Source organism: Pseudomonas sp. SWI44 (genome assembly GCF_002947915.1).
GTDB classification, from domain to species: Bacteria; Pseudomonadota; Gammaproteobacteria; order Pseudomonadales; family Pseudomonadaceae; genus Aquipseudomonas; species Aquipseudomonas taiwanensis.
The window spans coordinates 227449-450687 of record NZ_CP026674.1 but is presented as its reverse complement, the minus strand read 5'-3'; the positions used below and the strand labels follow the sequence as shown (position 1 = coordinate 450687).

The 223239-nt window shown below is 60.9% G+C and carries 226 protein-coding genes, 3 tRNA genes, 3 rRNA genes and 10 pseudogenes (2 of these 242 cut by a window edge); 151 read left to right on the top strand and 91 right to left on the bottom strand.

Annotated features, from left to right (window positions below; translation table 11 throughout):
- The 5 genes from C4Q26_RS02245 to rrf form a co-directional block, all read left to right on the top strand.
- Window positions 1–435 (top strand): 16S ribosomal RNA (locus C4Q26_RS02245) (it extends 1102 nt beyond the left edge of the window).
- 86 nt (window positions 436–521) lie between these two features.
- Window positions 522–598, top strand: a tRNA-Ile gene (locus tag C4Q26_RS02240).
- 26 nt (window positions 599–624) lie between these two features.
- A tRNA-Ala gene (locus tag C4Q26_RS02235) sits at window positions 625–700 on the top strand.
- 242 nt (window positions 701–942) lie between these two features.
- Window positions 943–3834: ribosomal RNA gene (locus C4Q26_RS02230) — 23S ribosomal RNA — on the top strand.
- Between the two features lie 130 nt (window positions 3835–3964).
- Window positions 3965–4080: ribosomal RNA gene (rrf, locus tag C4Q26_RS02225) — 5S ribosomal RNA — on the top strand.
- The 16S, 23S and 5S rRNA genes sit together here with 2 tRNA genes alongside, the layout of an rRNA operon.
- A 70-nt stretch (window positions 4081–4150) precedes the next feature.
- On the opposite strand, the gene C4Q26_RS02220 is transcribed toward rrf, so the two are convergent.
- Window positions 4151–5014, bottom strand: coding sequence for a universal stress protein (locus C4Q26_RS02220; RefSeq protein ID WP_104881955.1), 864 nt, complete (start codon window positions 5012–5014; stop codon window positions 4151–4153).
- Window positions 5015–5168: 154 nt separating this feature from the next.
- Between C4Q26_RS02220 and C4Q26_RS02215 the strand changes: the two genes are divergently transcribed.
- Window positions 5169–5786, top strand: coding sequence for a tRNA-(ms[2]io[6]A)-hydroxylase (locus C4Q26_RS02215; RefSeq protein ID WP_023379782.1), 618 nt, complete (start codon window positions 5169–5171; stop codon window positions 5784–5786).
- 6 nt (window positions 5787–5792) lie between these two features.
- Here the strand turns inward: C4Q26_RS02215 and C4Q26_RS02210 are convergent, their stop codons facing one another.
- The gene (locus C4Q26_RS02210; RefSeq protein WP_027907811.1) at window positions 5793–6113 is read right to left on the bottom strand and encodes a YqjD family protein; all 321 of its coding nucleotides are present in this window, start codon (window positions 6111–6113) and stop codon (window positions 5793–5795) included.
- Between the two features lie 127 nt (window positions 6114–6240).
- Here C4Q26_RS02210 and C4Q26_RS02205 point away from each other — a divergent pair, with 127 nt between their 5' ends.
- Window positions 6241–6504: a hypothetical protein gene (locus tag C4Q26_RS02205; protein WP_023379784.1), complete on the top strand. Its 264-nt coding sequence runs from the start codon at window positions 6241–6243 to the stop codon at window positions 6502–6504.
- 18 nt (window positions 6505–6522) lie between these two features.
- On the opposite strand, the gene C4Q26_RS02200 is transcribed toward C4Q26_RS02205, so the two are convergent.
- Window positions 6523–7011 carry an LEA type 2 family protein gene (locus C4Q26_RS02200; protein ID WP_104882675.1) on the bottom strand — a complete coding sequence of 163 codons (489 nt, stop codon included), beginning with the start codon at window positions 7009–7011 and terminating at the stop codon, window positions 6523–6525.
- A gap of 135 nt (window positions 7012–7146) precedes the next feature.
- Between C4Q26_RS02200 and C4Q26_RS02195 the strand changes: the two are divergent.
- The 3 genes and pseudogenes from C4Q26_RS02195 to C4Q26_RS02185 form a co-directional block, all read left to right on the top strand.
- Window positions 7147–7650, top strand: a pseudogene (locus C4Q26_RS02195) (RNA polymerase sigma factor); the annotation flags it as partial.
- Window positions 7651–7657: 7 nt separating this feature from the next.
- Window positions 7658–8530 (top strand): FecR domain-containing protein, encoded by an 873-nt coding sequence (locus C4Q26_RS02190; RefSeq protein WP_148299908.1) that lies wholly within the window; start codon window positions 7658–7660, stop codon window positions 8528–8530.
- Window positions 8531–8652: 122 nt separating this feature from the next.
- Entirely contained in the window at window positions 8653–11088 is a 2436-nt protein-coding gene (locus C4Q26_RS02185; RefSeq protein WP_023379786.1) for a TonB-dependent receptor, read from the top strand.
- Window positions 11089–11169: 81 nt separating this feature from the next.
- On the opposite strand, the gene C4Q26_RS02180 is transcribed toward C4Q26_RS02185, so the two are convergent.
- Window positions 11170–12063 carry a LysR family transcriptional regulator gene (locus C4Q26_RS02180; protein ID WP_104882674.1) on the bottom strand — a complete coding sequence of 298 codons (894 nt, stop codon included), beginning with the start codon at window positions 12061–12063 and terminating at the stop codon, window positions 11170–11172.
- A gap of 101 nt (window positions 12064–12164) precedes the next feature.
- On the opposite strand from C4Q26_RS02180, the gene C4Q26_RS02175 reads away from it, so the two are divergent.
- The 5 genes from C4Q26_RS02175 (at window position 12165) to C4Q26_RS02155 (ending at window position 16967) form a co-directional block, all read left to right on the top strand.
- Complete coding sequence (locus C4Q26_RS02175; RefSeq protein WP_023379788.1) at window positions 12165–13244, top strand: extracellular solute-binding protein; 1080 nt, start codon at window positions 12165–12167, stop codon at window positions 13242–13244.
- 25 nt (window positions 13245–13269) lie between these two features.
- Window positions 13270–14244, top strand: a complete 975-nt coding sequence (gene speB / locus C4Q26_RS02170) for an agmatinase (RefSeq protein WP_027907813.1) — start codon at window positions 13270–13272, stop codon at window positions 14242–14244.
- Between the two features lie 197 nt (window positions 14245–14441).
- A complete protein-coding gene (locus C4Q26_RS02165) occupies window positions 14442–14759 on the top strand; it encodes a hypothetical protein (RefSeq protein WP_023379790.1) in 318 nt (105 codons plus the stop codon).
- A 24-nt stretch (window positions 14760–14783) separates the two neighbouring features.
- A complete protein-coding gene (locus tag C4Q26_RS02160; RefSeq protein WP_104882673.1) occupies window positions 14784–15932 on the top strand; it encodes a PQQ-dependent sugar dehydrogenase in 1149 nt (382 codons plus the stop codon).
- Window positions 15933–15992: 60 nt separating this feature from the next.
- A complete protein-coding gene (locus C4Q26_RS02155; RefSeq protein ID WP_104882672.1) occupies window positions 15993–16967 on the top strand; it encodes a nucleoside hydrolase in 975 nt (324 codons plus the stop codon).
- On the opposite strand, the gene C4Q26_RS02150 is transcribed toward C4Q26_RS02155, so the two are convergent.
- The gene (locus C4Q26_RS02150; protein ID WP_023379793.1) at window positions 16939–17151 is read right to left on the bottom strand and encodes a hypothetical protein; all 213 of its coding nucleotides are present in this window, start codon (window positions 17149–17151) and stop codon (window positions 16939–16941) included. The two genes, C4Q26_RS02155 and C4Q26_RS02150, sit on opposite strands and share 29 nt — an antisense overlap.
- Before the next feature lie 288 nt (window positions 17152–17439).
- Here C4Q26_RS02150 and C4Q26_RS02145 point away from each other — a divergent pair, with 288 nt between their 5' ends.
- Entirely contained in the window at window positions 17440–17757 is a 318-nt protein-coding gene (locus C4Q26_RS02145) for an I78 family peptidase inhibitor (RefSeq protein WP_023379794.1), read from the top strand.
- A gap of 75 nt (window positions 17758–17832) precedes the next feature.
- Here C4Q26_RS02145 and C4Q26_RS02140 read toward each other — a convergent pair whose 3' ends face one another.
- Window positions 17833–18045 (bottom strand): cold-shock protein, encoded by a 213-nt coding sequence (locus C4Q26_RS02140; RefSeq protein WP_023379795.1) that lies wholly within the window; start codon window positions 18043–18045, stop codon window positions 17833–17835.
- A gap of 150 nt (window positions 18046–18195) precedes the next feature.
- Window positions 18196–18501 carry a hypothetical protein gene (locus C4Q26_RS02135; protein ID WP_023379796.1) on the bottom strand — a complete coding sequence of 102 codons (306 nt, stop codon included), beginning with the start codon at window positions 18499–18501 and terminating at the stop codon, window positions 18196–18198.
- A 336-nt stretch (window positions 18502–18837) separates the two neighbouring features.
- On the opposite strand from C4Q26_RS02135, the gene thrS reads away from it, so the two are divergent.
- The 9 genes from thrS (at window position 18838) to C4Q26_RS02090 (ending at window position 26312) form a co-directional block, all read left to right on the top strand.
- Window positions 18838–20760, top strand: coding sequence for a threonine--tRNA ligase (gene thrS / locus C4Q26_RS02130; RefSeq protein WP_023379797.1), 1923 nt, complete (start codon window positions 18838–18840; stop codon window positions 20758–20760).
- A complete protein-coding gene (infC, locus tag C4Q26_RS02125; protein ID WP_013972005.1) occupies window positions 20760–21311 on the top strand; it encodes a translation initiation factor IF-3 in 552 nt (183 codons plus the stop codon). The genes thrS and infC overlap by 1 nt, the downstream gene beginning before the upstream one ends.
- Window positions 21312–21371: 60 nt before the next feature.
- Window positions 21372–21566 (top strand): 50S ribosomal protein L35, encoded by a 195-nt coding sequence (gene rpmI, locus C4Q26_RS02120; protein WP_003250667.1) that lies wholly within the window; start codon window positions 21372–21374, stop codon window positions 21564–21566.
- Window positions 21567–21594: 28 nt separating this feature from the next.
- Window positions 21595–21951 (top strand): 50S ribosomal protein L20, encoded by a 357-nt coding sequence (gene rplT, locus C4Q26_RS02115; protein ID WP_003250671.1) that lies wholly within the window; start codon window positions 21595–21597, stop codon window positions 21949–21951.
- Window positions 21952–22062: 111 nt separating this feature from the next.
- On the top strand, window positions 22063–23079 hold the full coding sequence (pheS, locus tag C4Q26_RS02110; RefSeq protein ID WP_023379798.1) for a phenylalanine--tRNA ligase subunit alpha: 1017 nt from the start codon (window positions 22063–22065) through the stop codon (window positions 23077–23079).
- Window positions 23080–23110: 31 nt separating this feature from the next.
- Window positions 23111–25492 (top strand): phenylalanine--tRNA ligase subunit beta, encoded by a 2382-nt coding sequence (pheT, locus tag C4Q26_RS02105; RefSeq protein ID WP_023379799.1) that lies wholly within the window; start codon window positions 23111–23113, stop codon window positions 25490–25492.
- Window positions 25493–25496: 4 nt separating this feature from the next.
- On the top strand, window positions 25497–25799 hold the full coding sequence (gene ihfA / locus C4Q26_RS02100; RefSeq protein ID WP_003250679.1) for an integration host factor subunit alpha: 303 nt from the start codon (window positions 25497–25499) through the stop codon (window positions 25797–25799).
- Window positions 25780–26136 (top strand): MerR family transcriptional regulator, encoded by a 357-nt coding sequence (locus C4Q26_RS02095; protein WP_011533210.1) that lies wholly within the window; start codon window positions 25780–25782, stop codon window positions 26134–26136. Before ihfA ends, C4Q26_RS02095 begins: the two co-directional genes overlap by 20 nt.
- Before the next feature lie 99 nt (window positions 26137–26235).
- Window positions 26236–26312 (top strand) — tRNA-Pro (locus C4Q26_RS02090).
- A gap of 82 nt (window positions 26313–26394) precedes the next feature.
- Here the strand turns inward: C4Q26_RS02090 and C4Q26_RS02085 are convergent.
- The 24 genes from C4Q26_RS02085 to C4Q26_RS01980 all read right to left on the bottom strand — a co-directional run bounded on the left by C4Q26_RS02085 (window position 26395) and on the right by C4Q26_RS01980 (window position 41472).
- Window positions 26395–27576: a tyrosine-type recombinase/integrase gene (locus C4Q26_RS02085; protein WP_027907816.1), complete on the bottom strand. Its 1182-nt coding sequence runs from the start codon at window positions 27574–27576 to the stop codon at window positions 26395–26397.
- Between the two features lie 304 nt (window positions 27577–27880).
- Window positions 27881–28057: a hypothetical protein gene (locus C4Q26_RS28045; protein WP_177429817.1), complete on the bottom strand. Its 177-nt coding sequence runs from the start codon at window positions 28055–28057 to the stop codon at window positions 27881–27883.
- Between the two features lie 38 nt (window positions 28058–28095).
- Window positions 28096–28410 carry a hypothetical protein gene (locus tag C4Q26_RS02080; RefSeq protein WP_104882671.1) on the bottom strand — a complete coding sequence of 105 codons (315 nt, stop codon included), beginning with the start codon at window positions 28408–28410 and terminating at the stop codon, window positions 28096–28098.
- Window positions 28411–28460: 50 nt separating this feature from the next.
- The gene (locus tag C4Q26_RS02075) at window positions 28461–28649 is read right to left on the bottom strand and encodes a hypothetical protein (RefSeq protein WP_104882670.1); all 189 of its coding nucleotides are present in this window, start codon (window positions 28647–28649) and stop codon (window positions 28461–28463) included.
- Window positions 28646–28978 carry a hypothetical protein gene (locus C4Q26_RS02070; protein ID WP_099816080.1) on the bottom strand — a complete coding sequence of 111 codons (333 nt, stop codon included), beginning with the start codon at window positions 28976–28978 and terminating at the stop codon, window positions 28646–28648. Before C4Q26_RS02070 ends, C4Q26_RS02075 begins: the two co-directional genes overlap by 4 nt.
- Window positions 28966–29385 (bottom strand): DUF2591 domain-containing protein, encoded by a 420-nt coding sequence (locus C4Q26_RS02065; protein WP_104882669.1) that lies wholly within the window; start codon window positions 29383–29385, stop codon window positions 28966–28968. The genes C4Q26_RS02070 and C4Q26_RS02065 overlap by 13 nt, the downstream gene beginning before the upstream one ends.
- The gene (locus C4Q26_RS02060) at window positions 29382–29636 is read right to left on the bottom strand and encodes a hypothetical protein (RefSeq protein ID WP_158664877.1); all 255 of its coding nucleotides are present in this window, start codon (window positions 29634–29636) and stop codon (window positions 29382–29384) included. Before C4Q26_RS02060 ends, C4Q26_RS02065 begins: the two co-directional genes overlap by 4 nt.
- Window positions 29633–29902 carry a hypothetical protein gene (locus C4Q26_RS02055; RefSeq protein ID WP_104882667.1) on the bottom strand — a complete coding sequence of 90 codons (270 nt, stop codon included), beginning with the start codon at window positions 29900–29902 and terminating at the stop codon, window positions 29633–29635. Before C4Q26_RS02055 ends, C4Q26_RS02060 begins: the two co-directional genes overlap by 4 nt.
- Window positions 29902–30324 carry a hypothetical protein gene (locus C4Q26_RS02050; RefSeq protein WP_104882666.1) on the bottom strand — a complete coding sequence of 141 codons (423 nt, stop codon included), beginning with the start codon at window positions 30322–30324 and terminating at the stop codon, window positions 29902–29904. Before C4Q26_RS02050 ends, C4Q26_RS02055 begins: the two co-directional genes overlap by 1 nt.
- Before the next feature lie 91 nt (window positions 30325–30415).
- A complete protein-coding gene (locus tag C4Q26_RS02045) occupies window positions 30416–31141 on the bottom strand; it encodes a hypothetical protein (protein ID WP_104882665.1) in 726 nt (241 codons plus the stop codon).
- Between the two features lie 13 nt (window positions 31142–31154).
- A complete protein-coding gene (locus tag C4Q26_RS02040) occupies window positions 31155–32993 on the bottom strand; it encodes a DNA cytosine methyltransferase (protein ID WP_104882664.1) in 1839 nt (612 codons plus the stop codon).
- 69 nt (window positions 32994–33062) lie between these two features.
- The gene (locus C4Q26_RS02035) at window positions 33063–33425 is read right to left on the bottom strand and encodes a hypothetical protein (protein WP_104882663.1); all 363 of its coding nucleotides are present in this window, start codon (window positions 33423–33425) and stop codon (window positions 33063–33065) included.
- 248 nt (window positions 33426–33673) lie between these two features.
- Window positions 33674–34186, bottom strand: a complete 513-nt coding sequence (locus C4Q26_RS02030) for a hypothetical protein (protein WP_104882662.1) — start codon at window positions 34184–34186, stop codon at window positions 33674–33676.
- 7 nt (window positions 34187–34193) lie between these two features.
- Window positions 34194–34811: a lambda exonuclease family protein gene (locus C4Q26_RS02025; RefSeq protein WP_104882661.1), complete on the bottom strand. Its 618-nt coding sequence runs from the start codon at window positions 34809–34811 to the stop codon at window positions 34194–34196.
- Window positions 34812–34814: 3 nt separating this feature from the next.
- Window positions 34815–35573, bottom strand: a complete 759-nt coding sequence (locus C4Q26_RS02020) for an ERF family protein (protein WP_104882660.1) — start codon at window positions 35571–35573, stop codon at window positions 34815–34817.
- A gap of 7 nt (window positions 35574–35580) precedes the next feature.
- A complete protein-coding gene (locus C4Q26_RS02015; RefSeq protein WP_104882659.1) occupies window positions 35581–36705 on the bottom strand; it encodes a hypothetical protein in 1125 nt (374 codons plus the stop codon).
- A 283-nt stretch (window positions 36706–36988) separates the two neighbouring features.
- On the bottom strand, window positions 36989–37159 hold the full coding sequence (locus C4Q26_RS28040) for a hypothetical protein (protein WP_177429816.1): 171 nt from the start codon (window positions 37157–37159) through the stop codon (window positions 36989–36991).
- The gene (locus tag C4Q26_RS02010; RefSeq protein WP_104882658.1) at window positions 37156–37383 is read right to left on the bottom strand and encodes a hypothetical protein; all 228 of its coding nucleotides are present in this window, start codon (window positions 37381–37383) and stop codon (window positions 37156–37158) included. The genes C4Q26_RS28040 and C4Q26_RS02010 overlap by 4 nt, the downstream gene beginning before the upstream one ends.
- Complete coding sequence (locus tag C4Q26_RS02005; protein ID WP_104882657.1) at window positions 37380–37808, bottom strand: hypothetical protein; 429 nt, start codon at window positions 37806–37808, stop codon at window positions 37380–37382. The genes C4Q26_RS02010 and C4Q26_RS02005 overlap by 4 nt, the downstream gene beginning before the upstream one ends.
- Before the next feature lie 131 nt (window positions 37809–37939).
- Entirely contained in the window at window positions 37940–38485 is a 546-nt protein-coding gene (locus C4Q26_RS02000; RefSeq protein ID WP_158664876.1) for an HNH endonuclease signature motif containing protein, read from the bottom strand.
- 84 nt (window positions 38486–38569) lie between these two features.
- Window positions 38570–38968, bottom strand: a complete 399-nt coding sequence (locus tag C4Q26_RS01995; RefSeq protein ID WP_104882655.1) for a hypothetical protein — start codon at window positions 38966–38968, stop codon at window positions 38570–38572.
- Window positions 38969–39320: 352 nt separating this feature from the next.
- The gene (locus C4Q26_RS01990) at window positions 39321–39752 is read right to left on the bottom strand and encodes a hypothetical protein (RefSeq protein ID WP_104882654.1); all 432 of its coding nucleotides are present in this window, start codon (window positions 39750–39752) and stop codon (window positions 39321–39323) included.
- A 418-nt stretch (window positions 39753–40170) separates the two neighbouring features.
- Window positions 40171–40671 carry a hypothetical protein gene (locus C4Q26_RS01985; protein ID WP_104882653.1) on the bottom strand — a complete coding sequence of 167 codons (501 nt, stop codon included), beginning with the start codon at window positions 40669–40671 and terminating at the stop codon, window positions 40171–40173.
- A gap of 75 nt (window positions 40672–40746) precedes the next feature.
- Window positions 40747–41472: a helix-turn-helix transcriptional regulator gene (locus tag C4Q26_RS01980; RefSeq protein WP_256583362.1), complete on the bottom strand. Its 726-nt coding sequence runs from the start codon at window positions 41470–41472 to the stop codon at window positions 40747–40749.
- 83 nt (window positions 41473–41555) lie between these two features.
- On the opposite strand from C4Q26_RS01980, the gene C4Q26_RS01975 reads away from it, so the two are divergent.
- From C4Q26_RS01975 to C4Q26_RS01900, 16 genes are all read left to right on the top strand, one after another.
- Window positions 41556–41759, top strand: a complete 204-nt coding sequence (locus C4Q26_RS01975; protein ID WP_104882651.1) for a Cro/CI family transcriptional regulator — start codon at window positions 41556–41558, stop codon at window positions 41757–41759.
- A 32-nt stretch (window positions 41760–41791) separates the two neighbouring features.
- Window positions 41792–41995, top strand: a complete 204-nt coding sequence (locus C4Q26_RS01970) for a hypothetical protein (RefSeq protein WP_104882650.1) — start codon at window positions 41792–41794, stop codon at window positions 41993–41995.
- Window positions 41996–42314: 319 nt separating this feature from the next.
- A complete protein-coding gene (locus tag C4Q26_RS01960) occupies window positions 42315–43178 on the top strand; it encodes a BRO family protein (protein ID WP_104882648.1) in 864 nt (287 codons plus the stop codon).
- The gene (locus tag C4Q26_RS01955; protein WP_104882647.1) at window positions 43175–43642 is read left to right on the top strand and encodes a hypothetical protein; all 468 of its coding nucleotides are present in this window, start codon (window positions 43175–43177) and stop codon (window positions 43640–43642) included. Before C4Q26_RS01960 ends, C4Q26_RS01955 begins: the two co-directional genes overlap by 4 nt.
- Window positions 43639–44565 (top strand): helix-turn-helix domain-containing protein, encoded by a 927-nt coding sequence (locus tag C4Q26_RS01950; protein WP_104882646.1) that lies wholly within the window; start codon window positions 43639–43641, stop codon window positions 44563–44565. Before C4Q26_RS01955 ends, C4Q26_RS01950 begins: the two co-directional genes overlap by 4 nt.
- The gene (locus C4Q26_RS01945; RefSeq protein WP_104882645.1) at window positions 44552–45358 is read left to right on the top strand and encodes a hypothetical protein; all 807 of its coding nucleotides are present in this window, start codon (window positions 44552–44554) and stop codon (window positions 45356–45358) included. Before C4Q26_RS01950 ends, C4Q26_RS01945 begins: the two co-directional genes overlap by 14 nt.
- Window positions 45355–45615 carry a hypothetical protein gene (locus C4Q26_RS01940; RefSeq protein ID WP_104882644.1) on the top strand — a complete coding sequence of 87 codons (261 nt, stop codon included), beginning with the start codon at window positions 45355–45357 and terminating at the stop codon, window positions 45613–45615. Before C4Q26_RS01945 ends, C4Q26_RS01940 begins: the two co-directional genes overlap by 4 nt.
- A complete protein-coding gene (locus tag C4Q26_RS28035; RefSeq protein WP_177429815.1) occupies window positions 45615–46244 on the top strand; it encodes a hypothetical protein in 630 nt (209 codons plus the stop codon). The genes C4Q26_RS01940 and C4Q26_RS28035 overlap by 1 nt, the downstream gene beginning before the upstream one ends.
- Window positions 46237–46707, top strand: a complete 471-nt coding sequence (locus C4Q26_RS01930; protein WP_104882643.1) for a hypothetical protein — start codon at window positions 46237–46239, stop codon at window positions 46705–46707. The genes C4Q26_RS28035 and C4Q26_RS01930 overlap by 8 nt, the downstream gene beginning before the upstream one ends.
- Window positions 46704–47027, top strand: coding sequence for a hypothetical protein (locus tag C4Q26_RS01925; RefSeq protein ID WP_104882642.1), 324 nt, complete (start codon window positions 46704–46706; stop codon window positions 47025–47027). Before C4Q26_RS01930 ends, C4Q26_RS01925 begins: the two co-directional genes overlap by 4 nt.
- Complete coding sequence (locus tag C4Q26_RS01920; protein WP_104882641.1) at window positions 47018–47620, top strand: recombination protein NinG; 603 nt, start codon at window positions 47018–47020, stop codon at window positions 47618–47620. Before C4Q26_RS01925 ends, C4Q26_RS01920 begins: the two co-directional genes overlap by 10 nt.
- Window positions 47617–47739 carry a hypothetical protein gene (locus C4Q26_RS28245; RefSeq protein ID WP_256583361.1) on the top strand — a complete coding sequence of 41 codons (123 nt, stop codon included), beginning with the start codon at window positions 47617–47619 and terminating at the stop codon, window positions 47737–47739. Before C4Q26_RS01920 ends, C4Q26_RS28245 begins: the two co-directional genes overlap by 4 nt.
- Complete coding sequence (locus C4Q26_RS01915) at window positions 47736–48416, top strand: hypothetical protein (protein WP_104882640.1); 681 nt, start codon at window positions 47736–47738, stop codon at window positions 48414–48416. The genes C4Q26_RS28245 and C4Q26_RS01915 overlap by 4 nt, the downstream gene beginning before the upstream one ends.
- A 171-nt stretch (window positions 48417–48587) precedes the next feature.
- Window positions 48588–48770, top strand: a complete 183-nt coding sequence (locus C4Q26_RS27815; protein ID WP_158664875.1) for a hypothetical protein — start codon at window positions 48588–48590, stop codon at window positions 48768–48770.
- A 460-nt stretch (window positions 48771–49230) separates the two neighbouring features.
- Window positions 49231–49542 (top strand): hypothetical protein, encoded by a 312-nt coding sequence (locus C4Q26_RS01905; RefSeq protein ID WP_027907674.1) that lies wholly within the window; start codon window positions 49231–49233, stop codon window positions 49540–49542.
- Window positions 49542–49811 (top strand): hypothetical protein, encoded by a 270-nt coding sequence (locus tag C4Q26_RS01900; protein WP_104881553.1) that lies wholly within the window; start codon window positions 49542–49544, stop codon window positions 49809–49811. Before C4Q26_RS01905 ends, C4Q26_RS01900 begins: the two co-directional genes overlap by 1 nt.
- A 37-nt stretch (window positions 49812–49848) precedes the next feature.
- Here the strand turns inward: C4Q26_RS01900 and C4Q26_RS28240 are convergent, their stop codons facing one another.
- Window positions 49849–50085, bottom strand: a complete 237-nt coding sequence (locus tag C4Q26_RS28240) for a hypothetical protein (protein WP_104881554.1) — start codon at window positions 50083–50085, stop codon at window positions 49849–49851.
- A gap of 59 nt (window positions 50086–50144) precedes the next feature.
- On the opposite strand from C4Q26_RS28240, the gene C4Q26_RS01890 reads away from it, so the two are divergent.
- The 20 genes from C4Q26_RS01890 (at window position 50145) to C4Q26_RS01795 (ending at window position 66013) form a co-directional block, all read left to right on the top strand.
- A complete protein-coding gene (locus tag C4Q26_RS01890; RefSeq protein ID WP_027907677.1) occupies window positions 50145–50360 on the top strand; it encodes a hypothetical protein in 216 nt (71 codons plus the stop codon).
- Between the two features lie 20 nt (window positions 50361–50380).
- Window positions 50381–50992 carry a putative metallopeptidase gene (locus tag C4Q26_RS01885; protein ID WP_104882638.1) on the top strand — a complete coding sequence of 204 codons (612 nt, stop codon included), beginning with the start codon at window positions 50381–50383 and terminating at the stop codon, window positions 50990–50992.
- 30 nt (window positions 50993–51022) lie between these two features.
- A complete protein-coding gene (locus C4Q26_RS01880; RefSeq protein ID WP_023379917.1) occupies window positions 51023–51499 on the top strand; it encodes a DUF2280 domain-containing protein in 477 nt (158 codons plus the stop codon).
- On the top strand, window positions 51474–52793 hold the full coding sequence (locus C4Q26_RS01875) for a terminase (RefSeq protein ID WP_104882637.1): 1320 nt from the start codon (window positions 51474–51476) through the stop codon (window positions 52791–52793). Before C4Q26_RS01880 ends, C4Q26_RS01875 begins: the two co-directional genes overlap by 26 nt.
- Window positions 52794–52795: 2 nt before the next feature.
- Window positions 52796–54202, top strand: coding sequence for a DUF4055 domain-containing protein (locus tag C4Q26_RS01870; protein WP_177429814.1), 1407 nt, complete (start codon window positions 52796–52798; stop codon window positions 54200–54202).
- Window positions 54202–55278, top strand: a complete 1077-nt coding sequence (locus C4Q26_RS01865; protein WP_104882635.1) for a hypothetical protein — start codon at window positions 54202–54204, stop codon at window positions 55276–55278. The genes C4Q26_RS01870 and C4Q26_RS01865 overlap by 1 nt, the downstream gene beginning before the upstream one ends.
- Before the next feature lie 151 nt (window positions 55279–55429).
- The gene (locus C4Q26_RS01860) at window positions 55430–56176 is read left to right on the top strand and encodes a DUF6651 domain-containing protein (RefSeq protein WP_104882634.1); all 747 of its coding nucleotides are present in this window, start codon (window positions 55430–55432) and stop codon (window positions 56174–56176) included.
- A 9-nt stretch (window positions 56177–56185) separates the two neighbouring features.
- The gene (locus tag C4Q26_RS01855; protein ID WP_013972416.1) at window positions 56186–57154 is read left to right on the top strand and encodes a major capsid protein; all 969 of its coding nucleotides are present in this window, start codon (window positions 56186–56188) and stop codon (window positions 57152–57154) included.
- A gap of 41 nt (window positions 57155–57195) precedes the next feature.
- Complete coding sequence (locus C4Q26_RS01850; RefSeq protein WP_104882633.1) at window positions 57196–57492, top strand: hypothetical protein; 297 nt, start codon at window positions 57196–57198, stop codon at window positions 57490–57492.
- Complete coding sequence (locus tag C4Q26_RS01845; RefSeq protein ID WP_023379924.1) at window positions 57492–57860, top strand: hypothetical protein; 369 nt, start codon at window positions 57492–57494, stop codon at window positions 57858–57860. The genes C4Q26_RS01850 and C4Q26_RS01845 overlap by 1 nt, the downstream gene beginning before the upstream one ends.
- 1 nt (window position 57861) lies before the next feature.
- Window positions 57862–58248, top strand: a complete 387-nt coding sequence (locus C4Q26_RS01840) for a hypothetical protein (RefSeq protein ID WP_023379926.1) — start codon at window positions 57862–57864, stop codon at window positions 58246–58248.
- Window positions 58249–58268: 20 nt separating this feature from the next.
- On the top strand, window positions 58269–58922 hold the full coding sequence (locus C4Q26_RS01835; RefSeq protein WP_256583360.1) for a hypothetical protein: 654 nt from the start codon (window positions 58269–58271) through the stop codon (window positions 58920–58922).
- On the top strand, window positions 58919–59347 hold the full coding sequence (locus C4Q26_RS01830) for a phage tail terminator-like protein (RefSeq protein WP_104882631.1): 429 nt from the start codon (window positions 58919–58921) through the stop codon (window positions 59345–59347). The genes C4Q26_RS01835 and C4Q26_RS01830 overlap by 4 nt, the downstream gene beginning before the upstream one ends.
- Before the next feature lie 39 nt (window positions 59348–59386).
- Window positions 59387–60046: a phage tail protein gene (locus C4Q26_RS01825; RefSeq protein WP_023379931.1), complete on the top strand. Its 660-nt coding sequence runs from the start codon at window positions 59387–59389 to the stop codon at window positions 60044–60046.
- A 9-nt stretch (window positions 60047–60055) separates the two neighbouring features.
- The gene (locus tag C4Q26_RS01820) at window positions 60056–60439 is read left to right on the top strand and encodes a phage tail assembly chaperone (protein WP_104882630.1); all 384 of its coding nucleotides are present in this window, start codon (window positions 60056–60058) and stop codon (window positions 60437–60439) included.
- A 92-nt stretch (window positions 60440–60531) separates the two neighbouring features.
- A complete protein-coding gene (locus C4Q26_RS01815) occupies window positions 60532–60753 on the top strand; it encodes a DUF1799 domain-containing protein (RefSeq protein WP_371919579.1) in 222 nt (73 codons plus the stop codon).
- A 3-nt stretch (window positions 60754–60756) separates the two neighbouring features.
- Window positions 60757–64158 carry a phage tail tape measure protein gene (locus C4Q26_RS01810; RefSeq protein ID WP_104882629.1) on the top strand — a complete coding sequence of 1134 codons (3402 nt, stop codon included), beginning with the start codon at window positions 60757–60759 and terminating at the stop codon, window positions 64156–64158.
- Window positions 64158–64496 (top strand): phage tail protein, encoded by a 339-nt coding sequence (locus C4Q26_RS01805; protein WP_023379938.1) that lies wholly within the window; start codon window positions 64158–64160, stop codon window positions 64494–64496. The genes C4Q26_RS01810 and C4Q26_RS01805 overlap by 1 nt, the downstream gene beginning before the upstream one ends.
- Before the next feature lie 9 nt (window positions 64497–64505).
- The gene (locus C4Q26_RS01800; RefSeq protein WP_104881564.1) at window positions 64506–65255 is read left to right on the top strand and encodes a phage minor tail protein L; all 750 of its coding nucleotides are present in this window, start codon (window positions 64506–64508) and stop codon (window positions 65253–65255) included.
- 2 nt (window positions 65256–65257) lie between these two features.
- On the top strand, window positions 65258–66013 hold the full coding sequence (locus C4Q26_RS01795; RefSeq protein ID WP_104882628.1) for a C40 family peptidase: 756 nt from the start codon (window positions 65258–65260) through the stop codon (window positions 66011–66013).
- A gap of 222 nt (window positions 66014–66235) precedes the next feature.
- Here the strand turns inward: C4Q26_RS01795 and C4Q26_RS01790 are convergent, their stop codons facing one another.
- Entirely contained in the window at window positions 66236–66499 is a 264-nt protein-coding gene (locus C4Q26_RS01790; protein WP_104882627.1) for a hypothetical protein, read from the bottom strand.
- Window positions 66500–66675: 176 nt separating this feature from the next.
- Here C4Q26_RS01790 and C4Q26_RS01785 point away from each other — a divergent pair, with 176 nt between their 5' ends.
- The 10 genes and pseudogenes from C4Q26_RS01785 to C4Q26_RS01740 form a co-directional block, all read left to right on the top strand.
- Window positions 66676–67095, top strand: coding sequence for a hypothetical protein (locus tag C4Q26_RS01785; RefSeq protein ID WP_023379946.1), 420 nt, complete (start codon window positions 66676–66678; stop codon window positions 67093–67095).
- A gap of 42 nt (window positions 67096–67137) precedes the next feature.
- Window positions 67138–67722, top strand: a complete 585-nt coding sequence (locus tag C4Q26_RS01780) for a tail assembly protein (protein WP_023379947.1) — start codon at window positions 67138–67140, stop codon at window positions 67720–67722.
- A gap of 55 nt (window positions 67723–67777) precedes the next feature.
- Window positions 67778–71245 (top strand): host specificity protein J, encoded by a 3468-nt coding sequence (locus C4Q26_RS01775; RefSeq protein WP_104882626.1) that lies wholly within the window; start codon window positions 67778–67780, stop codon window positions 71243–71245.
- Window positions 71242–71556: a hypothetical protein gene (locus C4Q26_RS01770; protein WP_104882625.1), complete on the top strand. Its 315-nt coding sequence runs from the start codon at window positions 71242–71244 to the stop codon at window positions 71554–71556. The genes C4Q26_RS01775 and C4Q26_RS01770 overlap by 4 nt, the downstream gene beginning before the upstream one ends.
- The gene (locus C4Q26_RS01765) at window positions 71557–72432 is read left to right on the top strand and encodes a hypothetical protein (RefSeq protein WP_104882624.1); all 876 of its coding nucleotides are present in this window, start codon (window positions 71557–71559) and stop codon (window positions 72430–72432) included.
- Window positions 72433–72447: 15 nt separating this feature from the next.
- Complete coding sequence (locus C4Q26_RS01760) at window positions 72448–73260, top strand: phage tail protein (protein WP_104882623.1); 813 nt, start codon at window positions 72448–72450, stop codon at window positions 73258–73260.
- Window positions 73260–73853 carry a tail fiber assembly protein gene (locus tag C4Q26_RS01755; RefSeq protein ID WP_256583358.1) on the top strand — a complete coding sequence of 198 codons (594 nt, stop codon included), beginning with the start codon at window positions 73260–73262 and terminating at the stop codon, window positions 73851–73853. The genes C4Q26_RS01760 and C4Q26_RS01755 overlap by 1 nt, the downstream gene beginning before the upstream one ends.
- A 58-nt stretch (window positions 73854–73911) precedes the next feature.
- Window positions 73912–74358: a structural protein P5 gene (locus C4Q26_RS01750; RefSeq protein WP_104882622.1), complete on the top strand. Its 447-nt coding sequence runs from the start codon at window positions 73912–73914 to the stop codon at window positions 74356–74358.
- Complete coding sequence (locus C4Q26_RS01745) at window positions 74355–74879, top strand: DUF2514 domain-containing protein (RefSeq protein WP_104882621.1); 525 nt, start codon at window positions 74355–74357, stop codon at window positions 74877–74879. Before C4Q26_RS01750 ends, C4Q26_RS01745 begins: the two co-directional genes overlap by 4 nt.
- Window positions 74880–75044: 165 nt before the next feature.
- Window positions 75045–75211, top strand: a pseudogene (locus C4Q26_RS01740) (DNA adenine methylase); the annotation flags it as partial.
- A gap of 222 nt (window positions 75212–75433) precedes the next feature.
- Here C4Q26_RS01740 and C4Q26_RS27810 read toward each other — a convergent pair.
- Window positions 75434–76060 carry a hypothetical protein gene (locus tag C4Q26_RS27810; RefSeq protein WP_158664874.1) on the bottom strand — a complete coding sequence of 209 codons (627 nt, stop codon included), beginning with the start codon at window positions 76058–76060 and terminating at the stop codon, window positions 75434–75436.
- Window positions 76061–77130: 1070 nt separating this feature from the next.
- Here C4Q26_RS27810 and C4Q26_RS01735 point away from each other — a divergent pair.
- The 4 genes and pseudogenes from C4Q26_RS01735 to C4Q26_RS01720 all read left to right on the top strand — a co-directional run.
- Window positions 77131–77280 (top strand): annotated as a pseudogene (locus tag C4Q26_RS01735) (DUF2514 family protein); the annotation flags it as partial.
- Between the two features lie 13 nt (window positions 77281–77293).
- Window positions 77294–77518: a hypothetical protein gene (locus C4Q26_RS01730; protein ID WP_104884017.1), complete on the top strand. Its 225-nt coding sequence runs from the start codon at window positions 77294–77296 to the stop codon at window positions 77516–77518.
- A 79-nt stretch (window positions 77519–77597) separates the two neighbouring features.
- Window positions 77598–77906 carry a hypothetical protein gene (locus tag C4Q26_RS01725; RefSeq protein ID WP_023379863.1) on the top strand — a complete coding sequence of 103 codons (309 nt, stop codon included), beginning with the start codon at window positions 77598–77600 and terminating at the stop codon, window positions 77904–77906.
- Complete coding sequence (locus tag C4Q26_RS01720) at window positions 77896–78102, top strand: hypothetical protein (RefSeq protein WP_104882620.1); 207 nt, start codon at window positions 77896–77898, stop codon at window positions 78100–78102. The genes C4Q26_RS01725 and C4Q26_RS01720 overlap by 11 nt, the downstream gene beginning before the upstream one ends.
- 306 nt (window positions 78103–78408) lie before the next feature.
- Here the strand turns inward: C4Q26_RS01720 and C4Q26_RS01715 are convergent, their stop codons facing one another.
- A complete protein-coding gene (locus tag C4Q26_RS01715) occupies window positions 78409–79437 on the bottom strand; it encodes a tyrosine-type recombinase/integrase (RefSeq protein ID WP_256583357.1) in 1029 nt (342 codons plus the stop codon).
- Here C4Q26_RS01715 and C4Q26_RS01710 point away from each other — a divergent pair.
- From C4Q26_RS01710 to C4Q26_RS01660, 10 genes and pseudogenes are all read left to right on the top strand, one after another.
- Window positions 79384–79764 (top strand): annotated as a pseudogene (locus C4Q26_RS01710) (replication protein); the annotation flags it as partial. The gene C4Q26_RS01715 and the pseudogene C4Q26_RS01710 overlap by 54 nt on opposite strands.
- A pseudogene (locus C4Q26_RS28030) lies at window positions 79762–80088 on the top strand (site-specific integrase); the annotation flags it as partial. The pseudogenes C4Q26_RS01710 and C4Q26_RS28030, both read left to right, overlap by 3 nt.
- Window positions 80089–80358: 270 nt before the next feature.
- Window positions 80359–80676 (top strand): hypothetical protein, encoded by a 318-nt coding sequence (locus tag C4Q26_RS01700; RefSeq protein WP_104882619.1) that lies wholly within the window; start codon window positions 80359–80361, stop codon window positions 80674–80676.
- Between the two features lie 11 nt (window positions 80677–80687).
- Window positions 80688–81410: a hypothetical protein gene (locus tag C4Q26_RS01695; RefSeq protein WP_104882618.1), complete on the top strand. Its 723-nt coding sequence runs from the start codon at window positions 80688–80690 to the stop codon at window positions 81408–81410.
- 3 nt (window positions 81411–81413) lie between these two features.
- Complete coding sequence (locus C4Q26_RS01690) at window positions 81414–82409, top strand: GTP pyrophosphokinase family protein (RefSeq protein ID WP_104882617.1); 996 nt, start codon at window positions 81414–81416, stop codon at window positions 82407–82409.
- A 396-nt stretch (window positions 82410–82805) separates the two neighbouring features.
- Complete coding sequence (locus tag C4Q26_RS01680; protein WP_104882615.1) at window positions 82806–83129, top strand: phage holin, lambda family; 324 nt, start codon at window positions 82806–82808, stop codon at window positions 83127–83129.
- On the top strand, window positions 83129–83467 hold the full coding sequence (locus tag C4Q26_RS01675; RefSeq protein WP_104882614.1) for an HNH endonuclease: 339 nt from the start codon (window positions 83129–83131) through the stop codon (window positions 83465–83467). Before C4Q26_RS01680 ends, C4Q26_RS01675 begins: the two co-directional genes overlap by 1 nt.
- 153 nt (window positions 83468–83620) lie before the next feature.
- Window positions 83621–85300 carry a terminase large subunit gene (locus C4Q26_RS01670; protein ID WP_104882613.1) on the top strand — a complete coding sequence of 560 codons (1680 nt, stop codon included), beginning with the start codon at window positions 83621–83623 and terminating at the stop codon, window positions 85298–85300.
- Between the two features lie 150 nt (window positions 85301–85450).
- Entirely contained in the window at window positions 85451–86749 is a 1299-nt protein-coding gene (locus C4Q26_RS01665) for a phage portal protein (RefSeq protein WP_104882612.1), read from the top strand.
- A 16-nt stretch (window positions 86750–86765) separates the two neighbouring features.
- The gene (locus tag C4Q26_RS01660; protein WP_256583355.1) at window positions 86766–86909 is read left to right on the top strand and encodes a hypothetical protein; all 144 of its coding nucleotides are present in this window, start codon (window positions 86766–86768) and stop codon (window positions 86907–86909) included.
- On the opposite strand, the pseudogene C4Q26_RS01655 reads toward C4Q26_RS01660, so the two are convergent.
- The 6 genes and pseudogenes from C4Q26_RS01655 to C4Q26_RS01635 all read right to left on the bottom strand — a co-directional run.
- Window positions 86878–87462: pseudogene (locus C4Q26_RS01655) on the bottom strand (host specificity protein); the annotation flags it as partial. The gene C4Q26_RS01660 and the pseudogene C4Q26_RS01655 sit on opposite strands and share 32 nt — an antisense overlap.
- A 53-nt stretch (window positions 87463–87515) precedes the next feature.
- Window positions 87516–87659 (bottom strand): hypothetical protein, encoded by a 144-nt coding sequence (locus tag C4Q26_RS27805; protein ID WP_158664873.1) that lies wholly within the window; start codon window positions 87657–87659, stop codon window positions 87516–87518.
- Between the two features lie 57 nt (window positions 87660–87716).
- Window positions 87717–88289, bottom strand: a complete 573-nt coding sequence (locus C4Q26_RS01650) for a tail assembly protein (RefSeq protein WP_256583354.1) — start codon at window positions 88287–88289, stop codon at window positions 87717–87719.
- 561 nt (window positions 88290–88850) lie between these two features.
- The gene (locus C4Q26_RS27800; RefSeq protein ID WP_158664872.1) at window positions 88851–89348 is read right to left on the bottom strand and encodes a hypothetical protein; all 498 of its coding nucleotides are present in this window, start codon (window positions 89346–89348) and stop codon (window positions 88851–88853) included.
- A 175-nt stretch (window positions 89349–89523) separates the two neighbouring features.
- Complete coding sequence (locus C4Q26_RS01640; RefSeq protein WP_104882609.1) at window positions 89524–89940, bottom strand: hypothetical protein; 417 nt, start codon at window positions 89938–89940, stop codon at window positions 89524–89526.
- A gap of 601 nt (window positions 89941–90541) precedes the next feature.
- Window positions 90542–90643 (bottom strand): annotated as a pseudogene (locus tag C4Q26_RS01635) (phage tail protein); the annotation flags it as partial.
- A gap of 18 nt (window positions 90644–90661) precedes the next feature.
- Between C4Q26_RS01635 and C4Q26_RS01630 the strand changes: the two are divergent.
- The 8 genes and pseudogenes from C4Q26_RS01630 to C4Q26_RS01595 form a co-directional block, all read left to right on the top strand.
- A pseudogene (locus C4Q26_RS01630) lies at window positions 90662–91180 on the top strand (host specificity protein); the annotation flags it as partial.
- Between the two features lie 495 nt (window positions 91181–91675).
- On the top strand, window positions 91676–92221 hold the full coding sequence (locus tag C4Q26_RS01625) for a tail fiber assembly protein (RefSeq protein WP_256583353.1): 546 nt from the start codon (window positions 91676–91678) through the stop codon (window positions 92219–92221).
- A gap of 57 nt (window positions 92222–92278) precedes the next feature.
- A complete protein-coding gene (locus C4Q26_RS01620) occupies window positions 92279–92713 on the top strand; it encodes a structural protein P5 (protein WP_104882608.1) in 435 nt (144 codons plus the stop codon).
- Window positions 92710–93234 (top strand): DUF2514 domain-containing protein, encoded by a 525-nt coding sequence (locus C4Q26_RS01615; RefSeq protein ID WP_104882607.1) that lies wholly within the window; start codon window positions 92710–92712, stop codon window positions 93232–93234. Before C4Q26_RS01620 ends, C4Q26_RS01615 begins: the two co-directional genes overlap by 4 nt.
- Window positions 93235–93399: 165 nt before the next feature.
- Window positions 93400–94194, top strand: a complete 795-nt coding sequence (locus C4Q26_RS01610; protein ID WP_104882606.1) for a DNA adenine methylase — start codon at window positions 93400–93402, stop codon at window positions 94192–94194.
- 343 nt (window positions 94195–94537) lie between these two features.
- A pseudogene (locus C4Q26_RS28235) lies at window positions 94538–94784 on the top strand (hypothetical protein).
- A gap of 621 nt (window positions 94785–95405) precedes the next feature.
- A complete protein-coding gene (locus tag C4Q26_RS01600) occupies window positions 95406–95909 on the top strand; it encodes a hypothetical protein (RefSeq protein ID WP_177429813.1) in 504 nt (167 codons plus the stop codon).
- 60 nt (window positions 95910–95969) lie between these two features.
- Window positions 95970–96554: a hypothetical protein gene (locus C4Q26_RS01595; protein ID WP_158664871.1), complete on the top strand. Its 585-nt coding sequence runs from the start codon at window positions 95970–95972 to the stop codon at window positions 96552–96554.
- A gap of 370 nt (window positions 96555–96924) precedes the next feature.
- Here C4Q26_RS01595 and C4Q26_RS01590 read toward each other — a convergent pair whose 3' ends face one another.
- From C4Q26_RS01590 to C4Q26_RS01580, 3 genes are all read right to left on the bottom strand, one after another.
- Complete coding sequence (locus C4Q26_RS01590) at window positions 96925–97566, bottom strand: 7-cyano-7-deazaguanine synthase (protein ID WP_104882604.1); 642 nt, start codon at window positions 97564–97566, stop codon at window positions 96925–96927.
- Window positions 97567–98086: 520 nt separating this feature from the next.
- Window positions 98087–98467 (bottom strand): hypothetical protein, encoded by a 381-nt coding sequence (locus tag C4Q26_RS28630; protein ID WP_177429812.1) that lies wholly within the window; start codon window positions 98465–98467, stop codon window positions 98087–98089.
- Window positions 98468–98744: 277 nt separating this feature from the next.
- A complete protein-coding gene (locus C4Q26_RS01580) occupies window positions 98745–99890 on the bottom strand; it encodes an MFS transporter (protein ID WP_104881948.1) in 1146 nt (381 codons plus the stop codon).
- Window positions 99891–99977: 87 nt separating this feature from the next.
- Between C4Q26_RS01580 and C4Q26_RS01575 the strand changes: the two genes are divergently transcribed.
- Complete coding sequence (locus C4Q26_RS01575; protein ID WP_023379959.1) at window positions 99978–100745, top strand: IclR family transcriptional regulator; 768 nt, start codon at window positions 99978–99980, stop codon at window positions 100743–100745.
- A gap of 448 nt (window positions 100746–101193) precedes the next feature.
- On the opposite strand, the gene C4Q26_RS01570 is transcribed toward C4Q26_RS01575, so the two are convergent.
- The 4 genes from C4Q26_RS01570 to C4Q26_RS01555 form a co-directional block, all read right to left on the bottom strand.
- On the bottom strand, window positions 101194–102063 hold the full coding sequence (locus tag C4Q26_RS01570) for an oxaloacetate decarboxylase (protein ID WP_104882603.1): 870 nt from the start codon (window positions 102061–102063) through the stop codon (window positions 101194–101196).
- A 142-nt stretch (window positions 102064–102205) separates the two neighbouring features.
- Window positions 102206–102814 carry a L(+)-tartrate dehydratase subunit beta gene (ttdB, locus tag C4Q26_RS01565; RefSeq protein WP_028945996.1) on the bottom strand — a complete coding sequence of 203 codons (609 nt, stop codon included), beginning with the start codon at window positions 102812–102814 and terminating at the stop codon, window positions 102206–102208.
- Window positions 102811–103710, bottom strand: coding sequence for a L(+)-tartrate dehydratase subunit alpha (gene ttdA / locus C4Q26_RS01560; RefSeq protein ID WP_104884014.1), 900 nt, complete (start codon window positions 103708–103710; stop codon window positions 102811–102813). The genes ttdB and ttdA overlap by 4 nt, the downstream gene beginning before the upstream one ends.
- 19 nt (window positions 103711–103729) lie before the next feature.
- Window positions 103730–105076 carry a dicarboxylate/amino acid:cation symporter gene (locus tag C4Q26_RS01555; RefSeq protein WP_104882602.1) on the bottom strand — a complete coding sequence of 449 codons (1347 nt, stop codon included), beginning with the start codon at window positions 105074–105076 and terminating at the stop codon, window positions 103730–103732.
- A gap of 190 nt (window positions 105077–105266) precedes the next feature.
- Here C4Q26_RS01555 and C4Q26_RS01550 point away from each other — a divergent pair, with 190 nt between their 5' ends.
- Entirely contained in the window at window positions 105267–106196 is a 930-nt protein-coding gene (locus C4Q26_RS01550; protein WP_104882601.1) for a LysR substrate-binding domain-containing protein, read from the top strand.
- 211 nt (window positions 106197–106407) lie between these two features.
- On the top strand, window positions 106408–107394 hold the full coding sequence (locus C4Q26_RS01545; protein ID WP_256583352.1) for a LysR family transcriptional regulator: 987 nt from the start codon (window positions 106408–106410) through the stop codon (window positions 107392–107394).
- 19 nt (window positions 107395–107413) lie between these two features.
- On the opposite strand, the gene C4Q26_RS01540 is transcribed toward C4Q26_RS01545, so the two are convergent.
- Window positions 107414–107875, bottom strand: a complete 462-nt coding sequence (locus C4Q26_RS01540) for a RidA family protein (protein WP_058133611.1) — start codon at window positions 107873–107875, stop codon at window positions 107414–107416.
- 208 nt (window positions 107876–108083) lie between these two features.
- Between C4Q26_RS01540 and C4Q26_RS01535 the strand changes: the two genes are divergently transcribed.
- Both C4Q26_RS01535 and C4Q26_RS01530 read left to right on the top strand, forming a co-directional pair.
- Window positions 108084–108770 carry a hydrolase gene (locus C4Q26_RS01535; protein ID WP_084296595.1) on the top strand — a complete coding sequence of 229 codons (687 nt, stop codon included), beginning with the start codon at window positions 108084–108086 and terminating at the stop codon, window positions 108768–108770.
- A 167-nt stretch (window positions 108771–108937) separates the two neighbouring features.
- Window positions 108938–109318, top strand: a complete 381-nt coding sequence (locus C4Q26_RS01530; RefSeq protein ID WP_104881656.1) for an AraC family transcriptional regulator — start codon at window positions 108938–108940, stop codon at window positions 109316–109318.
- A gap of 239 nt (window positions 109319–109557) precedes the next feature.
- Here the strand turns inward: C4Q26_RS01530 and C4Q26_RS01525 are convergent, their stop codons facing one another.
- From C4Q26_RS01525 to C4Q26_RS01510, 4 genes are all read right to left on the bottom strand, one after another.
- Entirely contained in the window at window positions 109558–109761 is a 204-nt protein-coding gene (locus C4Q26_RS01525) for a hypothetical protein (RefSeq protein WP_104882600.1), read from the bottom strand.
- 262 nt (window positions 109762–110023) lie between these two features.
- Window positions 110024–110545, bottom strand: a complete 522-nt coding sequence (locus tag C4Q26_RS01520; protein ID WP_104882599.1) for a DUF2199 domain-containing protein — start codon at window positions 110543–110545, stop codon at window positions 110024–110026.
- A gap of 188 nt (window positions 110546–110733) precedes the next feature.
- The gene (locus tag C4Q26_RS01515; RefSeq protein WP_104881947.1) at window positions 110734–111423 is read right to left on the bottom strand and encodes a GNAT family N-acetyltransferase; all 690 of its coding nucleotides are present in this window, start codon (window positions 111421–111423) and stop codon (window positions 110734–110736) included.
- 29 nt (window positions 111424–111452) lie between these two features.
- On the bottom strand, window positions 111453–111866 hold the full coding sequence (locus C4Q26_RS01510; protein WP_046613773.1) for an MAPEG family protein: 414 nt from the start codon (window positions 111864–111866) through the stop codon (window positions 111453–111455).
- A gap of 119 nt (window positions 111867–111985) precedes the next feature.
- Between C4Q26_RS01510 and C4Q26_RS01505 the strand changes: the two genes are divergently transcribed.
- Window positions 111986–112936: a GlxA family transcriptional regulator gene (locus C4Q26_RS01505; RefSeq protein ID WP_104882374.1), complete on the top strand. Its 951-nt coding sequence runs from the start codon at window positions 111986–111988 to the stop codon at window positions 112934–112936.
- Between the two features lie 301 nt (window positions 112937–113237).
- Here C4Q26_RS01505 and C4Q26_RS01500 read toward each other — a convergent pair whose 3' ends face one another.
- The 4 genes from C4Q26_RS01500 to C4Q26_RS01485 all read right to left on the bottom strand — a co-directional run bounded on the left by C4Q26_RS01500 (window position 113238) and on the right by C4Q26_RS01485 (window position 116733).
- Entirely contained in the window at window positions 113238–114152 is a 915-nt protein-coding gene (locus C4Q26_RS01500; protein ID WP_104881946.1) for an AraC family transcriptional regulator, read from the bottom strand.
- Window positions 114153–114281: 129 nt separating this feature from the next.
- Window positions 114282–115073, bottom strand: a complete 792-nt coding sequence (locus C4Q26_RS28625; protein WP_104882598.1) for a phage infection protein — start codon at window positions 115071–115073, stop codon at window positions 114282–114284.
- A 247-nt stretch (window positions 115074–115320) separates the two neighbouring features.
- A complete protein-coding gene (locus tag C4Q26_RS01490; RefSeq protein WP_104881944.1) occupies window positions 115321–116244 on the bottom strand; it encodes an NADP-dependent oxidoreductase in 924 nt (307 codons plus the stop codon).
- Window positions 116245–116301: 57 nt separating this feature from the next.
- Window positions 116302–116733 (bottom strand): DoxX family protein, encoded by a 432-nt coding sequence (locus C4Q26_RS01485; RefSeq protein WP_104882597.1) that lies wholly within the window; start codon window positions 116731–116733, stop codon window positions 116302–116304.
- Window positions 116734–117028: 295 nt separating this feature from the next.
- Here C4Q26_RS01485 and C4Q26_RS01480 point away from each other — a divergent pair, with 295 nt between their 5' ends.
- From C4Q26_RS01480 to C4Q26_RS01470, 3 genes are all read left to right on the top strand, one after another.
- On the top strand, window positions 117029–117766 hold the full coding sequence (locus tag C4Q26_RS01480) for an SDR family oxidoreductase (protein ID WP_019099091.1): 738 nt from the start codon (window positions 117029–117031) through the stop codon (window positions 117764–117766).
- Between the two features lie 27 nt (window positions 117767–117793).
- The gene (locus tag C4Q26_RS01475; protein ID WP_104881942.1) at window positions 117794–118048 is read left to right on the top strand and encodes an Atu4866 domain-containing protein; all 255 of its coding nucleotides are present in this window, start codon (window positions 117794–117796) and stop codon (window positions 118046–118048) included.
- 207 nt (window positions 118049–118255) lie between these two features.
- The gene (locus C4Q26_RS01470) at window positions 118256–119155 is read left to right on the top strand and encodes a helix-turn-helix domain-containing protein (RefSeq protein WP_104881941.1); all 900 of its coding nucleotides are present in this window, start codon (window positions 118256–118258) and stop codon (window positions 119153–119155) included.
- Window positions 119156–119172: 17 nt separating this feature from the next.
- Here C4Q26_RS01470 and C4Q26_RS01465 read toward each other — a convergent pair whose 3' ends face one another.
- From C4Q26_RS01465 to C4Q26_RS01440, 6 genes are all read right to left on the bottom strand, one after another.
- Complete coding sequence (locus C4Q26_RS01465; protein WP_104881940.1) at window positions 119173–119730, bottom strand: flavin reductase family protein; 558 nt, start codon at window positions 119728–119730, stop codon at window positions 119173–119175.
- A gap of 79 nt (window positions 119731–119809) precedes the next feature.
- Entirely contained in the window at window positions 119810–120571 is a 762-nt protein-coding gene (locus tag C4Q26_RS01460) for an SDR family NAD(P)-dependent oxidoreductase (RefSeq protein WP_027609281.1), read from the bottom strand.
- A 132-nt stretch (window positions 120572–120703) separates the two neighbouring features.
- Window positions 120704–121120: a nuclear transport factor 2 family protein gene (locus tag C4Q26_RS01455; protein WP_104881939.1), complete on the bottom strand. Its 417-nt coding sequence runs from the start codon at window positions 121118–121120 to the stop codon at window positions 120704–120706.
- 151 nt (window positions 121121–121271) lie between these two features.
- Window positions 121272–122177: a LysR family transcriptional regulator gene (locus C4Q26_RS01450; RefSeq protein WP_104882596.1), complete on the bottom strand. Its 906-nt coding sequence runs from the start codon at window positions 122175–122177 to the stop codon at window positions 121272–121274.
- Between the two features lie 463 nt (window positions 122178–122640).
- Window positions 122641–123798 carry a S9 family peptidase gene (locus C4Q26_RS01445; RefSeq protein WP_027907050.1) on the bottom strand — a complete coding sequence of 386 codons (1158 nt, stop codon included), beginning with the start codon at window positions 123796–123798 and terminating at the stop codon, window positions 122641–122643.
- 180 nt (window positions 123799–123978) lie between these two features.
- The gene (locus tag C4Q26_RS01440; RefSeq protein ID WP_023379962.1) at window positions 123979–124917 is read right to left on the bottom strand and encodes a LysR family transcriptional regulator; all 939 of its coding nucleotides are present in this window, start codon (window positions 124915–124917) and stop codon (window positions 123979–123981) included.
- A gap of 277 nt (window positions 124918–125194) precedes the next feature.
- On the opposite strand from C4Q26_RS01440, the gene C4Q26_RS01435 reads away from it, so the two are divergent.
- The 13 genes from C4Q26_RS01435 (at window position 125195) to C4Q26_RS01375 (ending at window position 139784) form a co-directional block, all read left to right on the top strand.
- Complete coding sequence (locus C4Q26_RS01435) at window positions 125195–126136, top strand: VOC family protein (RefSeq protein ID WP_027907049.1); 942 nt, start codon at window positions 125195–125197, stop codon at window positions 126134–126136.
- A gap of 3 nt (window positions 126137–126139) precedes the next feature.
- Entirely contained in the window at window positions 126140–126487 is a 348-nt protein-coding gene (locus C4Q26_RS01430; RefSeq protein WP_023379966.1) for a Rieske 2Fe-2S domain-containing protein, read from the top strand.
- A gap of 139 nt (window positions 126488–126626) precedes the next feature.
- Window positions 126627–127751: an FAD-dependent oxidoreductase gene (locus C4Q26_RS01425; RefSeq protein WP_104882595.1), complete on the top strand. Its 1125-nt coding sequence runs from the start codon at window positions 126627–126629 to the stop codon at window positions 127749–127751.
- A gap of 85 nt (window positions 127752–127836) precedes the next feature.
- Window positions 127837–129507, top strand: a complete 1671-nt coding sequence (locus C4Q26_RS01420) for a DUF1302 domain-containing protein (RefSeq protein ID WP_023379968.1) — start codon at window positions 127837–127839, stop codon at window positions 129505–129507.
- 14 nt (window positions 129508–129521) lie between these two features.
- Window positions 129522–130889, top strand: a complete 1368-nt coding sequence (locus C4Q26_RS01415) for a DUF1329 domain-containing protein (RefSeq protein WP_023379969.1) — start codon at window positions 129522–129524, stop codon at window positions 130887–130889.
- Between the two features lie 52 nt (window positions 130890–130941).
- Window positions 130942–132003 carry a YCF48-related protein gene (locus tag C4Q26_RS01410; protein ID WP_023379970.1) on the top strand — a complete coding sequence of 354 codons (1062 nt, stop codon included), beginning with the start codon at window positions 130942–130944 and terminating at the stop codon, window positions 132001–132003.
- Between the two features lie 3 nt (window positions 132004–132006).
- The gene (locus tag C4Q26_RS01405; RefSeq protein ID WP_104882594.1) at window positions 132007–134505 is read left to right on the top strand and encodes an RND family transporter; all 2499 of its coding nucleotides are present in this window, start codon (window positions 132007–132009) and stop codon (window positions 134503–134505) included.
- Window positions 134495–135685, top strand: a complete 1191-nt coding sequence (locus C4Q26_RS01400) for an MFS transporter (RefSeq protein WP_104882593.1) — start codon at window positions 134495–134497, stop codon at window positions 135683–135685. The genes C4Q26_RS01405 and C4Q26_RS01400 overlap by 11 nt, the downstream gene beginning before the upstream one ends.
- On the top strand, window positions 135682–136455 hold the full coding sequence (locus C4Q26_RS01395) for an SDR family NAD(P)-dependent oxidoreductase (protein WP_027907044.1): 774 nt from the start codon (window positions 135682–135684) through the stop codon (window positions 136453–136455). The genes C4Q26_RS01400 and C4Q26_RS01395 overlap by 4 nt, the downstream gene beginning before the upstream one ends.
- Before the next feature lie 11 nt (window positions 136456–136466).
- Window positions 136467–137039 carry a cupin domain-containing protein gene (locus C4Q26_RS01390; protein ID WP_104882592.1) on the top strand — a complete coding sequence of 191 codons (573 nt, stop codon included), beginning with the start codon at window positions 136467–136469 and terminating at the stop codon, window positions 137037–137039.
- Window positions 137036–138028, top strand: a complete 993-nt coding sequence (locus C4Q26_RS01385; protein WP_104881934.1) for a fumarylacetoacetate hydrolase family protein — start codon at window positions 137036–137038, stop codon at window positions 138026–138028. The genes C4Q26_RS01390 and C4Q26_RS01385 overlap by 4 nt, the downstream gene beginning before the upstream one ends.
- Window positions 138019–139005, top strand: a complete 987-nt coding sequence (locus C4Q26_RS01380) for an NAD-dependent epimerase/dehydratase family protein (protein WP_104882591.1) — start codon at window positions 138019–138021, stop codon at window positions 139003–139005. Before C4Q26_RS01385 ends, C4Q26_RS01380 begins: the two co-directional genes overlap by 10 nt.
- Window positions 139002–139784: a cyclase family protein gene (locus tag C4Q26_RS01375; protein WP_023379979.1), complete on the top strand. Its 783-nt coding sequence runs from the start codon at window positions 139002–139004 to the stop codon at window positions 139782–139784. The genes C4Q26_RS01380 and C4Q26_RS01375 overlap by 4 nt, the downstream gene beginning before the upstream one ends.
- Window positions 139785–139948: 164 nt before the next feature.
- Here C4Q26_RS01375 and C4Q26_RS01370 read toward each other — a convergent pair whose 3' ends face one another.
- Both C4Q26_RS01370 and C4Q26_RS01365 read right to left on the bottom strand, forming a co-directional pair.
- Window positions 139949–140464, bottom strand: coding sequence for a DUF4880 domain-containing protein (locus C4Q26_RS01370; RefSeq protein ID WP_023379980.1), 516 nt, complete (start codon window positions 140462–140464; stop codon window positions 139949–139951).
- A gap of 432 nt (window positions 140465–140896) precedes the next feature.
- Entirely contained in the window at window positions 140897–141208 is a 312-nt protein-coding gene (locus C4Q26_RS01365) for a DUF6124 family protein (RefSeq protein WP_023379981.1), read from the bottom strand.
- Between the two features lie 88 nt (window positions 141209–141296).
- Between C4Q26_RS01365 and C4Q26_RS01360 the strand changes: the two genes are divergently transcribed.
- Window positions 141297–142004, top strand: a complete 708-nt coding sequence (locus C4Q26_RS01360; RefSeq protein WP_104882590.1) for a LexA family transcriptional regulator — start codon at window positions 141297–141299, stop codon at window positions 142002–142004.
- A gap of 75 nt (window positions 142005–142079) precedes the next feature.
- Here the strand turns inward: C4Q26_RS01360 and C4Q26_RS01355 are convergent, their stop codons facing one another.
- Genes C4Q26_RS01355 through C4Q26_RS01340 form a run of 4 tightly spaced genes read right to left on the bottom strand, consistent with a single transcriptional unit; the run spans window position 142080 to window position 147638 of the window.
- Window positions 142080–144032 (bottom strand): acetyl/propionyl/methylcrotonyl-CoA carboxylase subunit alpha, encoded by a 1953-nt coding sequence (locus C4Q26_RS01355; protein WP_104882589.1) that lies wholly within the window; start codon window positions 144030–144032, stop codon window positions 142080–142082.
- Window positions 144029–144844, bottom strand: a complete 816-nt coding sequence (locus C4Q26_RS01350) for a gamma-carboxygeranoyl-CoA hydratase (RefSeq protein WP_023379984.1) — start codon at window positions 144842–144844, stop codon at window positions 144029–144031. The genes C4Q26_RS01355 and C4Q26_RS01350 overlap by 4 nt, the downstream gene beginning before the upstream one ends.
- Before the next feature lie 3 nt (window positions 144845–144847).
- A complete protein-coding gene (locus tag C4Q26_RS01345) occupies window positions 144848–146455 on the bottom strand; it encodes a carboxyl transferase domain-containing protein (protein WP_023379985.1) in 1608 nt (535 codons plus the stop codon).
- Window positions 146456–146474: 19 nt separating this feature from the next.
- The gene (locus tag C4Q26_RS01340) at window positions 146475–147638 is read right to left on the bottom strand and encodes an isovaleryl-CoA dehydrogenase (RefSeq protein ID WP_023379986.1); all 1164 of its coding nucleotides are present in this window, start codon (window positions 147636–147638) and stop codon (window positions 146475–146477) included.
- A gap of 218 nt (window positions 147639–147856) precedes the next feature.
- Here C4Q26_RS01340 and C4Q26_RS01335 point away from each other — a divergent pair, with 218 nt between their 5' ends.
- Complete coding sequence (locus C4Q26_RS01335) at window positions 147857–149524, top strand: AMP-binding protein (RefSeq protein ID WP_104882588.1); 1668 nt, start codon at window positions 147857–147859, stop codon at window positions 149522–149524.
- Between the two features lie 68 nt (window positions 149525–149592).
- On the opposite strand, the gene C4Q26_RS28020 is transcribed toward C4Q26_RS01335, so the two are convergent.
- Complete coding sequence (locus C4Q26_RS28020; RefSeq protein ID WP_023379988.1) at window positions 149593–149754, bottom strand: hypothetical protein; 162 nt, start codon at window positions 149752–149754, stop codon at window positions 149593–149595.
- A gap of 139 nt (window positions 149755–149893) precedes the next feature.
- On the opposite strand from C4Q26_RS28020, the gene C4Q26_RS01330 reads away from it, so the two are divergent.
- From C4Q26_RS01330 to C4Q26_RS01235, 20 genes are all read left to right on the top strand, one after another.
- Window positions 149894–151912 (top strand): alpha-1,4-glucan--maltose-1-phosphate maltosyltransferase, encoded by a 2019-nt coding sequence (locus C4Q26_RS01330; RefSeq protein ID WP_104881930.1) that lies wholly within the window; start codon window positions 149894–149896, stop codon window positions 151910–151912.
- A gap of 144 nt (window positions 151913–152056) precedes the next feature.
- The gene (treS, locus tag C4Q26_RS01325) at window positions 152057–155368 is read left to right on the top strand and encodes a maltose alpha-D-glucosyltransferase (RefSeq protein ID WP_104882587.1); all 3312 of its coding nucleotides are present in this window, start codon (window positions 152057–152059) and stop codon (window positions 155366–155368) included.
- Window positions 155369–157579 (top strand): 1,4-alpha-glucan branching protein GlgB, encoded by a 2211-nt coding sequence (gene glgB, locus C4Q26_RS01320; protein ID WP_023379991.1) that lies wholly within the window; start codon window positions 155369–155371, stop codon window positions 157577–157579.
- A gap of 131 nt (window positions 157580–157710) precedes the next feature.
- The gene (locus C4Q26_RS01315) at window positions 157711–157974 is read left to right on the top strand and encodes a PAAR domain-containing protein (protein ID WP_023379992.1); all 264 of its coding nucleotides are present in this window, start codon (window positions 157711–157713) and stop codon (window positions 157972–157974) included.
- Window positions 157975–158808: 834 nt separating this feature from the next.
- Window positions 158809–160365, top strand: coding sequence for a type VI secretion system protein TssA (gene tssA / locus C4Q26_RS01310; protein WP_023379993.1), 1557 nt, complete (start codon window positions 158809–158811; stop codon window positions 160363–160365).
- Window positions 160366–160398: 33 nt separating this feature from the next.
- Window positions 160399–160899 carry a type VI secretion system contractile sheath small subunit gene (gene tssB, locus C4Q26_RS01305; RefSeq protein WP_023379994.1) on the top strand — a complete coding sequence of 167 codons (501 nt, stop codon included), beginning with the start codon at window positions 160399–160401 and terminating at the stop codon, window positions 160897–160899.
- Between the two features lie 27 nt (window positions 160900–160926).
- Window positions 160927–162399 carry a type VI secretion system contractile sheath large subunit gene (gene tssC, locus C4Q26_RS01300; protein ID WP_023379995.1) on the top strand — a complete coding sequence of 491 codons (1473 nt, stop codon included), beginning with the start codon at window positions 160927–160929 and terminating at the stop codon, window positions 162397–162399.
- A gap of 7 nt (window positions 162400–162406) precedes the next feature.
- On the top strand, window positions 162407–162829 hold the full coding sequence (gene tssE, locus C4Q26_RS01295) for a type VI secretion system baseplate subunit TssE (RefSeq protein WP_023379996.1): 423 nt from the start codon (window positions 162407–162409) through the stop codon (window positions 162827–162829).
- Between the two features lie 128 nt (window positions 162830–162957).
- Window positions 162958–164745 (top strand): type VI secretion system baseplate subunit TssF, encoded by a 1788-nt coding sequence (gene tssF, locus C4Q26_RS01290; RefSeq protein ID WP_023379997.1) that lies wholly within the window; start codon window positions 162958–162960, stop codon window positions 164743–164745.
- Window positions 164709–165716, top strand: coding sequence for a type VI secretion system baseplate subunit TssG (tssG, locus tag C4Q26_RS01285; protein ID WP_023379998.1), 1008 nt, complete (start codon window positions 164709–164711; stop codon window positions 165714–165716). Before tssF ends, tssG begins: the two co-directional genes overlap by 37 nt.
- 6 nt (window positions 165717–165722) lie before the next feature.
- Window positions 165723–168335: a type VI secretion system ATPase TssH gene (gene tssH / locus C4Q26_RS01280; RefSeq protein ID WP_162472068.1), complete on the top strand. Its 2613-nt coding sequence runs from the start codon at window positions 165723–165725 to the stop codon at window positions 168333–168335.
- Window positions 168336–168345: 10 nt separating this feature from the next.
- The gene (locus C4Q26_RS01275) at window positions 168346–169875 is read left to right on the top strand and encodes a sigma-54-dependent Fis family transcriptional regulator (protein WP_023380000.1); all 1530 of its coding nucleotides are present in this window, start codon (window positions 168346–168348) and stop codon (window positions 169873–169875) included.
- A gap of 68 nt (window positions 169876–169943) precedes the next feature.
- Window positions 169944–170084, top strand: coding sequence for a hypothetical protein (locus C4Q26_RS01270; RefSeq protein ID WP_023380001.1), 141 nt, complete (start codon window positions 169944–169946; stop codon window positions 170082–170084).
- An 18-nt stretch (window positions 170085–170102) separates the two neighbouring features.
- The gene (gene tagH, locus C4Q26_RS01265) at window positions 170103–171284 is read left to right on the top strand and encodes a type VI secretion system-associated FHA domain protein TagH (RefSeq protein ID WP_104882586.1); all 1182 of its coding nucleotides are present in this window, start codon (window positions 170103–170105) and stop codon (window positions 171282–171284) included.
- Between the two features lie 4 nt (window positions 171285–171288).
- Window positions 171289–171795, top strand: a complete 507-nt coding sequence (gene tssJ, locus C4Q26_RS01260) for a type VI secretion system lipoprotein TssJ (protein WP_023380003.1) — start codon at window positions 171289–171291, stop codon at window positions 171793–171795.
- Window positions 171792–173123, top strand: coding sequence for a type VI secretion system baseplate subunit TssK (gene tssK / locus C4Q26_RS01255; protein ID WP_023380004.1), 1332 nt, complete (start codon window positions 171792–171794; stop codon window positions 173121–173123). The genes tssJ and tssK overlap by 4 nt, the downstream gene beginning before the upstream one ends.
- A gap of 5 nt (window positions 173124–173128) precedes the next feature.
- A complete protein-coding gene (icmH, locus tag C4Q26_RS01250; RefSeq protein ID WP_023380005.1) occupies window positions 173129–173995 on the top strand; it encodes a type IVB secretion system protein IcmH/DotU in 867 nt (288 codons plus the stop codon).
- A gap of 14 nt (window positions 173996–174009) precedes the next feature.
- Entirely contained in the window at window positions 174010–177537 is a 3528-nt protein-coding gene (gene tssM / locus C4Q26_RS01245) for a type VI secretion system membrane subunit TssM (RefSeq protein WP_104882585.1), read from the top strand.
- Window positions 177537–178265, top strand: coding sequence for a PP2C family serine/threonine-protein phosphatase (locus C4Q26_RS01240; protein ID WP_023380007.1), 729 nt, complete (start codon window positions 177537–177539; stop codon window positions 178263–178265). The genes tssM and C4Q26_RS01240 overlap by 1 nt, the downstream gene beginning before the upstream one ends.
- Window positions 178262–179329 carry a serine/threonine-protein kinase gene (locus tag C4Q26_RS01235; protein ID WP_023380008.1) on the top strand — a complete coding sequence of 356 codons (1068 nt, stop codon included), beginning with the start codon at window positions 178262–178264 and terminating at the stop codon, window positions 179327–179329. Before C4Q26_RS01240 ends, C4Q26_RS01235 begins: the two co-directional genes overlap by 4 nt.
- On the opposite strand, the gene C4Q26_RS01230 is transcribed toward C4Q26_RS01235, so the two are convergent.
- Window positions 179317–180939, bottom strand: a complete 1623-nt coding sequence (locus C4Q26_RS01230; protein WP_104881925.1) for a hypothetical protein — start codon at window positions 180937–180939, stop codon at window positions 179317–179319. The genes C4Q26_RS01235 and C4Q26_RS01230 overlap by 13 nt on opposite strands.
- A 333-nt stretch (window positions 180940–181272) precedes the next feature.
- Between C4Q26_RS01230 and C4Q26_RS01225 the strand changes: the two are divergent.
- Window positions 181273–181624, top strand: a pseudogene (locus tag C4Q26_RS01225) (hypothetical protein); the annotation flags it as partial.
- A gap of 246 nt (window positions 181625–181870) precedes the next feature.
- Here the strand turns inward: C4Q26_RS01225 and C4Q26_RS01220 are convergent.
- From C4Q26_RS01220 to C4Q26_RS28015, 8 genes are all read right to left on the bottom strand, one after another.
- Complete coding sequence (locus tag C4Q26_RS01220; RefSeq protein WP_023380011.1) at window positions 181871–182947, bottom strand: autotransporter outer membrane beta-barrel domain-containing protein; 1077 nt, start codon at window positions 182945–182947, stop codon at window positions 181871–181873.
- 370 nt (window positions 182948–183317) lie between these two features.
- Complete coding sequence (gene glgX, locus C4Q26_RS01215) at window positions 183318–185471, bottom strand: glycogen debranching protein GlgX (RefSeq protein ID WP_104881923.1); 2154 nt, start codon at window positions 185469–185471, stop codon at window positions 183318–183320.
- Window positions 185472–185587: 116 nt separating this feature from the next.
- Entirely contained in the window at window positions 185588–185833 is a 246-nt protein-coding gene (locus tag C4Q26_RS01210; RefSeq protein ID WP_027907028.1) for a DUF2934 domain-containing protein, read from the bottom strand.
- A gap of 14 nt (window positions 185834–185847) precedes the next feature.
- Window positions 185848–188622, bottom strand: coding sequence for a malto-oligosyltrehalose synthase (locus tag C4Q26_RS01205; protein WP_104882584.1), 2775 nt, complete (start codon window positions 188620–188622; stop codon window positions 185848–185850).
- On the bottom strand, window positions 188619–190688 hold the full coding sequence (gene malQ / locus C4Q26_RS01200; RefSeq protein ID WP_104882583.1) for a 4-alpha-glucanotransferase: 2070 nt from the start codon (window positions 190686–190688) through the stop codon (window positions 188619–188621). The genes C4Q26_RS01205 and malQ overlap by 4 nt, the downstream gene beginning before the upstream one ends.
- Complete coding sequence (treZ, locus tag C4Q26_RS01195; RefSeq protein WP_104881921.1) at window positions 190685–192427, bottom strand: malto-oligosyltrehalose trehalohydrolase; 1743 nt, start codon at window positions 192425–192427, stop codon at window positions 190685–190687. The genes malQ and treZ overlap by 4 nt, the downstream gene beginning before the upstream one ends.
- A 14-nt stretch (window positions 192428–192441) precedes the next feature.
- Window positions 192442–193998 carry a glycogen synthase GlgA gene (gene glgA, locus C4Q26_RS01190; RefSeq protein WP_023380017.1) on the bottom strand — a complete coding sequence of 519 codons (1557 nt, stop codon included), beginning with the start codon at window positions 193996–193998 and terminating at the stop codon, window positions 192442–192444.
- Between the two features lie 552 nt (window positions 193999–194550).
- Window positions 194551–194718 (bottom strand): DUF6026 family protein, encoded by a 168-nt coding sequence (locus tag C4Q26_RS28015; protein ID WP_023380018.1) that lies wholly within the window; start codon window positions 194716–194718, stop codon window positions 194551–194553.
- A gap of 198 nt (window positions 194719–194916) precedes the next feature.
- Between C4Q26_RS28015 and gnd the strand changes: the two genes are divergently transcribed.
- The 3 genes from gnd to C4Q26_RS01175 all read left to right on the top strand — a co-directional run bounded on the left by gnd (window position 194917) and on the right by C4Q26_RS01175 (window position 198127).
- On the top strand, window positions 194917–195900 hold the full coding sequence (gene gnd / locus C4Q26_RS01185; RefSeq protein ID WP_023380019.1) for a phosphogluconate dehydrogenase (NAD(+)-dependent, decarboxylating): 984 nt from the start codon (window positions 194917–194919) through the stop codon (window positions 195898–195900).
- Window positions 195897–197384: a glucose-6-phosphate dehydrogenase gene (gene zwf, locus C4Q26_RS01180; RefSeq protein WP_023380020.1), complete on the top strand. Its 1488-nt coding sequence runs from the start codon at window positions 195897–195899 to the stop codon at window positions 197382–197384. The genes gnd and zwf overlap by 4 nt, the downstream gene beginning before the upstream one ends.
- Window positions 197385–197506: 122 nt before the next feature.
- A complete protein-coding gene (locus C4Q26_RS01175) occupies window positions 197507–198127 on the top strand; it encodes a TetR/AcrR family transcriptional regulator (protein WP_023380021.1) in 621 nt (206 codons plus the stop codon).
- A gap of 99 nt (window positions 198128–198226) precedes the next feature.
- On the opposite strand, the gene preA is transcribed toward C4Q26_RS01175, so the two are convergent.
- From preA to hydA, 3 genes are all read right to left on the bottom strand, one after another.
- Window positions 198227–199501: an NAD-dependent dihydropyrimidine dehydrogenase subunit PreA gene (gene preA, locus C4Q26_RS01170; protein WP_104882582.1), complete on the bottom strand. Its 1275-nt coding sequence runs from the start codon at window positions 199499–199501 to the stop codon at window positions 198227–198229.
- The gene (locus C4Q26_RS01165) at window positions 199502–200869 is read right to left on the bottom strand and encodes an NAD(P)-dependent oxidoreductase (RefSeq protein ID WP_104882581.1); all 1368 of its coding nucleotides are present in this window, start codon (window positions 200867–200869) and stop codon (window positions 199502–199504) included.
- Between the two features lie 143 nt (window positions 200870–201012).
- Window positions 201013–202452 carry a dihydropyrimidinase gene (gene hydA, locus C4Q26_RS01160; RefSeq protein WP_023380024.1) on the bottom strand — a complete coding sequence of 480 codons (1440 nt, stop codon included), beginning with the start codon at window positions 202450–202452 and terminating at the stop codon, window positions 201013–201015.
- A gap of 609 nt (window positions 202453–203061) precedes the next feature.
- Here hydA and C4Q26_RS01155 point away from each other — a divergent pair.
- Complete coding sequence (locus C4Q26_RS01155; protein WP_104882580.1) at window positions 203062–204552, top strand: NCS1 family nucleobase:cation symporter-1; 1491 nt, start codon at window positions 203062–203064, stop codon at window positions 204550–204552.
- 95 nt (window positions 204553–204647) lie between these two features.
- Window positions 204648–205922 (top strand): Zn-dependent hydrolase, encoded by a 1275-nt coding sequence (locus C4Q26_RS01150; RefSeq protein ID WP_023380026.1) that lies wholly within the window; start codon window positions 204648–204650, stop codon window positions 205920–205922.
- A gap of 69 nt (window positions 205923–205991) precedes the next feature.
- Here C4Q26_RS01150 and C4Q26_RS01145 read toward each other — a convergent pair whose 3' ends face one another.
- The 3 genes from C4Q26_RS01145 to nhaB all read right to left on the bottom strand — a co-directional run bounded on the left by C4Q26_RS01145 (window position 205992) and on the right by nhaB (window position 209247).
- Window positions 205992–206948, bottom strand: a complete 957-nt coding sequence (locus C4Q26_RS01145) for a ribonuclease Z (protein WP_023380027.1) — start codon at window positions 206946–206948, stop codon at window positions 205992–205994.
- A gap of 46 nt (window positions 206949–206994) precedes the next feature.
- Entirely contained in the window at window positions 206995–207561 is a 567-nt protein-coding gene (locus C4Q26_RS01140; protein WP_023380028.1) for a lipocalin family protein, read from the bottom strand.
- A gap of 183 nt (window positions 207562–207744) precedes the next feature.
- Window positions 207745–209247, bottom strand: a complete 1503-nt coding sequence (gene nhaB / locus C4Q26_RS01135) for a sodium/proton antiporter NhaB (RefSeq protein ID WP_023380029.1) — start codon at window positions 209245–209247, stop codon at window positions 207745–207747.
- Between the two features lie 151 nt (window positions 209248–209398).
- Between nhaB and C4Q26_RS01130 the strand changes: the two genes are divergently transcribed.
- On the top strand, window positions 209399–210211 hold the full coding sequence (locus C4Q26_RS01130; RefSeq protein WP_104882579.1) for a crotonase/enoyl-CoA hydratase family protein: 813 nt from the start codon (window positions 209399–209401) through the stop codon (window positions 210209–210211).
- A 33-nt stretch (window positions 210212–210244) separates the two neighbouring features.
- Window positions 210245–211075 carry an NAD(+) diphosphatase gene (gene nudC / locus C4Q26_RS01125; RefSeq protein WP_023380031.1) on the top strand — a complete coding sequence of 277 codons (831 nt, stop codon included), beginning with the start codon at window positions 210245–210247 and terminating at the stop codon, window positions 211073–211075.
- On the opposite strand, the gene C4Q26_RS01120 is transcribed toward nudC, so the two are convergent.
- From C4Q26_RS01120 to C4Q26_RS01110, 3 genes are all read right to left on the bottom strand, one after another.
- Window positions 211043–211822, bottom strand: coding sequence for a TSUP family transporter (locus tag C4Q26_RS01120; RefSeq protein ID WP_027907024.1), 780 nt, complete (start codon window positions 211820–211822; stop codon window positions 211043–211045). The genes nudC and C4Q26_RS01120 overlap by 33 nt on opposite strands.
- A gap of 104 nt (window positions 211823–211926) precedes the next feature.
- Window positions 211927–213081 (bottom strand): cysteine desulfurase family protein, encoded by a 1155-nt coding sequence (locus C4Q26_RS01115; RefSeq protein WP_104882578.1) that lies wholly within the window; start codon window positions 213079–213081, stop codon window positions 211927–211929.
- Window positions 213082–213243: 162 nt separating this feature from the next.
- Window positions 213244–214170 (bottom strand): LysR family transcriptional regulator, encoded by a 927-nt coding sequence (locus C4Q26_RS01110; RefSeq protein WP_023380035.1) that lies wholly within the window; start codon window positions 214168–214170, stop codon window positions 213244–213246.
- Between the two features lie 140 nt (window positions 214171–214310).
- Between C4Q26_RS01110 and C4Q26_RS01105 the strand changes: the two genes are divergently transcribed.
- Window positions 214311–215531: an acyl-CoA dehydrogenase gene (locus C4Q26_RS01105; protein WP_023380037.1), complete on the top strand. Its 1221-nt coding sequence runs from the start codon at window positions 214311–214313 to the stop codon at window positions 215529–215531.
- A gap of 189 nt (window positions 215532–215720) precedes the next feature.
- Window positions 215721–216374 (top strand): HD domain-containing protein, encoded by a 654-nt coding sequence (locus C4Q26_RS01100; protein WP_104881916.1) that lies wholly within the window; start codon window positions 215721–215723, stop codon window positions 216372–216374.
- 205 nt (window positions 216375–216579) lie between these two features.
- Here the strand turns inward: C4Q26_RS01100 and C4Q26_RS01095 are convergent, their stop codons facing one another.
- Both C4Q26_RS01095 and C4Q26_RS01090 read right to left on the bottom strand, forming a co-directional pair.
- On the bottom strand, window positions 216580–217641 hold the full coding sequence (locus C4Q26_RS01095; RefSeq protein WP_023380039.1) for a TerC family protein: 1062 nt from the start codon (window positions 217639–217641) through the stop codon (window positions 216580–216582).
- Window positions 217642–217800: 159 nt separating this feature from the next.
- Window positions 217801–218577, bottom strand: coding sequence for an IclR family transcriptional regulator (locus tag C4Q26_RS01090; RefSeq protein WP_104882577.1), 777 nt, complete (start codon window positions 218575–218577; stop codon window positions 217801–217803).
- A gap of 165 nt (window positions 218578–218742) precedes the next feature.
- On the opposite strand from C4Q26_RS01090, the gene C4Q26_RS01085 reads away from it, so the two are divergent.
- From C4Q26_RS01085 to C4Q26_RS01070, 4 genes are all read left to right on the top strand, one after another.
- On the top strand, window positions 218743–219501 hold the full coding sequence (locus C4Q26_RS01085) for an ABC transporter substrate-binding protein (RefSeq protein ID WP_041925634.1): 759 nt from the start codon (window positions 218743–218745) through the stop codon (window positions 219499–219501).
- A 66-nt stretch (window positions 219502–219567) separates the two neighbouring features.
- Window positions 219568–220224 (top strand): amino acid ABC transporter permease, encoded by a 657-nt coding sequence (locus C4Q26_RS01080; RefSeq protein ID WP_023380042.1) that lies wholly within the window; start codon window positions 219568–219570, stop codon window positions 220222–220224.
- A complete protein-coding gene (locus tag C4Q26_RS01075) occupies window positions 220221–220964 on the top strand; it encodes an amino acid ABC transporter ATP-binding protein (RefSeq protein WP_023380043.1) in 744 nt (247 codons plus the stop codon). The genes C4Q26_RS01080 and C4Q26_RS01075 overlap by 4 nt, the downstream gene beginning before the upstream one ends.
- Complete coding sequence (locus C4Q26_RS01070) at window positions 220961–222247, top strand: FAD-binding oxidoreductase (RefSeq protein WP_104881915.1); 1287 nt, start codon at window positions 220961–220963, stop codon at window positions 222245–222247. The genes C4Q26_RS01075 and C4Q26_RS01070 overlap by 4 nt, the downstream gene beginning before the upstream one ends.
- Before the next feature lie 105 nt (window positions 222248–222352).
- On the opposite strand, the gene C4Q26_RS01065 is transcribed toward C4Q26_RS01070, so the two are convergent.
- On the bottom strand, window positions 222353–223239 hold the 3' portion of the coding sequence (locus tag C4Q26_RS01065) for a substrate-binding domain-containing protein (RefSeq protein WP_023380045.1). 421 nt of this gene lie beyond the right edge of the window; the window shows 887 of its 1308 coding nt (coding positions 422–1308); its start codon lies beyond the right edge, outside the window; its stop codon occupies window positions 222353–222355.

The window sequence follows — 223239 nt, the reverse complement described above, 5'->3', positions numbered from 1 at the left end:
CAACCCTTGTCCTTAGTTACCAGCACGTTATGGTGGGCACTCTAAGGAGACTGCCGGTGACAAACCGGAGGAAGGTGGGGATGACGTCAAGTCATCATGGCCCTTACGGCCTGGGCTACACACGTGCTACAATGGTCGGTACAGAGGGTTGCCAAGCCGCGAGGTGGAGCTAATCTCACAAAACCGATCGTAGTCCGGATCGCAGTCTGCAACTCGACTGCGTGAAGTCGGAATCGCTAGTAATCGCGAATCAGAATGTCGCGGTGAATACGTTCCCGGGCCTTGTACACACCGCCCGTCACACCATGGGAGTGGGTTGCACCAGAAGTAGCTAGTCTAACCTTCGGGAGGACGGTTACCACGGTGTGATTCATGACTGGGGTGAAGTCGTAACAAGGTAGCCGTAGGGGAACCTGCGGCTGGATCACCTCCTTAATCGACGACATCAGCCTGCTGATGAGCTCCCACACGAATTGCTTGATTCTTTGTATAAAGACGATGCTGTAACGCGACCCTGTTATAGGTCTGTAGCTCAGTTGGTTAGAGCGCACCCCTGATAAGGGTGAGGTCGGCAGTTCAAATCTGCCCAGACCTACCAATTACTTGGTGCGGCCTAGAACACACGGGGCCATAGCTCAGCTGGGAGAGCGCCTGCCTTGCACGCAGGAGGTCAGCGGTTCGATCCCGCTTGGCTCCACCACTCTTTCAGGTTGTACAGCTGCTCAGAACTTAGAAATGAACATTCAGATCGAATGTTGATTTCTGACTTTTGTCAGATCGTTCTTTAAAAATTCGGATATGTGATAGATAGACTGACACGCACTTTCACTGGTGTGATGTCAGGCTAAGGTAAAATTTGTGAGTTCTGCTCTTAATTGAGCAACATGCGAATTTTCGGCGAATGTCGTCTTCACAGTATAACCAGATTGCTTGGGGTTATATGGTCAAGTGAAGAAGCGCATACGGTGGATGCCTTGGCAGTCAGAGGCGATGAAAGACGTGGTAGCCTGCGATAAGCTTTGGGGAGTCGGCAAACAGACTGTGATCCAGAGATCTCTGAATGGGGGAACCCAGCCAGCACAAGCTGGTTATCTTGTACTGAATACATAGGTGCAAGAGGCGAACCAGGGGAACTGAAACATCTAAGTACCCTGAGGAAAAGAAATCAACCGAGATTCCCTTAGTAGTGGCGAGCGAACGGGGACCAGCCCTTAAGTTGATTTGAGATTAGTGGAACGCTCTGGAAAGTGCGGCCATAGTGGGTGATAGCCCCGTACACGAAAATCTCTTATCAATGAAATCGAGTAGGACGGAGCACGAGAAACTTTGTCTGAACATGGGGGGACCATCCTCCAAGGCTAAATACTACTGACTGACCGATAGTGAACCAGTACCGTGAGGGAAAGGCGAAAAGAACCCCGGAGAGGGGAGTGAAATAGAACCTGAAACCGTATGCGTACAAGCAGTGGGAGCCTACTTTGTTAGGTGACTGCGTACCTTTTGTATAATGGGTCAGCGACTTATATTCAGTGGCGAGCTTAACCGAATAGGGGAGGCGTAGCGAAAGCGAGTCTTAATAGGGCGTTTAGTCGCTGGGTATAGACCCGAAACCGGGCGATCTATCCATGGGCAGGTTGAAGGTTAGGTAACACTGACTGGAGGACCGAACCGACTACCGTTGAAAAGTTAGCGGATGACCTGTGGATCGGAGTGAAAGGCTAATCAAGCTCGGAGATAGCTGGTTCTCCTCGAAAGCTATTTAGGTAGCGCCTCATGTATCACTCCAGGGGGTAGAGCACTGTTTCGGCTAGGGGGTCATCCCGACTTACCAAACCGATGCAAACTCCGAATACCTGGAAGTGCCGAGCATGGGAGACACACGGCGGGTGCTAACGTCCGTCGTGAAAAGGGAAACAACCCAGACCGTCAGCTAAGGTCCCAAAGTCATGGTTAAGTGGGAAACGATGTGGGAAGGCTTAGACAGCTAGGAGGTTGGCTTAGAAGCAGCCATCCTTTAAAGAAAGCGTAATAGCTCACTAGTCGAGTCGGCCTGCGCGGAAGATGTAACGGGGCTCAAACCATGCACCGAAGCTACGGGTGTCATCTTTGATGACGCGGTAGAGGAGCGTTCTGTAAGCCTGTGAAGGTGAGTTGAGAAGCTTGCTGGAGGTATCAGAAGTGCGAATGCTGACATGAGTAACGACAATGGGAGTGAAAAACTCCCACGCCGAAAGACCAAGGTTTCCTGCGCAACGTTAATCGACGCAGGGTTAGTCGGTCCCTAAGGCGAGGCTGAAAAGCGTAGTCGATGGAAAACAGGTTAATATTCCTGTACTTCCAGTTATTGCGATGGAGGGACGGAGAAGGCTAGGCCAGCTTGGCGTTGGTTGTCCAAGTTTAAGGTGGTAGGCTGAGATCTTAGGCAAATCCGGGATCTCAAGGCCGAGAGCTGATGACGAGTTGCCTCTAGGCGACGAAGTGGTTGATGCCATGCTTCCAAGAAAAGCTCCTAAGCTTCAGATAACTGGGAACCGTACCCCAAACCGACACAGGTGGTCGGGTAGAGAATACCAAGGCGCTTGAGAGAACTCGGGTGAAGGAACTAGGCAAAATGGCACCGTAACTTCGGGAGAAGGTGCGCCGACGAGGGTGAAGGACTTGCTCCGTAAGCCCATGTCGGTCGAAGATACCAGGCCGCTGCGACTGTTTATTAAAAACACAGCACTCTGCAAACACGAAAGTGGACGTATAGGGTGTGACGCCTGCCCGGTGCCGGAAGGTTAATTGATGGGGTTAGCGCAAGCGAAGCTCTTGATCGAAGCCCCGGTAAACGGCGGCCGTAACTATAACGGTCCTAAGGTAGCGAAATTCCTTGTCGGGTAAGTTCCGACCTGCACGAATGGCGTAACGATGGCGGCGCTGTCTCCACCCGAGACTCAGTGAAATTGAAATCGCTGTGAAGATGCAGTGTATCCGCGGCTAGACGGAAAGACCCCGTGAACCTTTACTATAGCTTTGCACTGGACTTTGAATTTGCTTGTGTAGGATAGGTGGGAGGCTTTGAAGTGGGGACGCCAGTTCTCATGGAGCCATTCTTGAAATACCACCCTGGCAACTTTGAGGTTCTAACTCAGGTCCGTTATCCGGATCGAGGACAGTGTATGGTGGGTAGTTTGACTGGGGCGGTCTCCTCCCAAAGAGTAACGGAGGAGTACGAAGGTGCGCTCAGACCGGTCGGAAATCGGTCGCAGAGTATAAAGGCAAAAGCGCGCTTGACTGCGAGACAAACACGTCGAGCAGGTACGAAAGTAGGTCTTAGTGATCCGGTGGTTCTGTATGGAAGGGCCATCGCTCAACGGATAAAAGGTACTCCGGGGATAACAGGCTGATACCGCCCAAGAGTTCATATCGACGGCGGTGTTTGGCACCTCGATGTCGGCTCATCACATCCTGGGGCTGAAGCCGGTCCCAAGGGTATGGCTGTTCGCCATTTAAAGTGGTACGCGAGCTGGGTTTAGAACGTCGTGAGACAGTTCGGTCCCTATCTGCCGTGGACGTTTGAGATTTGAGAGGGGCTGCTCCTAGTACGAGAGGACCGGAGTGGACGAACCTCTGGTGTTCCGGTTGTCACGCCAGTGGCATTGCCGGGTAGCTATGTTCGGAAGAGATAACCGCTGAAAGCATCTAAGCGGGAAACTTGCCTCAAGATGAGATCTCACTGGAACCTTGAGTTCCCTAAAGGGCCGTCGAAGACTACGACGTTGATAGGTTGGGTGTGTAAGCGCTGTGAGGCGTTGAGCTAACCAATACTAATTGCCCGTGAGGCTTGACCATATAACACCCAAGCAATTTGCCGACGCAGATTGCGGTGGTGAAGACGAAACGACCGAAAGTTCGCAAGACCACAAATTCACATATCCGAATTGGCCAAGAGTGTTTAAACGACATTTTGGCAACAGAATTTCTTGACGACCATAGAGCATTGGAACCACCTGATCCCATCCCGAACTCAGCAGTGAAACGATGCATCGCCGATGGTAGTGTGGGGTTTCCCCATGTGAGAGTAGGTCATCGTCAAGATTCATTTCGCAAAACCCCTATCTGCGTGAGCAGGTAGGGGTTTTGTCTTTCCGGCGCGGTGGTTGCAGTCTCAACCCCTCGCCAGTTCCGCCAGGTGGGCTGTTGCTTCCTCGCTCTTGAGCACCAATACATCGCCTTTCAACGCGTCTAGCACCACCTCTGCGGTGTTTCCGATCAAAGCGCCGGTTATGCCGGTTCGGCCGACGGTACCCATGATGGTCACGACAGCGTCGTACTTGTCCTCCGTGAAGGGGATTAGAACATCCGCCGGGCCTTCTGCGATGTGCAGGCGATCATCACTGATATCGAACTCGGCTTGGAAAGCTGTGCATGCGTCCCTATAGCGCTGCTCGATGGTTTCGCTGAGTTGGAAGGCGGGGTCGGAAGCGGAAAGCATGGGGGAGGGATGGGCGCAGATCACATGCAATTCCCCTTTGGCCAAGCTGGCGATTGCATAACCGTGATCGATGATACTGGCATGCAGGCGACGGTGGTCCTCGTCCTGATTGCCGACATCAACAGCAGCAAGAATCACTCCACCGGTCCAGGGCCGCTCGCTCTTGACCATCAACACTGCGCAAGGGCACTGACGCAACAGCTTCCAGTCGCTGGGTGTCAGTATCGCCTTTTTCAGTGGGTTATCCGGTCGATGCTCCTTGATCACCAGTTCGCAACCTTCAGCCTGCTGCACCCGAATAATGGTTTCGTGCAGGCTTTCTTGCCAAGCCTCTTCATGGGTGACATTGACATACCCATCATCGCGCAACTGGCTTTGCAGCAAACTCAAAAGGGCACTGTGCTCACGATTCTTGTCACACATCAGCAGGTGCAGGCGGGCACCTGTCACACCTGCGATCAGTTTGGCCCGGGTCAGTGCGCGGCTATGGGCATGCGCAGGGTCTAGAACGACAAGGATGCTGCGGACGGCTTGCATGGGCGTTAGCTCCCTTCAAAGATGGCGACCTGTGCCTGACTATAGTCCGCGCCGCGCACGCCGCCGTTTGATGTACATCAAGCATAGCCACTGGCGTTGGCCGACGCCGCCGGTATAATTCCTGGTCCTGCCTGTCCTGTGTGGTTGTGTGCTTATGTCCCTGATCCCCGAAATCGACGCTTTCCTCGGCTGTCCCACCCCAGACGCTTGGATCGAGGCGGCGCTGTCGGATCAGGAAACCTTGCTGATCGACCACAAGAATTGCGAGTTCAAGGCTGCCAGCACCGCGCTGAGTCTGATCGCCAAGTACAACACGCACCTGGACCTGATCAACATGATGTCGCGCCTGGCCCGTGAAGAGTTGGTGCATCATGAACAGGTGCTGCGTCTGATGAAGCGTCGTGGTGTGCCATTGCGACCGGTTTCCGCCGGGCGTTATGCGTCGGGTCTGCGCCGTCTGGTACGGGCCCACGAGCCGGTCAAACTGGTCGACACACTGGTTGTCGGGGCCTTTATCGAGGCGCGTAGTTGCGAGCGCTTCGCAGCCTTGGTGCCGCACCTGGATGAAGAGCTCGGCACCTTCTATCACGGGCTGCTGAAAAGCGAGGCGCGCCATTATCAGGGTTACCTGAAGCTTGCACACCAGTACGGTGCTGAGGCGGATATTGCCAAGCGTGTGGAGCTGGTGCGCGAGGCAGAGGTCGAACTGATCAGTTCACCCGATCAGGAATTGCGCTTTCACAGCGGTATCCCCATGGCGCAGGCTGCCTGATCCACTTCAAGAACGCCGCCCCAGCAACAACCCGATGACCAAGCCAAAGCCCGCGGAAATGGCAACGGTTTGCCAAGGATGCCCGCCAATGTAGTCCTGGGTGGCATCCATCACGGGTTGGGCCTTGGCACGTACCCGGTTGGCAGACTCACGGGCCTGGCGCAATTTGAGGCTGACTTGGGCGCGCAGGGTTTCTGCCTCTTCGCCTACCAGGGAGGCGCTGTCGTTGAGGAGCTTCTCTGACTCTTCGATCAATGCCTGCAGCTCGCTGAACACTTGGTCCTTGATTTGTTCGCTTTCGGTAATCAGGGCGGTTTTCCGGGCCATGAACACATCCTCGTCGATGGGTGAGTTGAATAATGGATGCCGGTGCGGCGGGAAAGTTGCGCCGGCTTACCGATCATTCGCCCCTACAGTGTAAGATAGCGACCATTTTTCACATGCAGGTATCCCCATGAGTTTCAATCTGGCCAACAAGAGCTTCGAGGAACGGGCGCAGATCGAGGCAGAAAAGGCCCGCTTGTTCGAACTGTGGCAGAACAACCTCGGCAAAGCCAAGGGCGAGGCCGCGCGGCTGATTGCCGAAAAGCCCCGGCGCAAAGGCAAATGGGCCGAGTGGGTACGTGCCGAGCTTGACAGCATGTCGCCACCGGAATACGCAAACATGGTGCGCAGCGAGGTCAACAAGCTGATGGCCGCCGCCAGCGCCAATCGTTGAGCGCCTGATATCCTGCACTCAACGATAAAGGCTGCCACCCTGAGGCAGGTCAAGCTTGCCCTGGTCGGTGAAACGCACCGTGCCAAACAACCCTCCCGCCAGTTTTCCGCGCAACACATAGGGCAGGCCTTGCAGTGAGTCCAGCTTGCGCAGCCCATAGGCCTGGCGCAGGAAGGAGAACGCAGTGATGCTGACCGGCACCACGATCACCGCTTCGTCGTATCGGCCGATGTGCCCCTTCTGGTCGCTGACGCCGGCCGCCAGTGGCTGGCCATTCACTTCCAGATTGAGTGCGACACCGTCGTAATCGACCGATGCATCATTAGGGTTCTGCACGCGCATCTTCACTGCCATGCGCATCTCCAGTTCTTGTCCTGGCAAAGGCTCGATGCCGATGACGCTGATGTTCAGTGGGTCGCGCGCCTGGAACAGCGCACAGGCACCGAGCCCAAGCGCCATCAATAGCATCAGTGCATAACGGGCGCAGCGCATAAGACGGTCACGCATAGAGGTGGCCTTTTCGTTAGAAAATCAGCATGCAGTGTGGCAAATGCACGAGGACGTTGAAAGTCTCGGGCCTTATGAAAGATACTGTTTCTCATTAACGCCCGATAATCTCTCTTACTGGCTGCTTCTCACTCAATGCTGACGTCTCCCGTGTCTGGTCTGCTGGCAAGTTTCCAGGAGCACTACGACGACCTGCTGCAGTTTCTCACCCGGCGTATGAACGACCGGCAGCGGGCCGCCGATGTGGCGCAGGAGACCTATCTGAAGCTCGTACAGGTCGATCAGCAGGCGATACCGGTTCTGCATGCGCGCAGTTACATCTTTCGCGTGGCCGGCAATCTGGCGATCGATGCCCTGCGTCGTGAGCAGCGTATCGCGTCCCGCCACGATGACAGTGACGGTGCGGGAGAGATTGCCTGTCCGGCCCCCGCGCCGGAAGCGGCGCTGCTTGCCCGCGAGCGTTTGCAGATACTCGACCAAGCGCTGCTGCAATTGCCCAGCAAACCCCGCGAAGCCCTGTTGCTCAACCGCGTCGAAGGCCTGACCCAGGCGCAAATTGCACAGCGGCTGGGCGTTTCCGAGAGCATGGTGGCAAAATACATCGGCCAAGCCCTGCGCCACTGCCGTGACTGGGTCAAACACAACCATGACTGATGCCCTTGCCATGCCCGCGCCTCCACCGACCAGCGACCTGTCCAACGACGCCCTTGACTGGCAGGTGCTGCTGCATTCTGGCAACGCCAGTGCGGCAGACCACGCACGCTATCAACGCTGGTGCCAGCTCAGCGCGGCCCATGCCGAGGCGGCACGGGAGGCCCAAGCGCTCTGGGAGGATATCGGCGGCACTTCCGCTGCCGCATCGTTCATTGCGTCGCCGGCACCGCGCAAGCGCCATTGGTTTGCTGGCATCGCCGCATCAGTGGTGCTGTTGGTGGCGGGCTACAGCGGTTGGCAGCAGGCCCCAGTCTGGCTGGCGGACTATCACACAGGCGTGGGGCAGCGGCAGAGCATTACCCTGGCCGATGGCTCGCGGGTGGTGCTCAACAGTGCCAGCGCCTTGACCGTGGCCTTTACCGATCATGAGCGCAGGGTCGTGTTGCGGGCCGGCGAGGCGTTGTTCGAAACGGTCAACGATGTGCGCCCCTTTGTTGTCGATACTGGCGATGAGACCGTGCGGGGCGACACCGCCGTGTTCAGCGTGCGCAGCGACGGCCGGGTGGTGCTGGCCGAAGGTGAGGCAAGGGTAGCGGGGCAGCTCGTGCCGGTATCGGCAGACGCCAGCGCGCAGACAGCCTGGCAGCGCGGCAAGCTGATTTTCAATGGCAAGCCATTGGGCCAGGTGCTGGCAGAGCTTGAGCGTTACCAGCAGGGTCGCATCCTGTTGTCGGACAGCCAGCTGGCCACACTGCAAGTCAGTGGCGTTTTCGATCTTGACGAGCCTCACGCTTTGTTGCGCACACTCGAGCAGCGTTACGGCCTGAAGGTCACCTATCTGCCATGGCTGGCTGTAGTGCATTGAGTCGTCAGAAAAAATAATCGAAATTTTTTTCATTCAGCACTGCAAGTTCATGCAGGCCAGATCGTCGTAGTGGGACTGATCAGCAACCCATTCTCATTTACGACTTGTCTGGAAGCTTATTCGTGACACTCACGCTCAAGCCTTTGCACCGCCGCGGCGGTCGGTTCCATCATGCCTTGCTGTCCTGCACCGCCCTGGCCATGCTTGCCAGCCCGCTGCAGGTCTGGGCCGACTCCGCTCGCGATCAAGCCCGGGTCGAAGCTCGACAGGTACAGCTCGATCTCCCTGCGCAGGCCCTCGACCAGGCCCTGACCGCGTTTGCCGACCAGGCGGGTTTGCACCTGCTGTACACCACCAGCGACGTCGCAGGGCTCACCAGCCCGGCACTGCAGGGTAGCTACAGCATCGAGCAGGCATTGCAACAGCTGCTGGCCGGAAGCGACATGGCCTGGCAGTTCAGCGACGTCCGCACCGTAACCCTGCGCAGGGCCGAAGGTGCGCCGCAGGCGATCAATCTCAAGCCCATCGAAGTGAGCGTGGCGTCGCGTACCAGCACTGCCATCAGTGAAATTCCTGGTACGGTCTGGGTCGTTGATCAACAGCAGCTGCGCGAGCAGATCGACAGCGGCGTCAGTCTCAAGGAGGCCATCGGCAAGTTGGTGCCTGGCCTGGACCTGGCCCCTGAAGGCCGCACCAACTACGGCCAGAACATGCGCGGGCGCAACGTGTTGGTGATGATCGACGGTGTCAGCCAGAACAGTTCGCGCGGTTTGTCGCGCCAGTTCGATAGCATCTCGCCGTTCAACGTCGAGCGCGTGGAAGTGTTGTCCGGCGCCAGCGCCATCTATGGCGGTGGTGCCACCGGCGGCATCATCAACATCGTGACCAAGAAGGGCGAGCCGGGGCCTGCACGTTTCGAGACTCAGTTTGGCGCCAGCAGCGGCTTCAACAACAGCGACGACCTGGCCACTCGTTTCGCTCAGTCGGTCAGCGGCGGCAATGAGCGGGTGAAGGCTCGCCTGGGAGTTTCCGGCGAACAGAACGAGGCGTTCTATGACGGTGCGGGCGACCAGATTTTCATCGACAACACTCAGACCGACTTGCAGTACAACCGCACCCTCGATGTGCTCGGCACCCTGGGGCTCACCTTGAGCGACGAGCAGAGCCTCGACCTGTTGGCCCAGTACTACGATTCCGGTAACCACGGCAGCACCGGCATCTACTTCCCCAACCTCAACTACAACGCACCGTCAGACTTAGAAGACGCCGAGCTGCGCGGTGGTTATTCCTCTGACCTGGAACCTCGCACCCGGCGTCTGCTACTCAATGCCAACTACCACCACACCGATGTGCTGGGCCAGGACTTCTACCTGCAAGCTTCGTATCGCAAGGAGGACGACAATTTCTATCCGTTCCCTTACTACAACCGCGCCACTCCCACCGGCTCGCGCGGCGTGTACTTCGCCGCGTCGCAGCAGAATTTCGAGGTCACCAGCCTCAAAGGGTTGTTCGCCAAGCAGTGGGACACGCTCAAGCTCACTTACGGGGTAGACCTTGACCGAGAGCGCTTCAATGCCCAGCAGACCACCTTCGATGCACTGACCTCGTCTGAAAGCGGTGGCCTGGACCTGGACAAAGCCAGCAAGGCGGACCGTTACCCCAGCTACCGGGTCGACGGTGTGTCCGTTTACGCCCAGCTCGATTGGCATGCGACCGATAACCTGACCCTGTCCACAGGCGCACGACGCCAGCAGATGGACGTGGATGTCAGCGATTTCAAGGGCGTGCCGGGCGGCAGCAATGACTACCAGGTCAATCTTTACAACATGGGAGCCATCTACGATTTCAAGAATGGCCACCAGGTTTGGACCAACTACGGTGAAGGTTTCGACCTGCCAGACCCTGCCAAATACTACGGCAAGCAAGGCCTGAGCGTGGCCGACAACCCGCTGGCGGGTATCAAGAGTCGTCAGGTCGAGCTCGGCTGGCGCTACGCCGATCTGGATTGGGATGCCCAGGCAGCGCTGTACTACATCTGGTCGGACAAGATCATCAACGTCGACTCGCAGACGCTGACCATCGATGTGGAAGACCAGAAGAGCCGAGACTTTGGCTTTGAAGGGGCGTTGACCCGGCACTTTCAGAGCGGTTGGGAGGCGGGCGGCACCCTGCACCTCACCCGCTCCGAGGAAGAAGACGCCAATGGCGGCTGGGACAAGCGCGACGCTCGATATGCATCGTTGTCCAAATCCACTGCGTTCGTTGGCTGGAAAGGTGACGGCCGTAGCGCACGCCTGCAGGCCAACCATGCATTCAGCTTGAAGGATGACGCTGACCACGAGATCGACGGGTATACGACCTTCGACCTGCTGGCCAGCCAGGACACCGGTTTCGGCACCTTCAGCGCGGGTATCCAGAACCTTCTGGACAAGCAGTACAGTACGGTCTGGGGGCAGCGAGCGACATTGTTCTACTCACCAACTTATGGGCCAGCTTACCTGTATGACTACCAAGGACGGGGCCGGACCTACACCCTGACCTGGAGCATGGCCTACTAACCGGTGCTTGCGCGTGCTGGCCGGATCGCCGGCCGGCGCCTACAGGTGCTTTACGCGCCCTGTAGGCGCCGACTGATCGTTTCATGAGACGAACGCCCCTTGCAGATCCTCCACGAATGCGCCCTGCGCCTCCCCGCAGGCCTGCACTCGATGCCAGGCCAAAGTGAACGGCACAAGGAAATCCAGCGCCGGATCCAGCGCTCGCAGCAGACCTTGCGCCTCCCAAGGTGCTGCGTAATGGCACGGTAGGTAACCGATATGTCGGCCCGACAGGATGAATGCCAGTACACTTTCGGTCTGCTCCGCCACCGCCATGCTTCGGTGGCTTTGAAACGGCTCGCCTGATTTGAGAAAGCGATACGGGTGACGAACCTGGTCCGCTTCGAGCAACTGTCCGTGCTCGACGTGCGGCACCGCGAACAGCGCGTGGCCCTTGCCGCAGTACAAGCGCTGGCGCTCTTCGAACAACGGTTGGTAATCGAACGCTGCCTGGTTACCGGAGAAGTAGCTGATGGCGTAATCCAGCCGCTGCTCCAGCAACAGTCGTTCCAACTCTGCCGGTGGTGCGCTGATCAATTGCAACTGGACGGATTCGTCCCGCTCACGAAAGCGCGATATCGCGTTGGCGATGCGCAGGCTCACCGACGTGTCCTGGCCCTCTGCCAAACCCAGCCGTACAGTCCCCAGCAGCCTTCCGCCAACGCCATTGGCCTGCTGACGAAAGTGCTCGATGTTCAGCAACAATTCGCGGGCAGCATCCAGCAATAACTGGCCTTTTTCAGTCAGTCGGAAGCCGCCCTTGCCACGGTTGCACAGGCGATAGCCCAGGCGGGTTTCCAGCTGCGCCATGCGCTGGCTGATGGTGGGTTGGCTGAGCCCAAGTACGCCCTGGGCGGCACTGAAACCACCGGCCTCTACTACAGTGACGAACAGCCGCAGCAGGTGCAGGTCGGGGTCTTGCACTTGGCCAAGCATACATTGCTCCTGATGAATGTCAGCTTTACAAACTTGCCATTCCTGCAATGTAACTCGGCTGGCATGCTGGCGGCATCCACCCATTTGCCGAGGTGTTCGTCATGCGTCGATCGTTGTGTCTGTTGTCCCTGGTACTGGCCTTGCCGCTGCAGGCCGAAGAGAAGGTCGTGAACCTTTACAGCTGGGCGGACTATGTCGCGCCGCAAACCCTTGAGCGCTTCGAGCGCGAGACCGGCTACAAGGTCCGCTACGACACCTTCGACACCACCGAAGTGCTGGAAACCAAGCTGTTAACGGGGGGGAGCGGCTACGATGTGGTGGTGCCATCTTCCACGGTGCTGGCGCGTGCGCTGAAGGCCAGTGCGTTACAACCCTTGAACGCACAGGCAATGCCTGGCTATGCCAATCTCGACAAGGACCTGCTGGCAAAACTGGCCGAGGCCGACCCCGGTAACCGTTACGCAGTGCCCTACACCTGGGGCACATTGGGCCTGGGGGTGAATGTCGAAGCGGTGCGCGAGCGATTGGGTGACGTGCCGCTGGACAGCCTCGACCTGCTGTTCAAGCCCGAGTACGCCAGCCGACTCAAATCATGCGGGATCGCCATGCCCGACTCACCCCAGGAGGTCATCGGCCTGGCCCTTAACTACCTCGGTAAAGACCCGTACAGCCAGGACAAGAACGCGCTTGCCGCCGCCCGCCAGTTGCTGGACCAACTGCAGCCGTCGATCAGCTACGTCGCCAACGGCCGCCAGATCAACGACCTGGCCAACGGCAGCGTGTGCCTGGCATTGACCTACAACGGCGACGCCGCCATGGCGGCCGACCAGGCGCGCAAGGCCGGCAAGCCATTCCAGCTCATCTACCGCATTCCGCGGGAAGGCACCCTGGTGTGGCAGGACAACCTGGTCATTCCCAAGGATGCCCCGCATCCGGAGGCTGCCCGGGCGTTCATCGCCTTCATGCTCAAGCCAGAATCGGTAGCCGCGCTGACCAATACGCTGTTTTTCGCCAACGCCAACCAGGCCGCCACCCCCTTGGTGGACGACGCGGTACGTAACGACCCGGATATCTATCCACCTGCCGCGGTGCGTGAGCGTCTGTACGCCGACCGCAGCATGGCATTGTCCGACCTGCGCCAGCGCAACCGCTTGTGGACGGCATTTCGCAGCGGGCAGTAATCGATAACGACATAGGAGCGACACCGTGGACCAAGCCGCCAACAATGACCAGGCCATGACCCGCGACAGCTTGTACGGCACTGCTGCTGAAAGCACCTACGCAGGCATTACCAGTTTCTCCCGGCGCCGCTACAGCCGCGATTTGCGTGGGGTGGATGTAGTGGTGAGCGGGGTGCCTTTCGACACCGCCACCAGCAACCGCCCAGGCGCACGTTTCGGGCCGCGAGCGATTCGTGCCGCTTCGGTGCAGCAAGCCTGGGCACGGCACTGGCCCTGGGCGTTCGATCCCTTCGACCACCTGGCGGTCATCGACTATGGCGACTGTGCGTTCGACAGTGGGACGCCACAGTCGGTGCCGGAAAGCATAGAGGCCCATGCCAATCGGATACTCGAAGCAGGGTGTGCCATGTTGACCCTGGGCGGCGACCACTTCATCAGCTACCCGCTGCTCAAGGCCCATGCCCGGCGCCACGGGCCGCTGGCGCTGATTCACTTCGATGCACACAGCGACACCTGGCCCGACGAAGATGGCAAGCGCATCGATCATGGCACCATGTTCTGGCACGCTGCGCGCGAAGGCTTGGTCGATCCAACGCATTCCGTGCAGATCGGCCTGCGCACCACCAATGACGACAGCCAGGGCTTTGCCATCCTCGATGCCCGCCAGGTCCATCGCCTGGGCACGGAGGCGGTTATCGAAGCGATCCGCCAGCGAGTCGGTGATCGGCCGGTATACCTGACTTTCGATATCGACTGCCTCGACCCAGCTTTCGCCCCAGGCACGGGGACCCCGGTATGCGGTGGCCTTAGCACCGTACAGGCCCTCGAGATTCTGGGTGGATTGCGTGGCATCAACCTGGTGGGCATGGACCTGGTGGAGGTGGCGCCGGCTTATGATCATGCCGATATCACTGCCCTGGCGGGGGCAACCCTGGCCATGGAAATGCTCTGCCTGTATGCGGCGCGACACAAACTCACCGACACATCACGGGGTCTGTAGGCGTCGGCTGGCCGGCGACCAGGCCATCGGAAAGGACCGATGGCCTTGCGTCGCAACGGTCAGGTACAGCGCCGCCAAAGGCCCATACTGAAACATCACGAATCAACTCCATCCGCTTTCACACTTTTGCCGCGAACCCCTTGCGCCTTAGGCTATCCAACCTTCGAGGCGCGTCATTTTCGTACAGGAGGTGAAGCATGAACATCACGATGCCAACCTTGGGCCTCGGCCTGTTGCTGTGCTTGCCACTGCAAGCGGCGCCCCTCCAGCCGCTGCAGCTCGCTGCTGGCAACAACAACCCTTACAACAGCCCAATCCAGCGCGCCAATCCGAATAGCCGCCAAGGTAGCGTCCAGCCGGCGCCTCCGGTACGCGGGCCTTCGACCGTGCCCATTCAGCGCACGCCCAGCCTGGACAACCGCGGCATCGGTAACGGCGACAACCTTCGGCGTCAGCAGCAAGCGCCAAACCTTGAACCCACTCGGCCACCGCGCGACACCCAGCGCGTGCCGTGAGCCCCGCATCGGAAGGAACCCTGCATGACACGACCCACCTGGCTGATTACCCTGACCGCCGCAGCGTTATTCCCGCTGCTGGCCCAAGCCGCTTCCCAGCAGCAGTTTCCCAGTGAAGAGGGGCCGTTGATCGTCGATACCGTGGCCGATGGCCTGCGCAATCCCTGGTCACTGGCGTTTTTACCGGGTGGCAAGGACATGCTGGTGACCGAGCGGCCTGGCAATCTGCGCATCGTCAATGCCGAGGGCAAGGTTGGACCACCCGTCAGTGGCGTGCCCAAGGTGTGGGCCGAAGGGCAGGGTGGTTTGCTGGATGTGGCGCTGTCGCCTGAGTTCGGGAAGGACCGTACCGTCTACCTGTCATTTGCAGAGGAGGGCAGCGACGGCAAGGCCGGGACGGCCGTCGGTCGCGGCCAGCTTTCGGCGGATCGTGCACGACTGGAGAACTTTACCGTGATCTTCCGTCAGTTGCCCAAGCTGTCGGAGGGCAACCACTTTGGTTCGCGGCTGGTGTTTGACCGAGACGGCTACCTGTTCATCGCGCTGGGCGAGAACAACCAGCGGCCCACCGCCCAGGACCTTGACAAGCTGCAGGGCAAGATCGTGCGCTTGTGGCCCGACGGCAGCGTGCCGAAGGACAACCCCTTCGTCGGCCAGGACGCCGTGCGCCCGGAGATCTGGTCTTACGGCCATCGCAACCAGCAGGGCGCTGCCCTCAATCCATGGACCGGAAAACTCTGGACCCACGAACATGGCCCACGCGGCGGTGACGAGATCAACATCCCGCAAGCGGGCAAGAATTACGGGTGGCCCATCGCAACGCATGGCATCAACTATTCGCTGCTGCCGATCCCCGAAGCCGAGGGCAAGCACGTCGATGGCATGATCGACCCGCACCATGTGTGGGAGAAGTCACCCGGAATCAGCGGCATGGCGTTCTACGATAGCCCCACCTTCCAAGCCTGGGGCCACAACTTGTTCATCGGCGCACTGGCCACCCAGGAATTGATCCGACTGCAGTTGGTGGGAGACAAGGTCGTCCATGAGGAGCGGCTGCTGGGCCAGCTCAAGGCGCGGATTCGAGATGTGCGGGTGGGACCGGACGGTTATCTGTATGTGTTGACCGATGAGAAGGATGGAAAGCTGCTGAAAGTTGGGTTGGACGAAGATTGAGGTCGAGCCGCAGGTCGCAGGAGTGCCTATGCTCAAGCATGCATTCCAGGGAGTCGTCTCATGCCTGCCACCTCCATCACCAGCCTTCGGGCCGCACCCTGTGAGCTGATCATCGACACCGATCCCGGGGCCGACGATCTGGTCGCGCTGTTACTGGCCATGGCATCGCCAGATGAGCTGAGTATTCGTGCGATCACCACCGTGGCTGGCAATGTGCACCTTGCCAAGACCTCGCGCAATGCTCGCCTGGCCTGTGAGTGGGGTGGTCGGGAGGATATCCCTGTGTATGCCGGGGCCGCCCGGCCACTGGTACGTGCGCCTGTCCATGCCGCCGAATTGCATGGTGAAGAAGGCTTGAGTGGTGTGACGGTTCATGAGCCGGCCAAGCCCCTGAGTCAGGGCAATGCCGTGCAGTACCTGATCGATACCCTGGGCGCCGCTGAACCTCACAGCATCACCCTGGCCATGCTCGGCCCGCAGACCAACCTGGCACTTGCGCTGATCCAGCGTCCGGAAATAGCCAAGGGTATCAAGGACGTGGTGGTCATGGGCGGTGCCCACTTCAACGGCGGCAACATCACGCCGACGGCGGAATTCAACATTTATGCCGATCCTCACGCCGCCGAGGTAGTGCTGGCAAGTGGCGTTCGCTTGACCTACCTGCCGCTGGACCTGACCCACACGCTACTCACCAGCGATGCTCGTCTGCGGCAGTTGGCGGCTATCCACAACCGTGCCAGTCAAGTGGTGGTGGATATACTCAACGCCTACATCAAGCACGACATGGACGTGTATGGGATGCCCGGCGGGCCTGTGCATGACGCCAGCGTCATCGCCTACCTGGTCAAGCCAGAACTGTTCAGTGGTCGACGTGTCCATCTGGTGGTAGACAGCCGTGAAGGCGCAACCTTCGGCCAGACCATCGCCGATTGGTACGGTGTGCTCAAGCGTCCGGCAAACGTGATGTGGGTATCGCAAGGCGACGCCCAGGGGCTGTTCGATCTGCTCAGTGAGCGTCTGGCGAGATTGCGATAGCCGGCTGTGGGGCGTAGCGCTCGATGACCTGCTCGACGAAACTGCGCGCTGCTTCGGCACCGCGGTCACGTACCAGCAGGTCGATGGCGATCAAAAGCAGCTCCTCCGGGGTGCCAGGGCTGTAGGCGCTCTGGCCCTCGGCCCATTTGACCTTGATGTCGGCGTCGATGCTGTGGCTGCTCATGGAAGGCTCTCGCTGAAGGCCCGGTATGGAGAGGCGAACACCTGACCCTGGCGTTCGAAGGAGGCATGATGCGCTCCACTTCTTGCAGTAAATCATGACTTTGCGTCAAGCACCCTGCGACTTAAGAATAAAAGGCCATGTCGGGCAAACCAAGAGGCTGGTGCAAAATTCAGTCACGATTGCTTTTCGTCTCGACTGGCGAGATCAGGCAGACTTGTGCGGTTTTGCAACAAACTATGAGTGAAGCTGTCGCATTAGGCAGTTCCCGGATTGATTTTAGGAGGATTCATGTTCCGTACCCGTGCTTCCCTGGCGACCCTGCTACTGGCGTCCGTCCTGGCAGGTTGCAGCTCTGGCGGTCACTCGGGCGGCGGTGCCCCGGCAGCGGCGGCTGGCAACGATGGGCGCTGCGATGCCAGTGGGGCCGATTTCGCCATTGGCAAGCCAGGTAGCGCCGAACTGCTCGAGCAGGCGCGAAAGGCCAGCGGCTCGCAAATGGCACGCATCCTCAAACCCCATGACGTGGTCACCCTGGAGTATCGCTCCGAGCGTTTGAACCTTAATGTCGACGAGCGAGGGGTAGTCATCCGCGCCAACTGCGGTTAAGGGGCAGGGCCGAGCGTGCCCGGCGGACACCCAAAAAAAACCCGCCACGGAGGCGGGTTTTTTCAGCTGTCCGAATTACTCCGGACGAACCTGAGCAGCCTGCATGCCCTTCTGGCCGCGCTCGGCGACGAAGGAAACAGTCTGGCCTTCTTTCAGGCTCTTGAAGCCGTCGGTTTCGATGGCCTTGAAGTGTACGAACAGGTCGTCGCCGCCGCCTGCTGGGGTGATGAAGCCGTAGCCTTTCTCATCATTGAACCATTTGACGGTGCCGTTTTGGCGATTGGACATGGGGTGAATCTCCAGACATTTAATTTTTCAGTGGTGCAATGCGGCCGAGGCTACGGAGCACCGGCGACATCATAGTCTAATTCTGCGCATCTAGCGCCTTTTACCTTCGCAGGATACTGATCCAGGGCAAACAAAGTGTTGATTGCTTGCTCAGGACTTCGGTTTGCATGCCGCCTGCACGACAGTTTGCGCTTTCTGCATCAGCTTGGCGTCAACGCCGTCCTTGCTATCCAGGTCTTCGATCTCCTTATCGCTGAAATTCTTTTTGATGGCTTGCGCGCCGCATTCGCAGTGCTTCTTCGCGGTCGCAGCGTCCACGCCCTGTCCGCTGGCCACTTGGGTGCACTGGGCCATGTAACCAGCCTCCTTCCCAGGGGGGAAGTTGCCAGCGTTCGCAGCGACAGGCAGCAGCAGGGCGCTAGCGGCCGCCAGGGCCAGAAGAGAGTGAAGTCGCATAACCGGTTACTCCTTGGGTTAAGGTCTCATCAAGAGTAGGTTGCTTCCCAAGGTCTGATAGGATTTTTTCCGCGTTAGTTCACCACAACCGCGTAATTCCCAAATATTTCTGCCTGCTGTGCAACCCGCGTGCTAGCATGGCCGGCTTGTGGCTGCCCTGACGGCGCCTACATTTATCTTTTTCACTTTCCAGTCACTCAGGTCCCCCTGGCAAGCCGAAAGGTTTCTGCCACTGTGAGGCAGGCTTTCCCAAGGGAAAGGCAGGTCGGATCTTGTACTGGCTCATCCCAACCCACGTGACCTTTGGTAGGGGTCACCACTAGGAGAGGAGGCGCCATGCCCATTATTACTCTTCCCGATGGCAGTCAACGTTCGTTCGACAAGGCCGTATCCGTAGCCGAAGTCGCCGCCTCGATCGGCGCTGGTCTGGCCAAGGCCACCCTGGCCGGTAAAGTCGACGGCAAGCTGGTCGATGCCTGCGACCTGATCGAGAACGACGCCACCCTGCAGATCATCACCCCTAAAGATGAAGAGGGACTGGAGATCATTCGTCACTCGTGCGCCCACCTGATCGGCCACGCGGTGAAGCAGTTGTACCCGACCGCCAAGATGGTGATCGGCCCGGTGATCGACGAAGGCTTTTATTACGACATCGCCTACGAGCGTCCTTTCACCCCGGATGACCTGGCCGCCATCGAGCAGCGCATGCAGCAGTTGATCGACAAGGACTACGACGTCATCAAGAAGATGACTCCGCGCGCCGAGGTCATCGACGTGTTCAAGAACCGTGGCGAGGACTACAAGCTGCGCCTGGTCGAGGACATGCCCGACGAGAAGGCCATGGGGCTGTACTACCACGAAGAATACGTCGACATGTGCCGTGGCCCGCACGTGCCGAACACCCGTTTCCTCAAGGCCTTCAAGCTGACCAAGCTGTCCGGCGCCTACTGGCGCGGTGATGCCAAGAACGAACAGTTGCAACGCGTGTACGGCACCGCTTGGGCCGACAAGAAGCAGCTGGCCGCCTATATCCAGCGCATCGAAGAAGCCGAAAAACGCGACCACCGCAAGATCGGCAAGCAGCTGGACCTGTTCCACCTGCAGGAAGAAGCACCCGGCATGGTGTTCTGGCACGCCAATGGTTGGACCGTTTACCAGGTACTCGAGCAGTACATGCGTAAAGTCCAGCGCGAGAACGGCTACCAGGAAATCAAGACCCCACAGGTTGTCGACCGTATCCTCTGGGAGCGCTCCGGCCACTGGTCCAACTACGCCGAGAACATGTTCACCACTTCGTCGGAAAGCCGCGATTTTGCCGTCAAGCCGATGAACTGCCCGTGCCACGTGCAGGTGTTCAACCAGGGCCTCAAGTCTTACCGCGACCTGCCGCTGCGCTTGGCCGAATTCGGTGCTTGCCACCGTAACGAGCCGTCTGGCGCGCTGCACGGCATCATGCGTGTACGTGGCTTCGTTCAGGACGATGCGCACATCTTCTGCACCGAAGACCAGGTGAAGAAGGAAGCTGCCGACTTCATCAAGCTGACCCTGGACGTGTACAAGGACTTCGGTTTCACCGACGTCGCCATGAAGCTGTCGACTCGTCCCGCCAAGCGCGTGGGTTCCGAAGAGTTGTGGGATCGCGCCGAAGGCGCCCTGGCCGATGCGCTGAACGAGTCGGGCCTCGAGTGGGAATACCAGCCGGGCGAGGGTGCGTTCTACGGTCCGAAGATCGAGTTCACCCTGCGCGACTGCCTCGGTCGTAACTGGCAGTGCGGTACGCTGCAGTACGACCCGAACCTGCCTGAGCGTCTGGATGCCAGCTATATCGCCGAAGATAACAACCGTAAGCGCCCGGTCATGCTGCACCGTGCCATCCTCGGTTCGTTCGAGCGCTTCATCGGCATGCTGATCGAGCACTACGCGGGTGTGTTCCCTGCCTGGCTGGCACCAACCCAAGCGGTGATCATGAACATCACCGACAAGCAGGCCGATTTCGCCCTCGAAGTAGAAAAAGCCCTGAACGGTAGCGGTTTCCGTGCCAAGTCGGACTTGAGAAACGAGAAGATTGGCTTTAAAATCCGCGAGCATACTTTGCTCAAGGTCCCGTACCTTTTGGTTATAGGGGATCGCGAAGTCGAAACGCAGACCGTCGCCGTACGCACCCGTGAAGGCAAAGACCTCGGCTCCATGCCGGTGGCTGAATTCACGCAGCTGCTCAACAGCGCTGTAGCCCAGCGCGGTCGCCTAGAATCGGAGTAATGACTATTAAGCGTGAAATGAGAAACGATAAACGAACTGCACCGAAAGCCCCGATCAACGAGAATATCTCGGCACGCGAGGTTCGGTTAATTGGCGCTGACGGCGAGCAGATTGGCATCGTCTCGATTGATGAAGCGCTTCGAATCGCTGATGAAGCGAAGCTGGATCTGGTGGAAATCTCTGCAGACGCGCAACCGCCCGTCTGCAAGGTGATGGACTACGGCAAGCACCTCTTCGAGAAGAAGAAGCAGGCCAACGAAGCCAAGAAAAACCAGAAGCAGATCCAGATCAAAGAAATCAAGTTTCGTCCAGGGACGGAAGAAGGGGATTACCAGGTAAAACTACGCAACCTGGTACGTTTCCTTACTGATGGGGACAAGGCCAAGATCTCTCTGAGATTCCGTGGCCGTGAGATGGCTCACCAGGAGCTGGGCATGGAGCTGTTGAAGCGGGTCGAAGCCGACCTCGCCGAATACGGCTCCGTTGAGCAGCATCCGAAGATGGAAGGACGCCAGCTTATGATGGTCATCGCCCCCAAGAAAAAGAAGTAATCTCCCGGGCACGGCAGGCCTGATGATTATGTGTAATTTTATCGAATGCGGAGTTCCAACATGCCAAAAATGAAAACCAAGAGCGGTGCTGCAAAGCGCTTCCTGAAGACCGCTTCCGGCTTCAAGCACAAGCACGCTTTCAAGAGCCACATCCTGACCAAAATGTCGACCAAGCGTAAGCGTCAACTGCGCGGTGCCAGCCTGCTGCACCCGTCTGACGTTGCAAAAGTCGAGCGCATGCTGCGCGTACGTTAATTTCGGTCAAAGATAGAGGAAGTTACTCATGGCTCGTGTAAAGCGCGGCGTTATCGCTCGTAAGCGTCACAAGAAAATTCTGAAACTGGCTAAAGGCTACTACGGTGCACGCTCGCGCGTATTCCGCGTCGCCAAGCAGGCTGTCATCAAGGCTGGCCAATACGCCTACCGTGACCGTCGCCAGAAGAAGCGTCAGTTCCGCGCCCTGTGGATCGCTCGTATCAACGCCGGTGCCCGCACCAACGGTCTGTCCTACAGCCGTCTGATTGCTGGCCTGAAAAAGGCGTCGATCGAAATCGACCGTAAGGTTCTGGCTGACCTGGCAGTGAACGAAAAAGCGGCGTTTGCTGCGATTGTCGAGAAAGCTAAAGCCGTTCTGGCTTAAGTACCCACGACAATCATCCGGCGGCGCGCTGCGGCGCCGGGTGTAAAACGTCATCGATAGGGGAAGAGCCTTCAAAAGCTCTTCCCCTATTTTCGTATCTGGAGTCTGTACATGGAAAACCTGGACGCGCTGGTTGCCCAAGCCCTCGAGGCCGTGGAACGCGCTGAAGACATCACTACCCTGGAACAGATCCGGGTTCAATTCCTCGGCAAGAAGGGCGAACTGACCCAGGTGATGAAGACCCTGGGCAACCTGCCAGCCGAAGAGCGGCCGAAAGTCGGCGCGCTGATCAACGACGCCAAGGAACGCGTCACCGACGTGCTCAACGCACGCAAGGCCGCCTTTGAAGAGGCCGAGCTCAGCGCTCGCCTGGCCGCCGAATGCATTGACGTGACCCTGCCAGGCCGTGGCCAGACCACTGGCGGCCTGCACCCGATCACCCGTACCCTCGAGCGCATCGAGCAGTTCTTCACCCACATCGGCTACGGCATCGCCGAAGGCCCGGAGGTCGAAGACGACTACCACAACTTCGAAGCGCTCAACATCCCAGGCCACCATCCGGCCCGGGCGATGCACGACACCTTCTATTTCAATGCCAACATGCTGCTGCGCACCCATACCTCGCCGGTACAGGTCCGCACCATGGAATCGAGCCAGCCGCCGATTCGCATTGTCTGCCCAGGCCGCGTCTACCGCTGCGACTCGGACATTACCCACTCGCCGATGTTCCACCAGGTCGAAGGCCTGCTGATCGACCGCGGCATCAACTTCGCCGACCTCAAGGGCACCATCGAAGAGTTCCTGCGGGTGTTCTTCGAGAAAGAGCTGGCCGTGCGCTTCCGCCCGTCGTTCTTCCCCTTCACCGAGCCGTCCGCCGAAGTGGATATCCAGTGCGTGATGTGCGCTGGCAACGGCTGCCGCGTGTGCAAGCAAACCGGCTGGCTGGAAGTGATGGGTTGCGGCATGGTGCACCCGAACGTGCTGCGCATGTCTGGCATCGACCCGGAAGAGTTCCAGGGTTTCGCCTTCGGCATGGGCGCCGAGCGCTTGGCCATGCTGCGCTATGGCGTCAACGATTTGCGTCTGTTCTTCGACAACGACCTGCGGTTCTTAGCGCAATTCCGCTAGGCCTATCCGACGCAATTTTCAGGAGAACAGCATGAAATTCAGTGAACAGTGGCTGCGCGGTTGGGTAAACCCGCAAGTCTCCCGTGACGAACTGGTCGCCCGTCTGTCCATGGCCGGCCTCGAAGTCGACAGCGTTACCCCCGCTGCCGGGCAGTTCAGCGGTATCGTCGTGGGCGAGATCCTCGCCACCGAACAGCACCCGGACGCCGACAAGCTGCGCGTCTGCCAGGTAAGCAACGGCCAGGAAACCTTCCAGGTTGTCTGCGGCGCCCCTAACGCACGTCCAGGCATCAAGATCCCGTTCGCCATGATCGGCGCCGAGTTGCCAGGTGACTTCAAGATCAAGAAAGCCAAGCTGCGCGGTGTCGAATCCTTCGGCATGCTGTGCTCGGCCGCCGAACTGCAGATCAGCGAAGAAAACGACGGCTTGCTGGAGCTGGCCGCCGACGCCCCGGTAGGTGAAGACATTCGCCAGTACCTGAGCCTGGACGACGCCAGCATCGAGATCGGCCTGACCCCGAACCGTGGCGACTGCCTTTCCATCGCCGGTCTGGCGCGCGACGTCAGTGCGCTGTACAACGTCCCGGTTACCCGCCCGAACGTGCCGGCGGTACCGGCTGCGCACGACGAAGTGCGTCCGGTCGAAGTCAGTGCTCCGGCTGCTTGCCCGCGTTACCTGGGCCGCGTCATCCGCAACGTCGACCTGAGCAAGCCGACTCCGCTGTGGATGGTTGAGCGCCTGCGCCGCAGCGACGTGCGCAGCATCGACGCTGCCGTCGACATCACCAACTACGTGATGCTTGAGCTGGGCCAGCCCATGCACGCTTTCGACCTGGCTGAGATCAACGGCGGCATCCGCGTGCGCATGGCCGAAGAGGGCGAGAAGCTCGTCCTGCTCGACGGCCAGGAAGTAGCCCTGCGGGCCGATACCCTGGTCATCGCCGACCACACCCGCCCCCTGGCCATTGCCGGCGTCATGGGGGGCGAGCACAGCGGCGTGAACACCGAGAAGACCCGCGACCTGTTCCTGGAAAGCGCCTTCTTCGAGCCGATTTCCGTCGCTGGTAAAGCCCGTTCCTACGGCCTGCACACCGACGCCTCGCACCGCTATGAGCGTGGTGTCGATTCGCAGCTGGCTCGCGAAGCCATCGAGCGCGCTACTGCGCTGGTGCTGGAGATCGTGGGTGGCGAAGCCGGTCCGGTGGTCGAGGCTGCCAGCGAGCAGCACTTGCCGAACATCGCCCCGATCACTCTACGCGCCGACCGCATCACCCAGATGCTCGGCATGGAAATGGACCCGGCCCAGGTCGAGCAACTGCTCAACGCCCTGGAGCTGACCACCACGCGCAGCGGAGAGGGGGAGTGGACCGTCAACGTCCCGAGCCACCGCTTTGACATCAGCCTGGAAGTCGACCTGATCGAAGAGCTGGCCCGCCTGTACGGTTACAACAACCTGCCGGTCCGTTATCCGCAAGCGCGCCTGGCGCCGCAAGCCCGCCCGGAAACCCGTGGCGAGCTGCCAAACCTGCGTCGCCTGCTGGTTGCTCGCGGCTATCAGGAAGCCATCACCTACAGCTTCATCGACCCGAAACTGTTCGAGCTGTTTAGCCCAGGTGTCGAGCCGCTGCTGCTGGCCAACCCTATCTCCAACGATATGGCTGCCATGCGTGCGTCGCTCTGGCCGGGTCTGGTGAAGGCGCTGCAGCACAACCTCAACCGCCAACAAGACCGCGTTCGCCTGTTCGAAAGCGGCCTGCGTTTCGTTGGCCAGCTGGGTGATCTCAAGCAGCAGCCGATGATTGCCGGCGTGGTCACCGGTAGCCGCCTGCCAGAAGGCTGGGCCAACGGTCGCGATGGCATCGACTTCTTCGATGTCAAGGCCGATGTGGAGGCCCTGCTGGGTTACTCGGGAGCGCTGAACGACTTCACCTTCAGCGCTGGAAAACACCCCGCCCTGCACCCTGGCCAAACCGCCCTGATCGAGCGCGACGGCAAGCAGGTCGGCTACCTGGGCGCCATCCACCCAGAGCTGGCCAAGGCCCTGGATCTGGATCGCCCGGTGTTCCTGTTCGAGCTGGTGCTGGGTGAGGTGGTCGAAGGCCGTCTGCCGAAGTTCAGTGAACTCTCCAAGTTCCCGGAAACCCGTCGTGACCTGGCGCTGATCGCCGGCCGTGACGTGGCCTCCAGTCAGGTGCTTGAAGTGATTCGTAACAATGCCGGCGAATGGCTGACAGACCTCAGGCTGTTTGACGTCTACCAGGGTAAAGGTATTGATCCTGATAGAAAAAGCCTGGCAGTCGGCTTGACCTGGCAGCATCCATCGCGCACTCTTAACGACGATGAGGTGAACACGACTCTGCAGAACATCCTCACCTCGCTCGAACAAAGGTTGAACACCACGTTAAGGAAATAACGGTATGGGTGCTCTGACGAAAGCTGAGATGGCCGAAAGGCTGTACGAGGAGCTGGGACTCAACAAGCGTGAGGCCAAGGAGTTGGTAGAGCTGTTTTTCGAAGAAATTCGGCACGCGCTTGAGGAGAACGAGCAGGTGAAGTTGTCAGGTTTCGGCAACTTCGACCTTCGCGACAAACGGCAGCGGCCGGGCCGCAACCCCAAGACGGGGGAAGAGATCCCGATTACCGCGCGCCGCGTCGTCACCTTTCGTCCAGGGCAAAAGCTGAAAGCCCGGGTAGAGGCCTATGCTGGAACCAAGCCATAACGACGAACTGCCCCCCATACCGGGCAAACGCTACTTCACTATTGGTGAAGTCAGCGAGTTGTGTGCGGTGAAGCCGCATGTGCTGCGGTATTGGGAGCAGGAGTTTCCCCAACTCAACCCGGTCAAGCGGCGCGGGAACAGGCGGTATTACCAGCGGCAAGATGTGCTGATGATTCGTCAGATCCGTGCACTGCTGTACGACCAGGGCTTCACCATTGGCGGGGCGCGGTTGCGGCTTTCCAGTGATGAGGTAAAGGACGAGTCCAGCCAGTACAAGCAGCTGATTCGGCAGATGATTGCCGAATTGGAAGATGTGCTGGTCGTGCTCAAGAAGTGATCTGCACCCGACGAATGGAAGTTTCTTAAAAAAAAGCTTCCATTAATCAGATGGTTAGGGTAGATTCTTCATCGTTCTCAGCGGTATCGAGAATAGAGTCGGGGCGTAGCGCAGCCCGGTAGCGCACTTGCATGGGGTGCAAGGGGTCGAGTGTTCGAATCACTCCGTCCCGACCAATATATTCAGCAACTTAGCCACCTTCGGGTGGCTTCGTTGTTTCTGGGGCTAGTGACTTTTCGAGTGACTTCGCCTTTTTCCTCATCCGATCCTCCTCTTCAAAATTGTCAGTACCGGTCCACGCGAGTCGGTGGCCGACACCTTGTTTGCTGCTTCTATCAGCTGACCAAGCTCCGCGCCGGAGTAGTGACTGGTCACACTGCCGTTCTTATGGCCCAATAACGCCTTGCGGTCCTCTTCAGTAACTCCTGCTGCTTTCAGCCTCCTGCCGAAAGTGTGCTTGAGGTCATGAATGCGTATGGATGCGAACCCGGGGTGTGCCGGCCGTAAGTGTTGCTCCTGCCAGAGCTTCGCCGCGCGCACCCGAGCCTTCTTCCAGGCTGAGTCGTTCATGCGATGCATCGCCGTGCCGTTGTAGGGGAAAACCCACTCACGACTGATACCTCGCTGGCTATCGACTACCGACTTCGCCACGCTGTTCAGCACTACCAGGCGCTCGTCCCGGTTCTTGACCCCAGAGTTTTCATGTCGGCCGCCAAACTCGGCCGGTATCAGAAACACGCTGGTGCCAAGCTCCGGCACGAAGATTTCCCAGTCCCACCTCAGCTTGCAGACCTCTTGCTCGCGGCAACCTGTGTTCACCTTGAACAGGGCCATGCGCTGCAGGTGGTCCGGCAACTCCCCGAAGAGAATTGACTGCTCCTCCCATGTCATGGGGTAGGGCTTTCGGCTCGCCTTCTTCTCTTCCAGCTTGGTCAGCAACGGTACGCTGTCCAGCCAAGGCCTGCGCTCCTCGTCCCGCCACTTCCTGCAAGCCAGCGACAACACGCGAATCGCACGCTCGATCGCGATGTTGATCGTCCGGTTGCTCACTCCCTTCTTTATCGTCCCGTCCGGCAGAACGCTGTCCGCCTTTCGGTCCCGGATGAATGGTGCCAGTGCCTCATCATCGATATGCGTCAGAGGCAGGTGGCCGATGTAGTCATCCAACTGGCCAAGGTAGGTTGCGGTGACCTTGAATGACGGCTGGTCCTTGTGTTCTATCAGGTACCGGGCAGCCGCTGCACTGAAGGTCTTGATCTCGCGCACGCCATACACCTTGCGCAGCCGCATCTTCTCCAGGATGTGAATCAGGTACTGCTCGGCCTCTACCCGGTCAGTAGTGCCAGTGCTCTCTTGAATTCGCTCCCCCCTGTAGACTTTGTCGATTTTCCAGATGCCGTTTGGCATTTTCTGGAGCCCTGTGATTGCCTTTTTGGCCATGGAGTCTCCTTGGATTCCCCGGCCGTACTTCCGCTGCGGGGTCGATTGTTGTCCTGATTGCTGGCCTTTTCAACGGCCATGGCCTCGATGTAGGCGTCAGCCCAGGCATCCAGCTCGAGGCGGTCGAAGCCGATACCCTGTTTCCCGATAGGGAATTCACGGACATGCGGCCTGACGGTGTTCTTGAATTCGTCCTTGCACATGCCGAGGTAGCCCGGCGCGTCTTTCGCGCGCAGGAACCTAGGCTGCAAGGCTGTCGGTGCAGCTGCAGTGGCGTTTGCCATGTGTTTCTCCTGCGGCCAGATCAGGCCGTGAAGTGGTGCCCGACCTTAGCCGCCCGGGCGGCTTCCTCGGTGCGGAACATGATTTCTTTGGTGCCGGGGTGACCCTCAGCCTCGTACTCAACCGATACCCACCAGGCGCCGAACTTTCGGTACGGCTCGCCGAGGATCTTCGTGACGTAGCAGTCGATCAGGTTCATGGATGGTCTCCACGCCGCCGGTGGCGGCAGGTTGGTGGTCAGTCGCAGCTGCTCGAGCTGGAGCCGCTATCGCTGGAGCTGCTGCTGTCGCTCGACGAGTAGCTGCTGCCGCTGTCGTAGCTGCCGTAGTCACGACTGGCACACGAACTGCTCGAGCGAGCCGGATCGGGGCTGTCCGCCAGGTGGGTGGGGTACATGGGGCTGACCGGGCTCATGGGGTTGAGCGGGTCGAGCATCGGGTCTTGCCGGCCGGATGCCGAGCTGTGGCCGTGGGCATACCCGGTCGGGCCGAGCGCGGCGCGTTGTGCTGGCTTCTTCTTGCGCTTAAACAGGCGGGCCAAGAACTTGAACATGAGTCTCTCCATGCCCGCGCATGTCGGCGGGCCTGAGTAGTGGGGAAAGGTTAAAGCAGGTGGGCGCCGGCTTCGAGCAGGCCGTCGCGGTCTTTGCGAAGATCGTCCCGCTCTGTGGCCAAGCGCTGGATCTCGCGGTGCAGGTATTGGGCGATGGATTCGCCGCATCGCAGGTCGCCGGGAATGGCGCGGCCTTTGAGTGCGGCCTCCAGTTCGTGAAGAGTGAATTTCTCGATCACGGCATCAGCTCCTGTGGCACGTTAATGGTTTCGCCGCGGGCGTGGTGCACCACGGCGCGGGCTGCAGCTTCTGCCCGTGTGTCGCCCGGCTGACGGTCCAGCGGATGACCTGACACACAGGCCAGCCAGGGCCAGCTGTATCCTCGATCGATCCACATGCCGTGTTTGTGGACCAGATACTCACCGGTCGCGTCGTCGATAGCTTGACCACCAAGAGGTAGTTGCAGTTGGCCCGCCGCCGCCGGTATTGGGCCGTCTACCAACTCGACGGCCCAGAGCAGCGCTCTGCCGGCAAGGTCGCAGGTTTGCACCTTTATCAGGCCTGGCATGGGATCAGCTCCTTTGGCACTTGGACGGTATCGCCGAGCTTGGCTGCGACATATGCACGGCATAGTGCGATCAATGGGGTAGGCCCGAAGCCGCACCAATCCACATTGCCAGCGACTGAAGCTTCGGCTGGGAATACCTTATCGGCGTACCATCCCCTATCCGCATACGGGCTGAGCTTGATCTTGTGCTGCTCGATCAGCTGCCCGCCAAGCGCCCAGTCTTCCCGCGGGTTGTAGCGCTTGGTGTGCACGATGGCCTCGCCCTGGTACCGGGCGAACACCCGGCAGGGCACGCCGTTGTAGCCGGGCGGCTCCAGATACACATCTAGCCCTTCGGCCTTGCCGACTGCCCAGCCCAGCGCCTCGCCGGCCAGGTCTGCCGTCTTCACGACGATCAGGTAGGTCATGGTCGATCACCTCGAAATGCTCGGCAGCCGGCGGCAATTGCGTCTCCGAAAAGCAGCCATACCACCCAAGCCGCACCCAGCGGGTACCAGACCCAATCCGGCAAGAACTGAAGAAGCCAAATAATGGGCAGGCCGATGGCGAGCACGATCAGGCAGAAGACGATCATGAACAGGTGAAGCCCCAGATCACGCTTACCAGTTCGGCTCATTGCGGTTAGTGCGGCGCGTAGCCGCTCTTTCATTTGGCTCACAGACGATACCTCTCATCAATCCAGCGCCCAGGCGCCAGAGCGGGTGTAGGTTCGGGTTGGGTTTCGTGCGGGGAGAGCTGGCGCTCGTTGCCTGCCACTTGCGGCAGCCATACCTTCACGCAGCTGATGGCGTTGTTGCCCAGCGAGTTCATGACGTAGCAGACGACGCCGCGGGGCTTATCCTCGAAGGACGAGACGCCTGGCGGCAGTTCGGTTGCGCTGGCGCCGGTGGCCAGCAGCAGGAGGCAGAGGGCGAGGCGGGTCATCAATAGTCCTCCCAGTTCAGTCCCTTGATGAAGTCACCGCCGGCGCACAGCCTCTCATCTGTGATGGATTCCACATCCTTGAGGTCTTCAAGAGCGGTCTTCGCACGCTCCATGGCGAGCTGTGCGTGACCGAGTTGGCGCCGCTTCCTGACCTTGTAGGAATGAAGGGCCTTCGCCTTATCCGGGTACGCAAACCGGCGTCCGTACGACGCTTTCAGCACGCGCTTGATGTGCGGGCTCTTGCGGCCTTCGGCCACGCATATCCGGGCTAGGCCAACAAAGCGATAGGGAGCAATCCAATAGCAGTGTTCCGACTCGCGGAGCACGACAAAGCGCTGGCAGACGATGGTCACCCCATCAGGGCTGATCTCGTCGACGTATCGGAAATGGTCCGGCCAAGCCGGTTGCTTTTCTGCAGGCATGACTTCGTCCTTGGCCGCCATATCGCGGCAGTGAATAGAGGGGAGAGGGGTTACAGCTTGGAGTACAGATGTGCTCTTCACGAGCCGCGGCTTACTCGCCCTGGTTGGCCAGACCGTTCAGTCGCTGAAAGGAGGTGCCGGGGATGCCTTGGCCGCGCTCATCTGGTGGCGCATCCTCATCGCGCAGGTCGTAGCGTTTGAGCAGATCGATCAACTGGCGCTGGTCGTGGATGGCTTGGATGCACGGATGACCAGGTAGATTGGCTGGCTTCTCGAAGGAGATCCGGTCATAGCCATTGCCGCCGACATGCCAGGCAATCGGCGCGCTCGGCTCTGCGCTGGCGGATAGGGCGGCGGATATCCTCCGCTTGTCGGGCCAGGACAAGATCGTCTTGCCTTCAAGGTCGCGCAGCAGCGCATCCCGCTCAGCCAGTTGGGCGCGCAGCCTTCCAACCTCGGCGCCAATCTCATCGCGCTCGTCGTTGAGGTTACGAATGATCTGTGAAAGCTGGTCAATCTCGCCGGTATCGAACATCGGCCCAATCGGCGTGATGGTCTTGCCAGTCTCCGCCGCATCCCTCTCTGCCTCTTCTTTGGTCCACCAGAAGGCAGTACCAACCATCCAGGCTATAGGGTCGGGGTGGAGCTGCGGGGCTGGCTGTGGCCGATGAACCGTTACTGTTTCGCCAATCTCCAGCCATGAAGGCAATGTGCGAATCTCCGCCAGGCGCAGCTCAACCTGCGACTGTCCTGGCGTATAGCCGCACACTTTGGCGCTGACCATCTCTGTGTTGCTGGATCGGTTTTCTGTGGGCATGGGTAACTCCGGATCAAGCGGCTACTGCCTGGGATGTGGTGGTCCGCCATGGGTCGTTGGCGCGGGCGAGGGCGGCCATTGGCGGCGGGCTGACGCTGTTGCCGCACATATGCACCTGTTCGGTCTTCGTGAACGGCTTGCCGTCGGCGCCCTTGTCGATGATGTAGCTGGCCGGGAAGCCTTGGGCGCGGTACAGCTCGTGCGGCTGCAGCATGCGCAGGCAGATGTCGACGATGACGTAGGGCGTGCCCTTCACGAAGACGGTGACCAGACCCAGGCGGTCCTTGGTGGTCACTGTCGGTGCCGGCGAGTCGCAAGCGCTGATGTTCTCGGTTCCGTAGTAGCTGATCAGGAACGCGGCGACGCGCAGGGCGCCTTCCTCGTGCTCTGGTGACAGCTTGTATTCGACCAGGGCGTGATGCTCGGCGCCGGCGGTCATAGTCGGCACTGGTTCGTCGACGGCCCGCCCGGTGCAGTTGCGGCGCAGTGTGGCCAGGCTGGCCGTCACCAGGCGCTGTTGGCTGCCGGTGTTGGTCACAGTGGTCATCGGCTCGTCGGCGCCTTTTGCCGGCGTGGTGTTGAAGCCGCCATTGGCCTGCTCGATGAAGGCAGTGCACACGCCCATGGCATGGGCCGCACCTGCAGGCCGCTTGTAGTTGCCGCCGCTGGTGATGGTTGGCACCGGGTCAGTGACGGGTGAGCCTTCGCTGTTGAACCGGAACTTGACCAGGTGTGCCGCCGCCATCATCAGCTCGCCCCGGTTGGCTGCTGTCACAGTCGGCAAGGGGGCGGTCGGGTCGTTCACTCGGTCGGCGCCCTGGTGGGTTGCCGGAAGAACGACGGGGCTTGCCATGGCGAATGATCCGCCGCGGGGCCAGGATGTGACGGTACGCAGCGGCTCGTCGGCAGACTGGGCCAGCTCGCCCGACCAGTTCGCGATCGGCACTATGAAGGGCTGGGGGTTGTCCAGCACGAACTTCTTCATGCCCTTGGCCACTCGACGCAGGGTGGCGTCGGCCAGCGCTTTCTTGCGCCCGAAGATGCTCTTGCTCGGCACGCTCCAGTCGATGCAGTCCGCGGCGGTGCGCCACTTCTGCTGGCCCTTGGCTGGATTCTTGGCGTGGGTCGGCTCAGGCCACACGATGGGCTGTCCGTCACAGCGGGCGATCATGAACAGGCGCTCCCGGCTAGTTGGTGCACCAAAGTCGCAGGCCTTGATGATCCGCCATTCCACCTGGTAGCCCATGCCTTCCAGCAGGTGCACGAATCGGCGCCAGGTGATGCCGCGGCGCTTCGGGTCTGGCACGAGAAACTGCTGTTGGACCGGAACGCGCTCGCCGACAGCCGCTACGGTTCCGTCCAGCTTCATCACTCGCCCGGTGGCCTTGTCGCGCTTGGCGATCAGCGGGCCCCACTGCAAAATCTGCTTCACGTTCTCCAGGCTGATGACCCGAGGCTTCTTCTTGCCCGCCCACTTCAAGCCGATCCATGACAGGTTCCGGATCTCGCGCTTGCGCGGCTGGCCGCCGGCTGCCTGGCTGTGGTGGGTGCAGTCTGGGCTCATGTGGAACCAGCCCACGGCACGGCCCTGGCATTCCTCGTCCGGGTCGCCCTCGAAAACGTCTGTGGTGAAGTGGCGCGCCGCTGGGTGGTTGGCGGTGTGCATGCTGATGGCTGCAGGGCTGTGGTTCTTGGCGACCGTCACCGGGCGGCCCAGGCCCATCTCCAGGCCGGTACCGGCGCCGCCGCCACCGCAGAAGAAGTCGACCACGATCTCATCGTCCTGAGGGTCGAAGCCGAGGCCGTACTGGGTTTTGAAGTCGAGGTGGTTCTTTTTCTGAAACGCAGACATGGGCGGTCCTCGCCGGTTGGCGTGAGTCGTTATCGTTGAATAGGGGAAGGCGCTGGCGGGCAGCGCTGGTCAGGCCCGTTCTGCGAGCAGGATCAGGCCGGTATCGTCCGGGTCGTTGCCAAGCATGAGGTCTGGCGTGCGAAGTTCGCGGCTGATGCGGAACCGGTCTAGCTTTCGCGCCACGGAAGGGCTCAATTCAATCTTGTGGCGCGGAGGTTTTAGCAGCTTGACCGCTTCTTCTCGGGTCAGCTCGTGAAGACGATGAATCATCAGCGTCATCGCCTCGCCCTGTTCCTCGATCCCGGCCCACTCCATCAGTTCCAGCAGGGCCTGTTTAGTCCCTGGTCGAACCTTCAAGCGCAGGTCTTCTTCCTGTAGGCGCTCGGCCTTCTCGCGCCGGCGCCGGTCGCGCTCTTGCGGTGACATCGCCATACGGCAGCTCCATGATTCCGCTGGGCGGGATGTGTATGTGCAGCTGGCGGCGACGCTGCTGCGTGAGTTTCTGGATGCGTCTCATGGGTGGCACACCTCAATGGGCGTTTTTTTCGTCGTGCCAGACGGCATGACCACCAGCAGACGTTTGTTTCCTCGGTATACGCCCCAAGGCTGGCCAGTGGATTTGGCCATGGCCGCCGCGTACTTCACGGCTGGCACAGGCTGAGACATGGTGGCGATCATGCCTACTCCCGATTCCGCTGTAGCGGGAAATCAATGCCAAACTCATCAAGGATCCGCACAAGCCGACAGTTGCCGATACCCAGCTCAGACGTGGTCCGGCATCTGGACTTGCCAGCATCACGCATGGCAATGATCTTGTCGGCCAAGTCGCGATCCTCCTGGCTCGGTTCGGCATTTACCTTCGCCGGTTTGGACGGTTTCGGCGGGCTGAAGAACCTGAATCCTCCCCGCGCCGCCACTCCCCAGAGAGCGGTCTTGGTTTCGCCCAGGAATTTTGCGACCTCACCACAGGTCATGGTCTTGGCGAGCTCTTCGATCTGAGCTGTGCGGGCCTTGGCGCGGTTTTTGCGCTCGCCGCCGCGCTCCTGATTGATTGGCTTGGCCCGCTTTGGCTTTGGTTCGGGGTGCTTGCGCTGCCGAAAAGGCACGTATTCGAAGCCCTCCAGCACGACCAGCTGGCCGCCAGATGCGAAGAAGGCAGCCTTCGCTGCCTCCAGGTCGATTGATTGGTTCATGCTCACCTCATGCTGCGATTCCGAGCACGCGATTCATGCGCTCGTCGAGGATTTCGTAGAAGGTTTTCACGCGCTCCGACAGCTTGCGGATCATCGCCTCATCCCGGTAGGCGCGCTTCACGAACAGCGGCATGCCCGGCCAGTAGCAGATGAAGTCGATCCACTCGCGCTCGGACACCCACAAGCCGCCCTGGCACTGGGCGACATGCTCTTTTGGGATCTCGCCACCCAAGATCACGTCGACCTGCAGCTTTGGCAGCTTGGTCTTGATCTCGGTCAGGCCGTTGTCGCCGACCAGGGCGTCTGGTGAGTAGCCAATGCCATGATTCAGGATGATCCCCACCTGGTAGGTCTGGACGTCCTCGCGGTCGCAGTACAGGCCCCGGGCGGTGCCTTCCAGTTCGTGGCCGCGCTCGGTATGGCGATTGCCGGTGAAGGGATCAGCTGCCTCACCGGTGATGCGCTCACCGATCAGGGTGTTCATGTAGGTGAAGGCGCCGGCGCCGAAACCTGCCTCGCCCTTGCCGTTCACCAGCAGGCAATCCAGCTCGCTGCAGGTGATGATGCCCAGGCGCAGGTCCAGCCAGGCCTGAGTGCCTTGCTCGACGTCTGAGATGATCTGCATGGTTTACTCCTGCGGCCGGCTGGCCGATTTAGTGAGGCGGGCTAGCACAACGTCGAACTCGGATTTGTAAACGTTGGCAGAGCAGCCGTATTTGGCCGTGAAGTTGTCGACCAGCACCTGGGTACATTTCTTCAGCAGCGCGTCGAGCTGTGCAGCTTGTCGCGGGGTGATTACTTGCTCGACAGGCTCCTGCGAAGTAGCAGCCCCTTGGCCGTCATCGTCTTCCCCGGTTGTGGTGAAGTTCAGCAGCGCGCCCGCCGTGTATCGCTTCCCATAGCTGACCGAACTGGCAACTGCCTGGACGGCATTCTTGCTGCCGGTAGCATCGGCTGGCAGCAGGATTGATGTCGTTTCCCTATGTCCGTCGCGATGGCTAAGCACACCCTCAACTTCGATGCCTTTTTCGGTGCGTGGGATCCGGAAGGTGAGTGCAAAGCCATGCCTTGCCAGGATGGGCTTCAGCTCTTCGTTGATGTCCTCCCACAGGGCGTAGGTGGATTGGACATTTTTGTACTTGTCCTTGATGGCCCCGCGCTCACGGATAACAGGAAGCTCTTCTTGCATTGCCGCTAGAGCGGCATCGAACGCTTGCTGAGCCTGCTGCGCCTGGTGCTGGCGGTGCATGGCCATCAGTCGCTCCATCTTGTCGATGTCTGCGTTTGGCGACATTGCGACCTGCTGGATGATCTGCAGGATGGTCACCGACTCGGCGGTTACAGCTGGCGGCTGGGATTGGGTTTCTACCCTGGCGACTTGGCTCATGGCGACCTCAGTAGGAAATTGCGATGTTCGGGATCTTGCGCTGGGCGATCAGGGTGACCGCTTGCTTGGCGCACGCTTCAGGCATGCCCTCGGCCATGAAGGCTTCCAGGGCGGCGCGGTTGATGCTGGCTCGGTGCGCCTTATCGGCCTCGCGAGCTTCTTGCTGGCGGAGGATCTCGGCAGCCGCGGCGTCGGCCCGGCGGCGCTCGTCCTGGCGTGCCTGCTCAGCTGCTTCTTCAGCCCGGCGGGCGGCGGCTTGCCGCTCCTGCTCAATCCGCTGCTCGGCGGCAACGCGGTCAGCTTCAGCCCTGATCCGGGCGCTCTCGGCTTGCTCGGCCTGCAACTTGAGCTGGAGGCGCTGGTTCTCGGCTTCGCGCTCTTGCGCAGCGGCCTGGTCAAGCAGTTCCTGCTCACGACGGGCTGCCGCTTCGCGTTCTGCTTGCTGCTGCTGAGCCACGCGTTGGCGCTCGGCCTCGACGGCGGCCTCCTGGGCTGCCCGAATGCGATCCTGCTCGGCGCGCTCTTCTGCTTCGCGGCGCAGGCGGGCCAATTCGGCTTGCTCGGCGTCGTACTTCTCGCGCTTGGCCAGGCCGGCACGCAAGGCATTCAGGACTTTATCCTTCTCGCGAGCGGCTTCAGCTTCAAACTCTTCCCACTCAGGCCCGATCACCACCTCTTCGACAGAAGCGATGCGATCCTTGATGTCCGTCGCCTCCAGAGCATCCAGGCCATCGTCACGATTGCGCAGCCAGTCCAGGCGGTCGTTGTGGCGATCAATGCGGGCGTCCTCGGCGGCCTCCCATTCGGTGAGTGGCCGGCGCGTCTCGTCCCGCAGCGTGTCCATCTTGGTCACGAACTCGCGCAGCTCGGCTTCGACCACCTTCGGCATTTCCTTCAGCCGACGCAGGTAGTCGCGGCCCGGCTTCTCGACGGCGGTCTTCGACTTGCTGACCTTGGCGGCCAGGCTGGCGATGCGCTCGCGGCCCTTGCGGGTGGTCAGGTCGGGCACTTCGCCTTCGACCTCAGCCTTCACCAGGTCGATAAATTGCTTCAGGCCGCCGGCCACGTAGATGGCCGGGGCGTTCTCCTCGCTGATCTCTTCGATCGCGATCAGTTTCTGTTCTGCGGACATTAGAAAACCTCGCGCCTGGCCGGCGCCGTCAGTTGAAAGGGGAAATGCCAGGTCACCCGGATTGGAGGTGCCACCAGGCCCTGGCTGCGGTGGATGATTGCGCGCTCTCGCCGCTTACGCTCCCGAAGGGGTACGGTTATCCCGAAGGCCCGCCGTGTTCGGGTGCGTGTGATTCAGGAAGTGATGCAGCCGGCCCAGGCGCTCGCAAGCATCCAGGCGGTGCAAATGAATAGGGTGGTAAAGCTGCCGCGCCAGAAGGCCCAGCGGCGGGCTTGCTGGCGGGTCATGGCCGAGGCCTCACTGCCAGCTGGCCAGACTTGATGGCCGCAACAACCTCGGGAGGCAGCTTCTGCACGGGCCATTCACGAGGAACGCCAGCGCCGATGATGGCGAGGCTGCGCTCGATCTGCTCGAGCTGTTCGTCAATCAGGGACTTCACAGGTGCTGTGGTCATGCTGATTCCCTCAGTTGCTCAACGCGCTCAGTGGTGGTGACGAAGACCTTGTCGCGGATGCTGTTCAGCGTCGGAAGATCAAAGAGGCTGATCTTCTCGAAGCCTTCGAGCATGCCAAGGACAAAGGTCTGGTCCGGAACTGGGGTTGGCGACTTGGCCAGCTGGCGAAGTTGGGACATCACTTCGCCGATCGCCAGGGCGTGCATCTGCTCGGGGCTGTTCAAAATCCGCACTCCTGAATGTCGCGCTCGCGCTCCTGCTCGGCGGCGACGGCCTTGGCGGCAACCGGTCGCAGCAAGTCGGCGGCAATCTCCTTTAGCGCCTTGGGCCCGCCCACCAGGTAGGTGCAAAGCTCCATGATGAAGCCCTTGCTGCCTGTGCCCAGCCCGGCCATGACCAACTGCCCAAACGCGTCCTTCTGGTCCAGACCGTCGATCTGGCGGTTGTTCAGGTGGTCTTGCACTGCCCGGGCGAAGTCAGCCTGGGTGATCTCGCCGCGCTCGCCGCGATAACCCCAGCTGACCCGATAACCCAGGACCATCTGCGATGCGTGAGTTTCAATCCACTCCGCCTGGGCGGCGTCATCGTCGCTCACCGCCGGAGGCAACTGGTTGTCGTAGTGCCATTGTGCTGCTCGAAGTGCGCCCATGGCGTCCTCCAGGTTGGTTATGCGGCCGCATTGGCCAGGAGCCATGCGCGGGTGACCAAACCCACCGTGAAAGGTGGCCTGGCGCCTGCCTAATGCGGTCGTTTGTGAAGGGAAGGGGGTGCGGGGTGCTGCTATTGGTGCATGGGCAGGCCATGGGATGGCCCGAATCCGTACCGATTTTCGGCGGACTTCCTTGCGGCTGCCGCGTCGAAGATGTTGCTGAAGCTGCCAAGCCATTCGCGCTTGGAGTGCCTGATGATGAACGCGCCGTAGCTATTGCCGCAGCGGTGCAGGCGAACGCCGGTAACGCCCGATGAGTTACGAGCCTGCTTCCTGATGTTCATGTTGTTTTCGCGACGCGAAACAACGCGCAGGTTGCAGAGCCTATTGTCCAGGCCGTCACCGTTCAGGTGATCAACGTCCATTCCTTCGATGTTGGCGCCGTGCATCATTTTGATGACTCTATGGGCGAACATCTGCACGCCGCCAAGACGACATGTCAGGTAGGGGCGATTGGTTGGTCCGCGCATCGATCCGGCCGGGTTGCTGGCAAATCTGCCATTCCATGAATTACAGGCTGCCTGACTCACGAAGTGCTCAACTGGACGATTTCGCCAAGTGAGCGCCCCAGTGTCCGGGCAATAGGAAAGGCACGCGTTCAAGTATTCCTTGTCCACGGCATATCTCCAGATTGAATTCAGAACCGATTCACCCTGCGATGGGGAGCAGGGCATCGGGCCGTCTTTCCGGCTGTCAGGGAATCATTCGTGCAGCGTTGGATTGTCGAGCCCCTTACTTGCCCGCCAGTCATCGACAGATTCGTCGCCTTCCAGCGCGACCCTGGCAGCCATGGTCGCGGCCTGCACAGCCTCCTTGTAAACCTGCTTCCAAGGCTCATCCAGAAGCGCCTTGTTCAGCTCTCCTGCCTCCTCGTTGAAAGCCAGGCCCATCAGGCGGCGTCCAGGGAATAACTTCTGAGCCCGCATCACCTCGCACCGGACCGCGCGGATGAAACACTCTAGCTCGGCGTTCTCGCCATCCAAGTAGTTCTCATGGATGCCGAGGGTGAACAGTGCGGTCTTCAGTCGAGCTGGATTGAAGATCATGTTTCGCGAGTCAGCGTTCTTGTGCAGGTAATCCAGCGCTTCTGCAGGTGTCATCGTCTTGCCCTCCAGGGCGGTTGATTTCCCGGCAGCCACTCGTGGGAATGGCTGCGAGTGAAATCGTCATACTTCGAACAGCTCTTGCTGATCATCAGAGCGGCACCAATGCTGGAAGTAGTCGGCGTTAGCTAGATCTCGCGTCTCTCGAATCGGGGCACCGGGCACATCCCGTGCTACGTATCCGACCGGCCCTTCGAGTCGAAACCTGCCAATAGCTATCGAAGTTGCCTTGTCGTGGATACGTTGGCATTTCTGGCAAATATTCGGTTTTTCCGAATTTCTCATTTCGGCTTACTCCAGTAGATTCCCCCTGATGCGCCCCGCTTGAGGAGCACCGGGGAATCGTCTGTCACTTGTGTGCTTCGGGGTCTTTGACGTGCTTGTCGAACAGCTTCTTGTGGCGGCGAGCGAAGCGGGCCAAGTGGGCAATGGCGATGCCGGTGAACACGGCAATGGTTACTGGATAGAGCTTCACCATTACCAGCAATGCGAGAGGGGCAAGCGACAGCGCAAGGAATGGGTAGAAGAAGCCGCCTTCGCCATCAATGCGCCTGCCGTCGTCTCGCTGATATCCATACCGACAGCAGAACCCTTCGCCGGGGCCGAAGCCTCGATGCTTGTTCACCCACTGGATCAGCGGGTTCCGCCGAGGCGGCTTCGAATCATCCAGCCAAGCCCAAGTCCAAACCCAAGCCCAGCTAAGAAGGTAGAGAGCGAACCAAGCCAGACCAAGCAGCAGGCCAAGCCCGCAAGCCAGAGCAAAATAGTTTTCAAGCTGCATTCCTCATTCCTCGTTCGTTGACTTCCCTGATACCCCTCGCGAGAAGGGCATCGAGGAAATCTGTTTCTCTCTCAGGTGCCGGTCGCTTATCCGGCAAATGCGCTCCCTGCTTCGCTTGAGGTTTGCGCACCGCTTGAGTCCAACGGGTTTTGCCCAGAGGACACCTGATCGCACCAGAGCCCTGTTGGGGTGGTGGCCTGCTATGCCTGCAGGCTCGGCGGTCTTGGTTGTTAAAGAGCGGTGAGGCTTGAGGGCCTCCCGAGGGGCTGTGTAGCGCCTCGGCATGGGCTTAGTAAACGCGATGTTTATAAACACGTCAACACCTTTTGTTTATTTTTGTTTATTGATCGGGAGATAGATCAAATCGCAGGCACAAAAAAGCCCGCGCTAGGCGGGCTTCTAGGGAATATCAGCAGGTCTACTTGGTCAGCATTTCTTTGGTCTGCTTTCCGTCTGCAATGGTCACGATCTTGGCGACCACGCCACCCTGAGGGAGAAGGCCATATTGCGTAGGGGCTTGCCAGGTTACGGTGGAGCTGAGGAAGTAGTTTCCAGGAGGCAGGTCGGTGAAGGTGAAATTGCCGTTGCCATCAGCCTGGGTGTGGACCTGGCCCTGCCTGGCGCGAGGGTCCGGGCTCTCCAGTGTCCTGCCGGCGATATAGCTCTCTGCGTACCACTGCTTGGAGTAGGAGGTCACCGGCAATAGGTAGACGTCGCTGCCTGCTCCAAATTTAACGTCTCCGCCAACTGTGCGCATGAACACCTGCCCAGTGAGTGCCCCGGTGCCAGTTTTCGGAAGCGCATCGTATTCGGCCGCAGGGAAGGGAATTCGCGGGACAGGCGCCTGTCTGGCAGGCTGAGGAATAGCGCAGGCCGACAAGGTACAGGCAAGAGCAATAGACGCAAAAATCTTGTTCATTCGGGAATCAGCTCCAGGAGGCGATATGCCGAATCATAGCACCATGGCGCAAGGCCATGAGCCACTATTGCTGAGTTACCAGAGCACAGAAGACCAGAAGACCTTGCCCTTGATGACGATGTTCTGATCGATCATCTGCTGGGCGGTGTACTCCTCATCGGGATGCTCATCGCGATTGAAGCTGCGCATCCTTATTCCACCACCAGGTAGGCGATACAGCATCTTCACGCGCAGCTGGCCGTCGTGGTCGAGCGCATACATCTTTCCGTCCACCACGGACGTGCTGCCCTGATCCACGCCCACGGTGCTCTTGTCCGGAAGCACTGGCTCCATGCTATTCCCGCTGACAGTCACGCACACCGCGTCGTCTGGCTGTACGCCCTGCTTACGAAGAGTCAGCTTGCCGAAGCGCAGCTTCTGCTTGTGCGACTGCTCCACGACGGTTCTGCCGCTGCCGGCCGACAGCTCCACTTCCTTGAGGAACGGCACATACACCTCGTCATCATCCAGTGGGGTGTCGTCATCCCAGACATCGAACGGGCCAAGCATCTCCGCGTCCGCTGGTGGCGGGGTAGGTGCAAGGCTCATGCCTGACGGATGAGACTGACCAGTTGTAAGCCAATGCTGATCAACCAGCAGCACTCGCGCAGCCTCGAAGATTGCCCGGGCGGGCATGCCGCGCTTGAACCAGTTGTTCAAAACCTGAGGCGAGACCCCAAGAGACTCCGCAACACCTTTCGGTGTGAGCCCCTGCTCTCGCATGAATTGTCGCAGGCGATCGCCTGAATGTTGATTCGTCATAAACGAGAAGTTTACCGGGCTTGCGTTGTTTATTAAATAAACGTATTGTTGAATCGTGTTTATTCGCCCAAGGCGGAATGTTTATGAATCCCACACCTCTGGAACGCGCAATCCACGCTGCTGGATCAGGGAAGGCCCTGGCCGAGATGCTGGGCGTTACGCCGATGGCTGTTTCCTATTGGAAGACCAGAGGTGTACCGGCTCGCCAGGCTCTCCCGATCGAGAAGGCCACCGGCGTTTCTCGGCATGAACTGCGCCCCGACCTCTATCCAGCCGAAGCTGCTTAACCAATCTCATAGCCGCAAGGAGCCACAACAGCATGTACCAAGACCCCAGCCAGAAGCGCGCCATACCGGTGAAGGTTCGTTTCGAACCTGTGCTTGACCGGATTCTCCGGAGGGCTGCGAGCAAGACCCGAATGCAGCACGCCACCTATCTGTACGAAATCATCGAATGGGCCGTAGCCAACGGCGTTATCGAAGAGCTGATGCAGGACAAGCAGCAAGAAGATATCGCGGGCTGAAGGCCCTTTGGAGGCCTAAATGACCGTGCAGCTTGATCAGCTGCCGCCAGATGTGCGGCAGCGAATAGAGGGGCTGATGAGGGCCAATGACTGGGACTTCAACACTGCAATGAATCAGGTGTTCGAAGCAGCTGTTGCCAGTGGCGCTCTTTCAGTGGTTGGCCGCCGTAAGGCCAAAGTCCTGCAGTTGGTGGCCCCAATGAGGGCCTCACCGAGGGACTCTTCAGGGTAGGGCAGAGGCCCTCTCTGAATTACAGGCACAAAAAAGCCGGGATTGCGGCCCGGCTCTCTGCTTCACATAAAACTCTTGAGGTGAATTATGCATCTGCAGGAATCCAGTATACAAGCCCCCTCGAATCTCGCGCCACAAAATGCGAACCACGATTTCGTGGCGCGGACAGTAAATCTGTTTAATTTCGAGGGCTTCGACGTCCGTGTCGTGCTCATTGATGGTGAGCCGTGGTTCTCTGCCAGGGACGTAGCCGAAGGCCTCGGCTACTCCAATCCACAGAAAGCAGTGCGCGACCACTGCAAATGCCTGCGCCCGGTGGGGGTGAACGATTCGTTCACCCTTGGGCCATCGGCAAACATCATCCCTGAGCGTGACGTCTACCGCCTGGTAATGCGCTCCAAGATGCCTCAAGCCGAACGCTTCGAGGAATGGGTAGTGGGCGAAGTTCTGCCCAGCATTCGCAAAACCGGTGGATATAGCGCGCCGGCCCAGCCCGCCGACCTCAGCAAGCTGGAAATCCTTCAGATGGCCTTGGAGTCGGAGAAGGCCCGCGTGTTGCTCACCGTCCAGGTCGAGGCCCAGGCCAAGAAAATCGACCACTTGGAGAACCTGTTCAAGGAAGGCATGAGCCACGTTCAGTTCTGCAAGGGCCTCAATGGGGTCAACATCATGCAGGTGGGCCATTTCCTTGAGCGTCGCAACTGGCTCTACAACGAGAGCAAGTCCGGTACCCGGTACCGCGTCGCCGCCTACGCCCGCGACAAGTACATGACCGAGCACCAGCACGAAGTCACCCCGCACGGGAAAGACGCCTTTATCAGCTACACACCGATCCTGCTGCGCAAGGGCGCGACTCGCCTGTACGAATTGTACCTAGCGGGCGACTTGCCCATGAAGAAGAACTGGGATGGCCTGCACACCCACGACAAGGCCGTGCGGGGTGCAGCATGAGCATCGACATCAAAGAGCTGAAGAGGCTCGCCCGGAAAGTCGCAGAGTGCGAGGACCGGCCTGAGATTGCTGACGAGCACGCCGAAGCTGCCGATGCGCTCTGGCTGCACATGCACTGCCACACCATCCTGGGGCTGATCGAGGAGATCGAGCGCCGCGATGAGAACCCCAATTTCCGGGCAGTCCAATCGGCGCGACAGGAGGCGGAAAAGCTCAAGGCCGAGAACGAGTGGCTGCAGAAGGCACGCATTCCCGCTGGATTCTACCGAGAGCTTCTGGCTCTGCGCGAACTCCGCGACAAGGCCAAGGCCTACGTCGAAGGTTATCTGCAGGACGAAATCGAGGATATCGACGCCTGCGTTTCTGAGGGTCAGCACATAGCTGCTTTGGAGCTTTGCGGCCGGCTTAAGGATGCGTTCGAGTCGTACTGGGATGCGGCCATGACCCAGGAGCGCGGCCAATGAGCATGGAGCTGATGGTCAAGGCCATGAAGACCAAGGTCGGCAATCCGCTGCGCAAGCTCGTGCTCATCAAGCTGGCCGACAACGCCAATGACATGGGCGAGTGCTGGCCGTCGTATCAGCATGTCGCTGACCAGTGCGAGATAGCACGCTCGACAGTGAAGTCGCATATCCGTGAGCTGGAGAAGGCCGGCCTCGTGCGCCGAGAGTACCGCCGTAAGGGTGAGTTGAACCAGTCCAACCTGTTCCACCTGAACCTAGATGGTGGGTTTTCTCCTGCCCCAGGTGGTGGGGCGGCAGATGACCTACCCCGGTCGGCAGAAAACCCAGGTGGGGCGGTGGATGACCTACCTAGGGCAGAAGATGACCTAGGGGGTGGGGCGGCAGATGACCCCAGAACCAGTCACTCTTTTGAAGCAGTAATAGAACCAGTCACTGAACCGGTTGCGACGCAGGCTGAAGCCGTGGTCGCGGAGGGCGTGGTGGTGCCTTTCGTTGCCCAGCAACCGCGCTGCGAAATCCCTGCCGATATGCCTGGCCCGAAAGACCCTGCATGCAAGACCTTCAAGGCCTGGGCGAACTACGCCATGGCCTACCGCAAGCGCTACCACGCGTGGCCGGTGTGGAACGCCAAGGCCGGCGGCCAGGTTGGCCAGCTGATCAGCCGGCTTGGCATCGATGCTGCCCACCATGTGGCTGCGTACTTCCTGACGATCAACGACGCTCGCCTGATCAACGGCTGCCACAACCTGGGCGACCTGCTGGCCAAGGCCGAGGCCTACCACACCCAGTGGGTCACCAACCGCCAAATGAACGCTACGACTGCCCGCCAGCAAGAGCAGACCCAGGCGAACATCAACGCGGCGCAGGAGGCGGCCGACGCGATCCTCAACGGCAAGGGAGGGCAGCGCAATGCTTTCCTCTGAGCAACAAGCCGAACTGGCCGGTGCAATCTGCGCGACTGCCGAGGCAATGGGACAGACCATCAGCTCTGGAGGCGCTCAGCTCATCGCTGAGGACCTTTCGGCTTATGAGCCTGGCGTGATCATTGGCGCGCTGCGCGCGTGCCGTAGAGAGCCTGCTGGGCGCCTTTCGCTCGGAATGGTCCTCAAGCACATCCACGCGGCTGACACCCGCCCCGGAAAGGATGAGGCGTGGTCGATCGCCCTGGCAGCCAGTGACGAGCATGAAACGGTCGTGCTCACCACTGAAATCCGCCAGGCCATGATCGCTTCGGAGCCCATCCTCGTGGCCGGCGACAAGGTCGGCGCCCGGATGGCGTTCATGAGCGCCTACGAGCGCCTGGTCAGCTTCGCCCGGGCCGAGGATCAGCCAGCCAAGTGGGAGGTGTCGCTGGGTTACGACCAGGGCCGCCGCGTGACCGCGATCGAGTCGGCCGTCCGCGCCCAGCTCATCACTCACGAGACCGGGGCCAAGTACCTGGCCGACTTGCGTATCGCACCAATCACCCAGGATGGCCAGGCCATTGCCGGCCTGCTCACCGGCGAGGTGCGCCCGCAGGCCAGCGCCAAGACCAGGGAAAAGCTCGCCGAGGTGCGCTGCATCCTCAAGGCGGCCAAGGCCAAGAAAGACCGCGAGCGCGCCAAGGAAGACCAGCGCCGTCGAATCGAAACCTACCTGCGCAAGCGGCAGACACGCGCCGCAGTCGCTCAGTTGAACATCAAGCGCGCCGGGCAGCCGGCCGGGGAGGGGGTGTGAGCCTATTCCAGTGTGAGGAGTGCGGTTGCCGCGACAACACCGCTACCAGCGGCTACTGGTTCCGCAACGACAAGGGAAACCCATGTCAAGGCCGCAAGCTATGCGCGGCCTGCGACCCAAGCATCGGCAAGTGGCATGGCGTGTTCAAGCGTGAATACCTGCCCAAGGGCGAGTTCTTCACCAACCGCCAAGGGAATCTTGAGCACAAGACCACCGGCAAGCTTTGCCACGAGTACCTGGCCCAGGAGAAGCACTGATGGACACCAACAAGATGCGTGACCTGAAAGCGCTGGCCGAGGCTGCCACTCAAAGCCACGGGGCTCGGCGGGTAGAAGTTGACCACAACGGCGTGCACGTGATCGGTGACGGTAGCTGGAAAATCCTGAGTGCGTGGCACACCCCTGATGGAAAGGGCGCCCAGAACGCTGAGTTCGCTGCTGCCGCCAGCCCGGCTACGGTTCTTGCCCTGCTCGCGGAGATCGAGCGGCTGGCGACCAGTCGCAGCAAAAAGGAGCGAGAGCTTGAACAAGAGCTTGAAACCTGGCGCCACGGACCATTCTGCTGGACCTGCGGCGACACCGGCGACGTGCACGACATCACCGGGGAATGGCGAGGCGAATGCGATTGCCTCTCTGCTCAGCTCATCAACGCCAATCGAGAGCGCGACCAGCTCAAGGCCGAGAACGAGGCGCTTCGCAGCCTGGTCCTTTCCGCGCTCGAGGAGGGTAATGGGCGCCTCAGTAGCGGCGGCAATGCGCCCGGCCACTGCCACGAGGTGCCAGGTGTATGGGATCGCGGGAACGGGGATCGGTCGGGCACGCCATGTGGCTGGTGCCGAATCAGGAACGCCGCCCAGGCCATGGCCAAGGAGGCACCCAATGGTTGAGAAAATCTCCGTCAACTCTCAGGCCAAGCTTTCCGAGGCCGTGACCATGCTCACCCGCTTGTTCCGCGACAAGAAGTTTGTCGTGGTCAGCATGCGCCCGGGCAAGGACCGCACCCTGGACCAGAACGCTTTGTGGTTCGCCATGTACGACCGGATTGCCAAGAGCACCGAGATGGGCGACATCGACGATGTGCGCCGGTACTGCAAGCTGCACTTCGGCGTGCCGATCATGCGCGCCGGCTGCGACGAGTTCCGCACCGGCTGGGCCGAGTCGTTCATCCACCTTCCGTATGAGGTGAAGCTTCGCCTGATGGGGCCGTGCGCCATGTTCGGGCCGGATGGATTCCCGGTCACCCGGCTGTTCGACCGTGCCCAGGGCTGTCAGTACACCGACCGCATCCTGGCCGAGTTCACGGCTAGGGGTGTGTTCTTCGGTGATTTGGTGGGCGAGGTGGCGGCATGAGCCACAACTTCAAACCGGGCGACTTGGCGCTTATCGTCAATTCAGCGGCACCTGAAAACATTGGCAAGACCGTCCGGCTCGTCGAGTTCATTGCCGCCCATGGCACTCCTTTCATTCGCGAGGGGGTGAGATTCAGTCCTCGGGAGATGGCTACCTGGATCGTAGAGACTCCCGACGGTTCCAAGACCCTCGTTGGTGGCTACATCCAGCGGACCATCATGGTCAGCTCTGGTCCGTGTCGGCAGAAATGGCTCATGCCTCTAGGTGGCGACTTCGAGCCTCAGCAGCAGAAAGCCAAGGAGGCCGAGCCATGCGTGTAGCCGAGATCAAGCCGAAGAAGTGCAAGGCACCAGGTTGCGGCAAGCCCTTCAAGCCGACCATGACCACGCAGAAGGTATGCAGCATCGCCTGCGCCAAGGCCATGGCCAAAGACCCGAAGCTGCAGAAGGTCGCGGCCAGGGCCATCACGAAGCAGGCCCGCCAGGACCTGCAGGAGCGCCGGGAGAAGCTGAAGACCCGACGCGAGCACATGGCCGAGGCCCAGACCGCGTTCAATGCCTACATCCGCGAGCGCGACGCCGGCCTGCCGTGCATCAGCTGCGACTCGCTGCCAAGCGACCACGACCTCATCACCGGCAGCCGCTGGGACGCCGGCCATTACCGGTCGGTGGGCGCCTGCCCGGAGCTGCGCTTCGAACCGCTCAACGTCCACCGGCAGTGCGTGAAGTGCAACCGGAACCTGTCGGGGAACGCGGTCGAGTACCGCATACGGCTGGTGAAGCGCATCGGCGCCGACCGGGTCGACTGGCTCGAAGGGCCTCATAAGCCCCAGCGCCTGACCATCGAGGACTTGCAGGCCATCAAGGCTCTGTACAGGCAAAAACTCAAAGACCTGAGGAGGGCGGCAGCATGACCTTGGATTGGAATGGCGCAGTGCACCTCCTGGTGCTGGCGTTGATCGTGGCAAGCAACTTGTGCGTTTGGCACGCCATGCGCGTATCGGATCGGATGAAGAAGGAGAAGGGCGAATGAGCTATCAAAATGTGATTTCAGCGGTGGTTCGCGCCCTGGCAGCCGAGACAATCAATGGCGCCGGCGGGTGCAATGTCGAACCGCGCGTACAGTCCAGCAAGCTCAAGGGAGAAATATCGGGGAAGGATGCCGCCCTGCTGGCTGACTCCATCGTGCACAAGCTGCTGCACGCCCAACTCAGCCCGCGACACTGGAATGCCCTAGTGGCGAGGTACAGCACGCACAAGGGGCGCAAGATCGACTCCATTGGCCGACTGGTTGCCATCGTGCCAACCCCGGCACCGAAGCGCTTCACCCAGCAGGCCGTGCTGGTCTGGGCAGTTCCGCAGCAAACGAAGGGCATTCAGCGCAAGGTGCCCCAGTTCAAGGCGCCTGACCCTCGCGAAAACGAACGGGAAGGGCAGTGGGATTGGCGCAACAAGGCTGCTGCTGCCGCTGCTGAGCGCGCCAACAAGCACGCCCGTGCCGTGGCCGAGGTGAAGCCGGGGGAGATGATCGTCCTGGCCGAGTCGAACTACGACATGACCAACTGGGATTCCCAAGGCCTGACCGAGCGCACCTACCAGCGTTGGAACCGGGCAATCAAGGGCGCTCTGGAGTCGCTGGTGAACGAGGCGCTGACCGAGGCCCAGCACATGCTTGAAGCGATTGGCGTGCTGTTCGACGAGGCGGCGTGAAAAGGCCCTCAAAAGGGCTTGCAATATCATGTCGCCATGTCGTAAATTTGCACCATCCTGTCATTCCTGCGCGTGTTGAGGAGTGACGAATGGCTTCGGGGGGCGAACGGTTCGATTCCGGCAGCTCTCACAGCTACCCAGGTGGCGTTGCTGTTTGTTATGGCGGTCTTCATGGCCGTGCTTTCCACAACACCAGAAATGCTGACCGCGACAGTTATTTCGCTCGCGGATGAGGGTAGTAAGATGACCGAGATCCCAAGCTTCACCATGCTGTTTTTCAAGCCTGTTGCAAACGTGGTATCCGCCATCTGGTGTAGCTGCATCGCTGCTGGTGCAGTTCCCCGCTCCATCTGAGGCCAACGGCCTCCGCAAACCCGGTCACTGAGCCGGGTTTTTTATTGCCCGAAGAGGGCCTCAAGAGTCCCGGCCAAGCGCCGGGATTTTTGTTCCAGCAAGAAACGCAACTGCAGCCAGGGCAGGCCCTAACGGGACAGCCTGGACACTGCTAGCCGGTAGTGTGGTGTACGGAAAAACACCGGCAGCCCGCGCACCCTGACCTCACATGCTTTCAGGGTGGCGCGTGACCGGATCGGCGAGACTGGTGCAGTAGGGTGCTGGCGCCAGGATGGTCTTCGGAGGACAGGTGGGGAGAGACCCACACAACGCGGGTAGCGCAGGACGCTCAGTCACATGCTGACAATCAGGGTTCGATTCCCTGGGCCCGCCCCAATTCGATTCGTTAAGTGCTGCTCCGCACCTTGCCCGGTCCCTCAATAGGGCCTCCCCTCCGGGCCTTTTCTTCTAGGAACCACTCATGGCCGAACCAGCAAGCACGACTGCCGGCGTCCTGCTGGTGAAGTACGGCGTGATCATTGGCGGCTTCGCAGGAGCGATCCTCTCGCTGACTTTCCTGCGCGGGCTCACCCGGGGCCAAGCGGTCGCTGCCTTTTTCACCGGCTTCGCATCGGCAGTCTTCTGCACCCCGCTCGCCATCAGCTACTTCAGCCTTGGCACAAGCGGAGAAACCCAATACGGCGTGGCCTTTCTGATAGGCCTTCTGGCAATGAACATCATCCCGGCGCTGAAGTCGCTCGTGGGATCGTTCGGAGCCAAAGGAGCTACCTGATGAGCTCGACCCTGATTTCAGTCCTGATCGGCGCCAATGCCTTCCTGAGCGTGCTGGTGGTGATCGCTGCGTGCGACTACCTGCGCCGCATCCGCCCAATGGATCACCCGCTACTGGCCGTCGCGTTCTACCTGGTGGCCATCGGCGCCTTCGGCTCGTTCGTCCTGGCCATGAACGGTCATGTGCCCACCGTGTACGGCGTGATCCTCAAGCTCGGGATCGTCCTGTACGCGGTCGCTCGACGTGGCCATGTGTTTCAGCCGGGGTAGGGCGCCACAAATTCGGGATGCGCCGTTTCGTAGCGTTTCACTCTGAGCGCAGCAGGGGGAATAGCTCGTCCGGATTGCGTGAGTCGGCGTTCATCTTGTCGCACGCAGCTGCGGCGTCAGATCTGTTTGTGAAGCCAAATTTCAGCCTGGCCTTTTCCTGGTTGTCATAGATATCAAATCCGCCCGAAGTTGTGGCGGAGTAGAACCGGTTACCGATTTGGAAGGACTCGCCTTCTATTGGCACAGCCGGAACGATAACGAATCTTGGTTGCATATTCTGTGCCTCCCCAGGCAGATAACTAAGTATTAGTCCCACAGAGGGAAACCATCAACATGACTCATCGAGACGATTCGATGACGGGTCGTGTCACTCGGATCCGCCACGAGCTACCGGTCAGTAACGAGATCAAGGCTGCTGTATCCGGCCTAGATGCTGCGCTGGCGGCTGCAATTGACGTCGCAAAGACTGCCGGGCTTCCGCAAGGATTGATCGTCGGCCTGCTGCATGGCCATGCCCACGCCGAGACGCACAAGATGGTGTGCAAGTGAGTGGAGAAACGGCCAGGCCCATGCCGCCACCTGCATTGCTTGAGCTGACCGATCTATCGATGCTCGGTACCAGGCTTAAGCCAGCGCCTGAGGTCGGCGAGTGGGTACAGGCTGCGATCCTCAGTGACACAGGCGATCTGCACAATCCCGACCATGCCCACTTGATCGACGCACCGCTGCGCTTTCTGTGGGCGTCCGCCTGCTTCGAGAGGCAAGGTCGAACCGTGGTAGGTCAGGCCGAACAGCTGATGTTCCGCGCTGGCGGATGGCAGAAGGCTCGGCAAGAGCAGCAAATGATCGACTGGTTCGGCGAGGTGCCGGGCTTCGTTATCACCCTGGCTGCCGATTACTGCTCCCAGTGCTCCGACACCGAGTTCTGCGCTCTGGTCGAGCACGAGCTTTACCACATAGCCCAGAAGCTCGATCAGTACGGCGCGCCCAAGTTCACCCAGGACGGACTGCCCAGCCTGACGCTGCGTGGACACGATGTGGAAGAGTTCGTTGGCGTGGTGCGCCGCTACGGTGCCGGGCATGACGTACAGCAGCTGATCGACGCTGCGAGCAGGCCGCCAGAGGTGGCCAAGATCAACATTTCGAGGGCCTGCGGAACCTGCCTACTCAAGTCGGCCTGATTTTGACGGGTCCTGACGGATGACAACCCTATGGCAGCACTACGAAGCGAGGTCAAAGCCTTCATTGTTCAGGCTCTGGCCTGCTTCGACACACCGTCGCAGGTTGCTGAGGCCGTCAAGAAGGAATTCGGGATTGAAGTGAGTCGCCAGCAGTGCGAGTCGCATGACCCCACCAAGTATGCAGGAAGAGGTCTGGCCCAAAAGTGGGCTGACCTTTTCCACGAATGCCGAAAGCGCTTTCGTGAAGAGACGGCAGACATTCCAATCGCTAACCGAGCGTTTCGGCTGCGCGGGCTTGGGCGATTGGCCGAGAAGGCCGAGAACATGCGAAACCTGGCGCTGACCGCTCAGCTGTATGAGCAGGCGGCCAAGGAATGCGGCGACATGTACGTCAACCGCAAGATCGAACCCGACAAGCCCCTGGGCTCCCAGGCGGACCAGCAGCACGCCGTTGCTGAGTACAAGCTGGAGCCAGACGAGAATGTCCCCGCTACCCCGTACCTATGAGGCTCCGGTAAAGCTGACGCCGAAGCAGGCGAACATCTACGTGTGGGGCTTCCAGCGTAATGCCCGCTTCCGCGATGCGGTGTGTGGCCGGCGATTCGGCAAGACCTTCCTCGGCAAGGCTGAGATGCGCCGCGCGGCCCGGCTGGCTGCCGAGTGGGGTGTCAGCGTTGAGGATGAGATCTGGTACGCAGCCCCGACGCAGAAGCAGGCCCGCCGAGTGTTCTGGCGCCGACTGAAGCAGGCCATCCCGCGAGAGTGGCGAGAGTGCAAGCCGAACGAGTCGGACATGCTGATCACGCTCAAGAGCGGCCATCTGATCCGCTGCGTGGGCCTGGAGAACTACGACGACCTGCGCGGCTCAGGCCTGTTCTTCGTGCTGGTGGACGAATGGGCAGACTGTAAATGGGCTGCCTGGGAGGAAGTTCTGCGGCCGATGCTGTCGACGTGCGAGTACGTCATACCGGGCGTCGGCAAGTGTAAGGGTGGTCACGCGCTACGCATCGGCACCCCCAAGGGCTTTAACCACTGTTTCGACACCTACCGCGACGGTCAGGCTGACGGTGAGCCAGACCACAAGAGCTGGCTCTACACCTCACTGCAGGGCGGTAATGTTCCGGCTGAGGAGCTAGACGCGGCGCGCCGCAAGATGGACCCGCGCACATTCCGGCAGGAGTACGAGGCCAGCTTCGAGAACTACGCCGGGGTCGTCTACTACACCTTCAGCCGAAGCGAGAGCCGCACCAGCGAGCGAATCAAGCCTGGCGAGGCCCTGCACATCGGCATGGACTTCAACGTCATGAAGATGGCCGCGGTGGTCTATGTCGTCCGCGATGGCCTGCCTTTGGCCCTTGATGAGTTCCACTCGGTTCGTGACACGCCGGAGATGATCGAGAAGATCAAGGCGCGTTTCCCAGGGCACGGCATAGCGGTCTATCCCGACGCAAGTGGCCAGAACACCAGTAGCAAGAACGCCAGCGAGTCGGACCTGTCCCTGCTGCGCAAAGCTGGATTCACGGTGATCGTGGACACGCAGAACCCGAGCGTCAAAGACCGGGTTAACTCGGTCAACGCCATGCTGCTGAACAGCTACGGCGAACGCCGGCTTAAGGTCAACATGGACCAGTGCCCACAGCTGACGCTGTGCCTGGAGCGCCAGACCTACGACAAGCATGGCGAACCCGACAAGGACCCGAAGAAGGGTCATGACCACATGAACGACGCCGCTGGCTACTTCATCGCCAAGCGATACCCGATCAACGTGGCGACGACCACAAGCCAATCCCTGAGAATGTGACCATGAGCGATAACCCGAGCATCACGCTGCCCGCTGTCGACGCGATGCGCGCCTACTGGGCCGTGATCTCGCCGCTCATGAACGGGACAATGGCAATGCGCGCCGCGGGCAAGGCCCTGCTGCCGCAGTACCCAGCCGAAGACGACGAGGCCTACAAAGAGCGCCTGCGCCTTTCGACCCTGCTGCCGGCGTACTCCGAGACCGTGGGCAACATGACCTCCCGCGTGTTCGCCGAGCCGCTGCAGGTAGGCGACGATGTGCCAGAGTCCATTGTCGAGATGACCAAGGACATCGACCACGCCGGCAACGATCTCAACTCCTGGGCGGTGGGGTTCTTCACCGAAGGCTTGAGCCATGGGCTGTGCCACGCCTTCGTCGATCACCCGCCAGCGGGTGAGCTGAAGACCCAGGCAGACGAGCAGGCCGCTGGCGTGCGCCCCTATGTGGTGATGGTGAGGCCTGAGCAGGTGCTGGGCTGGCGCTCCAAGGGCGGCGTGCTGACCATGGTCCGCTACATCGAGGTGGTCGAGGAGGAAGATGGCGAGTTCGGCGCCAAGTGCGTCGAGCAGATTCGCGTGCTGGAGCCGGGCGCCTGGCGAACCTATCGCAGGTCAGCTAAGGCCGTGCGCGGTAAGCACGCCGCATCTGGCGGTACCTGGGAGCTGCACGAGGAAGGCACCAACAGCCTGACCGCGATCCCCTGGGTCACCTTCTACACGGGGCGCACCGGTTTCATGACGGCCAAGCCGCCGCTGATCGAACTGGCACACCTGAACGTGAAGCACTGGCAAAGCCAGAGCGACCAGGACAACATCCTCCACGTTATCCGCGTGCCGATCCTGGTGCGCATCGGCATCCAGACCCAGTACGACAACCAGGGGAAGGTGATTCCGCCAGAGTTCAAGGTGGGTACCGGCCAGCTGACCGATCTGCCCAAGGATTGTGACCTCAAGTATGTCGAGCACACCGGCCAAGCCGTCGATGCGGGTCGCACCGCGCTGCAGGACCTGATCAACGAGATGCGCATGGCCGGGGCCAAGCTGCTGACGCCGGACAAAACAGCCACCAAGACCGCCACCCAGGCGGAGGAGGAGGCGGCGCAGGAACTGTCCCCGCTGGCACGCATGGCTCACCACTTCGCCGACTGCCTGGCGCAACTGCTCCAGTTCATGGCCGATTATCGCGGACTGGGCGATGGCGGAACCGTCGAGATGCGCGGCAATTTCGATGTCGACTACATGCCGGAGGTGTCGCTGCCGACGCTGGTGTCCATGGCAAATGCCGGGATGATCAGTAAGGAGACGCTATTCACCGAGATGCAGCGGCGCGGCGTGATCAGCGACGAATACGACTGGGAAGAGGAACTGGCGAAGATTGAGGCCCAGGGCCCGGCCCTCGGTACGCTGTGATGAAGACGGCCAACGAGAAGTTGCTGAACGAGCTGATCGGGCATGAGGTCGACCTGTCCAGGCTGAGCAACAGCCAGGTCGTGGCGATCATCAGGATCCTGAACAGTTCTGACCCTGAGATGAGGGCAGCGCTCATTGCTGCCATCGACAGCCTGGATGCCGGCGCGTCCGTTGCAGCGATCGATGCCGCTCTGGCGCCCGTGCTGCGGATCAATCAATCGACGTTCTTTAGCCTGCAGCAGGCGCTCACAGGCGTAATCGACGGCGTGGCCAGTTACGAGATTGCCTTTCAGGCCGCTGCGCTTACAGCGGCTGTTCCTGAGCTTGTGCAGGCGCGATTCCCGGTTGCCGTGGCACAGTTCAGTCAGGTACGCGCCATTGCGCTGGCAAGACCCTTCCAAGGACGGCTGCTCAGCGAGTGGATGGCGGGCATCGAGGCCGACCGTGCTGCGTCGATCCGCGATGCCGTGCGGTCTGGCGTGCTTGAAGGGCGCACGACGCCGGAGATCGTCCGGCAGATCATGGGTACCAAGGCGGAGAAGTACGCTGACGGCATCCTGCAGAGGTCTCGCCGGGAGGTGGAGGCGGTTGTCCGGTCTGCTGTGTCCAGCACGGCTGAGACGGCCAGCGACAAGGCGTTCGAGGCCAACAGCGACATCATCAGCCATGTTGAGTGGCTGAGCACTCTGGACAACCGGACATCGACGACCTGCCGAATACGTGACCGCCTGCCGTACACATTGGGCACCTACCGGCCCATCGGGCACAAGGTGCCGTGGCTAGCCGGCCCGGGCCGTATTCACTTCTGCTGCCGCTCGACCAAGCTGCCAATCCTCAAGAGCGCTCTTTCGCTCGGCATCAGCGATGCAGCGACCAGGGCGTCTATGGATGGCCAGGTTCCGCAGCAGACCACCTACGCCGAATGGCTTGCCCGCCAGCCTGCCGCCCGCCAGGACGAGATCCTCGGCCCGGAGCGGGGGAAGCTGCTGCGCCAGGACAAGCTGAAGCTGCAGGACTTCTACAACGACAAGGGCAAGTTCCTGACGCTCGATGAGCTCCGGGAGCGCCTGTTGTAGCCCGCGCCACAAAACACCAAAGCGCCATTTCGTGGCGCGCAATTGCAAAGCCTCGCCTAGTGCGGGGCTTTTTCATGCCTGCGGTTCGGATGGACGGGGCGACCTGGGGCCGGATGGCTCACCAACAGGCCGGATGGCCCAGAGAGACGAGATGAAACTCAAAACCGTTGAAGTGGATGGCAAGCAGTACGCAGTGATCGAAGATGGAAAGCCCGTATACACCGATGACGACGGCAAGGACGTCGCCTTCGATGCGGTCGGCACTCGCAACACCATCACCCGGCTGAATGCCGAGGCGAAGTCGCACCGCGAGCGCGCGGACAGCTTCGAGAAAACTGCGAAGGCGTTCGAAGGCATCGAAGATGCTGCGGCCGCCAAGAAAGCCCTGGAGATCGTGGCCAACCTCGACGCCAAGAAGCTGGTGGATGCCGGCGAGATCGAGAAGGTGAAGGGCGAAATCAGCAAGGCCTTCCAAACCCAGCTGGATGAAGCCAACGGCAAGGCGCAGGCCTTCGAGCAGCAGCTGTATGCCGAGAAGATCGGCGGCAGCTTCGCCCGCTCGCAGTTCATCGCCGAGAAGATGGCGGTGCCGGCTGACATGGTCCAGGCCACCTTCGGCAACAGCTTCAAGATCGAAGAGGGCAAGGTCGTCGCCTATGACGCCCAGGGCCAGAAGATCTTCAGCCGCAGCCGCCCGGGTGAGCTGGCCGACTTCAACGAAGCGCTGGAAACCCTCGTCTCGCAGTACCCCCATCGCGACCACATCCTGAAGAGCTCCGGCGCCAATGGCGGCGGCGCGCCGAACGGCGGTGGCCAGCACAAAACCACGAAGGGCAACTTCGGTGGCACCAAGGCTGAACGCCTGGAAGCCATCAAGGGCCTGACCGCAAGCGAATAAGGAGGCCCAATGGCCCTTTCGAACATGAAGGTGTTCAACGAATACCTCAAGCGCACCACCATCGAGACCCTGGCTCAGGATGTCGAGAAGTTCAACGCATCCTCGGCCGGTGCCATCCGCCTGACTACCCAGGGCATCGACGGCGACTTCCTGCAGGAATCGTTCTGGGCAGGTCTGCACGGCGCCCAGCGTCGCGTCGACCGCTACGCTGCCAACGGCGCCCAGGCGTCCACCCCGCTGGCCCAGAAGCAGTACGACTCGGTGAAGATCGCCGGCGGCTTCGGCCCGATCCTGTGGGAGCCTTCCCAGCTCTCCTGGATCCAGAAGAACCCGGAAGAAGCGCTGGAAGTGATCAGCCGCAACCTGTCCGAAGCCATCATGGCGGACCAGCTGAACACTGCCATCTCGGCCCTGGCCGGTGCCATTGGCAACCAGCCGACCGCCACCAACGACGTTTCGGCGACTGCTGGCGTGACCTACGTCGCGATCAACAACGCTCACGCCCTGTTCGGTGACGCCTCGCAGCGCCTGGTTGCCCAGGTCATGACCGGCGCCATGTATCACAAACTGGTCGGCCAGAACCTCGCCAACGCCGAGCGCTTGTTCCAGTTTTCCGGCGTGCAGGTGGTCGACATCCTCGGCAAAGCCGTGATCATCACCGATGCCCCTGCGCTGTACGAGGCCGGCACCCCGAACAAGCAGAAGGTGCTCAGCCTGGCCGACGGCGCCGCGGTGGTGATGGATGGCTCTGACCTGATCACCAACATCGAGACCTCCAACGGCAAGGAGCGTATCGAGACCACCATGCAGGCCGACTACACCTTCGGCCTGGGCCTCAAGGGCTACACCTGGGACACCGCCAACGGCGGCAAGTCGCCGACCAACGCCGAGCTGTCCACCGGTACCAACTGGGATCTGGTGGCGAACAGCATCAAGGCCTCGGCCGGCGTGCTGACCATCGGTGACGCCACCAAGTAATCGGTACCGCGCCCTCCGGGGCGCCTTCCCAGGAGATCGCCATGAGCGAGAAAGTGATTTACGAGAAACACCCGGTCAGCCCTGAGCGAAAGGCCGAACTGCGTCAGAAGGGCTACAAGATCATCGATGCGCGTTTCGCGCCCGATGGCTACGAGCACCCGGAGCCGCTGAAGGAGACCAAAGGCTCGAAGGCTGGCAAGTCGGCTGCCGACAAGAAGGCCGCTGAAGAAGCCGAACTGAAGGCAAAGCTGCAGGCTGCGCTGACCGAGAAGGGCGTCCAGTTCGCGCCTGAAGCCACCCTGGAAGATCTGCAGAAGCTGCTGGACGGGGCCGCGTAATGACGACCTACATCAGCATCGAGCAGGTCGACGCGCTGCTGGGCCAGACCTGGGCGCCGGATGAAAAGAAGGCGCGCGCGGTGCTGATGGCCAACACCTGGCTCACCAACCAGGGCCTGCCCGAGTTCGACACGGTTCCCTCTGATGTCGTGCAGGCGGGCGCAGAGGTGGCAGTAGAGGCGGCTGCTGGCAACCTGTTCCAGGCGAAGGAAACCGGCGTGCTAAGCAAGTCCGTGGATGCGGACGGAGTGTCGAGCAGCAAAACCTACTCTGCAACGTCCAAGGCCATCAGCGCGGGTGAGTCCTTCGCCTTGGCCCTGCTGGCGCGCTATCTGGGCACCGGCCAGGTCAAGATCGTCAGGGGGTGACATGGGGCTTCGACGCGAGTTACAGGCCGAACTGGCCCAGGCCTTCGATACGGATCTGGCCGACGCAGTGGCGGTGGTTGATGGCAGCCGGTCTGTACCCGGCACCTATGACCCTGAGAAGGGCGGCAGTACGCCAGCGACAACGCTGCACTATGTCGGTCGCGGTGTCTTCGGCCAGTACAAGGCCCGCGAGATCGACGGTACGCGCATCCTGGCGACAGACGTGCGCCTCAAGGCGCTGCAGAACGAGCTGTTCGTGAAGGACGGCGGCACGGTCACAGACGACCCTGCTACCCCAGCCATCGGTGATCGCATCAGCGGCTACCGAGTCATGAACGTCGGACAGGACGCGGCCAAGGCCACCTGGACCATTCAACTGAGGAAGTGACCATGGCCCGCGGCTCACACATGACCAGCCGTTACGGCGGTCTGGACGGCGGCTTTGCTGCGCAGTTGGAGCAGTTCGCAGAGGCCGCCAAGGAGGCGATGGACCTAACCTTCCGTGAGGTCGTGATCATGGTCGGCCGGAGGCTGGTGACCATGTCGCCGGTCGGCAACCCGGATCTCTGGAAGGTGAACGTTGAGGCTCACGGCAGCGCGGCTGAGCAGATCTCGGCTTACAACGCCAAGGCAGCGGCCATTAATGTTGGCATCACGTCCGACCAGGCCAACTACACCAAAAGGGGCAACCTGAAAGGCGGTTTGCGGCTGCGAAAGCCGCTGACCAAGCGTGAGCAGCGCGAGAACTTCGGGTTCGGCGTCCGGAGGGTTGGCCAGGGCTACGTGGGCGGCCGCTTCCGCAGTAACTGGCAGTTCACCGCCGGCGCTCCAGCCGCAGGCGAGATCGAGGATATCGAGAGCGCCGGCGAGACGCTGGACAGGCTTCTCCTGGCTGCCGGTGATCTTTCCGCTGGCGAGGTCGCCTGCATCGTCAACAACCTGCCGTATGCCATCCCTCTGGAGTACGGCCACAGCTCACAGGCGCCTGGCGGCATGGTGCGAGTTACCGTCGCCGACTTCCAGCGCATCGTCGAAGAAGCCATCAGGACCCATCGAGCATGAGCCACGCAAGAGCACGACAGGCCATCGAGATCAAGCTGATGGCCTGGGCCGCGGCGCGCCCGATACGGGTCGCAAACTTCGAACAGGGTTTCGAGGCCAGGCCCGACGAAACCTACCTGCAGGCGTTCCAACTGCCAGCGGGCACCACCTGCCGCTACCTGGGCAGCGATGCCTATGAGTACACCGGCGTATACCAGGTGAGCATCGTTTGCCCGGCTGGCCAGCCTCTGGCTACCGCCGAGAGCCTTGTCGGTGAGCTGTCGAGCCTCTTCAGGGTGGACACGGAAATCAGCCGCAACGGCTTCGAGGGCCTTGTTACCGAACCGGTTGACCAGGGCCCAGCCATCACTGAGTCGGCGACCTACATGGTCCCGGCCAGCTTCACCTACCGCGGTGTCGCGGACCTACCGCCCGCTGGGGCATAACCAACCGCCTCCCGGCGGGCAACAACGAGGAAACACTCCATGGCCGCAAAATTCCCGCTGCCGAACGGCTCTGTGCTGGAAATCGCCAGCGTTTTTGGCGCCGCCGTCGCCTTCACCGCTTTGACCAATGCCTTGCCGCCGGTGGCCACCGCTGCCGGTCACGACATTGAGAATGGCGATGTCCTGTTGGTTAGCTCCGGTTGGGCACTGATCGCCGACCGTGCCGTCAGTGCCGCAAACGTGGCCGCCGACACCTTCGCCTTGAAAGGCCTCAACACCACCAACGTGGACAAATACACTCCGGGTGCCGGCGTAGGCTCGGTGCTCCCTGTGACCGCCTGGGCGCAGATCTCCAAGGTGACCGCTTTCACCTCGGCCGGCGGTGAGCAGCAATACCTCACCGTGGGGTATCTGGAAGATGACGATGACCGCCAGTTCCCGACCAACCGCAACCCGATCACGCTGTCGATCACCGTCGAGGACCAGCCGACCGCTGCCTACGTCGCCCTGGTCGAAAACTACGGTGACAGCAAGGAGCTCGCGGTGGTACGCCTCAAGCTGCCAGGCGGCGACCAGATCCTTTACCCGGGCTACGTGAGCATCACCACCACCCCAACCATGGATCGGAACAGCCTCATGACGCGCACCATCAGCATCGCACTGTCGGGCCGTCCAGTTCGCATTCTGGCCGGTGCGTAAGGAGCCATCATGGCGAAGATCAAGATCGCGCAGAACCCCACTTTCACCGCCGTGGTGCAGGTTCCGCGCATTGGCGCCGAACCGGTGCCGGTGAAATTCCAGTTCCGCTACATGGACCGCGTGGCCCTGTCCGCAATGTTTGATCGCTGGAACAAGGCGCGCGACGCCTGGGCGGAGAAGGCCCAGAAGGACGGGGCAACCTGGGAGGAGGTCACCACCGGTGAAATCGCCCTGCAGGCAGAGCAGTTGAGCGAGATCGTCACAGGCTGGGATCTGGAGGACGAGTTCAGCTCCGAGGCTATCGCCGACCTGGTGCGCACTTGCACCGGGGCACCGAAGGCGGTAATCGACGCTTACCAGGCTGCCTACAGCCCGGCCCGACTGGGAAACTGAGGGCGGCGGCCCGGGCTTGCTATGAGCGCGGCCCGTCCGCTGAGCAACTGGCGGCGCTGGGGCTGACCCTTGATGACATCGCGGAGGAGGTAGTGGAGGTCTTTCCGGATGCCTGGCCTGCCTTCCGCCTGTTCGATGCGCTGGGCACACAGTGGCGTGTGGCTTCGGGCGGCCCGTCCGGCTTGGACTACACCGCTATTCCTGCAACCGCCTCAATGCTCGGCATCAAGCGCCGCGACCTCACCGACATTTTTCCCGATCTCCGCGTCATGGAGGTTGAGGCCTTGGCCGTCATGGCCGAATCGATGGAGTAGATCATGACCACCATTGCCTCTCTCGGTCTTCAGATCGACTCCGGTGATGCCGTCGAAGCCAAGGACAACCTCGATAAGCTGACGGACGCCGGCAAGCGCAGCGAGGAGTCGGCTGGACGAACCGGGCGTGCCTGGGAGACTGCCTTGGGCAGCCTGCAGGGTGACACCCGGCAGATTGTGCAGGAGCTGCAGGCGCTCAATGCCAAGCAGACAGAGTTGGCGCAGCAGATGGCCATCGTAGGGCGCGCCGTTATCAGCGCTTCCACGGCGTTCAGCAGCGCCGCGGCGAACATGGGGGCGTTTCGGACCGAGGCTGCGCAGGCTGGCAAGGTGCAGGAGGCGCTCACCAGCGCCACGGATGCCGGAGCCCAGGCCGGCCGGCGTGCTGCCGAGTCCGCCGACGAGCAACAGGCCAGGATTCTGGCAGTAGCCAAGGCCTCGCTGGAGGCGAGTCAGTACGTTCAGTCGCTCAACCGGGCGACCGAGCAGAGCGCCCAGGTCACCGCCCAGGCGAATGCAGTTCTTTCAGACAGTGCCAGCCGTCAGGCATCCATCAACAGTCGGGCTCAGGCCCTCATCGCCACGGAAGAGCGCCAGGCCGAGGCGGCGAAGAAGGCCGCCGGTGCACATCGGGAAGAAGGCCAGGCGCTCGAGGAGCTGCTGGGCAAGATTGACCCGACCGTCGCAGCAATGAGCCGACTGGACCAGATGGAGCAGAAGTTGAAGGGCTTCCGCACCAGTGGCGCGCTCGATGCGGAGACCTTCGGCGAGTACCAGTCGAAGATCGACGAGGCCCGCACAGCCTTGGGCGGTGCCGATGCTGCGCTGAACAAGACCGGGATGTCGGCAAAGGCCACTGCTGCTGCACTGCGGGGTGTGCCGGCACAGTTCACCGACATCGTGGTATCCCTGCAGGGCGGACAGGCCCCGCTCACTGTGCTGCTGCAGCAGGGCGGGCAGCTAAAGGATATGTTTGGCGGTGTGGGCCCGGCCATTCAGGCACTCGGCGGCTACGTCATGGGCCTGGTGAACCCGTTCACCGTCGCGGCTGCAGCAGTGGGTGTGCTCGGTTACGCCTACTACTCGGGCAGCGAGGAGGCGGTCGGCTTCCAGAAGGAGCTGATCAAGACCGGCAACGCCGCCGGCACAACGGCGGATCAGATGTCTGGAATGGCTCGCCAGGTCGCGGCGACCGTCGGCACCACCGGTGCCGCAGCCGAGGTTCTCACCCAGCTGGCCGGTAGCGGCAAAATTGCTTCGGACAGCTTCGTCGAGATTACCGAGGCAGCCCTGGAGTGGCGGTCGGCGACCGGAAAAGCGGTCGAGGAGACGGTGGCCGAGTTCGTGAAGATCGGCAAGGATCCGGTGGCTGCCGCCAAGGACCTAAACGAGCAGTACAACTTCCTCACCGCTGCTACCTATTCGCAGATCATTGCCCTGAAGGAGCAGGGCGACACCATCGGGGCAGCCAAGCTGCTCACCGACACCTACGTCGATACCATCAAAAACCGTAGCAAGGAAGTCACCGAGAATCTGTCCATCTGGGAGCGCGGATGGAAGGCTCTGCGTGGCGAGGTTGCTGCCACGGTCGATTCGGTCAAGAACATTGGCCGGGACCAGGATATCGCGAGTCGCATCGTAGAGACGCAACAACGAGTGGCAGCGGCGCAGAGCGCGGTGAACGGCGATCCTGACGACACCGCTGCGAAGCAAAAGCTCACGGATGCCAACCTTGAGCTCAAAGCTCTCATTCAACAGCGAGACACGCAGCAGGCGATTGCCAAGGCACGGGAACTGGATAGCCAGCGGCAGCAGGCGGCTATCGTGGCCATCGGCAAGATCGACGCTCTGGAGAAGTCCGCAAGGACCAACGCCGAGAAGCGCGCGGATGCTCTCAAGGAGTACAACAAGTCTCTTGATGCGATCCGCAAGGTCAACCCGAATGATGAGCGGCTGAAGCCCGAGAACATCGCTCGGGTGCAGGCCGACATCGCCAAGCAGTTCAAGGACCCTGCTGGGCGGACTGGTTCGGTCGACCTCTCCGGGTTCAACGACCAGAAGAACGCGCTGAGCGCCATTCTGGCCGAGTACAAGAGCCACCAGAAGGAACTGGAAGCAGCGCAGAAGGCTGGGCTGATCTCTCAAGAGTCGTACGCCGCCCAACGGGCTGCAATCATCGAGCAGCAGAAGGCCGAGGTCACGAACGCCTACGAGGCCGAGATCACGGCGCTGGAGAAGGCCAAGGGGCGCAGCAGTACCAGCGCCCAGCAGCGAATCCAGCTCGACCAGAAAATCGCGGATGCCCGCGCCGCCATGGTCAAGGCGCAGAAGGACGCCGATACCGAGCTTTCGGTGCTGGCGACTAATGAGCAGGGCCGGCTGGCCAAGCAGGCCAGGGCGGTGCAGACCTACACCGATGCTCTCGACCAGCAGGTGCTGGCGCTGCGCCTGCAAGGGCAGCGTTCCGCTGACGGCCTTGGTCTCGGCGATCGTCAGCGTAGCCTGCATGACCAGCAGAACGGCATCACCGACCGGATGAACCAACAGCGCCTGGACCTTGCCAATCAGTACGGTGACGGCTCCCGCGGCATGAGCCTCGATGAGTACAACCAGAAGCTGGCAGCGCTGCGCAAGACCGAGAAGGACCTGCAGGAAACCACCATCGCCAACTACGACCAGATGACGGCCGCACAGGGCGACTGGCGTAAGGGGGCATCGTCAGCCTTTCAGAATTACCTGGACCAGGCACGGGATGTCGCCGGGCAGACGAAGTCCCTGTTCACCAACGCCTTCAGCTCGATGGAGGATGCGATCGTAAACTTCGCCATGACTGGCAAGTTATCGTTCACTGACTTCACCAAGTCGATCCTTACTGACATGGTCCGGATCGAAACCCAACGCGCTGCCTCGGGTCTCCTGGGCAGCCTGGTTAGCTGGGGTAGCACGGCTGTTTCTGCGTGGTTCGGCAGCGGAACCACGTCCGCAGGATCGACCCAGGCCGGGTACACCCCCCAGATCATGGACAACTTCGTCTCTGGTCAGCGCGCAGCCGGCGGTCCGGTAGCGGCGAACTCGCTCTACCAGGTAAACGAATTGGGGCCTGAACTGCTGAGCCAGGGAGGCAAGACCTATCTGATGATGGGGGAGCAGGGCGGCACCATCACCCCGCTCGGCCCTGGGCCCGCTTCACCCCTCGCTACCACGAGCACTTCGGGAACGATGATAAGCGTGTCGGCACCGGTCAACGTGGCCGTCGTAGATCGTAGTGACGAAGGCATGGAGCTCGACCTAACGCTCCTCCAGCAAAACATGCAGAAGCAGATGCAGCTCGCTGCCGAGAAGGCTGTTGCCGATTCGTGGCGACCCGGCGGGGTGAGCTATCGGAACACTAAAGGAGGGCGCTGATGGCCATCGAGACGTTCAGCTGGCCGACGCAGCGCGGCGAAACGCCGGACATCACTTACCGGGTCCGGGAGTCCAAGTTCGGCGGCGGGTACCGGCAGGTGGTGGGCGACGGCCCCAACAACAAGGAAGACAGCTACCCGATCACCGTAACCGGCACGAAGGCACAGGTCCGCAAGGTCATGGAGTTCTTCGATCGGCACGGCGGCGCGAAGGCCTTTCTGTGGTCCACTCCGCTCGGTGATTTGGGCCTGTTTACCTGCACCGATCCGAAGCCCACGCCCGTGGGTGGCGGTCGGTTCAAGGTCTCCGCAACCTTTGAGCGGGCATTCCACCCATAAGGACGTCGCATGTCACTGATCAAGGACATCCAGACCCTGGAGCCTGGCAGCGAGGTACTGCTGTTTGAGCTGGATGGCTCGGACTTCGGTGCCGATATTCTGCGGTTTCACGGGCATGCAATACCGCACACGCCAGAGGAGCTGGCCGCCGCCGGCGTAAATGCCGATCAACTGCCGGCCAAGTCCATCTGGTGGCAGGGCAACGAGTATGGCGCCTGGCCCATGCAGATCGAGGGCATCGAAGCGAACTCGGACGGTACGGCCGTGCGCCCCACGCTGACCGTCGGCAACGTCAACGGCCGGATCACAGCCCTGTGCCTGGCCTTCGACAACCTGCTCGAGTTCAAGCTAACCATGCGTCACACGATGGCGCGGTACCTGGATGCGGTGAACTTTCCGGCAGGCAACCAGGAGGCCGACCCGACCGAGGAAGCCATTGAGGTCTGGTACATCGACCAGAAGGTGTCGGAGAACGGCACCACGGTCGCTTGGGAGCTGGCTAGTCCTGGCGATGTTGGCGGCGAGTCCATTGGCCGACAGATGACCCAGCTATGTCACTGGGCAATGACCGCTGGCTACCGTGGTCCGAACTGCGGATACACCGGCCCCTACTACGACTTGGACGGCAACCCGACGGATGACCCGGCCAAGGACCAGTGCAATGGCTGTTTGGACTCTGGCTGCACTGTCCGCCACGGCCAGGGCAACCAATTGCCTTTCGGAGGCTTCCCGGCTGTTTCACTGATTGCCCGGAGTTGACCATGCGCAAACACATCCTCGCCGCCGTGCAAGCGCACGCAGCGGCTGAGTATCCGCGCGAGTGCTGCGGTCTGCTCATCGCCGTGGGACGCGCCCAGCGGTACATCCCGTGCGACAACACCGCTACCGATCCTACAGAGGAGTTCCGGATCTCACCGGAGCAGTACGCGGCTGCAGAAGACCAGGGTGAGGTGATCGGCATCGTGCACTCGCATCCAGATGCCACCAGCAGGCCTTCGTCCCGCGATCTGGCGATGTGCGAGGCCACGGCGCTGCCCTGGTACATCCTGTCGTGGCCGGAGGGTGACCTGCGCACCGTTACGCCCACCGGTCACGCACCGCTGCTCGGGCGGCCGTTCGTGCACGGCGCTTGGGACTGCTGGCAGGTCTGCGCGGACTGGTACCAGCGTGAGTGGGGCCTGGCTTTCCCGTCCTACACCCGAGAAGAGGGCTGGTGGGAGCAGGCGGACGGCCCGAGCCTTTACGAGCAGGCCTATGAGGCGGCGGGCTTCTACCAGGTCAGCCAGCCGCAACGCGGCGACATGATCGTCATGGCCGTTGGGCGCACCGCGCACCCGAATCACGCTGGCATTTACCTGGGCGCCGTCGCTCAGCTGCCGGGGGAAGCGGCGGAAATCTTCGGACCAGGCCCATTCATGCTGCATCACCTGCTTGGCAGGCCATCAGAAATCATTGTGTTCGGCGGGCCATGGCTCGACCGGACGCGTCTTGTGTTGCGTCATCGGGACGCTAAGTAAAGCGGCCAAGCCGCAGGAGGAGTATGAATAACAGCGATCCGTACAATCCAGCCATTCAGTGGTGCCGTCGTTGCAGTAATCAACCTGATCGCCCTCCCGCTGAGCTTGACGTACAAGATGGGCGAGCAGAATACGTTCTGAGCGGCCCATACCGGCTAGGGGAGGGTGGGAAAGTTGAAGTCGTAAACGGACAGCTGCTATTTACAGGGAGTAGTCAGCGCGTTACCTGATGTGGTCGAGGACCCTTGCAAGCTGGCCGCCAGCGCTATTGTAGGAATACTGCTCGACCAATATCAAAGCGTACTCTTTTCCTGGCTTGTCAAATTCAGCTTTTAGTTGATCGAAGCTTTTGGTGGTCAGGAACGAGTATAGATCGCCATCATTGTGCTGAAAAAGACCGCCTTCACCAACGGCACTGGCTATTACGCCCACGTCTTTGTGCTTGGTGATCAGCAAGTAGGGAAAAAGCATTTGAGCTTTACTCATGTCAGACTCCTAGTTCTTTGATGCCCCAGTCCATGGGCTTTCCGGCGATGGCCGGGGCGGTTCATTGGAGGGGCAAAGCTACTATGGCGCAATGATGGCGCGTTACTGGCTTTCCATCCACGCTGGATACCTGGCCAGGTCGGCTGCTACAGTCCCGGATTTCAAGGAGGGATCACATGCGAATTCTGATCGTCGCCGCAAGCCTGGCGATGCTGGTTGGTTGCGCTACATCGCCAGTTCCTGAGGGCGAAGCTGAGAGCGCACCGGGAAATAGGGTCACCGCTTACCAAGCTGAAGTAGCCGAAGGCGGGACGATAATTGTGACGCGGGATAGCGGGTTTCCAGGTGGTGGATGCTTTGCAACCGTCTACCTCAACGGTAAGCCAGTGGCTCGGCTAAATCCGAAAGAAAAAGCTCATTTCAACGTGCCAGCCGGGGAGTGGATGGTCGGTGCTGCTCTTGATGGCAAAGGCCTCTGTGGACTGAACTCAGAACGCCTAGAAGCAGAGGCGCTGATCAAGCCTGGGCAGACAAAAAAATATCGAGTGCACACATCCGCAAATGGCGATGTGAGTGTTAAACCAACTACGTTTTAAACAGCCGCCTTCGGGCGGTTTTTTAATGCCTGAGGAATCACGATGGCCGCATTAGCTGCGTACTACGAGCCGATGACAGTTATTAAGCTCTCTGGATCTCTCGCTCAGAAATTCGGGCGAGTGCATCGCAGAATGTTAGAGAAGGGAACGACCTTTGAAGCATTCAGCGCCCTTAAGGCAACGCTTGATGGGTTCGAGGATGAGGTAAAGCGGCTCAATGGGCTGGGAATGCGGTTTGCCATTTTCCGAAATCGAAAGAACGCTGGCATGGATGATATGGGGCGCTGCGGTACTCGGGAGGTGCGCATAGTTCCCGTGGTGGAAGGGAGCAAGCGCGGCGGAGTACTCCAGACGATAGTAGGGGCCGTTTTGATTGCGGCCAGCTTTTTCGGTGCACCAACCTTGCAGATAGGTATTGCCCTTGTAGCCGGTGGCGTCATCCAGATGCTCAGCCCCCAGGCCAAGGGCCTATCCCAGAGCGCTGCGCCAGAAAACCTGCCTTCCTACGCCTTCGGATCAGCCAAGAACACCATTGCCAGCGGCAACCCTGTCCCTATTTGCATCGGCAAGCGCCGCTGGGGCGGGGCGATCATTTCGGCTTCCATCTACGCCGAAGACCAAACCTGATTTAACGCAGCGACCAAGCCGCCTCCGGGCGGCTTTTTAATGCCTGGAGGAAAGCATGGGCGCAGCAGCTCACCTGAACATCGCCGGCGCCAAAGGCGGAGAAAGCAAGCCGAAGACCCCTGTCGAGGCGCCGGACAGCCTTCAGTCGACGAACATCGCCAAGATCCTACTCGCCGTAGGCGAGGGGGAGTTCGACGGGACCCCGACCGCCCGTGATATCTACCTCGATAACACCCCGATTGTGGATGCCAGCGGCAACGTCAACTTTCCGGGCGTGAAGTGGGAGTGGCGCCCCGGAAGCATTGATCAGAGCTACATCCAGGGCATCCCGGCCGTAGAGAACGAAACCACGGTTGGCGTTGAGCTGCGCAGCGACAGCCCATGGGCGCGAGCCTTGAGCAATATTCAACTGTCCGCCGTGCGCCTGCGCTTCAGTTGGCCGCGCCTGGCCAAACAGGATAGCGAGGGCAACACGAACGGCTACCGGATCGAATATGCGATCGACATCGCCACCGATGGCGGCGCTTACGTTGAGTCGCATCGAGGCGCGGTGAGTGGGAAAACCACCAGTGGCTACCAGCGTTCCGTGCGAGTGGACCTGCCTGAGGCAACCACCGGCTGGATGATGCGCGTCCGTCGCATCACTCCGAACGCGAACAGCGGAACCATCGCCGACACGATGAATATCGCTGGCTACACGGAGATCATCGACGAGAAGCTGCGCTATCCGAATACTGCTCTGCTCTACATCGAGTTTGACGCTCAGCAGTTCCAGAACATTCCGACGGTGACCGTCGACTGTCGGGCTAAGCGCTGGCCAGTGCCTTCGAACTACGATCCAGATACCCGCACCTATACCGGTGTGTGGGACGGCACTTTCAAGCAGGCCTGGACCAACAACCCGGCATTCGTGACCTATGGCCTGTGCGTTGAAGACCGTTTCGGCCTGGGTAAGCGCATCAAGTCGTGGATGGTCGACAAGTGGGAGATGTACAGGATCGCCCAATACTGCGACCAGTTGGTGTCGGATGGGCGCGGCGGCCTGGAGCCGCGATTCCTGTGTGACATGAACCTGCAGGGCCGTGCCGAGGCTTGGACACTGCTGCGCGACCTGTCGGCGATCTATCGCGGCATGGTGTATTGGGCTCACGGCTCGCTGTTCATGCAGGCGGACATGCCGCGTGCGCAGGACATCGACTATGTCTTCACTCGCTCAAATGTCATCGACGGTAATTTTGACTATGGTGGCGCCGAGCGCAACACCCACTACAGCCGCGCCCTGGTCAGCTACGACAACCCGGCCAACAACTACGACACCGACGTTATCCCTGTCACCGACTTGGCGCTGCAGCGCCGGTACCGCGACCGACCCATCGAGATCTCGGCCATCGGTTGCACCCGTGCATCCGAAGCCCAGCGTCGCGGCAAGTGGGCACTGCTGAGCAACAGCCAGGACCGCACCGTCACCTTCAAGACGGGCATGGAGGGTCGTATCCCGCTTCCTGGCTACGTCATCCCGGTGGCAGATGAGCTGGTAGCGGGGCGGCCGAATGGCGGCCGGATCTCGGCAGCAGCGGGACGGGTCGTGACTCTGGACCGTGACACGCCGATCAAGGCTGGCGACCGGTTGATCCTGAACCTGCCGAACGGGACCGCCCAGGCCCGGACGGTCCAGTCGGTCAGTGGCCGTGCCGTCACGGTGACCGTGGCCTACAGCGTTCAGCCTGAGCCGGAGCTGCAATGGGCCATCGACTACGACGACCTGGCGGTGCAACTCTTCCGCGTGCTGAAGACAGCGCGCACCCAGGAAGGGGAATACGAAATCACGGCGTTGGAGTTCAACCCCAGCAAGTTTGCTGCGATCGATACCGGTGCCAAGCTGGAAGAGCGACCGATCAGCGTCATTCCGGTGACCACTGTGCAACCGCCGGCCAGCGTCACGCTGACCTCGGCTTACGCAGTGGATCAGGGCATTGCCGTCAGCACCATGACCATCAGCTGGCCCGCAGTGCAGGGCGCCGTGGCCTATGACGTCGAATGGCGCAAGGATGACGGCAACTGGGTCCGCCTGCAGCGCACCGGCACCACCTCGGTTGATGTGGTTGGCATTTACGCTGGCGCCTACTTGGCCAGGGTTCGAGCCGTCAGCTCGTTCGACATCGCGTCGATTTGGCGAGACTCCAGCTTGACCGAACTGAAGGGCAAGGAAGGCCTACCGCCCTCGGTAACCTTCCTCACAGCCACCTCTCTGCTTTTCAGCATCTCGCTCAAATGGGGCATTCCACCAGGTGCCGAGGACACCCAGCGCACGGAAATCTGGTACAGCCAGTCGAACGACCTGGGGGCAGCGATCAAGCTGGCGGATCTGGCTTACCCGCAAACTGAGTACGTCATGCAGGGCTTGGCTGCTGGTGTGTCGCTGTTCTTCTGGGCTCGCCTGGTGGATAGAACCGGAAACATCGGCCCTTGGTACCCGGTGGGTAGTGGCGTGCTTGGTCAGTCTGGGTCGGATGCAGGCCCCATCCTCGACCTGATCAGCGGCGAAATTGACGAGTCCATGCTTGGCCAAGAGCTCAAGGACAAGATCGAAGGTCTTCAAGATCAGATTGATGCCCTTGACGGGTTGAAGGCTTACGACAAGGGCTTGGCCTATACGAAGGACCAGATGGTGGTCGAGGATGGCCGCATCTATCAGGCCAAGATTGCTGTCCCTGCCAACGCTTCTGGAGCAAACGCACCGCCAAACGTGACCTATTGGATAGACGTCGGTCAGTCGGTTACCACGGCCAATGGCCTCGCTCAGCAGGTCAGCACCAACACGACCAAAATCGCCGAGGTCGATGGCAAAGTCACTGTGGCGGCCGAAAGCCAGCAGGTGCTCAGGGCGTCTTATCGCGACGACAGTGTCGAAGGCGACCTTGCCGCGGCGATCAACCAGTGGAACTCGACCGCTGCCTTTGCTGCTGAGGTGAAAGCAACGGCTACGCGGGAAGAGGCAATTGTCCGGAAGACCGAGACACTCGAAGCGTCGATAGGCCAGACGAATGCTGCTGTGCAGACCGTCAGCCAGGCCCAAGCCACGGCGGATGGCAAGGCCAGCACGATGTGGGCGGTCAAGATGCAGCTCAACGCTCAGGGCCAGTATGTGGCGGCAGGCATTGGTCTTGGCATCGAGAACGGGCCGGCCGGGTTGCAGAGTCAGTTCCTGGTGTCGGCTGACCGTTTCGCTGTGGTCAACGGTATCAACGGCACGCTCTCGTCGCCGTTCGCCGTGCAGGGTGGACAGGTGTTCATGAACGAGGCATTCATCGCCGACGGCACGATCACCAACGCCAAGATCGGCAGCTACATCAGCTCAACCAACTATGTGGCGGGCCAGCAGGGCTGGATCCTTAACAAGTCCGGCACCTTTGAAATCAACGGGACAGTCGCAGGGCAGGGGCGCTTGCTCCTGAATAACCAGCGCCTGCGGATATTCCATGCCAACGGCAACCTGGCGATTGACCTCGGAGTGAACGTATGAGCACTGGCCTGAAGGTCTATGACCCTAACGGCTTGGTGCTCCTCGACATGACGAGCTCGATCAGCCAGATGATGGGGTATGTGGACACGGGAGCGGCCAATGGGTCGCTCTCGATCCCTTTGCCTCCAGCCGGCAAGGAGCTGTTCTACGCCATCACCGAGCTGTCGGCGCAGAACAAGTATCTGGGAAAGCGCCCAGGGGTGACCCTGACCGTCGGGGCCTCCAGCGCGACCTTAGCCTGGCAGTACTCCTACGCCGGCGGCTGGGGGTTCTATTCGCTGAACTGCCGCATTCATTACGGATATCACTAAATGTCAGCAGGTTTGAAGGTCTTCAAGGAGGACGGCAGCCTTCTGTTCGACACGGAGAAAATCACCTATGGCCTGCTGAAAAGTGGGTACATGACACTGTTGGTCAATTGGCCACGCCTGGACTACAGGTCGGCGAACCTGCCGCCCAACCAGGGTAGCAGCTATGCCGAGTCGTCCATTACCGATGCCATCCATGGGTTCAGCGTTACAGGCGCAGTGGCGCCGATTGTCTTTATCGTCGGCTCGGGTATCTCCTGCGGGTCTTCTCGCTCGGGCGACACCACGACCTTCTACTACATCGGCGCGAGTCCTTCGACGAAGTATTACTACTTCGACACGATGCGGGACACGCTGAGTGGTGCTGGCCTGAAGTGCTACGACGAAGCGGGCACGCTGACCTTCAACTCGTTGCAGTACCCGCTCAACATCGTGGCCACGGTCTCAGCCCCAGCCCCACCCACGCCAACGGTCGTCAATGGGACGGCCAATTACGGCGTTCCGTTCGCTGGCGCGACTAAGCTCGCAACGCGTTTCATCAACTCTGGTCCTTATTACTGCGTGGCTCGCGTGTTTATCTCGGTTGGCTCGGGAGAGTTCGCAGCAGCTACGACATTCTCCAGATCGTTCGGCCAGGGGCGCATGGATGGAATGTCGGCGCCCGGCAGCCCGTTTCCCGCATACAGCAACCAGCAAGCCCATATGGACGGGGCATATGGGGCTTCTGGCGGCATCTACTTCATGTCGTGCGATGCCGCCAGGACCACGATGTATTGGGGAGCGCCAGTCACTTACAACAACTACTACGGCATCCCGACGGATAAGTACCCAGAAGCCCTAATTATCAAAACGGACAACTTGCCGTTCCCTTTCAATTAATCGTTGGAGCAATCCATGCCCTGGTACAGAACTGGCACCGTGGCGATCGCGGCTGGCCAAAATACGGTGACCGGTACCGGCACCAGCTTTTCTGCAAACGCCCGTGTGGGTGATGCTTTCTTAGGCCCTGATGGGAATTGGTACGAAGTAACGAACATTGCCAGCGCCACGGTGCTGAGCATTCTGCCAGCCTATAAAGGTTCGACGGTGAGTGGTGGTGCGTACGCTGTGGTACCGGTGCAGGGGTACGACAAAAGTCTCCGGGACGCCATTAACGCGATTGTCCAGCAATGGGGGGCAACGTTGGCGGGCTTGGGTGCCGTCTCGACCGAGAACGTGTTGCCGGTATCCAAGGGTGGTACAGGCGGAACGACCCAGGCAGATGCCCGCACAGGTCTGGGTCTGAAAAAGGCTGCCGTGGCTGACATTGTGGGCACGGTAAGCCAGAGCGGGGGCACGCCTACGGGCGCGATCTATGAGCGTGGTAGCAATGCGAATGGCGAGTACACCGCATATGCGGACGGCACACTGGAATGCTTCGCGAGAGTCGAGTGCACTTACTCCCTGGCTAATTTGCTTGTAGGGCCTTGGACGTACCCGAAAGCTTTCTCCTCGGCGACGTATGTGCCGGTGGTCGAGGTAACTGTAATGCAGCCAGCCGCTGCTGATATCACGCCAGTCACATCGGCTGAACTGTCGGCGCAGGTTGCAGTTGTCGGATATGCCTCGGCTTCTCCACGGGTTTGGAAATCTCCAGGCACGTCTAACAACTTCACATCCGCATCGAAAGTGACCGTGGGAGTCACCGCTAAAGGAAGGTGGTTCTGATGATCATCAAACTTTCTCCAGTCCGGTCTGACCTGCAACTTGCGGTTTTCAAAGCCGGGGAAAGACTGGAAATCAACGGTATGGTGCTGGATTTCTCACGTTTGGCTGATGGCGCTACCCTGCCTGCCGAAGCCGTGGGGTGTGAATTTGTGGCCGGCCCGGTCGAGCGCATAAATGGCGATTTGGTGCTGACACTCATGTTGCCGCACTCCGCCGATGCGCCCCAGGCCGCGCGCTTTCCGGTTGACCTCTACCCAGCCGACGGCCAAGTGCAGCTTCCGGGCCTGGAGCTGGGCGAGCGTCTCGCTTCGACTGATGGCGTAATCGATTGGTCGCAAGCGATCACAGCCGAGGCCAAGGCCCAGGCTGCCGCCGATCAACTGCTCGCCACGGTAACTGCCGATCTCGCCCAGCGCCGCGCCGTCGCTGACGCCGTCATCGCTCCTCTGCAAGACGCTGTCGAGCTTGAGGAGGCAACTGAGGCGGAGGTCGCGTTACTGAGGGAGTGGAAGCGGTACCGCCTGACCTTGATTAGGCTGCCCGAGCAGGAAGGCTACCCCACCAGCATCGACTGGCCCGCTCCGCCGGCCTGATTCACCTAGACCCCACCGACCGCCATCTGGCGGTATTTTTTTTGCCTGGAGAGAACCCATGACCATTCCCCGCGGCGTCCGGAACAACAACCCCGGCAATATCGACTTCAACCCGCGTAACGCCTGGCAGGGCCAGCTGGGCTTGGAGGTCGGAGTGCCCAAGCCTCGCTTTGCCCGCTTCGACACGCCAGAGAACGGCATCCGCGCCCTGGGCAAGCTGCTCATCAACTACCGGGGCAAGGACGGCATGTCTGGAGTGGGCGGGAAGGGCATCGATACCGTGCTGGAAACGATCCACCGCTGGGCGCCTGCCAACGAGAACGACACCAAGGCCTATGCCGCGGCTGTGGCCAAACGTCTTGGTGTAGGCATCGCCGACCCGATCAACATCAAGAACCTGGCCACGCTGCGCGGGATGGTCATCAGCATCATCATTCATGAGAACGGCGGCAACCCGTACGACGCTGCTGTGATCGATGAAGGCGTGCTGAGGGCGTTGGTGTGAAGATCCTTGTGATCAGACTGGGACTGCTTGCGCTGGTGCTGGCGTCCTACTGGGGCGCCTATCAGCACGGGCGATCGGTAGAGCGGGCCGAATCCGGCTTGGTATCAGCACAACGAGATAGCGGCGACCGGCTGGCCGAGGTGCTAGGCGAACGCGGCGCCCGCGCGGAAGAACAGCGACGCGCCACGGCGCAAGAGGAGGCAAGAGCCCATGCAAGAGAAGAACACCAGGTGGCTGATGTTGGCGCTGCTGCTGCCGATGCTGCTGGCCAGCGGATGCGCGGCGACGCAGCCAATCTCGCTGCCATCGTCAGTTGCCCCGGCACGGATACCGCCGCTGTCGCCCGAGGCCAGGCAGCCACCCGCGCCGCCATGGTGCTCTCCGACCTGCTCGCACGGGCTGATGAACGAGCGGGAGAACTGGCGAAAGCTTATGACCGTGCCCGAATAGCTGGCGAGCAGTGCGAGCGAGAGTACGACGCCCTAGTCGCAAAGCGGGCGGCGGTGAGCGCCCGGGAATAAATTCGAAGGCTTCATGCAAAGAGAGCGGCCACCGGGGATGCGTCAACATCCCTGCTGACCGCCGAACCCGCAGACCATACCTGCAAGCCCAGCCAAGGCTCCCGCTCTGTGCACAAAGCACGGCGAGCCTAGCACCTGTTTATCCATACAGTAAAGGTTTGCAAATTGACTAACCCAATCATTCCTTGGATGGGCGGTAAGCGCGGCCTGGCCGATCGCTTGATTCCGCTTTTTCCCGCTCATGAGTGCTATGTTTAGGTCTTCGCTGTGGCGCTGCTCTTTACTTCATGCGTCCCCAGCCCGCACCAGTTGAGGTGCTGAACGATCTCAACGACGCACCAATCAGCAAGGCGTGGCTGAAGCCTGCGTCAGAACGACAGGAATAGTGCCGGCGGGCTTAAACACCGGCTTAAAAACAGCTACTAGCGCGAAAAGATGAATTTTCAGCGCCTCCTCTGAGGTTTTAAAGTCGATATTTAATTTAGGGCTCTGCTATACTTCACTGTTGTTTTTTTGCATAATCTGAAGTGTTTGGCTCTGAGGCGGAAGGGTAGCTATTTTTTTTCATGCGCTCGCTTAAATAGCTCTTTTATTGCTCCAGTGCTAAGTGCTAGCGAGATTGAAGCCAAGATGGTGATTATTAAGTTTGATGTGAATTTTCCCGAGTAGGGAAGGACTGTAGTTACTATTTCTGATGAGTATGTGCTCGAAGTTTCTGAGGCGGTTTGCAAGACGCCTAAGACTTCTGCTGTTGACGCATCTGAGATGTTTAACAGCTCGATGTATTTGATAAATTTTTGTTCTTGGTCCTGATATAGCCTGCCTTGATCTTCTGCTATTTTTTTTATCGTGTTCTGGACATTTTCAATCGATTTTTCCCGATCTGTAGAGATTGACGCGACCTCCACAATGTTCGTATTTTTTACTGGACTTACAGTGGAGGTTCCTGAGTACTTGTAAGATGTTTGCTCTGGACTCTCCAGCGGTGTGAGAGTGTTTGTGTATAAGCTTAAGCTTTTGCCAATTGTTACGATGGAAGTACTCTGATATAGCGTTGGTCTGGTTATCGTGTATGCCAGCCCAGCTATTGTGATTAAGATAAAAGTTGCCACGATTACTCTGGCTTGCGATGAGATAAATTTATAGATATCTACAATTGAAATTTCGTCGCTTCCTTGCATCTTTTACTGCTCCATAATAATGTAGTAAAGGAAGCCTAGGCTTGCCGCTAGAGCTAAAAATAGAAATAGAATAAAAAGTTTAGCCCCTAAAGTGTACTTCAATTTATTGCGCAACTTCACTCTTCCTGCTGGTTGGAATAACTGTTGTTAATCATACATTTCGGTGGCAAATGTGTCAATATGCCATTATGCTTGGTGTGGTGAGGATAGAGGCGCCGAGACAGGGAAGTCGAGGGGTTTTACGATGTTGCTGTTGATTGATTTTTATTTATTTTGCTCTCTAGTTTTCCCTCGGTTTTATTCCATCGCTTTGCGCGCGATTAAGGAAGCTCCGAACAGCTGCTCTGGGCGCGCATGAGCAGCGCTTTTACGCCGCCGGCCTATTTTTCAGACGCCAATTAGATTAAAGCCAAGGCTTTAGGAATTCTCCGATCAATTCAGCACAGAACGGCTGCCGCGTGTTGAATTGATCGGAGACTCCCTTGTCGTTTCAATGAGGCCGCAACTGTTTGGCGATTGCATGACAGCTCTGTTTCCCGCAATTCGTGATAAAGCCGTGGAGTCCCGCTGCGGCCCTTGCGTACATCGTGTGTGCAACTTGCCAATCCAACTTGGCTCTTTGCTTATGGCGCATCGACGCCCTGCATTAACACCAAGTGCAGAAGCCTTGCGGGGTACGCTTAGTACTAGGCATATGGCTTCACCGGGAACAGCACGGCGTGCAATTGCATGAGGGCTTACTTCACTTGAGACTTTTGGCCATCTCGTCGACGGCCTGTCGCCGTGATAAGGGTAATTAGAAAGGGGCGCTTAAGCCTTTGCGGAAGTTTGAGAGTACAAAAATGGTACGCCCAAGCGAGTCAAGCCGTAAGCCACGTAATGTAAGCTCTGCAGAGAAAATGCGCCCAATCCATCATGGGGCCAGATACAACGATGGGAGTGTAGCTAAGACCATGCGCTTCCTGGAGGGGGAGTTTTGCAACGCTGGCAAATTTGCCTGTCTTTCGGCAGCGGCTGATAGGTGACATGCATAGCGAAGTCGCTGGGAGCGTTAAGCCCGATTTGGGCTCAGAAAGTCCGCAGCCACCCGCGCCGCCATGGTGCTCTCCGACCTGCTCGCACGGGCTGATGAACGAGCGGGAGTGCTGGCGAAAGTTTATGACCGTGCCCGAATAGCAGGGCAGCTCTGCGAGGCGTCCTATAATGCGCTGGTTTATTGATCGGAGCAGTACCGTGGGTAAGCGCAGTTTTATAGGGATGGTCGAGGCAGGCGAGCCGCTGATCCGTCAGGCCATCGAGGCGATGAAGGACTACCACGGAGCCCAGGACAGGGGCGCGCCGGCCGAGGAGGTTGAGCGTCTGCGTCTGCTGGCGGAGTCCCTGTTTGAGGCTGTTTCCGACTACCAAGCGCGAGTGATTGCGAAAGCTCGCGGCAAGGATCTACCGCCTATGCATTAAGCCGCTGATCGACATTTGCCCGAAAACGCACCGATGTATACGATACTGTATCTATATACAGTATTGGTGTCGGTGAGCTATGTACTTCCTCGTTGTTCGTCGCCGAGTACGCGGCGTGGCAATCCCTGCGGACCAGCTTCGCAAGGTAAAACCCCTGAAAGCTGACATCCATATCGGTGAGCATCACTCCGAGGTGCTTGGCCGGGTGGCTACCCAGGCATGGGTTTTCAACCCGACGCCGAGCGGAGACATCATCCCGCGCCTGCTCGATGCCAAGGTCAACGGCATGGCCCAGCTCGGCATGAACATCAATGGCGTGGAGGAGGTCGACGGCGTGCTCTACGCGCAGTCCTGGTGGTGCCGGGCGGAGGGGTCGTATGGCAACTAGTCTGCCGCCGGCCTGGCTGGCCGAACTGAACGACCAGGGTGCCCTGGTCACGGATCCGGATGGGCGCGCAGCAGTACTCGATGAGATGGCCTATGCTGCGCGCCGGAGGCGAGAGGTCGATGCCTGCGACCTGGTCGACATGCTGGAGATCGTTGAGTCGGCCAGGCTGTGGGCTCTGGATGGTTCCGATCTGTGAGGAGTCATATAAAGGAAGGGAAATGGTCGGCAGAACACCGCGGGCGGGCTGGCCAGGGCCAGTGACTTTTGAAGTGACATCGTTGGGATGCGTCCGTACCCGTGAAGCCTCGTTGCAGCGAAAGCAGGGCCGGAAATCCTGTGTTTTCATGCCGTTACGCAGGCTCGGCATGCATGGGGTGCAAGGGGTCGAGTGTTCGAATCACTCCGTCCCGACCAAAATACTCCAAGAAATCCAAGGACTTAGCGGTCCTTGGATTTTTTTATGGGCGGCCCCGCGCAAAACTCGCGCAAAATGGGCGCAAAACTATCCGGCGATTTCGCCGATATCCAGGTCTGCTTCGACCTCAGACCACACCACATCTTCGTGTCCTTTCTGGTAGTTTCTGGTCATACCTTCAGTTGTGTGCCCGGCGATCTTCTGCCCATCTTTCCCAGCCCGCTTGTACAGATGAAGGGAGAGGGCGCGCACTTCATGAAACCCCGGCATCTCCTCTTCTTTGAGGTCGCTGTAGCAGCCGGCGGCATCCCTCGCATCTTTGAAGGCTCGGGTGAGAAACCTCTCATCAACCTTTGTCCAATGATCTTTCCCTTCACGTTTCTTCTTACGTTCCGGGCGCCGATGCACCAAGTACGGTGACAGAATGTCGTCCCGGCAACGGCTCAGCACTTCGCCCAATTGATCGGTAACTTTGATCTTCAGCCATCCAGCGTCCGAAGCCTTCTCCGTTTTGTTCTGCACCACATACAGATAACCGTCACGCACGTCTTCGAATTTCATATCGAGGATGTCGCCACGTCGCTGCGCAGTAATGAGTGCAAGATCGATGGCGTTTTTCAGCCAGCGCGGGGACTTATCGCGGATTGCTTTAAGACCTTCTAGCGTGTGCCGCTTACGCTGCTTCTTCTCGATTCTTGGGATTGTGTTGGCAGCAGGGTTATCTGGGCAAAGGCCTTTCGCGGCTGCGTGGTTGAATAGGTCGATCAGAATTGCCCGCGCCTGGTTGCTTGCTCGCGGGGTTAGCGGCTCAAGGAACTCAGCAATCATCCTGATGGTGATCTGGTCTATTGGTCGCTCGGCGAACTCTGCCCGGATTTGCTTGAACCTGACGGCGTATAGATCAAGCGTTGCTTTTGCTAGCTCGCGAGGCGGGAGTACGTCTCGCTCATAGGTGACCAGGAACTCGCCCAATGTCACCGAGCTTTCGCCGAGAACCTCGGCTACCAAGTCACCACCACGCAGGAATGCGGTGTTGAGCTGGGCGGCCGCATCTATGGCGCGGCAGGCGCTCAACGCATCCCTGCTATTGATATCGCGAAAGCCATCAACGTTCATCCCGACACGGTCTCCAAGGCGGTCTCCAGTCTGCTGCGTCGGCGTGTCCTTTTCCGCGAGGGTGGTGCTCGGGGTGACATCGGTGTGAATGACCCGAAGGAGTGGATCTACGTTGAGCCGAAACAGACCAAAACAGCCGACTCGGCTGAAGTGGTCCGAATCGGATCAGAGTCGAAACAGACCAAAACCGCCGACTCCCTTCTTTATTCTAAGAATCTAACCCCCTATGTATTTCTTCCTTCGGAAGAAAATACATGCCCCCCCAGCGGTGAGCAGGTGGCTCCGGCCAAAGCTGACCGCAAGGCACCGTTCGGGAAGGCCGCCATGGGGCAGGGCGAGTGGACCAGCCACGACCTGCGCAAGGTATCCCGTACCGCCTGGACTGACCTCGGCATCGACGGCCACATCGGCGAGATGTTGCTGAACCACACGCTCGGGAAGATCGCCAGCACCTACATCCACACCCAGGCCATGCAGCAGCGCCGGGCAGCCCTGGAGAAGTGGCACACCTGGTTAGACGGCATCGGCTTTGGTGCCATTCACGGCCTTACCAAGGCCTTATCCGAAATTTCACAGAATTCGAGCGAGCCAACGGAACACAAGGCTTCCAGCCACCTTGCCGAATTTGTAATTAGCGAGGATTCGAAATGACTGGAAAGTACCCTAGGCCGGCCATGACCGACTTGAACACGATGTCTCCAGCGGCCCGCTCGGCGGCAATGCGCAGCGGGATGGAGGGATGGGGTCTTGTCGGCGGGCTGCCTGGACAAATCTGCTATCAGAACAGGTTGATTCGAAGTCACGGCGGCGCTGCAACTGCGGCTGTAGGCGTCGGGCAACCCATCGGGGAATGGCCAACGGGGTCTGTTTGAAGATGGGGTGCGAGCTGTCGGTGCGGCGCTGGGTCAAGGCGTCCAACGCATGAGGAAGAGCCACGGCCCGGCTTTCAAGAAGGCCGTAATTGATTTGGATGAATGCCCTTTGTGCCGTGGGAGAGCGGTCACTCAGGGCGTGTTTCACGAACTGCCATGCGACTACTGCAACGCCTCGGGGTGGGTGGCGGCTGCAACTGGTGATGCCCTGGCCCTGGATGAGCTGGTGACCCAGCTCAGCATGCGGCTTCGGGCAGCGCTCCGGCAGATCGAGCAATTGAAGAACCCTCAAGCATCCGGGCCTGAGGGGACATATCAGGGAAGCAACCGGCGCGGCGCCGGAGGCACCAACTACACCGGTGATTGAGGGGGAAGGACATGATCTACAACAGCGTATCGGGTGCAGTGGTGGCGGCTTTGGCGGCTGGTGAAAAGGGCGCCGCGAAGGGGCAGGCCTGGCAGAAGCTCTACAAAGCGGCAGAGGAAGAGGGCGGTTGCCTGGCTTCACTCGGAGGGCAGTCGGGTGGTTTTGATCGGGCTCAGGTGGACTACTGGCTGTCCGCTCGACTGCACCACTTGTTGATTCCTCGGCACTGGCAGGCGCTTAATGCCAAGTATGCCACCAGCAAGGGGAAGAAGCTGCAGGGCATCTCGTCCATTGCGCCACTGATCGCCAGCCCAGCGCCGCAGCTGTTCATCTACAAGGCGGTCACGGCCTGGGCTGTGCCTAAGTTGAAAGGGGCTCGCCGGAAAGGCCCGCGCTCCGTGTCGGTGGAGATTCCGCTGAACGCGCCAGAGTGGCGTCGCAACAACCTAGTCAATGCTGCGCTGGCGGCTGGTCAGGCTGAGCGGAAGAAGGCAGAGGCGCTTGCCGATGACCTGATTGTTCTGCCCGACATCTTCTACGACATGAACACCTGGGATTTGAATGGAACTTCGGAGCCAACAAGGCGCCGCTGGCGGGCGGGGATCAAAAACACGCTTGACGAGATGGTGGCCGAAGCGCTTGCCCAAGTTGAAACTATCTTGATTGCGGAAGGATTGCTTCTAGACCTCTTTGGGGCACAAATGAGAGGATGTCAATCAGTTATGGGAGGGTGAGACATGCAAGATTTGGAGACTTTACGCACTGGTTATCAGGACGTTCTGCCTCGCGCGGAGAGGCTAAAAAATGCTGTAATCGCAGAGCTGTTAGAGCTATTTCAAAAAAGCGGTGTGGCACTCGGTGTCCCGATTGAGAGTAGGGTCAAAGCCTGGGCCTCTATTGCTGAGAAACTTGATCGTAAGCGCATGGTTTTATCATCGATTCATGATTTGACTGATTTAATTGGAATACGAGTTATTTTGCTTTTCAAAAAAGACTTGGATGCCGTGCGCACAATTTTGTCTCAAAATTTCGAGCTGATTTCCTCGGAAGACACCGGTGAGCGTTTGGGAGAGTCTGAGTTCGGATATCAATCGCATCACTATCTGTTAAAAATTCCTGCTACCTGGCTCTCTGTGCCCACTTGGTCCGGGTTTGGAGGCTTTACTCTGGAATTTCAAGTTAGAACCATGGCTCAGCACATTTGGGCCGCAGCATCACATAAGCTTCAGTATAAACAAGAGTCAGGGGTGCCCCATCCGATTAGGCGGTCTATTAATCGAGTTTCTGCACTTTTGGAAACCGTCGATTTGGAGATTCAACGAGTTTTAGATGAGCGGGATGCATATAAGGGCAATGTATTAGTCTCTACTGATTATGATCTTGTCGATGATAGTGATCTGAATGTTGACAATTTGGCTTTGATCCTTTCCGAGATTTATCCGCGTGCGAATCGAGCGGAATTTGAAAACTATTCGGAACTCTTAAGTGATATGTTAGAGCTAGGCGTGAAGAGCCAAGCCGAAGCTCGTAAGATCTTCAGGCGACATTATGAACGTACTATGGCCGCAGAAAAAATGCATGTTGCTGATGGTGTTGGTGACTTTGATGAAGAGCCTGACACGCGGCCTACGGGGGTCTACTTCAAACACGTTGGACTGGCTCGTGAAGCACTACGAGGCGAATTCGGTGAAGAAATCTTTCGCTCTAAGCAGTTGACAACTGTGAGCGATTGAGCGAGATTATCCCCATCCTGTTATTCCTGCGCGTGTTGAGGAGTGACGAATCTTCTCTCCGGAGCGGTCGCAACGCCCATCCAGGTTGGAGTCTTAGCCGGCATCGTAGCAATAGGGTTGATACTGCTGTTCATATCGAATCTGATGTATGCGAAAGTGCATGAGCCGAGCGTAGCGGATGAATCTACGAAGGAGGTTACCGGGATGAAAACACTAGACAGTGCGGTTCTGAAAACGAGTCAAGATGTCGGTGCCGGTATAGTCTCCAGCCTAATAGTTGCGCTGATTCGAGCCTTTTGAGGCTCATCCGAGCCCGCGATAGCGGGCTTTTCATTTAAAGCCCTGGTGATCGCCGGGGCTTTTTCATTTCCGCTCCCCGCAACGGGAGGAATCGAGATGCCAAACATGCCCGAGAAGGATCCTGGCTTGTGGGCCGCTGTGCTCGCCTGGGCGCTGGCTCACCAGCCTCAGATGTATGCTGCTGGCCTGTCGGTAGCGATCGCTGCCCTTAGGGTGGTCTATGGCGGCGGCACTCGCCGGCAGATGATGCTGGAGGGCGCGCTCTGCGGCCTAATCACACTGGCCTTGGTGCCGCTGCTTGAATGGATGGGATTGCCGCAAGGCATGGCCACCTTTGCAGGTGGCGCTGTCGGTTTCATGGGAGTCGAAAAGCTTCGCGGCTACTCCGATTTGTTCCTTTCCCGCAAGGCTCAAGGCTGATGGCCAGGCTCAAGACGTTAGGCCCTCGCATCAAGGAGAGCGCAGGGTCGCGGGTCAAGCTGGTGAGCCCAGGAAGTTGGCGGAGCGGAATGACTAGCTCCCAGCGCGGCTACGACTACAAATGGCAGAAGGCCAGAGAGCAATACCTGCGCGACAACCCGCTGTGCGTCTACTGCGAGCGGAACGGCCGCACAACTGCGGCCAGGGTTGTCGACCACATCATTGCTCACCGTGGAGACATGGTTCTCTTCTGGGATCAGACCAACTGGCAGGGTCTCTGCAAGCCTTGTCACGACTCCGTCAAGCAGGCCGAGGAGGCGGCGGGGCTGAGTGGTTGAGGTGTCAGCGGATCGTCGAAACCCCACGGGGCGCCATACAGGCACGCCAGTGACGTGCTGCGAAAGGGGTAGGGGGGTCAAAAGCTAGGGATTCTCATCTATCTAGACCGCCTCCGACCCCACGCGCCCCTCACAGTCGTCAAGGGGTGACACATGCTTTGGACCACTGCCTGCCCTGACTGGTGGCGGCGTCTGGCTGCCAGCGAATCCATCATCCCCGAACCGCTCTTTCCCCAAGAGGCAGAAGAAAGCCTCGAGGTTTTCAAGGGGCTTCGCATTGTCGATGCCCCAGGCAGTCCAACTATCGAAAGCGCCTGTGCCCCATGGGTCTTGGCTTTCGCTGGGGCCGTGTTCGGCAGCTACAACAGCGAGACCGGTGAACGCCTGATTCGGGAGTTCATGCTTTGCATACCGAAAAAAAACAGCAAGTCGACCATCGCCGCCGCGATCATGCTGACAGCCCTGGTGCGCAATTGGCGGATGTCGGCCGAGTTCATCATCCTCGCGCCGACCAAGGAAATTGCCGACAACGCCTTCGTCCCGGCGAAGGACATGGTCAACAACGATGACGAGTTGAAGGATCTGCTGCATGTGCAGCCACACCTTCGGTTGATCACCCATCGGGAGACCGGCGCCACGCTGAAGGTCGTCGCCGCTGACAGCGACGTGGTGGGCGGCAAAAAGGCCGTGGGCGTACTGATCGATGAGGCCTGGCTGTTCGGCAAGAACCCGAAAGCAGCCGACATGATTCGGGAGGCCACCGGCGGCCTGCTGTCCAGGCCCGAAGGCTTCGTTATCTGGTTGACCACGCAGTCGAACGAACCGCCCGCTGGGGTATTCCGGTCGAAGCTGAACTATGCGCGCGGCGTGCGTGATGGCCGCATCAACGACAATCGCTTCCTGCCGATCATCTACGAATTCTCCAAGGAGATGATCGACAGCGGTGATGCCCGTAAGCCAGAGAACTTCCACCTGGTGAATCCCAATATGGGGTTCTCAGTCGACCGCCCAACGCTTGAGCGCTTGTTCATGCAGGCGGAGATCGACGGGGAGGCGGAGCTGCGTGGTTTCCTGGCCAAGCACCTCAACATCGAGATCGGCCTGGCCTTGATGTCTGATGCCTGGGTCGGTGCCGAATTTTGGGAGCCACAGGCAGCCACTTGGCTCAACCTAAATGAAATCCTTGAGCGGTGCGAAGTCATCGATGTGGGTGGTGATGGAGGAGGGCTCGACGACTTGCTTGGGCTTGCCGTCGTCGGCCGGGAAGCGAGCACCCGCCGTTGGTTCCACTGGGCTCACGCTTGGGCCCACCCGTCGGTCCTCGAGCGTCGCAAGTCCGAAGCCCCGCGGCTAAAGGATCTTGAGGCGGTTGGCGACCTGACCATCGTGAAGCGCATCGGTGAGGACGTGGAGCAGTTCGCAGCCATCGTCGCCCGTATCAACGAGACCGGCTTGCTGGACAAGGTCGGGCTCGACCCGGCGGGGATTGGCTCTGTTCTCGACGCCCTGGCCGACGCTGGTGTCGAAGAGGACAAGATCGTTGGCATCTCCCAAGGCTGGAAACTTACCGGCGCGATCAAGACGACGGAGCGCAAGCTCGCTGAGGGAACCCTTTTGCATTGCGGCCAGCCGCTCATGGCCTGGTCGTGCGGAAACGCCAAAGGGGTGCCGTCGGCCAACGCCTTCTTGATCACCAAGCAAGCCTCGGGCACGGCCAAGATCGACCCGCTGATGGCTACATTCAACGCCGTTTCACTGATCAGCCTCAATCCTGAGGGGCGCGGGGGAATGGACAACTTCATGGCTGGCATTCGGGACCCACTGATCGCATGAACGCACTTTACATTTTCATCGCCTGCGCTCTGGTGGCTTTCTTCCTGGCATGTGCTGGGGTATGGGTTTTGGCCGGTACTGGCTGGGCCTTGATTGCAGGAGCAGTGAGCTTCTTCTGCATCGCTGGTTTCCTTCGCCGAGGGCTGACCAGTGATTAAAACCTTATCCCAGGCTTTGGGGGCTGCGGCCGCCAAGCCATCAGCCAGCATGAGCGAATGGTTGGGCAGGAGCATCAAGCTGTCAGATGGCGGCTTCTGGGGCGCGTTTCTCGGGGCTCAGTCCAGTAGCGGAAAAACGGTCAGTGTCGACAAGGCGATGCGGCTTTCCACGGTGTGGGCCTGCGTCCGCATCATCTCCACCTCGGTTGCGGGCTTGCCCCTGAGCATCTACCGGCGGATGCCTGATGGCAGTCGAGAGAGTGCACGGGACTTCCCGCTGTACGACGTGGTGCACACCAGCCCCAACGAGGACATGGCCGCCTTCCATTTCTGGCAAGCAGTCGTTGCCTCGATGCTGCTGTGGGGGAATGCTTACTGCGAGATTCACCGATCTGCAGGTCGCGTCATTGCGCTGGACTTCCTGATGCCGTCCCGAGTCGACCTCGAGTTCGATGATGACGGCCGGCTGAGATACTTCTTCAGGCCACGCAAGGGCGCGCGTCGGGAGATTGTGCGGCAGAACATGCTGCATATCCCGGCCTTTACCTTGGACGGCCGGATTGGCCTTTCGGCCATTCGCTACGGCGCGGATGTGTTTGGCTCGGCGATGTCGGCAGACGACGCGGCCAACAGCACTTTCCGCAACGGCATGATGCCTACGGTCGCGTTTTCGGTGGACAAGACACTGAACCCGGCCCAGCGCGTAGAGTTTCGTGAGTACGTCAAGACCATCTCCGGGGCGCTGAACGCTGGCAAGAGTCCTGTGCTTGAGCAAGGCGTGAAGCCGGAGATGATCGGCATCAACCCCGCTGACGCGCAGCTGCTGGAGTCGAGAGGGCACAGCATCGAGGAGATTTGTCGATGGTTCGGCGTCCCGCCTTGGATGGTGATGAAGACCGACAAGGGCAGTAACTGGGGGACCGGCCTGGAACAACAGCAGATCGCGTTCCTCACCTACTGCATCATGTCCTTCACGGCGCCGATCGAGCAGTGCGTGAACAAGTGGTGCATGACGGCGGTAGACCGGATCAACTTCTATTCGGAGTTCTCGCTCGAAGCGTTCCTGCGGGCCGACAGCTCTGGGCGTGCGGCGTACCTCAGCACGATGGCCCAGAACGGCTTCATCACCCGCAACGAAGGGCGGCGAAAAGACAACATGCCTCACATGCCAGGCGGTGACGTTCTGACGGTTCAGTCGAACCTGGTGCCGCTGGACCAGCTGGGCAAGCAAGACGATGGTCAGGCCGCAAGGGCCGCACTGATGAACTGGCTTCAACAGCCGGAAAAGTAAATCTCGGGAGTAATCCATGAAACACAAGATCCAGTCTCGCGGCCTGCGCAGCGAGATGAGCCCGCGCGCGCTCGATAAATGGAACCCCGCGATCCAGGCGGCCGTCGAGAACACCTCGGACACCATCACGGTGTACGGCGTGATCGGCGAAGACTGGTAGCCGCCGGCAGGTTCACACGCACGGAGCGCTGGTACCCATTGGTGGTCTTGCCGTCCACGGCGCCCAGGTGAGCCGCAACGTACGCCCCGCCGTCAGTGGCGATATCGATGGCGTACTCGATGCGATAACCGTTGGTGTTGCCGCTGCTGTCCTGCTTGGCCAGGCGCGGCCAGGACATCCGTACACGCACGGCGGAAAGTTGGGTATTGCTTAGCGCGCGGGTGAACGCGTTGTCACTGCGGAGCTCGACATTGACGGTGGTCTCGTTTTCAACCGCCGGGATGCCCTGGATGTAATCTTGCTCAACGGAGCCTGGGCGCCATTCCCATTTCACACCTGGGAAGTTCACGTTGCCGCTGGAGTCCGCGATTGGGGTGTTGTCTAGGTAGATATCGCGATCAGTCGGCGTGCCATCGAATTCGCCCTCGCCCACGGCCAACAGGATCTTGGCGATGTTTGTCGACTGCAGGCTGTCCGGTGCCTCGACAGGAGTTTTCGGGTTGCTCTCACCGCCCTTGGCGCCGGTGATGTCCAGGTGAGCTGCTGCGCCCATGCTTTCCTCCGGGCAATAAAAAACCGCCTGGAGGCGGTTTTCTTTAATTTCAACTAATCAAGAAACGTCAGTGAAAAAGCAACTAAAATAATGACCGCACACACAGTGGATACGCCCACCATGCCCACGAAATCCGCGCCCTTCTGCGACATTTTTCCCGAAATCTTGATGGCAACTGATACGACAATCTTAGGCATCTGAACTGCTCCAATGATGGAAATCACGGAGCAAGGTGTTCAGGGGCTGAAACGTCGTTACGTCTTGTCGTGCGCCTCAATCGAGGCCGAGATGATCGCCCCGCCCCAGCGGCGCTCGCCGATGCAGATCGGGACTGGATTGCCACTTGCAGTGGTGTTCTTGGCGCTGCCAAAGGCGTAAGACGGCAGGTTCTCTGATGCGGCGCTTTGGGAAAGGCCCTTGGCCTGTGGGCTAAGCATCTGGATGACGCCGCCGGCGACCAATCCAATACCAGCGCTCATCAGTGGCGCACCGAACGGCGTAGCTGACAAAAAGGCACCGGCCACGATCATGACCACACCAATAATCGTCTGAAGCACGCCTGCTCGCTTGCTGCCTCTGATGACTGGAACAATTCGTACTTCTTGGCTGCCGCTTCGTTCAAAGTCTTTTTGTCCAATGTTTTTGCCATTCCGGAAGATAGCAAACCGCAAACCTTTTGAGTCGAGCCTCCTGATCTCTTCTTCGAACCCGGGAAGGGTAGCCTTCAAGGCCGAAAAGACCTCCTTCACAGTTCCGCTATCGATAAGCCGCTGATGGATCCTGCCGAATTTCTTAGCAAGCGCCCCAGACAACTTGATTGTAGTCATGCGACTACTCATCAAAACCGCAGTCATAGCTTTCTCCGGATAATAAAAAACCGCCCGAAGACGGCTTGTCAGTTGTAGTCGATGTAGGGGCCTATGTAGACACCGCTCATGTCTCCACTGATGCGGTAGAAGCTTTCCTTGCCGGGCTCGACTCGGGCAGTGATTGATCTGACCGCCATGCCTCCGCAGAGGCCAGAACCAGACAAACCGATCCCAAGATTCGGCTGACCAGGCGGCAGATAGAATGTCGCTCGTTGACCTGGCCCAACCTTGGCCGACTTTCTGCCTTCTACGTAAACAACTATGTCGCAGCCTGACCCCAGTGCTCCTGAATCCCTGACTACGGTTAGAGATCCGCTGGTGCCTGCGGGAGCGGCTTGATATGCGTAGAGCTCATCTTTCGGCACGAGTTCGGCTTGTTGAACAGGGGTAGCCGAAGTACTGCACCCCGCCAGCAATACCAGCCCGAGAGCGCCTACCAGAATTCGCATGTGATCCCTCCTTATTGCGGTCGTAAGTTAGCGCACAGTAGATCGCAGCTTACCCCTACGAATCATCCATCTACGAAGCAGGCGCGAGGGCTTTGCTGTGGATCGCAACATTTACCTGCTCAGCTGAGACGCCGTAACGTCTTGCAACAGAGGCGCACGCTTCTTCCATAGTCAATGCGGGTGCTATTTCGACCGGTCGGTAATGGCAGCTGGTGCTTAAATCCGCTTGAAGTGCTTGGCGCTGGAACTCTGTCAACCACAGAGTTTGAGAGATTCCATTCTTAAGCGTCATGGAAAGGTTGTAAGTACGCTCTGATATAGCAGACAAATCAGCAATTTTTTGCCCACCATCGCCTACCCCAAATTTCCAAAAATTAATTTCGGCCACAGCATGCCAGCTTCCATCTACTACGAATCCCACATATTGGCAGGCTAGCAAGCTTACGATTGAGGGCTGTCTGTCATTTGGAAGCTCGAAGCTCCAGCTCTGAGAAATCTGTTGGTATTCGGCATGCGAAACATGCATGACGACGCCAATCCAATCACGTTCATGGTAAGGGCGGTCCATTCTCTTTCCTAGATGATGTCAAACAAGCATAGTCCCTAGATTCGCCAAGAAGCGCCAGCCTGTTCATCCATCCAGGCTGAACGGGACTTCAGTAACCGGCTAGGCTGGCGGCTTAGTTGCGTTGCGCCCCCCCCCAACGAACCGCCCCGGTCCGTTACGGGAAAGCCTAAGGGTGTTACTTGGATGTTATGAAAAGAAGCCCCAATGTAACTGCTCCTGCAGCAACGTAGGTCCCGACAGTTGCTGCTCGTTCCCAGCCGGTCTTGTCAGCCCAACTCTTCTCAGGCTCTTTTTCATGCTCCGGAGGCATTCGACGCTCCCGCTCCCTCTCAGTAGTCTTGGCCAAGAGATCGCCTAGATATTTTATTACGTCCTCGCCAGCTTGGAGAAACGCGGGAAAATCTACATGGAAATTGGGTTCATGCGCAGCCTTATTCCGCACACTTGCGATCCATCTGATTTTCTTCACCATTGGGGCGCTTATCATACCTTCTACAGACGTAAGCCTTTCGTGGATTCCCCTTCCTGATGCGCCAAGCTTGCCAAGCAAGGATTCAATTTGGGTCGAAATGTCTAAAACCTGACCTCGCATCCCGCCTCTCCGTCGTGATTATTGACGGCAATTTACCATCACTAGCACGCTATCCCAACGAAGGATGCAAATTTGGCCCATCGAGCTGGCCGAACATCCAGTGTGGATGGAAACCCAGTAACCGCTGGGCTTGGCGCCGTAGTAGCGTTGCTCCTCCCAACGAACCGCCCCTGTCCGTTGCCGGAAAGCCCACGGACTGGGGCATGATGACCTAGGAAGTCAACGGGGCAAACGAAAGAACCGTTGAGCAACGACTGAACGATCTTGAGCAAGCGCTTCGGACAGCAATCGTTTTCAACTTGAACGCAGCAGCTGTACTTGGCCGCCGCCTGTCTTACGGAAATGACCCGATCGCGCAAGCGATTGCTCAAGACCTGCGCGATTTGAAAACCAGAGTTTCGAAAACATCGACAAAGCTCTGCACGATCATTACGTGGACAACCTGACCCTAAGCATTACTGGCCGAGCTTGAAGCCCGCAGCGTAGTAGTGCCCAGAGCGAGGGTGCTGAACCATCAGCACTCTCCAATCGGAAGACGCATTCTTCTCCTCAACACGTTTTTTCTCGATCGCCATTTAACTTCTCCTGCGGCCTAGCCGCTTCATTTCGCGTCCCGGTGACGCAACAAAAGGCGCGTCCGGTCGAGCCAGGGCCCGCCGAACACGATGATTTCCGATGGCCTGCCGAGCAGGTGATGCAGCATGAGCCGCTTCTTCGCCATACCTCTGGGTGGATGCTGCGCGTACGCCGGATTACACCAAATGCCAACAGCGGCACCGTGGCCGACACGATGACCATCGCTGGCTACACCGAGATCATCGACGAGAAACTGCGCTATCCGAACACCGCGCTGCTCTACATCGAATTCGACGCCCAGCAATTCCAGAACATTCCGGCGGTGACGGTGAAGTGCAAGGCCAAGCGCTGGCCGGTGCCAAGCAACTATGACCCGATCACGCGCACCTACTCTGGCGTATGGGATGGCACCTTCAAACAGGCCTGGACCAACAACCCTGCTTTCGTGACCTATGGCCTGTGTGTCGAGGACCGTTTCGGCCTGGGTAAGCGCATCAAGTCGTGGATGGTCGACAAGTGGGAGATGTACCGCATCGCCCAGTACTGCGACCAGCTGGTGCCGAATGGCCTGGGCGGCCAGGAGCCGCGTTTCCTGTGCGACATGAACCTGCAAGGTCGCTCTGAAGCCTGGACGCTGCTGCGTGATCTCTCTGCCATCTACCGGTACCGGGGGCAACACGGCGGCCTTGGCCCGCAGTGGGCTCGGCCTGAAAGCGGCAGCCGTTGCCGATATCGCGGGCACGGTGAGCCAGAGCGGCGGAACGCCCACCGGCGCAATCCTTGAGCAGGGCAGCAACGCAAACGGGCATTACATCAAATATGCCAGCGGGGCGATGATCTGCTGGGGAGAAGCGACTTATACCGGGGGCATCACAACGGCGATCGTCACTTCCGTTTTCGTCTCTGCGGCTGGCTTCACAATCACTTGGCCAGTGGCCTTCGCCAGTTCGGCTCCAGTTGAACTAAGCGGTGGTGTGACAGGCGGCTCTTACCGGGTTATCTGCGTCCCTTATCGGGCGAACACAGCCAACGGAACGATGACGTTCCAGCTGTACATCTCTTCAACGGCAGATGTTGTTTTCTCTTGGAAGGCCATCGGGAGGTGGTTCTAATGATTATCAAGCTTTCTCCAGTTCGTTCTGATGCTGGGCTCTCGGTTGTGAAATCCGGCGACAGCCTGGAAGTGAACGCAGTGTCGTTGGATTTCTCCCGCTTGGCCGAGGGCGCGACCCTGCCCGCCGAGGCGGTCGGCTGTGATTTCGTGATTGCGCCTGTCGAGCGTATCAACGGCGATCTGGTGTTGACCCTCATGCTGCCGCACGCGGCCGATGCGCCTCAGGCGGCCCGGTTCCCGGTGGACCTTTACCCGCAGGATGGGCAAGTGCAGTTACCGGGCATGGACTTGGGTGACCGCCCGGCCGCCGTGCCAGGCGTGATCGACTGGTCCCAAGTCATCACGGCCGAGGCCAAGGCCCAGACCGCCGCTGAGGAGTTGTTGGTCGCGGTGATGGCCGACCTGGCGCAACGCCGCGCGGCAGCGGACGCGGCGATCGCCCCGCTGCAGGATGCCGTCGAGCTTGAAGAGGCGACCGAGGCAGAGGCCGCGCTGCTAAAGGAATGGAAGCGCTACCGCATAACCTTGAGCCGTCTGCCCGAGCAGGAGGGTTACCCCAACAGCATCGACTGGCCCGCGCCGCCGGCCTGACCCGCACCGAACCCACCGACCGCCGCTTGGCGGTATTTTTTTGCCTGGAGAAACCCCATGACCGCACGCGGTATTCGCAACAATAACCCCGGCAACATCGATTTCAACCCGCGCAACGACTGGCAGGGCCAGATCGGCAAGGAACCTGGTGGCCGCTTCGCCATCTTCGACACGCCCGAGAACGGCATTCGTGCCTTGGGCAAGCTGCTCATCAACTACCGGGGCAAGGACGGCATGCCCGGCGTAGGTGGGAAGGGCATCGACACCGTGCTCGAGACCATCAACCGCTGGGCGCCGAGCAACGAGAACGACACCAAGGCCTATGCCTCGGCCGTGGCCAAGCGAATTGGCGTGCGCACCACTGACCCGATCAACATCAAGGACCCGGCCACGCTGCGCGGGATGGTGGTCAGCATCATCATCCACGAAAACGGCGGCAACCCATACCTGCCGGCGATCATCGACGAGGGCGTGCGGAGGGCCTTGGCATGAAGTCGTGGGCAATCAGATCGTTGATCCTGCTGGCACTGCTCGCGTCCTACTGGGGCATGTACCAGCACGGCAGGGCGGTGGAGCGGGCAGAGGCCGACCAGGCGTCGGCGAAACGGGATAGCGGCGACCGTCTGGCTGAGGTAATCGGCGAGCGGACAGCGCGAAAGGAAGAACAACGACGCGCCACGGCGCAGGAGGAGGCGAGAGCCCATGCTCAAGAAGAACGAACGATTGCTGATGCTGGCGCTGCTGACGCCAATGCTGCTGGCCAGCGGCTGCGCGACGAAGGCGCCAACATCGTCGCCTCCGTCAGTTGCCCCGGCACGGATACCGCTGCTATCGCCAGAGGCCAGGCAGCCACCCGCGCCGCCATGGTGCTCTCCGACCTGCTCGACCGGTCTGTCGCTACGAATCGAGAGCTGGCGCAGGCTTATGACCGAGCCAAGATCGCTGGAGAGCAGTGCGCAGGTGAGTACGACGCCCTGATCGCAAGGCGGGCGCTAGTAAGCGCCCGGGAATAAATTCGAAGGCTTCATGCAAAGAGAGCGGCCACCGGGGATGCGTCAACATCCCTGCTGACCGCCGGACCCGCAGACCATACCTGCAAGCCCAGCCAAGGCTCCCGCTCTGTGCACAAAGCACGGCGAGCCTAGCACCTGTTCATCCATACAGTAAAGGTTTGCAAATTGACTAACCCAATCATTCCTTGGATGGGCGGCAAGCGCCGCCTGGCCGACCGCTTGATCCCACTTTTCCCCGCCCATGAGTGCTACGTCGAGGTCTTCGCCGGTGGTGCTGCCCTGTACTTCATGCGGCCACAATCCGCTGCTGTGGAGGTCTTGAATGATCTCAACGGCGATCTGGTCAACCTGTACCGGGTGGTGCAGAACCACCTGGAGGAATTTGTCCGGCAGTTCAAATGGGCGCTGTCGTCCCGCCAGATCTTCGAGTGGCAAAAGATGGCGAGACCGGAGACACTGACCGATATCCAGCGCGCCGCCCGGTTCTTCTACCTGCAGCAGCACGCCTTCGGCGGCAAGGTCACTGGGCAAACGTTCGGTACCGCCACCACCGGACCTGCCATCAACCTGCTGCGCATCGAGGAGAACCTGTCCGCCGCCTGGCAGCGGTTGGCCGGCACCTACGTCGAGAACCTGACATGGCTCGACTGCGCGCAGCGCTATGATCGAGCGCACACCTTCTTCTACATGGACCCGCCTTACTGGCAGACCGCAGGCTACGGGGTAGATTTCCCATTCGAACAATATGAGCGCATGGCCGACTTCATGCGCACCTGCAAAGGCAAGGTGATGGTCAGCATCAACGACCATCCTGACATTCGAGCCGCTTTTGACGGGTTCCACTTCGAGCGTCTAGATATCCGGTACACAACCGCGAACCAGCGGCATGGCCAGGCCGATGTGACCGGTGAGCTGGTGATCATGAACTGGGAGCCATCAGATCTTGGCCAGCTTTTTTGAGCGGGGATGGAATGGGAGTAGGTCGGCAGAACGCCGGAGATGGATGGTTTTGGCTGTCTAAAACCGCTCAAAAGCATCTCGGTTTTACTGGGCGAAAGTCTCCGAAACTGGCCGAGCCATATTAAACAGGCTCGATTCTGCAGGCCGCATAGGTCGCGGCCTGAGGTCGATTTTTTCTGCTACTGCTGCATTACCGGTCTTAGAAGGATGACGCTGGAATTCGGCTGATTTCGATCTAAGCATTACCGTCCAGGTCAATCAATTCGCCGCCAACGAAATCATCTTTTTAACTGAAGGAGAGAGCTTTGCGAGGGGTAGCGTTGGTTTAGAGGCGCTCACAGGCATTGTATTGCTGGGTGGTTGCAAAGTGAGGGCTGCAACGACATTCAGTATGTACGGGTCGAGGTGGCCGTGCCGGTACCCTGGCGCATACTGGAGGTGGCTGTGTCGGCCTGGGCGGCTGCCGGCCTGCGCAAGACGGACAGACTTGAGTGAAGGTTAGGGCGCTGTTGGCTGAACGATGGCAGCGGATCGGGTATGAAAAGCAGCTGGTTTATGGGAAGAGAAGTTGTAGGGGCGGAATCAGATAGCCATAAGATCTAGCCTTTGATGGATATCTGTAATATCGTTTTGACACTATCTTGGCTTTTTTGGGAAATCATAATGACCGTTGACGATGATGTGGTTTTAGTAACAGGCGGTTGTGCGGTCGCGGGGGCTGGTGCAGGCGTGGCTATCGGCGCCGGTTCAGCAGCAGCCACCGCCGCATCGCTTGCGGCTTCAACGGTCGCCGCTGGATCCAGCGCCGCTGCTGCTACCGCCGCCTTGGCGACGGCTGGTGGCGGTGCTGTTGCGGCTGGTGGAGCGGGAGTTGCTGGAGGAGTTTCCGCCGTCGCATCTGCCGCGGCTGCATCAGCAACGGTCCCTGTTGTTGGGTGGGCAGTGGGCGGCGCCCTTGCTATTGGGGTTGGTGGCTATCTTACCTACACTAAGTTGATCAAACCGAAATTTGGTCGTTAGATCGCCGGTTACCTTGGGCTGTATGCGGGAAGCATCGACCTGACTGACTTTAATGCAGAGTCGGTCGGCGGTGCCTCGCCGGAATTCAAGCGTTGCGTGCGTCTGACTCAGGACCTGGCCGAAGTCGACGTCTTTAGCCAAGCGGCCGCACGGAACATGGTGAAAGCCGTCGACGGTCTGGCCGAATTGAAATGACGCTGCCCGTGCGTGCGCTCTGGAAGATCGAAGACGGCATTTACGACATCGCCTTGGGCGTGATTCGCCACCTGCTGGCAGTAGGTGGCGCTTTAGGCCTTGGCGGTTGGGGTCAATTGATGAGAGTGCTTTGGCTGAAGCCGTTTAGTGCCTGGGCTTCGCATCTGATGATGCCGTCTTACGTTTGCAGCTTGAGCAACCAGCGTGATCTTGACCATGCCGTGACGAAGGGGATGCTGGCATTCTTGATCGGCGGTTCGGTGGTGCTCCTGACCAAAGGCGTGTTTCTGACTTTCCTGATCTACGCCGTCATCTCGGCGGGCTTTTTCATCCGTGAAATCGCACGGTGGCTGAGCAGTGTCAAACCAGCAAACAACGGACACCCCCTACACGATTCAGGAGTCGGAAGGTTCTCGGACGAGGAGCTGTACTACGTGATGAATGCACCCGCCCCGTCTCTGACTGGCTACGCCAAGTACGATGACGACTGGGTCCATTGAATTGAATGTTTGGGTGTTCAATGATTTTTGTGTTTTGTTTAGTAGTATGAGGGAAGTTAGATGTTGGTCGTAATTTGCATTTTTGCTGTATTTTTTGTTTCTTTAGTGCTCGTCAATTTTTGTAAGGCTCGGTACTCGCGGGCCTCTGCAGTATCTAGTTTTGCTACTATGGTTGTTGCAGTTGGTGCGGCAGTGGTCGCGAACAATCAGTTGGAGGAGTCAAGGGTAAATTCTGTTAAGGAGTTGTATAGAAATTATTTGGAAATGGCGTTCGCTAATCCTAAGCTTTCCGCGGCATCTTACCCGATTCATGATCCTGTTTATAATTCGTTCAAGTCTGGCGAGGATCTTGAGAGGTATGAAAACTATGTTGGCTTTCTAGTTTTTGCGGCGGAGGAAGTATTGGAGAATGATGAGCTCAGGAGTGAGCGTGGATGGTGCGAGACAATCAGGGATCAGTTTAAGTATCATGCACTGTATCTGAGTGGCGATAGGTATAACATTAATCAATACTCTTCTGTTGTGGATAAGTTGATAATTGAAGCTATTGATATGTATATGCTTGAAGTGAAGATTTCGACGCCCGGTGATCACTCATTAGAGAAGTCGGAACTGCAAAATCTCCAGAAGAATTGCCAAGTGTAAGGCCGCTTGAGGGCATTTGATAGAGTTGGACGGTTAGACTCAAGGGGTTTGAAAATCGGTTCCAAAACTGAAACGGCGATCCTTGCAGTTTGCGGCATGTAGCCTTGCCCTATCGTCTTTGTTTTGGAATCGATTTGACTGCGTAACCAGCATGGACTAGTCGTTTGTACCACGGTCTTGAAAACCGTTGGTCAAAATCAGATGCGAGGCTTGTGCGGGCCAGAACGCGGACACCTAGCCAGCCAGGTTGAACACTATCGCAATTGGCGGATGTAGACCTCAGCGGACATTTGGAAAAGTCCGCTTAGGTCAAGGGGCTATAGTCCAAATGTAACGCTGCCGATGAGGTGGAATATATTTGGTAAGCTCATCATCCCAAATACTGCGTAGGATCGGTGAGTGATGATGCTACAAATGCTTTCTGGCGCTTGATGCATGGTTCACAAATACCGCAGTGCTGTGTGCCGTCGGCCGAACAAGAGCGTGTTGAGATGAAAGGAACACCAAGTTTATGACCCATCGTCAAAATCTCGGACTTTTCCATTTCAATGAAGGGGAGGCTGAATTCAAACTCGACACCTTGCAGCTCGCTTATCCCAACGCCCCACTGTCTGAAATACCCTGAGGGGTTTGTAAGTCCCGCTATATCGTCTTTGTGCAAGCCGCTTACCAATAGGTTGATGCCGGCCGATACGCAATATGTACTGGCGATACCGAATAATCCGTGAGGGCAGTTCCCTACGCCACCACCTCCTCCAGAAGTCTTGAACCCTAAGGGAATAACGGCCTCTGGAGTGAGGCCTAGGAATAATCTCTTCAGCCCTGTAACATCTACCGTCTCAAGTGATACGTCAAATTCTCTTGCAATCTGTCGCGCGGCAGCCAATTCAAAGTCAGCTGAGCGTTGCCCATAGTCAAAAAAGATTGCATAGGTTTTAAAACTCTGGACTGCACTAGCGAGCGCAGTGGCAGAGTCAGCACCGCCAGACAACATCACCAATGCTTTCTTCATTAAGCACCTCCAGTGAGGGAAACGGCATATAGGGATGCTTTCCTGATCTTCCTAATCTCTTGCCGAAGGCAATATCTGCCATCTAGATACTCTCTCATCTCGACTTGAACAATCAGGTTGGCTGCTCAAGCATAGCTTTTATTTTTCCGCACGCCTCAAATAGATACGGCAGCGATTCATAGGCGATACCGATTTCGCCGTGGGGGCTGCATGGAATGGGGCTCGCACCCTGGTCTTGAAATCCGCCGAGCTGCGCAAAACCACCGCTGGAGGTCGCGTGCTTCCGTTTGCAAAACGCTCGAAAACGCTTAATTTTGACGGCCAACCAAAGACTTGTTTTGCAGTAAAATCATATGCTTACGTTTCTTTGAGGCGCTGCATGGGGTGCAAGGGGTCGAGTGTTCGAATCACTCCGTCCCGACCAAAAATCCCTAAAAAATCCAGTCACTTAACGGTGACTGGATTTTTTTATGCGCGGCACTGCGCAAAATGAGCGCAAACCTACCTAGCGATCTCGCCACTATCCAGGTCGGCTTCGACTTCGGAGCACAGCCTTCTCTGTTTTCTTCTGTACTACATACAGGTAACCCTCACGCACGTCTTCGGATTTCATATCGAGAATGTCGCCTCGTCGTTGCGCGGTGATGACTGCAAGATCGATGGCGTCATTCAGCCAGCGCGGGGAGCCATCGCGGATTGCTTTCAGGCCTTCTAGCGTGTGTCGCTTGCGCTGCTTCTTTACGATTTTTGGAATTGTGCTGGCTGCAGGGATGTCCGGGCACAGGCCTTTAGCAGCGGCATGATTGAATAGGTCGATCAGAATTGCCCGCGCCTGGTTGCCTGCCCGCGGGGTCAGCGGCTCAAGGAGCTCGGCAATCATCCTGATAGTGATCTGGTCCATGGAGCGCTCGCCGAAAGTATTTCTGATCTGCTTGAATCTGACGGCATACCCGTCAAGCGTAGCGTTTGCAAGCACCCGAGGTTGGAGAACATCCCGCTCATAGGTGCTCAGAAGCTCTCCCAATGTCACTTTACTTTCGCCAAGAACTCGGCTACCAAGCCACCCCCGCGCAGCGGTGTTGAGCTGGGCAGCCGCATCTTTCCGTCGTTGGGACGCCGATACCCGATAGGTGCCCAGCCTAGCGTCGGAACAAAAGTTCATGGGCAGGCCAAGCGCTTCAGGGAGTGGGTCTGAATCTGCGCCGGGTGGCACTACCTGCCACAATTGCACACGCGATCAACGCCATGCCGGCTGCGCACAGAAATCCATCGGATCGCCCCCCTGGCACGAACTCAATGAACGAAGAAAGGAACTGCCCGCCGAAGATTGCTACAGAAAGCCAGGCCAGATTACGTCCCCGCTGGGCAGCATGACTGAGCTCGATGGTCATGTGGTTGAGCAATGGCACGGTGAGCCCAAATCCTAGACCAAGGCAAAGTCCGCCCTCGATCATCAACGTCAGGTCCTCTGCGGTCACAAACGCCAAGTGCGCCAGCGCGTAAAAAGCCAATCCGAAAATCAGTGTTCCGTGTTCGCCTGCCTTGCGGGCAGCAATGGGCATGACGGCCGCTGCCCCCACCGCAACCAGTGACACACCAGACAGAAAGTACCCGACCTGGGCTTCATTGAGACCAATGCCATGCAACCGCAGTGGCAGCATGATGATGGCGCTGAAGAATACGATCATGGAGAGCGTGGCTAACGCATACACAAGCCTCAGCGCAACCGAGGGGGTACGAGTGATCTCGCCTGCTTCCGTCGAGTGCCTGGTAACGGAAGGCTGAGGGACGCATACCAGCACCAGCACAAGCAGCCCCCACGCGCACAGGTACAGCGCGAATGGCCACTGCCATCCCACGTTTGCCAGAAGACCGGCTGCAGAGAGAAAGAGCACGCCGCCCAGCTCGATTGACATGCCTTGCATGGCAATCATGTTCAACCGGGCATTGCCTTCGTAGAACTCCGAGATCAGCCCGGTTCCGGCGGCCATGATCATGGCCGTCGATCCTCCCAGAAGGAGTCGGTCTACGAATATCGCTGGGCCGTGAAAAATGAAGCCCACCATGCCTAATAGCCCGTAGGCAAACAGGCCAAAGCACAAACTCTTGTATAGCCCGATTCGGTCGATGAGTTTGCCCGCCATTGGCCCAAAGACGATGACACCCAGCGACGGGACAGTAACCAGCCAACTGGCAGCGCTACCGAAGCCCAGTTTGTGAGCAATGGTAGGCAGTCCCGGGACGATGACGCACCCGACCATGATGGTCAGCGACGCGACTGCCAGTAGCACGAGAGATCCTGATCGAGAAAGTGGTGGATTCATGGGGTGTCCGTTTGGTGGAACAAATATCCGAATAACGGAACAGAGCATGTTGGGTTATCCTGTCGATGTCAACGAGAGGATCGACGAATGGTAAAGGGGGAAGAGGTGACATCTGAGGGAGAGGGTGCTGGAAAGCAAGTCATCGCGCGTGCCGCTGCGGTGTTGAAAACGCTGGAAAATCAGCGCGATGGATTGAGCCTGAGCCAGGTTGCCAAGGCGTCCGGGTTGCCGCGCACGACAGTGCATCGCATCGTGACGGCGCTGGAAGCTCAGCAGATGGTGATTACCGGAAGCTCGGGGATTCGTCTGGGGCCTGCACTTGTTCGGCTTGCGGCGTCTGCCCACACAGATCTGGTGGCGATTGCCCGGCCTTATGTCGAGAGCCTCGGGCGGCGTACCCGTGAGACTGTCGATGTCTCCGTGTACAAAGGGCTTCATGCCATTTCCGTGGATCAATATCCCTCGGATCAGGAACTGCGCGTCGTTTCTCCGGTGGGAACAGCATTTCCGATCCATTGCACCGCGCATGGCAAAGCACTGCTGAGCGCATTCTCGGAAGCGCTCTTGACCCAGATGCTGACGGCACCCCTTGAACGTCGCACAGCGTCGACCATCGTCTCTCTCAATGTGCTGATGGAGGAAGTGAGTGTCGCCAGACGACAAGGGTGGGCCATCGATCAGGAAGAGCACGCCCAGGGTGTTTGCGGTATCGGCGTGCAAATTCGCAGCGGGTTATCGGAGCACTATGCCATCTCGCTGGCAGTCCCGGCACTGCGCTTCCACACCAATCTGGAAGCGCTGAAGGCGGCGTTACTTCAATGCAAGGCAGAAGTTGAAGCGGTGATTGGGGTGTGAACATCCCCTGAGGTGTCTCGTCGAGAGCAGCCGTTCACCCTAGGCTCTGTACGAAAAGCCTTGATACTCGGTGATGCTGCGTTGAAAACAGCCTCGGAATGCTCATTTACAACCCGTAAACTCCGCTTCCTCGGCTGTTTTCGCCTTGCCTGACCTTCGTCTCAAGACTTTTCACACAGAGCCTAGGCCGCTTTCGACCCATAGCTGCCATTCGCAACCGTCTGCATACCACTTTCTGCAACGTTGCGAGCTATCAAATAGGCGGTTGGTAACGCCGTAGCGCAGGCTTGTCAGACGCTACAGTAGCTTCCATCGCCCAGCAAACGGAAGTATGAGCTTGCTTGATTTACTGAATGAAGGTTTTTTCTCGCTATTTGCCTCCCTGTCGGTTGGCCCATAGTAAGGCTACTCACACTACGTAGACATCCAGAAAAGGCTTCTGGTTTGCTTATGTACGGGGAAACTGCATAAGCATTGCGGCTTGATCACTGTAAACTTCCTGCAAGCAGTATTTTTTTACAAGCGTAGCAGCGCAACTACTTACAATATCATTTTGGTTACGCTGTGCCCGCAGGCTTTCAAACGTTGCCTGAACAGCTACAAAGTAGGCTGTGTGTCCGTCCACTACGATGCGAGTGCCAAGGTCTGCTAGGCCAGGTGCATCTCGCAACTCGCTGTTACCATAGGTTATGAGCATGATCGGAGTGCTTAGGCCGTCTGCGATAGCTGCGAGACTTTCAAAGTCCTTCACTCCCACGAGGCAAATGGCATCGGCACCGGAGCTTTCAAATGCCCGGGTTCGTTTAATGACATCTGATAAAGGCTGGGCACCTGCATGGGTGCGGGCGATTATCGCTAGCGACGCATCCACTCTTGCTTCTTTAGCCGCACGTATTTTACCTACCGCTTCATCAATAGCTATAAGCTCGACCGGTCGTCCCCCGAAGCGCGCAGGCAGGAGTGTATCTTCGATCGTAAGCGCTGCAACGCCAGACCGCTCTAGCTCCGCAACTGTGCGCATCACGTTCAGGGCATTACCATAACCGTGATCAGCATCGGCAATAATCGGTAAACGGGCTACTCTCCCGATACGTGCAGCCTGTTCTGCAAACTCGCTCAGCGTGATTAAAGTGACGTCTGGGGCGCCTAATACCTGTAGAGATGCCACTGAGCCACCTAAGATCCCCACTTCAAAACCAAGGTCTGCAGCTATGCGAGCCGACAAGGGATCAAACACTGAAGCTGTGCTAATACATATTTGACCTTGAAGTACTCTGCGGAAGTCATTACGTAAATCATGATGGGAACGGTTTCGCATAGCGATCCCTTAAAATTATCTAATGAGGCGTCAATTGAGGGCGTGCCAGGATTTATGTTGAGTGTTCGAAGTTATCGATCAGTGCCGTTAAGCGGTTGAAAGACGGGCAGATCAGGCGTATTCGCTGAACTGCCCATGCTCGTCACTTGATGAAACGAACTTGGCTATTGATCTTCTCGATGACCGCACCTTTGCGTTCGTTGAAGCGTGCCTTGTTTTGCTCGAACAGGTTGTTGCCCTTGGTGTCGATGGAGATGATCAGAGGCCCGAACTCACGCACTCGGTTGACCCACAGGGTCTCCGGCATGCCCAAATCCTGCCATTCAGCACGCTCAATTTCCTCGACCTGGGTGGCGGCCAGTACTGCGCAGCCACCGGGGAATACTGCGTGTACGGCTTTGTTCTCCAGGCACCCGGTGGTGGTCTCTGGCCCCATACCGCCCTTGCCTACGATCAGCTTGACACCGGTCTGCTCGATGAACTGCTTCTCGAATTTTTCCATGCGCATGCTGGTAGTAGGGCCGATGGACACCATTTCGAAGCTGCCGTCTTCTTTCTTCTTGACGATTGGGCCAGCGTGGAAAATGGCGCCGCCACGAAGGTCAACAGGCAGCTCGCGGCCCAGCTCGATGAGGCGGCGGTGGGCGACGTCACGGCAGGTCACCAGTTGGCCGGTGAGGTAAACCACATCGCCGACGTTGAGGTTGGCCAGATCTTCGTCGCTGATAGGGGTATTGATGATCTTTTTCACAGTACTACCCCTTCGTGGGAGAGGATGTCATAGGTCAGGTCGGCGTTGATGCGGATCTTGCCGCGGCGGTGTGCCCAGCAACCGGTGGACACAGCCACGCCAATGGTCGAGGGGTGACGCGCCGAAGACTCGATGTTCACGCCCATAACGCTGCTGTTGCCGGTCAGTCCCTGCGGGCCGATGCCGATTTCGTTAAGACCTTCTTCCAGCAGCTTTTCCATCATTGCCGCGCTTTCGTTAGGGTGGCTGGAGTCGACTTCGCGGAGGATGGCCTTCTTCGATAGGCGTGCTGCGGTCTCCACCGATGTGGAGACACCCACGCCTACAAGCAAAGGTGGGCAGGCGTTTACACCACGGGAGGTGATTACATCGAAGACAAACTCAGTCACCCCTTCATAGCCTTGGCCTGGCATCAGTACCTTGGCCGAACCCGGCAACGTGCAACCGCCACCGGCCATGTACACGTCGACGATGGCGTAGTCGGCATCGGGGATGATTTCCCAGTCCAGCCAGGGGATCTTCGAGCCGGTGTTGGTGCCCGTGTTCTTCTCGATGAAGGTTTCCACCGCGTTGTGGCGCAGGGGCCCGTGGATGGTGGCTTCCTTGGTAGCGTTTTCGAGGATGCCTTCCATTTCACCGAGCAACGGGAAACGCGCGCCGGCCGAGATGAAGTACTGGATAACGCCGGTGTCTTGGCAACTGGGGCGGTTGAGCTTGTCGGCGTATTCTTGGTTGTCGGCCATCGAGTCGTACACGGCAATGGCCAGCGGATTGGTTTCTGCTGCACGCAGCTTGGCCGTTTTTTCCTTCACGTCTTTGGGCAGGCGTTTGCCAATATAGGCAGTGAACTTGGCCAGAGTGTCGGTCAGCGATGAGACGGCTGCTTCTTTATCTATGGTATCCACGGTTATTTCCTCAGTGCATCACAAGGTGTTTTTTTTCAGGGCTGACGGCAGCTACTGGAGCCGTCCCCTGTAACTCTTCTTTCTCTGGTTCAGCGCAGGCCTTGCCATCCAGAACCTGATTCATCCGGTCGCTATCAAGTGCACCAACCCACTTCGCGATGGCCATCGTTCCGACCGCGTTGCCGATGGTGTTGGTGATAGCGCGAGCCTCGGACATGAAACGATCGACGCCGAGCAGCAGCACCATGCCCGCTACCGGTATGTTGTCCATGGTTGCCAAGGTCGCAGCGAGAGTGATAAAGCCTGAGCCAGTTACCCCTGCCGAACCCTTGGAAGTGAGCAGCAGCACGCCAAGTACGATCAGTTGATCCATCAGGGACAATGGAGTGTTGGTGGCTTGGGCGATGAAGATCGCGGCCATGGTGTAATAGATGCACTGGCCGTCAGGATTGAAGGTGAGGCCGGAAGGGATAACCAGGCCGACGACAGGCTTAGACACTCCGACCTTTTCCAGCTTGTTCATCATTTGAGGGACTACCGACTCAGATGAGCTGGTGCCGAGCACGGTGAACAGTTCTTCGCGCAGGTACTTGAGAAACTTCCACAAGCTGAAGCCCGACATCCGCGCGATGCTGCCGAGGATGATCACCACGAACAGGAAGCAAGTCAGGTACATGGTCGCCATCAGTTTGCCCAGCGACGCGATTGAGCCCAAGCCGTACTTTCCTACGGTAAACGCCATTGCGCCACAGGCTGCCAATGGCGCGACGCGCATGACCAAGCCTACGATGTAGAACATGCCGTGGGAGAAGGCTTCCAGCACGTCAACGACCGGCTTGCCGCGTTCGCCGAGATTTGCCAGGGCAATGCCCAGCAAGGAAGAGAAAAGCAGGATCTGCAGGATCTCATTCTTGGCAAAGGCGTCGACTACGCTGCCGGGAATCAGATGGAGTAGGAAGTCGGTGAAACCGCCGGTGCCAGTGGCTGCGGCTGAGGTGTAAGTGGAAATTGCCTGGGTGTCTAGGGTGGCTGGGTCGACGTTCATCCCTTGTCCCGGTTGCACCAAATTGACAACAATCAGGCCCAGAACGAGAGCAAAAGTTGACAGTACCTCGAAGTAGATCAGGGCGCGCACACCGACCCGACCCAACTCTTTCATGTTTTCCATTTTGGCGATGCCCAGCACCACCGTCGCAAAGATGATGGGCGCGAACACCATCTTGATCAGCTTGATAAACGCATCACCCAGCGGCTTCATGTCCACGCCGACCTGCGGCCAGAACACGCCTAACAGGATGCCGATCGAGACCCCAATCAGAACCTGCACGTACAACTTACCTACCAATCGCTTGGCCATTGCCGTCTCCGAATTATTGTTGTGAGTCGGATTTATGTGGCGACTGGGCTACGTAGCGGGAGGAAAACCTCACAGGCTGGCAGCTAATAGCCCAGATTTTTTGTGGTTAATCACGCAGGCCTAAAGTAATGGTTTTTTCAGAACGGTGTAATACAATGAAATTAAACTCATTGTTTACCTGGAGTTAATTGTGAACCCGGTGTCTGAGCTTGCTTTCTTTAGTCAGCTGATCGGGGCCGGCAGTCTGGCGGCCACCGCTCGCGAGCTGAACCTCACTCCACCTGCAGTGACGAAGCGTCTTGCGCAATTGGAAAAGCGCCTTGGGGTGCGCTTGCTTAATCGGACGACACGCAGCATCAGCCTTACGGCGGAAGGTGAGACCTATCTGGTTAATGCCAAACGGATCCTTGGGGAGATTGAAGAGATGGAGAGGCAGGTCTCAAGCAGCCGCGCCGAACCGAAGGGTTTGCTGCGGGTGAATGCGCCTCTTGGCTTTGGGCGTACACATGTAGGGCCGGCAATTTCATCCTTTGCCAAGCGTTACCCTGAGGTGGAGGTCCAGCTGCACCTAAGCGACCGTCCTATCCATCTTCCTGATGACGCGATCGATGTAGCCATTCGTTTCGGTGAGCTACCGGACTCCAGACTGATTGCTCGAAAGATTGCCACCAACCGCCGACGGCTCTGTGCCACACCGGGTTATCTCGACACCTTCGGCAGACCGGAGTCTCCACGTGATCTCATGAAGCATAACTGCATAGTGTTGCGGCAAAACGATGTGGCATTTGGCACTTGGCGATTGAGTCGAGGTAAGCAAATCGAGTCCATAAAGGTTCATGGTGGCTTGAGTACCAATGACGGTGAGGTCGCTTTGAACTGGGCCTTGGAGGGGCATGGGATACTCATGCGAGCGGAGTGGAACCTAGCTGATCATTTACGATCCGGAAGGCTTGAGGAGGTGCTAGGGGACTATGAAACGCCTCCGGCAGACATCTATGCCGTTTACTTGGAGCGCCTGAATTTATCTGCCAAAGTGTCCTTCTTCATTGAACACCTCAGGGATTTTTTCAAGAGCAAGGCAGATCAGCAGGCAAATAGTCTTGCTGCCTGGGCGCGTTAATACTGTATCGCACCTGTTGTTGTAGAGCATCGACTGCTTCTGGCCAGAAGCCGCCCTTGGCGAACGTCTGCTTAGGGTCGAAGGCGGACGCTCGCGATTGACTGCGTTCAAAATAAGCTGGCATATGTCTCGGATTGAATGAGTGTGACTTACTCCCAGAATGGTGGGCAGACTAATCCCCTTCTCGTATCATTGCTCCTCCTCATCTGGAATGATTTTCGTGAAGCCTTCACCTGGAAGTGTCTCGCCGACCCAATCGAATTCTAGTGGACCGAAATGGGATGCCGGAGAAGCTGTAAGCCAGCTTTCCTGGGACGACTTGCGTATCATCAAAACGCTGAGTGACTGTAGCAACCGCGCGGCCACGGCCAAGAAGCTCGGCATCAATGTGTCCACCGTCTCGCGCCGGGTCGCGCAGGTTGAGAAGACGCTTGGGGTCGCGCTGTTCGATCATCGTAAGGCGGGGTATCTGCTGACTGCCGAGGGTACCGAACTGCGTGCACTGGCCGAGCGCGTTGAACTGGACATCGTCAGTGTCACCCGCAGGGTTTCTCGCGCCGGCCAAGGCCCGCTGGGGAAACTGCGAATCACCACCAGCGACTCGCTGCTGCTGTACTTTCTAACGCCGATCATCGCGGACTTCAAAGCCCTCAATGAGGGGATCACCGTTGAGGTATTAGTCGGCAACCAGACGTTGAGTTTGGCGAGGGACGAGTCGGACATTGCGATACGTGCGACCAAAAAACCGGCAGATACCCTAGTGGGTCGCAAGCTCGCCAACATCGCCTGGGCGCCGTATCGCAGCGTCAAGCAGGCAGCGATTGCCGACCCCTTCGCTGAGGGGCAGTCGTGGGTATCCTACTCGGGAGGCCTGTGCGGATTGAAGGCAACGAGCTACGTCGAATGTCGGGTGCCCTCTGAGTTCATCTCCTACCGCACCGATTCCGTGGCGGCTGCGAGCGCGGCTATTGCAGCAGGTCTCGGTTTTGGCTTCCTCCCCTGCATGCTGGGCGACATTACCCCAGGATTGGTTCGGGCAGGCCAAGTAGTTCAGGAGCTTCAGGATGAGCTATGGTTGCTTACCCACCAGGACATCAGGAAATCCTGGCGGGTGAAAGCATTCATGACGTTCTGCGCCGCTGCCGTGGCCGACCTCAAACCGCTGGTCGAAGGTCAGCAGGCCATCCCGGTTTCATAGCGGAAACCGGGAGCACCGTTCATTTGGCGTGGGCGCCGATGACAGCTCGACACACGATCTCAATCAGCTGGGGACGCTGGGCGAGCCGCGATACACCGATGATATTGCTGGCCGCCTGCGGGCGTTCTGTGCCGTAAGCTGCCTTACGCACCTTGCCGACGACCGCAAAAGCAGCGTCCATGTCCAGCACATATAGCGTTTCCTCAACGACATCCTGCATCGTGGCGCCATACAGGGCGAGCAACTTGGCAATGTTGTCGTAGGAAACCCGCATCTGTTCGCCCATTGACGAAAAATCGCTCGGACGACCGTCAGCATCTAGTGGCGCCGGCGCTACCAGGTTGCCTTCTTCGTCATGGTTGAACTGCCCCGAGATGAAAATCTCGTTCCCGACTCGCCGCGCCTGCGGATAGCCGTAGCCCTCTTCCCATGGAACGCCCCAGTAGGCGGTGTCGTCGTTGAAAGGTCGTGAAGCGGCCATTGGATTCTCCTTGGCGAAAAATGGATCGACGTGATCCGACTGGCCGAGATCCTAGCACCGGATTGGACGCTACCTGTGGTGCAGTTTTGCTCCCTCAAGAGCGCAAAAATGCGCCACCGTTTCACTGAGTGTTTCGCTATCTTGTGCTGGCACTCGGCGACAACCCGCCGGGGAAACTCTCGCCACCGTTCAACAAAAGGGAAGAACAATGAGCAATCCACACACTGAAGTCCTGACCCCGCTCAACAGCCAACTGATCTTCATCGATCAGCAACCGCAGATGGCTTTTGGCGTACAAAGCATTGACCGGCAGACGTTGAAGAACAACACCGTGGGCCTGGCCAAAGCAGCCAAGATCTTCAATGTCCCCACCATCTTCACCACGGTCGAAACCGAGAGTTTCTCCGGCCATACCTACCCCGAACTGCTCGCGGTATTCCCTGATGCGCCGTTGCTGGAGCGCACCTCCATGAACTCCTGGGACGACCAGAAGGTTCGCGACGCGCTGAAAAAGAACGGTCGGAACAAGATCATTGTTTCGGGCCTGTGGACTGAGGTCTGCAACACCACCTTCGCACTGTCCGCCATGCACGATGCGGGCTACGAGATCTACATGGTTGCCGACGCTTCCGGCGGCACGACCAAGGAAGCACACGACTACGCCATGCAGCGCATGATCCAGGCGGGCGTAGTGCCAGTAACCTGGCAACAGGTGCTGCTGGAGTGGCAGCGCGACTGGAAAAACCGCGACACCTACGATGCGGTCATGGAACTGGTCAAAGAGCATTCGGGTGCCTACGGCATGGGCGTCGACTACGCCTACACCATGGTGCACAAAGCGCCAGAGCGTGTTCAGCACGGTCCTACCTTGGCGCCCGAGGCCGCATCGATCTGAGACCTGATCAGCCCCAAAGTTGATTTTATGCTCAACAAGCGGGGCCGGAACGAACCGATCCGGACGATCAGTCATGACGGAGTGTTTGAAGCTTCAGAAGATGCTTCACCGAATAGTGCCGCCCGGATCAATTCATCTTCAGATTTTTTCAGGACGAATTGATCTCCATGAACAGTGCTAAAGGCATCGTTATAGCCTCCGTCGCGATTAAGTCGACGGGGCGGCTTAAACCATGGCAAGTCAAAACGGCCAAGCAGCTGATGTTGGATCATCTGGATATCGGCATTTCGGTCACCGCACTTGCGGAAGCATGCGGACTGTCGCGCAGCTATTTCTCGCGCAGGTTCAAGGAATCCAGACAGGTCTCTCCTCAGCAGTGGTTGCGTGAGCAGCGGCTGAGGAAGAGTAAAGAACTGCTAGAGACATCGACGATGATGCTCGCCGAGATCGCCCTAGAGTGCGGCTTCTACGATCAGCCACATTTCTGCCGAGCGTTTATGAAATCCGAAGGCCTAACGCCTCAGGCATGGCAGCAACAGGTGGCTTAGCCGGAACTGTGTGCCGCTAAATTCGGCGTATACTGCCTTCGTAGATTTCGCTTGCTAGCTCTCCTTTCCGGCATAGATGTGGTACTAAGGTACTACGGTTCTCCAAGACAATTTCCTGAAGGACCGCTATGGGTCGAATGCAGCCGGTCGTGGGTGACCGCTTTCGACCCAAAGCAGACCTCCGACATGGACCGCTTTCGTCCAAAAGCTGTAGTTCATGACCTATCGAATACGCAGTGTTAGATAATTCCCATTTCTTCAGGCCAAGCTTCCACTTCAAGCTTTTTCGCCGTCTCAATCAAGCAATTTATTTCCGCTTTGGATGCGTCGTTCAGTTCAGCAGCAATTGCCTCAAGCACCGCTACGTCATCATCGTTTTCGACCTTATGCCGGTCGTCAATATGTTTGCAGGCAAGGATCAATGCCCGTGCGATGGTTTCCATGTAGATCTCCAACAAACACGCAACGGTTGTAGAAGTAGTAAAGGGTCATTCGGATACCGCAGAGCGTAGCATTCGAAGAGCGGATGGGCAGCTTCTGGCCGATTTCTGCCGGTGCTGACCGGCAGCTGTGGGTCGGAAGCGGTCGCTCACGACTGACTGCTTTCGACCCAAAGCAGCCCTTTGGGGTGGGTAGCTCACTACCTTGTTTCCCACGATTTTCGGCCACAGGCGATCCGTGCGAACTTAGTCAACGGCATACCTTTCACGCCGGGTGGAGAAGTGATTCAGCGATTTTCTGGGCCTTCGCCCTGGTGATTCCTTGAACCTGATCGGTCAACAAAGGGTGATCTTCACCTCTTCCCTGCTGCAACTTAAGAGTCGGACGAAGCCCTTCGGGCTGCAAATACACGTTCACCGCAAAGGGACCGCCCGGGGGGTAGCTCGGAATGTCGTTGGCCAACCACCCGAAAAAACCGTCGCCATCTGCCGGATCACTGCGAGTCTCTAAATAACGGCTATAGCTTTTTTCCGAAACCGACACCCAAACACCCCAAATAAAGGGTTCGCTGACACCGTGAATCGGGATTTCCAATACCGAACGGATGAAGAAATCCGTGCGTCCCTCGAGCGTAACTGTGCATAGATCATCATTGATCCAGCCACACGACGCCTTTTGCTCATCCGTCAACCACTGATAATACGCCGGTGCAGCGAAACCAAATGACGGAGACCCTTCATGGACCTCATCACAACACTCGCACCGATAGGCAAAAATCGCCGCCATTGTAGATCCTTAGCATTCCTTGGCCTTTAATGTACGGCAGCCTAACAAACAGAGCGCACTTCGGCTATGGGGCGATAGCTACCGGTCGAGAATGACCGCTATCGACCCATAGCTGCCCCTCACAGGGGGCAGCTACCGGCCAGAAGCGGACGCTCTGCTCTGCGCATCCGATGCTCGCTAGCGTTCCCCTAGGCGCAGTGGTCCAGACGATAGAGAAGAAACTCCTCCCGGTCTTCAAACCCCAGGCGGCGGTAGAGAGATAGGGCGGATTTGTTGTCGTCGAGGACATGCAAGAAAGGGATCTCCCCCCTCGATACAATATTCCTCCGCAGTGCGTTCATCAGGAGGCCCGCCAACCCCTGGCCGCGATGGGTGCCCTCCACACAAACCGCGCTAATTTCGACGAATCCTTCCAGGCGCATGCGCTCGCCCGCCATTGCTATTAAGCGGCCTTGGTCGCGAATGCCTAGGTAGTTGCCCATCTCAAGTGTGCGTTTGCCAAAGGGGCCCGGGCGCGTCGACTGAGCAAGGCGTAGCATGTCACCTACGTCACCCTTGCCTAGTCTAAGCAGGTTGTCTTCCTGCACTCCAGATGGCATTCCCAGTGCAATCATCTGCCGGACAACACCCAGCCTGGTCAGGTTCAAACCTTCGGTGGGGGGCAGAGTGGTGAGCGACTGCACGATAACTTGATCATCCTGGCCCATGAGCTCGCGAAGCTGCTGGAACGCTTCAGCAGTCAGCGTGGAAGTGGCCGCGAAAGGCGCGACTGCGGGCAAATAGCGACAGGCGAGGGAATTGGTCAGGCTGAGTTGGCGCTGCACCTTACTCACTGCATTCCAAACAGGGTTGTCGAGTGCACTGTAAGTAGCATTCATGGTGTCTTTTCCGGTAGCAGAATGGGAAATCAAGCCAGGTGACTGAGCAGCGTGAAAGCGAATATCAACATCGCTGCTACACCGGCGAAAAACGCCAACGTACGAACCACCGGGATGCCTGCTGAATACACGAGGTAGTGAGCAACGCGCGCGGCCATGTATAGCTTGGTGGCGAACACCGTCGCTGGGGTACTAATGCCCAAGAGCGCGGCCACTAGGACTAGGGGGGCAAACACTGCAAGGTTCTCGATCGCATTGGCGTGAGCTAGGCGAGCACGCCGCGACCACTCCGGTTCCGCCTCTGGAGCAACGCCCAAGACGGGGTTGCCCATGGTGACCAGTAACCCGCGCGTGCGAATTCTCGCGAGTATGTAGGGAGCCCACATTAAGCCTGTAAGTAATGCGGTTAGCGTAAGGAAGAAGAGTTCTGCGGTTGGTTTCATGGTGGAGCTCGATGGGGTGGCCTGGCCAAGGCCGGGAAGAAGCCGGAATGGAGAAAGTCTGTCCCCTCCGGGGTGGTTGGGCTATGTTCTTAAATGACATTTTTAGGATCGTTTACGACATGAAGATCGACATTCTTGCCCTCGACGGTGTATTCGATACCGGGCTCGCCGCTCTGATGGATACGCTTTCCACCGCTAATGAACTGGCCGCAGCGGGCAAACCAGGCGCGCAACCTTTCGATATCAGGCTCATAGGCGTGCGCAGGCGCATACGTACCGCCCTGGGACTGAAGGCAACAGTTGAAACCCCAGCCCGTCGCCCGGACTGGGTGGTGGTTCCAGCACTGAACACCAAGCAACCGGAACTGTTGATTCAAGCGCTGAGTCGCCGCGACGTCATGGAAGCCAAGGTTCAACTGTGCCGGTGGCATGAAGAAGGCATTGGCATCGCAGCAGCGTGCCTGGGTACCTTCATTCTCGCGGACGCCGGGTTACTGGACGCACGACCTGCGACGACAACCTGGTCGTTGGCCCCGTTGTTCCGGCAGCGCTACCCAAGCGTGCACCTCGATGATACGCGCATGGTGGTCGCATCCGCCGGCGTAGCTACCGCAGGGGCTGCCATGGGGCATCTCGACCTGGCGCTATGGCTGGTGCGCCAGGCTAGCCCAGAACTCGCATCGCAAGTGGCGCGCTTCCTGCTGATTGACTCGCGCTCATCGCAAGCGCAATACATCATTCCCGATTACCTGGCCCACGCCGATCCCCTGATCGAGCGCTTCGAACGCTGGGCGCGTACAAATCTCGCCAGTGGGTTTTCATTGCAACACGCAGCAGCAGCGCTGCACATACATCCACGTACATTGCAGCGCCGCTCTGAAGCGGTACTGGGAAAATCCCCGCTAGCATTTTTCCAAGACCTTCGCGTGGAGCGGGCTAAGCAGCTCGTGGCTGAAGGCCAAGAGCTGGAGGTAATCGCCGAACTTGTCGGCTACTCCGATGCGGCAACTTTGCGAAATCTGCTGCGTAGAAGGCTGGGACGTGGCGTGCGCGAGCTTCGCGCGGAGTAGCTTCAAAGTGAGCGAGTCCTCTTCGCTTGGCTCAGTTGAGAACGTTGTCGATACGGTGCTGCGGGCACACTCAAAAAATCCTCTTGGTGGAGATAAGGGGGGCGACGGTTGCCGCGTCTGGTGTGCAATCAATATCGTCCCCTGTTGGTTGATAGCTCCTCCGCGAATGGCTGCTACGGGTCGAGGGCAGCCGGTCACGACTGTCCGCTATCGACCCATTACAGCGGCCGATAAGGTACCGCAGCACATTCTGCTCGATATCCGTCATCAGGGTTGTTTTAGCCAAGCCTTCGGCAGCACCTTACCCGAGAGACCGAAGCTTCGCGATATCTCGGCTCGGGGGAGCCCCAAACATCCGGCTGTATTCACGGCTGAACTGTGACGGACTTTCATAGCCCACTTTGAATCCGGCTGTAGAAACATCCATACCCTCTGAGATCATCAACCTGCGTGCATGGTGCAGGCGAAGTTGTTTTTGATACTGCAAAGGACTCATTGCGGTGACAGCCTTGAATCGATGGTGAAGCGTCGAGTTACTCAGATTGACATAGCTCGCTAGCTCATCAATGTGCAAGGGCTGTGCATAATTGTTGTTCAGCCACTCAATGGCCCGAGTGACGCGGTGGGTCTGGCTATCCGTTATGGCTATCTCATGTAAACGCTGACCCTGCTGGCCTTTGAGCAGCCGGTAGAAAATTTCTCTGAGTGCTAGCGGTGCCAACGCTGGGATATCCGATGGCACATCCAACAGACGTACCAATCGCAGCATCGCATCGAGCAAGGAGCTATCGATCTTATCCAGATATAGCCCTCGGTGGGGCTGTTGGCTCGGCACGCCGATAGGACTGACGTCGGCGATCAGCTGAGCGATTTCTGCCGGATCGATATCCAGGCGGATGCAGAAATAGGGCTTTTCTGAGGATGCCTCTGTCACTTGACCCGCTAGAGGCAGGGTTACCGAGACGACCAGATAGTTCAAAGGGTCGTAGACATAGCTTTCTTCCCACAACTGCACCTCTTTACGGCCCTGCACAACGATGCATAGCCCCGGCTTATGTACAGTGTGGATCACATCGGTTGGAGTATCACTGCGTATGAAATGCAGCGGAGCAATTCCCGTCTGAAACACGCCGTAGGTGGGAGCATAACGATGCATGGTTGATGCTAGCTCGGCCCTCAGACGCGTCAGCTCTTCGTTCCTATCATCCACTGCCATTACCTCCCGTTAGGCTGGTTCTATTGCAGAGAATAAATTGGTCCGCAGTCTTTTGGGTAGATGCTAATAGACACCCTTCAAATGCAAGAGCCCGGCGGGCCGGGCTCTCGGTAGGATGGGCTATATACGTCAGGCACAGGTGGCACGATCCGTATCGACTTTAGCCACTCGACGGGCATTAATACGTTCCGCACCATCTTCAGCCACACGGCGATCATTCAGGCGATCAGCACCACCCTCAGCCACACGGCGGTCATTGAGACGATCCGCACCACCCTCGGCCACGCGACGGTCATCGAGACGATCCGCACCACCCTCGGCCACGCGGCGATCATTCAGGCGATCAGCACCACCCTCAGCCACACGGCGGTCATTGAGACGATCCGCACCACCCTCGGCCACGCGGCGGTCATCGAGACGATCTGCACCACCCTCGGCCACGCGGCGGTCATCGAGACGATCCGCACCACCCTCGGCCACGCGACGGTCATTGAGACGATCCGCGCCACCCTCGGCCACGCGGCGGTCATTGAGACGATCTGCACCACCCTCGGCCACGCGGCGGTCATCGAGACGATCTGCACCACCCTCGGCCACGCGGCGGTCATCGAGACGATCCGCACCACCCTCGGCCACGCGGCGGTCATCGAGACGATCCGCACCACCCTCGGCCACGCGGCGGTCATCGAGACGATCCGCACCACCCTCGGCCACGCGGCGGTCATTGAGACGATCCGCACCACCCTCGGCCACGCGGCGGTCATCGAGACGATCCGCACCACCCTCCACCACAAGGGGGGCCATCACTTCTTTGCAGGTCTGATTGGTCCAACGGCCAATTTCTTTGGCCGGCAGTGCCATCGAACTTGCACTGACAGCAGATAAGGCAATTCCAATCATCATTGAATGTACAGTTTTCATGACAGCGACTCCGTAATTTGCGATGGATTCGTTGCCGGTTGTCAGTGCAAAGCGTGACGTGGATTCCTGTTTGTTGCAGGCTCGGTCGCTCTGATGGCCGGCGGCAGAAGCGGTCTCGCTTTCTGCTTGGGCTCAGATTACGGTGGCGATAAGCAGGCCGTTATTTGGTTCCTGCGAGGCTTTTGCATATTCCTGCGCAGGGCCGCCTTCTGGCAGATTCACTCGAGCGTAGGGCCTTCGAGGTTAATCACCGATTCACATCGAACACCAGTTTGCCGCGAGTATGTCCCCCCCGGCTTAGCATCAAAGCCTCAGCCGCGTTGGAAAGCGGAACGACCTCAACCTCGGCGTGTAGCTTCTTCTCAGCAAACAATTTCGCTATCTCCGCTAACTGGCGCCCGTCCGACCGGGTTGCGAAGTTTTTGCCGACTACGCCGTACTCAAGAGCTTTCTGCACGTTGGGTGTGCTGACAGGCGAGACTAACGCCCCACCGCGATTGATCACCGTCCAGGACCGATCCTGAGTTTCTCCGCCGATCAGATCAATGACGGTATCGACATTGCTGACGATGTTCTCGAACTGTTGTGCGGTGTAATCAATGAACTGATGGGCGCCGAGTGATTGGAGGTAGTCTCGGTTTCTGGCTGAGCCCGTTGCCACTACATGAGCGCCGGCCAGCCGTGCTAACTGGACCGCGAAACTACCCACCCCTCCTGCAGCTCCGTGAATCAAAACAGTCTGGCCTGGCTTGATTTCGGCGTGTTCGTGCAGCGCCTGCCAAGCAGTAAGCGCTGCGGCAGGAATTCCACCGGCGTGAAGAAGTGATAGCCCATCGGGTTTGTGCGCAAGCCTGTCGGGCGTTGCAAGAGCCTGAGTGGCGTAACCACCGACTATTCCAATGAATCCGAACACCTCATCACCCACAGCGTATTCATGAATATTCTTTCCAACTGCTGCAATGGTGCCAGCAACCTCGACACCCGGCGTATAGGGGAAGGACATTGGGATGAACTGCTTCATGGCCCCCGAGAGAATCTTCCAGTCGATCGGATTGATTCCGCTCCCGGCAACGTCAATCAGAACCTGGTCATCGTTGGGCACCAGCTCTTCACGCTCTATCAGCTCAAGCTGCTCAACCTGACCGTACTCTGCCACTTGTATAGCTTTCATGAACTTCCCCGTCTGTAGGTATGGTTTATCTAGTCGATGTTTGGCAGCGCGCGTCAGTTACTGGCGACGTGCGTCCACGCTGAAGCGGCCTGCGCCGTAGGCCACGATCTGCAGCAAACCGCCGGCCATCGCGATGTTCTTGAAGAAGTGAATGAATTGATTTTGATCGGCCAGAGCACTGTGGAAGATCACCGCAGTGAGGACACTGAAAAGCGCCAACCCTGCTGCGACAACACGGGTTTTATAGCCGGCGATCAGAGCTACACCGCCGGCTATTTCTACAAGAATGGCAAGCGCCAGCGCTAAGGAAGGAAACGGCAGACCAACTGAACTGATGTAGCCGATCATCATGGCCGGCGCGCTTACCTTGGATACGCCTGAGAGGATGAAGATCGCGCTCAGAAAAATGCGACCCAATAGTGCAACGGCACCAGTTGTTGCAGCCGAAGGATGAGAGGCTGAGCTTGAAATGGTGGTGGCGTGAGGCATGGCATACGTTCCTTGATGTAAGCATTCCGGAATGGAGCGCTGGTAGGAGTAAGTTTGGAACAGCCGCACATAGCTGAATAGCCGCTTAATTTCGTTGTTTACGTTCGATGAAATAGACAAGCGTGTTTGCTTTTCGCCCGCTGGCATTGCATGACGTCAAACGCCAACCGCTTACGCAGGATCGTGCATGTTGACCGCAGGAATCGGATAACCCAGCCCAGCCAAGTCTTCTTACTCTTGCTTCACCACCTGCTTGCCGGCGGTGGCCTCTTAAGCCAGAAACAGGAGTACGAAAATGCACGGCATCGAACAAAAAGTCATCGTGATCACCGGCGCCAGCAGTGGTATCGGCGAAGCGACAGCCCGCCTGCTTGCCAGCAAAGGCGCTCGCGTGGTCCTGGGCGCCCGCCGCACCGATCGCCTGGAAACTCTGGCCAGGGAGATTCGTTCAGCAGGCGGTGTCGCTGATGTCCTGGCGCTGGATGTCACCAACCTGGATGACATGCAGTCCTTTATCGACTTCGCTGTCGAACTGCACGGACGCGTCGACGTGCTGATCAACAATGCCGGCGTCATGCCGCTTTCGAAACTCGAAGCGCTCAAGGTAGATGAGTGGAATCGGATGATCGATGTGAACATTCGCGGCGTCCTGCATGGCATTGCCGCAACGCTGCCGCTCATGCAAGAACAGCGCGCCGGTCAGATCATCAATATTGCCTCGATTGGAGCCTACGCGGTGAGCCCGACCGCTGCGGTGTACTGCGCTACCAAATATGCCGTACGAGCCATTTCCGAAGGTTTGCGCCAGGAGGTGGGAGGTGACATCCGGGTCACCGTCATTGCCCCAGGGGTCACCGAGTCCGAACTGGCCGACAGCATTTCCGATGAGGGTGGGCGTGCCGAGATGCGCGAGTTCCGCAAGATCGCGATTCCAGCCTCGGCGATTGCCCGGGCGATCGCCTACGCCGTAGAACAGCCCGCGGATGTCGATGTCAGCGAACTGATCGTGCGTCCAACCGCAAGTCCATTCTGAATGTCCGGTCGACAGCGAGGAAATGCCATGGGTGAACCACTTGGAGATCAGGACAAATACGTTGGCATGTGGGTGACGGCTGACGGTCACATTCGCCATGAGCTCCTGCCTGGCGGTCGCTATGACGAGGCCCGCGGAGGGCAACAAAGCGCGTACCAAGGTCGATACTGGCTAGAGGGTGATCACATCGAGTATGTGGATGACACCGGATTTACTGCCGACGGGGAGTTTCGCAGCAACGTGCTGTATCACGCAGGGATGATTCTCTATCCCGAGCGTTGAAGGGCTGGCCGGAATGGAGACATTCCGGCTTTTTTTTGATTTTTTCCTTTAAGAACACGCATCCAGAGCGGGTTCTTTGCGTCCCCTATAGTTCCGCGAACAGCCTTCACTGTTGAAAGCCTAGGCTTGAACTTCACGTACACCCTGTGAGACCAATGCCTAAGATGGCTCGTTTGAGCCCGCGTACTGACTGAGGTGACGATTTCCATGGATGTCATAGACCGGACTTCAGCCCATGGTTTGGAGGCTTACATTCGGGGTGAGCGGCTTGCCGCCTCGGACGTTCTGGCCGATCGGGATATGTTGGTGCAGATCTTTAACCGGGAGCGTAAGGAAGAGAGCTTTATCGTGCCCGCCGTAGCTGAGCCCTTGCTCGTGTGGATCATCTCTGGGAATGCTGCCGTTCAGGAACGTGAGCTTGATGGCGACTGGCAATGTAGCCAGGTAACCAAAGGTGATTTCTTCTTGACTACCTCGACACAGCCTTACGAGATGCGCTGGAACGTAGTCGGTGCAGAACCATTTGAAGTCATGCATATCTACCTCGGCATCCCGCTTCTGGAAAAAGCCATCCATGAGGTCTTGGGTGGGTCTGTGAAAGCGGTTCGACTACGTGAAGTCTCGGGCGGGCGTGACGATGGGTTGTCCGTTCTACTGGAGCAAGTTCGCCTGGAGCTGACGGGGCACAGGACTAGTCCTCTTTATCTTCAGGGGCTGGCCCAGTGCATCGCCATTCACCTTGCCCGCAGCTACCTGGACAGCTCAGCGGACGATATCTTGCGCCGCAATGCATTGCCCGCTTACAAGCTGCGCCGTGTGCTGTCGGCGATGGAGGCGAATCTGGCTGAGGAATTCTATCTCGGGCACTTGGCCGAAATAGCTGGGATGAGCGAGTACCACTTCAGCCGGCTGTTCAAAAAAGCCGCTGGTTATTCCCCGTCGCAGTTCTTTATCAGACTGCGGATGGCAAGAGCCCGGCAGCTCCTGGTCGAAACGGATCGGAGCGTGATCGATATAGGCTTGGAGATCGGATACAGCAGCCCAAGCCATTTTTCGCAGGTGTTCAAACGTGAGGTTGGCGTCACGCCCACTCAATACCGTAAATAGTGAGTGGGCTACGCCAGTCAGAGGTTCTGGGAACGGAATTGCTGGCGAAAGTCCAAGATTTCCCCCGCCACCATGAATTGACCGCCTCCCCTGTAGTGCAGCGTTCTAGGCTGTTCCACCGAGCGATCTACATGCGCTTTGACCACGTGCCAGATGAACAGACCGTACTCGTCGATCAGCGTCGAGTCATACAGCTGGCATTCGAAGCTGGCATAACACTCGGCTATCAGCGGCGCTTCAACCCGCGTCGCAGCTGTCGGGGTAAGACCGAATTGGCCAAACTTGTCCACAGCACTGCCCGTATTGTTGCCCACCGCGACTACTTGGTCCGCCAGCTCTAGGGTGGGTACGTTGATCACGCATTGCTGGCTGTTGCGGATGAGTTCGTAGCTATGGTTCCCCGACCAGATGTAGCAGCCAACAAGGGCTGGATCGAATTGCATCATCATGTGCCAGCCCATGGTCATGATGTTTCTTTCGCCGTTCCAGGCTGAGGTCACGAGCACTATGGGCCCGGTTTCCAGATGCTGGCGAACGTTGATGAGAGGGAAGTCGGATTTTCGAAGTGCGGTCATGACGGCTCCGTTGAATAGGTCTGGTAGCAAGAAAACGCGTTGTGCTGCCAATGCAGCACAACGCGGACAAGGCGAAGGATTAACCTACCGGGACGCTCATGCCGCCATCGGCCATGACCACCGAACCGACAATGAAACTGGCGCGCTCGGAAGCCAGGAAAGAGACAATCTCGGCGATCTCTTCCGGTGCTGCAGCTCGACCGATCGGCGCGGACTTGCCATGCTCTTGCAGGAACCCACGACCGTCTTCCATAAAGTGGTTCAACAGGTTGGTAACCACATCTCCCACGCCAATGGCATTGACCCGAATGCCATGCTCAATCGCTTCCAGCGCCTGGGTACGAGTCAACTGTGCTAAGGCGCCTTTGGACGCGGTGTAGGCCGCGATACCTGGAAATGCGAAGTAGGACGCGTACGAGGCGATGTTCACGATCGCGCCGCTCTTGTTCTTCATCATCTCCTTCATCGCCTCTCGGGAATGAAGAAACGCCCCCGTCACGTTGGTTTGCATCTGCCATTCCCAATCTTCACGGGTCATTTCGACGAGGGGCTTGTATAGGATGCGACCGGCGTTATTGACCAGGACGTCCAGCTTGCCAAACTTCTCTACCGCCAACGCCACCGCTTGCTCGGCAGAACCGTCAACGGTGATATCGGCGACGAAAGGAACCAGGCCGGGACGTTCAAGTGCGTTGACTTTCGGGTCGATATCCTCGGCAATGACTTTCGCTCCACGGCTGTGAAGGAGCTCGGCGATGGCCTTCCCGATGCCGCTAGCCGCGCCGGTTACCAGCACCACTTTGCCTGCCACTTCGTTTGGGGTTGGGATGAAGTCAGTCATTTTGATGTCTCCAAGTCAGGAATTGGTTGTCGCTTTCGACGGTGCCAATTTCTCTCTTTTTGACATTCGACTCCTTGGCGACCTTGCTTTGCCTGTCGGAGTTTTGCTTCTTTCGTGCACTCGGCAGCGCCGCTAGCCCGGCATCACCACGGCGGAGTCCAAGGCGTAAGCCGCCTGGACAGGATCGAAGTACTCACGAATATGTGTCAGCTTACCCTCACGAACGCTAACGAACAGGACATAATCTTGTGAGTAGGTTTTACCCGTCTCAGTGATGATCCCCTGTGCCTTGACTTGCGCGACGGCAGATAGTGGATCAGCGAATTGCTGAATACGTAGATTGTGGAATCGAAACGACTCCACCGCTCCGACAAACCATCCGACGTGATTGAGCACTTGCTCGCGGCCGACCAGCTTCTCCGGGTGACCGAGACTCGGGGCGAAGGGCAGCTCCCAGACGATGTCTGGAGCGATTAGGGATTTCCACTTTTCATGGTCATCAACAAACATTTCGAAATGGTGTTGAAGAAGCTCGGCTGCTGAACACATAGGTTCACCTTTGTAGTACCGGAGTCTTGCGATTATTGAGGCCCAGGCACCGAAGCGCGCGTGTCTGGTCTATGAGCAACAGCCTAACAGGGGCCTGGCTGGCAAAAAACCAGAAGAATATCGAACGGTTTATACGACTTATTCGACAAGTCTAGAGAGCTTCGGCTTGCTGGCCAAAGCGTTTGATGAGCCATAGCCCAGCCGGCCCAGGCGGCGAATCAGTCCGGTAGATAGCGTCAAACGCGTAAGAGCCGCCTTTGCAATCAGGAAGATCGAGATGGATAAGATGTCCCGCATTGAGGTCCGCTTGGACCATAGGTAAGGGCATGTTGCCCCAGCCAATGCCTTCCTTGAGTAGCATGTGTTTTGCGCCTAAGTCTGCGAGCCGCCAGGTGCGGGGGCTCACTACGGCAAAATCTCTGTCCCCGGTAAGCGTTGAGCGATCTGACAACACCAATTGGACGTGATTTCTTGCCGCACCAGGCTCGTTGCGGCCGGCGAGGGCAAGTGGGTGCGCCTGGGCTGCAACGGGTACTAATTCAACACTGCCTACGCCGACACGCTCAAGGCCATCCCACCCCGTGTCCAGGGGGCCACTGATCCCAATGCCGGCTTTTTTCTCAAGTACTAGTTGCGTGACCGCACCGAGCGCTTCCATATGTAGATGCAAGGCCACAGTTGGAAACACCTGTCTAAAAGTCCTAAGCGCATCGACCACCCGCTCCGCTGGCAGCATTACATCCAGAGCAAGATGCACCTCTGCTTCGAGACCGTGCAACAGTCCAGACACCTTCGATCGTAGCCCATTGACTCCGTTGATGATCGTTCGGGCTTCGGCCAACACTGTGCGTCCAGCCTCTGTCAGCTGTGGTTTACGTGTCGTCTTGCGGTCAAAAAGTGATACGCCGAGCTGCATCTCGAGATTGGAAATGGAATAGCTCACCACTGACGTTGCACGATGCAGTTTCCTTGCAGCACCGGCGAAGCTTCCCACCTCTACGACCGTCAGGAGAACTTTCAGCTGGTCTAGAGTTGGTGTGCCAGGATCTGAGATCATTTTTACCAGCTCGGGAATATTGGACTAAGGCATGCTATTTGGGGCGCATCACTATGTCGACAGGTGAGTCGATCCCTCGGCCGATTATGGCTGGAATTTGCCGAGGCTGCTCGGCTGTGGGCGCTCGAGCATGAAGGGCCTGGCGGGGTTTCAATCTGACAGGGGAGAAGGGGCGGCAGAACGCCGGAGATGTGCAGCAGTGTTCTGCGTGAAATTTGCGTGATGCTTGGAAACGCTTGCAGACACCCATGAGCAGTCGATTGCAGCGAGAGCCGAGGTTAATCCAACGTTTACAGGGTTTATGGCCTGCTACACGCATGGGTGCAAGGGGTCGAGTGTTCGAATCACTCCGTCCCGACCAAAAATCCCTAAAAAATCCAGTCACTTAACGGTGACTGGATTTTTTTATGCCCCCACGTTTTCAACCAGCATCAAAACGCAGCGCCTAACACCACGAAAAGCCTCAAGCAGTGCGCCCGCCGAGCGTCTGCGCGACCCAATCGGCGATGTAGTGCCCGGCATTGATGCTGTTGTCGAAACTTGAGTGCTGCACGCCACCTTCGCGCGCGGTGAAGATCTTCAGTTCGCGTTTCGGGCTATTGACCAGTTGCTCGTAGGTGCGGTGCGCCCATTTGAGCGGGATCTGCGAGTCCTGCTCGCCGTGGGTGACCAGAAACGGAACGCGGATGCGATCGAGCACGCCATCCAGGTGCACGTTCTCGGCGATGCGCATGAAATCGTCCATGTCCTTGGCACCCCAGACCCAACGCACATGCGCCCAGTAATGCGGCACCGGGAAGTCACCCTCTTTCTCCAGTCGGCGCTTCTGCACGTCGCGCCAGTCATGGTTGGCACCCCATACCACCCCGCAGGCGAAGCGCGGCTCGAAGGCCACCGCGCGGGGGCAGTAGTAGCCGCCCAAGGACACACCTTCCATACCGATGCGCTTGGCGTCGACATCGTCGCGGGTTTCCAGCCAGTCCATGACTCGGCTGGCCCAGTGCTCACTGTCGTAGCGTGCAGTCAGGCCGTGCAGACGCAGCGCTTCGCCGGTGCCGGGCTGGTCGATGATCAACGACGACACGCCGCGCTTGGCCAGCCAGGTGGGTAGGCCGACGCGGTATTTCATCTCCTTGGTCGAGTCCAGGCCATTGACCTGCACCAGCAGTGGTGCCGGGCCACTGACGCCTTCTGCGCGAACCAGCAAACCACTCAGGTGCTTGCCTTCGTAGGGGATCTGGACCCGTTCGCAGTTTTCCCGGGACAGGTCGATGCCGCGGGCGAAGGTCTCCAGAAAGCGCTGGTACAGCGCCGCGCGCCCTGGAGCGGCGTGGGCCTGCAGGCGTTCGCAGGTAAGGTAGTAGGTCGCGGCGCGGTTGTACTTCTCGCCAGCGGACAGGCGCCGGCCGGCGGCTTCGTCTTCCTCGGCCAGGGCGCAGAGTTTGTCGGCCATGCTCGACCAGGTTTCCCGGAAGGCCTGGGTACCGGCGGCGTCGGGTTGCTTGGCGGCTTCTTGCAGCGGGGCGCACATCACCTCGATTTCGCCCATGCGGGCGCCCATCTCGATGGCCAGGTCCACCGAAAGGTTCCAGACGTAATTGGTGGGGAAGTAACGGAACATTGTTGTTGTCCTTCTGCGGTCGTTGAGTCCGGCGCCCCTATTGCGGCAGGCACGCAGGGCGCGGTTCGACAGCACGTTACGCAGACAAGACAGGCCGAGGCCAATCGTGATCGGGGATGCAAGGTATCGCCAAACGCGATGCCCCGGCTGCGTTGCGCTAGCCGGGGCGATGGTTACGGATCAGGCGGTGGCGCGCAGGGCTTGTGGCTGCCGCTCGGCGCTCTGGATGAAGTCACAGATCCGCTCTCGCAGCCAGCGGTGCATGGGGTCGCCGTCCATGCTGCGGTGCCACAGCATGAACTCTCGCATCACCGGGATCCTCACCGGTGGCGGCAGGATGCGTAGGGGCAGGTAACCGGCGTACAGCTCGGCCAGGCGGCGGTGCATCGTAGCGATCCGCGAGGTGCCCACCAGCAGTTGGGGCAGGGTGTTGAAGTCGTTGGTGATCACTTCCAGGCGGCGGTTGAAGCCGTACTGGTTCATGAACCAGTCCTCGATGCTCAGGTGCCGGTTGCGGCCGAAGCCTACCGAGATGTGGCCCATTTGCATGTACTGCTCCAGCGTCAGTTGCTCGCCAACCTCCGGGTTATCGCGCCAGACGACGCAGACGTGGTCCTCCTCGAACAGCAGTTGGGCTGGATGGCCATCGATGAGGTAGCGCTCGGGCACGATCATCATGTCCACCTCACCGCGCATCAGTAGCTCGGCGCTGTTGTCGCCGGGGCTGATCATTTCGAAGGTGATGTGCGGCGCCACCCGGTGAAGCTTCTGGATGACCTGGGCGAACAGCACGCTGATCAGGTAGTCCGAGCTCACCAGGCGAAAGTGACGCTTGCTGCTCGCCGGTTCGAACACGGGCTTGGCGGTGATCGAGGATCGAATGGTAAGCAGCACCTCGCGCACCGGCTTGGCCAGTTCCAGGGCGTAGGGCGTGGGCTGCATCTTGCGGCCGACCTGCACCAACAGTTCGTCCTCGAAAAAGGTTCGCAAGCGCCCCAGCACGCCGCTGGTGGCCGACTGGGTCATGTGCAGGCGTTCGGCGGCGCGGGTGATGTTCTGCTCTTCGAGCAGGACGTCCAAGGCAACCAGCAGGTTCAGATCCAGGTGGTGAAAGCGCATGGTGATAGCTCTCGGCTCTTGTAGTTATTTTCGCGATACCTTCTCGCTGCATTGCCGATACGTCAAGCGCCAGCCGCCTTTGACCGAGCCAACGCCAGGCGCCATGGGCCTGCGCGCAGGTATCGCGATTGCTGATGCCTCGCATCCTGACTCGCGATTGGTCATGCCACCCCAGCGCCGCGCAACCTGCGCTCCAGTCGAGCGGCCGATGCGCCGTCCACGACCCACTGACGGCAGCTCTGCCTCGCCTAATAACAATTTCAATGGAGTGGTAGCCATGAACATTCTTGGTCTCGACGCGCTGGTGTTCGGCGTCGACGATATCCAGGCCTGTGCCGCTTGCCTGCGTGACTATGGCCTTGACACCGTCCACCTGGACGCCGACGGCGGCCGTTTTGAAGCGCTGGACGGGACCGCGATCGTCATCCGTCGCGGCGATGACGAAAGCTTGCCGCCGGCCTTGGGGCCGACCCCATCGCTGCGCGAGACGGTCTATGGCGTGGCCGAGCCGGCCGACCTCGAAGCGATCGCCGACGAACTGGGCCGCGACCGGGAAGTGCGCCGCGACGCCAGCGGCGCGCTGCATACCTTCGATGACCTGGGGTTCGCCATCGCTTTCCAAGTGACCTGCCGGCGTACCTTCGAGGCGCCAGCGGACCTGACCAACGCCCCGGGCAGCACCCCGCAGCGTCCGCTCAACCAGCTCGGCATCACCCCGGACATGCCTGCGCTGCCGCGCACGCTGTCCCACGTGGTGTACTTCGTCCCAGATGCGGCCAAGGGCGAAGCGTTTTACCGCGACCGCCTGGGCTTCGTCACCACCGATAGCTTTACCGGCGTCGGCCCGTTCATGCGTAGCGCGGGCATGGATGATCACCATTGCCTGTTCATGATCCAGACACCGCCGCACATGCAAGGCTGCGAGCACTTTACCTTCCACATGGGCAGCGGCACCGAAGTGTTGCTGGCCGGCACGCGCTTCCAGCAGAACGGTTGGACCAGTTTCTGGGGCCCAGGCCGGCACCTGCTCGGCTCCAACTGGTTCTGGTATTTCAACAGCCCGTTGGGGTGCCACATCGAATACGACGCCGATATGGACAAGCATGACGACGCCTGGGCGGCGCGCCAGGCGCCGATGTCCGCGGACAACTCGCAGTTGTTCCTGTTCACCTCGCGGGAGAAATGGGCCCCCGGCGGCCCACCCCCGAAAAAGGCCTGAGCCATGGGCCGTATGGCGCTGTGTCGGCTCGAAGAGCTGGTTGAAGGCCAGGCCCGCGGTTTCGACCCCAAGGGCAAGGGCGAAGACACGCTGTTCGCCCTTCGCTACCGGGGGCAGGTCCGGGTGTATCGCAACCTGTGTCCGCACCTGCGGGGACCTCTGGAGTACCGCAAGGACCGTTTCCTCAGTGCCGATGGCCAGTGGGTGGTGTGTTACGCGCACGGTGCGCGCTTCAGGCCCGACGACGGTACCTGTGTCCACGGCCCTTGCCGCGGCGAGGCCTTGCACGTGCTGCAACACCACGAGGCGGGCGGATGGCTGCTAGTGCCGCTGGAGCAGTTGGGCCACTGATCTATCGCGCTGCGCGATAGGTCGCATCCCAGGACTCGATTGGTCAAAGCCCGGCGCTGCCGTGAAGCTGTGCCCAGGCACAGGAAACGACCGCCACCCATGACGGGGCGGACAACAAGAACAAGACGTGAGACATGCCATGAATACTGTGAACAAAGTGCTGGTCGTCGGCGGCGGGATTGGCGGGTTGTGCGCCGCCATTGCCCTGCGTCGCAAGGGCATTGCGGTCGACCTGGTCGAGCTCAAGACCGAGTGGACCGTCTATGGCGTCGGCATCATTCAGCAAAGTAATGTCGTGCGTGAGATGCATCGCCTGGGCCTGCTCGAGGCCTATCTCGATGCCGCCTACGCGTTCGAAGACGTGGCCATCTATACCGCCCAGGGCCAACAGCTGGCGCGCATTCCCGGGCAGCGACTGGCCGGCCCCCAGTACCCGGCCAATGTCGGCATCTCCCGCCGCGCTCTGCACAAGGTCTTGAGCGAAACCGCCATCGAACTCGGCACCGAGGTGCGCCTGGGTACCTCGGTGGAGAGTTTCGAACAGGATCGCGGAGGGGTGGACGTGCTGTTCACCGATGGTAGCCAGGGGCGTTATGGGCTGGTTGTGGGTGCCGACGGGCTGTACTCGAAGATTCGCGGGCTGTTGTTCGGTGACCAGTACCAACCACGTTTTACCGGGCAGTCGGTGTGGCGTTACAACTTCCCGCGGGCTGCCGGTATCGACCACCTGGCCAACTACCAGGGGCCGTCAGGCAATGCCGGCCTGGTGCCCCTGGCCGATGACCTGATGTACCTGTTCACCACCTCCCATGAGCCGGGCAACCCCTGGATGGAGCCGGCCACCCTGGCCGATGGCCTGCGCCAGCGCCTGGTCGGATTCGGCGGGCTGATCGGTGAACTGCGCGAGCAAATCGGCGACAGTCGCGAGGTCGTGTACAAGCCGCTGGAAGCCGTGTTCGTCGACCAGCCCTGGTATCGCGGTCGCGTGTTGCTGATCGGCGACGCCGCCCATGCCACCACGCCGCATCTGGGGCAGGGTGCGGGAATGGCCATCGAGGATGCCGTGGTGCTGGCTGAGGAGCTCACCGCAGGCAGCAGTCTCGACGCCCAGTTGCAGCGCTTCATGGGCCGACGTTTCGAGCGCTGCAAGTTCATCAGCGAGAAGTCCCTGCTGGCCGGCGAGAAAGAGATCCAGGGTGACGCCTCCTTCGACCGCATCGGCCTGGTCAAGCACATGCTGGATGTCACCGCACGACCGATCTGACGCCTTGCAATCGGTGCGCCCCCGTGCTGGCGCACCGGATTCTCCGCCAACACCGACCGACAAGAACAATAAAGAGGAAACCCCGATGTTGACTCGCAAAGGTGCGACCCCACGGCCCCTGCCGGCGCTGAAACCCATCGGCCTGGCGCTTCTGGCGCTGGCCACCAGCCAGGCCCAGGCCTTCGAGTTCGAGACCGGTAACCCCGATCTGCGGGTGCGCTGGGACAACACGCTCAAATACAGCGCCGCCTGGCGCACCCAGGATGCCAGCGGCAAACTCACCGAGGGCCAGACTGCGCTGAACCTGGATGACGGCGACCGCAACTTCGACAAAGGCCTGATCTCCAACCGCCTCGATCTGCTGTCGGAGCTGGACATCACCTACGACAACGTCGGTGCACGGGTCAGCGGCGCGGCCTGGTACGACGATGTCTACAACCAAGGCACCGACAACAACGACCCCAACCGCGCCAACAGCTATTCGGTCGACTACGACGCCTTCACCGACGACACCCGCACGTTGCATGGACGCAAGGGCGAGTTGCTTGACGCCTTCATCTTCGGCAAGACCGAGATTGGCGACATGCCGGTATCCGGGCGCCTTGGCCAATACGCCATGCAATGGGGCGAGAGCCTGTTCTATGGGATGAACGGCATTGCCGGTGGCATGGCGCCGGTGGACGTAGTCAAGGGACTGTCGGTGCCCAACACCCAGTTCAAGGAGCTGATTCGACCCGTGCAGCAGATCTCCGGCCAGTTGCAACTGACACCGGATGTATCCGTTGGGGCTTACTACCAGTTCGAGTGGGAAGCCAACCGTCTGCCTGCGGCTGGCAGCTACTTCTCCACCGACGACTTCTTCGGTGATGGCGGTGAACGCATGTTCGTCGGGGCGCCGGTGTTTCCCGGCGGCCAGCCGCTGGCATTCTTCCGTGGCAACGACAAGGAAGCCAAGGATTCGGGGCAGGGCGGGGTGCAGCTGCGCTGGCGGACCGAGACCGTCGATTGGGGCGTCTACGCCATTCGCTTCCATGACAAGTCGCCGCAACTGAACGTGCGTCCGAACTTCGCCAACCTCGACCCGGTCAGCGGCAAGGCGGGCGAGTTCTACTGGGTGTATCCAGAAGGCATCGAGGCGCTTGGCGCCAGCTTCTCCACCACGCTGGGCAACTTCAACCTCGCAGGTGAGTTGTCTACGCGCTGGAACCAGCCGTTGGCTTCCACCAACCAGCATGCATTGGCGGCGGGGGAGGTCATCGACAACGACGACAACCCGGTCTACGCCACCGGTCGCACTCTGCACGCCAACTTCTCGTGGCTGGCCAGCCTGGAGCCGAACTTCATCGCTGCCGAGTCCAGTTTCCTTGGCGAAATCGCCTGGAACCGGGTGATGAGCGTGAGCAAGAACGCCGATGCCGTCGACCCCAATGCCGACCGCGATGCCACCAGCCTGCGCCTGGTATTCGAGCCGATGTACCGGCAGATCTTCCCCGGCCTCGACCTCTCGGTGCCGATCGGAGCGAGCTACACCAACGGTGCATCCATGGCGCTGGGCACCGGTTTTGGCGCTGACCACGGCGGCGACCTGAACATCGGCCTGAAGGGCAACTACCTCAATACCTGGAACCTGGGTCTGACCTACACGCACTACTACGGCCCGGAAAACACCTTCCTCGATGCCGACAACCATTACACCTTCGAACAGTCGCTCAAAGACCGCGACTTCATCGCCTTCACCGTCAGCCGCACCTTCTGACCGAGGACTTCACGATGAAACACAACAAGAAAGTCGTTTCCCTGTTCACTGCCCTGAGTGTCTCGCTGCTGTTCGCCCATGGCGCTTGTGCCGCGGTATCCGCCGAGCAGGCCGCCACGCTCAAGACCACCTTGACGCCGCTGGGCGGCGAGCGCGCCGGTAACGCCGACGGCAGCATCCCGGCCTGGACCGGCGGTTATACCCAGGCCGACCCCGGCTACAAGGAAGGCGGCAAGCGCGGCGATCCATTCGCCCGTGAAAAACCGCTATTGACCATCACTGCACAGAACATGGCGCAATATGCCGACAAGCTGACCCCAGGCATCCAGGCGATGCTCAAGAAGTACCCGGACAGCTACCGGCTGGACGTCTACCCGACCCACCGTAGCGCTGCCGCACCACAATCGGTGTACGACGCCACCTTCGCCAATGCCACCAGCGGCACGCTTGTGGACGGCCCTGCCGGACCGATGCCGACAGGGGCGGCCGGAGGTATTCCGTTCCCGATCCCCGCCGACGGTGTGCAAGCCATGTGGAATCACCTGCTGCGTTGGCGTGGTGCGTCGTGGCATGCCAGCTTCAAGCAGTACCTGACCACCGCCGACGGCAAGCATGTGCTGACCAACGACTCGCGCGCCGACCTGCAGATGCCCTGGTACCTGCCGGGCGGCAGTGGCGACAAGGGCGTGTTCTGGTCGATCCGCATGACCAACGATGGCCCACCCCTGCGCGCCGGTGAGGCCATCACCGGCTTGGAGAACCTTAACGCCGACAAAGCGGCTGTCTGGACCTACCTGCCGGGCCAGCGCCGCGTGCGTCGCCTGCCCAACGCCTGCTGCGACACGCCAACCCCGGCCACCGCCGGTGTGATGAGTTTCGATGAGCTGTACGTGTTCAACGGGCGCCTCGACCGCTTCGACTGGAAGCTGGTGGGCAAGAAGGAAATGTACATCCCCTACAACGCCAATAAGGTCTTTACCGCTGCCAGCGCCGAGGCGCTGCTCGACCCGCATCACCTGGCCCCAGATGCCATCCGCTGGGAACTGCACCGCGTGTGGGAAGTGCAGGCGACCCTCAAGAACGGCCAGCGTCACGTGATGCCGCGCAGTACCTACTACCTCGACGAAGACACCTGGGCCGCGGTACTGGGCGAGCGCTATGACGCCCGAAACCAGTTGGCCAAGGTGGTCTGGACGTCACCCGTGGTGCTACCCGACCTGCCTGGCGTGGTGACGCTCACCAATGGCTTCTACGACCTGCTCTCCGGTGCCTGGTTCGCAGGTGACCTGTTCGCCGGCAAGAGCGAGCAGTACCGCATCGTGCCGCCCTACAAGGACTCGGTGTTCACCGCCGACGCCATGGCCGGTGAGGGCGTGCGCTGAACAGGCTCTGCGCCTGGGCTGTACCCACTACAAGAACAAAAGGTTGCGTGCGATGAACAAGATGCTCTACAGCTGGCTGCTGGCCGCCTGTTGCTGGCTGCCTCCGGCGTTCGCCGGAAGTGGCGTGGATGTACTCTCGCAGCCCGCGGTGCATGGGCCACAAGCCCTGCGTGCGGTGCTGCAGGACGTGGCGCGGGTTGGTATGCGCCTGGTGGCGGTGGGCGAGCGTGGTGTGGTGTTGCTCAGCGATGACAACGGCGCCACCTGGCGTCAGGCCATGAGCGTACCGGTGAGTGTCAGCCTCACCGCCGTGCAGTTCATCGATGAACGTCACGGTTGGGTGGTCGGTCACGCTGGGGTGGTGTTGCACAGCGCCGACGGCGGTGAGCACTGGACCTTGCAGCTTGACGGCAAGCGCGCCGCGACGCTGGAGTTGCAAGCGGCCCAAGCATCCGCGGACGAGCAGCGCGTGGCCGCCGCGCAACGGCTGCTCGCCGATGGCGCCGACAAGCCGCTGCTGGCGCTGAGCTTCGCCGATGCACGCCACGGCCTTGCTGTGGGAGCCTACGGGTTGGCCATGAGCACTGTCGATGGTGGGCGGACCTGGCAGTCCGCCATGGGGCGTTTGCCGAATCGACGTGGCTTGCACCTGTATGCCCTGGCGCGCCAGGGCAGCGACCTGTACATCGCCGGTGAGCAGGGCCTGCTGTTGCGTTCGCGCGACAGCGGTTCCCACTTCGAACCGCTGCAAGGCCCTTACGATGGCAGCTACTTCGCGGCCGCCATTCTGCCAAGCGGGCGACTGCTGGTCGGAGGATTGCGCGGCTCGTTGTTCGCCTCCGATGACGGCGCAGACAGTTTCGTGGCGCTGGCCAACCCGATTCCCGCCTCGCTCAACAGCATACGCGTCGTCGGTGACCAGCTCTTGCTCGCCAACCAGGCTGGCATGCTCCTGCGCAGCGGCATCGACACCTTCGCCGCGCAGCCTGTGCCGGTCTCCGACGGCTTGCCGCTGACCGCCGCCACCCTCGCGGCAGACGGTGCCATCGTCGCCGTCGGAATGGCGGGTACCCGCCGTCTGGCGGCTTCCAACGTTTCCACCACGGCGGACTGAACCATGCACGCGATGAATTCACCTGCGCCGTCCAGCGGCCGTCTCGATGACTTCGACAGCACGTCCGGCTCGCTGCTAGAGCGCGCGCTGTTCAACCATCGCGCCTGGGTGCTGCTGTTGTGCCTGGCGGCAACCCTGCTGCTCGGCTGGCAGGCCTCGCGCCTGACCCTCAACGCCAGTTTCGAGAAAATGATCCCGCAGGATCACCCATTCATTCACAACTACCTGGAGCACCGCCAGGAACTGGCCGGGCTGGGCAACGCCGTTCGCATCGCCGTGGCCAACCCGCACGGCAGCATCTACGACAAGCATTACCTGGACAACCTGCAGCAGCTCAACGACGCGGTATACCTGCTGCCGGGCGTCGACCGCGCCGCGATGAAATCCCTGTGGACCCCTTCCACCCGCTGGACCGGAGTGACTGAGGAAGGTCTGGAGGGCGGTCCGGTGATTCCCGATGGCTACGATGGCGCCGCCGCGAGCCTGGAGGCGCTCAAGCGCAACGTCGAGCGCTCCAACGAGATCGGCCAGTTGGTGGCCTTCGACCAGCGATCGAGCATCATCTACGTGCCGCTTCTGGAGAAGACCCCAGACGGTCAGTCGCTGGACTACACAGCGTTCGCCCACGAGCTTGAGACCCTCCGCGAGCGCTTCCAGGCACAGGGCGTGCAGATCCACATCACCGGGTTTGCCAAAGTGGTGGGCGACCTGATCGACGGCCTGCGGCAGATCCTGCTGTTCTTCGCCGTGGCAATCGCCATTACCGCCGTGGTGCTCTACGGGTATACCCGCTGTGTGCGTAGCACGGCACTGGTGGTGGTGTGCTCGTTGGTGGCAGTGATCTGGCAGCTCGGCCTGCTGCCGCTGCTGGGCTACGCGCTCGACCCTTACTCGGTGCTGGTACCGTTCCTGGTGTTCGCCATCGGCATGAGCCACGGCGCGCAGAAGATGAACGGCATCATGCAGGACATCGGACGCGGCATGCATCGCCTGGTGGCGGCGCGCTTTACCTTCCGCCGCCTGTTCCTGGCTGGGTTGACCGCGCTGTTGTGCGATGCGGTGGGTTTCGCTGTGCTGATGATCATCCAGATCCAGGTGATCCAGGACCTTGCGGTGATCGCCAGCCTGGGCGTGGCGGTGCTGATCTTCACCAACCTGATTCTGCTGCCGGTATTGCTCTCGTACGTGGGAGTCAGTGCCCGAGCCGCGCGGCGTAGCCTGCGCGCCGAAGAAGCGCAGGCGAGTGGGGCGCGCAAGCAGGCGTTGTGGCGTTTTCTTGACCTGTTCACCCAGCGTCGCTGGGCTGGTGCCTGCATCGCCGTGGCGGCGTTGATGGCCGCTGGTGGGTATGCCGTCAGCCTGCACCTGAAGGTTGGCGACCTCGACGCGGGGGCGCCTGAGTTGCGCGCCGATTCGCGCTACAACCGCGACAATGCCTTCGTCACCAAGCATTACGGCGCCAGCAGCGATGTGTTCGCCGTGATGGTGCGCACCGCTCCCGGCGGTTGTTCGGCCTATGACACTCTCAAGCGGGTGGATGACCTGGACTGGCAACTGCGAGGCCTGCAGGGGGTGGATTCGACCAACTCGCTGGCACTGCTAAATCGCCGGGTGCTGGTCGGCCTTTCCGAGGGCAGTCCGAAGTGGTACGACCTGGTCAACAACCAGGCGACCCTGAACATGGTCACCGCCAATGCCCCGCGCGGGTTATACAACGACGACTGCAGCCTGCTGACGCTCTACGCCTACCTCACCGACCACAAGGCCGACACCTTGGCGCAGGTGGTGGACAGCGTCCAGGGCTTCGCCCAGGCCAACGACAGCGAGCAGGCGAGCTTCCTGATGGCTGCTGGCAGTGCGGGTATCGAGGCTGCCACCAACCAGGTGGTGAAACAGGCCAATCGCGACATGCTGTGGTGGGTGTACGGCGCTGTGATCCTGCTCTGCCTGGCGACCTTCCGCTCGTGGCGAGCGGTACTCTGCGCGGTATTGCCACTGGTGCTGACCTCGATCCTCTGCGAAGCGCTGATGGTCGCGCTCGGTATAGGCGTGAAGGTCGCGACCCTGCCGGTGATCGCGCTGGGTGTCGGCATCGGCGTGGACTACGCGCTGTACGTGATGAGCATCGTGCTGGGCCAGCTGCGTGAAGGGGCGAGCCTGTCCCAGGCCTATTACCGCGCACTGCTGTTCACTGGAAAGGTGGTGATGCTTACCGGAATCACCCTGGCCATCGGCGTCGGTACCTGGATCTTCTCGCCGATCAAGTTCCAGGCTGACATGGGCGTGCTGCTGGCCTTCATGTTCGTCTGGAACATGGTCGGCGCGCTGATCCTTTTGCCCGCACTGGCTTACTTCCTCTTGCCCCACCGCCAGGCCAGTGCCGAACAGCACCCCAAAGCATCGGCCCATGTATCCCAGCCCACGCAGCGCGAGGAAGGGGCAGGGGCGCTGGAACCCAGCGCAGGCTTTCGTCCACTGGAGGAGATGAGCCATGGCCGCTGAACGTATCGCCGGACGCATCCAGGGCGCGCTGCTGCTGTTCGGCAGTTGCCTGCCGGTGCTGGGTGCTGTGCTCATAGCGCCGGTCCTGCCGCGCATGCATGAGCATTTTGCCCAGACTCCGGGAGTCGCCGTGCTGGTGCCCGTGGCGTTGACGCTGCCGGCGCTGGTGATTGCCTTGCTGGCGCCGCTGGCCGGGGTGCTCGCCGACCGTGTCGGGCGTCGACCACTGTTGCTGGCGAGCATGCTGCTGTACAGCCTGTGCGGACTGTTGCCGCTATGGCTGGACTCATTGGCCCTGATCGTCGTCAGCCGCGCCGGTATCGGCGTGGCCGAAGCGGGGATCATGACCTGCTGCACGACGTTGATGGGTGATTACTTCGACGGCCAGCGCCGAGCCCGGCTGTTCGCCCTGCAGATGGTGGTGACGTCGTTGTCGGCGGCGTTGTTCATGGGCGTGGGCGGTGCGCTGGGCGAAAGCGACTGGCGTTCCCCCTTCGCGCTTTACGCCGTGGGTGTACTGTGCCTGCCGCTGATGGCCGTCGCGCTGTGGGAGCCCGGCACCTGTCGCAGCGCATGCGAGCAGAAGGCGCAATCGCGTTTCCCCTGGGCAGCCTTGGCGCCTTTGTACCTGCTCACGGGGCTGGCTGGCGTCAGCCTGTTCATCGTCCCGGTACAGGCCGGTTACGTGCTGCAACTGCTGCATGTCGATGCGCCGCAACACGTCGGCTTGACCATGGGTGCCAACCAACTGGGCGTGTTGGCCGGCGCACTGGCTTTCCGGCTGCTGGCGCGCCTGGCCCCTTGCCGCCTGCTGGCATTGGGTTTTGCCACCGCCGGGGTCGGTGGTGGCCTGATGGCGTTGGCCAGCAGTCATGCACCGGTGGTCGTGGCGGTGCTCATCAATGGTTTGGGTGTAGGCCTGCTATTACCGACGCTGATCACCCGGGTAATGCAGCAGGTCGGCTTCGAGCAGCGTGGCCGCGCCACTGGCGGATTCACCGCGGCGATCTTCGCCGGCGAGTTCCTCAGCCCGCTGCTGGTGCTGGCGCTGACGGCGGGTGTGGTTGCGCAATTGCCCCACGCGCTGTTGCTGATCGCCATCGGGCAACTGCTATTGGCGCCAGTGTGCCTGGTGATGATGCGCCGCACACGTCCTGATGCAGTGGTAGGTGCACGATGAGCGAACTGTTTTCACTGGCGGGAAAGACTGCACTCATCACTGGCGCTACCCGCGGCATCGGCCTGGCCATCGCCCGCGAGTATGGGCGTGCCGGTGCGCGTGTCGCCATCAGCAGCGAGAGTGCCGAGGGCTGCGAGCACGCCGTGGCGCAACTGGCGCTGGAAGGCATCGAGGCCATCGCGCTGGTCGCCGATCTGCGTGACGCCGAGGCCGTACAGGGCCTGGCTAGGCGCTGCCTGGATCACTTCGGGCGTCTCGATGCGTTGGTGTGCAATGCCGGTGTCGCCCCGCACATGGGGCCATTGGCCGCGGCTAGCGATGCCGACTGGGAACTGACCTTCACCGTCAACCTGCGCAGCGCGCTGTGGCTGACCAACGCGCTGTTACCGGCCATGGCCGAGGGCGGCGGCGGCAGCGTGGTGTTCATGGCCAGTATCGCCGGTGTGCGCGGCAACAAGGGGCTGGGCCTGTATGGGCTGTCCAAGGCTGGCCTCGCACAGCTGGCGCGCAACCTGGCGGTGGAGTGGGGGCCGGCGAACATTCGCGTCAATGCCATCAGCCCTGGCGTCATCCACACCGCGTTCGCCCGCCCTCTGACCGACAACCCCCAGGTACTGGAGCGGCGCCTGGCGCTCACCCCCTTGCGGCGGGTCGGCCGCCCGGAAGAAGTGGCAGCCCTTGCCTTGCTGCTGGCTGCGCCGGGGGGCGCGTTCATCACGGGACAGAATCTTATTGTCGACGGTGGCACGACCATCGGCGACGGCAATTGAAAGGAGACAACATGCAATCGCTTCCTGCATTCAAACGTGTCGTTACCGGCCACGATGCCAAGGGCCAGGCGGTCATCGCCAGTTGCGGCCCGACGCCAAACAACTTCCCGCTCATGGCGGTCCCCGGCACCCTGTTCTATGAGGTCTGGAACAGTGTCGGCAGCCCCGCGCTACTGGACAACGGCGATGACCCGACCGCGCAGCCACTGCAGCTGAGCCCTGGCAGGCTGGGCAGAGTGATCCGGGTGGTGGACATTCCGCCGGACAGCGTACAGAACCGGGTCAGCGCTGAAGCGGCGGCGGCTGTGTTCGCCGAGATCGGCCAGGTTGGTGCCGGCACGGGCAAGGCCGATTCGAAACACAAGCTGATGCACCGTACACAGACCCTGGACTACGGCATCGTCACCGAGGGCGAGGTCTGGTTGGTGCTGGACGATGGCGAGGTCCACCTCAAGCGCGGTGACATCGTGGTCCAGCGTGGCACCAACCACGCCTGGAGCAACCGCACCGAGCAGATGGCACGGATGGTCTTCATCCTGCTCGATGGCCGTTATGCCGACGACCTCAAGGAGCTGTTGCCATGAAGCTTGCCACACTCGATGACGGCAGCCGCGATGGCCGCTTGCTGGTGGTGGCCCGTGACCTCGGGCAAGCGGTTGATGCCAGCGACATCGCCGCCAACTTGCAGGTTGCCTTGGAGAACTGGCCCCAGGTCGAAGCCCGATTGCAGCAGCGCTATCAGCAGCTCAACGACAACACGGCCAGGGGGCGCTTCGATCTTGACCTGACCCGACTGGCCGCCCCCCTGCCGCGTGCCAGCCAATGGTTGGACGGCTCTTGCTTTCTCAGCCATGGCGAGCTGATGCAGAAGGCCTTCAACCTGGACCCCATTGAGGGCGTAGAGCACACGCCGCTGATCTACCAGGGCGCCAGTGACGACTTCCTCGGCCCGTGCGCGGACATACCTTTGCCCAGCGAAGCCCACGGCATCGACTTCGAAGGCGAGTTTGCCGTGTTGCTCGATGACGTCCCCATGGGCTGCCTGGCTGAGCAGGCGTTGCAGCATGTGCGCCTGGTGCTGCAACTCAATGACGTCAGCCTGCGAGCCCTGGCCCCGAGGGAAATGAAGACTGGTTTTGGCTTTCTGCAGGCCAAGCCTGCCAGCACCTTCGCACCGGTAGCGGTGACGCCGGACGAACTTGGCGATGCGTGGCGCGAGGGTCGCGTGCACCTGCCGCTGCAGGTGGAGTGGAATGGCCAGTGGTTTGGCCACCCTCATGGGGGCACCATGCATTTCGGCTTTCACCAGCTGATCGCCCATGCGGCGCTGACACGGCGTTTGAGTGCCGGCACGCTGATTGGCTCCGGCACCGTGTCCAATGCCGATCGGAGTGTGGGCTCGGCGTGCATCGCCGAGCGCCGCGCCATCGAAACCATTGCCACTGGGGCGCCGCGCACGGCCTTCATGCGTTTTGGCGATCGCGTGCGCATGGAAGCCCGCGGCCTCTCTGGCGAAGTGCTGTTCGGTGCCATCGACCAGCGCGTGGTGCAGGGAGGCGGGCCATGCGCGTGATGATCACCGGCGCCAATGGATTCGTCGGTCGACAACTGGTGCGGCGCTTGTTGGACAGGGGGCAGTTGCGTGGGCAGCGCATCGAGGCATTGCTGCTGCTGGACCAGGTGCTGGATGGCTTGCCCGAGGACACGCGCCTGCGTTGCCACACCGGCAACATCACTGACGCGGCCTTGTTGCGCCGGATACTGGCAGATGGTGTCGACGTGGTGTTCCATCTGGTCAGTGTGCCGGGAGGCGCGGCCGAGGCGCAGTACGAGCTGGGTTATCAGGTGAATCTGCAAGCCAGCCTGGAACTGCTCAACCAACTGCGCAATCGCTGTCGTCCTCCGGTGCTGGTGTACGCCAGCAGCGTAGCGGTATACGGCGGCGAGCTGCCGCTGCGCATGGACGAAGGCCAACCGGCGTCCCCGCAGCTTTCCTATGCGGCGCACAAGCGCATGGTCGAAATCGCCTTGCAAGACCTGTCCCGCCGTGGCGAGGTGGACGGCCGTGCCTTGCGCCTGCCCGGCATCGTCGCCAGGCCGCGTGAGCCGAACGGTTTGCGTTCGGCGTTCATGAGCGACCTTCTACATGCCTATGCGGCGGGTGACGCCTACACCTGCCCGGTCTCGCCTGATGCACGTGCCTGGTGGATGTCGGCCAATTGCTGCGTGGACAACCTGCTGCGTGCTGCCGAACTGGAAGAACCCGGCAACCAGCGCATCTGGCAGTTGCCTGTGTTGCATCTATCCATCGCCCAGGTGCTGGCCGGGCTGGCGACCAGCTTTGGCGAGGCCAACGGCGCACGCATCAGCTTCGCCCCGGACCCCCAACTGCAAGCGCAGTTCGGCAGCTATCCACCGCTGCGAACGCCCCAGGCCCGCGAGCTTGGTTTCTGCCACGACGGGTCGGTGGCCGCGCTGCTGCGCAATGCCCTCGACCTCCCGCTGCGCCGCAGTAACCGCGCCACCCATCGAAAAGGAATCCCTGCATGAGCATCAGTGCACGTCGTTTGCTGGACCTGTCTGTCACCCTGGACAACAACCCGTACACCGATCCACCGCCCCTGCTGCCGAAGATCGACTACATGGACCACCAGCAGGGCTGGCCGGAGATGGCCGCGATGTTTCCCGGACTACGCAAGGAAGACCTGCCGGGCGACGAATCCTGGGCAGCCGAACGCCTGCAGATCACCACCCATAGCGGGACGCACATGGATGCGCCCTGGCATTACGCGTCAACCACCGATGGTGGCAAGCCGGCCTTCGGCATTGACGAACTGCCGTTGGAGTGGTGCCTGCAGCCGGGTGTGAAACTGGACATGCGCCACTTGCCCGATGGTCACGTGGTCAGCGCGGCCGAGGTCGAGGCAGAGTTGGCGCGCATCGGCCATGAACTGCAGCCGCTGGATATCGTCTTGGTGAACACCCGCGCCGGTAGCCTGTTCGGCCAGCCCGGTTACCTGGAGGCTGGGGTCGGAATGGGCCGTGAGGCGACGCTCTATCTGTTGGAGCGGGGGGTGAGGGTGGTCGGTACCGATGCCTGGAGCTGGGACGCTCCGTTCAAGTACACCCGCGAACGTTTCATCGCTTCGGGCGATGCCTCGATTATCTGGGAGGGGCACAAGGCTGGGCGCGACATCGGGTATGGGCAGATGGAGAAGTTGGCCAATCTTGAAAAGCTGCCGCCGTTCGGTTTTCTGGTCAGTTGTTTCCCGTACAAGATTCGTCGGGCTTCTGCGGGCTTTGTTCGGGCTGTGGCGATCTTTACTTGATCTTGAGGGGCGTCAATCGAGCGCCGCCCGCGCGGCGCATCGCGAGCAAGGCTCCTACCTCTGTTTCGGGCCAGCCATGCCCGCACGATTTGCGCGCGACCGCCTTGCTGCACGGCGCAATGATCGCGCGCTTGCAGGCGCTGGCCTTGCTCGTGATGCGCGGCTCAGGCGCTAAGGCCCAAGAGCAGCAACGCAGCAATGCCGAGGCCGACAGCAATCGAACAGCCACCCAGCGATAACGCCGCCCGGCCTTGTCGGTACCACCCGTCGTGCCCCAGCGCACGAGCCGGTGCCAACAGACTTCGCCAGCACAGTTCGGTCTCGTGGAAAGCTTGCAGATGCGCAGGGTCGGCATCGAGCCAGCGGCGGAAGTCGATGCGCTCGCAAGCGCTCGCCTGAGGATTCTGCAGGCGCACGTACCAGTGGCCGGCTAGGCGTGCCAAGGCATCGCCACGGGGACGTGCGCATTGCAGCGCCTGGATCATGTGCCGCTCGACGCTGGACAGCGGCAGGCCAAGGCGGGTAGCGATGCAGGGGAAATCGAGCTGGTCCAGACGATTGAGCAGGAAGACTTGCTGCACGCGGCGTGGAAGCCGCTTGAGGCCATGCAGAAGGGCATCGTCAGTGGGCCCTGCGACGGCATGGGGGCTGTGTTCAACGGGCAGCAGCGAACGGCTCATGGACAGCTCCGTGCTCAAGTGGGAAGGGGGCATCTTCCATGATGCGGATTCAGAGTAAGCGAAACGAGATTGATTCTCAAGTGCTGATTCCGCAAAGTTTTGTAATGAGCGTTCACGCTCTGAAACATTTTTGCTATCATCGCCGCCATTCAACGATCTTCATTAGCCTGAAGAGCCAAAAAAAAGACCCGGCAAAAAGCCGGGTCAAAAACCGTGATTAGCCTGATGAGGAGATAATCTGAGAGCGACCTAAGCTCCAGGTTATCCAGCGGATCTCGCGATCAGCTGAGTGCAATAATAATCGTTATCATTTGCGAGTCAAATGAATTTTCAGTTATCCGGTAAAAAAAGTATTACCGGTGCGCTCCTAGTCCCGGCAACCGGGGCCTTTGCCGTGACGCGGCTATCACGTTTCTCCCTTCCTAATCCGTGCTAAAGGCCCGTCTGCACCGAGCGTTTGTGTTCGAGCAGCGCCCTGGCCATGTCCATCATGTGCATCAACGCGAACGTCAACTCCCGCTGGGTGCCTTGCTGGTGCTGGGCCGTTTCCTGTGCCGTGGCCGCTGCGCAGCGTAGCAGTGCGATGGCGTGTTCCTGCGCCTGTTCGCCGGTAACGCCTTCGTGCAAGGTCCAGATCTTGTTCTGGGCAGTGGGGCGCGTTGGGTTGGGGTTCAGGTAATAGTCGAGGGCACGGCGAGCGGCTTCGCTGTCGAGATCTGTTTCGTCTTTTTTCGAGGGTTTCATCCTGATACCTGTGAATGCCAATGGGGAAAAGGTTCAACCCGAGTTTAATACTTGGGGTATTCTCGTGCTTTCTGATAAATAATACTAAATGTTTATTGAGCGCTCGAAGGCAGTCCGTATCGTGCCAGCGATGAATATGGATAAATGGATTGCCCTCGTCCGTGAGCGGATGGAGGAGCTCGATATCTCCCAGGAGCAACTGGCCGAACGCGTTGGCGTCTCCCAAGGTAGCGTGGGTCATTGGCTATGCAAGCGGCGCCAACCCAGGGTCGACTCGATGAACCGTGTGTTCGTCGAACTGGGCATGCCTCACTATCACGTCAGCATGCAGTTGCGGGTGCTGGGGCGGGTGGGCGAAGACCCAGGTAGCTATACCTTGGATGAGGTCGATGACGACCAGGACCTGATGCAATACATCGTGTGTTTTCGCTACCCGGTGCTGGGCTGGGAGCAGGTCGGCTCAAGCACGGCCGAATCATCCACGGTGTTCGAGCAGACCGACTATCTGGCACAGGGCAAGGCGTTCTGGCTGCCGGTCGAAAACGATGCCATGAGTACGAACACGGGCCGCAGCGTGCCTCAAGGCATGCGTGTGCTGGTTGACCCAGGGCTTGAGGCTGTGCCGGGAAAACTGGTGGTTGCACGGTTGCCTGGCAAGTCGGCGATTCTGCGGGAGCTGGCCGAGGAGGGCGGGCAACGCTATCTGAAAGCGCTCAACAACAGTTATCCGGCGCTCCTTTGCGAGGAGGGGTGTGAGTTTCTGGGCGTCGTCGTGCAGGCGCACGGGGTTTTCTAGCTGGATCGTGGCCTCATCGCCGGCTTGCCGACGATGAGGCCAGAACAGACAACACACACCGTTGCCCAAGCCCAATCACTCAGCCAGTTCGACCAGCGCCGTTCCTTCGCTGACCATATCCCCTTCCTGACAGAACAGTGCCTTCACCGTCCCGGCGTGTGGGGCGCGAATGCTGTGTTCCATCTTCATCGCCTCCAGCACCACAAGCGCAGCGCCGGCCTCCACCCGTTGCCCCAACTCGACCAGCACCCGCACGATACTGCCGTTCATGGGCGCCGTCAGGCCGCCTTGATGGCCATGGCTGGCCTCGGCTTCGGCGATCGGGTCGAACGCTTCCACGGCGTGCACTTCACCTTCCCAGCGCAGGAACAGCGTGCTGCCTTTGCGCACGGCCAGATGCCGGCGGCGCATGCCATCGTGGTCTTGGCACAACTGCTCGCCATCGAGCTGCCAGGTCGATGCGGCGCTGCGTTCGAGGGCGACGGCCTGAGCTTGCCCGCCGCTCAACAGGTGCAGGCTGCTGCGTGCCGGCAACCCCAGGCGCAGGCCGTTGTGTTCCCGCCAGGGCGAGCCTGCGTCGTCGGCGCGCTCGTGCGGTGCCTGGCCCAGCAGCCAGGCTTCGGCCGCTGCTTCCCAGAAGGTGGCCGGCAGTGCCTGGGGCGCAGGCAGCAAGACGTCTTGATGGCGCGGGATGAACCCAGTATCGAGTTCTGCCTCGGCGAACGCCGGGTGGGCGAGAATTCGGCGCAGGAAGTTGATGTTGGTCTTGAGGCCGCCGATGGCGAACTCGTTGAGCATCGCCAGCAACCGCAGGCGCGCCTGTTCGCGGTCCTGGCCCCAGGCAATCAGCTTGCTCAGCATCGGGTCGTAGAACGGCGACACCACATCGCCCTCGCTGACGCCGCTATCGACCCGGCGCCCTTCGCCCGGCGCCGACTCGCGGTACAGCGTCAGGGTGCCAGTGGCCGGTAGGAATTCATTGGCTGGGTCCTCGGCGTACAGACGTACCTCGATGGCATGGCCCATCAGAGGCACCTCGGCTTGGGTGATCGGCAACGGTTCGCCGCAGGCCACGCGGATCTGCCAGGCCACCAGGTCGAGGCCGGTGATGGCTTCGGTGACCGGGTGCTCCACCTGCAGGCGGGTGTTCATCTCCATGAAGAAGAACTCGCCACGGGCATCGAGCAGGAACTCCACGGTCCCCGCGCCAACGTAGCCGATGGCCTGGGCGGCACGCACTGCAGCTTCACCCATGGCCTGGCGCAGTTCCGGGGAAAGGCCTGGCGCCGGGGCTTCCTCGACGACCTTCTGGTGACGACGCTGGATCGAGCAGTCACGCTCGTTCAGGTACAGGCAGTTGCCGTGCTGGTCGGCGAACACCTGGATTTCCACATGACGTGGCTTGAGCACGTACTTTTCCACGAGCATGCGCGAGTCGCCGAACGACGATTGCGCTTCACGCTGGGCCGAGGCCAGGGCGTCGGCAAGCTGGCTTTCGCCCTCGACCACCTTCATGCCCTTGCCACCGCCGCCCGCACTGGCCTTGAGCAGAACCGGGTAGCCGATGCGTTCGGCGGCGGCGCGGAAGGTTTCCAGGTCCTGGGCCTCGCCATGATAGCCGGGCACCAGGGGTACGCCGGCAGCTTCCATCAGTGCCTTGGCCGCCGACTTGCTGCCCATGGCGTCGATGGCACTCGCCGGTGGACCGAGGAAGATCAGCCCGGCTTGTTCGATGGCCCGGGCAAAGGTGGCGTTTTCGGACAGGAAGCCATAGCCGGGATGGATGGCCTGGGCGCCGCTGGCCTTGGCGGCGGCCAGCAACTTGTCGATCACCAGGTAGCTTTCGGCGGCCTTGGTGCCGCCCAGGTCGACACGGATGTCCGCTTCACGGCTGTGGCGGGCGTCACGATCGGTAGCGCTGTGCACGGCGACGGTGGTCAGTCCCATGGACTTGGCGGTGCGCATTACCCGGCAGGCGATTTCGCCACGGTTGGCGACCAGCAGGGTGGTCAGTGTGGGGCGGCTCATGGGCGCGGCTCCTTCTTGTCGTCGTTTTGCCAGGCGGGGCGGCGTTTTTCCAGGAAGGCGCGCAGGCCTTCCTGGCCTTCTGCGCTGACGCGGATGCGGGCAATGGTGTTTTCGCAATAGCGGCGCAGGGCGGGGCTGAGTTCGCCGTCGTCCACTTCGCGCAGCAGGTCCTTGGTGACACGCAGCGCCTGCGGGCTGTTCTGCAATAGATTGGCTACCCAAGCCTCGACCTGCGCATCCAGCTCGGCGGCGGGATACACCTGCGCAAGCAGGCCCAGTTCGTGCGCGCGCACGCCGCTGAAACGCTCGGCGGTCAGGGCATAGCGGCGTGCGGCGCGTTCGCCGATGGCCTTGACCACGAACGGGCTGATGACCGCTGGCGCCAGGCCGATGCGCACTTCCGAGAGGCACAGCTGAGCGTCTTCGGCGCCGATGGCCATGTCACAGCAACTGATCAGGCCCAGTGCGCCACCAAAGGCCGCGCCTTGCACCACGGCCAAGGTCGGCGCCTTGAGACGGTGCAAGGCGTACATCAGCTCGCCGAGTTCGCGGGCGTCGTCGAGGTTGGTGTTGAAGTCCAGCTGCGCCGATTGCTGCATCCAGGCCAGGTCGGCGCCAGCGCTGAAGTGCCGGCCACGGCCGCGCAGCAGCAAAAAGCGCAGGCTCGCGTCCTCGGCCAACTGGTCGAGGGCGACGATCAGCTCGCGGATCATCAGCGCGTTGAAGGCGTTGTTCTTGTCCTCTCGGCTCAGCCACAAGGTGGCGAAGCCGCGCGGGTCGCGAATCACTTCGAGGGTGCTGAAATCGCTCATGGATCACATCCGGAATATGCCGAAGCGGCTCTGTTCGATCGGGGCGTTCAGCGAGGCGGACAACGCCAGGCCGAGCACGTCGCGGGTCTGCGCCGGGTCGATGACGCCGTCGTCCCACAGCCGGGCGCTGGAGTAGTAGGGGTGGCCCTGGTGCTCGTACTGGTCGAGAATCGGCTGCTTCAGGCGCGCCTCGTCTTCGGCGCTGAAGGGCTGGCCACTGCGTTCGCTCTGCTCGCGCTTGACCTGCGCCAGTACCCCGGCGGCTTGCTCGGCGCCCATCACACCGATGCGCGCGTTGGGCCACATCCACAGGAAGCGCGGGTCGTAGGCCCGGCCGCACATGCCATAGTTGCCGGCGCCGAAACTGCCGCCGATGATCACCGTGAACTTCGGCACCTGGGCACAAGCCACGGCGGTCACCAACTTGGCGCCATGCTTGGCGATGCCGCCCTCTTCGTACTTCTTGCCGACCATGAAACCGGTGATGTTTTGCAGGAACAGCAGCGGAATGCCCCGCTGGCAGGCCAGTTCGATGAAATGCGCACCTTTTTGCGCAGCTTCGGCGAACAGGATGCCGTTGTTGGCCAGGATCGCGACCGGATAGCCGTGCAGGTGGGCGAAACCGCACACCAAGGTGGTACCGAACAGCGCCTTGAACTCATCGAACACCGAGCCGTCGACCAGGCGGGCGATCACCTCGCGGACATCGAACGGTTGCTTGGCGTCGGCCGGCACCACGCCGTACAGCTCCTCGGCGCTATACAGCGGGGCGATGGGCGTTTGGCGCTGCAGTTTGCCCAGCTTGTGCCAGTTGAGGTTGGCGACGCTGCGCCGCGCCAGGGCCAGGGCGTGTTCGTCGTTGTCGGCATAATGGTCGGCCACGCCGCTGGTACGGCAATGCACGTCGGCACCACCCAGGTCCTCGGCGCTCACCACCTCCCCGGTAGCGGCTCTCACCAGAGGCGGGCCGGCGAGGAAGATGGTGGCCTGCTGGCGTACCATGATCGCTTCGTCGGCCATGGCTGGCACGTAGGCGCCACCGGCGGTGCACGAGCCCATCACCACGGCGATCTGCGCAATGCCCAACGCGCTCATGTTCGCCTGGTTGAAGAAGATGCGGCCGAAATGCTCACGGTCGGGGAACACTTCATCCTGGCGCGGCAGGTTGGCGCCGCCCGAGTCCACCAGGTAGATGCACGGCAGACGGTTCTGCAACGCGATGGTCTGGGCGCGCAGGTGCTTTTTCACCGTCAGCGGGTAGTAGGAGCCGCCTTTGACCGTGGCGTCGTTGGCCACGATCATGCACTCCACGCCCTCGACACGGCCGATACCGGCGATCAGGCCCGCCGCGGGCACGTCTTCGCCATAGACTTCATGGGCCGCCAGCTGACCGATCTCAAGGAAGGGCGAGCCGGTGTCGAGCAGGCGGTCGATACGCTCGCGTGGCAACAGCTTGCCCCGCGAGGTGTGCCGTTCCTGAGCTTTCGGCCCTCCGCCCTGGCTGACCTGGGCGAGCAGGCTGCGCAGGGCTTGGACCTGTTCTAGCATGGCCGCGCTGTTGCTGGCGAACTCCGCCGAGCGCGGGTTGATCTGGGTATGCAGGATAGCCATGGACGCCCGTTCCTTATGCTCAGCGGGTTTCGTTGAACAGTTCGCGGCCGATCAGCATCCGACGGATTTCGCTGGTGCCGGCACCGATCTCGTACAGCTTGGCGTCGCGCAGCAAGCGGCCGGCCGGGAACTCGTTGATGTAGCCGTTGCCGCCGAGAATCTGAATCGCTTCCAAGGCCATCTGGGTGGCGCGTTCGGCGGTATAGAGGATGACCCCGGCGGCGTCCTTGCGGGTGGTCTCGCCACGGTCGCAGGCCTGGGCCACGGCATACAGGTAGGCGCGGCTGGCATTGAGCTGGGTGTACATGTCGGCGATCTTGCCCTGGATCAGCTGGAATTCGCCGATGCTCTGGCCGAACTGCTTGCGATCGTGAATGTAGGGCACCACCAGGTCCATGCAGCTTTGCATGATGCCGGTGGGGCCGCCGGAGAGCACCACGCGCTCGTAGTCCAGGCCACTCATTAGCACGCGCACGCCGCCGTTGAGCTGACCGAGGATGTTCTCTTGCGGGACTTCGACGCCATCGAAGAACAGCTCGCAGGTGTTGGAGCCGCGCATGCCCAGCTTGTCGAACTTGTTGCTGCGGCTGAAGCCTTTCCAGTCACGCTCGACGATAAACGCGGTGATGCCATGGGGGCCCTTGTCCAGGTCGGTCTTGGCGTAGATCACGTAGGTGTTGGCATCGGGGCCGTTGGTGATCCAGGTCTTGCTGCCGTTCAGCACGTAGTGGTCGCCGCGTTTTTCCGCACGCAGTTTCATCGACACCACGTCGGAACCGGCATTGGGCTCGCTCATGGCCAGGGCGCCGATGTGTTCGCCGCTGATCAGCTTGGGTAGGTACTTGAGCTTCTGCTCGTGGCTGCCATTGCGGTTGATCTGGTTGACGCAGAGGTTGGAATGAGCGCCATAGGAGAGGGCTACCGAGGCCGAGCCACGGCTGATTTCTTCCATGGACACCACGTGCGCCAGGTAACCCAGGCCGGCACCACCGTACTCTTCCGGCACGGTGATGCCCAGCAGGCCCATGTCACCGAACTTGCGCCACATGTCGGCGGGGAACAGGTTGTCGTGGTCGATCTGCGCAGCGCGGGGGGCCAGTTCGGCAGCGACGAACGTGCGGACCTGGTCGCGGAGCATGTCGATGGTCTCGCCCAGGGCGAAGTTCAGGGAGGGGTAATGCATGCTGGGGCACCTTGTTGTTCTTGAAATAGGGGAAACAGCCTGGCTCAAGGATCCGGCGTCCTGCCTGAGGGCCGGTGTCGTTCATCACCTTTACGTTAACGTAAACCTGACCCTCATCGCTGTCAATCCATTCATCACCTTTACGTAAACGTAAATCTGCGCCAGAGTATTCCTGCTTGCTTCAGTCGTGCCCAGAACAACCACAAGAAGGGACACCCATGAGTCAACCAAGCTACACCCGCGGTCGCCAGGACCGACCCTTGCTGACCCAAACCATCGGCCAGGCCTTCGATGCCACTGTGGCCCGGTGCGCCGACGGCGAGGCGCTGGTGGCCCGCCATCAGGGCCTACGCTACACCTGGCGTCAGTTGGCCGAGCAGGTCGAAATGCACGCTCGTGCCCTGATGGCGCTGGAGGTGAACACCGGCGACCGGGTCGGGATCTGGTCACCCAACTGCGCCCAGTGGTGCATCCTGCAACTGGCCAGCGCCAAGGTCGGTGCCATCCTGGTCAACATCAACCCGGCATACCGGGTGGGCGAGCTGGAATATGTCTTGCGCCAATCCGGCTGCCGTTGGTTGGTATGTGCCGATGCCTTCAAGACCTCCGATTACCATGCCATGGTCCAGGAACTGGTGCCGGAACTGGCCAGCGCCACTGCAGGTGAGCTGGCTTGCGAACGCTTGCCCGACCTGCGTGGCGTGATCAGTCTGGCGGCCACCCCACCGGTGGGCTTTCTACCCTGGCAAGCACTGGCCGAACGGGCAGGGCAGGTCTCGGCGCAGGCCTGCGTGGCTCGCCAGCAAAGCCTGCAATTCGACCAGCCGGTGAACATCCAGTACACCTCCGGTACCACAGGCGCGCCCAAGGGCGCCACGCTCAGTCACTACAATATTCTCAACAACGGCTTCATGGTCGGCGAAAGCCTCGGCCTGACCGAGCGCGACCGCATGGTGATCCCGGTGCCGCTGTACCACTGCTTCGGCATGGTCATGGCCAACCTCGGTTGCATCACCCACGGCAGCACCATGATCTACCCCAACGACGCCTTCGACGCCGAACTCACCCTGCGCGCAGTGGCCCAAGAGCGTGCCAGCATCCTTTATGGCGTGCCGACCATGTTCATCGCCATGCTCGACCACCCCTCGCGTGCACAGATGGACCTTTCGACGCTGCGCAGCGGCATCATGGCCGGTGCCACTTGCCCGATCGAGGTGATGCGACGGGTCATCGACCAGATGCACATGGCCGAAGTCCAGATCGCCTACGGCATGACGGAAACCAGCCCGGTGTCGCTGCAGACCGGTCCGGACGACGACCTTGAGCTGCGTGTGACCACCGTCGGCCGTACCCAGCCGCAACTTGAGACCAAACTGGTCGACCAGGAGGGGCGCATCGTCCCGCGCGGCGAGATCGGCGAGCTGTGCACCCGTGGCTACAGCGTGATGCTCGGGTACTGGGACAACACCCAGGCCACCGTGGACGCCATCGACCCGGCCGGCTGGATGCACACCGGCGACCTGGCGGTGATGGACGACGCGGGCTATGTGCGTATCGTCGGGCGCAACAAGGACATGATCATCCGCGGCGGCGAGAACATCTACCCACGCGAACTGGAGGAGTTCTTCTACACCCACCCGGCGGTGGCCGATGCGCAGGTGATCGGCATACCGTGCAACAAGTATGGCGAGGAGGTGGTGGCCTGGATCAAGCTACACCCCGGGCACAGCGCGACCGTCGAAGAGCTGCAGGCCTGGTGCAAGGCCCGCATTGCCCATTTCAAGGTGCCGCGGCATTACCGGTTCGTCGATGAATTTCCGATGACGGTCACCGGCAAGGTGCAGAAGTTCCGGATGCGCGAGATCAGCATGGCAGAGCTGGGTTGACCGTTTCGGCCTGATCGGCGGCAAGCCGGCGATCAGGCTGACAACCCCACCACGATCCTTGGCTATCCTTATGCCTTCACCGGTGGCTCCTGGCTGGGCGGGTCACCCACGGTTGGCGGCACGGTCGGCTTGATCGGCAGCTCGTTGGGGTCTTCTTCCGGTACCGGCGGCGGCAGGCTGGGGTCGTCGATGTTCGGGTCGGGTGTCTCCGGTGGAATGGGAATGTTCATGGCCTGACCTCGCAGGGTGATAGGAGAGGGTGGTGCAGGCTTTGATGCGTGCCAGCGCCAATCGCTCATTTTTTTTGAACCCCCTGCCGGTCGACGGCTCTGAATCCTTAGCGCCAATGCCAACAGGGAGCCAGGACCGATGACGCGCAACGAGCCCTTCGAAAGCGTACCGATGGCGAACGATCACCCCGACCAGGCTATTAGCCTGTCCCAGGCGCTGCTGGCGCCGCGCATCGTGATCGAGGACACCAGCCCGGTGCTCGACGCTGGCACTTTCGCCGCCAAGGCCATCAGCGGCCAGCCGGTCACGGTCAGCAGCAAGGTCTATAGCGATGGCCATGACCGCCTGGCGGTAACCCTGCTGTGGCGACAGGCCCACAGCCGCCGCTGGCACTGTGTGCCGATGCATTCCCCTGGTAACGACCTGTGGCTGGCCGAGTTCACCCCAGTTGAGCTGGGCTTGCACCTATTCAGTATCGAGGCCTGGATCGACCCGTTCGCGACCTACTGCCACGACCTTGAGAAAAAGTACCATGCGGGTGTCGAGGTGTCGCTGGAGCTGGAGGAGGGCAGGCTGATGCTTGGCAAGGGCCTGGAGCGCAGCGATGGGGCCCTGCGCAAGGAAATCCAGACGCTGCTCGACAGCTTGCCGACCCTGCCGGCGGATGACCAGGTGGCGCTGCTGCTCGATGCCAACACTGCGCGCTTGATGAGCGAGGCCGAACATCGCAGCTACCTGACCCGTAGCACCGAATTCCCGCTGGATGTCGATCGTGAGGCGGCGCTGTTCGCCAGTTGGTACGAACTGTTTCCCCGCTCGATCACCGATAGCCCTGACCGCCACGGCACCTTCAACGATGTGCACGCACGTTTGCCGATGATCCGCGACATGGGCTTCGACGTGCTGTACTTTCCGCCCATCCACCCTATCGGAACGCAGTACCGCAAGGGCCGCAACAATGCCCTGCGTGCTGAGCCGGGTGACCCCGGCAGCCCTTACGCCATCGGTAGCCACGAGGGCGGGCACGAGGCCATTCACCCGCAGCTGGGCAGCCGCGACGACTTCCGACGGCTGGTGGCCGCAGCCGCTGAGCATGGCCTGGAAATCGCCCTGGACTTCGCCATCCAGTGCTCCCAGGATCACCCCTGGCTCAAGGAACACCCCGGCTGGTTCAGCTGGCGCCCCGACGGCACGATCCGCTATGCCGAGAACCCACCCAAGAAGTACCAGGACATCGTCAATGTCGACTTCTATGCGCCCGAGGCGGTGCCATCGCTGTGGCTGGCATTGCGCGACGTGGTGGTCGGTTGGGTCGAGGAGGGGGTGAAGACGTTTCGCGTGGACAATCCGCACACCAAGCCCCTGCCATTCTGGCAATGGCTGATCGCCAATGTGCGCAGCCAGCACCCGGAGGTGATCTTCCTCGCCGAGGCCTTCACCCGACCGGCGATGATGGCGCGCCTGGGCAAGGTCGGTTATGCCCAAAGCTATACCTACTTCACCTGGCGTAACACCAAGCAAGAACTGCGCGAGTACTTCGAACAGCTCAACCAGCCGCCCTGGAGCCAATGCTATCGCCCCAACTTCTTCGTCAATACGCCCGACATCAACCCGTTCTTCCTGCACAGCTCCGGGCGCGCCGGTTTCCTCATTCGTGCCGCGCTGGCCACCATGGGTTCGGGGTTGTGGGGGATGTATTCGGGCTTCGAACTGTGCGAAAGCACGCCACTGCCAGGCAAGGAAGAGTACATGGACTCGGAGAAGTACGAGATCCGTCCGCGGGACTTCACCCAGCCCGGCAACATCATCGCCGAAATCGCCCAGCTCAATCGCATTCGCCGCCAGAACCGTGCCTTGCAGACCCACCTGGGCGTGGCGTTCTTCAATTGCTGGAACGACAACATCCTGTATTTCGCCAAACGCACCCCAGAGCGCGACAACTTCATCCTGGTGGCGGTGAGCCTCGATCCCCATAACGCCCAGGAGGCGAGCTTCGAACTGCCGCTGTGGGAACTGGGCCTGGACGACAACGCCGACACCCTCGGTGAAGACCTGATGACCGGTCATCGCTGGACCTGGCATGGCAAGACCCAGTGGATGCGCATAGAGCCCTGGCATTCGCCGTTCGGCATCTGGCGCATCGAAAAGGCCCATTGACGGTCGCACGCTGTTCCCTGTGGGAGCGGGCTCACCCGCGAACTCGGGCCAATCCGGTGCTATGGAGCCCGTTGCACACTGCGCCGGGATCTGCGGCTCACAGGAGATCGCGCAAGTTCAAGAAAGCTTTGAAAGGAGTCACACATGGCCAAGCGTTCCCGCCCTGCTGCCTTCATCGACGACCCACTGTGGTACAAGGACGCAGTGATCTACCAGTTGCACGTCAAGTCGTTCTTCGACGCCAACAACGATGGCATCGGCGATTTTCCCGGCCTGATCAACAAGCTCGACTACATTGCCGAGCTGGGCGTCAACACCCTCTGGCTGCTGCCATTCTACCCGTCCCCCCGGCGCGACGACGGTTACGACATCGCCGAGTACAAGGCCGTGCATCCCGATTACGGCAGCATGGCCGATGCCAAACGCTTCATTGCCGAGGCGCACAAGCGTGGATTGCGGGTGATTACCGAGTTGGTCATCAACCACACCTCCGACCAGCACCCCTGGTTCCAGCGAGCCCGCCATGCCAAGCGCGGCAGCAAGGCGCGGGACTTCTACGTGTGGTCCGATGACGACCAGAAGTACGACGGCACGCGGATCATCTTCCTTGACACCGAAAAGTCCAACTGGACCTGGGATCCGGTGGCCGGCCAGTATTTCTGGCACCGCTTCTACTCCCATCAGCCCGACCTCAACTTCGATAACCCGCAGGTGCTCAAGGCGGTGATCGGCGTCATGCGTTTCTGGTTGGACATGGGCGTCGATGGCCTACGTCTGGATGCCATTCCGTACCTGATCGAGCGCGATGGCACCAACAACGAGAACCTCCCCGAAACCCACCAGGTACTCAAGGCGATCCGCGCCGAGATCGACGCCAACTACCCTGATCGCATGCTGCTGGCCGAGGCCAACCAATGGCCGGAGGACACCCACCCGTACTTCGGCGAAGGCGATGGTGACGAATGCCACATGGCATTCCACTTCCCGTTGATGCCACGCATGTACATGGCCCTGGCGATGGAGGACCGTTTTCCGATCACCGATATCCTGCGTCAGACACCGGAGATTCCGGCCAACTGCCAATGGGCGATTTTCCTGCGCAACCACGATGAACTGACCCTGGAGATGGTCACCGACCGCGAGCGCGACTACCTGTGGAACTACTATGCCGAGGACCGCCGCGCACGCATCAACCTCGGCATCCGTCGGCGCCTGGCGCCGCTGTTGCAGCGCGACCGTCGGCGTATTGAACTGCTCACCAGCCTGCTGCTGTCGATGCCCGGCACACCCACCTTGTATTACGGCGACGAGCTAGGCATGGGCGATAACATCTACCTGGGCGATCGCGACGGCGTGCGCACCCCCATGCAATGGTCACCGGACCGCAATGGCGGTTTCTCCAAGGCCGACCCGCAACGCCTGGTGCTACCGCCGATCATGGACCCGCTGTACGGCTACCAGACCGTCAACGCCGAGGCCCAGTCCCACGACCCGCACTCGCTGCTCAATTGGAATCGCCGCCTGCTGGCCGTCCGCAAACAACAGAAGGCCTTTGGTCGTGGCACCTTCAAGATGCTCACGCCGAGTAACCGGCGGATCCTGGCCTACCTTCGCGAATACACCGACGCGAACGGCAACACTGAAGTGATCCTGTGCGTGGCCAACGTGTCGCGGGCTGCGCAGGCGGCCGAACTGGAGTTGTCGCCGTACGCCGACATGGTGCCGGTGGAGATGCTCGGCGGCAGCGCATTCCCGCCGATCGGCCAGTTGCCGTTCTTGCTCACCTTGCCCCCCTATGCGTTCTACTGGTTCTTGCTGACCTCCCACGACCGTATGCCCAGCTGGCACATCCAGCCCTCCGAAGGCCTGCCGGAGCTCACTACGCTGGTGTTGCGCAAGCGCATGGAGGAGTTGCTCGACGCGCCTTGCCGCGACACCCTGGAAACCGCGATTCTGCCGCAGTACCTGCCCAAACGCCGCTGGTTCGCCGGCAAGGAAGGGCCACTGGACCAAGTGCAACTGAGCTATGGCGTGCGCTTGGCCACGGCCACCACGCCGGTGCTGCTGAGCGAGATCGAAGTTCGCAGCGAAGATACTGTCACGCGTTACCAACTGCCGTTCGGCCTGTTGCCTGAAGAACAGATCACCACCGCGTTGCCCCAGCAACTGGCGCTGTCCCGCGTACGCCGGGGCCGTCAGGTGGGTCTGATCACCGATGCCTTCGTGCTCGAACCCTTCATCCGCGCCGTGCTGCGCAACTGTGAGGCAGGCACGAGGCTGCCCTGCACGGCGGGCGAGCTACGTTTCGAACGTACCGACTTGCTTGCGGCAGCCGGGCTGTCTGAGGAAAGCCAGGTACGCTACCTGGGCGCTGAGCAATCCAACAGCTCGGTGGTGGTCGCTGACCGCGTGGTGCTCAAACTGATTCGTCGGGTCAATGCAGGCGTGCACCCGGAACTGGAAATGAGCGCCTACCTCACGGCTGCCGGGTTCACCAACATCTCCCCGTTGCTGGCCTGGGTCAGCCGGGTGGACGAGCAGGGCACACCCCACCTGTTGATGATCGCCCAAGGCTACCTGAGCAACCAGGGCGATGCCTGGGCCTGGACCCAGAACACCCTCGAACGGGCCATCCGCGACCAGATGGAGCCTTCGAGCAACACCCCCGATGCCCACGCCGACGCTCTGGCCGAACTAAACGGTTTCGCGGCCTTGCTCGGCCAGCGGCTGGGCGAGATGCACCTGCTGCTGGCCAGGCCCAGCGACGATCCTGCCTTCACGCCACGGCCCAGCGATGCCCGTGACAGCAAGCGTTGGAGCGAGCAGATCACAGCCGAACTTGCCCGTGCCCTCGACCTGCTGGCGCAACACCGCGACAGCCTCGATGCCGACAGCCAGGCGCTGGTCGATGACCTGCAGCAGCAACGCGACGGTCTCGCCCAGCACATCGACAACCTCGCGCGCCAGGCCCAGGGCGGCTTGCTGATGCGCGTACACGGCGACCTGCACCTGGGTCAGGTGCTGGTGGTACAGGGCGATGCCTACTTGATTGATTTCGAAGGAGAACCCGCCCGTCCTTTGGACGAGCGGCGCGCCAAGCACAGTCCCTACAAGGATGTAACCGGCGTGTTGCGATCCTTCGACTATGCTGCTGCCATGATCCTGCGCAGCGCCTCGGCGGTAGACCTCTCCGACGCGGCGCGCCAGGCTCGTCAGCGGGTTGCACGGCAGTACCTGCACCAGTCGCGCCACGCCTTCGTCGAAGCCTATGGCCTGGCCACCGCCGCAATGCCCCACGCCTGGCAACAGGCTGAGGGCGAGCGCGCCGCCTTGGAGCTCTTCTGCCTGGAAAAAGCCGCCTACGAGATCACATACGAAGCCGAAAACCGTCCAAGCTGGCTGGCCGTGCCTTTGCATGGCTTGCATGGACTGATCAGTACCTGGGGAGAGTCATAGATGAATGCAACCACGCGTGAAAACGGCGGACTTCGGCAACGGGACCTGGATGCCCTGGCCCGCGCCGAGCACGCCGATCCCTTTGCAGTGCTCGGCCCCCATGGCGATGGAACGGGGGGCTCGTTCGTCCGCGCCTTCCTGCCCAATGCGTTGAATGCACGCGTGCTGGCCCGCCATGATGGGCAAGTGCTCGCCGATATGGTGCAGGGTAGCTTGCCTGGGTTGTTCACCGCGCACTTGGATGAGGCACAACCCTATTTGCTGCAAATTGGTTGGGCAGGCGGCGAGCAGGTGACCGAGGATCCCTACAGTTTCGGTCCGCAACTGGGCGACATGGACTTGTACCTGTTTGCCGAGGGCAACCACCGGGATCTGTCCGGCCGCTTCGGTGCCCAGCCGACGCAGGTCGATGGTGTCGCTGGCGTCTGCTTCTCGGTGTGGGCGCCGAACGCCCGTCGTGTGTCGGTCGTGGGCGACTTCAACAACTGGGACGGTCGCCGCCATCCCATGCGCCTGCGCCACAGTACGGGTGTCTGGGAATTGTTCGTGCCCCGCATCGGTGTCGGCGAGACATACAAGTTCGAGGTATTGGGCAAGGAAGGGGTGCTGCCACTGAAGGCCGACCCACTGGCCCGCGCCACCGAACTGCCGCCCAGTACCGCCTCCAAGGTCGCTGATGCGCTCAGTCACCCATGGCAGGATCACGACTGGATGGCACACCGTGCCCAGCGTCACGCCTACAGTGCGCCGCTGTCGATCTACGAGCTGCACGCAGGCTCCTGGCGCTGCGAGTTGGACGATGCCGGTGAAATCGCGCGCTATTACAACTGGCGCGAACTGGCCGAGCGGCTGGTGCCCTATGTACAGGAACTTGGCTTCACCCATATCGAGCTGATGCCGATCATGGAGCACCCGTTCGGTGGCTCATGGGGCTACCAGCCGCTTTCGCTGTTCGCGCCCACCTCGCGTTACGGCAGCGCCGAAGATTTCGCGGCATTCGTCGATGCCTGCCACCAGGGTGGCATTGGCGTGATACTCGACTGGGTGCCTGCGCATTTCCCCACCGATGAACACGGCCTGGCCCGCTTCGACGGCACGGCACTTTACGAGTACGACAATCCCCTGGAAGGCTTCCACCAGGACTGGAACACCCTTATCTACAACCTTGGTCGCAACGAAGTACGCGGCTTCATGATGGCCTCGGCGCTGCACTGGCTCAAACACTTCCACATCGACGGCCTGCGGGTCGATGCGGTGGCTTCGATGCTGTACCGCGACTACTCGCGCAAGTCGGGTGAGTGGGTGCCCAACCGCCATGGTGGGCGCGAGAACCTCGAAGCCATCGACTTCATCCGCCACCTCAACGGCGTTGCCGCCCATGAAGCGCCCGGTGCGCTGATCATCGCCGAGGAATCCACTGCCTGGCCCGGCGTCAGCCAGCCGATCCAGCAAGGCGGCCTGGGCTTTGCTTACAAGTGGAACATGGGCTGGATGCACGACACGCTGCATTACATCCAGAACGACCCGATCCACCGCACGTACCACCACAACGAGATGAGTTTCGGGCTGATCTATGCCTATTCCGAGCATTTCATCCTGCCGATTTCCCACGATGAAGTGGTGCATGGCAAGCATTCGCTGATCGACAAGATGCCCGGCGATCGCTGGCAGAAATTCGCCAACCTGCGCGCCTACCTCACCTTCATGTGGACCCACCCCGGCAAGAAGTTGCTGTTCATGGGCTGCGAGTTCGGCCAATGGCGCGAATGGAATCACGACGACGAGTTGGACTGGTACCTGCTGCAGTACCCCGAGCACCAGGGTGTGCAGCGCCTGGTGAGTGACCTTAACCGGCTGTACCGCAACCTGCCGCAATTGCATGAGCAGGACTGCCAGCCGCAGGGCTTCCAGTGGTTGATCGGCGATGATGCGCACAACAGCGTGTATGCCTGGCTGCGCTGGAGCAGCCAAGGTGATCCGCTGCTGGTAGTGGCTAACTTCACCCCGGTGCCGCGTGAGGGCTACAGGATTGGTGTGCCGTTCGGTGAACGCTGGCAAGAGCTGCTCAACAGCGATGCCGAGCTGTATGCCGGGTCGAATGTGGGTAACCTGGGCGCAGTGGACTGTGAGGCGGTGGCCAGTCATGGGCAACCGGTGTCGCTGTCGCTGAATTTGCCGCCGTTGGGGGTGTTGGTGATGAGGCCCGCGTAAGGGGAGCGCTGGGGCGTTGGCCGCTCATCGGCTGGTATGCCTACTGCGGTGACCGGACGTAGGCTCCGTTTCGCTGTGGTAGGCTTCAGCTGTTGGCATCGATGCCCCCCCTTATGACAGGAGTTCGTACCATGAAAGACATCATCCGCCTCGGCGATTCCACTACCCACGGCGGCAAAGTGCTTGGCTCGTTCGGCAACACCAACGTCAACGGCAAACCCATCGCCGGCGTCGGGCACATGGTCAGTTGCCCGCTGTGCAAGGGGGTGTTCCCCATCGTCGAAGGCAGTGCTACCTACAGCGTCGATGGTATCCCTGTCGCGCTCGACGGACACAAGACCGCCTGCGGCGCGGCGCTCATTGCCAGCGGGCCGAAGAGCGTAGTCGCAAGCTGATCTTTCGGTGTGACTTTACGGTCCGCTCCTGACCTCTAACCTCAGCCCAGTTCGCAAGGCCCCTCGGCTACTCGCTTGGGGGCCGGCTGGCGCTGTGCGTCAAATGTTCGAACGCCCCCTGTCCGATGGTGGCTAATTGACGCCAAAAAAAGTTGGCTTTAGCCGGAAGAGCTGGTAGCTTGCGCGCCACGGTGCACTGGGATGTGCGAAAGTGACTTCAAGGAGCGATACATGACACCGGATCATTCCGTCGTTGGCAGTACTGAGTTGGAGCGGCCACTGGGTCGCCTGGATGGCCGTCTTCCGGGCCATGGCGCGGCGGTGTCGTCGCCTGTGCTTAAGGCCGCGCCACTGCAAGCCAACGCCATCGATGTTCTCGCTGTTGCTACCTCTGCGCACTACCTTCCCGAGCACTCCATCCAGCCCCCCTTGGCGAGCATTCTTGTCTTGCGCTCAAACGTTTGCGTCTTTCCCACGCCATTGCCCGGTCGTAGTCATTAAATTTAATAATTTAATGGATGGATCAACGGGGGTTGTTACGAGTTAATTCAGTATCGGATATTTCCGTAAGACGAATCTGAATTTCCCATGCGGCTATTTTAGGAAGTGGTTAGGGTTTGTATAGTCTTTCGAGTTGATCTGCTGAACTGGAGTAGGGTGGTGAAGTTTCCAAGGCTTTTCGCGGCTTTCGAGACCGTTTGAGTCCTTGGCTTTGGTGCCCGTTTTCCTGGCTGCTCACTAGGGTGTGAGCTTCGATAGTTTGAACTTCGTGTCCACTGAATAAGTGGTTTCGCCAAGTATTGTGCGCGCGAAAGTTCACAATGTGAGATATGGATGTCCTACTCCTCGAAACTGACTGCGCGTTTTGCAGCGCTCGCCAGTAATGCCATCGCGCCGGGATCTTTCGTCGGCGAAGATGTGCGTTTTTCTTCCGAGTTCGAAGCCTTGGAAGCTGAACTTGGCAAGGCTCAGTCAATACATGCCAGCGGCCAGGTCGACTGGCTGAAGATTCTCGAAGGCGGTGAAACGCTGCTGCGAGAGCAGTCCAAGGATCTGCGCGTCGGTGCCTGGTTGACCTGGGCGCTGTACCAGCGCGAGTCCTACGCGGGGCTGCTGGCAGGGCTGGGCATGCTGCGTCAGTTGTGCGAGCAGCACTGGGAGACAGTTCATCCGCAAAAGGCCCGTACGCGCTCGGCGGCGATCGGCTGGCTGGTTCCGCGCCTGGAGCAGGCGTTGGACAGCGATATCGCGATCAAGGAGCAACTGCCACTGTTCCAGCAGATGGTCGAGCACCTCGCTGGGCTCGAGGCGTTTCTCTCGCAGCAACTGGGCACCGATGCACCGATGCTGCTGCCGCTTTGCCGTTCGCTCAAGAACCAGGTGCAACGTTCGGCCAGCAACGAGCCGCCAGCGGGGAGTGTCGGGGCGATCGTCAACCAGGTCAAGCAGGCGGCCACGCAGCTGTTCACTCCTGGCGAACCGGTGGAGAGTGAAAAGGATGCCGGCAAGGCCCTGCGTGCCCAGCAGGAGCAGGGGCGCCAGCTGTGCGTGTGGTGGCAGCGACAGAAAGCCACCGACCTGCGCGCGCTGCGCCTTAACCGCACACTGCTGTGGTTGCCCATCGAAGCCGTTCCCGAACGCAACGCCGAGAATGTCACCGCGCTACGGGGGGTGCCGGTCGACAAGCTCAAGAGCTACCGCGACCGCTTCGAGCAAGGCGCCTATGCCGACCTGCTGGTCGAACTGGAGAACAGCGTGGCCAAGGCACCGTTCTGGTTCGACGGACAGCGCATGGTCTGGGAGTGCTGCCAGGCCCTGAACGTCGAGGCCGGCATGCGTGAAGTGGAAATGAACTTCGCCTCGCTGCTGCAGCGCCTGCCCATGCTGATCGAGCTCAAGTTTCACGATGGCACACCGTTCGCCGACCCCGAGACCCGCGCCTGGATTGCCTCCCAGGTCTCGCCCCACCTGCAGGCAGTCGTCGCTCAGCCAGTGGTCGAATCCAGCGAGCGCCAGGCGCCCTGGGAAGAGGCCCTGGAAGCGGCGATCCCGGTACTGCGCAAGGATGGCCTGAAGAAGGCGGTGCAGCAGCTCAAGCAGCAGATGCAAGGGTGCCACGGCGGGCGAGAGCGCTTCTTCTGGCAACTCAGCCAAGCCCGGCTGTGCTTCACGGCAAAAAAGTACGAGCTGGCCAAGACCCAACTGGAAGCCCTCGATCTGCAGCTGTGCCAATCCGGCCTGGATGCCTGGGAGCCAGACCTGTCGCTGCAGGTGCTGCATCTGTTGCACACCTGCTGTGAATTGTTGCCGCAGAACCATGTGGTTCGCGAGCGCAAGGACGAGATCTATCGCCGTCTGTGCCACCTCGATCTCGAAGTCGTACTCGAATAGGCCCAAGGGCCATAACCCTCAAGGAGAAAACCAATGGCCAAAGAAGGCTCGGTAGCCCCCAAGGAACGTATCAACGTCACCTTCAAACCCGCCACTGGCGGCGCTCAGGAAGAGATCGAACTGCCGCTGAAACTGCTGGCGATCGGTGACTACACGCTGCGTGCCGATGATCGCAAGATCGAAGACCGCAAACCGATCAGCATCGACAAGATGAACTTCGACGAAGTGCTGGCCAAGCAGGAACTGAGCATGACCCTGGCCGTGCCCAATCGCCTGCAGGAAGGCGCCGAAAGCGACGAGCTTGCCGTCAGCCTGCGCATCAATTCGATGAAGGACTTCAACCCGGCCAGCCTGGTCGAGCAGGTGCCTGAGTTGAAGAAGCTGATGGAGCTGCGTGAGGCCCTGGTCGCGCTGAAAGGCCCGCTGGGTAACGCTCCAGCGTTCCGCAAGGCCATCGAAGGCGTGCTGGCCGATGATGCCTCGCGTGAGCGCGTGCTCGGTGAGCTGGGCATCAATGCAACGCCGGACGCCTGAACCCACTAGTCAAGGAAGCTATTTGTCATGAGCACCGCCGCACAACAACAGAGCGCCGAGAACAGCGAATTCAGCATTCTCGACAGCATCATCGCCGAAACCCGTCTGACCCCCGACGACGAAGCCTACGACATCGCCAAGCGCGGTGTGTCGGCCTTCATCGAAGAGTTGCTCAAGCCGCAGAACGACGGCGAGCCGGTCAAGAAGGCGCTGGTCGACCGCATGATCGCCGAGATCGATGCCAAGCTCAGCCGTCAGATGGACGAGATCCTCCACCATGCCGATTTCCAGGCCATGGAGTCGGCGTGGCGTGGCCTGCAGTTGCTGGTCGACCGCACCAACTTCCGCGAAAACATCAAGATCGAAATCCTCAACGTTTCCAAGCAAGACCTGCTGGACGACTTCGAGGACTCGCCCGAAGTGATGCAGGCCGGCCTGTACAAGCACATCTACACCGCTGAGTACGGCCAGTTCGGTGGCCAGCCGGTTGGCGCGGTCATCGCCAACTACTTCCTGTCGCCGAGCTCGCCGGACGTCAAGCTGATGCAGTACGTGTCCAGCGTAGCGTGCATGTCCCACGCGCCGTTCATCGCCGCGGCCGGCCCCAAGTTCTTCGGCCTGGAAAGCTTCACCGGCCTGCCGGACCTCAAAGACCTGAAAGACCACTTCGAAGGCCCGCAATTCGCCAAGTGGCAGAGCTTCCGCCAGTCGGAGGACTCGCGCTACATCGGCCTGACCGTGCCGCGCTTCCTGCTGCGCAACCCGTACGACCCGGAGGAGAACCCGGTCAAGTCGTTCGTCTACCGCGAAACCGTCGCCAACAGCCACGAACACTACCTGTGGGGCAACACTGCCTTCGCCTTCGGCACCAAGCTGACCGACAGCTTTGCCAAGTTCCGCTGGTGCCCGAACATCATCGGTCCGCAGAGCGGAGGCGCGGTGGAAGACCTGCCGTTGCACCACTTCGAAAGCATGGGCGAGATCGAAACCAAGATCCCGACCGAAGTGCTGGTTTCCGACCGCCGCGAGTACGAACTGGCCGAAGAGGGCTTCATCGCCCTGACCATGCGCAAAGGTAGCGACAACGCAGCGTTCTTCTCGGCCAACTCGGTACAGAAACCGAAGTTCTTCGGCATCAGCGCCGAAGGCAAGACGGCCGAACTGAACTACAAGCTCGGCACCCAGCTGCCGTACATGATGATCGTCAACCGACTGGCCCACTACATCAAGGTCCTGCAGCGCGAGCAACTGGGCTCCTGGAAGGAGCGCACCGACCTGGAGCTGGAGCTGAACAAGTGGATCCGCCAGTACGTGGCCGACCAGGAGAACCCCAGCGCCGAAGTCCGTGGCCGCCGTCCGCTGCGTGCGGCACAGGTCATCGTCAGCGACGTGGAAGGTGAGCCGGGCTGGTACCGCGTGAGCCTGAACGTGCGTCCGCACTTCAAGTACATGGGGGCCGATTTCACCCTGTCGCTGGTCGGCAAGCTGGACAAGGAGTAACACGCCGATGACGAGCGGATACGGAAGCCTGTTCGAACGTTTGAGCGGCGAAGCCGGCAAGCGTGCCAACTGGCGGCGTGAAGATGCTGCCATGGCGTCCGTCGCCGCTCATCTGGCGAAGATGCTCAGCACCCGGGCCGGTAGCGTGCAGACGCTTGCCGACTACGGGTTGCCCGATCTCAACGACATGCGCCTGAGCCTGCACGACGCGCTCAGTCAGGCCCGCCAGGCCATCGAGCATTTCATCGAGGCCTACGAGCCGCGCTTGTCGGATGTCAGGGTGATTTCAAGACCGCGTGATCACGATCAGCTCAAGCTCGCTTTCAGTATCGAAGGCCAGCTTGAGGTGAACGGTATCAAGCGCCAGGTCAGTTTTGCCGCGCGCCTGGATGGCAGCGGGCAAGTCAGCGTAGGTCAGGGAGACTGGTGATGTTGCCTTGCACATGACTGGGCTCTCCCTGTGACTTTTTGACCACCACCGGCTAGCCGCACGCCGTCTGCCAGGGACTGCTCAGGCAGCCACGGTGGTACCCAGACCGAATTCAGGCGAAACGACAGATGTCCTTCAATCATTACTACCAAAGCGAGCTGACGGCCCTGCGCCAGCTAGGTCGCCGTTTCGCCGAGCGTAGCCCGGCGTTGGCGCCGTACCTGGGCCAGGCCGGACGCGACCCCGATGTCGAGCGGCTGCTCGAAGGCTTTGCCTTTCTCACGGGTCGTTTACGCCAGAAGCTCGACGACGAGCTGCCTGAGCTCACTCACTCACTGATGTTGCTGCTGTGGCCCAACTACATGCGTCCGTTGCCAGCCTTCAGCATCCTGCAGTTCGACCCGCTGCGCCAGGCCGGTCCGGCACTGCTGGTCGAGCGCGACACGCCAGTGGAAGGTCGGCCTATCGATGGGGTCAGCTGCCGCTTTCGCACCTGTTACCCCACCGAGGTCCTGCCGCTGAAACTGAGCGCGCTCAATTACTCGCTCAATGGTCAGGGCGCGCTGCTCAGCCTGCGCCTGGACATGAACTGCGATGGCCATGTCGGCGACGTCAAGCTCAGCCGCCTGCGCCTGCACCTGGCCGGAGAGCGCTACATCAGCCAGATGCTCTACTTGAGCCTGTTGCGCGGACTGGCTGGCATCGAGCTCATAGCGCTGTGCAGCAATGGCAAACCGTTGCTCAACGACGCTGGCGATCCGCTGGTCCTCAAGGCGCGGGATGCCAAGGTTCATCCGGTAGGGTTCGCCGAGGAAGAGGCGCTGATTCCTTACCCGTTGAACACGTTTCGTGGCTATCGCTTCTTGCAGGAGTACTTCGCCTTCCAGGACAAGTTCCTGTTCGTCGATGTCACTGGCCTGGACGTTCTGCAGCGGCTGCCCGAGGAAACCCTCAAGCAGGTGCACGGCGTGGAGGTGCGTTTCGATATCCGCAAAGCCGAAGCCCAGCGCCTGCGCCCGACCCTGGACAATGTGAAACTGTACTGCACGCCAATCGTCAACCTGTTCAAGCACGACGCCTTGCCGATCCGCCTGGACGGCAAGCAGGACGAATACCTGCTGTTGCCTGCCGAGCTCGACCCCGAGCACTGCGGGGTATTCTCGGTCGATGGTGTCACCGGCTGGAGCCCCGGAGGACTGGGCTACCAGGAATACGTGCCCTTCGAGTCCTTCGAGCACGACCCCAGCTTCGATGTGCCGCACAGCCGATCGCACTACAGCCTGCGCCAACGCTCTTCGCTGCTGCACGATGGCCTCGATACCTACCTGAGCTTCGGTGTGCATGGCGGCGAGTTCCACGAGACCTTGTCGATCGAGCTGACGTGCACCAATCAGAACCTGCCGCGGCGGCTCAAACTCGGTGACATCTGCATGCTGAGCGAGCAGACCCCCGAGTTCCTGACCTTCCGCAACATCACTGCGGTCACCTCCAGTTATGCACCGCCGCTCAATCGCGATTTTCTTTGGAAGCTGATCAGCAACATGTCGCTGAACTACCTGTCGCTGGCCGATGTGGACGCGCTGAAGGTCATCCTCGAAACCTATGACCTGCCGCGCTACTACGACCAGCACGCGGAGAAGGTCAGCCGACGCCTGCTCGGTGGGCTCAAGTCGATCCGCCACCAGCATGTCGACCGCTTGCACCGTGGCCTGCCGCTACGCGGCCTGCGCACCGAACTGACGATCGATCCCGAGGGTTACATCGGTGAAGGCGACCTGTTCGTCTTCGCCTCGGTGCTCAACGAGTTCTTCGCACTCTACGCCAGCCTCAACTCGTACCACGAGCTGCGGGTGAAAAGCACACAAGGGGAGGTGTACCAATGGACACCACGTATGGGCCTGCAGCCCCTGCTTTGAGCCGGCTGAGCCGGAGCATCCGTGAATACTCGCTGTTCCAGGCGGTTCTGCTGGTCACCGAGCAGTTGCGCGAGCATTACCCGTACCTGGAGGACGACGAGCTGTATGACCTGCTCGAGTTCGAGGCCAACCCGAGCCTGGGCTTTCCGCGCAGCGATGTCGACCGCGTCGAGTTCTTCCGCGAGCACGGCCAGTTGCGTGCGCGTCTTCGATTCAACCTGGTGAGCCTGATCGGTTCCAGCTCGCCGCTGCCCGCGTTCTATGGCGAACAGGCGTTGGGTGACAGTGAAGATGGCAACCCCACGCGCCAGTTTCTCGACCTGTTCCACCACCGGCTGCAACGCTTGCTCCTGCCGATCTGGCAAAAGTACCGCTACCGCGCCAGCTTCAAGAGCGGGGCGCTGGATGGCTTCTCATCGCACCTGTTCGCCTTGATCGGCCTGGGCGGTGAGGAGATCCGCAGGGCCAAGGAACTGAACTGGAAGCGCCTACTGCCGTACCTGGGCGTGCTGAGCCTGCGTGCGCATTCGGCCGCCCTGATCGAGGCGGTGCTGCGCTATTACTTCAAGCACGCCGACCTGGTCATCGAGCAATGCCTGGAACGACGCGTGGAGATTCTCGAGGAACAGTGCAACCGCCTTGGCCTGGCGAACAGCCTGCTCGGTGAAGACGCGGTACTGGGCGAGCGGGTGCGCGATCGCAGTGGCAAGTTCCGTATTCACATCACCCAGTTGGACTGGCAGCGCTTTCACGAATTCCTGCCCATCGGCCTCGGCTATCAGCCGCTGTGTGCGTTGGTACGTTTCACGCTGCGCGACCCCCTTGATTACGACATCCGCCTGGAGCTGCGCCGCGAGGAAATTCGCGAGCTACGCATTGGCGAGCAGAACGTCTGCCACTTGGGCTGGACCAGCTGGTTGGGGCGCGAGCGCGCCGATGGCGTGGTGACTTTGGGAAGCAAAATTCATTAAGGATCAATGACCATGATCAACGTAGACCTGCAACAACTCGTACAAGCCCTGGATGCCGACAGCCGCCGTGACCTGGAGCGCTGCGCCGAGCGCTGCGTCGCTCGCAGCGGCAGCAAGATCCTCGTCGAAGACCTGCTGCTCGGCTTGTTCGAACGTGAAGGCAGTCTGTTGCAGCGAGCGCTGCAAGACGCCGAGGTCGATTTCGGCGAATTCCGCGCCGCGCTGCATACGGCGGTCGAGCACAGTGCCACCCGCAACCCCGTGTTCTCCCCGGAACTGGTGCAGTGGTTGCAGGATGCGCTGCTGGTGTCCAACCTTGAACTGAGCCAGGCCCAGGTCGACCAGGCTGCCTTGATCCTGGCACTGTTGCGCAACCCGCTGCGCTATGCCGGCAGCCGTTACCAGAAGCTCCTAGGCCGCCTGGATATCGAACGCCTAAAGGGCTATGCGCTGGCCCAGCAGCCCGCTGCGCCCAAGGCCGCTGGCCAGCCTCAGGGCGAGTCGATGCTGCAGCGTTTCACCCACAACCTTACCGAGCAGGCCCGTGCCGGCAAGCTCGACCCGGTGCTGTGCCGCGACGGTTCGATCCGCCAGATGATCGATATCCTCGCTCGTCGACGCAAGAACAACCCCATCGTGGTGGGCGAGGCCGGTGTCGGCAAGACCGCCGTGGTCGAAGGGCTGGCGGCGCGTATCGTCGCAGGCCAGGTGCCGCCTGCCTTGCAGGGCGTCGACCTACTGGCGCTGGACATGGGCCTGTTGCAGGCTGGCGCCAGCGTCAAAGGCGAGTTCGAGCGGCGCCTCAAGGGCGTGATCGACGAGGTCAAGGCCTCGCCCCGGCCAATCATCCTGTTCATCGACGAAGCACACACCCTGATCGGTGCCGGTGGCAACGCGGGTGGCTCCGATGCCGCCAACCTGCTCAAGCCCGCGTTGGCACGCGGCGAACTGCGCACCATCGCCGCCACCACCTGGGCCGAATACAAGAAATACTTCGAGAAGGACCCGGCACTGGCCCGTCGCTTCCAGCCGGTGCAACTGCATGAGCCGACCGTGGTTGAAGCGGTGACCATCCTGCGTGGCCTGGCGCAGTTGTACGAAAAAAGCCACGGCATCTACCTGCGCGACGACGCCGTGGTGGCCGCTGCCGAGTTGTCGGCGCGCTACCTTACCGGTCGACAACTGCCGGACAAGGCGGTCGATGTGCTCGACACCGCTTGTGCCCGCGTGCGCATCAGCCTGGCGGCGCCGCCCGACAGCCTGGAGCGCTTGCGCGCCGAGCTGGCCGAAGGCGAGCGCCAACGCAATGCCATCAGCCGTGATGCTGAGGCAGGGCTGCAGATCGACCAGGAAGCGTTCGAAGGCTTGCAGCAGCGCCTGGCCGAGGCGACCGAGCAAGAGCGACACCTGAGCGTGCGCTGGGCGCGCCAGCGTGAGCTGGCCGAGCAAGTGCTGGCATTGCGTCAGCAAGTTGCCAGCGCTGCCGTGGCGCCGGTGGCCGAGGCGGACGAGGAGGGCACCCTGGTCGAGACCCGCGAGCAGCTGCAGCAGCGCCTTGCCGAGACGCACCAGGCCTTGCTCGATGCCCAGGCGCAAGAGCGCCTGGTCAGTGCCGAGGTCTGTCCACGGCTGGTGGCCGAAGTGATTAGCGCCTGGACGGGCGTGCCGTTGACCCAGCTGGCACGCGAGCATAACGCCAAAGTGGTCAGCTTCGCCGACGACCTGCGTGCGCGCATCCGTGGCCAGGAGCAGGCCGTGCATGCCCTTGACCGTGCCATGCGGGCCACCGCCGCAGGTCTGAACAAGCCCGATGCACCGGTGGGGGTGTTCCTGCTGGTTGGCCCAAGTGGCGTGGGCAAGACAGAAACGGCGCTGGCCCTGGCCGACCTGCTGTACGGTGGTGATCGCTTCATCACTACCATCAACATGTCCGAGTTCCAGGAAAAACACACTGTTTCGCGCCTGATCGGTGCGCCACCTGGATATGTGGGTTATGGCGAAGGCGGCATGTTGACCGAAGCCGTGCGCCAGAAACCATACTCGGTGGTGTTGCTCGATGAGGTGGAAAAAGCCGACCCCGACGTGCTCAACCTGTTCTATCAGATCTTCGACAAAGGCGTGGCCAACGATGGCGAAGGGCGACAGATCGATTTTCGCAACACCCTGATCCTGATGACCTCGAATCTGGCCAGCGATCAGATCAGCGCCCTCTGCGAGAACGGCAAGCGCCCGGATGCCGAGCAGCTTGAAAGCCATATCCGCCCTGTGCTCAGCCGCCACTTCAAGCCGGCCCTGCTGGCGCGCATGCGCGTGGTGCCGTACTACCCGGTCGGTGGCCCGGTGCTGCGCGAACTCATCGAGATCAAGCTTGCCCGCCTGGGCGAGCGACTGCAGCGTCGGCAACTGGCGTTCAGCTATTGCCAGCCGCTGGTCGACCACCTGGCCGAGCGCTGCAGCCAGAGCGAGAGTGGCGCCCGCCTGATCGACCACCTGCTCGATTCGCACGTGCTGCCAAAAGTGGCTGATCGCCTGCTCGATGCCATGGCCAGCGGCGAGGACATCAGCCGTGTGCATGCGACCTTGGACCCGGCTGCGGGCGTGATCTGCGAGTTCGCCTGAGGTGGGAGTGATGTTCACGCATGTGCCGCAGCCTCTGGCCTATGCCGAGACCTTGATGGGGACCTTCACCGAGCTGGCCTGCGCCGCTGACGAGCAGGGCCTGATGCAGGCACTGGTCCAGGCGGTGGCCGGGCTCAGTGGCTGCGCGCTGGTGCAGGTGTACTTGCTCGACTCGACCCACACGCGGCTGGGGCTTGAGGTCGCCTGCCTCGATGGGCAGTTGCAGGCGCGGGACTGTGCCAGCCTGCCGGCCGACTACAATGGCGAGCAGTTGATGCAGTTCGCCTTGTGTCAGAACCGCATGGTGAGCATCGCCGAGCTGTCCGCCAGCATGTTCGACACCAGTTTCCTGCCGGCTCAGGCAACACCATGGCAGGCGCTGCTGGCGGTGCCCCTGGTGACCCCGCAGCAACGGGTGGTTGGCGTGTTGTTGTGCGTAGCCCGGGCGCGCATCGAGCTGGCCGGTTTTGCCGACTCGCTGGGACGCCTCGGTGCTTTCGCCATGGCTCAGTTGCATCTGCTGCGGCGTTTGCGTCAACCCCAGCCGCAGCTGCCGGCCAGTGTCGCCAAGCCGGCCGAGGTCGGTAGTTACGGCCTGATCGGTGACAGCCCGGCCATGCGTCAGACCTGCCAGATGATCAGCAAGGTGCTGCACAGCCCTTACACCGTGCTGGTGCTCGGTGAGACGGGCACCGGCAAGGAATTGGTGGCCCGGGCCATCCACGACTACGGCCCTCGCCGTTCGGGGCCATTCGTGGTGCAGAACTGCGCGGCATTTCCCGAGCACCTGCTGGAAAGCGAGCTGTTCGGTTACCGCAAAGGCGCCTTCACCGGGGCCGACCGCGACCGCCCGGGACTGTTCGACGCCGCGGACGGCGGCACCCTGTTGCTCGACGAGATTGGTGACATGCCGCTGGCGTTGCAGGCCAAGTTGCTGCGGGTGCTGCAGGAGGGTGAGATCCGCCCGTTGGGGGCTAACAGCACGCACAAGATCGACGTGCGCATCGTCGCTGCCACGCACCGTGACCTGGCGCAGATGGTGCGTGACGGTCAGTTCCGTGAAGACCTCTATTACCGCCTGGCCCAGTTCCCGATCGACTTGCCGCCACTGCGCCAGCGTGACGGCGATGTGAGTGCCCTGGCACGGCATTTTTCCGATAAGGCCTGTGCGTTCCTGCAGCGCAGCCCAGTGATCTGGTCCAACGCCGCCCTGAACCACCTCGAAGGCTATGGCTTCCCTGGCAACGTTCGCGAGCTCAAGGGGCTGGTGGAGCGCGCGGTGGTGCTCTGCGAGGGCCGTGAGCTGGCGGCGGAGCACTTTGCGCTGAACGGCGCCGCATCCACAGCGGGCGATGGCGAGCTGAACCTGCGCGAACGCCTCGAGCAGGTCGAGCGCAATCTGCTGCTCGACTGCCTGCGCAAGCACGATGGCAACCAGACCATGGCCGCTCGCGAGTTGGGCTTGCCGCGGCGCACCCTGCTGTACCGACTCGGTCGCCTGAATATCCAGATCGGCGATGGCGCAGGCCGGCTGGCATGAACCTTTTCTCTTACATCCAAGGCGCGCCGCAGCTGGTGCTTGCCTGTTTAGCTCATGGAGTGTTTTCGATGTTCATCGGTATCTGGCGGGCTGCGTTACTGGCCCTGTTAACCGTGCTGGTCCTGGCCGGGTGCAGCGGCAACTACAAGTTCGATGACGACCGCTACCGGCCAGTGGGCGACCCACAGGCCCTCAATCGTGGCAACTGAGCCCAAGGAGCCCTGACCATGGAACTGGTTTTCGAGCTGGTGGACAGACGCCAGCACACCCGCACCGACTCGCCCAGCAAGTCGTTTGGCCGCAGTGGCGGCCACATTGGACGCGCCAAGGACTGCCACTGGTGCATCGAGGACGAAAAGCGCCACTTGTCCAGCCACCATGCCGAGGTCACCTATCGCGAGGGCGCCTTCTACCTCACCGACCAGAGCAGCAATGGCATTCGCCTGGCCAGCAGCGGTGCGCAACTGCGCAAGGGCGAGGCCTACCGTATCGAGCAGGGGGCGGTGTACCAGATGGGCGACATCGAGGTGCGCGCCCGCTTGATCGAAACGGATCGTGCCTTGGATGTAGGGCTCGGCATACCGGGATCGGACATCATCCCCGATGATGCCTTCCTCGCGCTTGACCCGCTGTCCGCCCTGGACAACGAAGAGGCGCGCCTTGCACCGATGGATGAACTGGCCGCCATGACCTTGCCCGACACCCCGGCCAAGCAGCGTGCCGACTACGCCCAGATCGACCGCGAAAACATCATCGTGCCGACGTTGGTGCCAGCCCCGGTTACCGAGCCTGCCCCGCAACCGGCCCCGCGCGAACGGCGAAGTGAAGCATTCTGGGAGCGCTTCGGCGCAGCGCTGGGCGTCGACCTCGCCGGTCTCGACGATCAAGCTCGCGAAGACCTTGCGGTGCAGGCAGCCGGTTTGCTGCGCCACAGTATCGGTGCCTTGCAGCAAAGCTTGCGCACCCGTAGCGAGCTCAAGAACGAGTTACGCCTGTCGCTCACCACCCCGCAAGGCGCCAGCCGGAACCCGATCAAGGCGCCGTTGGAAGCCGACCAGGCCCTGGGCGAGTTGCTCAAGCCGCGCCGGCCCGGACAGTTGTCGGCCGAGCAGGCCGTGGCCCAGGCCTTCCGTGACTTGCAGGCACACCAGGTGGCTTTGCTTGGTGCCAGTCGCAGCGCCTTGCGCAGCACCCTCGAACACTTTGCCCCCAGTCAGTTGGCGTTGCAGTTCGAACGCCTGGGTCGCAAGCCGTGGTTCGGTAGCCGCTGGAAGCAATACGTGCGCTACCACGAAGCACTCAGTGCCGATGCCGACTGGAGCGAGCGCCTGCTGGCCAAGGACTTCGCCCAAACCTACGAAGAGCAGGTGAGCCTGATCGCTTCCCTTCACCACGATCCGCGAGGATGACTGCATGAAACCTATCACCCGCAAATGCTTCGGGGCAGCGTGGGCTTTGGTTGCCGCGTCCTGGTTGACCGGCTGTGCCGCGCTGTCGCCGTATTCGCACATGACCAAGCTCGACCTGACACTGACCGCCACCGACGCGCTCAACCTCGACATCAACGGCCGGCCGTCGCCGGTAGTGGTACGTCTGTTCGAGCTCAAGCACCCGGTCGCGTTCGAAAGCACCGACTTCTTCACGCTCTACCAGCGCCCGAAAGAAGCCCTCGACCTGGACATGGTTGCCAGCGAAGAGCACGAACTGCGCCCAGGCGAAACCCTGAGTCTGAACCTGAGCATCGACCCAGGCAGCCGCTTCGTCGGCGTGCTGGCCGCCTATCGCGACCTGGAGCAAGCCGAGTGGCGCCGGGTGCAGCCGGTTCGGGCCGGTGAGCGGACGGTCGTCAACCTGTACCTGGACAAGACCGGTATTCACAACGGCGTACCAGCGGTAGTCCAAGCGGGTGAACAGCCATGAACGTGCACAAGGTAGTCTGGCAGGAAGGCATGCTGCTGCGCCCGCAGCATTTCCAGCACAACGACCGCTACTACGACAGCCAGATGAAAACCCGCACGCAGCTGCTGGGTAATTGCACCTGGGGTTTCATCGATCTGGAGATCGACCTGCAGTTCCTGACCATGGGCAAGCTGGTGATCAGTCGTGCCGCAGGCATCCTGCCGGATGGCAGTCTGTTCGAGCTCGATGGCAGCAGTGAACCGCTGGCCCTGGACGTGCCGCCAAACACCGGCAGCACGCCGATCTTCATGGCCTTGCCGCTGGTCACCGGAAACCACATCGAGGCCCGCCGGCCGGAGCAGGCCGAGGTATTGACGCGCTATACCACCTACGAGCTGGAGGTCAGCGATTCCAACGCGGGCGATGACAACAGCACCCAGATCAACTGCGCGCGCCCGGACTTCCGCCTGCTGCTGGGCGAGCAGCAGGGCGACCAGGCGTACGTCAAGCTCAAGGTGTGCGAAGTGCTCGACACCTCGCCGGACGGGGTCATTACCCTGGATCCGGACTTCGTCCCGAGCTACATCCGGACCCAATCCTCGGTGTACCTGCAGTCATGCCTGAAGGAAGTGATCAGCATGCTGGCCTTGCGTGGCGACACCCTGGCCGAGCGCATCCGCTCCAATGGCAAGGTCGGCGGTGCAGAGGTGGGCGACTTCATGATGCTGCAGCTGATCAACCGTACCGAGTTGCTGCTGCGTCACTACCTGAACCTTGAGCAGGTGCACCCGGAAGAGTTGTACCGCACCTTCCTGATCATGCTCGGCGACCTGTCGACCTTCTCCAGCGACACCAAGCGCCCTCGGCTGGACGCTCGTTACCAGCACAGTGACCAGGGCAGCAGCTTCCGCAAGCTGATGGAGTCGATCCGTCAGGTGTTGTCGATGGTGCTCGAGCAACATGCCATCGAGTTGGAGCTGCAACAGCGCCAGTACGGCATCCTGGTTTCACCCTTGCACGATCCAGGGCTGCTCACCACGGCATCGTTCGTACTGGCCGCCAGCGCCAACTGCGAATCCGAGGAGCTGCGCCAGCGTCTGCCGCTGCACCTCAAGGTCGGCCCGGTGGAGCGCATTCGCCAGTTGGTCAACCTTCACTTGCCTGGGCTCAAGGTCAAGCCCTTGCCTGTGGCGCCGAGGCAGATCCCGTTTCATGCCAACAAAACCTACTTCATCGTCGAACTCGATGCCGCAGATCGCGCCAAGATGGATGGCTCTGGTGGTTTCGCCTTCCACGTCACCAGTGAGTTCTCCGATCTTGAACTGAAATTCTGGGCCATCAGGAACTGACCGCAATGAGCAAGGACACGGAACACCCGCAGGACGACAAGACCGTCCTGTACAACCAGGATGGCTCGGCACCCTCTGGCCAGCCACTGACGGCCCATGGCGATGCGGCCAAGGTCGAGCCGCTGGAGCAGCGTATGGTCTATTCGGCGCGGCTCCCTGCCAGCGGCAGCTTCAGCGTCGGTCTCAACCCGTTGGTGGCGGCTGCTGGCGAGTTGATTTCGGAAGTGGTGCGGCTCAAGCACAGCGAAACCGCCGAAGACTTGAATACGCTCAAGGAGCGACTGAGCGCCTACATCCGCACCTTCGAAGCGCGCATCCATTACGAAGGGGTCGAGAGCAGCCAGGTGACGGTGGCGCGCTACCTGATTTGCACCGTGGTCGATGAAGCCGTGGTCACCACCTCGTGGGGCAACGAAAGTCAGTGGTCCCAGATGAGCCTGCTCAGTGCGTTTCACAACGAAACCTTCGGCGGCGAGAAGTTCTTCGCCTTGCTCGACCGCATGTCGAAGAACCCGGTCAAGCACCTGGCCATGCTGGAGCTGATGTACCTGTGCCTGTCGCTGGGCTTCGAGGGCAAGTATCGGGTAATCGATCGCGGTATGTCCGAACTCGAAGGCATCCGCGACGCGCTGTTCCGCCAGATCCGCCAGCTGCGGGGCGACGTGCCGCGCGAGTTGGCGCCACGCTGGGAGGGTCACGACCAGCGCCACACTCCGGTGCGTATCGTGCCGTGGTGGAGCGTGGCGTTGCTCACGATGGTGTGTCTGATGGTGCTGTATGCCGGTTTCGCCTGGGTGCTGGGGGAGCAGCGCGCCACCGTCTTGCAACCCTTCCAGCCCCTCGAACAGAACGTGGCCGAACAGAAGCAGTGACACAAGGATCTGTGATGAAGAATGTTTTCAAGAAAGTCGGCGCATTCCTTGCCCGGACCTGGGTGTGGAGTCTGCTGCTGGTGCTGGCCCTGGCCTTGCTGGTGTGGTTCGTCGGGCCACTGCTGGCCGTCGCCGACGACAAGTTCTGGGAAGACGCCGCGGCGCGGCTGTTGACCATCAGTGTGCTGTTCCTGCTCTGGGGATTGTGGATGGTGTACGCCAGCTGGCGTGCCAACCATCGCAAGCAGAAGGCGCTGGAGAGCGAGGGCGGGCAAGAGCGTCTGGAGCGTGAAGAGCGCAAGTACGAAGCGGCCAAGGAAATCAGGGCGCGTTTCAAGCATGCCCTGGCCACGCTCAACACCTCGAGCCTGTACGGTGGCCGTCACGACCGCTGGCGTCGTGATCTGCCATGGTACCTGGTGCTCGGCGCCAATGGCTCGGGCAAGACCAGCCTGCTGGAGCATTCGGGGCTGGAGTTTCCCATCAACGCGCTGGAGCGCAGGCGCTCGCAGGACGCGGGCAATGGCGAATACTGCAATTACTACTTTGCCGAGCAGGGCGTGCTGGTCGACACCGGCGGGCGCTTCCTCGAACAGCGCGACAGTGAGCTGGACGGCCATGCCTGGCGCACCTTGCTCGACCTGCTGCGTCAGCGTCGACGCAATCGGCCGCTCAACGGTGTGTTGATCACCGTACCAATGGATACCTTGCTTGGCGGTGACGCGGCATTGAACGACTTGGCGCAGAAGGTTCGCTCGCGCTTGCAGGAGTTGCGCCAGCGCCTGCACCAGGACCTGCCGGTATACCTGGTGCTGACCAAGACCGACCGGCTGGCTGGCTTTGAGGAATTCTTCGACCAGCAGTTGCGAGAAGAAAACGAACAGGTGTTTGGCGTCACGTTCGGCAAAGGCAAGAATGGCGCCGATACCGAGTTACTGGCCAACGAGTTTCAGGGCCTGCTGCAGCGCCTGGGTGACCAGGTCACCCAGCGCATCCACCACGAGCGCAATACCTTGCGTCGTGCGCGCATCCTCGATTTCCCGCACCAGCTCGGACGCATCGGTGACCAATTGTGCCTGTTGGTGGATGCCGCTTTCACCGGCAACCGCTATCAGCGCGCCAGCCACTTGCGCGGTGTCTATCTGACCAGCGCGCCGCACCTTGCGCCGCAGGTCGATAGCGACAATGGCTTCCAGCCCGGTATGCCTGGGCACGGAATCCCGCGGGGGCGGGCGCGCTTCATGCTGCAGTTGTTCACCCGTGTCGTGTTTCCCGAATACGACCTGGCTGGCCTCGACCGCCGTGAGCGGCGCCGCATCAATTGGGGCCAGCGTGCCGTATACCTGACGGCACTCGGCGCGCTGGTGCTGTTCGGCCTGCTGTGGGCAAACAGTTTCTCCGGCAACCATGAGCGTCTGGAAGCGCTGCGTGAACTGGCTCGGCAATGGCAGCATCAGCACCAGAGCCTCGACGGCCGCGACGATGCCCTGGCCGCACTCAAGCCGTTGGATTCGGCCTACCAGGCAGCACGAGTGTTTCCCGACAGTGGCGATGTCTCGCTGCTGCAGCGCGCCGGCCTGTATCAAGGGGGGGCTGCCAACGAGGTGCTGCAACCTGCTTACCAGCGCGAACTCGAGCAAGTCCTGCTGCCGCGCGTCGGCAAGATGGTGGAAGAGCAGATTCGCAGCAACCTGAAGAACCGCGAACGCTTGCTCAACAGCCTGCGTGCCTACCTGATGCTGGGCGATCCCGAGCGTCGAGATCAGGACTGGTTGCAGGATTGGGTGGCAGCCGGCTGGTCGCAGCGCTACCGCGGCAACACCGCCGCGCAGGAGGCGCTCAACGCACACTTCGGGCGCCTGTTGCAGCAACCGTTCGCCTTGCCGCTCAATGATGCGCTGGTGGCACAGGCGCGTCAGGTGTTGCGTGCAGAGTCGCTGGCCAGCGTGGTCTACCGAGTGCTGCGAGAACAGGCCCGCAGTCTGCCCGAGTACCGCCTGAGCCAGCAGTTGGGGCCACAGGCGAGCCAGTTCGTGGGGGTCGACTATGGGATTCCGGGCTTCTACACCTCCCAGGGTTACCAGCAATACTTCTCGGTGCAGGGCGCCAACCTGGTCAACGACATCCTGCGTGACAACTGGGTGCTGGGGGAGGGGCCAGGTATCAGCGACATGGACATGCGACGGCTGATGGTGGCGCTGGAACAGTTGTATTTTCGCGACTACGCCAATTATTGGGGGGAGGCGATCAACCAGGTCGGCTTGATTCCGTTCAGCGACGCGGGGGAAGGCGCTGACCAATTGTCGGCGCTCACCGCCGCCAACTCGCCGTTGTTGCTGCTGCTGACCGAAGTGCGCGAGAACACCCGTTTCCCGACGTTGCCAGAGACGTCAGACGAGGGCGAGCAGGCAGCCGAGGCGGCCGCTGGCAAGGCCGCGGCCAAGAAGCTTGGCAAGAACGGCACTGCCGTGGCTGGCGCGGTCGCCGGCAAGGCCCGTGACGCCCTGGCCAAGCGACCGCTGCCAGACACCGCGCGCATGGCGCTGCAACGGCGCTTCGAGCCGCTGCACCGTTTGCTCGATGACAACAACGGCCCAGGGCCTGATCTGGCGCCGACCCTGCAAGCGCTGAACGATCTGCAACAACAATTGGCCGGGCTGGCGCGCTCCAACCAGGTCGAGGAAGCTTCGTACCAGATGGCCAAGGCGCGCATGTCGGGCCAACGTGACGCCTTGAGCAGCCTGCGCAACGGCACCGCCCGACTGCCACGGCCAGTGGCGGGCTGGTTCAACCTGCTCTCGGACGACATCTGGCGCATGGTCCTGAACGACAGCTACAACTACCTCAACCAGCGTTACCAGAGTGAGCTGTACAGCTTCTATGGCAAGGCCATCGAGTCGCGCTACCCGTTCAACGCCGCAGGCACCGGCGATGTGGCGATCAGCGATTTCCGCGACTTCTTCAAGGCCCAGGGTGTAGCCGACCAGTTCTTCGACAGCTACATGAAGCCGTTCGTCAGTGGCGAGCCAGGCAACTATCGCTTGCGCAGCCTGGACGGCCAGAGCCTGCCGATGACCAAGACGTTCCTTGAACAGATGGGCATCATCCAGGCTGTGCGCCAGAGCTTCTTTGCGCAAAACCCGCAAGAGCCGCAAGTGCAGTTCAAGCTCGAACCGTACACCCTCGATCCATCGGTGAGTCGCGCTGAGTTTCGCTTCGGTGACCAGGTGATCGACTACCGTCATGGTCCGATTGTTTCCACCACGTTCAAGTGGCCGACCGAGGCACAGGACGGCAACAGCAGCCTGACCCTGGAGCAAATCAATGGCCGCCCCATGTCGCTGGAAAAGAACGGCGGCCCGTGGGCACTGTTCCGCTTGCTCGACCTGATGCAGACCGAGTACCTCAAGGGCCGCGACACCATGGTGGTCAAGGCCAACGTCGGAGGTATGCGCGCCAACTACCTGCTGACCAGCCAGCGCTCGCCCAACCCGTTCGACCTGAACGTGTTGCGTGGCCTGCGGCTGCCGGGTGAACTCTGATGCTGCACGCCAACCCCTGGCGCAGTGCGGCGCGCACAGACGCCGGCAAGGTGCGCGCCCGCAACGAGGATGCATTTCTGGATTGCCCGCAGCATGGGTTGTGGGCTGTAGCGGATGGTATGGGAGGACATGAGGATGGCGATGTCGCCAGCCAGATGATCGTGGCCAGCCTGGCTGAACTGGCCCCTGCCGCCAGTTTCGACGAGCGTGTGGTCGCGGTCCGCCAATGCCTGCACTGGATCAATCGCCGCCTGGGCCAGGAGCTGACAGTGAGCGTCGAGGGCCACGCGCGAATCATCGGAAGCACAGTGGTCACGTTACTGCTTGAAGGCCGCCGTGGTGCATGCGTGTGGGCCGGCGACAGCCGTTGCTACCTGTGGCGTGGGCATCGGCTGTACCAGCTGACCCGCGATCATTCGCTTGCGCAGCAATTGATCGACCAGCAGCGCATGAGCGCCGAGCAGGCCCGTGGCCACCCCTCGGCACGCGCACTGACCCGTGCGGTGGGCGCCAGTGCCGAGCTCAAGCTGGAGGTTCTGGAGTTCGAAGCGTTGCCGGGCGATGTGTTCCTCCTGTGCAGCGACGGTCTCTACGACAGCCTTCAAAGCGATGGTCTCGGCCACGCCCTGGACCTTGCGTCGCCCGCCGATGCCTTGCAGCGACTGTTTGCTACTGCACTGGGCGGTGCGGCGAAAGACAACCTGACCGCAGTGGTGATCCATCAATGAGCGGCGACGCACTGGATATACTCGATGCCCTGGAGCAAGGTGGCGACGCCACCTACTTTTCCTTCACCCAGCCGGCCGGCGAGCCGGATCGGGGCAGCAATGGCAAGGGGCGGCGCAAGCGCCGTGGCAAGGGCAGGGCGGCAGAACCGTTGCCTGCAATCCCGGCAGCCGTCGACGTGTTGCCTGTGCCCGAGCTGTTGGCCGGCCGCTATCGCCTCGAGCGGCTGCTGGGGGCTGGCGGCATGGGCCTGGTGTATCGCGCTCGCGACTTGTTGCAGGAAAGCTACGGTGATCCGCAACCGTTGTTGGCGGTCAAGCTGATGAGCGACCAACTTGCTGCCTCGGCAGACGCCAACGCATTGCTGTTCAACGAATACGCGCTTACCAGCCGCTTGCGGCACCCCAACCTGGTGCGGTTGCATGGTTTCGCTGTCGATCCGCAATGCGGGCGCGCCTTCATCAGCATGGAGTTGATGCGTGGTCGTGCGCTTGACCGCGTACTCTGCGACCAGCCCCTAGGCCTGGCGTGGGCAGAGGTGCGTGAAATAGCCGTGCCGCTGCTCGACGCCCTGGCCTGTGTACACGGCCAAGGGGTGGTGCATGGCGATATCAAACCCAGCAATGTGATGCTCGGCGACGATGGCGTGCGTCTGTTCGACTTTGGCCTGGGCATGGCCGTGGAAGGGCCACTGGCCAGGTTGCCGCATTTGAGCTACGGCCGTTTCGAAGCCTGGACACCGGCCTATGCAGCGCCGGAGTTGTTCGAGGGCAGTAATCCCAGCAGGGCCAGCGACCTGTATGCCGTTGCCTGCGTATTGTATGAGCTGGCCTGCGGCCGTCATCCCTTCGAGCGTGTACCCTCGATCAAGGTCCGCGACCAGGCGCTGAGCTCGCGGCTTTCGGTGCCGCTTGGCATGCCGGCCAAGGCCTGGAGCGCATTGCGTGTGGCGCTGGCGTTCGACCCCGAGCAGCGCCGCGTGAGTGCGGCGCAGTTGCGTGATGCCTTTGCCGCCCAAGGACTGTGGGCGCGGCTCAGGAGCATGCGCAACACTCAGTCTTCCTGAGGGGTTGTAGCACCGAAGCCATAGCCGCGCAGCATGCCCTGGCGCAGGCCATTGCCCCAGGCATACAGGTGCGCCTGATGCGCAGCGGTCCAGTCCAACGTGTTGCGCGCCAGGGTTAACACCAGGCTATCGCTGTTGCCCGTGGTCAGTCCGAATGCCGGTACCTGTGACTTGCCCGTAAACAGCGCCATGCTGCCCAGTAGCAACACGTACAGCGCCAACAGTTTCAGGTACACGCCCGGAGGCTGCGGCAGCCCCAAACGCAGCAGGTACGCCAGCGTTCTGAACAGGTGCACCACCAACCCGATGCTGATCAGCAGCACGGTGACGCCTGGGGTTACCAGATCGCGGTAGCTGTCACGGCCGAGGGTAGAGAGGTCGTTGCTGGCCTCGACGCGTTGCTTCATCAGTTCGCGGGCGTCGTATTGCAGTGCCGGTCGGTAGACTGTGAGCGCGAAGGCTTCCTTGGTCAGGTAGGCATACAAAGTGATGCCAGCGGGTAGGGCCAAATCCTGTCGCCATTGGGCCTGGATGGCGTTAACTGCCAGGAAGCCCGTCCGCGTCAGGCCGGGTTCGATCCAGCCGGCGTCGATGCGTTGCTGGAGTGTTTCGGCGTATCGGTTACGTGCTTCGCGCCGCACCTGCCTGGCGACCGCCTGGTTGAAGCCGCGGCGGTCATCGGGGCGCCAGAGGTCGTTGACCGGAACGTTCATCTGCTCGCGTAGCACGTGGCGCACAGGTTGCCACTCAGCGAGCGGCAGGTTCCATGGATTGAGGGTGCGACCACGCTTGGTGAGCAGACGCAGGTAGTCGGTCCAGGCCTGGCCCTGGCGCTGGAGGATGGCCAGGCGGCTGGTTGCATCCGCGTAGAACTGGCTAGCGCGTCGGTACTGGCGGTAATGGTCCTCCTGCCTGCCGGTGGCTTGCAGGTAACGCTGGTAATTACGCTCCAGGCCCCCGCGTCGTTGGTCGGCGAGCTGCTCGAAGAACGCCTGCGGCGTGAGGCCGTCTGTCAGCGCCACTTGGGGACTGTCCGGTAGCAGCAGGGCCAATTCGGCCAGCCGCCATTTGCCCTCGGGGCTTTGCAACTGCGCGGGCGTGGCGGTCTGGCCGTCGATGCGCAGGTCATGTTCGAGCATGCGGTTGAGCAGCGGCATACCGAAGGCTGCCTGGGCTTGTTGGCTAGGGCTGGTGCGCTCGACCAGGCTATCGATCAGCAGGCGCTGGGCCTGGTTGCCAAGGTACAGGCAGCTTGTGCAGGTCAGCAGCGCCCACAACAGTGTGCGACCGAAGCCCCAGTTCAGGCGCAGCCCCTTGCGCAACAAGCAGCTCAATGCCAGCAGGGCCAGGGCGAAAGCCCCCAACCATTGGCCGTGGTCGGCGAGGCGTTGCAGCACCGCATGCGGCGCCAGGCTGCCGATCAGGTCGGTGATCTGCGCCAGGTATGCCAGGGCAAGCAGCAGGTACATCGCGCTTGGCAGCAGCATCAATTGCGCCAACAAACGGCCCTGGGCGCGCGTCAGCGGCAGGCTGCCGCCCCATAAGGCACGGGTTATACGCTGCCAGGGAGAGAGGTCTTGGCGGGTCCGTTGCAGTAGGGCGCCGAGCATCAGGCGTGGCCTGCTGGCAGAAAACGGGCAGGGCAGGGTGAAGCAGTAACGGAAGTGGTCACGCGCGGCGTTCCTTGTCGAATCGGTAGAGCATCCATGAGTGCGGCACGATGGTAGCACGTTGGTTTTGGTGGCGGCCGGCTTGCTGCATTTCGCGATGGCTTTTACAGCTTCGGCGCACTCTCCTGAGTCAACTGCGCAAGAAGTTGCGCACTCAAATGTCGATATACCTGTGCAAACATTCCTGTAGGCCTTAAGAAATATCCGTTGTGGCAGATGACGATGCCACCGCAGGCGTTCGATGCGATTGCCTGGTACCACTGCGATCACCTCGGCACGCCGATGGTCGCCGTGTGGCAGCACGAATACGACGCCCTCAACCAGCGCGCCAGCACCCTCCGCCCGGATGGCCACAAAGTCGGCTGGCTCACCTACGGCAGCGGCCACCTGCTGGGCATGACCCTCGACCACCACGAGATGCTCGCCTACGAGCGCGACGACCTGCACCGCGAAGTGGTTCGGCAGCAGGGCAACCCCAGGCCTGGGACCTGGTCGGGCGTTTGCAGGAGCAGTGGCTCGGCAGCCACGACAGCCCATCCACGCTGCTCAAGCGCCAGTACCGCTACGCCGTCGCCGTCCAGCTCACCCACTCCACGCCACCCGACGCGGCCCGTCGGAGTACCAGTAGTACCTGCTCGACCGCCCGCTGTAAGCCGATCCACGGTGTAACGAGTTGATGGACAACCGACTGCGAATACGTCGGTGCCGACTACCGCTGCGATGTACAAGGCGGTGGCGAATGCGAGTCCTTTCAACCTGTGCAGGTCACCCTTTGGCATGGCATCCAGGTCGGCCCGTAAGCGGACCCGCCACTCAATTCCGTCCCCTCTAAATGACCTAATGCCGCCCTTGCCCTATGCAGCAGTACACACTACCAACGCATCTTCACCCCCAAACTCCCAATCAACCCATTCAAGTCATTCCCATCCACATCACTGCTGTAATCGGCACTGACAAACAGCGCCACGGACGGGGTGACCCTGGCTACCAGTCCCAAGCCTAACTCCACCGTGGTCGAGTAGCGCGAGCTGGAAATCTTGTCGACCTGGTCCAGCTTCACCGAGTCGGCGTTGCTGAAGTCGTACCAGACGTTGGTCCGCACGTAAGGCTCGATCGGCATGCCGCGCACGGCGTAGCGGCCGGACAACTTGGCACCGACCCGGCCGCTCCAGCTGGGCTGGCTGTCGAAGGCCTGCAAGGTCTCTTCCTGCACTTGGCTGCCGGGGAAGAATTGTTGGTTGATCAACTGTGCCTGTGGCTCGATCACCCAGCCGCCTCCCAACTTGATCGGGTAGCCGCCTTCCACCGAGAAGGTCATCGCGTGGCCGCTGTCGTCCAGGCGCTGGCCGCTTTCGCCACGGCCGTTGACATCAATGCGCGAGCCCATGGCCACGGCATCCAGGTGCCAGCCGCGATCATGGGTCATGCTCCAGTACACCCCCAGGCTCTCGCCGCTGAGGTTGACCGCATTGCGCTGCTTGTCGCCAAGCAACGGGCGCATACCGTTGAAGGTGCTCTGCAGGTTGTTATGGCCAACGAAGATTCCCGCCCGGTGCACATTGCCCGCCGAGGATTCACGTACGAACAGGTCCGGGCCGATCATCAATTGCTGGCTGGGCGCTTCGAGCTGGTCTGGCGGCTGCGCGCCCTGGCGTTGCACGCTGGGGAAGAACTGCGACCATTGGCTGGCGACCAGGTCCGGTGCGGCCTGCCCGTGGCGCTCGCTCATGCGATCGGAAAACTCGTTCAGCGTGCCCAGGGTGAGGCCGACGGCGCTCACCGGGTCGAGTGACAGCTGTGGCATTGACGGTTGTTGCAGGAAGCGGTCGAAGGTCGGGTCGTCCTGCAATTCAAACGCCAAGGTTTCCACAGGGGTTGCCAGAAGCAGCGACGTGGAAACCGCGCAGAAAATGCTGTCGAAACGCCAGGGATTCGAGGTTCTTTTCATAGCGGATCTCCTCATTTTTTGTTGTACAGCCCAAGGACCTGGCCTGTTGTCACGAGCTGTACGGCAAAAACAGAGGGCGACCCAAACCAGCACGCCAGCTTTAGCAAGTGCGCACGAAGGCGCGAGCTAGAGGCCCGGCGTGATTTTTTACGCGTAGTGATAATGTTCAGCTAAGGAGAGGTCGGCGCTTGCGTCAAGAAAACGTGAAAGTCCCGTTCATGCCTTGGTGATTGGCTCAACGCTATGAATCTATTGATAAAAATTGTGGGCATAGCGATGTTCGCTATTTGCCGATCGGCGGCTATGCCGAATCATTGTTAGGGCTAGAGCTCAAGCTCCACCGCCGCTTGGGCGGTGGCGCCCGTTGGGTCTATTCATCTTCTCGTTGGAGCACCATCAGCAGCACCGAGCGGCCTTTGACTTCGAAGGTCGTATCGAACTGCAGATGCTGGGGTTTGCGCATCTCGGGCCTGTCGGTGTTGATCAGGCAGCTCCAGTAATCGCCCTCGGGTACGGCCGGTAGCAGGAACGGTACGGTGTCGTGGTAGGCATTGACGATCAGCAGGAGGGTAGCCTCCGAACCGGGGCGGGCGATGCCGCTCACCTGGGCGCGACCGTCCATTAGCATCCCCAGGCAGCGGCCATGGGGGTCTTCCCATTGTTCTACGCTCATTTCGCGGCCATCCGGTGCCAGCCAGGTGACGTCCTTGACCCCGATCGCTTCGTTGTAGTCTCCGACCAGGAAACGTGAGCGGCGCAGCACCGGGTAGGCCAGGCGCAGACGGGTCAGGCGTTTGACAAAGGCCAGCAGCTCTTCGCCTTCTTCGTCTAACTCCCAGTTCACCCAGCCGATCTCGCTGTCCTGGCAATAGGCGTTGTTGTTGCCATGTTGGGTCCGGCTGAACTCATCGCCGGCGACGATCATCGGGGTGCCCTGGGCCAGCAGCAAGGTCGCGAAGAAGTTGCGCATCTGCCGGGTGCGCAGGGCATTGATGGTCGGGTCGTCGGTCGGGCCTTCGGCCCCGCAGTTCCATGACAGGTTGTTGTCGGTCCCGTCCTGGTTGTTCTCGTCGTTGTCTTCGTTGTGCTTGTGGTTGTACGACACCAGGTCGCGCAGGGTGAAGCCATCATGGGCGGTGACGAAGTTGACTGAGGCATAGGGGCGTCGGCCACGGTTGTTGAACATGTCGCCCGAGGCGGTCATGCGCGAGGCGAAATCGGCTAGCTGGCCTTCGTCACCCTTCCAGAACGCACGCACGGTATCGCGGAAGCGGTCGTTCCATTCCGCCCAGCCCGGTGCGAAGTGACCCACCTGGTAGCCGCCGGGGCCGCAGTCCCATGGCTCGGCGATGAGCTTGACCTGGCTGAGCAGCGGGTCCTGGCGGCAGGCGACGAGGAAGCTGTGACGTTCGTTGTAGCCGTCGTGGTAGCGCCCGAGAATGGTCGCCAGGTCGAAGCGGAAACCATCGACGCGCATCTCGCCGGCCCAGTAGCGCAGCGAGTCGGTCACCAGTTGCAGTACGCAGGGGTGGCTCAGGTCGAGGGTGTTGCCTGTGCCGGAATCGTTGATGTAGTAGCGCTTGTCATCCGGCATCAAGCGGTAGTACGAGGCGTTGTCGATGCCGCGCATGGACAGCGTCGGACCGAGTTCGTTGCCCTCGGCAGTGTGGTTGTAGACCACATCGAGTATCACCTCCAGGCCGGCATCATGCAGGTGAGCGACCATCTCCTTGAACTCGGCGATCTTGCCGCTGGCCAGGTAGCTGGGATGCGGCGCGAAGAAGGCGATGCTGTTGTAGCCCCAGTAGTTGTTCAGGCCTTTTTGCAGCAGGTGCTGGTCGTTGACGAAGGCATGGATCGGCAGCAGCTCGATGCTTGATACACCCAGGTCCTTGATGTGCTTGAGCAACTCGTCATTGGCAAGGCCGGCGAAAGTGCCGCGCAGAGCTTCCGGCACCGCCGGGTGACGCATGCTGATGCCCTTGGTGTGGGCTTCGTAGATGATCGTGCGCTCCCAGGGCACCAGCACGCGCTGATCGCGGCCCCAGGTGAAGGCAGGGTCGATCACCTTGCACTTGGGCACGAAGGGCGCGCTGTCGCGTTCATCGAACGACAGGTCGCCGTCGGGGTGGCCAATGGTGTAGCCGAACAAGGCTTCGGACCATTTCAGGCCACCGACCAATTGCTTGGCATAGGGGTCGATCAGCAGTTTGTTGGGGTTGAAGCGGTGGCCGTTCTCTGGCTCGTAAGGGCCATGCACGCGGTAGCCGTAGACCAGCCCCGGATGCGCGTCGGGCAGGTAGCCGTGGTAGATCTCGTCGGTGTACTCGGGTAGCTCGATGCGCTCCAGTTCCTCTTCGCCGCTGGAGTCGAACAGGCACAGTTCGACTTTGCTGGCGTTGGCCGAGAACAATGCGAAGTTGACCCCCAGCCCATCCCAGGTGGCACCAAGGGGGAAGGGCAGTCCTTCGCGGATCCGCGATGGGGCGACAGAGCGGGTTTTCTTTGGGGTGCGGGGGCTCATGGCAATCCTCGAGGGCCTGTGTGGAGGGAAATGTAGGCGGGCTCATCACCGGCAAGCTGGCGCCTGCAAAAGGGCAAGGGCTGGCTACCGGCGATGAGGCCGAGACTGATACCGATTCAGCCGGCAGTGGGCTTTTTCACCGCGCGCGGCTTCTTCACCGGCGCCGGCTTTTCGGCCACGGCAGGGGCTTTAGGTTTGGCCGGGGCGCGCTTGCGTGGCGCCGCCTTGGGCGCCAGGGACTCGGCTTCCGCAAGCTTGCGCGCCATGTCCCAATGGCGCTCTTCCTGGCCTACGGGTTTACCTTCCGACTCCCAGATCTGATAGGCAAATTCGCGAATACGCTTTTCATCGACGCTCATCATGACGCTCCTGATGTTCAAGATTGTTGTATCAACAGATTGACCGGAAACTTCGCCAGTACGCTGTTCAACATCAGCTCCTTACAAGGGCTGACCGCACCGGTGGTGAAAAGTCCCGTCGTATTGGCAGGCGACAAGGCAAACGGCAGGATCAGCCGGGTGTCGTCCCAGTTCTGCGCTGGGATCAACGGTGTAGGGGCATCGCCAAGCAGGCTGCTGGCAAGGCGTGGGGCAATCACGATGGCGCGTTCATCTTCGCCCAGGCGGGCGAAGGCCACGACCTTGTCGGCATGTCGGCCCTGCACGGTCAACGGCAGGTAGGCTCCGCGACGGAACAGCGCGGAGTGTGCCTGACGGCAATCCAATACCTGCGACACCAGCGCCTGCTTGATACGTCCGTCGCGCCAGTGCATGAGCAGCGCGTCGAGCGGTGTGGCAGCGTCCAGGGTGCGACGCCTGCAAGCGTAGTCCACGGGGCGGCGGTTGTCCGGGTCGACCAGGCTGAAATCCCAGTACTCGTTGCCTTGGTACAGGTCGGGCACGCCGGGCACGGTCATGCGCAACAGCGTTTGTACCAGGCCGTTGAGAGCGCCAGGGCAGGCGATCAGGCGCACCGCGTCGGCCAGCGACTGGCGCAGCTGCTGGTTCTGGCGGTCCAGCAGCAGGCTATCGACGTAGGCTGCACAGGCCGTTTCGTAGGCTGTGTTCGGCGCATTCCAGCTGCTGCGAAGCTTGGCCTCGCGCAGCGCTTTCTGCTGCCACTGACGGATACGCTCGGCATAGCTGCGCAGCGCGGCATCGTCGTGCAGGTCGAGCTCCAGTGGCCAACTGCCCAGCAGCGTCTGGAATAGCAGCAACTCATCGCCGGGACTAGGGGCCAGGCCGTCCTCCAGCGACTCGCGCAATGGGGCGGCGAGTTCGCGCCAGTGCTCGACGCGGCTGGCCAGCCAGGGCGCGCGCTCGCTGAGCACGGCCAGGCGCGCGCGGCAGTCCTCGCCACGTTTGTGGTCATGGGTGGCGGTCGTCAGCAGGTTGTCGGGGTAGTGGCGCAGCCGGCGTTGGGCCTGGCTGTGGAACTCGGCCGCATCGGCATAGAACCGTTCGGCCTCGAAGCCTACATCGTTGCGCGACAGCAGGCGGCCGCTGCGGTAGAAGGCGGTGTCTTCCACCGCCTTGGCGGCGCTGGGGGCGGTGAGCTGCTGGAAGCGCACGCAGGCATGGCGCAGGTGTTTGCGTGGCTTGCCCGCAGGCAGGTGCCGCCAGGGCTGGCCGCCCAGCCATTGTTCGAGCTGCGCCAGCAGCGGCCAGTCGGCTTCGCCGAGATCCTGGCGGGCACCGGCAAGCGCCTGCTGAAAGAAAGCTTCGTCTTCGGCCGGGCGCCCGCAGGCATTGAAGTACGTGCGGTAGACTGGGTAATGCGCGACCAGCGCCTGCACGGCGCGGCGGATCGCGCCCAAAGTCAGGTCGCGGGTCATCAGGTCGTCGCGGGCGACCTGAAGGAGGGCTTGGGCCACCGACTCGCAGTCGCCGGCCAGGCTGGCATTGAGCACCAGGTGCCGCGCCTGGCGGACCTCTTCGGGGAAGTCGGGGCGTTCGCTGATGCTCGACCACAACTCGCTAAGCGGCGCCTCGCCAGCGGGGGCGTGCTGCAGCAGCGACACCTGGTTCATGAACTCGTAGCCGGTGGTGCCGTCGGTCAGCCAGTCGCGATGCAGGTGCTCGCCGGCGCCGAGAATTTTTTCCACGTAGATCGGGAAATGCTCGACTGCCGCGTTCACGGGGCGCCGTGCCAGCAGACGATCGACCCGCCTGCGCAGCTTGCGGCAGTACTGGCGCGGATCGGCCAGGCCGTCGATATGGTCGATGCGCAGGCCGTCGACCAAACCGCGCTCGATCAGCTCGAACAGCTTGGCGTGGGTAGCCTCGAACACCACGGCACGCTCGACCCGCAGGCCGCCCAGTTCGTTGATGTCGAAAAAGCGCCGCCAGTTGATGTCGTCGGCGGCGGTTCGCCAACTGGCCAGGCGGTAGGTCTGGCGTTCGAGCAGCGCGTGCAGGTGCTTGAAACCCGCTGTGCTGCGGCTATCGAAGGCCTGCAGCGCGGATGCCAGGTCGGCACCATCGGCGACGCAGCGTGCCAGTTCTGCCTGCAAGGGCAGGGCAGCGTGCAGGGGCTCGTCAGCCAGGTGCAGGGCGGCGAAGCGTGGGGCCAGGGCCTGCAACTGGGGGTCAGGACTCTGTGCGAGGACCCGGCCATAGTCCACCGGGCAGATCGGGAAACGGTGGTCGTAGTGGGCGATATGCAGCACACCGTGCTGATCATCGAAGGTCAGCGGTATTTCGCCGTTCTTCAGTGCCAGCCCATAGTCGTTGCCGAGGAAGGGCAGCAACAGTTGCCCGGCCAGTAGCGGGTCGCTGGAGTGCCACTGGATGTCGAAGAATTCGGCATACGGGCTGCGCCGTCCCCAGGCCAGGAGGCTCTGCCACCAAGGGTTGTCGGCCCCGCCGACGGCCATGTGGTTGGAAACGGTGTCCACGATCAGTCCCATGCCGTGCTGGCGCAACGCGCTCACCAAGCGCTCAAGGGCGGCCTCGCCACCCAGTTCGGGGTTCACGCAGGTGGGGTCGACCACGTCGTACCCATGACGTGAGCCGGCGCGTGCCTTGAGGAGGGGGGAAGCGTAGAGGTGGCTGATGCCAAGCCGGGCGAAATACGGCACCAGCGGCACCGCATGGTCAAGGGTGAAGTCACTGTGAAATTGCAGGCGCTGGGTGGCGGTCAATGGCTTCATCGGTCACGCTCCCAGGCTTGTTCGCGCGCCTGGGCCAGTAGCTCCAGGCGACGGGAGGCATCTTCATCGTCGAGCAATTTGCCAACGGGCTGGGCAAAGCGACGGCGCCAATTGGGGTGGCTGTGAGTGGTGCCCGGCAAGTTGGGCTGTTCGTCGCTGCCGAGCAGGTCTTCGAGGGGCACCAGGACCAGCGGTGCGCGGGTGTGGCCAACGAAGCGGATGGCGGCGTCGATGATGGCGGCGTTGTCTTTCAAGGAACCGTAGTTGGCCTCGAGGATGTGGCGCAGGCCGGCTTGTTCTTTCTGTCGCTCATGGCGCCAGTGCAGTTCGGTGGCAGCGTCGATCAATTGCAGGCGGTGGTTCCAGTCGATGTCGCGGCTTTCCAGCCAGCCGGCCAGAGGTGCCAGGTCGTGGGTGCCGGTGGTGGCCAGCGCGTTGTCCGGCCAGTCGAGGATCGCTTTGAAGTGCCCCGTCGATGTCTGTTCGAACGGCAGCACACGCATGCCGAGTATGGCTTTTGCGGCCAGTCGTTCGCGCAAGCCATCAGGGACGGTGCCGAGGTCTTCGCCAAGAATGATCGCGCGATGGCGTACCGATTCCAGAGCCAGCAAGCGCAGCAGGTCGTCCACTGGGTATTGGAGGTAGGCCCCTTCGGTTGGCTTGGCACCTCGCGGAATCAGCCACAAGCGGCGTAGCCCCATCACGTGGTCGATGCGCAGGCCGCCGGCATGGGCCAGGTTGGCTCGCAGCATCTCAATGAAGGCGCGATAGCCATTGCGCTTGAGGCCCTCGGGGGAAAAGGCGCAGATGCCCCAGTCCTGCCCCGAGCGGTTCAGGATGTCGGGCGGAGCACCCACCTTGAGGTCGGCCAGCAGTTCGTCCTGGCGGCTCCAGGCCTGGCTGCCGGCCCCGTCGGCACCCACCGCCAGGTCGGCGATCAAACCTATCGCCATGCCATTGCTGCGGGCCGCGGCCTGGACGCGTTGCAGGCCGCGCTCGGTCAGCCATTGGCAAAATGCCTGGAACTCGACCTCGGCCTGATGGGCGTCGGCGAACGCCTCGACTTCAGGGTGATAAGGGTCGTGCCAGGCACTTGGCCAGGCTCGCCAGTCAGCGCCCAGACCTCGTGCCTTGGCCTGGATCTGTAGCACTTCGAAGCGGCAGTGGTGCTCCAGCGCCTGGCCACCGGCGGCGCGGAAACTGTCGAAGTCCTCGCGCAGCGGGTGATCGCTCTGGCTGAAATCCCGATACAGGGCTTGCAGCAGACGTTCATGGGCATCGGCTGCGCGGGGCCAGTCGACCAGAGGGCCTTGTTCCAGGTCTTCCAGGATGTGTTCAAGGCCGCAGGCCTCGATGGCCATGCGCACGGCGCGCTCGCCGAGCAGTGCGGCGGGGCTTGAATACAGGGTGTTGAGCAACAATCGGCTGGATGGCGAGTAGGGGCTGTAGTGCTCCTGGTCGATGGCCGAGAGTGCATGAACCGGACTGATGGCCAGGGCATCGGCACCGCGTTCGGCGGCGCTGCGAGCGAGTTGCTCAAGGGCCAGGCAGTCACCGAAGCCACCGTCGCCGTCGCGGCGCAGGCTGTAAAGCTGCACGGCCAGGCCCCAGCAGCGTGGCGGCGGTTGCGTCACGGCCTCGTCCAGGCTATGGCAGCGCAGCGGTGCCACAGCCAGGGTGAAGCTGCGGCTGTCGATGTCCACGGTGTGATAGCCGATGGGCAGGTCACCGGGCAGGCGGGCCTGGGCGTCCAGGGTCAGCAGGCGCTGGCTGCCATCCTCCAAGGTGCAATGGGCCTGGGTTGCGGCGCTGAAGTAGCGTTGCAGTGGCAACGGCTGGCCGACGTCGGCAGTCAGCAGCGGCGGTAGGTGCTCGCTGTCTTCGGCTGCTTCCACGGCCCGCAGGCTGGCCAGGACAGCGGCATCGTCCTGGGCGCAGTGGCCCAGGGCTTCGAGCACGTTGCGCAGCACATCGTCGCTGACCTGCTGGGGCCTGGCGTTGGCGTCGATCCAGTCGCGGGCCAGACCGACGCGGGCAGCCAGGCGGTGCAGTGGGGTATCGCTCATGGGCGCTCCTGACCAGGTGTGAGCAGGCTGACCACGCAGCTGTAGGCGGCCAGGTGGGAATCGGGGTGGGCACTGTCGCTGGTGTCGAACACGCGTTGTTCGAAGCCGGGCAGTCCGACCGGTTGGGCGGTGTCGGCCAGGTTCAGGTCGATACGCAGGGTATTGCCATTGCCCAGGCGCCAGCGGGCGGTGAGGGCTTTTTCGCCGAGCACCTCGGCACCCAGCGCACGGCAACCAGGTAGCTGCGGGATGATGTAGCGGTGGCGCAGGTCGAGCAGGTGCTGGTAAAGACCGTGCCAGCCGGCGAGCACTTCCTTGGCCAGAGGCCGGGAAGCGTCGAAGGTGTCTGGCGCATTGGGGTCGGGGATCTGCTCGCGTGATTGCGGCTGGGTGAATGCAGCGAAGTGGGCGAACTCGTTGCGCCGGCCCTCGCGCACGGCATCGGCCAGTTCGTCGTGAAAATCAGTGAAGAACAGGAACGGCCGGCAACTGCCGTCGTCGTCGCCCATGAACAGCAGCGGAATCATCGGTGCCATCAGTAACAGGGCGGTGGCGGCGCGTAAGGCCGCAGGCGGGCAGAGCCGGCTCAGGCGCTCGCCGAGGGCGCGGTTGCCGATCTGATCATGGTTCTGCAGGAACAGCACGAACGAGGTGGGCGCCAGGTGCCCGCTGGGCTCGCCCCGTGGGGTGCCGTGGCGGTTGGCCTGGCCCTGGAACACGAAGCCTTCTGTCAGGCAGCGTGCCAGCTGTTCGATCGGGCGGTGCTGGTAGTCGGCATAGTAGCCTTCGGTTTCACCCGTCAGCAGTACATGCAGGGCATTGTGGCCGTCGTCGTTCCACTGCGCATCGAAGCCTTGTTCCAGCAGGAAAGCCTGGTTGTGCTCGTTCTCCAGCACCAGCCAGACATGCCGGCCGGGGGAGACGGCTGCGCGCACCCGTTGTGCCAACTCGCGCAGGAAGTCGGGGTGGTCGATGGCGTGCACCGCATCCAGGCGCAGGCCATCGCAGCGGTAGTCGCACACCCACATCAGTGCATTCTGAATGAAGAACTCCCGCACCTCGGGGCGACGGAAGTCGATGGCCGCGCCCCAGGGGGTGTGTTTGTCCTCGCGGAAGAATGGGCTGGCATAGTGGTGCAGGTAATTGCCGTGGGGGCCGAAGTGGTTGTAGACCACATCCACCAGCACCATCAGCCCCTGGCCGTGGGCCTGGTCGACCAGCGCGCACAGTTGCTCTGGGCTGCCATAGCTGTGCTGGGGGGCGTAGGGGAACACGCCGTCGTAGCCCCAATTGCGCGTGCCGGGGAACTGCCCGAGGGGCATCAGCTCGATGGCGCTGATACCCAGCTGTGCCAGGCGCGGCAGCTGCCGGGCAACCCCGGCATAGCCATCGAGCACACCCACGTGCAATTCCTGGATCACGGCCTCGTGCCATGGTCGACCCTGCCAGGGGTGCTGCCAATCATAGGCGTGCGTATCCACCAGTTGGCTAGGGCCGTCGACCCCCTCGGGCTGGTAGCGTGATGCCGGGTCGGCTACCCATTGCTCGCCGTCGATACAATAGCGATAACGGTCACCGGCCTGGCACTGGGCAACCCCGGTGTACCAGCCGTCGTTTTCCGGCAGTAGCTCGATCGCCGGCTGTTGCTCCAGCTGAAGGCTCACGCTGCGCGCATCCGGCGCCCAGAGGGCGAAGCGCGCCGACGTGGCGTCCAGCAGGTGTGCGCCATGCCTGTGCATCTTCGGCCTCCGCTCTAGTGGCTGAACTGTGCCTGTTTGACCAAGTCCTCGTAGAGGCGGGCGTAGGGTTCCACCGCCTGGCACCAGTTGAACGGTTGGGTCATTGACAGGCAGCGCATGGCATTGAGCAGGTCCGGTTTGCCGTAGACATAAAAGGCTCGGCTCAAGGCTTCGCGGTAGCTCTCGACCGTCGACTCGTCGAACAGGAAACCGGTGACACCGTTTTCGATGGTGTCGGCCAGCCCGCCCGTATTGCGTGCCACTGGCAGCGAGCCGAAGCGCTGAGCGTACATCTGGCTCAGGCCACAGGGCTCGTAGCGAGAGGGCATGAGCAGGAAGTCGCTGCCAGCGAACATGCGCCGGGCATCGGTTTCGTTGAAGCCGATGCGCACGCCGATACGGCCGGGGTGGCGCAGGGCCAACTCACGCATGGCTTGCTCTTCTTCGGGCTCGCCACGGCCGATGATCGCGATCTGCCCGCCCTGTTCGACGATGTAGTCGGCGACGCCCAGGGTTAGGTCCAGACCTTTCTGGTACACCAGTCGCGAAACCACGGCGAACAGTGGGCCTTCGGACGGTGCCAGCCCGAACAGCTCACGTACCTCTTGGGCATTGCGCGCCTTGCCGTCCCAGTCGTTGATGCTGAAGTTGTGCTGCAGGTACTTGTCGGTGGCCGAGTCCCAGCTTTCGTCGATGCCGTTGGGGATGCCGCCGAGCAGGCCTTGCTGGGCCTTGCTGGCGAGGAAGCCATCCAGGCCGCAACCGAATTCGGGGGTGGTGATTTCCCGGGCGTAGGTGGCACTGACCGTGGTGATATGGCTGGAATAGGCAAGGCCTGCCTTGAGGAACGACAGCTTGCCGTAGAACTCCATGCCTTCCTGCTGCATGGCGTGCTCGGGGATCGCCAGTTCCGGGCTGCAACCGCGGCTGTAGACCCCTTGATAGGCGAGGTTGTGGATGGTGAACAGGGTCGGCGTGTTGAGCCCGCGCCAGTGCATGTAGGCGGGAGCAAGGCCGGCCGGCCAGTCATGGGCATGGACCACCTCGGGCTTCCAGTGGATCATGCCTTCGCCGGCAGCGATCTCGGCTGCGGCCAGGCCCAGGCGGGCGAAGCGGATGTGGTTGTCAGGCCAGTCGCGGCCGTTGTTGGCACCATAGGGTGTGCCGTCGCGCTGATACAGTTCGGGGCAGATCAGCACATAAATGACCAGCCCGTCGGCCAAGTCCATGCGGCCGATCTTGCACGGCGGCAGGGCCGCGTGACCGCCCAATTCGCCAACGATGTGAATGGGGTTGTCGCTCTCCATCACCTGGCGGTAGCCGGGGATCAGTACCCGGACATCATGCAGGTGAGCAAGCGCCCGAGGCAGTGCCGCGGACACGTCGCCCAACCCGCCGGTCTTGACCAGGTCGGCGATTTCCGAGGTGACGAACAGGATCTTGCGCTTGTTGGGATTGTGCTGGCGCTGGGCGCCAGGTGCCTTGGCTGTCGTGGCGAAGTCCGGGGTAAGCGGCTCGCGATTGTCCGGTTTGAATGAATCTACATGAGGTTCGACAGCGGCACTGATCATACTTCTCTCCGTCCCTATGTTTGGTCGGGTGCTGGCACCCTTTGCGTTATGTCGTGCTGGTTCTCTCTGAATGCGTTTCTTCGTAGTGCAGTCCTTGCCCCTGAGTCGTGCGCGCAGGCACTGCGCGATCGGCATTCCGGCCGAAAGCGTTTGACTGAATGGGGTGGGTAAGCCTTAGCGTGGGAAGTCCCTTTGCAATGGCCTGTTTACTCCATGACCCGCCGCCTTTTCAGAAAGTTCGACTTTTTTTCCGTCGCTTTTCTACACAGCAAATGGCGGGCCGAAATCAGAGTGTAGGAGACAGGGAGATAAAAAGGTGACCCGTCGGTCACTTTCGTTATGACGCGCGTTAGACGCAAACGTTGGCGTATGTGACAGGATGTGAATGGTGTGTTCCAGGGTGGGGCAGGGGCCAGAAGCGCGTGCGACATGATGTGTCGGCAAATAGCACCTCGCACCGTTTTGGTGCGTCATGGGGAGGGTGTAGGCGGGCGTATAAAGCATGATGTGAAGCAGAGTGGGAGCCAGGAGAGCCCCCACGACAGGGTTCAATCAGACGCTGACGGCTTTGCCACCGTTGCGGCTTTGTGCCAGTTGCAGGTTCAGCAGGGCCACCTGCTGCTTGAGTTGGTCGCGTTCTTCTTTCAAGCGAGCCAGTTCGTCGCGGCGGACGCTTACATATAGGGTCTGGACGGGAGTAGCAGGCATCAAGGTACCCATTGCACACCTCGCAATTGGCTAGTGACGTTTTAAGCGTAGACGCTCGCGCGGCGCGCATTCTGAATTCTTTCTGCCGCGTTGGGAACTTTTTTGTTTATGGTTGTCGCGCCGTTCGTCGGTGAACCTCATGGCGGAGCGCTGGACTAATCTGAACACCTGAACCGCCTTGTCATCCATTTCTAAGGGGAGCGTCGGCACATGCAACTGGGAATCGTCGGGCTGGGCCGCATGGGCGGCAATATCGCAAGACGGCTGATGCGCGCAGGGCATCGCACCGTGGTCAACGACCGCAACCGTGAAGCCATTACGGCACTGGAGGGGGAGGGCGCGCAAGGCGCGCACGACCTCGGCGCACTGGTACAGAAGCTGAAGGCACCCCGCGCAGTATGGGTAATGCTGCCTGCGGGCGAGCCGACCGAGCAGACCATCGCCCAACTGGCCGACATGCTCGAGCCGGGCGATGCGATCATCGACGGCGGCAATACGTTCTACAAGGACGATGTACGCCGCGCCGCCGAACTTGCCAAGCGTGGGCTGCATTACCTGGATGTCGGCACCTCGGGTGGCGTGTGGGGCCTTGAGCGTGGCTACTGCATGATGATCGGCGGTGAAAAAGAGGTGTTCGAGCGCCTCGAGCCGCTGTTCAAGGCCCTGGCGCCCGGTGTCGGCGACATCCCGCGTACCCAGGGGCGCAGTGGTGAGTACCAGCGTGCCGAGCACGGCTACATCCATGCAGGCCCGCCCGGCGCCGGGCACTACGTGAAGATGATCCACAACGGCATCGAATATGGGCTGATGCAAGCCTACGCCGAGGGCTTCGACCTGCTGCGCAGCAAGGGCGGCAATGAGCTGCCAGAAGAGCAGCGCTTCGACCTCGATGTGGCTGAAATCGCCGAAGTCTGGCGCCGCGGCAGCGTCGTCACCTCCTGGCTGCTTGACCTCACCGCCGATGCGTTGGTTGCCGATCCGCAGCTCGCGCAGTTCAGTGGCTCGGTGTCCGACAGCGGCGAAGGGCGCTGGACCATCGACGCCGCCGTCGAGCAGGCCGTGCCGGTGCCGGTGCTCTCCAGCGCGCTGTTCGCCCGCTTCCGTTCACGCCAGCAGCAGGGGACTTATGGCGACAAGATCCTTTCTGCCATGCGCCTGGGTTTCGGTGGCCACATCGAGAAGAAAGGCGAATGACCAGACCGACCATTCCTGCTGCCCCCCCTTGCACCCTGTTTCTGTTCGGCGCCAACGGTGACCTGGTCAAGCGCCTGCTGATGCCGGCGCTGTACAACCTCAGCCGCGACGGGTTGCTCGACCGTAACCTGCGCATCGTTGGCGTCGACCACAACCCGGCCAGCGCAGAAGACTTCGCCGAGCGCCTGCACCGCTTCATGCTCGAACGCGACCCCCAGTGCCTGGACGAAAAGCGCTGGCAGCGTCTGGCCAAGTCGCTGGATTACCAGACCGGCGATTTTCTCGATCCGGCCACCTACACCGCCCTGACCAAACGCATCGACAAGACCAGTCATGGCAACGCGATCTTCTACCTGGCCACTTCGCCACGATTCTTTCCTGAAGTGGCCCAGCGCTTGGGTGAGGCCGGACTGCTTGACGAGCGCGCAGGGGGCTTTCGCCGGGTGGTGGTGGAAAAGCCGTTCGGCACCGACCTGGCCAGCGCCGAAGCCTTGAACGCCTGCTTGCTCAAAGTGATGAGCGAGCGGCAGATCTACCGCATCGACCACTACCTGGGCAAGGAAACGGTGCAGAACATTCTGGTCAGCCGCTTCTCCAACGGCCTGTTCGAGTCGTTCTGGAACAATCACTACATCGACCACGTACAGATCACGGCGGCGGAGACCGTCGGCGTCGAAACCCGGGGGGCGTTCTACGACCATACCGGCGCACTGCGCGACATGGTGCCCAACCACTTGTTCCAGCTGTTGGCGATGGTCGCGATGGAGCCGCCGGCAGCCTTCGGCGCCGACGCTGTGCGCAGCGAGAAGGCCAAGGTCATTGGCGCCATTCGGCCCTGGTCGACGAAGCTTGCGTTGAAGAATTCGGTGCGCGGCCAGTACACCGCTGGCAAACAGGGCCGCAAGCGCCTGCCCGGTTACCGCCAGGAGCCCAATGTTGCCGAAGACAGCCAGACCGAGACCTACGTCGCGCTGAAGGTGATGATCGACAATTGGCGTTGGGCCGGTGTGCCGTTCTACCTGCGTACCGGCAAGCGCATGAGCGTGCGTGATACCGAGATCGCCATCTGCTTCAAGCCTGCACCCTATGCTCAGTTTCGCGAGTCCGAGCTGGAGCGGCCGAAGCCCAACTACCTGAAGATCCAGATCCAGCCTAACGAAGGCATGTGGTTCGACCTGCAGGCCAAGCGCCCTGGGCCGGAACTGGTGATGGAGAACGTCGAGCTCGGGTTCGCCTACAAGGATTTCTTCAAGATGACCCCGGCCACCGGCTACGAGACGCTGATCTACGATTGCCTGACCGGCGACCAGACCTTGTTCCAGCGCGCCGACAACATCGAGAACGGCTGGCGCGCGGTGCAGCCGTTTCTCGACGCCTGGGCCACGGACGGTGAAGTGCATGCATACCCGGCGGGCGAGGATGGCCCTGAAGCGGGCAACGAGCTGTTGGCCCGGGACAAGCGTGAGTGGCACACGCTGGGTTGACCGACCGCTGGCCCCCTATTGCGCCAAGGTCCAGGCCATCACAGCATGAAGCCGCACAACGGCTGCCTGCATTCCCTGCAAACCTGTTAGCCTTGACAGGTTTCAGGCGTTTTGGACAGGCCATGGCCAACCACAAGATCGAAATCCGTCGGCGCAATGTAGAGAAGATTCTGCAGGCGGCCGAGAAAGTGTTCGCTGAGAAGGGATTCGGCGCAACTTCCATGGGTGACATTGCCGAGCAGGCCGAACTGCCGCGCTCCAATCTGCACTATTACTTCAGCACCAAGGACGACCTGTACCGCGCGGTATTGCAGGACCTGCTGGACGTGTGGAAGCAGGATGCGCTGTGCTTCGAAAGCTTCGATGACCCCCGGGTGGTGCTCACCAGTTACATCCGCGCCAAGATGGGCCATTCGCGTACCCGTCCGTTGGGTTCGAAGATCTGGGCCGAAGAAATGCTGCATGGCGCGCCGCTGTTGGGGGCTAGCCTGGATGAAATCCTGGTGCCCTGGGCGCAGCTCAAGGAGGCGAAGATCCGCCGTTGGGTGGAGGAGGGGCGCATCCTGGCGGTGGAGCCATCGGCGCTGTTGTACATGATCTGGGCGGCGACCCAGCACTATGCCGACTTCGGTTACCAGGTGGCCCTGCTCAATGGCGGGGAGCCGCTGTCGGACCTGGCATTCGAAAGTGCGGTGCAGACGGTGACCTGTGTGATCCTGCGCGGAATCGGCCTGGAGCCGTGACGCGGATCGCCGGCAAGCCTGCCCGTACAGGGATCGCTACACACCTGTAGGCGCCGGCTTGCTGGCGATGTGGCCCTCAGAAGCCTCTGTCCGAGTGGGTCAGCTGGCTTCGCGATAGGGGTTGCGTGGGTCCTGCGTCCAGTTCATGTACGGCTTGCCGGTATCCTGCGCCACCATTTCGATGCAGTGCTCCACCGGGCAGGTGATCTGGCACAGGTTACAGCCCACGCATTCCTCTTCGATCACGCTGTAGCTGTGCGTTGCGTCCTCCTTCAACGTGCTGGCGATCGCCTGGTGCGAGGTATCCTCGCAGGCGATATGGCAGCGTCCGCACCCGATACAGGCATCCTGGTCGATGTGCGCCACCGACTTGTAGTTCATGTCGAGGTATTTCCAGTCCGTGGTATGCCCCACCGCCAAGCCGCGGAAAGTCTCCAGATTCTGGTAACCATGCTGGTCCATCCAGCGCGCCAGTCCGTCCTTCATGTCCTCGACGATGCGAAAACCATGCAGCATCGCCGCCGTGCACACTTGCACCGCACCGCTGCCCAGCGCGATGAACTCGGCCGCGTCGCGCCAGTTGCCGATCCCGCCGATGCCGCAGATCGGTAGCCCGCGGGTTTCAGGGTCGCGGGCGATCTCGGCGACCATGTTCAGGGCAATGGGTTTGACCGCCGACCCACAGTAGCCTCCGTGGGTGCTTTGGTCGCCGACGATGGGGTGGGCGACCATGCGGTCCAGGTCGACGCTGGTGATCGAGTTGATGGTGTTGATCAACGACACCGCATCGGCGCCCCCGCGATGGGCAGCGCGCGCCGATTGGCGAATGTCGGTGATGTTGGGGGTCAGCTTGACGATCACCGGCAGCGAGCAGTGCGTCTTGCACCAGCGGGTGACCATCTCCACGTACTCAGGCACTTGGCCGACGGCTGCGCCCATGCCGCGCTCCGGCATGCCATGGGGGCAGCCGAAGTTCAACTCGATGCCGTCGGCCCCCGTGGCTTCGACCAGCGGCAAGATGAATTTCCACGACTCTTCCACGCACGGCACCATCAGCGAGACGATCAGCGCGCGGTCGGGCCAGTCCTTCTTCACCTGGGTGATTTCCCGCAGGTTGATCTCCAGCGAACGGTCGGTGATCAGCTCGATGTTATTGATGCCCTGTACGGTACGGTTGGCGCCATAGTGCGCCGAATAGCGCGACGACACGTTGACCGCCGCTGGGTCTTCGCCCAGGGTTTTCCAGACCACACCGCCCCAGCCCGCTTCGAAGGCGCGCACGACGTTGTAGGCCTTGTCGGTGGGCGGCGCGGAAGCCAGCCAGAAAGGGTTTGAGGCCTTGATGCCGGCGAATACGATGGACAAGTCGGCCATTTACGCAGCCTCCACGTTGAGCATGAGTTGGGCATGGATGGCTTCGGCGGCCAGCTTGCCGTGTTGTACGGCCTGGACGGTCAGATCCTGGCCCAGGTTGGTGCAGTCGCCACCGGCGTATACGCCCGGCAGGCTGGTCCGGAGGTGCGCATCGACGCGAATCCGCTCGCCGTCGCGGTCCAGTTGTGCCGCCAGCGGGTCGCCGAGGCAGGCATCGTCGAAGGACTGGCCGATGGCTTTGAAGATGGCGTCGGCAGCCAGCTCGAAGGTTTCGCCCGTGTCGGTCAGGCGACCCTCCTGCAAGTGCGTGCGGGCGAAACGCATACCGCGCACACGGCCGTCATCGTCCAGCAGGACGGCATCCGGGCGTGCCCAGGTGTGCAGGCGCACCTGGTTGGCCTTGGCTATGTCCTGCTCGTGGCCAGTGGCGCCCATGTCGGCATGGCCACGGCGATAGACCAGATTGACGTCGCGTGCGCCCAGCCGGCTCATTTGCACGGCCATGTCGATGGCTGTGTTGCCAGCGCCAATCACCAGGCAGCGGTCGGCCAGCGGCAGTTGCGAGAGGTCATCGGCCTGGCGCAGTTCGCGGATGTATTCAGTGGCGGCCAGCAAGCCGGCGGCTTCTTCGTCGGCCAGGCCGAGCTGGCGCACGGCACCAAGGCCCAGGCCGAGGAACACGGCGTCATACTGGTCGCGCAGTTCGGCGAGGCTGAGCTTGCTGCCCAGGCGTTGGCCGTGGCGAATCTCGATGCCACCGATGCCCAGCAGGAACGCCACCTCGCGCTGGGCATAGTCATCCACCAGCTTGTAACGGGCGATGCCGTATTCATTCAGGCCACCGGCTTTTTCACTGGCCTCGAACACCACCACATCATGGCCATGCATGGCCAGGCGATGGGCACACGACAGCCCGGCGGGGCCAGCGCCTACGACGGCAATACGCTTGCCGGTGGATGGGGAGCGGCTGAACGGGTGCTCAGTGAACTGTGCGTTGTCCAGGGCGTAGCGTTGCAGCTGGCCGATCAGGACCGGTGCGCACTCCTGGGCATTGTTGCGCACACAGGCTTGCTGGCAGAGGATTTCGGTAGGGCAGACGCGGGCGCAGCTGCCCCCCAGGATGTTGGCCGAGAGAATACGCTCGGCGGCACCTTGCAGGTTTTCATCGCTGATGCGGTGGATGAACGAAGGGATGTCGATCTCGCTGGGGCAGGCGTTGACGCAGGGGGCGTCGTAGCAATACAGGCAGCGGGCGCTTTCCACGGCAGCCTGGCGCGGGGTGAGCGGCGGCGCGAGGTCGGTGAACTGCTCGGCCAGTTGGTCGGCGCCGGCCCGGGGGCGCGGCAAGTGCTTCAGGGCGTCGATCACGGTTGTAGCCTCTTTGATTTTATTGGGTGTGGCTCAATCGCCGGCAAGCCGGCTCCTGTAGGTCCATGGATGACCTTGAAGTGGATGCGGTCTATGCAGGAGCCGGTGTGCCGGCGATGGGCTGCGTAGCAGCCTCAACAGCACTATCGCTGGACGGGCGTCGGGCGCTGTTGTTCGGCGCGTCGCTCCAGCACCTCGTACACCGAGGGGTAGGGTGGACGTTCCACGTAACGGCCCGCGCCGGGTTCCGCACGCAGGTCGCCATCGGCCCACAACACACGGCCCTGGCTGATGGTGTGGCTGGGTATGCCCCGCACGGTGCGGCCTTCGAAGATGTTGAAGTCCACCCGCTGGTGGTGGGTCTGCGCCGAGATCGTGCGGGTGCCTTGTGGGTCCCACAGCACCAGGTCGGCATCGGCACCGACGCGGATGGCGCCCTTGCGCGGAAACAGGTTGAAGATCTTCGCGGTGTTGGTGGATGTGAGCGCGACGAACTCATGCATCGACAGCCGCCCGCTGTTGACGCCGGCATCCCACAGTACGGCCATGCGGTCTTCGATGCCCGCGGTCCCGTTTGGAATTCGACTGAAGTCGTTGCGTCCCATGGCTTTCTGTTCGGCGCAGAAGCAGCAGTGGTCGGTAGCGGTGGTATGAATGCTGCCCGACTGAAGGCCTCGCCACAGCGCTTCCTGGTGTTCGCGTGGGCGGAAGGGAGGGCTCATCACGTGCCCGGCCGCGGTGGCCCAGTCCGGGTGACGGTAGACGCTGTCATCGATCAGCAGGTGGCCGGGCAGCACTTCGCCGTATACCGGTTGACCCTTGGCCCGTGCGTAGGTGATTTCATCCAGCGCTTCCTTGCAGGACACATGGACCAGGTACAGCGGCGTGCCGAGGGTCTCGGCAATGCGGATTGCCCGGCTGGCGGCTTCGCCTTCGACCTGGGAAGGGCGCGACAGCGGATGCGCTTCAGGCCCGGTCATGCCTTGGGCGAGCAGTTTCTGCTGCAGGTGATAGACCAGCTCGCCATTCTCGGCATGCACCGTAGGTACCGCGCCCAACTGCAGGCAGCGCTCGAAGCTGGCGACCAAGGTGTCGTCGGCGGCCATGATCGCGTTCTTGTAGGCCATGAAGTGCTTGAAGCTGTTCACCCCGTGCTTGGCCACCAGCTCGCCCATCTCCTCGGCCACCTGTTCGCTCCACCAGGTGATGGCGACATGGAAGCCATAGTCGGCGGCAGACTTCTGCGCCCAACCGCGCCAGGTGTGGAAGGCATCCAGCAACGACTGCTGAGGGTTGGGGATGACGAAGTCGATGATCGAGGTGGTGCCGCCGGCCAGCCCCGCAGCGGTGCCGCTGAAGAAGTCCTCGCTGGCCACGGTGCCCATGAAGGGCAATTGCATATGGGTATGTGGGTCGATACCGCCTGGCATCAGGTACTGGCCACTGCCGTCGAGGACTTCGCAATCGGTGGGGACGTCGAGGTTCTGGCCAATGGCGCGGATCAAACCCTCGGCACACAGGACATCAGCGGAAAAACTTTCTTCGTGGGTAACCACGGTGGCACCACGGATCAACAGGGACATGCCGTTTTCCTCGCAGGCTGACCGGTCGAACGCCGGTTCTTGAAGTTTTGATGCCAGTGGCTGGAGGTTGCGATGCAATCCTGTCAGGCCTGACAAGAATGGAATCTAGATGCTGATCAGAGAATGATCAAGAAAAAAGTTTATGAACTTATAACCAAATTAAGTGCTTGAAAAATAAAGAATAAAATCACAAATCACCAAAATGGAACGGTCTCTCACCATTTTGACGCACTTGACAGGAAGCGAAATTGGTCAAGATTTTCTATGCAAAATCAGCTGCTTGATGATTGTCCTGCCGGCGCAGGGGGGCCGCTGTTTTTCCAGGCCGCACCAGATTGAAACCCTGGGCGTTGGACACGCCAGGTGTACGGCAGGCAGGTGATGGCCATAGCGCTGTCGTCGGTATTGATGAATACGCTTGCAAGTCAGTGAGTTACCTCCGGTCGGCGGCGACCAAACGGGGCGGCCTTGGCCAACCCGGCACGGTTGTTGAACTGCGTTGGCCGCGACCGCCTGGCCGGGCCGGAGGTGCAGTACTGGTGGTGTGTGTGCTCCGGCCATCGCGTTAGCCCGATGAGCGACAACTAGAAAAAGAACCTGGAGAGCCCCATGCAACAGAGCAGATCGGAAGTGATCGAACAGGACGGGTTGTTCGAGCTGTCCGCCGGCAGCGACGTCCTCGACAGCCCCCGCTACAACCACGATATCGCACCGACCAAAGTGCATCAGCGCACCTGGAACAAATGGCACATCACGGCGTTGTGGGTGGGCATGTCCATCTGCGTGCCTACCTACACCCTCGGCGGGGTGCTCACTGCCTATTTTGGCCTGAGCGTGGGCGAAGCGTTGCTGGCCATCCTATTGGCCAACGTGATCGTGTTGATCCCGCTGACACTCAACGCCTTCGCTGGCACCAAGTACGGCATTCCTTTTCCGGTTCTGCTGCGTTCCTCGTTCGGCATCATCGGCTCCAATGTGCCGTGCCTGATTCGCGCAGTGGTGGCCTGTGGCTGGTTCGGTATCCAGACCATGTTCGGCGGGTTGGCGATTCACCTGTTCCTGGGCTCGATGTTCGAAGGCTGGAAGGCCCTGGGCGGCACCGGCGAGGTGATCGGCTTCATGATCTTCTGGGTGCTCAACCTGTGGGTAGTGTTGCGCGGTGCGGAGTCGATCAAGTGGCTGGAAACCCTCTCGGCCCCCTTGCTGGTAGCGGTGGGCTTCGGTTTGCTGTTCTGGGCCTTGCCACACATGTCGATGACCGAGCTGCTGGCTCAGCCGCCCAAACGCCCGGAAGGGGCTAGCATGGTCAGCTACTTCTGCGCAGGGCTCACCGCCATGGTGGGGTTCTGGGCCACACTCTCGTTGAACATTCCTGACTTCAGTCGGTACGCCAAAAGCCAGAAAGACCAGATTCTCGGGCAGATCCTTGGCTTGCCCCTGACCATGTTCCTGTTCGCCTCGTTGGGCGTGGTGATGACCGCGGCATCGGCCTCGCTGGTGGGTGAGACGGTGTCCGACCCCGTGAGCCTGATCGGCAAGATCCAGAGTCCGGGCTGGGTGGCACTGGCCATGGCGCTGATCGTGATCGCCACGTTGTCGACCAACACGGCGGCGAACATCGTCTCACCGACCAACGACTTCCAGAACATCGCGCCACGCCTGATCGGGCGAAGCCGCGCAGTCTGGCTTACCGGATTCATCGGCCTGGCACTGATGGGCCACGAGCTGCTGAAAAAGCTAGGCTGGATCGTCTCGGATGTGAGCCTGGAAAGTATCTATTCCAACTGGTTGCTGGGTTACTCCAGTCTGCTGGGGCCGATTGCCGGAATCATGGTCGTGGACTATTTCCTGATCCGTCGTCAGCGTCTGGACCTCGCCGGACTGTACCGCGACGACGTGTATCCGGCCTGGAACTGGGCAGGCTTCGCCGCCTTCGCGCTGCCGGTGGCGCTGACCGTGATGGCGATCGGCAACAGCAGCTTCAGCTGGTTCTATGACTACGGCTGGTTCACCGGGTCGCTGCTGGGCGGCGTGTTGTATTACGTGCTCGGTGGTGTGGCGGTGCGTGGAGCGGCGCGGCTGGCCAAGCCATTGCCGTAAGACGTGTGCTGGCTTCATCGCCCGCTTGCGGCGATGGCAACAGCGCGACTTCGATGATGATTGCAGACAACAAGAACGCCTGAGGAGACAACCCCATGAGCTTCGTCTTGAAACCGTCCGAACGCCACGTCAACAGCGAACGCCTCTGGCAGTCGCTGATGGACCTCGCGCGCCTCGGTGCCACCGCCAAGGGCGGCGTCTGCCGCCTGGCCCTGACCGACCTCGACCGCCAGGCCCGTGACCTGTTCGTCAAATGGTGTGAAGCCGCGGGGTGTAGCGTCAGTGTCGATAAGGTCGGCAACATCTTCGCCCGCAGGCCCGGCCGCAACCCCGCATTGCCGCCCGTGATGACCGGCAGCCATATCGACACCCAGCCCACCGGCGGCAAGTTCGATGGTTGCTTCGGAGTGATGGCCGGGCTAGAAGTGATCCGCACCCTCAATGACTTGGGGGTGGAAACCGAGGCGCCGCTTGAGGTGGTGGTGTGGACCAACGAGGAAGGTTCACGCTTCGCGCCCTGCATGATGGGCTCTGGGGTGTTCGCCGGTAAGTTCACCCTGGAGGAAACCCTGGCCAAGCGCGATGCCCAGGGGGTGACTGTCGGTGAGGCGTTGAGTGGCATCGGCTACGCAGGTGAGCGTGCGGTGCTGGGCCATACGGTCGGCGCTTATTTCGAAGCGCATATCGAGCAGGGACCGATTCTCGAAGACCAGGCCAAGACCATCGGCGTGGTGCTGGGCGCACTGGGACAGAAGTGGTTCGACCTGACTTTGCGTGGCGTCGAGGCCCATGCTGGCCCGACCCCCATGCACTTGCGTAAGGATGCCCTGGTAGGCGCCGCCGCCGTGGTCGAGGCGGTCAACCGTGCCGCGCTCGGGCACCAGCCGCATGCTTGTGGCACGGTCGGGTGCCTGCAGGCGTACCCGGGGTCGCGCAACGTCATTCCGGGGGAGGTGCGCATGACCCTGGACTTCCGTCACCTTGAAAGCGAGCGCCTGGATTCGATGATCGCCGACGTGCGCGCAGTGATCGAGGCCACTTGCGCCAAGCACGGTCTTAGCTATGAGCTGGTCCCGACGGCGGACTTCCCGGCGTTGTACTTCGACCCCACCTGCGTCGATGCCGTGCGCGAGTCGGCAGGTGCCTTGGGCCTGTCGCACATGGACATCGTCAGTGGCGCCGGGCATGACGCGATCTTCCTCGCCGAGCTGGGGCCGGCGGGGATGATCTTCGTGCCGTGCGAGAACGGCATCAGCCATAACGAGATCGAGAACGCCGCGCCAGAGGACCTGGCGGCCGGGTGCGCGGTGCTGTTGCGGGCCATGCTGGCGGCGTCTGAAGCGATTGCCAAAGGGAAGTTGGCAGCCTAGGAAGCGTGCCGGACTTGTCACCGGCAGCCCGGCCCCTACAGGTGTTGCGTCTTGCCTGTAGGCGCGGCGTCAAACGGCGTGCAGGCAGCCATCACGCCCGATGTGGTAGCGCTGCAGATCCCGCGCGAGGGTCAGGTTGCCACCGTAGTACGCCTGGGCTTCCTCGTGCACATCGTCGATACACGGGCTGCGCTGGGGGTTGGACTGGTAGCGGGCGCTGAAATGGGTCAGCACCAGGTTGCGCACGCCAGCCTGCGCGGCAAAGCGTGCGACCGCAGCTGCGGTGCTGTGGCCGTACGTTACCCCGTTGCGCGCGATGATCGCTTGGGTGAAGGTGGCTTCGTGCACCAGCACATCCGCGTTTCTGGCCACCTCGGCCAAAAGCTCAGGGTTATCGTTGTCGCCGCAGACGATGAGCTTTCGCGCAGGACGGGACGCCCGCAGGTAGTCGTGGCCATGCAGCACTCGTCCGTCGAATTCCACCGAAAGGCCCTGGGCCAGCTCGCCCCACAAGGGGCCACGGGGGATACCCTCGGCGTCCAGGCGCTGTACATCCAGGCGTGGCTCTGGGTTCAGCTCGGTGAACACGAAACCGACGCTAGGCACACGGTGCGACAGTTGCACGGTGTTCACCTGAAGGGTTTCGCTGCACCAGTCGGCCAGGCTCTCGACCGCCAGCAGGCGCAGCTCGAACGGCAGGTAGGTTTCACTGGCCGCCAGGCTCAGGCGGATCCAGTCATGCAGCGCGTGAGGCAGCACCAGGTCCAAGGGTTCGGTGCGACCGCTCATGCCGGCGCTGGCCAGCAGGCCTGGAAGGCCAAAGCAATGGTCACCATGCACATGGGTGATGAAAATGCCGCGCAGGTCGCGTATCGACAGCGGTGTATGCAGCAATTGGTGCTGGGTGCCTTCGCCGCAATCGACCAGGTACCAGTGGCGACCACTGGCTTCGATCACGGCGGTGGCGCTGACATTACGGGTCTTGGTGGGCACCCCGGAAGAGGTGCCCAGAAACAGCAGGTCCAAGAGGTTGGCTCCGAAGGGGGTGGGCTTACACCTTAGCTCGGCTGGGTCAGGGCGTCGACGTTTCCTGGCGCCAGATCAGCTTGCTGGTGTCATAGCCTTGATTGCGGGCGATCGAAAGCATTTGTTCGCGCGTTTGCTCGGTGACCGTCGGTGTGCGTGACAGCAGCCACAGGTATTCCCGGTTCGGGTGACCCACCAAGGCAACGCGATAGTCCTGGTCGTGGTACAGCACCCAGTAATCGCCCTTGGTCAGTCCCGGCGCCAGGCGGCTGAACCAGTTGTCGAAAGTCACCCACAGCTTGTCGGTCTTGCCAGGCTGCTGCGCTTCGGCGATGCCTTTGGCTTCGTTCCACTGGCCGTCGTTTTCCTTGCAGCGGTTGGTCACGTCGATCCGGCCATCTTCGCGCAGACCGTAATGTGCCTCGGATTGTACGCAGTTGCGCTGGAAGAACATCGGCAACCGAGCCAGTTCGTACCAGGTGCCCTGGTAGCGTTGCAGGTCGACCTGCTGGGTAGTGGGAGGGGGGCGTTGATCGTCGCTGGAGCCTGCGCAGCCGGTCAGGGCCAGCGCCAGGGTCAGGCAGGAAAGCAGCAGGGGCGTGCGTGTTGCCATGGGTCATCTCCGTTTCGCGTAGAAAGGGCTCACCTGTCATTCGATGCGGGGGCGAGGCAAAAGTTGTACGCCGTTGAACAGCATACGCAGGTATCCACCGCACCCGTACGCACGTCGCGTACGGGATACCGGTGCAGGTCCCGCTACAGCCGACTTGTCGTCGATTGGGTCAGGATAGCCGCCTCACAACCAGTAGGTAACCGCCCACCAGCCCAGCCCGCCCATCACCACGGTGTAGGGCAGCGCCATCCACACCATCCGCCCATACGACAGTCGAATCAGTGGTGCGATCGCCGAGGTCAGCAGGAACAAAAAGGCCGCCTGCCCATTGGGTGTAGCCACGCTGGGCAGGTTGGTACCGGTGTTGATCGCCACCGCCAGGGTTTCGAAATGTTCGCGGCTCATGGCGCCGTCGAGGAAGGCTTGCTTGACCTCGGTGATGTAGATGGTGGCGACGAACACGTTGTCGCTGATCGCTGAGAGCAGGCCGTTGGCGAGGTACAGCATGCCCGGCTGCTGCTCGGCAGGCAGCGCCAGCACCCAGGCGATCAGCGGGCTGAACAGCTGTTGGTCATGGATGACCGCGACCACCGCGAAGAACACCACCAGCAGGGCCGTGAAGGGCATGGCGTCCTGGAAGGCTCGGCCCAGGCGATGCTCGTCGGTGATGCCGGTAAAGGCGGTGATAAGCACGATTACCAGCAGGCCGATCAGGCCGACTTCGGCGATGTGCAGGCCCAGGCTGATGATCAGGATCAACGCGGCGAGGCCCTGTACCAGCAGGGCGAGGCGTTGCGCCGGGGTTCGGGCGGCATCATCTTCGGCGGCATAGGCGGCCAGCACATGGCGCACCGGTGCTGGCATCAACACGCCGTAACCGAATAGGCGCAGTTTTTCCAGCAGTACGCAGGTAACCAGTCCTGCACCCAGCACGGGGAGCGACACGGGTGCGACATTGAAGAAGAAGTCGGCGAAGTGCCAACCCATTTCATGGCCGATCAGCAGGTTCTGCGGCTCGCCTACCAAGGTACAAACGCCGCCCAGGGCCGTGCCGACCGCGCCGTGCATCAGCAGGCTGCGCAGGAAGGCGCGGAATTGGTCGAGGTCTTCGCGGTGCAACTGGGCGACCTCTTGGTCACTGTCCAGCGCGCTTTCCTCACGAGGGTTGGCGCCCGAAGCGACGCGGTGATACACCGCGTAAAAGCCCACGGCGGCGCTGATGATCACCGCCGTCACGGTCAGTGCGTCGAGGAAGGCCGAGAGGAATGCCGACAGCACACAGAACAGCAAGGCCAGCACGGCTTTGGAATGCACGCCCAGCAGAATCCGCGAGAACAGGTACAGCAGCAGCTCTTTCATGAAGTGGATGCCCGCCACCATGAACATCAGCAGCAGGATCACTGGGAAGTTGTGCTGTAACTCCTCGTACAATGCCTGGGGCGTTGTCATCCCCACCAGCAATGCTTCGATCAGCAGCAGGCCGCCGGGCATCAGCGGGTAGCACTTGAGCGCCATGCCCAGGGTGAAGATGAATTCGACGACCAGTAGCCAGCCAGCGGCCACCGGGCCAGCCGTGAACAGCAGCACTGGGTTCAGCACCAGGAACAGGCAGATGACGGCCTTGTACCAGCGCGGCGACTGGCCCAGAAAACTCTGGGCAAGCGCGCCCGTCAGGGAGCGGGACATGAATATGTTTCCTTATGATTCAGCGATGGCGCACGGTGCCGCATCAGCTGCCGTTAGGCAAGGCATGGAGTCCCGTTTTTGGCACAAGTGCGGCCACAGGGCTGGGTTAACATCCAGCGCTGTGAACCTTTCCCCTCAAGGAGTACCGCCCGTGACCGACTACAGCGCGTTCAAGATCGAGCAGACCGACAACATCGCCCATGTGCAGATCAATCGTCCCGAGAAGATCAACGCGATGAATGCTGCCTTCTGGGAAGAGATCGTCGACATCTTCCAGTGGATCGACGACACCGATGCAGTGCGGGCGGTGGTCATCAGTGGCGCGGGCAAACATTTCTCCTCCGGCATCGACCTGATGATGCTCGCCTCGCTGGCCGGGCAGATGGGCAAGGACGTGGGGCGCAATGCCCGTTTGCTGCGGCGCACCATCCTGCGCCTGCAAGCCTCGTTCAACGCCGTCGACAACTGCCGCAAGCCGGTGCTGGCAGCGATCCAAGGGTACTGCATCGGCGGCGCCATCGACCTGGTGTCGGCGTGCGACATGCGCTACTGCAGCCAGGATGCGCAGTTCTCGATCAAGGAAATCGACATGGGCATGGCGGCAGACGTCGGTACGTTGCAACGTTTGCCACGTATCATCGGCGACGGCATGATGCGTGAGCTGGCCTTCACCGGTCGCATGGTCGATGCCGACGAGGCGCTGCGCATCGGCCTGGTAAACCGGGTCTATGATGATCAGGCCGCGCTGCTGGACGGTGTCTTTGCCATCGCCCGCGAGATTGCCGCAAAATCGCCGATCGCCGTGGCCGGCACCAAGGAGATGCTCAGCTACATGCGCGACCATCGCATCGACGATGGCCTTGAATACATCGCTACCTGGAACGCCGCCATGCTGCAGTCCGAAGACCTGCGCGTGGCCGTGGCGGCGCACATGAGCAAACAGAAACCGACGTTCGCCGACTGACAGTCCGGGGGACGCGCTGCAAGGAACCTCCACATGTCAGCTCGCTGGATCACCGCAGTACTCGACCCGCAAATCACCGGGGGACTTGCCGTCGCCCGCAGCCCGGACGGGTTCCTGCTGGATGACAATGGCGCGCTGTTCCCCCGGGACTGGCTCAAGCGCCAGGACCTGGACGTGCTGTGCGAGCAGGGTATCGGCCACTTCGACGGCGAGCCCGTGTTCCTGCTCGAACTGCGCAGCGCCAGCGAGGTGCCGGGTTGCCATTGGCGCGGGCTGCGTTCGTTCATGCTCGAAGGCGATTTCGAGACCTACAAGATTCTGGGCTATGCCGCGCAGATCGGCACCTGGGCGCGCGAGCACCGTTTTTGCGGCAGTTGCGGCCAGCCGATGACGCAAATTCGCTGGGAGCGGGCGATGTATTGCCAGCCCTGCGACCTGCGTAGCTACCCGCGTATCTCGCCGAGCATGATCGTGCTGGTGACCCGTGGCGACGAGATCCTGCTGGCCCGTTCGCCACGTTTCGTGAGCGGTGTCTACAGCACACTGGCCGGCTTCGCCGAGCCTGGTGAGTCGGCCGAGGATTGCCTGGTGCGTGAAGTGCGTGAGGAGGTCGCGGTTGAGGTGAAGGACATCCAGTACATCGGGAGCCAGTGCTGGCCGTTCCCGCATTCGATGATGCTGGGTTTCCATGCCGAGTACGCGGGGGGCGAGATCGTCATGCAGCCGGACGAGATCGAAGACGCCAAGTGGTTCAGCGTGCATGAACTGCCACCCCTGCCGGCCGGGCGCTCCATCGCCCGATACCTGATCGACCTGTATGTGGCGCGTCGTTTAGGCCTGCCCGAACCAGTGCTGCCACGCTAGGCGCACGGTCAAGGCCAGCACCACGGTGATGAACACCGGGCGGATGAACTTGCTGCCGCCGCTGATCGCTGTGCGTGCGCCGAAGAAGGCACCGACCATCACCGACAGACCCATGCACAAGCCGACGATGTAGTCCACCTGCCCGGAAATGATGAACACCGTCAGCGCCGCGATGTTGCTGACGAAGTTCATGCTGCGCGCCACACCGCTGGCCCGTACCAAGTCGATGGGGTAGAGCAGCAAGGTGCTCACGGTCCAGAACGCGCCGGTGCCGGGGCCGGCCACACCGTCATAGAAGCCCAGGGTGAAGCCCTGGGGTAACTGCCACTTCTTCTTGATTGGCGCATCGGCGTCCAGGGGCGCCTTGGGCGTGCCACCGAACAACAGGTAGATACCGCAGGCGAAGACGATGACCGGGAGCATCTTGTTCAGCCATTCGGCGGGCATGTAGTGGGCGACCACCGCACCGATCAAGGCACCCACCAGTGTGCCGAGCAGTGCCCGACGCCATTGGGCAGGGTGGAACAGCTTGCGTCGGTAGTAGGTGAAACCGGCGGTAGCCGAACCGAAGGTCGAGCTGAGTTTGTTGGTGCCCAGTACCAAGTGCGGCGGCATGCCAGCGGTGAGCAAGGCCGGCGTGGTCAGCAGGCCACCGCCACCGGCGATGGCATCGATGAAACCGGCGACGAAGGCGACCAGGGCAAGTATCAGCAGGGTAAGCGGTTCTACGGTGAGTTCGAAGGGCATGGATTTTTGGCGGACAGTCAGGCAAGGGGCGGCCATCGGCCGCGCTGGAAGGCGACCATGTTAATCCCGTGCGCCCTGTGTTGCGACCGAAACGTAACGTGGCCTTACCACAATGCCTGCGAAGCCGCCGTCACCACCCGCGAGAAGACTTCGACGGCCTTGTCCACCTCGGCCTCGGTGGTGAACCGTCCTAGGCTGATGCGCACGCTCTTGCGCGCCAGCGCTTCGTCCAACCCCAGCGCCAACAGCACGTGCGACGCGGCGTTGCTTGCCGAGTTGCACGCCGAGGTGGTCGAAAGCGCAAGCTCGCTGGCCAAGGCTGCACTGTTGAACCCTTTGGCCTCGATACACAGGTTCAAGGTGTGCGGGATGCGCTGTGTACGGCTGCCGTTGAGGCTCACCCCCGGCAACGCCAGCAAGCCTGCACGCAGGCGTTCGGCCAGCCGTTCGATACGCTGGTGTTCGCCGTCGCCCGGCTGACCGGCCAGCGCGAACGCGGTGCCCATCGCGACGATCTGGTGGGTGGCCAGGGTCCCGGAGCGCAAGCCCTGTTCATGACCTCCGCCGTGCATCTGTGCACGCATCCATGGAAATGCGCGTGGCCCCACATACAGCGCACCGATGCCTTTGGGGCCATAGACCTTGTGAGCGGAGAACGACATCAGGTCAACCGCCTGGCTGCCCAGGTCGATGGGCAGCTTGCCCACAGCCTGTGCTGCATCCACATGCAGCAAAGCCCCGTGCGCTCGCACATACTCGCCGATGGCGGCGAAGTCGGTGATGGTTCCCAGTTCGTTGTTCACGGCCATCAACGACACCAGACGGGTGTCGTCGCGCAGCGCAGCCTGTACGGCCTGCGGCTGGATCAGCCCGTCTTCGTCCGGCGTCAGGTAAGTGACCGCCCAGCCTTGGCGAGCCAGTTCGGCGACAGTGTCTAGCACTGCCTTGTGCTCCAATCGGCTGGTGATCAAGTGGCCGGGTTGCCCGGCACCTAGGGCTATGCCCTTGAGTGCAAGGTTGTTGGACTCGGTGGCGCCGGAGGTCCAGACCAGCTCGCTCGCTTTGGCGCCCACGCGATCAGCGACCTGCTGGCGCGCCTTTTCAACGGCATCGCGAGCCGCCTGGCCATAGGCGTGGCCGCTGGAGGCGGGGTTACCGAAATTCGTATGGCGGCTCAGGCAGGAAACCAAGGTTTCGATGACCCGGTCGTCGACCGGCGTGGTGGCAGCGTAATCGAAGTAAAGCGGGGCACTGGGCATTGGGGCGGGTCCGTTTCTGTTGCCGTGGATATGGCGATCTTTGATGAAAGCGTACCCGCTGCTGCCCGAAATGTTTTGCTCAATGGTGGGTCCCGTCGGCCAACCTTGAGAAAATTTCTCTATTGCAAGGCCTTGAGGTAGAAAATTGTTCTCCCGTCGTTGTCATGCTGATTGCAGCGCTTTCTCCTCCTCGAGCACCACGCGCTCGCACAGCTCGATGATCTGTTCGCGCATCCAACGATTGGCCGGGTCCTGATCAGTGCTTTCGTGCCAATACAGGTGCGTTTCCAGCGGTGGCACGTCGACCGGCAGCGGTTGATAGCGCAACTGATGGCGACGGGCGAATCGCTCGGGAACGGTCATCACCATGTCGGTTTGCTGCAGCACCTGCGATGCCATCAAGTAGTGCTGTGAACGCAAGGCAACCTTGCGCTGCACGCCCATCTTGCCCAGCGCCAGGTCGACATAGCCCAGGCCGTTGCGGCGGCTGGAGATGTGGATGTGGGTCATGCCTAGGTAACTGTCGAGCGTCAACTTGGCTTCAGCCAGCGGATGGCCCTGGCGCAACGCGCAGACGTAGCGGTCTTGCATCAGTTTGACATGGCGTACCTGCGGGTCGGTGTTCAAGGGCGCATCGACGGCGAAATCCAGTCTACCGGCGGCCAGCTCCTTGGTGGTCTCGCGGCGCTTGCACAGAAAACTCTCGATCAGCACCGAGGGGGCCTGGCGGCGCAGACGCTGGAACAACGGCGGCAGGATCACCGCTTCGGTGAGGTCGGTCATGCTGATGCGGAAGGTCTTGTTGGCTTGCTGCGGGTTGAAGATGCGGCTTTCCTGCACCGAGGTTCGCAGCAGCGCCAGGGCGTTGCGCACCGGGCCAATGATGTTCTGCGCCATGGGGGTAGGCACCATGCCCTGGGCGGTGCGGACGAACAGTGGATCGTTGAAGGTTTCGCGCAGCCGTGACAGGGCGTTGGACACCGCCGGCTGGGTGATGCCGACGATCTGCCCGGCGCGGGTCAGGTTGGCTTCGGTGTAGATCGCGTCGAAAACGATGAACAGGTTGAGGTCGACCTTGCTGAGGTTCATAGGCGCCGCTCTTTGTTGGAATTATGGGTCGATCATATATCGGTTATGAATGTTTATACACGTAGAAAATAGACTAGGTGGATGAAGGCCGGCTGTTCTAGGCTCTGGTCCATGTATTTCGAACCGTGAAGGTAGCCCAGATGGATTTCGCCTATTCACCCAAGGTCCAGGCCCTGCGCGAACGCGTCGCTGCGTTCATGGACACTCATGTCTATCCCGCCGAACCGGTGTTCGAGCGGCAGGTCGCCGAGGGTGACCGTTGGCAGCCGACTGCGATCATGGAAGAGCTCAAGGCCAAGGCCCGCGCCGAAGGCCTGTGGAACCTGTTCCTGCCCGAGTCGGAGTACGGCGCGGGGTTGAGCAACCTGGAATATGCGCCGCTGGCCGAGATCATGGGCCGCTCACTGCTCGGCCCGGAGCCGTTCAACTGCTCGGCGCCGGACACCGGCAACATGGAGGTGCTGGTCCGCTACGGCAGCGAGGCGCAGAAGCGCCAGTGGCTCGAGCCGCTGCTGCGCGGCGAGATCCGTTCGGCGTTCGCCATGACCGAACCGGACGTTGCCTCATCGGATGCCACCAACATGGCTGCCACCGCCGTGCGCGATGGGGATGAGTGGGTGATCAACGGTCGCAAGTGGTGGACCTCCGGCGCCTGCGACCCGCGTTGCAAGGTGATGATCTTCATGGGCCTGTCCAATCCCGATGGGCCGCGTCACCAGCAGCATTCGATGGTATTGGTGCCGACCGATGCACCTGGGGTGAACATCGTCCGACCATTGCCGGTGTTCGGTTATGACGATGCACCCCATGGTCATGCCGAGGTGCTGTTCGAGGATGTGCGGGTGCCCTACGAGAATGTCATCCTCGGCGAGGGCCGCGGCTTTGAAATTGCCCAGGGACGCCTGGGCCCCGGCCGCATTCACCATTGCATGCGGTCGATCGGCATGGCTGAACGGGCACTGGAGTTGATGTGCAGGCGCTCGGTCGAGCGAACAGCGTTCGGCCGGCCATTGGCACGACTGGGCGGCAACATCGACAAGATCGCCGACTCGCGGATGGAAATCGACATGGCGCGGCTGCTGACCCTGAAGGCGGCCTATATGATGGATACCGTCGGCAACAAAGTGGCGCGCAGCGAAATCGCCCAGATCAAGGTGGTGGCTCCGAACGTGGCCTTGAAGGTGATCGACCGGGCAATCCAGATACATGGTGGGGCAGGGGTGAGCGGTGATTTTCCGTTGGCCTACATGTACGCCATGCAGCGCACCCTGCGCTTGGCCGATGGGCCGGACGAAGTGCACCGGGCGGCGATTGGCAAGTATGAAATCGGTAAGTACGTGCCGCCGTCGATGTTGCGCTAGTCTGTGCTGATCACGCAGTTTCTGTGCGGGTTGCCCGCGAAGCATTCGACGCGGTGCATGGCCCTGGCTTTGCCAGTGTTCGCGGGTGAACCCGCTCCCACAGGTCCCTGCTACATCATTGCGGTATGTGCCGTCCTGCGAGGGGCGGCTTGCCGCCGCTGTCTCCGATTTGCCACGGCCAGGATGTAAATGAGTCACTCACCGTTCCACCCCCTCCAATTTCTTGCGGATGCGTTGCAGGCGCACATGCCTGAAGCCACGGATGACGGCGCCCATGACCTGGCGCACCTGCACCGAGTGTGGGCCAACGTACGCAGGATCCACGCGGTAGAGGGCGGGGACCTGGAGGTGTTGCTGGCCGCAACCGTGCTGCACGATTGTGTGGCCGTGGAAAAAGACTCACCCCAACGCAGTCAGGCCTCGCGGCTGTCCGCCAGCAAGGCGGCGCAGATACTCGCAGCTTTGAACTGGCCCACGCCACGCATCGAGGCGGTTCGCCACGCCATTGCCGCGCACAGCTTTAGCGCCCATCTGCCAGCCGATACCCTGGAAGCGAAGATCCTGCAGGACAGCGACCGCCTCGACGCCCTCGGCATGGTCGGTATTGCCCGCTGCTTCTACGTCGGTGGCCGCATGGGTACGGCGCTGTATGACCCGAACAATCCCAAGGCCAAAGGCCGCGACTACCAGGATCGTCAGTTCAGTCTTGAGCACTTTCCCAACAAATTGCTGACGCTGGCGTCGGGGTTTCAGACCGGCGAGGGCGCACGACTGGCGGCTCAGCGGCATCAGCGGTTGGTGTGGTTTGTCGACGGCTTCATGGATGAAATTGGCGTTTCTTGACGCCTGAAAGGTCGCGCTGGGAGAGCAGGTGGGGCAAGTCATTCATGAGGTGATGGATGATTGAGTTTGAAAAGTGGTCGCCGTCATTGAAGAGCGCGTTCTTGATCATTCCTTTCATCATGGCGTGTTGGTCATCGCTTCTAACTCTGCAAATGCAGCAGGCCTTGGGGGCCAGTGCATCCGCAAAGCGGCCCCCGGCTCTGGCTCACACCCTCATTTGCGGATCCTCTTCCTTGTTCACGTTCACGGCCTTGCCTTGCGTCTGATCCATGGGTGGCTGAGCAGCTTCCGGTGCACTCCTACGCGTCCTGAACAACGACAACACGACCCCGCCGAGCAACAACCCGAATGTCACGCCCAACGACAGCAACGCCGGTACCTTGCCCACCATGCCGTGGTAGAAGATCTTGCAGCCGATGAAGATCAGCACCAGCGCCAACGCGTACTTGAGGTAGACGAAGCGGTGCATCAGTGCGGCCAGGGCGAAGTACAGCGAGCGCAGGCCAAGGATGGCGAAGATGTTGGAGGTATAGACGATGAAGGGGTCCTGGGTAATGGCGAAAATCGCCGGCACGCTATCCACCGCGAACACCAGGTCGGCCAGTTCGATCAGTACCAGGGCCAGGAACAGCGGCGTGGCATAATGCAGGGCCTTGGTGTGGCCTGGGGGCTTGAGGCGTACGAAAAAGTGCGAGCCATGGATCTGGTCCGTGACGCGCATGTGCCGGCGCACGAACTTGAGCACTGGGTTGTTGGCAAGATCCGGATGGCTTTCTTGCCTGGAGAACGCCATCTTGACCCCGGTGAACAGCAGGAACGCGCCGAACACATACAACACCCAGGCAAAGTTCTGCACCAGCGCTGCGCCCACGCCGATCATGATCGCGCGCAACACCACGACGCCAAGGATGCCCCAGAACAGGACGCGGTGCTGGTAACGGCGGGGGATGGCGAAGAAGCCGAAGATCATAGCCATGACGAACACGTTGTCCATCGACAATGACTGCTCGACCAGAAAACCGGTATAGAACTCTAACGCCGCCTGCGACCCCAGTTCGAACCAGACCCAGGCCCCGAACAGCACGCCGACGCTGAAATAGCCTGAGTACAACAACAGGCTTTCGCGCATTTCGATCTCGCGGTCCTGGCGGTGCAGAACCCCCAGGTCAAGCACCAGCAAACCGATGACGATGGCCATGAACACCAGCCACAACCAAGTGCTGGTGCCGAGGAACGGGGTGGTGAGGAATGTCTGCAGAGCTGTCATGAGCCCCTCCTTGAATGTCGACGTTGCATGGCAACAGTGATCCGACATGGCGGCTCGGCAGCCGTCAGAGGGGCCCGGTATCACATGGTTCTGAGCCTAGACCCAATTCCCCGCGAAGCCGAATGGTGAGCTGTTACATTTTTTTGCGTGCAGCGCGCCCTAAAGGGCCCTGATCGATGTGCTGATGGCGCGCGCGCATTCGAGAGCGGCCGGCGCCAGTCGGCGCTCGGCATCTTCCACCGACCAGCGACTGGTGGGCGCCACCACATGCACGGACGCAACAGGCCGGCCTTGGCTGTTTCGCACGGGGGCAGCCACGGCCATGTCACCGAGGAACAGTTCTTCGCTGTTGATCGCATATCCCTTGCACCGGACCTCGGCAATCGCCTCAAGAATCTGCTCGGGGCTGGTGCGGGTGAGGTGGGTATGGCGGATGAGCTCGCTGCGCGCCAGCAGCGCCTTGACTTCATCCTCTTCCAGAGCGCTCAGGTAGGCGCGGCCGGAAGCCGTGCAGTACATCGGTATGCGACTACCGATCGGTAAGTGGATGGGGATGAACTTGGGGCCTACGAACCGCGCCACGTAGAGCATGTCGGTGCGCACGGGCTCGGTCAGGTTGGTGGTTTCGCCGGTAGTTTGCGCCAGTTCCGCGAGGAAGGGGTTGGCCACGTCCACCAAGGTGTCGGCGGCCAGGTAGTTGTAGCCGATCTCCATCACTTCCGGAGTGAGCTGGAAACGTTTGCTCAGCGGATGCTTGCTCACATAGCCCAGGGCTTCGAGGGTGTAGATCATGCGCTGCGCCGAACTCTTGTTGATGCCGGCGGCCTCGGCCACCTCTGCCAGGTTCATGGTACGGCGGCGGGCATTGAACGCTCGGAGCACGGCCAAACCCTTCTCCAATGACTGATTGAACAGGCTGCTTTCGCTATCGTTCATACGTTGAATCATCCATTTCCGCTTCTTTAATATCGATATGCGATATTTGTAAATCTCTTTACGATTTTTGTAAATTGTTTATAGTAAAAAACATGCCTCCTGCCGATACCTGAGGCCAACCCTACGCATAAACACAATAAGTCGCGTGAAATGGGAGTGTTCAGCATGTATCCACGTCTTCGAGCAGTCACCTGCGCTCTGGCCCTGGTCGCCAGTTGTGCCACCGCCTTGGTCGCCCAGGCCGAGACCTACAAAGTGGGCGCCACTGCCACCGGCGTTCCGTTCACTTTCCTTGATGTGAAGAGCAACAGTATCCAGGGCATGATGGTCGACTCGGCTGAGGCCGTGGCCAAGGCGGCGGGCTTTGAAGTGGAAATTGCCCAGACCAATTTCGCGGCGCTGATCCCTTCGCTGACAGCTCGTAAGATCGACCTGATTTCAGCGGCCATGCTGCGCACGCCAGAGCGGGAGAAAGTCGTGCAGTATTCGGAACCGGTGTTCGAGTACGGTGAGGGGCTGATGGTGCGTGCCGACGATGACAAGGCCTACACCAGTATGGATGACTTCAAGGGCGAAGTGGTGGGAGCCCAGGTGGGGACCGTTTTCATCGACGAACTGAATCGCCGTGGCATCTTCAAGGAAGTGCGTGGCTACGACTCGCTCGCCGACCTCACCCGTGACCTGGCGCTGGGTCGGATCAAGGCCGGCTTCGGTGATCACCCGATCCTGGCGTATCAGATGGCGCAGGGCACATTGAAGAAAGTGCGCCTGGTCGAGAGTTACCAGCCGCACCTCAAGGGCCAGGTGTGCCTGATCATGCGCCAGGGCGACCCGCAGATGCTGGCACAGGTCAACAAGGGTATCGCCAGCATCAAGGCCGACGGCACGCTGGCCGGCATCATCGCCAAGTGGAAGCTCGACTGACGGTCGTCATCCTCCGGTGCCCAGAAAGGGCGCCGTCTCTTAGGTACATCCATCCCGGACACGCTTATGTTCTTCCAGAATGCTCTGGACTTCCTGCCCATTCTGCTCAATGGCGCGGTGGTCACCGTGCAGGTCACGATTGCCTCGTTCCTGCTCAGTTCCCTGATTGGTTTGGGCTTTGCCCTGATGATGGTGTCGAAGGTGCGCGCCGTCGCCCTGTGCGGCATCACCCTGGTCAACGTCATCCGTGGCCTGCCGATTATCGTGCAGTTGTTCTACATCTACTTCGTGCTGCCTGAATTCGGCATTCAACTCAGCGCCTTGCATGCGGGCATCATCGGCTTGGGTATCGCCTACTCGGCGTACCAGGCGGAGAATTTCCGCGCCGGCATACAGGCCATTCAACAGGGCCAGATCGAGGCGGCCGAGTCCCTTGGCATGCGTGGGCCGATGATCATGCGCCGGGTCGTGCTGCCACAGGCGTTGCGTATTGCCTTGCCGCCCTACGGCAACACCTTGGTGATGATGCTCAAGGACTCGTCCCTGGTGTCGACCATCACCGTTGCCGAGATGACCCGTGCCGGCCAGCTGATTGCCTCGTCGACCTTCGAGAACATGACCGTCTACACCCTGGTGGCATTGCTCTACTTGTCCCTGAGCCTGCCCCTGTCGTATGCCCTGCGCCGTCTCGAAACGCGTATCGCCACGAGGAAGCACGCATGATCAGCATTCAGTCTCTGCATAAAAGCTACGGCAGTACACCTGTGCTCGAAGGCATCGACCTGAACGTCGACAGCGGTCAGGTGGTGTGCCTGATCGGCCCATCGGGTTCGGGAAAGTCCACCTTGCTGCGCTGCATCAACGGGCTGGAGACCTACGAAGGTGGCGACATCCTGGTCGAAGACGAACGGGTGGACCGCAATGCCAAAAGCATCCACTCCATCCGCAGTCAGGTGGCCATGGTGTTCCAACGCTTCAACCTGTTTCCGCACCGCACTGCGTTGCAGAACGTCATGGAAGGTCCGGTGTATGTGAAAAGGGAAAACCCGCAAGCCGCCCGCGAACATGCTCGGGCATTGCTGGAGAAGGTAGGCCTGGCCCACCGTATGGACGCCTACCCCGACGAGCTTTCCGGGGGGCAGCAGCAACGCGTTGCCATCGCCCGTGCGCTGGCCATGCGGCCCAAGGCGATTCTGTTCGATGAGCCGACTTCGGCGCTGGACCCGGAGCTGGTAGGTGAAGTGCTGGCGGTGATGCGAAAACTGGCAGATGAAGGCATGACCATGGTGGTGGTGACCCACGAGATGGGCTTTGCCCGTGAGGTCGCTGACAAGGTCTGCTTCCTCTACGGCGGCAGGATCATCGAAGAGGGCCCGGCCCGCGAGGTGCTCGGGGCGCCTCAGCAACAGCGTACCCAGGACTTCCTGCGACGTTTGCTGACCAGTGAAGGGGGCCAGGCATGAGTGCTGCGCAACTGGCATTGCCTGCCTCATTATGGGCGGCCACTGCCACGCCGGGGGTGCATACACCGCCACTGGATGACGACAAGCAGGTGGATGTCGCCGTGGTCGGTGCCGGTTATACAGGGTTGGTGACGGCCCTGCACCTGGCCCGCCAGGGTGTGCGGGTTTGTGTGCTGGATGCCGGCGAGCCTGGCTGGGGCGCCTCCGGGCGCAATGGCGGGCAGGTCATTCCGGGCCTCAAGCATGACCCGGAAGACTTGCTGCGCCTCTTCGGCCCGGTGCAGGGGCAGCGCTTGGTCGACGTGGCGGGTGGCGCTGCCGATGAAGTCTTCGCGCTCATCCAGCGTTACGGCATTCAGTGCGACGCGACCCGCAAGGGCTGGATCCAGCCGGCTGCGACGCCGGCCGCCATGCGTGCGATCGAGCGGCGCGCCGAGCAATGGCGCAAGCGCGGTGTGCCTGTCGAGCTGCTCGACCAGGGCCGTGTGAGCCAGCGTATAGGCAGTTATGACTACCTCGGTGCCTGGGTCGACCCGCGTGCCGGTAGTGTCCAGCCGCTGAGCTACGTGCGCGGCCTGGCGCGTGCGGCGTTGAGCGAAGGCGTGCAGATCCATGGCCATAACCGGGTGACCGGCTTGCGTCGTGACAGCAGTGGGTGGACGCTCACCACCGATACCCGCCGCATGGTCACAGCCGAACGGGTTGTGCTGGCCACCAATGGCTACACGGACGATCTGTGGCCGAAGTTGCGGCAGACGCTGCTGCCGGCGAACAGTTTCATCGTCGCCACCCGGCCATTGCCTGAGCAGTTGCGTCGCACGATTTTGCCGGGGGGCGAAGTCTGCTCCGATGCCCGGCGCCTGCTGGTGTATTTCAAGCAGGACGCACAAGGACGCCTGTTGCTGGGCGGGCGAGGGCCATTTGCAGAACCGCGTGCGGCCACTGACTGGAATCATCTGCGCCGCTCAGTGGTGGGGCTGTTCCCGCACTTGAAGGATGTCGAGTTCGAGTACCAGTGGGCTGGGCGGGTGGCGCTGACCCAGGATTTCCTGCCGCACCTGCATGAGCCGGCCCCTGGCCTGAGCATCCTGCTGGGCTACAACGGTCGAGGCATTGCCATGTCGACGACCCTTGGCCGCCATCTGGCCGAGCGCTTGCTTGGGCAGGCCGAGCATTTTCCGTTTCCGGTGACGCCGATTCGGCCGATACCGCTCCATGGTCTGCAGCGCTTGTACCTGGGCGTTGGCATTGCCTGGTACCGGCTGCTGGACGCCATCCTTTGAGTCCAGGCGCGCATGCAATCCGGCCTGTGGTGACCAAGACGGCGGCCGATAGCCCGTTCGGCCACTGCGTTGTTGGGCAGGGCGCCAACGGCTAAACCTGGGGTTTCAGTAGACCCACACTTCCACCCGCCGGTTGCGCAAACGGCCCTGTTCCAGGTCGTTGCCGGCCACAGGCAGTTCGTCGCCCATACCGGTTATCTCCAGGACTTCGACGCCGCCCCTGGCCAGCTCGCGTCTTACCGCCAGGGCTCGCAGACGTGATAGCAGGGCGGCGCGCCCGGGCGTTTCCTTGGGGTCGCCAAAGCCCACCAGCACTGCCTTGGTGTGCAGCTTTGCGTTCTGGCGCAGGTAGTCGGCCACCCGCTGCACGTCGCGCAGTGCCTTGGTGTCGAGGCTGGCACTGCCTTCCTGGAAGCGGAAGTTGACGCTCAGTCGCTGCGCCTTCAGGGCCAGGGTGCGATAGCGCGGTGGCATGTTGGTGTGTGGCGGCACTGACTGGGCCGTGACCTGTTGAGAAACGAAACCCTGTGCGGCGACGATCGCCTGGCCGGCCGGGCTCTGGGCAAAGTCGGCCAATGCCCGGGCCATGGGTGTGGCATTGGCGGGCAGGTAGAAATACAACCTGCGCGACAACGGGTAATCTTCATTGGCCACCAGCGCGCGCTCCGGGCGCATCGCGGGCGCATCACCCTCGGCGATTGCCAGCACCTTGGCGCCGTGCGCCGCTGCCAGGCTACTGAAGCCGATGGCCTGGCGATCGCCAGCGACCCGTTCGGCCAGTTCGTCGCTGGACTCGAAGCGCTGGGTCTGCGGCATCAAGCTGGCCTGGTGCCGGTCCAGTACCATTGCCTTGAAGGTCTCGAACGTGCCGGAGCGCTCGTCCCGGGCATACCTGTGAATCTCGCCGCCGACCACGCCCAGCTGCTCCCAGCGCTGAATGTGCCCGGAGAAGACTTCGGCCAATTGTTGGGTGGTCAGTTGCGGCAAGGGGT

Excerpts from the sequence above, each read along its gene's own strand:
- C4Q26_RS02220 (WP_104881955.1), bottom strand. The coding sequence starts at position 5,014 with ATGCAAGCCGTCCGCAGCATCCTTGTCGTTCTAGACCCTGCGCATGCC.
- C4Q26_RS02215 (WP_023379782.1), top strand. The coding sequence starts at position 5,169 with ATGTCCCTGATCCCCGAAATCGACGCTTTCCTCGGCTGTCCCACCCCA.
- C4Q26_RS02210 (WP_027907811.1), bottom strand. The coding sequence starts at position 6,113 with ATGGCCCGGAAAACCGCCCTGATTACCGAAAGCGAACAAATCAAGGAC.
- C4Q26_RS02205 (WP_023379784.1), top strand. The coding sequence starts at position 6,241 with ATGAGTTTCAATCTGGCCAACAAGAGCTTCGAGGAACGGGCGCAGATC.
- C4Q26_RS02200 (WP_104882675.1), bottom strand. The coding sequence starts at position 7,011 with ATGCGTGACCGTCTTATGCGCTGCGCCCGTTATGCACTGATGCTATTG.
- C4Q26_RS02190 (WP_148299908.1), top strand. The coding sequence starts at position 7,658 with ATGACTGATGCCCTTGCCATGCCCGCGCCTCCACCGACCAGCGACCTG.
- C4Q26_RS02180 (WP_104882674.1), bottom strand. The coding sequence starts at position 12,063 with ATGCTTGGCCAAGTGCAAGACCCCGACCTGCACCTGCTGCGGCTGTTC.
- C4Q26_RS02175 (WP_023379788.1), top strand. The coding sequence starts at position 12,165 with ATGCGTCGATCGTTGTGTCTGTTGTCCCTGGTACTGGCCTTGCCGCTG.
- C4Q26_RS02165 (WP_023379790.1), top strand. The coding sequence starts at position 14,442 with ATGAACATCACGATGCCAACCTTGGGCCTCGGCCTGTTGCTGTGCTTG.
- C4Q26_RS02160 (WP_104882673.1), top strand. The coding sequence starts at position 14,784 with ATGACACGACCCACCTGGCTGATTACCCTGACCGCCGCAGCGTTATTC.
- C4Q26_RS02155 (WP_104882672.1), top strand. The coding sequence starts at position 15,993 with ATGCCTGCCACCTCCATCACCAGCCTTCGGGCCGCACCCTGTGAGCTG.
- C4Q26_RS02150 (WP_023379793.1), bottom strand. The coding sequence starts at position 17,151 with ATGAGCAGCCACAGCATCGACGCCGACATCAAGGTCAAATGGGCCGAG.
- C4Q26_RS02145 (WP_023379794.1), top strand. The coding sequence starts at position 17,440 with ATGTTCCGTACCCGTGCTTCCCTGGCGACCCTGCTACTGGCGTCCGTC.
- C4Q26_RS02140 (WP_023379795.1), bottom strand. The coding sequence starts at position 18,045 with ATGTCCAATCGCCAAAACGGCACCGTCAAATGGTTCAATGATGAGAAA.
- C4Q26_RS02135 (WP_023379796.1), bottom strand. The coding sequence starts at position 18,501 with ATGCGACTTCACTCTCTTCTGGCCCTGGCGGCCGCTAGCGCCCTGCTG.
- thrS (WP_023379797.1), top strand. The coding sequence starts at position 18,838 with ATGCCCATTATTACTCTTCCCGATGGCAGTCAACGTTCGTTCGACAAG.
- infC (WP_013972005.1), top strand. The coding sequence starts at position 20,760 with ATGACTATTAAGCGTGAAATGAGAAACGATAAACGAACTGCACCGAAA.
- rpmI (WP_003250667.1), top strand. The coding sequence starts at position 21,372 with ATGCCAAAAATGAAAACCAAGAGCGGTGCTGCAAAGCGCTTCCTGAAG.
- rplT (WP_003250671.1), top strand. The coding sequence starts at position 21,595 with ATGGCTCGTGTAAAGCGCGGCGTTATCGCTCGTAAGCGTCACAAGAAA.
- pheS (WP_023379798.1), top strand. The coding sequence starts at position 22,063 with ATGGAAAACCTGGACGCGCTGGTTGCCCAAGCCCTCGAGGCCGTGGAA.
- pheT (WP_023379799.1), top strand. The coding sequence starts at position 23,111 with ATGAAATTCAGTGAACAGTGGCTGCGCGGTTGGGTAAACCCGCAAGTC.
- ihfA (WP_003250679.1), top strand. The coding sequence starts at position 25,497 with ATGGGTGCTCTGACGAAAGCTGAGATGGCCGAAAGGCTGTACGAGGAG.
- C4Q26_RS02095 (WP_011533210.1), top strand. The coding sequence starts at position 25,780 with ATGCTGGAACCAAGCCATAACGACGAACTGCCCCCCATACCGGGCAAA.
- C4Q26_RS02085 (WP_027907816.1), bottom strand. The coding sequence starts at position 27,576 with ATGGCCAAAAAGGCAATCACAGGGCTCCAGAAAATGCCAAACGGCATC.
- C4Q26_RS28045 (WP_177429817.1), bottom strand. The coding sequence starts at position 28,057 with ATGAACCTGATCGACTGCTACGTCACGAAGATCCTCGGCGAGCCGTAC.
- C4Q26_RS02080 (WP_104882671.1), bottom strand. The coding sequence starts at position 28,410 with ATGTTCAAGTTCTTGGCCCGCCTGTTTAAGCGCAAGAAGAAGCCAGCA.
- C4Q26_RS02070 (WP_099816080.1), bottom strand. The coding sequence starts at position 28,978 with ATGCCAGGCCTGATAAAGGTGCAAACCTGCGACCTTGCCGGCAGAGCG.
- C4Q26_RS02065 (WP_104882669.1), bottom strand. The coding sequence starts at position 29,385 with ATGACCTACCTGATCGTCGTGAAGACGGCAGACCTGGCCGGCGAGGCG.
- C4Q26_RS02055 (WP_104882667.1), bottom strand. The coding sequence starts at position 29,902 with ATGACCCGCCTCGCCCTCTGCCTCCTGCTGCTGGCCACCGGCGCCAGC.
- C4Q26_RS02050 (WP_104882666.1), bottom strand. The coding sequence starts at position 30,324 with ATGCCTGCAGAAAAGCAACCGGCTTGGCCGGACCATTTCCGATACGTC.
- C4Q26_RS02045 (WP_104882665.1), bottom strand. The coding sequence starts at position 31,141 with ATGCCCACAGAAAACCGATCCAGCAACACAGAGATGGTCAGCGCCAAA.
- C4Q26_RS02040 (WP_104882664.1), bottom strand. The coding sequence starts at position 32,993 with ATGTCTGCGTTTCAGAAAAAGAACCACCTCGACTTCAAAACCCAGTAC.
- C4Q26_RS02035 (WP_104882663.1), bottom strand. The coding sequence starts at position 33,425 with ATGGCGATGTCACCGCAAGAGCGCGACCGGCGCCGGCGCGAGAAGGCC.
- C4Q26_RS02030 (WP_104882662.1), bottom strand. The coding sequence starts at position 34,186 with ATGAACCAATCAATCGACCTGGAGGCAGCGAAGGCTGCCTTCTTCGCA.
- C4Q26_RS02025 (WP_104882661.1), bottom strand. The coding sequence starts at position 34,811 with ATGCAGATCATCTCAGACGTCGAGCAAGGCACTCAGGCCTGGCTGGAC.
- C4Q26_RS02020 (WP_104882660.1), bottom strand. The coding sequence starts at position 35,573 with ATGAGCCAAGTCGCCAGGGTAGAAACCCAATCCCAGCCGCCAGCTGTA.
- C4Q26_RS02015 (WP_104882659.1), bottom strand. The coding sequence starts at position 36,705 with ATGTCCGCAGAACAGAAACTGATCGCGATCGAAGAGATCAGCGAGGAG.
- C4Q26_RS28040 (WP_177429816.1), bottom strand. The coding sequence starts at position 37,159 with ATGACCACAGCACCTGTGAAGTCCCTGATTGACGAACAGCTCGAGCAG.
- C4Q26_RS02005 (WP_104882657.1), bottom strand. The coding sequence starts at position 37,808 with ATGGGCGCACTTCGAGCAGCACAATGGCACTACGACAACCAGTTGCCT.
- C4Q26_RS01995 (WP_104882655.1), bottom strand. The coding sequence starts at position 38,968 with ATGACACCTGCAGAAGCGCTGGATTACCTGCACAAGAACGCTGACTCG.
- C4Q26_RS01990 (WP_104882654.1), bottom strand. The coding sequence starts at position 39,752 with ATGCAGCTTGAAAACTATTTTGCTCTGGCTTGCGGGCTTGGCCTGCTG.
- C4Q26_RS01985 (WP_104882653.1), bottom strand. The coding sequence starts at position 40,671 with ATGAACAAGATTTTTGCGTCTATTGCTCTTGCCTGTACCTTGTCGGCC.
- C4Q26_RS01980 (WP_256583362.1), bottom strand. The coding sequence starts at position 41,472 with ATGACGAATCAACATTCAGGCGATCGCCTGCGACAATTCATGCGAGAG.
- C4Q26_RS01975 (WP_104882651.1), top strand. The coding sequence starts at position 41,556 with ATGAATCCCACACCTCTGGAACGCGCAATCCACGCTGCTGGATCAGGG.
- C4Q26_RS01970 (WP_104882650.1), top strand. The coding sequence starts at position 41,792 with ATGTACCAAGACCCCAGCCAGAAGCGCGCCATACCGGTGAAGGTTCGT.
- C4Q26_RS01960 (WP_104882648.1), top strand. The coding sequence starts at position 42,315 with ATGCATCTGCAGGAATCCAGTATACAAGCCCCCTCGAATCTCGCGCCA.
- C4Q26_RS01955 (WP_104882647.1), top strand. The coding sequence starts at position 43,175 with ATGAGCATCGACATCAAAGAGCTGAAGAGGCTCGCCCGGAAAGTCGCA.
- C4Q26_RS01950 (WP_104882646.1), top strand. The coding sequence starts at position 43,639 with ATGAGCATGGAGCTGATGGTCAAGGCCATGAAGACCAAGGTCGGCAAT.
- C4Q26_RS01945 (WP_104882645.1), top strand. The coding sequence starts at position 44,552 with ATGCTTTCCTCTGAGCAACAAGCCGAACTGGCCGGTGCAATCTGCGCG.
- C4Q26_RS28035 (WP_177429815.1), top strand. The coding sequence starts at position 45,615 with ATGGACACCAACAAGATGCGTGACCTGAAAGCGCTGGCCGAGGCTGCC.
- C4Q26_RS01930 (WP_104882643.1), top strand. The coding sequence starts at position 46,237 with ATGGTTGAGAAAATCTCCGTCAACTCTCAGGCCAAGCTTTCCGAGGCC.
- C4Q26_RS01925 (WP_104882642.1), top strand. The coding sequence starts at position 46,704 with ATGAGCCACAACTTCAAACCGGGCGACTTGGCGCTTATCGTCAATTCA.
- C4Q26_RS01920 (WP_104882641.1), top strand. The coding sequence starts at position 47,018 with ATGCGTGTAGCCGAGATCAAGCCGAAGAAGTGCAAGGCACCAGGTTGC.
- C4Q26_RS28245 (WP_256583361.1), top strand. The coding sequence starts at position 47,617 with ATGACCTTGGATTGGAATGGCGCAGTGCACCTCCTGGTGCTGGCGTTG.
- C4Q26_RS01915 (WP_104882640.1), top strand. The coding sequence starts at position 47,736 with ATGAGCTATCAAAATGTGATTTCAGCGGTGGTTCGCGCCCTGGCAGCC.
- C4Q26_RS27815 (WP_158664875.1), top strand. The coding sequence starts at position 48,588 with ATGGCCGTGCTTTCCACAACACCAGAAATGCTGACCGCGACAGTTATT.
- C4Q26_RS01905 (WP_027907674.1), top strand. The coding sequence starts at position 49,231 with ATGGCCGAACCAGCAAGCACGACTGCCGGCGTCCTGCTGGTGAAGTAC.
- C4Q26_RS01900 (WP_104881553.1), top strand. The coding sequence starts at position 49,542 with ATGAGCTCGACCCTGATTTCAGTCCTGATCGGCGCCAATGCCTTCCTG.
- C4Q26_RS28240 (WP_104881554.1), bottom strand. The coding sequence starts at position 50,085 with ATGCAACCAAGATTCGTTATCGTTCCGGCTGTGCCAATAGAAGGCGAG.
- C4Q26_RS01890 (WP_027907677.1), top strand. The coding sequence starts at position 50,145 with ATGACTCATCGAGACGATTCGATGACGGGTCGTGTCACTCGGATCCGC.
- C4Q26_RS01885 (WP_104882638.1), top strand. The coding sequence starts at position 50,381 with ATGCCGCCACCTGCATTGCTTGAGCTGACCGATCTATCGATGCTCGGT.
- C4Q26_RS01880 (WP_023379917.1), top strand. The coding sequence starts at position 51,023 with ATGGCAGCACTACGAAGCGAGGTCAAAGCCTTCATTGTTCAGGCTCTG.
- C4Q26_RS01875 (WP_104882637.1), top strand. The coding sequence starts at position 51,474 with ATGTCCCCGCTACCCCGTACCTATGAGGCTCCGGTAAAGCTGACGCCG.
- C4Q26_RS01870 (WP_177429814.1), top strand. The coding sequence starts at position 52,796 with ATGAGCGATAACCCGAGCATCACGCTGCCCGCTGTCGACGCGATGCGC.
- C4Q26_RS01865 (WP_104882635.1), top strand. The coding sequence starts at position 54,202 with ATGAAGACGGCCAACGAGAAGTTGCTGAACGAGCTGATCGGGCATGAG.
- C4Q26_RS01860 (WP_104882634.1), top strand. The coding sequence starts at position 55,430 with ATGAAACTCAAAACCGTTGAAGTGGATGGCAAGCAGTACGCAGTGATC.
- C4Q26_RS01855 (WP_013972416.1), top strand. The coding sequence starts at position 56,186 with ATGGCCCTTTCGAACATGAAGGTGTTCAACGAATACCTCAAGCGCACC.
- C4Q26_RS01850 (WP_104882633.1), top strand. The coding sequence starts at position 57,196 with ATGAGCGAGAAAGTGATTTACGAGAAACACCCGGTCAGCCCTGAGCGA.
- C4Q26_RS01845 (WP_023379924.1), top strand. The coding sequence starts at position 57,492 with ATGACGACCTACATCAGCATCGAGCAGGTCGACGCGCTGCTGGGCCAG.
- C4Q26_RS01840 (WP_023379926.1), top strand. The coding sequence starts at position 57,862 with ATGGGGCTTCGACGCGAGTTACAGGCCGAACTGGCCCAGGCCTTCGAT.
- C4Q26_RS01835 (WP_256583360.1), top strand. The coding sequence starts at position 58,269 with ATGACCAGCCGTTACGGCGGTCTGGACGGCGGCTTTGCTGCGCAGTTG.
- C4Q26_RS01830 (WP_104882631.1), top strand. The coding sequence starts at position 58,919 with ATGAGCCACGCAAGAGCACGACAGGCCATCGAGATCAAGCTGATGGCC.
- C4Q26_RS01825 (WP_023379931.1), top strand. The coding sequence starts at position 59,387 with ATGGCCGCAAAATTCCCGCTGCCGAACGGCTCTGTGCTGGAAATCGCC.
- C4Q26_RS01820 (WP_104882630.1), top strand. The coding sequence starts at position 60,056 with ATGGCGAAGATCAAGATCGCGCAGAACCCCACTTTCACCGCCGTGGTG.
- C4Q26_RS01810 (WP_104882629.1), top strand. The coding sequence starts at position 60,757 with ATGACCACCATTGCCTCTCTCGGTCTTCAGATCGACTCCGGTGATGCC.
- C4Q26_RS01805 (WP_023379938.1), top strand. The coding sequence starts at position 64,158 with ATGGCCATCGAGACGTTCAGCTGGCCGACGCAGCGCGGCGAAACGCCG.
- C4Q26_RS01800 (WP_104881564.1), top strand. The coding sequence starts at position 64,506 with ATGTCACTGATCAAGGACATCCAGACCCTGGAGCCTGGCAGCGAGGTA.
- C4Q26_RS01795 (WP_104882628.1), top strand. The coding sequence starts at position 65,258 with ATGCGCAAACACATCCTCGCCGCCGTGCAAGCGCACGCAGCGGCTGAG.
- C4Q26_RS01790 (WP_104882627.1), bottom strand. The coding sequence starts at position 66,499 with ATGAGTAAAGCTCAAATGCTTTTTCCCTACTTGCTGATCACCAAGCAC.
- C4Q26_RS01785 (WP_023379946.1), top strand. The coding sequence starts at position 66,676 with ATGCGAATTCTGATCGTCGCCGCAAGCCTGGCGATGCTGGTTGGTTGC.
- C4Q26_RS01780 (WP_023379947.1), top strand. The coding sequence starts at position 67,138 with ATGGCCGCATTAGCTGCGTACTACGAGCCGATGACAGTTATTAAGCTC.
- C4Q26_RS01775 (WP_104882626.1), top strand. The coding sequence starts at position 67,778 with ATGGGCGCAGCAGCTCACCTGAACATCGCCGGCGCCAAAGGCGGAGAA.
- C4Q26_RS01770 (WP_104882625.1), top strand. The coding sequence starts at position 71,242 with ATGAGCACTGGCCTGAAGGTCTATGACCCTAACGGCTTGGTGCTCCTC.
- C4Q26_RS01765 (WP_104882624.1), top strand. The coding sequence starts at position 71,557 with ATGTCAGCAGGTTTGAAGGTCTTCAAGGAGGACGGCAGCCTTCTGTTC.
- C4Q26_RS01760 (WP_104882623.1), top strand. The coding sequence starts at position 72,448 with ATGCCCTGGTACAGAACTGGCACCGTGGCGATCGCGGCTGGCCAAAAT.
- C4Q26_RS01755 (WP_256583358.1), top strand. The coding sequence starts at position 73,260 with ATGATCATCAAACTTTCTCCAGTCCGGTCTGACCTGCAACTTGCGGTT.
- C4Q26_RS01750 (WP_104882622.1), top strand. The coding sequence starts at position 73,912 with ATGACCATTCCCCGCGGCGTCCGGAACAACAACCCCGGCAATATCGAC.
- C4Q26_RS27810 (WP_158664874.1), bottom strand. The coding sequence starts at position 76,060 with ATGCAAGGAAGCGACGAAATTTCAATTGTAGATATCTATAAATTTATC.
- C4Q26_RS01725 (WP_023379863.1), top strand. The coding sequence starts at position 77,598 with ATGTACTTCCTCGTTGTTCGTCGCCGAGTACGCGGCGTGGCAATCCCT.
- C4Q26_RS01720 (WP_104882620.1), top strand. The coding sequence starts at position 77,896 with ATGGCAACTAGTCTGCCGCCGGCCTGGCTGGCCGAACTGAACGACCAG.
- C4Q26_RS01715 (WP_256583357.1), bottom strand. The coding sequence starts at position 79,437 with ATGAACGTTGATGGCTTTCGCGATATCAATAGCAGGGATGCGTTGAGC.
- C4Q26_RS01700 (WP_104882619.1), top strand. The coding sequence starts at position 80,359 with ATGAGGAAGAGCCACGGCCCGGCTTTCAAGAAGGCCGTAATTGATTTG.
- C4Q26_RS01695 (WP_104882618.1), top strand. The coding sequence starts at position 80,688 with ATGATCTACAACAGCGTATCGGGTGCAGTGGTGGCGGCTTTGGCGGCT.
- C4Q26_RS01690 (WP_104882617.1), top strand. The coding sequence starts at position 81,414 with ATGCAAGATTTGGAGACTTTACGCACTGGTTATCAGGACGTTCTGCCT.
- C4Q26_RS01680 (WP_104882615.1), top strand. The coding sequence starts at position 82,806 with ATGCCAAACATGCCCGAGAAGGATCCTGGCTTGTGGGCCGCTGTGCTC.
- C4Q26_RS01675 (WP_104882614.1), top strand. The coding sequence starts at position 83,129 with ATGGCCAGGCTCAAGACGTTAGGCCCTCGCATCAAGGAGAGCGCAGGG.
- C4Q26_RS01670 (WP_104882613.1), top strand. The coding sequence starts at position 83,621 with ATGCTTTGGACCACTGCCTGCCCTGACTGGTGGCGGCGTCTGGCTGCC.
- C4Q26_RS01660 (WP_256583355.1), top strand. The coding sequence starts at position 86,766 with ATGAAACACAAGATCCAGTCTCGCGGCCTGCGCAGCGAGATGAGCCCG.
- C4Q26_RS27805 (WP_158664873.1), bottom strand. The coding sequence starts at position 87,659 with ATGCCTAAGATTGTCGTATCAGTTGCCATCAAGATTTCGGGAAAAATG.
- C4Q26_RS01650 (WP_256583354.1), bottom strand. The coding sequence starts at position 88,289 with ATGACTACAATCAAGTTGTCTGGGGCGCTTGCTAAGAAATTCGGCAGG.
- C4Q26_RS27800 (WP_158664872.1), bottom strand. The coding sequence starts at position 89,348 with ATGGACCGCCCTTACCATGAACGTGATTGGATTGGCGTCGTCATGCAT.
- C4Q26_RS01640 (WP_104882609.1), bottom strand. The coding sequence starts at position 89,940 with ATGCGAGGTCAGGTTTTAGACATTTCGACCCAAATTGAATCCTTGCTT.
- C4Q26_RS01620 (WP_104882608.1), top strand. The coding sequence starts at position 92,279 with ATGACCGCACGCGGTATTCGCAACAATAACCCCGGCAACATCGATTTC.
- C4Q26_RS01615 (WP_104882607.1), top strand. The coding sequence starts at position 92,710 with ATGAAGTCGTGGGCAATCAGATCGTTGATCCTGCTGGCACTGCTCGCG.
- C4Q26_RS01600 (WP_177429813.1), top strand. The coding sequence starts at position 95,406 with ATGACGCTGCCCGTGCGTGCGCTCTGGAAGATCGAAGACGGCATTTAC.
- C4Q26_RS01595 (WP_158664871.1), top strand. The coding sequence starts at position 95,970 with ATGTTGGTCGTAATTTGCATTTTTGCTGTATTTTTTGTTTCTTTAGTG.
- C4Q26_RS01590 (WP_104882604.1), bottom strand. The coding sequence starts at position 97,566 with ATGAAGAAAGCATTGGTGATGTTGTCTGGCGGTGCTGACTCTGCCACT.
- C4Q26_RS28630 (WP_177429812.1), bottom strand. The coding sequence starts at position 98,467 with ATGGACCAGATCACTATCAGGATGATTGCCGAGCTCCTTGAGCCGCTG.
- C4Q26_RS01580 (WP_104881948.1), bottom strand. The coding sequence starts at position 99,890 with ATGAATCCACCACTTTCTCGATCAGGATCTCTCGTGCTACTGGCAGTC.
- C4Q26_RS01575 (WP_023379959.1), top strand. The coding sequence starts at position 99,978 with ATGGTAAAGGGGGAAGAGGTGACATCTGAGGGAGAGGGTGCTGGAAAG.
- C4Q26_RS01570 (WP_104882603.1), bottom strand. The coding sequence starts at position 102,063 with ATGCGAAACCGTTCCCATCATGATTTACGTAATGACTTCCGCAGAGTA.
- C4Q26_RS01555 (WP_104882602.1), bottom strand. The coding sequence starts at position 105,076 with ATGGCCAAGCGATTGGTAGGTAAGTTGTACGTGCAGGTTCTGATTGGG.
- C4Q26_RS01545 (WP_256583352.1), top strand. The coding sequence starts at position 106,408 with ATGATTTTCGTGAAGCCTTCACCTGGAAGTGTCTCGCCGACCCAATCG.
- C4Q26_RS01540 (WP_058133611.1), bottom strand. The coding sequence starts at position 107,875 with ATGGCCGCTTCACGACCTTTCAACGACGACACCGCCTACTGGGGCGTT.
- C4Q26_RS01535 (WP_084296595.1), top strand. The coding sequence starts at position 108,084 with ATGAGCAATCCACACACTGAAGTCCTGACCCCGCTCAACAGCCAACTG.
- C4Q26_RS01530 (WP_104881656.1), top strand. The coding sequence starts at position 108,938 with ATGAACAGTGCTAAAGGCATCGTTATAGCCTCCGTCGCGATTAAGTCG.
- C4Q26_RS01525 (WP_104882600.1), bottom strand. The coding sequence starts at position 109,761 with ATGGAAACCATCGCACGGGCATTGATCCTTGCCTGCAAACATATTGAC.
- C4Q26_RS01520 (WP_104882599.1), bottom strand. The coding sequence starts at position 110,545 with ATGGCGGCGATTTTTGCCTATCGGTGCGAGTGTTGTGATGAGGTCCAT.
- C4Q26_RS01515 (WP_104881947.1), bottom strand. The coding sequence starts at position 111,423 with ATGAATGCTACTTACAGTGCACTCGACAACCCTGTTTGGAATGCAGTG.
- C4Q26_RS01510 (WP_046613773.1), bottom strand. The coding sequence starts at position 111,866 with ATGAAACCAACCGCAGAACTCTTCTTCCTTACGCTAACCGCATTACTT.
- C4Q26_RS01505 (WP_104882374.1), top strand. The coding sequence starts at position 111,986 with ATGAAGATCGACATTCTTGCCCTCGACGGTGTATTCGATACCGGGCTC.
- C4Q26_RS01500 (WP_104881946.1), bottom strand. The coding sequence starts at position 114,152 with ATGGCAGTGGATGATAGGAACGAAGAGCTGACGCGTCTGAGGGCCGAG.
- C4Q26_RS28625 (WP_104882598.1), bottom strand. The coding sequence starts at position 115,073 with ATGAAAACTGTACATTCAATGATGATTGGAATTGCCTTATCTGCTGTC.
- C4Q26_RS01490 (WP_104881944.1), bottom strand. The coding sequence starts at position 116,244 with ATGAAAGCTATACAAGTGGCAGAGTACGGTCAGGTTGAGCAGCTTGAG.
- C4Q26_RS01485 (WP_104882597.1), bottom strand. The coding sequence starts at position 116,733 with ATGCCTCACGCCACCACCATTTCAAGCTCAGCCTCTCATCCTTCGGCT.
- C4Q26_RS01480 (WP_019099091.1), top strand. The coding sequence starts at position 117,029 with ATGCACGGCATCGAACAAAAAGTCATCGTGATCACCGGCGCCAGCAGT.
- C4Q26_RS01475 (WP_104881942.1), top strand. The coding sequence starts at position 117,794 with ATGGGTGAACCACTTGGAGATCAGGACAAATACGTTGGCATGTGGGTG.
- C4Q26_RS01470 (WP_104881941.1), top strand. The coding sequence starts at position 118,256 with ATGGATGTCATAGACCGGACTTCAGCCCATGGTTTGGAGGCTTACATT.
- C4Q26_RS01465 (WP_104881940.1), bottom strand. The coding sequence starts at position 119,730 with ATGACCGCACTTCGAAAATCCGACTTCCCTCTCATCAACGTTCGCCAG.
- C4Q26_RS01460 (WP_027609281.1), bottom strand. The coding sequence starts at position 120,571 with ATGACTGACTTCATCCCAACCCCAAACGAAGTGGCAGGCAAAGTGGTG.
- C4Q26_RS01455 (WP_104881939.1), bottom strand. The coding sequence starts at position 121,120 with ATGTGTTCAGCAGCCGAGCTTCTTCAACACCATTTCGAAATGTTTGTT.
- C4Q26_RS01450 (WP_104882596.1), bottom strand. The coding sequence starts at position 122,177 with ATGATCTCAGATCCTGGCACACCAACTCTAGACCAGCTGAAAGTTCTC.
- C4Q26_RS01445 (WP_027907050.1), bottom strand. The coding sequence starts at position 123,798 with ATGTTCCGTTACTTCCCCACCAATTACGTCTGGAACCTTTCGGTGGAC.
- C4Q26_RS01440 (WP_023379962.1), bottom strand. The coding sequence starts at position 124,917 with ATGCGCTTTCACCACCTGGATCTGAACCTGCTGGTTGCCTTGGACGTC.
- C4Q26_RS01435 (WP_027907049.1), top strand. The coding sequence starts at position 125,195 with ATGAACATTCTTGGTCTCGACGCGCTGGTGTTCGGCGTCGACGATATC.
- C4Q26_RS01430 (WP_023379966.1), top strand. The coding sequence starts at position 126,140 with ATGGGCCGTATGGCGCTGTGTCGGCTCGAAGAGCTGGTTGAAGGCCAG.
- C4Q26_RS01425 (WP_104882595.1), top strand. The coding sequence starts at position 126,627 with ATGAATACTGTGAACAAAGTGCTGGTCGTCGGCGGCGGGATTGGCGGG.
- C4Q26_RS01420 (WP_023379968.1), top strand. The coding sequence starts at position 127,837 with ATGTTGACTCGCAAAGGTGCGACCCCACGGCCCCTGCCGGCGCTGAAA.
- C4Q26_RS01415 (WP_023379969.1), top strand. The coding sequence starts at position 129,522 with ATGAAACACAACAAGAAAGTCGTTTCCCTGTTCACTGCCCTGAGTGTC.
- C4Q26_RS01410 (WP_023379970.1), top strand. The coding sequence starts at position 130,942 with ATGAACAAGATGCTCTACAGCTGGCTGCTGGCCGCCTGTTGCTGGCTG.
- C4Q26_RS01405 (WP_104882594.1), top strand. The coding sequence starts at position 132,007 with ATGCACGCGATGAATTCACCTGCGCCGTCCAGCGGCCGTCTCGATGAC.
- C4Q26_RS01400 (WP_104882593.1), top strand. The coding sequence starts at position 134,495 with ATGGCCGCTGAACGTATCGCCGGACGCATCCAGGGCGCGCTGCTGCTG.
- C4Q26_RS01395 (WP_027907044.1), top strand. The coding sequence starts at position 135,682 with ATGAGCGAACTGTTTTCACTGGCGGGAAAGACTGCACTCATCACTGGC.
- C4Q26_RS01390 (WP_104882592.1), top strand. The coding sequence starts at position 136,467 with ATGCAATCGCTTCCTGCATTCAAACGTGTCGTTACCGGCCACGATGCC.
- C4Q26_RS01385 (WP_104881934.1), top strand. The coding sequence starts at position 137,036 with ATGAAGCTTGCCACACTCGATGACGGCAGCCGCGATGGCCGCTTGCTG.
- C4Q26_RS01380 (WP_104882591.1), top strand. The coding sequence starts at position 138,019 with ATGCGCGTGATGATCACCGGCGCCAATGGATTCGTCGGTCGACAACTG.
- C4Q26_RS01375 (WP_023379979.1), top strand. The coding sequence starts at position 139,002 with ATGAGCATCAGTGCACGTCGTTTGCTGGACCTGTCTGTCACCCTGGAC.
- C4Q26_RS01370 (WP_023379980.1), bottom strand. The coding sequence starts at position 140,464 with ATGAGCCGTTCGCTGCTGCCCGTTGAACACAGCCCCCATGCCGTCGCA.
- C4Q26_RS01365 (WP_023379981.1), bottom strand. The coding sequence starts at position 141,208 with ATGAAACCCTCGAAAAAAGACGAAACAGATCTCGACAGCGAAGCCGCT.
- C4Q26_RS01360 (WP_104882590.1), top strand. The coding sequence starts at position 141,297 with ATGTTTATTGAGCGCTCGAAGGCAGTCCGTATCGTGCCAGCGATGAAT.
- C4Q26_RS01355 (WP_104882589.1), bottom strand. The coding sequence starts at position 144,032 with ATGAGCCGCCCCACACTGACCACCCTGCTGGTCGCCAACCGTGGCGAA.
- C4Q26_RS01350 (WP_023379984.1), bottom strand. The coding sequence starts at position 144,844 with ATGAGCGATTTCAGCACCCTCGAAGTGATTCGCGACCCGCGCGGCTTC.
- C4Q26_RS01345 (WP_023379985.1), bottom strand. The coding sequence starts at position 146,455 with ATGGCTATCCTGCATACCCAGATCAACCCGCGCTCGGCGGAGTTCGCC.
- C4Q26_RS01340 (WP_023379986.1), bottom strand. The coding sequence starts at position 147,638 with ATGCATTACCCCTCCCTGAACTTCGCCCTGGGCGAGACCATCGACATG.
- C4Q26_RS01335 (WP_104882588.1), top strand. The coding sequence starts at position 147,857 with ATGAGTCAACCAAGCTACACCCGCGGTCGCCAGGACCGACCCTTGCTG.
- C4Q26_RS28020 (WP_023379988.1), bottom strand. The coding sequence starts at position 149,754 with ATGAACATTCCCATTCCACCGGAGACACCCGACCCGAACATCGACGAC.
- C4Q26_RS01330 (WP_104881930.1), top strand. The coding sequence starts at position 149,894 with ATGACGCGCAACGAGCCCTTCGAAAGCGTACCGATGGCGAACGATCAC.
- treS (WP_104882587.1), top strand. The coding sequence starts at position 152,057 with ATGGCCAAGCGTTCCCGCCCTGCTGCCTTCATCGACGACCCACTGTGG.
- glgB (WP_023379991.1), top strand. The coding sequence starts at position 155,369 with ATGAATGCAACCACGCGTGAAAACGGCGGACTTCGGCAACGGGACCTG.
- C4Q26_RS01315 (WP_023379992.1), top strand. The coding sequence starts at position 157,711 with ATGAAAGACATCATCCGCCTCGGCGATTCCACTACCCACGGCGGCAAA.
- tssA (WP_023379993.1), top strand. The coding sequence starts at position 158,809 with ATGTCCTACTCCTCGAAACTGACTGCGCGTTTTGCAGCGCTCGCCAGT.
- tssB (WP_023379994.1), top strand. The coding sequence starts at position 160,399 with ATGGCCAAAGAAGGCTCGGTAGCCCCCAAGGAACGTATCAACGTCACC.
- tssC (WP_023379995.1), top strand. The coding sequence starts at position 160,927 with ATGAGCACCGCCGCACAACAACAGAGCGCCGAGAACAGCGAATTCAGC.
- tssE (WP_023379996.1), top strand. The coding sequence starts at position 162,407 with ATGACGAGCGGATACGGAAGCCTGTTCGAACGTTTGAGCGGCGAAGCC.
- tssF (WP_023379997.1), top strand. The coding sequence starts at position 162,958 with ATGTCCTTCAATCATTACTACCAAAGCGAGCTGACGGCCCTGCGCCAG.
- tssG (WP_023379998.1), top strand. The coding sequence starts at position 164,709 with ATGGACACCACGTATGGGCCTGCAGCCCCTGCTTTGAGCCGGCTGAGC.
- tssH (WP_162472068.1), top strand. The coding sequence starts at position 165,723 with ATGACCATGATCAACGTAGACCTGCAACAACTCGTACAAGCCCTGGAT.
- C4Q26_RS01275 (WP_023380000.1), top strand. The coding sequence starts at position 168,346 with ATGTTCACGCATGTGCCGCAGCCTCTGGCCTATGCCGAGACCTTGATG.
- C4Q26_RS01270 (WP_023380001.1), top strand. The coding sequence starts at position 169,944 with ATGTTCATCGGTATCTGGCGGGCTGCGTTACTGGCCCTGTTAACCGTG.
- tagH (WP_104882586.1), top strand. The coding sequence starts at position 170,103 with ATGGAACTGGTTTTCGAGCTGGTGGACAGACGCCAGCACACCCGCACC.
- tssJ (WP_023380003.1), top strand. The coding sequence starts at position 171,289 with ATGAAACCTATCACCCGCAAATGCTTCGGGGCAGCGTGGGCTTTGGTT.
- tssK (WP_023380004.1), top strand. The coding sequence starts at position 171,792 with ATGAACGTGCACAAGGTAGTCTGGCAGGAAGGCATGCTGCTGCGCCCG.
- icmH (WP_023380005.1), top strand. The coding sequence starts at position 173,129 with ATGAGCAAGGACACGGAACACCCGCAGGACGACAAGACCGTCCTGTAC.
- tssM (WP_104882585.1), top strand. The coding sequence starts at position 174,010 with ATGAAGAATGTTTTCAAGAAAGTCGGCGCATTCCTTGCCCGGACCTGG.
- C4Q26_RS01240 (WP_023380007.1), top strand. The coding sequence starts at position 177,537 with ATGCTGCACGCCAACCCCTGGCGCAGTGCGGCGCGCACAGACGCCGGC.
- C4Q26_RS01235 (WP_023380008.1), top strand. The coding sequence starts at position 178,262 with ATGAGCGGCGACGCACTGGATATACTCGATGCCCTGGAGCAAGGTGGC.
- C4Q26_RS01230 (WP_104881925.1), bottom strand. The coding sequence starts at position 180,939 with ATGCTCGGCGCCCTACTGCAACGGACCCGCCAAGACCTCTCTCCCTGG.
- C4Q26_RS01220 (WP_023380011.1), bottom strand. The coding sequence starts at position 182,947 with ATGAAAAGAACCTCGAATCCCTGGCGTTTCGACAGCATTTTCTGCGCG.
- glgX (WP_104881923.1), bottom strand. The coding sequence starts at position 185,471 with ATGAGCCCCCGCACCCCAAAGAAAACCCGCTCTGTCGCCCCATCGCGG.
- C4Q26_RS01210 (WP_027907028.1), bottom strand. The coding sequence starts at position 185,833 with ATGATGAGCGTCGATGAAAAGCGTATTCGCGAATTTGCCTATCAGATC.
- C4Q26_RS01205 (WP_104882584.1), bottom strand. The coding sequence starts at position 188,622 with ATGAAGCCATTGACCGCCACCCAGCGCCTGCAATTTCACAGTGACTTC.
- malQ (WP_104882583.1), bottom strand. The coding sequence starts at position 190,688 with ATGAGCGATACCCCACTGCACCGCCTGGCTGCCCGCGTCGGTCTGGCC.
- treZ (WP_104881921.1), bottom strand. The coding sequence starts at position 192,427 with ATGCACAGGCATGGCGCACACCTGCTGGACGCCACGTCGGCGCGCTTC.
- glgA (WP_023380017.1), bottom strand. The coding sequence starts at position 193,998 with ATGATCAGTGCCGCTGTCGAACCTCATGTAGATTCATTCAAACCGGAC.
- C4Q26_RS28015 (WP_023380018.1), bottom strand. The coding sequence starts at position 194,718 with ATGGGTACCTTGATGCCTGCTACTCCCGTCCAGACCCTATATGTAAGC.
- gnd (WP_023380019.1), top strand. The coding sequence starts at position 194,917 with ATGCAACTGGGAATCGTCGGGCTGGGCCGCATGGGCGGCAATATCGCA.
- zwf (WP_023380020.1), top strand. The coding sequence starts at position 195,897 with ATGACCAGACCGACCATTCCTGCTGCCCCCCCTTGCACCCTGTTTCTG.
- C4Q26_RS01175 (WP_023380021.1), top strand. The coding sequence starts at position 197,507 with ATGGCCAACCACAAGATCGAAATCCGTCGGCGCAATGTAGAGAAGATT.
- preA (WP_104882582.1), bottom strand. The coding sequence starts at position 199,501 with ATGGCCGACTTGTCCATCGTATTCGCCGGCATCAAGGCCTCAAACCCT.
- hydA (WP_023380024.1), bottom strand. The coding sequence starts at position 202,452 with ATGTCCCTGTTGATCCGTGGTGCCACCGTGGTTACCCACGAAGAAAGT.
- C4Q26_RS01155 (WP_104882580.1), top strand. The coding sequence starts at position 203,062 with ATGCAACAGAGCAGATCGGAAGTGATCGAACAGGACGGGTTGTTCGAG.
- C4Q26_RS01150 (WP_023380026.1), top strand. The coding sequence starts at position 204,648 with ATGAGCTTCGTCTTGAAACCGTCCGAACGCCACGTCAACAGCGAACGC.
- C4Q26_RS01140 (WP_023380028.1), bottom strand. The coding sequence starts at position 207,561 with ATGGCAACACGCACGCCCCTGCTGCTTTCCTGCCTGACCCTGGCGCTG.
- nhaB (WP_023380029.1), bottom strand. The coding sequence starts at position 209,247 with ATGTCCCGCTCCCTGACGGGCGCGCTTGCCCAGAGTTTTCTGGGCCAG.
- nudC (WP_023380031.1), top strand. The coding sequence starts at position 210,245 with ATGTCAGCTCGCTGGATCACCGCAGTACTCGACCCGCAAATCACCGGG.
- C4Q26_RS01120 (WP_027907024.1), bottom strand. The coding sequence starts at position 211,822 with ATGCCCTTCGAACTCACCGTAGAACCGCTTACCCTGCTGATACTTGCC.
- C4Q26_RS01115 (WP_104882578.1), bottom strand. The coding sequence starts at position 213,081 with ATGCCCAGTGCCCCGCTTTACTTCGATTACGCTGCCACCACGCCGGTC.
- C4Q26_RS01110 (WP_023380035.1), bottom strand. The coding sequence starts at position 214,170 with ATGAACCTCAGCAAGGTCGACCTCAACCTGTTCATCGTTTTCGACGCG.
- C4Q26_RS01105 (WP_023380037.1), top strand. The coding sequence starts at position 214,311 with ATGGATTTCGCCTATTCACCCAAGGTCCAGGCCCTGCGCGAACGCGTC.
- C4Q26_RS01100 (WP_104881916.1), top strand. The coding sequence starts at position 215,721 with ATGAGTCACTCACCGTTCCACCCCCTCCAATTTCTTGCGGATGCGTTG.
- C4Q26_RS01095 (WP_023380039.1), bottom strand. The coding sequence starts at position 217,641 with ATGACAGCTCTGCAGACATTCCTCACCACCCCGTTCCTCGGCACCAGC.
- C4Q26_RS01090 (WP_104882577.1), bottom strand. The coding sequence starts at position 218,577 with ATGAACGATAGCGAAAGCAGCCTGTTCAATCAGTCATTGGAGAAGGGT.
- C4Q26_RS01085 (WP_041925634.1), top strand. The coding sequence starts at position 218,743 with ATGTATCCACGTCTTCGAGCAGTCACCTGCGCTCTGGCCCTGGTCGCC.
- C4Q26_RS01080 (WP_023380042.1), top strand. The coding sequence starts at position 219,568 with ATGTTCTTCCAGAATGCTCTGGACTTCCTGCCCATTCTGCTCAATGGC.
- C4Q26_RS01075 (WP_023380043.1), top strand. The coding sequence starts at position 220,221 with ATGATCAGCATTCAGTCTCTGCATAAAAGCTACGGCAGTACACCTGTG.
- C4Q26_RS01070 (WP_104881915.1), top strand. The coding sequence starts at position 220,961 with ATGAGTGCTGCGCAACTGGCATTGCCTGCCTCATTATGGGCGGCCACT.